We start from the raw sequence: 230686 nt of genomic DNA, 5'->3' as shown, positions 1-230686 counted from the left end.
TTTTCTACTAAAATAGGATCAACTTTTTTTCCTTTATTTAAAAATGTACCATACGCTCTTACCATTTCATAAACTGAAACATCATTTGGACCTAAGCTTACAGACGGTACGGACAAAAGCTTACTTTCGATACCACATTTGTGCGCAAATTCTACAACTTTATCCCAGCCTACTTTTTCGGTAATTTGAGCAGTAATAGAATTAACAGATTTTCCCATTGCCCATCGTAAAGACATTTCTCTGTAAGAGAAGTTAAAATCAGCATTTTTTGGTTCCCAAACCTCTGTTCCATTACCCACTTTATAACTAATAGATACGGGCTTATCGGTAAATTTATCACATGGATTCATTCCGCTTTCTAAAGCTGCTAAATAAGCAAAAGGCTTAAATGTAGATCCTGCTTGCCTTTTTGATTGATTTACGTGGTCATATTTAAAATATTTATGATCATCTCCACCTACCCAAACTTTAATTTTTCCATTAAATGGATCTAAAGTCATCATCCCGGTATTTAAAGTTTTGGCATAATACTTTATAGAATCAATGGTAGAAAATTCTACTTTTTTATCTCCATCCCAAGAAAAAACATTCATTCTTTTAGGCTTGTTTAAAAAGGCAACTAAAGAATCAGGCTGATCTTGATATTTACGTTCAAGGGCGGCATACCAAGGTAATTTTTTAAGGTTATTTTCTAAAAAGTTTTCAATGATATTTCCTTCAGAATCTCTCCAAGGTTCTTCATCGCCCCAAACATTATCAAATCTTTTTTGAAGCGTTTTCATTTGTTCCTGAACGGCTTCTTCTGCATATTTTTGAAGTTTAGAATCTATGGTTGTATAAATTTTCAACCCATCTTCATACAAGTCATAATTATTTTCTTCACACCATTTCTCTAACCATTTTGCTACCGCACTTCTTAGGTACGAATCGCCATCACTACCTTCGTTATTATTACCTAAATCTAATTTTAAAGGTTTTGCAATAGTTTTTTGATATTGATTATCATTAATATAATTGTACTTTTTCATCTGAGAAAGTACCGTATTACGTCTTTCTAATGCTTTTTCTGGATTTTTTATAGGATTATAGGTCGAAGTAGCCTTTAACATTCCGACCAAAAGAGCCGATTCTTCTATCTTTAATTTGGATGTTGTTTTATTAAAATAATGTTTAGCTGCCGTATTAATCCCGTAAGAGTTGTTTCCAAAAGGAACGGTATTGAGGTACATAGTAATGATGTCATTTTTAGAATAATTAGATTCTAATTTATAAGCTGTTAACCATTCTCTAAATTTAGAAACCAGTGTTCTTAATACTGGTACATGTTTAATAAAACCTTGTGATTTATTTAATCTTGTTCGGTATAAATTTTTAGCTAATTGCTGAGTGATGGTACTTGCACCTCTTTTATCTCCTTGTGCGGTAGAAATTAAGCCAGATACTACCGAGTATAAATCTACCCCAGAGTGTTTGTAAAATCTAATATCTTCTGTAGCTACTAAAGCGTTTATTACAGTACTGTCAATTTCATTAAAATTAACAGGTGTTCTGTTTTCACGATAGTATTTTCCTATTAAAACGCTATCAGCGGTATACACTTCTGAGGATACACTTAAAGAAGGAAATTTAATATCTTTTTTACTGGGCGAAAAGCCAAAAAGCCATAAAAAATTAAGTTCTACGGCACAAATAAAAATGATAAGAAAGAAAAAAAGAATACTTAAAAATCTTAATGGTTTGTATTTTATTTCTTTAAACATTTGTAAATATGTAAAGGATAATGAAAAAACAAGTAGGCTTGTTTGGTTTAATTAATGTTATCGCTAACAACAAAGATAAATTTTGTTTTTTAAGTTGATGTACATTAGATGAAAGTGTAAAGAATAATTCTATTGGGTTTTTATTTGAATAGCAGCGAGGCCAATTTAATCAAAAACAGGCTTCTACAATCTTTAATTACATAAAAACTAATTTCAAAGGTTATTAATGCTATTTCTTCGATAGAAAACTTTTTGAATTTTAGGAGTCTAATAATTTAAAATCATCTGCATCATTCAAAAAAGGCATTTCATTTCTTGTTTTAATAACTTCATTTTTGTGAATGGTAAATGTGTAAGTATCTTCTTCATCTCTTTTGTAATACACTACTTTTCCTTGCGGATCTATGCAGGTGGTATCGCCGCTGTAGTATATTTCATTTCCATCATGTCCAACTCTATTTAAAGCAATAATGTACGACTGATTTTCAACTGCTCTGGCAGGAATTAACGTTCTCCAATGATGTGCTCTTTTCTCGGGCCAATTGGCAACTACTAACAATAAATCATACAAATCATCATGATTTCTTAGCCAAACCGGAAACCTTAAATCATAACAAATTACCGGCATAATTTTCCAACCGTTTAATTCTACAATTAACTTTTCTGATCCGCTGGTATAAATTTTATCTTCTCCGGCTAATGTAAAAAGGTGCTTTTTATCATATTTTTGGTAAGTTCCGTCGGGTCTCATCCAAATTAATCGGTTATAAAAGTTTCCCTTTTCTTTAATAATTAAGGAGCCTGTAATTACCGCATCATGTTTAAATGCTTTGTCTTTCATCCACTGCATTGTTTTTCCATCCATTTCTTCGGCAAGTGCGGCGGCATTCATTGTAAAACCTGTATTAAACATTTCTGGAAGAATAATCAGATCTGTTTTTTCTCTTATAGTTGATAATTTTAATCCAATATTTTGAAGATTTTTATCAATGTTTTCCCAAAATAAATAGGCTTGTAAAAGAGTTACTTTTAAATGATCCATGATCATAAATATTGTCTTAGGTTTATTATACGAATTTAATGAAAAAGGTTATTTAAAATTATGATGAGCTCTTGTCAAAAATTAAACTTTACTCAAAAAGCTTGCTGCTTTTTCTAGTGTTTCTTCTTCTTTGGCAAAACAAAATCTTAGCGTTTTATAATCAGAATTTTTAGTGTAAAAAGAAGAATTTGGAATGCTGGCTACTTTATGCTCCTTTACTAATCTCATAGCTAACTCAACGTCTTTTTCATCAGATATATTTTCATAACTCACATTTTGAAAATAAGAACCTTTGCAAGGCAAAAGGGTAAATCTTGTTTGTTTAAGTAAAGAAGCAAAAAAATCTCTTTTTTTCTGATAAAAAGCAGCGAGTTCCAAATAGGTTTCTGGGTTTTTTAAATATTCATTAAAGGCAAATTGAATAGGGGTATTCACACTAAAAATTTGAAATTGGTGAATCTTTCTAAACTCAGTCATTAAAAATTCTGGAGCTGCACAATAGCCAACTTTCCACCCGGTAGCATGAAATAGTTTCCCAAAACTGGCGGTAATAAAAGTTCTTTCTTTTAATTCGGGAAACTGGGCCAGGCTTAAATGCTTTTCATTATCAAAAATAATATGTTCGTAAACTTCATCACTAATGATAACGATATCAGTGTTTTTAGTAATTTTTATGAGTTGATCAATATCTTCTTGCTTTAAAATTTTTCCGGTAGGGTTGTGTGGCGAATTAATTACAATCAATTTGGTATTTACTGTAATTAATTTTTTAATCATGTCCCAATCTATATCATAAAAAGGAGGCTGCATTTCATAAGATTTTACTAAGCCGCCAAAAGCTTTTATGGTAGGGGCGTAACAATCATAAGCAGGTTCAAAAATCACCGCTTCATCATTGGGTTGAATGATAGCCGCTATTGCCGTAAAAATGGCCTGAGTTCCACCAGCTGTAATGGTAATTTCTGTATCTGGCGAGTAGTAAGCTTGATGAAGGTTGGAGATTTTAGTTGATAAACTTTTGCGTAAGCTAAAAATACCAGGCATGGGGGCATATTGGTTATTTCCATTTTTCATTTCTGCATTTACAAGTTCTATCAAGGCCGCATCAACTGCAAAATTTGGAAACCCCTGAGATAAGTTAATAGCTTGATATTCATCAGCTAAAGCACTCATTACAGAAAAAATGGAGTTTGAAATTTTAGGTAATTTAGAAGAGAGATTAATCATAGGGACTAATTTGATAATTTTACTTGAAATAGAATTATTTTTAACGCATAAAAAAACTATCTGATTAAATAATTGTCTAAAAATGAGCCAATATTAAATTATGATTTATTTTATATAATCCATTCAAATATATATGAGCCATCAATCTAAAGAAAGTAAATTGTTTATTGTATTAGGATGTTTTTTAATTGCAAATGCCATCCTTGCCGAATTTATTGGCGTAAAAATATTCTCGGTAGAAGAATCATTGGGTTTAAGTAAATTCGATATTAACTTATTTGGTGTGGAGGGTTTATCTTTCAACATGTCGGCCGGTGTGGTTACGTGGCCAATTGTATTTATCATGACCGATATTATAAATGAATATTATGGTGTTAAGGGCGTGAAATTTCTTTCTTATTTAGCCGCCATTCTAATTGTATTTGCATTTATTGTGGTTGGTTTTAGTATAAAACTGGTTCCTGCCGATTTTTGGATTAACCAAACAGTAAATGGTACAAACTTAAATATGAATAATGCCTTTAAAGGTGTTTTTGGTCAAGGAATGTGGATTATAGTTGGTTCTATTACTGCATTTTTAATTGGGCAAATTGCTGATGTAAGGATATTTCATAGTATTAAAAAAATAACAGGAGAGAAAAAGCTTTGGTTAAGAGCCACAGGTTCTACCTTAGTTTCTCAATTGATAGATAGTTTTGTTGTTATTTTTATTGCTTTTTATATTAACCCCCAGTTTAACTGGAGCTGGCAAATGGTGGCTGCTATTGGCTTGGTAAACTACACTTATAAGTTTATCATCGCTTTATCTATGACACCAGTATTGTATTTTATACATGCCATTATTGATAAATATTTAGGGAAAGAATTAGCCTTAAGCTTAACAGAAAATTCGGCTAAAGGGTAGTAAATTTTTATATTAATTAAACTTTTAACTGATTGGTTAAAAGCTTAATTAAATTGCCAAGCTTAATTTGTGGTTTTTATTTAAACGGATTAGAGAATTTTTCTTCTGTAAGAATGGTTTGATCAGTTAAAGTATTTAAAAAAGCTAACATATTCTGAATATCTTGTGGGGCAACAGCATGTAACGGAATTGGACCTGTGCCACTTCCTGGTGCGCCAGAAGTAAGCATGGCTTGTAAATTGGCAATGCTCCCGTTATGAAATAAATTGGTACGGGTACTTATATTTCTTAGTGAAGGAGACTTAAATCTATTTTGATTATTAATTCCCGCATCGTTAATATCTTGTAATGCAAATCCTCTAGCAGGGTCACTGGTAATAAACATTGGCGGAGTGTGGCAACTTGCACAAGTATTTGGTGCGCCAGCATTCAAAAATAATTGCTCTCCAATAGCTTCGGCATTACTAAATGCTTCAGTACCTTGTTTTACTTTGTCATATTTAGATTGGTAAGTCACAATACTTCTCACAAACTGAGAAAGTGCTCTGGATATTTTAACCGAATCTATAGTGGTATTACCAAAAGCTTTTAGAAAAAGAGCGGGGTAATAGTCTAATGCCTTCACCTTACTTTCTAATTGAGCTAAAGTTAAACCCATTTCTACATGATTTTGAATAGGCTGTAAAACTTGTGCTTCTAAAGTTCTTGATCTCTCATCCCAAAACATTCTACCATTTCTGTAGAATCTCACATTCATTAAAGGCATAGATTTTCTATCAGTTAAACCGCCTTCAAAACCTTTACTTAATGGAATTAGATCATCAAAATTTTTATTTTGTTGATGACAGCTTCCACAACTAATGGTATTATTTGCACTCAGTTGCGTATCGTAAAATAACACTCTTCCTAATGTTGCGCCATCATTTGTGATTTGATTGTTAGCTGGAGTATTATCAGTTGCCGTTAATGCATTTTGAACATGAGTAGGATAGCTTACTAAATAATTTAAAGTATTGGATGGTAAAGATAGAGAAGTTCCATTTGTGGTAGGAATAGCGCTGTCTTTATCAGCACAAAATTGAAAAAGTAAAACTAAAAAACTAATTAAAGTAATAACTGCTGCTTTCCTCATAACGTTTAATTTTAGATTGGTTTTAGGGTAATCACTTTAACTGATTTATCTTTTAATTGTAAAGACAATAATAAGCGATATATTTTAATCCGTGTTTAAATTAATTTACCCTCATAAAAATTAATATTTTTTTAAATCTAATTTTCATTTGATTTTTTTTGACTGAAGAAAATACTTTTATTAGGAGAAATATATTTTTTCAAAAAAAAAGGTGTAAACGGTTTAAACCATTTACACCTTTTTAAATATTTTGATATTTCCTTATTTACCTATTTTAATTAACTCTATATCAAAAAGTAAAGTGCTAAAAGGAGGAATATCCTGCCCAGCACCTCTTTCTCCATAACCTAATTGGTAAGGGATATAAAAACGGTATTTAGAACCTACAGCCATTAGTTGTACGCCTTCAGTCCATCCCGGAATCACATTGTTTAAAGGAAGTGAAAGTGGCTCGTTTCTATCATAAGAACTGTCAAATTGATTTCCGTTAATTAATGTTCCTTTATAGTGAACCGTTACTTCATCAGTAGCTTTTGGTTTTTCGCCGGTTCCTTGCGTAATTACTTCATATTGTAAACCACTTGCTGTAGTTATAATATTAGGTTTAAGTTTGTTTTGTGCTAAAAATTTAGATCCTTCTTCTTCTAAGCCAGAAAATTTAGCTTTACTGGCTTGTTGTAAAAAACCACTAATGGCGGCTCCAGCTTGTTCATCAGATATCATTAATTGATTTCCCATAAATACATCTTCCATGGCTTTGCTCAATAAAGCATAGTTTAAACTACCTACTCCATCTGATTTTAAGCCCATAGCTATTTTTAATCCAAAAGAATAACTTGCAGAATCTACTGAAGTTAATGGTTTTACTGCTGCCACTGGTTTTACAGCTGCTGCCTTTTTAGTTTGTGCAAAACCAACTACACTTATGGTGCTGATGCACAATGTTAAGATTGTTTTTTTGATCATAAATTTTTTTAATAAATCCGACGAATATAAAAATAACTTATGGATAACGTTATAAACTTTGAAGAATGTATATTTTGTTAGTTACTAATAATTTTAGTAAATATTACTTAATTTTGAATTAATGAATAAGCTTTACGCTGTAGTAGATATTGAAACCACAGGTGGCCATGCAAACGCACATGGAATTACTGAGATTGCCATTATTATACATGATGGAAATGAAATTATTGAGCAATACGAAACACTAATTAATCCTTTTCAGGATATTCCCATATTTGTGCAAGGCTTAACAGGCATCACCAATGAAATGGTAAAAAAAGCACCTCCTTTTAAAGAGGTGGCGCCTAAAATCTTTTCTTTACTAGATCAAAAAATATTTGTAGCTCACAACGTAAACTTCGATTATTCATTTGTTTACCATCATTTAAAAAAAGAAGGTCTTGATCTTCAAAGTAAAAAATTGTGTACAGTTAGGTTGGCCCGAAAAATTTTCCCCGGGTTGCCATCTTATAGTTTAGGCAAACTCACAAGAAATTTGGGCATTGCTATACCCAACAGGCATAGGGCAGGAGGAGATGCCTTTGCTACGGCAACTCTGTTTAAATTAATGCTTAACGCAGATGAACATCAATACATTAAAGAAGCTTTAGCAATAGTAACCAAAGAACAAGCTTTACCTCCGTTTATTTCTAAACATGATCTTGATAAAGTGCCAAGGCAACCAGGTGTTTATTATTTTAAAAATAAAAAAGATAAAATTATTTATGTAGGGAAGGCAAAAAACCTTTACAAAAGAATATTGAGCCATTTTTCAAACAATAGTCCGCATAAAAACAAACAAGAATTTTTAAGAGAAATTAGAAAAATATCACACCAAGTATGTGGAACAGAGTTGCAGGCTTTAATTTTAGAAAACATAGAAATTAAAAGATTGTGGCCAGCACAAAACAAGGCATCCAAAACTCCAGAAAAAAGATATGGATTGTATGTTTACGAAGATCAAAGAGGTTATACAAGATTAGGAATTGGCAAAAAAGTTAAATTTATGACTCCTTTTTATCAATTTAATTCCTTAACAGATGGACATCTGTTGGTACAGGATTTATGTCTTAAATTTAATCTGTGTCCAAAATTATGTGATATTCAAAAAAATAATGAGACTTGTTTGGGTTTACAAAATCAACAGTGTTTTGGCGCTTGCGAAGCTTTAGAACCAGCGAAAGAATATAATTTACGAGTAGGTGAAGTATTGGAAACCTTAAAAGGAGAATTACCTTCTTATTTAATAGTTGATAGCGGTAGAAATAAACTCGAAAAAAGTTGCATTTTAATAGATAAAGGAAGTTTTTTTGGAATGGGTTACTTGGCCGAAGAACAAATACCTGTTAGTTTAGATCAAGCAAAATCTTTACTCACACCTTATCCATCTCATAAATATATTGAAAAGTTGGTTTCGGAGTTTGCAATGCTACATCCACATAAACAAGTACACTTAAGTGTTTAAAAGTGTATACAATAAGCTACGTTAATTTTTTTTCGTCTTATTAAAAACACCAAAATATTTAATTAGTTATACTTTAGTCTTTAAAGATGCTTTTGGCTCTATTTTTAGTAGATTATGGTCAGTAATAAATTCATAATTTAAACTTATAACAAAATGAAAAAATTAATTTACATCGCATTTTCAGTGTTCATGTTAGTTGGGTCGGTAAATGTTGCACAAGCTGCCGAAGGTAAAGAAGCAAAAGAATTAACAGAACAACAACAAGTTAAATTAAATCAAATTACTCAAAGAGTAGAAGAGATTAAAAAAATGGATAAAGCTAGTTTAAGCCAAGCTGAAAAGCAGGATCTTAAAGCAGAGTTAACCACTATGAAGAAAGAAGCAAAAGCAATTTCTAATGGAGGAATTTATCTGTCTTTAACTGCTTTATTAGTAATCATCATTATTTTATTAATACTTTAATTAGTATTATTTATTTAACTGTAAACATTAATATTAAAATCCTTGATCTTTATCGGTCAAGGATTTTTTTTATCCTGAATTTTGGTTTTATTATCCTGAATTTATTTCGGTAACTTATTAAACAAGACTACTTATAGAATGTGATACCTAAGTTTAGCGGTTTAAAATCCTACTCAAAAAAAGAGGCCACTTTTATATTGTTATCGCAACAGCATTATCAATTCCAATTTTTTTATCGAGGTTGAAATGCTTAAATTATTTTTTAACCAAATTGAGTGAGATCCCCCAAAAAAATATGAAACATAAAAAAAGCCATCTGGTTAGAGATGGCTTTTATAATTATTTTATTAAATCTAATTTTATTTCCCTGTTGCAGCAACAACTTCACCTTTAACATAAAGCATTTTTAAAGGAGTTTTAGAGTTAGAGCTAATTTTCACAAACTTATTAAATGGAGCAGCTACTGCAGCATTATAAGTTAAAGTGATAGAACCTGATTCTCCTTTTTTAACCGGAGTGCCTTGTTTTGGCTCAACGCTAGGCACTGTGCAACCACAAGTAGATTCAACCGCTGTAATAATTAATGGCTCATTACCCACATTGGTGTATTTAAAAACGAAAGAAACAGGCTTTCCTTGTGGAACTTTTCCAAAGTCATGTGTTTCTTCTACAAATTTGAATTCGGCTTTATTATCCTGCATTGCAGAGAAAGCTATAAAACCAATTACTACTGAACATATTAACAGAATCCTTTTCATTTCTTATTTTGTTTATTCAAATATATGTATTTCAAAAACTGTTCCAAAACAAATTTTCATTTTAAAGCTTAAGATTCGGACAAGATGAGTAATTTTCTTATTTTTGAAGCCTCGCTAACCAATTAAATATGATAAATACCAAAGATAAGTTAACCCAGCAAACTGATGTTTCTGAGCTTAGTTTCGATGATTTTAAGCAAGCAGTAATTAGTGATTACGATATCGCTTTTAGAAGTCGCCAAGCCAGTATTTTAGGCAGAAGGGAAGTACTTACCGGTAAAGCTAAATTCGGAATTTTTGGTGATGGAAAAGAAGTAGCTCAATTAGCGATGGCAAAAGCTTTTAAAAAGGGCGATTGGAGAGCAGGATATTACCGAGATCAAACATTTATGTTTGCAACTGGTATGTCTACCATAAAGGAATTATTTGCGCAACTATATGCAAATCCTGATATAGAAAAAGAACCAGCATCAGCCGGAAGGCAAATGAATGCCCACTTTGCTACTCGTTCTTTAAATGAAGATGGTACTTGGAAAAATTTAACAGAAATGATGAATTGCTCTTCAGACATCTCTCCAACAGCAGGGCAAATGGCTCGTTTGGTAGGTTTGGCTTATGCATCTAAACTGTTCAGACAAAATAAAGCACTTACTCAATATAAACATTTATCAATAAGTGGTAATGAAGTTGCTTTTGGAACCATTGGCAATGCATCAACCTCTGAAGGGGTGTTTTTTGAAGCTATAAATGCAGCCGGAGTTTTACAAATACCTATGGCAATTTCTGTTTGGGATGATGGTTACGGTATTTCTGTGCCTGCAAAATTTCAAACCACTAAAGAAGATATTTCAGAAATTCTAAAAGGATTTCAAAGAGAAGAAGGTAAACCAGGTTTCGAAATTTTTAAAGTTTGTGGTTGGGATTATGTAGCCCTTTGCGAAACTTATGAAAAAGCCATAAAAGTTTGTAGAGAAGAGCATGTACCTGTATTAATTCATGTTACGGATATTACTCAACCTTTAGGGCATTCTACATCAGGCTCACATGAGCGTTATAAATCTAAGGAGCGCTTAGATTGGGAAAAAGAATTTGATTGCCTAGTTAAAATGCGAGAATGGATGATCTCTTCGGCAATTGTTAGTGAAGAAGAGCTTCAGGAAATAGAAAATAATGGAAAGGCATTTGTTAAAACTAGTTTAAAAGAAGCTTGGACAGATTTGATGAGCCAAATTAAAGTAGAAAAGCAAGATGCTTTAACTTTAATAGATGCTTTAGCCAATGAAGTAGAAACAGTTAAAAAGGTTTCTCAAATGCTTAAATCAGAAATAGATCCTTTAAGAAGAGAAGTAATCTCAGCGGTAAGAAAATCTATCAGATTAAGTAAATCAAATCCATCAGCAACCAGAGACGAACTCATTGACTGGTATGAAAAAGAGCTGAAAGTGAATCAGGAAAGATTCAACTCCAAATTATTTTCTGATACCGCTTTATCTCCCTTAAAAGTAAAACCAGTTCCTGTAGTTTATGCCACTGATCCTAAATTGGTGGATGGGAGAGAGGTTTTAAACGCTTGTTTTGATGCTAATTTAGAAAAGAACCCATTGGTATTAGCTTTTGGTGAAGATTTAGGAAATATAGGTGATGTAAATCAAGGTTTCTCTGGCTTACAAGCAAAATATGGCGATTTAAGAGTAATAGATACTGGCATTAGAGAAATGACCATTATTGGGCAAGGTTTAGGTTTAGCTTTAAGAGGCTTAAGGCCAATTGCCGAAATTCAATACTTAGACTATATTACTTTTGCACTCAATATTATTAGTGATGATTTGGCAACGGTAAGTTACCGCACAAAAGGCGGACAAATTGCGCCTATGATCATTAGAACCAGAGGTCACCGCTTAGAAGGGATATGGCATGCGGGTTCTCCTATAGGGATGATCTTAAACTCTACTAAAGGTATTCATTTGTGTGTGCCACGAAACATGACTCAGGCTGCCGGAATGTATAACACACTTTTACAAGGCGATGAACCTGCCTTGGTGATTGAATGTTTAAATGGCTACCGTTTAAAAGAAAAAATGCCCGAGAATCCGGGAGAATTCTCTATTCCTTTAGGTAAAGTAGAAATCTTAAAAGAAGGTAAAGACATTACGCTTATATCTTACGGTTCTACCTTAAAATTAGTAAGTGAAGCAGCCGAGGAATTAATGACCATGGGTATTGATGCCGAAGTAATAGATGCACAAACCTTGATGCCTTTTGACACCGCTATGGAATGTGGACAGTCTTTACAAAAAACAAATAAGTTATTAATTATAGATGAAGACGTACCCGGAGGGGCAAGTGCATTTATTTTGCAAGATATTTTGGAGCGTCAAAACGGATATTTTTATTTAGATGCTCAACCAAAAACTTTAACATCAGTTGCACACCGTCCGCCCTATGGTTCTGATGGTGATTACTTTAGCAAACCAAGTGTAGATGATATGGTAGAAAAAGTTTATGCAATGATGCAAGAAGCCCATCCATCAAAATATAACAAGATATTTTAATTGGTTTTTTTAATAGAAAATAGATCATTTTAATTTTGCTTTTTTAGAAAAAAACTACTAACATTGCAACCGCAAATCAGCAATGATTTCGCACCTATAGCTCAGTTGGTTAGAGTAGAAGACTCATAATCTTTTGGTCCCTGGTTCGAGCCCAGGTGGGTGCACAGAGTGAAATATCTCTTTTTAAATTTGTTCTTATTTATAAGAACCATAACGGTTGCATAGCTCAGCTGGATAGAGCAACTGCCTTCTAAGCAGTAGGTCTCAGGTTCGAATCCTGATGCGACCACAGATTAGTCCTTCATCTCAAAAAGATGGAGGATTTTTTGTTTTTAGAGGTTTTTTAGCTCAGCTGGATAGAGCATCCCGACGTCAAGTCGGGAAGGTCTCAGGTTCGAATCCTGATGCGACCACAGATTAGTCCTTCATCTCAAAAAGATGGAGGATTTTTTGTTTTAGGTATTTTAGATAGTCGGAACAGGAAGAATTTAACTAACCGATTAGCAAGTTGAAGATGTGATCACTTACGTGAGAAATAGTTTTGGTAACAAAACTTCAGTATTAACCTTAAGAGGTAAAAGCCATAAAAGCGAAGTTGAAATAGAATATTAGGTGGTAGGTTTCATTATATTTTTAACTACTACCACTATTAAACTTAAGAAAACCGCCCAAAAAATGAATAACATGAAAGTGGTAGTTTGTTTATAAAGCTCATAATAGGCTAAAATAAAACAGATAATACAAATAAAAGTAAGTGTATAAACTAAACGCATTTGGTTTTTTATATTAAAACTCAAAACTAGCGCTAGACTAACAGGCGGGATAAAATTTAGTTAAATAGACTATTTTTTAATTCAAAAGGGATGAATCAGAGCTTTTCTAGTAGTACATTCTTAGAAATTTGCTTTGAAAAATCTTTAGGGTTAAGGTGATAAGTAGATTTAAATAGTCTGGAAAAATAGCTTTTATTATTGATTCCTATGTTAGTTGCAATTTCACTAATGTTTAAATCGCCAATCATTAATTGGTCTCTTGCGTATTCTAACCTTAATTTATTAAGATAATTATTAACTGTTGCGCCAAAGGTAAATCTAAAGCCTTCCTGTAATTTTGTAGGATTGGTGCCTACTCTTGTCGCTAAATCTTTAATGGTTAAAGGGTTTGCTAATTCGCTTTTAAGAATTTGAGCAGCTTTTTGAATCTGTGTCATCTCGACTTTTCTTAAAATCTGTCTTTTAGGTTCTGCTTTTTGGTCATCTTCAAAATCATTAATCTGAAGACTTAAAATCTCATTTGCTTTACCTTCTAAAAATAGCCTACGGGTAAATCCAAGCAATGTATTATTTTTTATTTCATCTATACATTCAGACATGGCTAAACTGTAGTTGCCGTGGTAGTAGAATAAATTTCGGGCATTTAAGTCTCTAAATAATTTACGTAAATTTTTATCTACATAATGTAAATCACAATCAATTTTAGTTTTAAAGTCTTTTCTGGCAATTTCCAAACTATTCATGTGAATTTTTTGCCCGCTAGGGAATAATAAAATATGCCCATTTTGAGCGGTACTGGCTACAACCACATTTTGAAACTGATCTATCAAATGTAAACTGTCTTTTTCTTCAAACCTGTGTTTGATGATGCCTTCAGAGCAATAGATAAATTTTAAAGGATGAATTTTATTTACCGAAAAATGAATTTTAATACTTTCTTTAAAGGTACAGCTGTACTCAATTAATCCAAAGCCACTAGAGAAATTAATCCCTCTTATAAAACCACTTCCATAACCTTCCGGAACGTTAATTCTATACTCGTGGCAACTTATAAAATAAGTGGTTTCAAAAGCTTCTGCCAGGTTAGCAATTACATCTTGTAGAGGTAAAGATTTTACATAAAGTTCTCTCATTAGGTATTTTTGCTTAGCAAATTATTAAATCAATGATAATAAAATAATTGGGCATAGCTATAATAAGAATTAGAAAAAGGCACTAAATTTATCATTAGTATTTCAAACAAAGCTTAATGATGATTTGTATGTCTGTTTTATTTATAATTAGCTTATTGGCCGCAATTAAATTAATGACTCATACATCATTAATTAGGTTATATTTGTTCCTTATCAAATCATTATTTTTTGAAATTCGAAGATTTTAATTTTGTTCCTCAATTGCAGGAAGGTTTAGATACCATGGGTTTTACCAAGCCAACACCCATTCAACAAGAGGCTATTCCGCATATACTTGCTAACAAAGATTTAATTGCTTGCGCACAAACAGGTACAGGTAAAACTGCTTCTTATTTGCTGCCTTTGCTGCATAAAATTCAAGAAAAAGACGAGTCTTTTATTGATACATTAATTCTAGCCCCAACTCGTGAATTAGCGCTACAAATAGACCAACAGATTATGGGATTAGCCTATTTTACAGGCTGTTCTTCTATTGCGGTTTATGGTGGAGGAGATGGATTTAGCTATGAGCAGCAAAAAAGATCTTTGACAGATGGCGTAAATATTATAGTGGCAACACCGGGTAGATTAATTGCTCATTTAACATCAGGTACTATTAATCTTACGCATTTAAAACATTTAGTTTTAGATGAAGCAGATAGGATGTTAGATATGGGTTTTTACGAAGATATTGTAAGAATTATAAGCTATTTGCCTGCTAAAAGGCAAAATTTGCTTTTCTCGGCTACCATGCCACCAAAAATTAGAGCGCTTTCTAAGAAAATACTACACAACCCTGTAGAAGTAAATATTGCCGTTTCTATGCCTTCTGTTGGGATTTTACAACAGGCTTATTTAGCTTACGACGAGCAAAAGATCGATTTATTGAAGCAGATACTATCCAATAGCGAATATAAAAGTGTGATTGTTTTTGCATCCAGAAAAGAAACTGTTAAAAAGTTGAACAGCACTTTAAACAGACAAGGAATAAAATCTGAAGCTTTCCATTCTGATTTAGATCAGGAAAGTAGAGAAGATATTATGGTGAGGTTTAGAGGTAAAAGTTTGGCAGTTTTAATTGGTACCGATGTGATTTCTAGAGGAATTGATGTGGTAGGAATTAGCTTAGTGGTAAACTTTGACGTTCCGCCAGATCCTGAAGATTATATCCATAGAATTGGTAGAACCGCCAGAGCCGAAACTACTGGTACAGCCATTACTTTTATCAATGATAAAGACCAACATCGTTTTTCAAGAATTGAAGAATTAATAGGCAAAGAAATTCCTAAACTACCATTACCCGAAGGTTTAGGTGAAGCACCTATTTATAATCCAAAAGCAAAGCGTCAGGGTAGTTTTAAACCAAAATGGAAAAATAACTTTAAGAAAAAAGATTAATCTTTAAATTTATCTGAAGAAGAAGTGATTTTTGTTTTTCCGTGTGGCACAGGACTAAAATTCTCATCAATATTTACAAATACAATTTTGTTAATGGTGAGAATGCTGTGTCTAGTTACTTTGTTTCTTACTTCGCAAAATAAGGTTATAGAAGTGTTTCCAAAATGAGTGGCAACAATTCCCATCTCAATAATGTCTCCTTGTACTGCTGAGCTTAAAAAGTTTATTTCCGACATGTATTTTGTCACTACTCTTTTATTATCAAGCTGGCACATGGCGTAAATTGCAGCTTCTTCATCAATCCACTTCAGTAAGCTTCCTCCAAACAATGTTCCGTTTGCGTTAAGATCCTCGGGTTTAACCCATTTTCTAGTATGAAAATTCATTTTTTTCTTTCAAAAGTATAAAATCTTGATTTTAACGTTCTATATCTATTCATTTTTATGTTTTATTAAAAAAACAAAGCCTTTTTATGTTTAATTTGTTAAAACTGCAAACAATTTAAGGATCAAATTATTAAAATAAGATGTTGGAGAAAGAAAAGAAAGTAATTATTGTAGGTGCTGGGATTGCTGGTTTAACTGCTGCAAAATTATTAAAAGCCAAAGGATTTGAAATTTTAGTGATAGAAGCATCAGACGGTATTGGTGGCAGGGTGAGGACCGATGAAAAAGACGGTTTTCTTTTAGACAGAGGATTCCAGGTTTTATTAAGTGCCTATCCAGAAGCCAAAAAGCTTTTGAACTATAAAGATTTGAACTTGAAGCCTTTTTTGCCTGGAGCAAAAATTTTATATGAAAAAGGGATGACTGAAATTATGGATCCACTACGTAGACCTTCTTCATTTTTAAAGACACTATTTTCTCCTGCGGGATCTTTGGGAGATAAGCTTCAAATGTTTTTATTAAAAAAGCAGTTAGAGAAAAAAAGCGTAGAACAAATTTTTGAAGAAAATGAACAAACTACAGATAGCTATTTATTAAGAAAAGGCTTTAGTGATAAAATGATTAATTATTTTTTTAGGCCATTTTTATCTGGGATATTTTTAGAAAAGAATTTATTTACCTCTAGCAGGATGTTCAATTTTGTTTTTAAGATGTTTAGCGAAGGAGATACTGTAATACCGGCCAAAGGAATGGGGGAGATTCCTAAACAGTTAGCTAAAGATTTAATGGAGCATGAGATTTTATTAAACACTAAAGTAGTTGCCGTTGAAGAAAATAAGGTAAAAACAGAAAGTAATCAAACTTATGAAGCTAATTATATTATTATAGCCACAGATCAGGATCATATTCCCTCTCCTTATCAACAAACTCAACATCTAAAGAGAACGGTTACAAATATGTATTTTACTTCTAACGTTGCGCCTTTTAAAGACCCAATAATTGCTTTAAATGCCAATGAAAATGCTTTGGTAAATAATATTGCAGTGATGAACCAGGTATCTGCCTTGTATTCTAAAAGTGGGGAATCATTAATTTCTATTTCAATTTTGGATGATGTGAGTCATTTACACCCTGATGAATTGATTCAAAAAGTAAAGTCTGAAATGAGCTTTTGGTTTAAGGGAGTAGAAAACTGGAGATATTTACACAGCTATTTCATTCCATATGCTTTACCAGATCAAAAATCTGTGGAAACAAAAATATCTGATTCGGAATATAAAATTTCTAAATCAGTGTATAAATGCGGCGATTATCTATTAAATGGATCAATAAATGCCGCCATGTTAAGCGCTAAAAAAGTTGTAGAGTTAATAGCGAGGAATTAAGTTGAAATATCAATTACTGTCATTTTTACATTAAAATATATTTTTATCATTTTAGTTAAAATGTATATAAAAATATATTTATGATTTTGTTTAATTTTAATTCAAAAGAAATATTAAATTTTATATTAAATTTCTATAAATTAATTGTGTAAACAAATAATTGTTTCTATATTTGTCATGCCCTCCCAAAGGGCATGTTTTTCATAGGTAGATGTAGGGTCGAATACTTGTTATTCGGCCCTTTTTTATTTACAACTTTTTTGAATTTTTATTGTTAAGCTTTATATGAAAAAAAAGAAAATAGTAGTTGCAATTACCGGTGCTAGTGGGGCTATTTATGCTAAAGTTCTGTTACAAAAATTAGCGGTTTTAGAAACTCAAATTCAAGATTTAGCAGTTATCATGTCAGACAATGCCAAAGATGTTTGGCGCTACGAGTTAGAAGACGAATCTTACAAAGATTTTAATGTAAAGTTTTATGATAAAAACGATTTTATGGCACCTTTTGCATCAGGATCCGCCCGTTATGATACCATGATTATTATACCGTGTTCTATGGGGACTATGGGAAGAATAGCATCGGGTATTTCTAATGATTTAACAACCAGAGCCGCAGATGTGATCCTTAAAGAAAGAAGAAGACTGATTTTGGTAGCAAGAGATACTCCTTTAAATTTGATACATATTAATAATATGAAAACCATTACCGAGGCTGGAGGAGTGATTTGCCCGGCAGTACCTTCTTTCTACAGTAAGCCAAAAACCTTAGAAGAGGTTGCCGCAACGGTAGTGAACAGGGTATTAGATTTAGCTGGTTTTGAGGTGGATAGTTACCAATGGGGAGAAAAAGAAACGAATTAGTTCAAAATTCATATCTTTGCAGCTTAATAAATTATGGCTAAAAAAGTTGCTTTTTACACGCTTGGATGTAAATTAAATTACTCCGAAACATCTACCATTGGTAGGCAGTTTACAAACGCAGGTTTTGAAACTGTTGATTTTACCGAAGCTGCCGATGTTTACATTATCAATACCTGCTCTGTAACAGAGAATGCAGATAAAAAATGCAGAAAAGTAGTAAAAGAAGCTCTTAAACATTCTCCATCAGCATATATTACCATTGTAGGATGCTACGCTCAGCTTAAGCCAAAAGAAATTGCGGAGATTGAAGGTGTTGATATGGTTTTGGGCGCTGCGGAAAAGTTTATGATTGTCGATTTTATCTCTGATCTTACCAAAGAGCCTAAAACAATCATCCATAATAAACCAATTGATGAAACCAATCAATTTGTATCTTCTTATTCTTATGGGGATAGAACCAGAACATTTTTAAAAGTTCAGGATGGTTGTGATTATTCTTGTACGTTTTGTACCATTCCACTAGCCAGAGGAGAAAGTAGGAGTGATACCATTCCAAATATCATTAAACAAGCCGAAGAAATAGTAATATCTGGCGTAAAAGAAATTGTTCTCACCGGAGTAAATATTGGTGATTTTGGAATCAGAAATGGAGAAAGAGCAGATAAATTCTTTGATTTGGTACAAGCTTTAGATGAAGTAGAAGGAATAAACCGAATAAGAATATCATCTATAGAACCAAATTTATTAACCAACGAGATTATTGAGTTTGTAGCCAAGTCTAAAAGATTTGTCCCGCATTTTCATATTCCTTTACAATCAGGCTCTAATAAAATTTTAGGTTTAATGAAAAGGCGCTATCGCAGAGAGCTTTATGTAGATAGGGTAAACACCATCAAATCTTTAATGCCTAATGCCTGTATTGGAGTTGATGTGATTGTAGGTTTTCCGGGTGAAACCCGAGAAGATTTTTTAGATACTTACAATTTCTTAAATGAACTTGATATTTCTTATTTGCATGTTTTTACCTATTCAGAAAGAGATGATACCCCGGCCAAAGATATGGAAGGTGTAGTGCCAGGTTCGCAAAGAGCTGATAGAAGTAAAATGTTGCATATTTTATCAGATAAAAAAAGAAGAGCATTTTATGAAACTCAGCTAGGTAAAAATGCTTTAGTTCTTTTTGAGGCAGATCATAAAGAAGGTTTTATGCATGGTTTTACCTCTAATTATGTAAAAGTGAAAGTGAAATACGATCCCGTTTTAGTGAACGAATTAAAAACTGTTAAATTAACAGAACTTTTACCCGATGGCGAGGTAAGTGTAACCGAAGCACACGAAATATTAACTCATTAATTTCTAACCTATTCATTATTTTTATACATGTTCCCAACCCTTTCGCACTTAATAGAATATCTTTTTGGAATAAACATTCCTTTACCCATACAAACCTTTGGTTTTTTTGTTGCCATGGCATTTATTGCAGGGTACTGGGGTTTTTCAGAAGAATTTAAAAGGAGAGAAAAGCTGGGTCAGGTACATCCTTTTCAAAGAGAAATAATTATTGGACAACCAGCAAGCTTATCTGAATTGATTTTAAATGGCTTATTTGGTTTTTTAATAGGATATAAAATTATTTATGGCTTATTAAACTATAGTGCATTTGTAAATGATCCTCAGGGTTTTATCTTGTCTTTAAAAGGGAATTTCTTTGCGGGGATTATTGTTGGGGCAATATTTGTTTATTGGGCTTATCAAGAAAAAAAGAAAACACAATTACCTCAACCTAAAAAAGTAACAGAAACGGTTCATCCGTATCAATTAATGGGGACTTTAATTGCTTGGGCTGCCATTGCAGGGATTATTGGCGCCAAGCTTTTTGATAATCTAGAATATTGGGATCGTTTTATGGAAGACCCAATTCAAAACCTACTTTCTTTTAGCGGATTAACTTTTTACGGAGGCTTAATATGCGGTGCCATAGCGGTATTATATATCTCAGGTAAAAACGGAATAAAGGCTATTCACATGTGTGATATTTCTGCACCGGGCTTAATGTTGGCTTATGGTGTAGGTAGAATTGGTTGCCAATTATCTGGAGATGGAGATTGGGGAATTAATAACCTTAATCCAAAACCAAATTGGCTATCATGGGCTCCAGATTGGGTTTGGTCTTTTAAATATCCTCATAACGTAATTAATGAAGGGGTTTTAATACCCGGTTGTGAAGGTAAGTTTTGTTATGAATTAGCACTTCCTGTGTATCCAACGCCACTTTATGAAGCCGTAGCTTGTATTTTATTGTTTTTCTTTCTTTGGTCTATTAGAAAAAAAATAACCATTCCTGGAGTATTGTTTTCTATTTATTTAATTTTAAATGGATTAGAAAGGTTTTTTGTAGAAATGATTAGGGTGAATTCTAAATATCATGTGGGTTCTTTTTCTTTTACACAGGCCGAATTAATTTCTACTCTTTTGGTTTTAGGAGGAATTGTTGGTATATTTTTATCATTAAATGCCGCTAAAAAAGGAAAGGAAGTGGCTTAGTGAATACTGAAATTAAAACATTAGTAATCAATAATAAATTTCTTCAAAGTAAGGTCATCAGGTTTTTTCTTTCTGCTGGTATTGGTATGGTGGTAGATGTGTTTGTTTATTTTATTGCCATTACTTATTTTTTAGGTAAAGAGAGAATAAAGCTTTTTAATTACCAGGTGAGTGCGCATGAAATATCTTTAGTTGTTTCTTATTCTTGCGGGGTAATAGCTAATTTTATCTTAACTAAATACGCTGTTTTTTCTGAATCAACCGTAAAAGGAAGCAAGCAGTTTTTTAGATTTTCTTTAATAGCAGGCTTAGGATTTTTTGCTAACTATAGTTTGTTAAGATTTTTTGTGGAGTTTTGGGATGTTTTACCAATTATTTCTAGAATATTATCTGCTTTAAGTTTAGGCTTTGCAAGCTATTACATCCATAAATTATTTACATTTAAAGTAGAAGATTAGTATGAATTATAAAGATTTATGTGAGCAGGTTATAGAAGTAGCAAAAATGGCGGGAGGCTTTATTAGAGAAGAGTCTTTGGCTTTTAATTCCTCACATATAGAATATAAGGGCTTAAATGATATGGTATCTTATGTTGATAAAACTGCTGAAGCTAAAATTATAAATGAGTTAAGTTTACTCTTACCAGATTCTGGCTTTATAGCAGAAGAAGGAACTCAAAATGCTACAGCAGAAAGGTTTAATTGGATTATAGATCCTTTAGATGGAACCACCAATTTTATTCACGGAATTCCTACTTACGCAGTAAGTATTGCTCTAAAAGAAAACGATGAATTAGTTGTTGGTGTAATTTACGAGATCAATAGAGATGAGTGCTTTTATGCATGGAAAGGAAGCGAAGCTTTTTTGAACGGAAAAAGAATTTCCGTTTCTGAAAACAAGGATTTAAGCAGCTCATTAATAGCTACGGGCTTTCCTTACTACGATTTTAAAAGACAACAATCTTACATTAATCTTTTTAATGATGTAATGCAAAAATGCCATGGGTTAAGAAGAATAGGGGCGGCCTCAGTAGATTTAGCTTATACAGCATGTGGTAGGTTTGATGCCTATTTTGAATACAATTTAAAGCCTTGGGATATAGCGGCAGGACTTTTGATATTAAAACAAGCTGGTGGAGAATATTTTGATTTCTCAGGCGGAACAAATGCATTAGAAACTTGTGATGTTGTAGCCACAAACGGTAAATTATCAGTAGAATTAAACAATATTATAAAACATCATTTTAATACTAATAACCATGATTAAGAAAATTTTACTTGCTTTAGGTGTAGTTATAATTGTTATTCAGTTTATCAGGCCAGAAAAAAACATTGCCGCAGGTGCTCAACCTAATGCTATCTCAACAAAATATACCGTACCTGATACAGTTAACCAATTACTTAGCGTGGCTTGTAAAGATTGCCATAGTAACAATACCGTTTATCCATGGTATAGCAATATTCAACCTGTAGCTTGGTGGTTAAATGATCATGTTAAAGAAGGTAAAAGAAAATTTAATTTAGATGAGTTTACAACTTATACTTTAAAAAGACAGGATCATAAATTAGAAGAATTAATTGAAAGCCAAGAAGATCATTGGATGCCTTTAGATTCTTACACTTGGGTTCATAGAGATGCAGCTTTAACAGATGCACAGCGCAAAGTTTTAATTGACTGGGCCAATGTTACCAGAAAACAAATTCAAAGCAACCCTGATTTCGCTACATCTCCAAAAAAGTAACATTAATCTTTGTTAAACATGTAACGCATGGTGGCGTGTTTTTTTCCTAAAACGGCTCCCGTAGCTTCATGCAGGGTTAGCATTTTGTCATTAAAATCTCCTACCCAAGAAAGTTCTAATTCATCGTATTGCTTTTTGGGTAAAACGTATTCCCCTAATTTGATGAAAATGGCAGACTCTAAGCCGTGTTTTTGAAATTTCTCTTTAGTGCCCATTACCACAGCCCTCATCCTATTTACACCTCTAAGTTTGTTGTAAAGGAATTTAATTTTGCCTAAAAGATTAAGTTTCCCATTTAAAGATTTAATCATCAAATTGGCATCAGGCAGCGTAACTACAAAAGAGGCAGGTTCACCATTTACATAGGCAAACCAAATTAATTTTGGATCCATAATAAGCTTCATCTTTTCAAAGCTTTCCATTACGGTTTCTAATTTTATTGGAGAAAAGTTAGCAAAGTTTTTCCATCCATCATTATATATTTCCTGAAAATCTGCTGCAAATTGATCGAAGTTTTTAACGTCTAAAGGTTTAAAAGTATAACCTTCTTTTTTAATTACCCATTTTGCAATTTTTGTAAATCTTTCTGGAAAAGGTTTTGTAATATCTAAATGATTGGTAATTTGCTCATACATTGTTGTAAAGCCATAATTATCAAAATGCTTCTTGTAATAAGGTTTATTATAGTTCATTCCGTAAGATGGATGTGTATATCCTTCTACCAATAAACCCCAAAAATTATCATTTTCACCAAAATTAATAGGGCCGTCCATTGCTTCCATTCCATTTTCTTTTAGCCATTGTTTTGCGGTATCAAAAAGTATTTTAAAAGCACTTTCATCATCAATACATTCTACAAATCCAATTCCTCCGGTTGCTTGCTCAAAAGTAAAAGCTTTCTTTTCATTAATAAATGCTGCTATTCTGCCAATTAATTTCTGGTTTTGATCAAGTAAAATCCACCTAGTTATTTTTCCATGAGTATGAAAATTATTTCTTTTAGCATCAAATACTGCTTCTATATCATTATCTAAAGGGCAAACCCAAAAATTATCACCTGCGTATAAAATTCGGGGAACGGCTAAGAATTTTTTTATTTTTTTAGGAGAGTCAACTTCTAAGATGGTCATATATGTAATTTGGATAAAAGATAAAAAAAAAGCATTCAAAAATTTGAATGCTTCAAAAATATATAATTTAAAATAACTTAAAAGTCATCATCATCATCAAAACCTATTTCATCAAATCCGCCAATATCATCTATTGGTAAATCAAAATCATCATCATCTTCATCTACAAACTTCTTTTTTGAAGGACTTTCGTCTTCTAGTTCATTGATGTCATCATCTTCATCAGTTGGTTTAGCTATTGGTTTTTTAACCGGCTTCTTTGGCGTTCCCATGTTTTTTTGATTTTTTTTACTCTTCTAAAGTTAACAAGTTTTTAAAAACGAAAAAAGATATTTTTAATTTTTAATTCGAAATATCATAAGGTCAAAAATATAAGGAAATTTTAATTTCAAAAAATTGAATTGAAATTATTCTGATTTTTCACCTACTTCTGTGTTGTTATTTTCTGCAATGTCTTTTAAATGTGGGAGATCCAAAATAGAATTAATTCCAAAATAATCTAAAAAATACTGACTTAGGGCATATAAAAGCGGTCGACCAGGGCCTTCTGCCTTACCAGAAATAGAAATTAAATCTTTATCTAATAACTTTTGAATGGTATAATCACAGTTTACACCTCTTATTTGTTCAATTTCTAACTTAGTAATGGGTTGCCTGTAAGCTATGATTGCCAAAGTTTCTATTGCAGATTGACTTAATTTTTTCTTCGATTTTTGGATGTGTAATTGGTTAATAATAGGGAGCATCTCTTTTCTAGTTAAGAATTGATAACCCCCAGCTATTTTAACTAATTCTATAGCAGATGAATTTTTATGGTATTTATCTTTAATATTTTCAATATGAGCTAATACTTCTTCAACAAGAAAATCTTTTTGTAAGGTTGTTTGCAAACAGATGGTGATTTCTTCTACCCTAATACTTGTATCAGAAGCAAAAATAAGTGCTTCTATGTATTGCTCAGTCATATTTTATTTTCTCATTTAAAATCAAGATAATTAATGTTTAGCAAGTTCTTTTAGGCTAAAGGAATAGTGAGTTTAACCCGGGTTCCTCCTTCTTCTTGTTGATTAACTTGAATATGCAATTCTTTACCAGATAATAAATTCATTAACTTAATTCTTTCTCTGGTAATAGACATCCCTCTACTGATATAGCCATCATTTTTAGTTTTTAATGAGTTATCTATACCAATTCCATCATCTTCTATAATTATTTTTAATGATTGTTGATCTTGATTGATATTAATAGCTAAGTTTCCTTTTCCATTATTTGGCATAATTCCATGCCAAATGGCATTTTCAACAAAAGGTTGTAATAGCATAGAAGGGATGAAAATTTCTTCATCGTCTATGTCTGGATGAATATTGATTTTATAATTTAATTTTTCTCCAAATCTTAAGCTTTCTAACTGTAGGTAAAGGTTAAGATATTCAATTTCCTCTGATAAGCTTATTTGTCCTTTATTAACGATGTCTAAATTTTTTCTAATGAGACGAGCAAAACCTGTGAGAAGCTTGTTAGCGGTGCTTTTATTTTCTGTATTGATAAAGTATTGAATAGAGTTCATCACATTAAAAATAAAATGTGGATTCATCATCGCTTGCAAAGCTTGTTGTTCTAAGGCAATAACTTTTGATTCATATAATAATTTTTTGTGCTCTTTAATCCGCTTTAGGCGAGTGTATTTATTAATTGCGATAATAGTTAGTGTAATAATTATTAGAACTAAAGAAAGTATAAAAAGTGGATTTTTATAAAAAGGTGGATTAACTTTAATTGGAATATTTATGGTTTTACTATAAATTCCTCCTATAATTTTAGCCCTAACCTGGATGTCATAATCACCGGGTTCTAATGATGCAAACTGTAAAATATTATTAGAAGTTTGAATCCATTCCTCACTTTCTTTAATTTTATACTCATAAACAATGTTATCAGGCTCTTCAAAATCTATAGCAGTAAAACTTATTTGAATATTATTGTCTTTATGTGATAACTCTATAATATTATTGCTTATTTGGTATTCTTTGCCATTAATTATAAATTTTTTAAAGTAAATGGGCAGTTCATGCACATTATTTAGCTCTTTTTTTTGGTTTATTTTGGTTAAACCTTTGTTTGTTGCTACATAAACGTAATCACTATCAACTAAAATGTCATTTACTTCATTTGTTAACAGTCCGTTATCTACTGTGTAAGAGGTAGTTCTAATTTTGCCTAACGGATTTTCAATTTTATTAACTCCTTTACTAGTAATCACCCAAAGTTGATTTTTAAAAACGTAGGATTTTAAACAGTTATTACTGTTTAAACCATCTTTAGTAGTAATTACTTTAACAAGTTTATAATCCTTAAAAATACAAATGCCATTAGAGCTAGTAGAGGCATAAACTAATCCGGTAGAATCACATAAAATATGACCAATACGATCGTTTAAGGGTATTATCTTTTTTGAAAAGGATAGTATTTTATGGTTTGACGTTAAAATATGCAAACCATTTAACTGGTCATACCATAGGTTGTTATTTTTATCAAAGGCTAGGCAAAAAGTTCGATCGTAAATTTTACGGTTTAATTTATCATTATCAAATACAAAAAAACCTGGGTTTTCTTTTTTGTATTTGTGAATATAAAGACCAGAAGAAGTTGCAATGGCTAGGTTCTTATTAGCGTCAATATCAAAAGATTTTAATGCGTATTGAAGTTTTTGTTTTTTGTTGTTTAATAAATTAGCCTTTAAATCTTCATCTAAGTAACCAGTATTTGTGCTACTTAAAAACCATATCTTTTTATTTTTATAATCATAATGAAGTTGCTTTACAGGATTAAAAATTAATGAATCTGCCTTGATATTAAGAACTTCGATTTTATCTTTATTAATGATGTTTATTTGGCCATTTCTTAATCCTAACCAAATTTTATTTTTAGAATCTTTTATTATGCTATAAATAGATTCATTAGTTAAAGAATTTAATTTTGTGTAATGTTTAAACTTATTTGCTTTTTTTGAAAGTAAATAAACTCCGTTATCTACGGTAGATATCCAAATGTTTTTGTAGGAGTCTCTGATTATAGAAGAAACAAATTTGTCAGGTAAGAAATTTTCAAAAGTCTTATTTTTTAGATCATAAAGTTTAACACCGTTCCCTAAAAGTCCAATCCAAAGTTTATTATTTTCTACTAAAATACTTGATATACCTTTGTTTAATACAGTAGCGGATATTTTTATTATAATTCTTTGAGTACCATTTTTCATCTCAATTAAACCTTCTTTACTCATAAAATAAAGTGTGTGGGTTTGTTTAGAATAATAAATAGACCTTACATCTAATGGATAATATTTCTGTTTAAAAATAGAAAATTCGGTGTTTTTTATTTTATGAAATCTTACATCATTACAAGACCATAAATTTTTGTTTACATCTTCAAAATAAAATAAGTTGCTAAGTACGTATTTAAAATTATCTACATATTTAAAGGTTACCGTATTGTTTTTTATGCTTACTATTTCCCCAATATTAGTAGAAAACCACAAAGTATGATTAACATCTTCGTAAAAGCTAACAAAGTTTGAATGGCAAATAGCTTTTTTTAATAGGGCATTATTATTAGGATTATAAAAAATGCCGTTTAAGTAATATGATAGCCTACCATTATAGGTTAGAAACCATATTCTGCCTTTAGAATCTTCCTTAATTTTTAAAACTTCATTATCACTTAGTCCGTTATCGGTAGTGAAGTTTTCAAAAGTTTTTCCATCATATTTACTCACTCCATTTATGGTAGAAAACCAAATAAATCCCTTACTATCCTGAAAAACATTGTAAACAGTAGAACTAAGTAAACCATCATTTACATTAAGATTTTTAAATTGTAAAGATTGTGAAATGGCATTGGGGAGCAATACAATGTGAAATAGAAGAAAAAACACCAAGCATTTTTTCATTTACCTTTTAAATTTACTTTCTTAACCTTTTCTAAAAATTCACTCATCCGCCTTCTTGATACTTGAATAGTGATATCGTTAACTAATTTTACGTTTAAGCCATTATTATTTTTAAACTCTTTTAAATAAATTAAGTTGATGATATGAGATTTATGAATCCTAATAAAATTGTTTTCTGTTAAAATTTCTTCATAATCCTTTAAGGTTTTGGAAGCAACTACTTTTTCACCAGAAATTAGGTGAAAAATGCAGTAATTGCTATCTGCTTCTAAGTATATAATGTCTGTTAGAATGATAATTTTAAAACCAGAAGTACTCGCAATAGTTAGTTTTTTTATTTCTTTACTCTTTTGTTCCAGGTTTTCGGCCAGCGTACTCAAAGTTTTAGAATAATCATGGTATTGATGATGTAGCAGGCTTAATTTATAAATAGTAAAAGCTTTTTCAACGGCCATTTTTAATTCACTAATATCTATTGGTTTCAATAAATAATCTACAGCACTGGCTTTTATAGCTTTTAAAGCATATTGATCAAAGGCTGTAGTAAATACAACCATTATTTTTTTCTCCTGCAACAACGGAATCAATACAAATCCATTCTCTCTAGGCATAGCAATGTCTAAAAACACTAAGTCAACCTTATTCTCGAGAATGAAATTTTGGGCTTCTTTTACAGATTTTGAAATATTAATCACTTTTACATTCGGACAGTTATCCTGAAGTAAAAAATACAATGAAGAGCGGCTGTACTCTTCATCGTCTACAATTAAGGCATTAAAGTTTTCCATGATAAATGCTATTTTATCGAAAAAAAAACTTAAAAAGAAATTTATAAATTAATAATTGATCACTTGCTGCGTTAGCTCCTTCACATCAGTTCTCCATTCATATAATTGATTTCTCAATTGAGGCTCAAATCCGGCTTCTTTTATCGATTCCTGAATCCCATTTGATGTAAACCTATGAGGAGCGCCGGCAGCACTTACCACATTTTCTTCAATCATAATAGAACCAAAATCATTAGCGCCAGCATGCAAGCAAAGTTGCGCAACAGGTTTTCCAATTGTTAACCATGATGCTTGAATATTTTTAATGTTAGGTAACATTATTCTGCTCAAAGCAATCATTCTCAAATATTCATCGCCAGTTACGTTATTGGTAATTCCTCTTAATTTTTTTAATAAAGTACCATCATCCTGAAAAGGCCACGGAATAAACGCTGTAAAACCATAATGACCTTCTGGCTTTTCGCTTTGTACTTCTCTAATCCAAATTAAATGCTCAAAACGCTCTTCAATGGTTTCAATATGTCCAAACATCATGGTAGCTGATGTTGCAATATTCAATTTATGAGCTGCTCTCATCACATCCAACCACTCTTGTCCGCCACATTTGCCTTTAGAAATCAATCTGCGGACTCTGTCATTCAAAATCTCTGATCCAGCACCAGGTAAAGAATCTAAACCAGCTTCTTGCATAGCTTTTAACACATCGTAATGGTTCATGCCTTCTAATTTGCTCACATGGGCAACTTCCGGCGGACCTAAAGAATGCAACCTAATTTCAGGATACAAATCTTTTAATTGCTTAAATAAATCGGCATAAAATTTTAAACCTAAATCTGGGTGATGCCCGCCTTGTAACAACAACTGGTCGCCACCTAATTTTATAGTTTCTTCAATTTTTATTTTATAGGTTTCAATATCCGTAATGTAGCTATCCTCATGCCCCGGTCTTCTAAAAAAGTTGCAAAATTTACAGTTAGCAATGCAAACGTTGGTGGTGTTCACATTTCTATCAATTTGCCAAGTCACTTTACCATGCGGAACCTGTTTTTTACGCAATTCATTGGCAACATACATTAATTCTGGTGTGGTAGCATGGTGGTACAAATGCACCCCTTCTTCTAAAGTTAGAAACTCAAAATTTTGAGCCCTGTTTAATATTTCAGGAATATTCATATTCCAAAAGTACAGCTAATACTTAATTTTGTTTCTTTAAACAGAAGTTAAAATTTACAGCTTTAGTTTTTATTAGAAAAGCATGGCAATTGCTATCTATTAAATTTGTTCCCTCTTTTCGCTCATACTACTCGAGGCCTTATTCACAGGCCGGTATACGCTGCAATAGGGTTTAGGTACAAAGCCAGCAATAATTTACAAACACCTAAACATTTGATATTAAAGTGCTATCTTTTTTTGTGGCAACAAAGCAATCAATCCTAAAATAGGTCCAACAGCTAAAAGTAGATAAACGTAATTAGGATTTAAGCTTTTCATCATCATATTAATTAATTGGATACTTATAATAGTGATAGAAAAACCTATACAATTTACAATAGTAAGGGCAGTTCCTTTGGTTTCTGGTATGGCATTTTGAGCTACTAATGATGAAAATAAAGGTGAATCGGCAATAACGGCTAAACCCCAAAAAATAAGAAACCCTATAAATAGGGAAGGATTATTGGTAGAAAACACCAAGGGAGAAATTAAGCAACAAATGCAAGAAAGGAGCAATGCTGTAAAAGCTACTTTCTTTGCACCAAAATACTTCGCTAAAAAACCACTAAAAACACAACTTAAGCTACCCAAACCTATAATTATGAAAGATAAAATAGAAATATTCCAATTTGCTTGGGGGTGAAATAAAGCATAAGTTTTAAGCATAACAGGCACAAAAGCCCAAAAAGCATAAAGCTCCCACATGTGCCCAAAATATCCGAAAGCGGCAGATCTAAATTTTGGATTTTTAAAAGATTTTAACCAAGCCGTCATATCTGGTTTTTGACCAATTTTTCTAAATGGCCCGTTTGGAACTAATAAGATCATTAAGCTTCCACCTAAAACAGCTATGGTTGAAGTAAACACCGCAATCAGTTGCCAGTTTAAGCCTAAATTAAATCCTTTTAAAAAGTGCGGAAATGCAGTACCTAAAACCAAAGCTCCTACCAAAAAACCTAAAGATTTACCTAAACCTTTTTCAAAATAATCGGCAGCAATTTTCATCCCTACTGGGTAAATACCCGCCAAAAATATTCCAGTTAAGAACCGAAATAGAATTAAACTGAATAAGTTGTTGTGAGGCAATAAAATTCCCAAATTAAATAATGCACCCAAAAGGGCACAAATAAAAAACACTCGTGAAGGTGGAAATCTGTCTGAAACGGTAAATAATGCAAAAATTAAAGTCCCGGTGATAAACCCAAACTGAACTGCCGAAGTCAAGTGACTTAAAGCATTCGCTTTTAAATGAAAAGTTAATATTAAATCGTTAATTACGCTATTGCCTGCAAACCATAAGGAGGTGCAACAAAACTGAGCAAAAACAATAATGACTAAAATTAACCGCTGGTTTTTCATCTAATAAATTAAACTCCAAATTGGGTTAAATGATGATCTAGATGCTTGTAAAGCATATTATTCCACTCTGTTTTATTTAATGCTCCAAAAGAATGAGATTCTTTTCCATCAAAATAAGCTTCGCCTAATTCTTGTGTTTTATTAACAAAATCAATCAATCTTTTTTTCTCGGTTTCAAAATCTTTATCGTCTTTTATGATAAAGGCGGGTGCGGTTTTTGAGTTATGTTTATACGGTTTTTCATTAACCACCATGTTTTTAACCAAAAGTTTTAAAATCAATTTCATAAAGGCGTTTGGTTTTGGATGTTTGTCTTCATAAATCATTTCATAAGAAACATTTAAATGAGCCAACATTTGTGCAACTTCCATTTTACCCCATTTTCTTTGTGTATTGGGTGTTAATTTATTGATACGTTCTAAGATTTCGTTCTTATCTGAAAGTTGAAATACGTTTTTCATATTTTAATGGAGTTTTATATTTTATGATATTAATTTCTTAATCACTTTTGCCGGATTTCCAGCAGCCATTACATCATCAGGAATATCTTTAGTAACTACAGCTCCAGCTCCAATTACGCAATTATTGCCAATGGTAACGCCTGGTAAAATGATGGCTCCGCCACCAATCCAGCAATTATCTCCAATAGTTACTGGTTTAGAAAGTTCTAAGGTTTTTCTTATTTCGGGATCGAGTGGGTGCGAGGCTGCATAAATTTGCACACCAGGTCCAAATAATACATGAGAGCCAATAGTAATTTTCATGGTATCTAACACTACGCAATTTACATTGAAATATACATTCTCACCACAATGGATATTGTACCCATAATCACAGTGAAAAGGTGGTTCTATGTAAAAGTTTTTCCCAGTGTTGGGAATCAATTCTTTAATGATGGTTTTCGCTGTTTTAGTCACCAAATATTCTGTTACGTTTAATTGGCGTAAAAGTCTTTTTGCTTGACGTCTTTCTTTTAACAATTGTGGGTCTGAAGCTAGGTAAAGTTCACCTGCAAGCATTTTTTCTTTTTCGCTTTTCATGATGACGAATATAAATGATTAAGGAACAAAGATGAAGGATTTAGAAACATTGATTTTTTCTGCCACTAATTACTCTTATGTTGAGTAGTTGGGTTTTAAACACGGATTATGAGGATTACACAGATTTTGATAGAGTTTTATTAGTTGTTTTTTGCCACGAATACACGAATTTTCACGAAGCATTGAGGATTAATTTGTATTTGTTTCCACGGAATAAACAGATGAGATTGATATTGTGCTTTATTTTAGATTTCTGCGATCAGATTCGTGTTCATTCGTGTATTTGTGGTTTGATTTTTTTTTGACACAGATTAAAAAGATTCTGACAGAGTAATATTGGATGTTTTTTTGCCACGAATACACGAATTTTCACAAAGCATTGAGGATTAATTTGTATTTGTTTCCACGGAATAAACAGATGAGATTGATATTGTGCTTTATTTTAGATTTCTGCGATCAGATTCGTGTTCATTCGTGTATTCGTGGCTTGAATTTTCTTTTGACACAGATTGCACAGATTCTGACAGAGTTTTATTAGTTGTTTTTTTGCCACGAATACACGAATTTTCACGAAGCATTGAGGATTAATTTGTATTTCTTGTTCTCTACGACTAGATTCGTGTTCATTCGTGTATTCGTGGCTTTTTTTTTGAAAACTGATTACACTGATTCTTATTAGTTAGATTTTTTTATGCGGTTAGATTCGTGATTATTGATCAATTTGTGGCTTATTTTTTTTCAAAATGATTTCAACCTATTTCATTTTTGCTTGTAATTGTTTTAATTCTTTTTTACTAAATTCTTTGGTTATTATTTCCTGATTAGAATCTGCTACATATTCTTTTTTGGGAATTAATGTAGTTTGACCTGCTGTACTAAACATTAGGGGTGTTACAAAACCATAAAAAGAGCCATTTTGTGGTTTATTTGTATTTAAAAACACATCAGATTTTAAGTAGTAGATGTTAAATGATAACGAGTAACGAGGGTCATCAATACTATATTTACTATTTATTCCTAACACTGTTTCTGGATATACCGTTTCACCTACTTTAACACAAATACTTCCTTTTTTAAAACCCGAGTATCTTGCTAAAGTACCATCTGCATGCTCAATTGTTAATTCGTTATTTTGATCTTTATATTTATAGGATAAAGTACTATCTAAAGCAAATTTGTCTTTTACATCAACAACAATTCCTTTTCTAGAGGCGCTTATTTGTTCTTCTTTTTCTGTGTAAAATCGATATGCTTTCCAATCGTCGGGTGTGCTTTTTCCAAAATATGTGGTCATTAAATAAGTAGATTCATAAGCAGTAACTTTTGTTCCTTTTTTAAATGGTAATAAATAAACCAAATTAGCAGGCTTTGTTTTTTCAGTTCCTCTAATGTACCTGTAAGAGTAAGTACTGAAACTTACAGATTTTGTGCCATCACTAGGTTTTAGGGTGAATAATTTGCCCGAGAAATTTTCTGCAACTTCTGTTTTGGAAGAACTCTCTATGCAGTTTGTTAAATCAACAAAAGTTACGATTACAAAGTAACTCCCTGGATCGGTTTTTTCGAAATTGAAATCAATGGAACGATCAGATTTAGTTTCAAGCTTCAATTTTAGGGTAGGCTCTTGAGCTTTTAAAGTGTAAGAGATTGATATTAAATGAAATAACAATAGGTAAATAACTTTTCTCATAAGTTGAATTTTTGGTTGATTTTTCTAAAGTAATATTTATTTGACATTATTTCAAATTTGAGATTACCAATAAAAACGGTTTGATAAGTGTTTGTTTTTTGCAATGCTCAAAATTAAATAAACCTGATAGTACGGAAAACCCGCAGGATAGGAGCGAGCGGATTTGGAGGGATAGCAGGACTAGCCTTTCGGTTGAAATACAGGTTTTGCTTTTCTAAAAAATAATGGATTTAATATGACGGGGGTCTCCGGCAGAAAACTAAATTTGTGCTATATTTATTGATAATGGTAAGATTTGAACGATTTACTTTAGAAAACGGTTTGCGGGTTTTGGTACATGAAGATGACACCACGCCAATGGCTGTTTTAAATATTTTATATGATGTGGGTGCTCGTGATGAAAACCCAGCACAAACTGGTTTTGCGCATTTATTTGAGCATTTAATGTTTGGTGGATCGGTAAATATTCCGTCGTATGATGAGCCTTTGCAAAGGGTTGGAGGCGAGAATAATGCTTTCACCAGCAATGATATTACCAACTATTATATCACTTTACCGGCTGACAATTTAGAGACTGCTTTTTGGCTAGAATCTGACCGAATGTTGAGTTTAGCGTTCTCTGAAAAGAGTTTAGAAGTGCAAAGAAATGTGGTTTGCGAGGAGTTTAAACAACGTTATTTGAATCAGCCTTATGGCGATGTTTGGTTAAAATTGCGTCCATTGGTTTATCAAAAACATCCTTACCGTTGGGCAACAATTGGGAAAGAACTTTCGCACATTGAAGATGCTAAAATTGAAGATGTAAAAGCGTTTTTTAAGAAGCATTACAATCCGCAAAATGCCATTATGGTTGTGGGCGGAAATATAAAATTAGCAGACGTTAAAAAGCTGTGTGAAAAGTGGTTTGGACCAATTCCATCTGGTGAAAAATACCATAGAAACTTACCTGTTGAGCCTGCACAAACAGAAGCGATTAGTGAAACTATTTATGCTGATGTACCTTTAAATGCTATTTATAAGGTGTTTAAAATGCCCGGAAAAGGTGATGAAAACTATGCAGCTATTGATTTGATTTCCGATATTTTATCTCAGGGAAAATCATCTAGATTGTATAGAAACTTAGTGAAAGACCAACAACTTTTTAGTGATATTAAAGCTTACAATTATGGAAGTTTAGATACCGGAATGTTTGTGATTGAAGCTAAACCAAATGAAAATGTAAGCATTGCTACTGCCGAAGAAGCCATTTGGAAAGAATTAGAAAGTTTAAAAACTGATTTTGTAAGTGAAGAAGAACTTACCAAAGTGAAAAACAAATTAGAATCTGTTTTAGAGTTTTCTGAAATGAGTTTATTAGATAAAGCGATGAATTTGGCTTTTTATGAATTAATGGGTGATGCAGATATGCTCAACCACGAAGCCGAGTTGTATTTAAAAGTTTCTCAGCAACAAATTAGAGAACAAGCCAATGAGTTATTTTCTAGTGAAAAAGCAACTACCTTATATTATTTAGCCCAAACCAATGATTGATAGAAAGAATCCACCGGCATCTAAAGCCATAGAAAAAGTTGATTTTATTAAAGTCAAAAAACACCAATTAAGTAATCACATTCCGGTTTTTGTGGTAAACGCCGGCGAACAAGAATTGGTGCGTATAGAATTTATTTTTGGTAATGTAAATTGGGATGCCGCCAAACCTTTGCTAGCATCAGCAACTAATACCATGTTAAATGATGGAACAAGTAATTTATCGGGAGCGCAAATTGCTGCTCAGATAGATTATTATGGTGCTTTTTTTCAAACGGAGTATGCTTATGATCATTCATCGGTAACGTTGTTTACCTTAAACAAGCATTTGCAAAGCACTTTACCTTTAGTTAAAGAGATTTTAACTGCTTCTAATTTTCCGCAAAAGGAGTTAGATAATTTCATCAACAACCAAAAGCAAAAGTTAAAAGTAAGCTTAGAAAAGAATGATTTTTTGGCTAAAAGAAAGTTTAATGAGGTACTTTTTGGCGATACTTTGTATGGCTATACTGCCGAGGAAACAGATTTTGATGCTTTGCAACAGGAAGATTTGGTAAAGTATTTTGCACAAGCTTATCAGCCTAAAAATTGCACCATTTTAGTAGCAGGAAAGGTAGGAGATGATGTTTTATATACTTTAGAGTCGCTTTTTGGATCGTGGAATAGTGAATATCCATTTACTCCAAATGCGTTTGATTTTAAAATAAACGAAGAGAAACTTTATTTTAAAGACCGACCAAATGCCATACAATCGGCTATTAGAATTGGTATTCCTTCTATCAATAGAAAACATCCAGACTTCCCTGGTTTACAAGTTTTAAATACGCTTTTAGGTGGTTATTTCGGCAGTAGGCTAATGAATAATATTAGAGAAGATAAAGGCTATACCTACGGAATTGGATCTGCAAATGCCAGTTTACAACAGTCGGGTTATTTTGTAATAGCTTCTGAGGTGGGTGCTGATGTTTGCGATGCAACTTTAACAGAAATAGCAAAGGAAATTAATATTCTTAAAACTGATTTAGTGCCTGATGAGGAATTGCAATTGGTAAAGAATTACCTGATGGGTAGCTTATTGGGCAGTTTAGAGAATGCTTTTTCACATGCTGATAAGTTTAAAAACTTGTATTTCTACGGTTTAGATTACGATTATTACGACAGATATATTACAACCATCAAAAATATTAGTGCTGCCGAATTATTGAATTTAGCGAATAAATATTTAGATTTTGATAATTTTTATAAGGTGATTGTGGGGAAGAAGTAGTTTTAATATGAGCAGAAAGTTAAATTTCTGCTCATATTGATTTAAATTCTTTTCATTTCAAAAAAAGCCTATCTTTGTGCGGCAAATAGAGTACCCTAATTTATTTGCTATGCAACTTGATCCCAATAAATTTTTAGCTGAAGGTTTAACCTATGACGATGTACTTTTAGTACCCGCATATTCTGAGGTTTTGCCACGTGAAGTAGACACTTCTAGTTATTTCACTAAAAAAATAAAATTAAATGTTCCTATCGTTTCTGCGGCTATGGATACCGTTACCGATTCTAACTTAGCTATTGCTATTGCACAAGCTGGCGGAATAGGAATTTTACATAAAAACATGAGTATTGCTGCACAAGCAGATGAAGTACGTCGAGTAAAACGTTCTGAAAGCGGGATGATTCAAGATCCTGTGACTTTACACAAAGACGCTTTAGTAGGCGATGCTTTCAAAATTATGAGAGAATACCAAATTGGCGGTATTCCGGTAATTTCAGAAGATAATGTATTGGTTGGGATCATTACCAATCGCGATTTAAGATTTCAGAAAGACATGAGTCAGAAAATTAGCGAAGTGATGACTAAAGAAAACCTGATTATAGCGCCAGAAGGCACCACTTTAACTCAAGCCGAATTAATTTTACAAGCTCATAAAATCGAAAAACTTCCGGTAGTAAATGCCAACGGAAAATTAAGTGGCTTAATCACATTTAAAGATATTCAGAAATTCAAAAACTTCCCCTCGGCTTGTAAAGACGAACACGGAAGATTAAGAGTAGGCGCTGCCGTTGGTGTTACTCATGATACCATGGAAAGAGTAGCTGCTTTAGTAAAAGCCGGAGTAGATGTGATTGCTATTGATACCGCTCACGGCCATTCTAAAGGTGTAATTAATCAGCTTAAAGCGGTAAAAGCTGCTTATCCCGATTTACAGGTGATTGCAGGTAACGTAGCCACAGCAGAAGGTGCTAAAGCTTTAGCTGATGCCGGTGCTGATGGCGTAAAAGTGGGTATTGGGCCAGGTTCTATTTGCACCACCCGTATTATAGCGGGAGTTGGGGTTCCTCAATTGTATGCGGTTTATGAAGCCGCCAGAGGCTTAGCCGGAACTGGAGTACCCGTTATTGCCGATGGTGGAATTAAGCATACTGGCGACATTGCTAAAGCTATTGCAGCCGGAGCTAGTTCTATTATGGCAGGTTCTTTATTTGCCGGTGTAGATGAATCTCCAGGCGAAACCATTATTTACGAAGGACGTAAGTTTAAATCTTACCGCGGAATGGGATCTGTAGAAGCCATGGAATCGGGCTCTAAAGATCGTTATTTCCAAGATGTAGAAGATGATATTAAAAAATTAGTGCCAGAAGGAATTGTGGGTAGGGTAGCTTATAAAGGAACTTTAGCCGAAGTGATGCACCAATATGTTGGTGGTTTAAAAGCCAGTATGGGTTATTGCGGCGCAAAAGATATTGAGACTTTACAAAAAGCACAATTTGTGAAAATTACCGCTTCGGGTATCAGAGAATCTCACCCTCATGATATCACCATTACTAAAGAAGCACCAAATTATAGTAGATAGTATTTGAGTCGGCAGTCCGCAGTCTGACTTTTAAACTTTATAATTTTAGTCAGATTTCAGTAGTACGAAGTTTGATTTTTAAACTTTATATTTTTAGTCGGTAGTCTGCGGACAGCGCTCTTATGACTGCCGACTTTTTTCTTCCAACTCCATTTCTCTCCTCAAAAGATCAGCAATGCTGGTGTTTCCCATAATATTAATGGAAGCATCACGTACTTTTTCCATCATTTCTCTAATGCTACAAGTTACTTCATCTTTGCATTCTTCACAACGCTGGTAAAAGTTTAAGCTTACGCAGGGGAGAAGGGCTATTGGTCCGTCTAAAATTCTGATGACTGCCGAAACCATAATTTCTGAAGCTGGCTTATTCAAAAAATAACCCCCGCCAGCGCCCATACGGCTACTTAAAATTTGTCCTCTTTTTAAATCCAGCAAAATGGCTTCTAAAAACCTTTTGGGTAAGCCTTCATTTTTTGCAATTTCTGCAATTAACATCGGCTTGTTTTCTGGGTTTTTAGCCAGGGCAATTAATGCTTTTACAGCGTATTTAGTTTTTTTAGTGAGCAATTTTAAAACCCTTTTTTAATGATTAAACTATAAGCTTTTCTAAGAATTTTAAATGTAGTAAAAAATATTAATTTAAAGATTCACAAAAAATTGATGACAAAATATTATTTAATCTACTTAATTTGTAGATTAAATAGATATTTATATATTTGCTTCGAATAACAAAGCAAAAGAAAAATTATTAAATGTTAACAGCCGGGTGACCGAGAGGTGAGGTAGAGGTCTGCAAAACCTATTACAGCGGTTCGAATCCGCTCCCGGCGTCAAATTAAATTATTAAAAATCTGGTTTAGGTTGGCCAATGGGTTTGGTGATATAAGTTAAGACTTTTTATCACCATCCCATTTGTTTTTAAAAAAGTTTTTAAAATGTTTTACTCAATTTAGCTACTCTGAAAAATAACCAGTTTTATCAAAATACCCAATAATGCGGCAACCAAAATAATTAAAGGTTCTTGTGCTTTTTTAATATAAATTAAAGCCAATAAAGCTAAAATAGCAATAATTCCGGTAGTAATATCTACAATAGAGCGGGTTGCAATAACTACAACAGCGCCTACCAAAGCACCAATTACAGCAGCGGTAATCCCTTCAACAAATGCTTTAATACTTTCGTTTTTTGCAATTTTATTGAATGATGGTGCTAAAAGAACGGTAAATAAATAGCAAGGTAAAAAAGTAGCCAAAGCGGCAATAGTTGCACCGGGTAAATCTGCAACTAAGTATCCTATAAAACCAACAGTAATTACTACGGGGCCAGGTGTAATCATGGCTATAGCTACTGCATCCACAAATTGCGATTCTGTTAACCAATGGTATTCTTGTACCACTCCAGCATGTAAAAAAGGAACAATGGCCAACCCACTGCCAAAAACAAATGCTCCTGCTTTAGCAAAAAATAAGCCTATTTTAAATAAAGTATCGTCAAAATGTACAGAACTACTAATAGCTATTAATACTATGGAAGGAATTGTCTGTGGTTTTTTAAGCCATGCAGGTGGAGCTTTTAAAATCATGTAAATAAAGCCACAAGCTATAAATAGTAACACTTCTTCTTTTTGAGTGATGACAGTTAAAACTAAACCTAACAAATAAAATAACCACAATATCCAATTAGATTTAAATGAATTCAGGTTTAAATTCCCCACAGATTTTAGGGTAAGTTTATAAGCACTTAAAGTAATTATTCCAATGACGGCAGCACTAACGCCATAAAAAACAGCTTGCATCCAAAAAAGGCCGCTATATATTTTATACACCATTCCCAGCAATACCACAATAATAAATGATGGAATTACGAATGCTAATCCTACCAAAGTAGCACCTAAATATCTATAATGTACAAATCCAATATAAATCCCTAATTGTGCGGCTAACGGCCCAGGTGCTAATTGGGCAAGGGCTAAACCTTCCTTGTATTCCTCTTCGGTAAGCCATTTTTTATTTTCTACTAAATCTCTGTGCATATAACCTACTAAGGCTACTGGTCCACCAAAACCCCATGTACCTAACTTTAAAAAGTAGATGATTAAGTTTTTTAATGAGTAGGGGATATTTGTTTTCATAATCTTTATTAAAATCCAATTCCAAATTGAAATGCAGCAGTAAAAGAACTCGGCCTGTCATTCCCAAACCTTACTGGTAATGGTATGGCTATAAAATAATTGCTGTTTTTATTTTTCTTAACTACTTTGTTTAAAATCGGGGTAAACCCAAACCTTCCTGATGTTTCAAAAGCTGCTCGACCAACAAGTGTAAATCCATTTCCTAAGGGCATTAATACCCCCGGATGAAACAATAAATTATTCATTTTACTAATGCCGTTTTCTACCCTTATAAACGGTGTAACTTCAATAGAAAAACCAATTTTAGCACTTTTTATAATGTTGATGCCTGTGGGCATACCAACCGTATAACTGTTATTAAAATTTGCAGTAGTTCCATCTTTTGTGATATTAACCAAAGGATGGATGATACCCACGTAACCTGTAATTCTTGGATAATTAATGGATGTAGGAGTGAAAGAATTGCCTAGCTGGGCCTGTGCATGGCAAAAATTATAAAGGACAAGAATGATTACGCTAAATGAGATTTTGATGCGATAAATTTTTAAGAGTAATTTTTTTTTCATACTTATTATTTTGATAATGATGCTTAGAGTAATTTAAAGCACATAATTACAAAATATTTTATATATTCTACTAAATCTATAGATTTAATTTGCTTTTTTAAAAATATCGTGTTATCATTGTCGACTAAATCAGTAGACTTTATATGAATTCACATTTACAATCATTCACCAAGCGCAATTTAAAAAGGTTTTTTATGGATAATTCTTGTTGCTGTTGCATATCTGCTCTTTAATAACAAATCAATTAATTATCAAAATATTCAAAAGAACCATCATGAAACTATCATCAATAAAAGTAATTACACTATTATTCCTATTTATTGCATCTAATCAAATTTTAAGGGCACAAGGCAACAATATCATTGTAATATCAGGGACAATTATAGATCAGGATACTAAAGAATCTATCCCAGGTGTAAGCGTAGCTATTAAAAATACAGTAAGCGGAACCGCCACTAATAGCGAAGGAAAATTTGACCTTAGAACAAAAGCCAGTTTCCCATTAACTTTAGTGGTATCAAGCGTAGGCTTTAAAACTCAAGAATTTGAGGTAAAAGGAGCGGGTTCAACTTTAAAAATTGCGTTAATTACCCAAACCCAATTAGGGCAAGAAGTTGTTGTTACGGCATCAAGGGTAGAGGAGAGCATTTTAAAATCGCCTGTAGCTATTGAGAAATTAGACATCAGAGCCATCAGAGAATCTCCGGCACCAAGTTTTTACGATGCTTTAGAAAATGTGAAAGGTGTGCAAATGACCACTTCAAGTTTAACTTTTAAAGTTCCCAATACCCGAGGTTTTAACATTCCAAACAATTTCCGATTTGTACAATTGGTTGATGGGGTAGATATGCAAGCGGGCACTTTAGGTGTACCACTCGGAAATGCCATTGGCCCAACCGAATTGGATATTTCTAGTGTAGAAATTACTCCTGGAGCAGCTTCTGCTTTATATGGCATGAATGCGATTAACGGAATGGCTAATTTGTTAACTAAAAGTCCTTTTTATCAACAAGGATTAAGTTTATATCAAAAAACAGGATTAAACCATGTGGGTGGCGGCACCGGTAGAGACGCTATTATTTTAACAGAAACAGCAATAAGATACGCCAAAGCTTACAATAACAAGTTCGCATTTAAACTGAATTTAAGTTATATGAGGGGTACAGATTGGGTTTCTGATACCAGAATCAATCAAAATCCAAATAGCTTAAACACTGCAAATCCTAAATTTTCGGAGTTAAATGCGGATGCTGATAATCCGGCTTATGACGCTTGGAATAAATATGGTGATGATGGCGGAAGTAATGCGGTAACCATTTCTGGTTTAACCATCCCCGGTAGAACAGGCAACCAAAGTGTTATTATTAGACGTACCGGCTATTATGAAAAAGATATTGCCCAACCAACCGTAGATAATCTAAAATTTGACGGTTCATTACATTACAGATTAAATGATAAGGCCGAGCTTTCTTATGGTTACAGATATGGAAAATTGGATGGTTTATTTCAACGTGGCAATAAAATTCAGATGGATAATGTATCAGTACAAAATCATAAGTTAGAATTAAAAGGTGCTAATTATTTCATCAGATCTTATGCTTCTATAGAAAACACCGGCGATTCTTACAATTTAAAACCACTGGTTGATAATTTAGACATTAGCAGCGGAGGAACAAATGCTGTTTGGGGTGCTAAATATAAAACGGCTTTCCAAAATGCCATAAACGGAGGAACGCCATTGGCAGATGCTTTGAGAATAGGTAGAGCTGCTGCAGATGCTAGTAGGGTAGAACCTGGAACTCCAGCTTTTAATGCGCTAAAAAATACCATCATCAATATTAATAATTGGGATCATTTTAATGTAGTAGGTGGAGATGCACCTGTAACCGGAGGAGCTGCTCTTACTCAAAAAAGTAGAACATACCATACCGATGCACAAGTAGATTTATCTAAATACACCAAATCATTTGGTCTTTTGGTAGGTGCTGATGCTAGAATTTACGAAGTGATACCTGATGGAAATAATTTTGTTGATTTCTCTAGACCAAATGCTGATAGAACCAAGCCATTAGCAGACGGAACTTTTGGAGATCACGTTTATTATAAAAAGTTTGGAACCTTTGCTCAGGTCACAAAAACTCTTTTTGAAGAGAAATTAAAGTTATTTGGTTCTTTAAGGTTAGATTATAATCCAGAGTTTGACCCTAAATTAAATCCAAGGATAGCTGCTGTTTATACCCTTGCAGAGCATCATAATTTTAGAGCTTCATTACAAAATGGATATAGATTCCCAGCCTTGTTTGAAGCTCTTTCTTTTGTTAATAATGGAAATATAAGACGTGTTGGAGGTTTACCTTATATCAATGAAGGATTAAATTACTTAGATAATTCTTATACTTTAACATCTATAAACACCTTTAATGCTGCGGTTAATACTGATGTGGCTACTGGTTTATCTGCCAATGCAGCGGCTTTAAAAAACAGAGCACTTTTAGAAACCACCAGTTTATCGGCCACTCAGCCAGAGCGTATCAACTCTTTTGAAGTGGGTTATAAAAGTATTTTGCTAGAAAATAAGTTGGTGTTAGATATTGATGCTTATAGTAATGAATATTCGGGTTTTTTAGGACAGGTAGAAGTAGCTGTTCCTTATACTTCTACCACGCCAAGGTTAACTACACAAGCTCCGGTAGGGTCTGATGATGCTGTTATTGCCGCTTTAGCAGCTAATAGAAATAATCAGCAAACCAGGTACAGGGTGTATACCAACGCTAAAAATAAATACAATAATTACGGTTCTTCTTTGGGTTTAACTTATAATTTTTACCAGAAATATACCATAAACGGAAATGTAAGCTACAATAACATCACAGAGAATAAACAAAAAGATGTTTTTGTAACCGGATTTAATACACCCAATTATACCACCAATATTTCTTTTGGAAACAGAGAAATTGCTAAAAACGTAGGTTTCAATGTGGTTTGGAGATGGCAAGAATCATTTTTATGGGAAAGTCCTTTAGTAAACGGACAAGTGCCGGCTTACCATACTTTTGATGCGCAGGTAACCTATCGTGTTCCATCGGCGAAAGCCAACATCAAAATTGGAGGAACTAATATATTCAATAACAAATATTTACAATATGCTGGTGGCCCAACTTTAGGGGCCTTGTATTATGCAGCCATCACTTTTGACGGATTATTAAACTAATAAAAATATTCACACTACCCCCAATCTGGTTTCCTTCGGTTTTTGAAGGAACCAGATTTTTTTGCATTTCAAAATATAATGATGACAGAAATAAAAAATAGTAAGAGAATCTATAATCATACAACTCATGGTGTGGAAGAAAGAAAATGGAAAAATGTAGCTTTTTGGAGTTTGATGCTGTTGGCATTAATTATCATCACGCTAAGTATTTTTCAATTCATCACGGTAAAGGAAGCTACAGATTTTATTTTGGCTAATGCCGATGAAAAGTTCTTGTTTATGCTTGCAGTAGGTTTTTTTGCCCAAATGGTTGATGGCGCATTAGGAATGGGTTATGGTGTAATTTCTACCACACTTTTATTATCTGGAGGATTAAATCCGGCGGTAATTTCGGGTAGTATTCATACTGCCGAAATGTTTTCTAGCGGCGCATCAGGCTTTAGCCATTATCGTTTTGGTAATGTAAATATGAAGTTGTTTAAAACCTTGTTAATCCCTGGAGTTTTAGGCGCTATAGGCGGAGCTATTTTATTAGGTACCGTTGGCGAAACCTATTCGCAATGGATTAGACCCATTATTTCTGTTTATACTTTTATTTTGGGGTTAAAAATATTAACCAATGCTTTTAAAACAGATGTAAAGCCTAAAAAAATAAAAAGAGCAGGTTGGTTGGCCGGGGCAGGTGGCTTTTTAGATTCTTTTGGTGGCGGTGGCTGGGGTCCTTTGGTTACCAGTACGCTAATTTCTAAAGGAAGAAGTCCAAAATATGTCATTGGCTCAGTAAGTTTAACCGAGTTTTTTGTAACCATGGCCAGTGCTTTAACCTTTTTTGTGATTTTAGGCATCAGTCATTTAGGTACTATTATAGGTTTAATTGCCGGAGGCATTCTTGCCGCACCTTTAGCAGCCAAATTAGCAGGTAAATTGCCCATCAAAAAAATGTTTATTGGAGTTGCTGTTATTGTGTTAATTTCTAGTGTTAGAGTAATATGGAATTCATTAGATAAGCTGGTGTTTTAAACGTTGTACATTTTGCGAGTTTGCAATGTTGATTAATTTAATCAGCGCATTTCTAAAAAATAATTAGTTTTAAAGTCTAATTTCTTTATCAAGGTTATATTAAATCAAAAATTATAAATTAAAATGATAAAATCTCTTTGTGTGTATTGTGGCTCTAATTTTAATGGCGATCCTCAATTAAAATCAGCAGTAGAAAGCTTAGCCAAAATAATGGTTCAAAACAATATTAAACTGGTATTTGGAGGGGGTAGTGTGGGGGTAATGGGCTTAATAGCCGATGCAGTTTTAGAAAATGGAGGAGAAGCAATAGGTGTAATCCCACAGTTTTTGATGGATAAAGAAGTGGGGCATAAAGGTTTAACCGAGATGATTGTGACCGAGAATATGCATCAGCGTAAGCAAAAAATGGCCGATTTATCTGATGCCTTTTTGATTCTTCCCGGTGGTTTTGGCACTTTAGAAGAATTTTTTGAGGTGTTAACTTGGCTGCAATTAGGTTTGCACAAAAAACCAATTGGGGTATTAAATGTAAATGGCTTTTATAACCCGCTTTTTATGCAAATGGATGTAATGGTGGAACAAAGATTTTTAAAACCTATTAACAGAAGTTTAGTAATTAATGAAGCCGAACCCGCAAAAATGATTGAACTGATGAATGCTTTTGAGGCTGAGCCAGATGATGTTTGGTTTAAAGACAGAAATTTAATATAATTGAGGGTTTGAGTTAGGCCTGCCTGCCGGACAGGCAAGGATGGAAGCGGCATCTCCCGATTTTTCATCGGGAATATAGCGGACAGCCCGGCCAGTCCCGATTTTTCTTCGGGCTGGAAACTCCCAAATCATTTAATTTCTTACACTTTCTTTTCTAATTGGCAATATAATTGAACATTGCTTCGCATCATATTAACAATAAGCTTAAAAGGCTTTATAAAACTTAAATTATGCGAAATAAATACTTTTCTCTTTTATTATTGACCTTTATTTTGGTCGCTCAAAATGCTTTTTCACAATCAGAATCTCCTTATCAAACTAGCTTTAAAAAAGATGCTCCTTTAATAGTAGCAGGTGTAGGATTGAGTTATTTAGGAGTAACCTTAATTAAAAATAAGAAAGAATTAACCCTTGCAGAAGTGGCAGCCAAATCTAAAGACGATGTTTTCTTTATGGATAGGTTTTCGGCAGGTAACTTCTCTGACCAAGCAGATAAAGATAGCTACATTCCATTTTATGGTTCTTTTGCTGTTGCGCCAATAGTAGCTTTAATAGCTAAAAACCAAAGATCGCATTACGGACAAATTTCGGTAATGTTTATAGAAACCATGTCGGCTGCAGCAGCTTCCTTTACGCTTGCCGCTGGTTTGGTACAAAGAAGTCGCCCATTGGTTTATAATACTTCCTTACCTATTGCAGATAGAACAGATAAAGATGCACAACGTTCTTTTTTTGCCGGTCATACCACTGCCACAGCAGCTGCAACTTTTTTTGCCGCTAAAGTTTTTTCTGATTTTAATCCCGATTCTAAGCTAAAACCTTATGTGTGGGCCGCCGCCGCCGCAGTGCCAACGGTAGTAGCTTATCAAAGATTAAGAGCTGGAAAGCATTTTTTATCTGATAATATTTTGGGTTTTGCTATAGGAGCAGGAGCTGGTATTTTGATTCCTCAATTGCATAAAAAAACCAATCAAACAGGTCTTTCTGTTAATCCGGTAATGGGTTTAAATTATCAGGGAATGGGAATGACGTATAAGTTTTCTAAGTAAGAGTTTACATAAACAAATAAAATTTCACGCAAAGGACGCTAAGTTTTTCGCAAAGAGCGCAAAGTTTAATCGGATAAGCTCTGTGAACTCTGCGTTCTTTGTGGTTAATTATTTTTCTTTTACACTTCTGATATTAAGTTTAGTCTTCACGCAAAGGACGCTAAGTTTTTCGCAAAGAGCGCAAAGTTTAATCGGATAAGCTCTGTGAACTCTGCGTTCTTTGTGGTTAATTATTTTTCTTTTACACTTCTGATATTAAGTTTAGTCTTCACGCAAAGGACGCTAAGTTTTTTCGCAAAGAGCGCAAAGTTTAATCGGATAAGCTCTGTGAACTCTGCGTTCTTTGTGGTTAATTATTTTTCTTTTACACTTCTGATATTAAGTTTAGTCTTCACGCAAAGGACGCTAAGTTTTTCGCAAAGAGCGCAAAGTTTAATCGGATAAGCTCTGTGAACTCTGCGTTCTTTGTGGTTAATTATTTTTTCTTTTATACTCCTTGGTATAATAAGTTCAAGCTCTATATTTGAAAATAGTTAATGTATTCAAATGATTTACTACACCGCTATTATCCAACAATTTGGTACAAAAGGAGAAAAAACCGGTTGGACTTACGTAGATATTCCGGCACCAATAGCTCAAGAAATAAAAGCCAATTGTAAAGTAAGTTTTAGGGTAAAAGGAAAAATTGATGAAGTGTCAATCAACGGAATTGCGTTAACACCAATGGGAGAGGGCGATTTTATTCTCGCTTTAAAAAAAGAACTCCTTAAAAAATTGGGTAAATACAAAGGCGCAATGGTAAAATTAGAGTTAGCAGAAGATGTAGATTTTAAATTTGAAATCCCCGAAGACTTATTGCAATGTTTTGATGATGTAGAACATACTTTAGAACAGTTTCTTAGTCAGCCAAAATCTCACCAAAACTATTTTATTAAATGGATTAATGAAGCCAAAACCGAAGCCACCCGAGTAAAACGCCTCAGCCTGACGGTAAACGCTATGATAGAGAAATTAAATTACGGGGAAATGATTAGAGCGAGTAAGGGGAGTTGAGTAATGAGTATCAAGTAGCGAGTATCAAGTAGTTAGTATCAAGTAGCGGGTATCAAGTATCAAGTTCAGCATCCAACAAACTAACCATCTAACCAATTAAAAACCTAACCAACTAACTACTATCTTTGCACTTCATGATTTCAGTAAAAGAAGAAACTATAGTTGCCTTAGCTACGCCAAGTGGTACAGGAGCCATCGCTTTAATAAGATTATCCGGTCCGGATGCAATTACCATTATTAATTCTGTTTTTAAAGGTAAAAATCTGGAAGAACAAGAATCTCATACCATCCACTTTGGAACCATTAGAGATGGCCAAAATATTGTTGACGAGGTGCTGGTTTCTCTCTTTATCGCACCTAAATCATACACCAAAGAAAACGTAGTAGAAATTAGCTGTCATGGTTCTAAATATATCATAGAATCTATCATTAAATTACTCATTAGAAAAGGAGCAAGGGCAGCAAAACCAGGTGAATTTACTTTAAGAGCCTTTTTAAATGGAGGTTTAGATTTAGCTCAGGCAGAGGCTGTTGCCGATTTAATTTCTTCACAATCGCAAGCTTCCCATCAACTAGCCATGCAACAAATGCGAGGCGGTTTTTCTAACGAATTAAAGCAGCTTAGAGAGCAGTTAATTCACTTTGCATCTATGATAGAATTAGAGTTAGATTTCTCTGAAGAGGATGTGGAATTTGCCAATCGCGATCAATTAAAAAGCTTGGTGATGGCTATATTTAAAGTCATCAATAAATTGGTTCAATCTTTCGAATTAGGAAACGTAATTAAGAATGGTGTACCTGTAGTAATTGCTGGTAAACCCAATGTAGGCAAATCAACCTTGCTGAATGTTTTGTTAAACGAGGATAGAGCTATTGTTTCTGAAATAGCCGGAACTACCAGAGATACCATTGAAGATGAAATCAACATCAGAGGCATTAATTTTAGGTTTATTGATACCGCCGGAATTAGAGAAACACAAGATATTGTAGAAGCCAAAGGCGTAGAGCGTACTTTTGAGAAAATAAAATCATCAGCTATAGTATTATATTTATTTGATGCCAACGAAACCTCAGGGGTAGAATTCGAGAAAATTATTACCGATTTAAAAGCCGTAACGGATGAAAGAAACGGACATTTAATTTTGGTTTGCAATAAGGTAGATTTAGGTGGGATAGAAGCATTGAAAGCCAAATTTGAAGCTTATCCGGCGATGTTATTTATTTCTGCTAAAGAACGGTTAAATATTGAAGACTTAGAAGATGCCCTTTTAGAAGCCGTAAACTTTAGATCTTTAAACAGCGAAGAAGTGATCATTTCGAGCCTTCGCCATCACGATGCTTTATTAAAAACCTCTGCTGCTTTAGAAAGAGTTTTATACGGAATAGACAATCCCGTAACCTCCGATTTTTTAGCTTTAGATATTAAACAAGCACTTTATTATTTGGGCGAGATTACAGGCCAAGTGACAACAGATGATTTGTTAGATAACATATTTTCTAAGTTTTGTATCGGTAAATAGATCCAAAACAACAAATCCTAAAAACACAAAACCCCAACCATTATTGGTCGGGGTTTAATATTTAAAGGCTTTAAATTATCCTTCGTTCTTTTTTGCAGTAACTTCGTTTCTGCCTTCTTGAGCCAAAACTTTAATTTCTTGTAAAGCTTTGCGCAGTCTTGTTCCAGCTGCTTTGTTTCCTTTTTCGTAAAATGCAGTAGCATCTGCTTCTGTTGCTGCTACCAATTCTTTTAATTTTGCAAATGATGACATGAATATAGGGTTTAATGAATAAAAATTGAATTTATAACTAAATTTTGATAAACCTAAACTTTAATTGATGATTCTCATAAAAAAAGATCAGATATAGCTGTTTTTCTGCTTTTGGAGCCTAAATAATGAATTTTCTAAAAGATTTTAGCATGTTTAAAGAGGTTTAAAAGTTTAATAAAATATTGCTTTCTATTTATTAAAAATGGTTTAAAAGCTGCAAAATTTAATGTTTGATATGAAATTGTTTACGATATTCCAATGGCGTTTTCCCAACAATTAATTTGAAATGCCTGTTGAAGTTAGATAAATTCATAAATCCACTTTCATAAGAAATGATTGCAATGCTGTAATCAGTACTACTTAAAAGTTTGCAAGCATGGCTTATTCTAACTTCTAGCAAGAATAAGGAATAGCGCTTTTTTGTACGTGATTTAAAATACCTGCAAAAAGAATGCGGACTCATGTAAACAATATCAGCAATCTCTTTTAATTTAATCTCTCTAGAGAAATTGTTTAAAGTGTAATGGTAAACTCTATTTAATCTATTCTCATCATTCTTGTTAAAAAATGGTTTTAAAACAGCTTCACTTAATAGCGTATGATTTTGCTCATCTATAATGAGTTGCAGTATCTGAAGAAGATAAATAAGCCTTTGGCTGTTTTTTGCAAAGTTTAGTAATTTAAGTGTTTTTATAATTTCAACTTTGGTATTTCCGGTTAATAAAATCCCTAAGTTGGTTTGCTGCAATAGGTTTGATATCTTTTTATTTTCTGGCAGCTGCAAAAATGTAGTTAATATATTGGGTGGAAAATGGAGCACTAAAGCTTCTGTAATTCTTTCTGAATGAGAATGATATACCTCAGGATCACTTTTAAGCATGTGAGGTAAATTAGATCCTATTAAAATTAAATCATCATCTTCAATGTTTCTAATGCTATTACCAAAAAAACCGGTTCCTGTGCCCTGTATAATGTAAATTAATTCTATTTCAGAATGATAATGCCATTGACTATTAAATCCCCTAGAAATATCTGTTCTGAGGCTAAAAGATTCATCTATAGCTAACGGAATTTTAATTAAATAAGGATTCATTAATACTAAGTTAAGTACTAATTTATATATAATTAAAAAAATAGGTTAAGATAGTATCATTAATTGTAAGTATTAAATTAAACTACCTAATTTTTTCTACTGATTTTTGTATAGTTAAAAACATTTAAATAGCTGATTTATGAAAAACGAAAAACTAATCCTAAAATTAGAAGAGGCTGGAATAGCTGATATTGAGGTTGTTGGGGGTAAAAATGCTTCTTTGGGCGAAATGATACAACATTTAAGTCAACTTGGAGTAAGAATCCCATCCGGCTTTATCATTACCGTAAAATCTTACCAAGAATTTGTGGCTTTCAATAATTTGGAAAGCGAAATTGCCAGAATAACAGCAGCAATAGATACAGACTCTATTCAAGATTTAAGAAGGGGAGGCAGCGAAGTAAGAAAACTGATTTTAAACGGAGCATTTCCAGAAAAATTAGTGGAGGAGCTAAAAGTTGCTTATCAAGAATTATCAAACCATTACCAAACATCAGAAGTTGATGTGGCGGTTCGCTCATCGGCTACAGCTGAGGATTTGCCAGATGCATCTTTTGCAGGGCAACAAGAAACGTTTTTAAACATCAGAGGTATTGATGAGCTATTAATCTCTATCAGAAAATGTTTCGCTTCCTTATTTACCGATAGGGCCATTAGCTACAGAAAAAGCTTTGGATATGATCATTTTAAAATAGGCCTTTCTGTTTGCATCCAAAAAATGGTTCGGTCGGATTTGGCTGCTTCTGGAGTTGCATTTTCTTTAGATACCGAAAGTGGTTTTAAAGATGTGGTGGTGATTAACGGTTCTTTTGGTTTGGGCGAATTAGTGGTTCAGGGAGCGGTAAGTCCGGATGAATTTTTGGTATTTAAACCTACTTTAAAGCAAGGTTATCCATCCATCATAGAAAAAAAGATGGGTGTTAAAGATAAAAAGATGATTTATGGTTCTTCTACAGAAGAGCGAGTAAAAATAATTGATACTACAGCAAAAGAGCAATCTAAGTTTTGCTTGTCAGAATTACAGGTATTAGCGCTGGCCAAATGGGTAACTATTATTGAAAATCACTATTCTAAAATTAAAGGTTATTGGTGCCCTATGGATGTAGAATGGGCCGTTGATGGTTTAAGCGGTGAATTATTTATTGTACAAGCCCGGCCAGAAACAATTCATTCCCGTAAAAATCAAGAAACTATTAAGACTTACAGTTTCAGCGAAGCTCCAAATCCTGATGATATCATATTAAAAGGAGTGGCTGTTGGTGATAAAATTGCCGCTGGTTTAGTAAAAATTATTCATTCATTTGATGGCTCAAAAATGGAAGAAATTTCCTTTAAAAAAGGAGATGTTTTGGTTACAGATATTACCGATCCTGATTGGGAGCCATTAATGAAGATTGCATCAGCTATTATTACCAATAAAGGTGGAAGAACTTGTCATGCTGCAATTGTGGCTCGTGAGTTAGGTATTCCGGCTATTGTAGCTTGTCAAAATGCAACTACTTTACTCAAAAATGGAGATTTGGTGACTATATCTTGTGCCGAAGGTGATGTGGGTTATGTTTACGACGGTTGTTTAGACTTTACAGAAAATGAGATTAATTTAATCGATTTGCCGCAAACCCAAACACCTATATTACTCAACGTAGCATCGCCTGAAAAGGCATTCCATTTTTCTCATTTCCCGCATAAAGGAGTGGGTTTAGCCCGAGAAGAATTTATCATCAATAATTATATTAAAGCTCATCCATTAGCTTTATTGCATCATCATAGGTTAAGAGATCATGAATTAACTAAGCAGATTAAGAAACTTACTCAAGGGTTTGAAGATGGAGAGGATTATTTTATTAAAAAATTGGCTTACGGTGTGGCGAAAATTGCCTCAGCATTTTATCCAAGCAGAACAATTGTGCGTTTCTCTGATTTTAAAAGTAACGAGTATTTTAACTTATTAGGTGGGAATCATTTTGAGCCTAAAGAAGAAAACCCAATGATTGGCTGGCGTGGTGCTTCCCGTTACTATTCTAAGGAGTATAAAGATGCCTTTGGTTTAGAATGTAAGGCCATAAAAATGGTGAGAGAAGAAATAGGTCTTACTAACGTAACCGTAATGATTCCGTTTTGTAGAACGGTAACAGAATTGCTTCAGGTTTATAAAGTAATGGAAGAATATGGCTTAAAAAGAGGTAAAAATGGATTAGAGGTTTACCTGATGGCCGAGTTACCTTCTAATGTGCTTTTAGCAGATGCCTTTGCAGATCATATTGATGGGTTTTCTATTGGATCTAATGATTTAACTCAATTGGTGTTGGGATTAGACAGAGACTCTGCTTTAGTTGCTCATATTTATGATGAGCGTAATGAAGCTGTTAAAACCATGATAAAAATGTTGATCGCATCCGCTAAAAAGAAAGGCGTAAAAGTGGGGATTTGCGGACAAGGTCCTTCAGATTTTCCTGATTTTGCTGAGTTTTTAGTTGAAGAAGGAATTGATAGCATTTCTGTAACTCCAGATTCGTTATTTAAAACGCTAAATGCAATTGCAAATGTTGAACAAAAGTTAGCTTTAGCGCTAGTTTAATAAAGATTTTTTAAGATTTATTAATAAACAAAAAAGCCTCCGATTAAAGAGGCTTTTTTGTTTACATATATCCTAATATTTTCATTACTTGTTTACTGTTTTGCTCTTCACCAAAAACTTCGTAATTAAAAGTTTCATCTCGGTTTCTTCTAATAATTACATGTTTAGGAGAAGGTAAAAGGCAATGATGTATGCCGCCATAACCACTTAATACTTCCTGATAAGCTCCTGTATGAAAAAAGCCAAGAAACTGAACCTTACGTGTTTTAGGCATAAAAACGTTACCCACATGTGCTTCCTGATTGTAATAATCTTGTCCATCACAGGTAATACCGCCTAAGTTAACTCGCTCATATTCAGAATCCCAATTGTTAATAGGCAACAATACATAACGCTGATTCATTGCCCAAACATCTGGTAAGTTAGTAATGAAAGAACCATCTAACATCAACCATTTTTCACGGTCGTTTTGTTGCTTTCTTCCTAAAACTTTATATAAAATTCCTGATGCTTCTGCAACTGTATATTTTCCAAATTCGGTAATAATATCTGGTTCCATTACTTCATGCTCGGCACAAATTTCTTTAATACGTTTTACAATTTCACTGATCATGTATTCATAATCAAAATCAAAAACTAAAGAATCTTTAAATGGCATTCCACCACCAATATCTAAAGTATCTAAATCAGGATTAATCTTTTTGAATTTACAATATAGCGTAACGTATTTCTCTAATTCGTTCCAATAATAAGGAGTATCAGTAATTCCAGAATTGATAAAGAAATGCAGTAATTTAACCTTAAAATTAGGATTATGAACGATTTTTGAATTATAAAAATCAATTACATCTTCCATTCTAACGCCTAATCTAGAGGTGTAAAATTGAGAATCAGGTTGCTCTTCTGCCGCAATACGAATTCCTAAATTACATGGAGTATCAATATCTATCTCATCATCATATAAATTAAACTCTTCTTTATTATCTAAAACTGGAATGATGTTTTTGAAACCATCATGCAACATATCTACAATATATTGCTTGTATTGGTAGGTTTTAAAGCCGTTACAAATTACGGTGACATCTTTATTTAGAGAACCTTTTTTCTCTAAAGCATCAATCATGGGCATATCAAATGCCGATGAAGTTTCTAAGTGAATATCGTTTTTTAGTGCTTCTTCTACAATGTGCCTAAAATGTGAGCTTTTAGTACAATAGCAGTATTTGTAGCTTCCTCTGTAATTATTTTTTAGAATGGCAGTTTGAAACAACAGTTTTGCCTGTTGAATTTTTTTACTAATGATAGGTAAATAGGTAAACCTTAGGGGAGTACCATAGGTTTCTATCATTTCCATTAAATTTAAATCATGGAAATAAAGTTCATCATCAATAATATCAAAACCTTCTTGTGGGAAACCAACACTGAGGTCAAGAAATTCTTCGTAGCTCTGCATTCTTAATTATTTTTTCGCAAAAATGTAATTAAATTATGATATAATTACAGGTTTTGAAATTTTTTACCTGTTTGTGTCCTTAATCAATCTTTTAACTTTCTAAAGCAGGTAAATGAATCTCGGCAATCATACATCTAGCACTGCCTCCGCCATTGTTTTCTATGGTATTTAAAGAGGAGTATAGAGGTGTTGCAAAAGAGCTTAAAATGTTTTTTTGAATGTCATTTAATGATAAAAAAGCTCTTTCACTCATGATGATAAAACTCTTCCCATCTCTATTATTTACTTGAAGCATGTTTCCTGCAAACTGGTTCATTTGCGCTAAAGAAATTTCAATAATTTTTTTACCAGTTTTATGAAAGCTTGTAATCAGGTCTGCTTTTTCGACTTCATCTGTAACGGTATCTAAACAAACCACTACAAATTTATCTCCAACGCACATCATCACATTGGTATGGTAAATAGCAAATCCGTTTTGATCAAAAGCATGGAATTTAACAGAGGTGTAACCGCTTTCTTTACAAAACTGATTCAAAGCTGTTTCTTGGGTGCGTATAGATAAACAGGCATAAGCTATTTTGTTTTCTCTGTCTAAAACCATGCTTCCGGTGCCTTCTAAATATATACCTTCTTTTTCGGCAGCACTTAAATCATGAATAGCTTTTATTTTAAAATTAGCTTTGAGTTGCTCAATTAAATCAACTCTTCTTTCTAAACGGCGGTTTTCTGCCTGCATCGGGTATAGAAAAATAGCTCCATCATTATGAAAAGAAATCCAGTTATTAGGGAAAATGGAATCGGGGGTATGAGGCTTCGGTGTATCCTCAATTACCGTTACATTAATATCATTAGCTCTTAATTTGGCAACAAAGTCATCAAATTCGTTAACCGCTTTTTCTTGTACCGCATCCTGCGAAGCCTGCTTATCTTGAAAAGCATTGCTGTCTGCCGTTTGGGTGTTTAATCCAAAAGCTACAGGCCGAATCATTAATATGTTAGATGTTGTTTGCATTTTTTTAATTTTAAAAAGTCTGAAGTCCGCAGTTTTAGCGACGAGCCAATATTTTTTAATGAAGTCTAAAGTCTAAAGTCCGCAGTTTTTGTGACAATTTGACTGCGGTCTGCTGTCTTCGGACTGCCGACAGCGGTCTTCGGACAGTGGACTAACCTAAATTTCATCTCTCAAAACCGGCATACTCATACAATGAAAACCGCCTCTGGCTCTTGATAATTCTGCTGATGGCATAGTAATAAAAGTGTTTTCTAAAGTATCAGGACTTAATTCTCCGCTTTCAAATTTCTTTAATAATTCTTTAACAGGAATCACCTGAAAGCCCTTTTGTATAAAAGCTTTAATGGTATGGTCGTTTCTATCATAACCTAAAACTACGCCCTCTTTTACGGCTAAAAGGTTGCAAGAATCTGTCCATTGCTCCCTAGAATCGTAAGGGAATTCTTCGTTACCCGAATAAATGAATTGCGTTTTTTCTTGAGATCCTAAATCATTTTCGCTGATATCGGCTAAAAGTTGTTCAATAGACTCAAATTTCTTTGGTGTATTAATTTTTCCTTTAATAAATTGAGTCACTTCAGGTTTATCTACATGCTCTTCTTCAATTAAATGATCAATAGGTTCAGAACCATCCCCACGTTTATCTACTTTTCCTATCGAATGTAAAATTACCCACATGTTTCTTTTTACCTGAGTAAAAACGGTGTCTATATGCATAAAATCACGCTTATGCGGAATTTTAACAATACTTACTTTTTGTACTACATCTTTTTCGAATAATATTTTAATGGTTTCATTAATGGCTGTAGCCGATGTTCTTTCGCTAAATCCTATTAATAAATGGTTTTTACTTACCACCATTACATCGCCACCTTCTAAAGTACTTTTCTCTTCGTTTTCTTCCCCAGGTCTTAAAAAATGTTGTAAAGAATCGGGTATTTCAATGATATTATTTCTGTAAGCAGCAAAAAGGGGATGGTTAAAGAAAATGTATCTGGCCAATAAAGTTTCTCTTGATCGGGCTTTTTTTGCAGGCTTATTTAAAAGGATGTGATTATTAATAGTGATGCCAATATCCCGGGTAAAAATAAAATTAGGAATAGGCGCAAAAATCATTCTTTGGGTATCTATTGATCCTGAAATAATAATTTTAGCCAACTCAGATGCTGGAGTATCAATTAATTCGGTTTGTAATTTATAGGTACAGCCTTCAATGGCACAAACGGCAGCTACAATCTTTTTTCGAACGTCTTTATCTTCTAAAATTTCGGCTAAAAGCTTTTCTAATTCTACCACTTTTGTAGAAGAATGGAAATTAGCATGATCTGGTTTGTAAAAGCTTCTGGTGCTATCTTGGTCTATAGTAGTTAATTTGCCTTTTATCTTATCAGGATCTAAAAAGTAAAGTAATAACTTTAAATAATAGTCGTATTCGTCTTTTCTAATGGTGTTTAAATGTACAATATCCTCAAAAAGCCAATCTTGAGCTTTAGATGGAACCACTTTTCCAAGGCCGCTATCTGGGCTGTGAATTAACAAACAACGTAATGTTCCAATTTCTGAACTTACATTAACTTTAAAGTCTTGTGTTTTTGTCGGCATATTATTGGTTGTATAAAGTACAAAGCTATTAGAATTTAATTCAATTTTAAATTCTACAGATGAACTCAATATTAATTATTTTTGCCGAATGAATTTTTTACACCAGGCCATTAGTCAAGCTTTTGATACGATATTTAATGTTCAAATCCCTGAAAATCAAGTTAATTTAGAGCAAACAAAGAAAGAATTTGACGGTCATGTCACTTTTGTAGTTTTTCCTTTTATACGTCATACCAAAAAATCTCCCGAAGAAACAGCTAATATTTTAGGTCAATATTTAAAAGAGAACTGTACTCAGGTGGCTGATTTTAATGTAATTAAAGGCTTTTTAAATATTGTTTTAAATGATGAATACTGGTTAAACACTTTTGAACAACAAATTCTTAAAGAAGATTTTGGCTTTCTTAAACCAAACGGCGAAAAAGTGATGGTAGAATATTCTTCTCCAAACACCAATAAACCTTTGCATTTAGGGCATGTGCGTAATAATTTATTAGGTTATGCTGTTGCCGAAATTTTAAAAGCGGCTGGTTATGAAGTCATCAAAGCTAATTTGGTGAACGATAGAGGAATTCACATTTGCAAATCTATGCTGGCTTGGCAAAAATTTGGAAATGGAGAAAAGCCAGAAACCGCTCATTTAAAAGGAGATCATTTGGTTGGGAAATACTATGTAATTTTTGATCAGGAATATAAAAAGGAAATTGAAGCTTTAAAAGCCGATGGTAAAACCGAAGACGAAGCTAAAAAACAAGCTCCTTTAATTTTAGAAGCGCAAGAAATGCTTCAAAAATGGGAAGCTGGTGATGATGAAGTGAAAACGCTTTGGAAAACCATGAATAGCTGGGTTTATGCTGGCTTTGATGAAACCTACAAAAAACTAGGTGTAAATTTTGATAAATTTTATTACGAGTCTAATACCTATTTATTAGGGAAAGATATTGTGGAGGAAGGCTTAGCAAAAGGAGTCTTCTTTAAAAAGGTTGATGATTCTGTTTGGATAGATTTAACCGCCGACGGTTTAGATGAGAAATTAGTGAGAAGGGCAGATGGTACTTCGGTTTACATTACACAAGATTTAGGTACCGCTCAATTAAAGTATGATGATTTTAAAATGCAGCAGTCTATATATGTAGTGGGTAATGAACAGGATTATCATTTTAAGGTGCTTTTCTTAATTTTAGCTAAGCTAGGTAAAAGTTGGGCTAAAGGATTGTATCATCTTTCTTATGGCATGGTTGATTTGCCAAGTGGAAAAATGAAATCGAGAGAAGGAACGGTAGTTGATGCTGATGATTTAATACAAGAAATGCAGGACACTGCCAAAGAAAAAACCGAAGCTTTAGGTAAGGTAGATCATTTTGAAGATGCCGAAAAAGAAAATTTATACCGCATGATTGGGATGGGCGCATTAAAATATTTTCTATTAAAGGTTGAACCTAAAAAGCGTTTATTGTTTGATCCTAAAGAATCAATTGATTTTCAGGGAAATACGGGGCCTTTTATTCAATATACTCATGCCAGAATAAAATCTGTACTAACAAAAGCTAATTATCAAGAATTAAAAGTGACCTATCCAAGCCACTTAGCAGAAACAGAACTTGATTTGATACAAATATTAAGTAAATATCCTGAAGTGTTAGCTTCTGCGGCAAAGGAACATAATCCTGCTGCTATTGCAAATTACACCTACGATTTGGCTAAATCATATAATAAGTTTTATCAAACAGAAAGTATATTAAAGGTAGAGGAAGAAAATATTAAACAATTTAGGTTGCAGCTTTCCTGTCATACGGCAGCTACCCTAAATAAAGGAATGAGCCTTTTAGGAATTGAAATGCCAGAGAGGATGTAATTTAAAAAAGGGTACAAGGTTTATGGTATAAGGTTTAAGGCGCCGGGTTTAAAATCAAAGAAGTTTATCGACTTTCTAAATCTTAAGCCCTATGCCTTATACCTTGAGTCCTCTTACCTAAACTTCTCTGCAACTACCAAGTCTTTTGTTCCATGTGTATAATTGTAAAATCCTTCACCAGATTTTACACCTTTGTTTCCGGCATTAACCATATTCACTAAAAGCGGACAAGCTGCGTATTTAGGATTACCAAATCCTTCATTTAAAACCTGAAGAATAGAAAGACAAACATCTAAACCTATAAAATCTGCCAATTGCAAAGGCCCCATCGGGTGAGCCATTCCTAATTTCATTACCGTGTCAATTTCTTCTACGCCAGCTACTCCTTCATATAATGTATAAATAGCTTCATTAATCATAGGCATTAGAATTCTGTTTGCTACAAAGCCCGGATAATCATTCACTTCTACTGGGATTTTGCCTAAAGTTTTCGATAAATCCATAATGGTGTTGGTGATCTCATCAGATGTTGCATAACCACGTATCACCTCAACCAATTTCATCACCGGAACCGGATTCATAAAGTGCATTCCAATTACTTTATCTGGTTTTTGCGTAACCGAAGCGATTTTTGTAATAGAGATAGAAGAGGTATTAGAAGCCAAAATAGTTTCTGGCATAGTGAATCTATCAAGATCTTGAAATATTTTTAGCTTGATAGCTAAGTTTTCTGATGCAGCTTCTACCACTAAATCAACATTTTTCACTCCTTTTTCTAAATCAGTAAAGCAAGTGATGTTTTTTAATGTCATTTCCTTGTCCTCTAATGTGATCATTCCTTTAGAAACTTGCCGATCAAGATTTTTAGTAATTGTAATGATTGCGTTACGTAAGGATTCATCAGAAATATCTATCAAAGATACTTTAAACTTATTTTGAGCAAATGAGTGGGCTATTCCGTTGCCCATAGTCCCCGAACCAATTACGGCTACATTATTTATTTTTTTGATCATTAAATTTTTGTTAAATATAAATTATGAAATTAAGTTTTTTTTTAAGAATTTAGATTTTTGGTTTTATAATTAAAGTTCAAAATTAATATCATTTGAACAACTTTTATAAATCAACAAATAACCAAATAAATTTTTAACCAAAACAAAACACATGAAACAAAAATTACTAAGTATGTTCTTTGTTTGTCTGATGTTGGCAGGTGCCGCATTTGCGCAAGACAAAAGAGTTACTGGTAAGGTTACATCCAAAGAAGATGGCTTACCATTACCAGGGGTTTCAGTTAAAGCAACTGGCTCAAATGTAGTTACTCAAACTGATGCTAATGGAAATTACTCTATTGGTGTTCCTGCAACTGCAAAAAGTTTAGAATTCTCATTTATTGGGTTTTTATCACAAAATGTAGCTATTGGTAGCAAAACGGCAATAAACATTTCGCTTGTTACTGATGCTAAACAATTATCAGAAATTGTAGTTACGGCTTATGGTACGCAAAGAAGAGCTGATGTAACAGGTGCTCAGTCATCTATAAAAGCTGCTGACATTGCTAATACGCCAATCTTAAGTCCAGAGCAAGCGTTGCAAGGTAGAGCTGCCGGTGTTCAAGTAACTCAATCTTCAGGAACTCCGGGTGGTGGAATTTCTATCAGAATTAGAGGTACATCATCTATAGGTGCAAGTAGCCAACCACTTTATGTAGTAGATGGAGTGCCTATTTCTACGGGTTCTTATACTCAAATTGGTGCAGGTGGTCAAACAAGTAATGCATTGTCAGATATCAATCCAAACGATATCGAATCAATTGAAGTATTAAAAGATGCTGCATCAAGTGCCATTTATGGTTCTAGAGCAGCTAACGGAGTTGTTATTGTAAATACCAAAAGAGGAGCTAATCAAACCACAAAAATTAGTTTCAATTCTTATTATGGTCAACAAGAAGTTAATAAATTACTCCCTTTAATTTCTGGTCAGCAATATATAGAGTTAATGAATGAAGCTGTTCTTAACAGAAGAGGACCTGGAAATAATTATGGTACACTTACCGGCTTAAGTGCAGATCCTGCAACTTATGCTAATACAGATTGGCAAAACGAAATTTTTAGAACTGCACCGATTAAAAATTATGATTTATCAGCAAGAGGTGGTAACGATAAAACTAAGTTTTCTATTTCAGGATCTTATTTTGATCAAGAAGGTATCGTGATAGCCTCAGGTTTTAAAAGATGGAGCGGAAGAATCAATGTTGATAATCAAGCTACAGAGAAATTGAAATTATCTTTAAATGCAGGTTTCAACAGTTCTGTGTCTAATAGAATTAATAATGATAATAATATAAACGGAGTAGTAAGTGCTTCTATATTATTAGGATCACATATACCTGTTTACAATGCAAACGGAACTTATGGTAAAGACGCTGTTTCTTCAGTTGATAATCCAGTTGCATCAGCTTTAGAAAGGATTTTCTTGAATACTAATAATAGATTATTAACTTCTGGATCTGCAGAGTATCAAATTTTGCCTTCTTTAACGTTTAAATCTCAATTGTCATTAGATTATCTTACTTCTAAGGATAGAAATTACAATCCAACAACAACCAATACTGGTGCAGCTTCTGCAGGTGCTGGTTCTGAAGGTCAAAACCAAGAGGTTAATTATGTAACTGAAAATATTTTGAATTTTAACAAAACATTTGCGAGCAAACATATTTTAAACCTAACAGGTGTTTTTTCTTATCAAGAATCTAATTACGAAAATCTTTTTGCTGCTGCAACAGGATTTCCAACTAATGATTTTACAAGATTATCTTCTGGAGCTGTAAGAGTTACGACTGCTTCTGGGGGTAGTTCTTATGCGTTGGAATCTTATGTAGCAAGAGCTAATTATTCTTTCAATAATAAATACGTTTTACAAGGTTCTGTACGTGTGGATGGTTCTTCTAGATTTGGTGCAGACAAAAGATATGGTACTTTCCCAGCTGTTTCTGCGGCTTGGAATGTTACTGAAGAATCTTTTTTAAAGAATGTTAATGAAATTAGTAATCTTAAATTAAGAGGTAGTTATGGAATAGTGGGTAACCAAGAGATTGGTAACTTTACTTCACTTCAATTAGTTGGTGGTGGTGCAAACTATTTACAGCAATCTGGTTTAGCTCCATCTCAATTAGGTAATACCATTTTAAGCTGGGAAAACACAGCCTCAATTGACTTAGGTTTTGATTTAGGAATGTTTAAAAATAGATTAACTTTTACTTTTGATGCTTATCAAAAGAAGACTGAAGACCTATTACTAGGTCAGCCTTTAGTTGGTTCTTCTGGTTTTTTATCTATCCAATCTAATATTGGTAAACTAGAAAACAAAGGGTTAGAATTTGGATTAACAGGTGTGATTTTAGATAAAAAAGATTTTTCTTGGACTTCTAATGTTAATTTAAGCTTTAACAAAAATGAAGTTTTAGCCATTTCTGGTAATCCGTTTGCTTCTGGTTTTGCTTCATGGGTTGCACCAGGAGGCTCTTTAGGGGATTTTAGAGGTTATAGAACAGACGGTATTTTCCAAAGTGCTGCTGAAATTGCTGCTGCACCAATTCATACTGTTACAGCTAGCGCATTAACTTCAACAGCTCCTGGAGATCAAAGATTTAAAGATTTAAATGGTGATGGAAGAATCACTGCTGATGATCAAGAGATTATTGGTAATGGTATGCCAACTTATTTTGGTGGTTTCACTAACAATTTCAGATACAAAAACTTTGATTTATCTGCTTTTGTTCAGTTCTCTGGAGGAAATCAGATTTACAATAACACAAGAGGTTTTTCTGAAGGTATGAATAGTATTTTTGGTCAAACAACTGCTGTTTTAAACAGATGGACACCAACCAATCCAAGCACCACTATGCCAAGAGCAGTTTATCAAGATCCTAATAACAATAGAAGAACATCTGATAGGTTTTTAGAAGACGGTGATTTTTTAAGGATGAAAAATATAAGTTTAAGTTATACTTTCTCTCCTCAGTTTCTAACTAAATTAAAGGTTAGTAATTTAAAATTATATGTAGCTGGTCAAAATTTATTTACCATCACAGATTACTCAGGTTTAGACCCAGAAGTAAGTACTTTTAGTGATACTAATACTGCACCTGGTACAGATTTCTTAACTTTCCCTCAGTCTAAAACTTATACTTTCGGGTTGAATCTAACTTTTTAAAGCTTGAATTATGAAACAGATCATAAAAAATAAATCATTCCTGATAACGATGTTATTATCGGGAGTTCTACTAGGTTCTTGTAAAAAAGAATTAGAGAGTCAAAAGCCTCAGGCATCCTTAGATGCTTCTATAGCTTTTAATAGTGCAAATAACATAAGAGCGGGTATTAATGCCGTTTATAGTGGTTTACAAAGCGTAAATTATTATGGTTTACGTTATCAAGTAATGGCTGATTTAGGTGCTGATAATTTATCACATGTAGGTACATTTCCTTCATTTGCACAAATATCAAACAAAAGTATCCTAACAGATAATGCTGAAGTTACCAATATGTATAACAGCATTTATAGTGCTATTAATATTGCAAATTTAGTAATTGCTGCAGTACCTAACATTTCTGATCCAACGCTTGTTAATGATAATGCCTTAGCTGAATTAAGAACATTAAGAGCTTTAATGTATTTTGATTTATTGAGATATTGGGGTGGTTCAAAAAATGGGTACGGTAAAGCAGATGGTGTTGGTGTTTCTTTAAAATTAACACCGACTTCTTCATTAACAGAAGCTGCTCCAATTGCAAGAAGTACTGAGGCTCAAGTTTATACTGCAATTTTAGCAGATTTAGACTTTGCTATAGGTGTGAGTACTTTTGCAAACAAACAAAGCTCAGTTAATAGAATAGGTAAAGATTATGCTAATTCATTAAAAGCTCGTATACAATTATATAGAGGTCAATATGCTGAAGCTGAAGCTTTATCAACTGCTGTAATTACTTCTGCTAGATATCCTATGGTTTCTACAGCTAATTACGGTACCATGTGGAGTGCTAAAAATAGTTCTGAGTCTATTTTTGAATTAGAATTTAACTCTGCAGATCAAAGCCAACTAGCTTTCTTTTACTATACAACAACTCTTGGTGGAAGAAATGAAATTAGTTCTTCAACTGCGTTAAATGATGTTCATGAAGTTGGTGATGTTAGAAAATCTATTAATTACTCAACTGTAGCGCCTTTAGCTAAAACTAGAAAAATAACTCGTATTGCCACTGGTGATGATAACGTTATTCTTTTAAGGTCAGCAGAACTTTATTTAATTAGAGCAGAAGCTAGATTAAGAAAAGCAACTCCAGATATTATTGGTGGTTTAGCTGATTTAAACGTTGTTAGAGAAAGAGCGGGTCTTACTCCTCTTATATCACTTTCTTCTACCGTTATTTTAGATGCTATTTTAGCTGAAAGAAGAGTAGAATTAGCGCATGAAGGTCATAGACTTTTTGATTTAAGAAGATATGACAAAACTGGTACCGCATTGGGTATTAGCGAACCATTTAGAAATTTATGGCCAATACCACAAAGAGAAGTGTTAACTTCTGGTAATATCATAGTTCAAAATGATTTGTACTAATTAATTAAATACAAGCTAATTATAAAAAAGCCACTCAATTTGAGTGGCTTTTTTTATGCTCAAAATCTTCTATAAATTTTTTATGTCAAGAAAAAGGCTCTATTGATTTTTCAATAGAGCCTTTTGTTTAATTTAAATTTTAGTAACCTTTTAATGTTGTCTCTCCACCAACATCTCTGCAAATTCTAGTAATACCCCTTTATTCTCCCCAGGTACATTAATTAAATTAAATTCAGTAATAGATTTTTCTGCATAAGACTGCATTTTTGATTCAGATAAAGTTCTAATTCCTAATTGATCATAAATGGCTCTAACCGCCATTACTTTTTCTTCGGGATTAAATTCCTTTAAAGAAAGCCAATGGTTTAATTCTTCTAAGACATCGCCTTTGGCTAATGCTAATGCTGTAATTAAAAGAAAGGTTTTTTTATTAGAGATGATGTCTCCGCCTACTTGTTTTCCAAATTTTTCAGGATCACCGTAAACATCTAAAATATCATCTTGCAATTGAAATGCAATCCCCAGGTTTTCGCCAAATTCATAAAGATGTTGTGCATCAGTTTCTGAAGCTTCGCCTATTAAAGCTCCAATTTTTAAAGCTCCACCCAATAAAACAGCAGTTTTTAACCTAATCATTTCTATGTACTCAGCAACAGAAACTTCATCTCTCAATTCAAAATTCATGTCTATTTGCTGCCCCTCACAAACTCCAACAGCCGTAGTATTAAAAATCTCTAATACCTGAATAAGAATATCGGGTTTAACCTGAATCATCATTTTGTAAGCTTTAACAAACATCACATCGCCAGATAAAATAGCAACAGATTCATTCCATTTAGCATGTACCGTTGGTTTTCCTCTTCTTAATGGTGCTTTATCCATAATATCATCATGCATTAAGGTAAAATTATGAAAGAGCTCTATCGCTAGTGCAGGTGCTAAAGCGGCTTTAATATCTCCGTTAAACAAATCTGTAGCCATTAATACCAATGCAGGTCTCAACCTTTTTCCTCCTAAAGACATTAAGTAGGAGATAGGCTCATAAAGTTCTTTAGGTTCGGCAGGATAGGTGGTTTCTTTTACCGCTTGGTCTATAATTTGTTGTAATTCTTTGATGCTATGCATATTAGTATAGGGTATTGGGTACTGGGTATAAAGTATTAAGTATCAAGTATCGAGTATCAAGAAGAGCGTAGTTGTTAAATTGTTATTTACGGTCTTATTCAATATCCAAATCAACTCTGTGTCCTTTGCGCTCTCTGTGGTTTAAAAAAAAAACATCTTCAAATTTCCAAATCATGTCTACGGTTATACAGGACATCTTCAAATTATCAAATTATCAAATCATAAAATTGAAATAAACTCTGCGGTTTGATGGGCAATTTTCAAATCATCAAATCATCAAATTAATAATTTTCAAATCAATCAATCACCAAACTAAAGTCAATTTGTCTTTTCCCTAAATCCACTCGTTTTACTTTAATTCTCACCTCGTCACCTAATTGGTAGGTTCTCTTCTTTTTCTGCCCAATTATGCAATAATTCTTTTCATCTAAGGTGTAAAAGTCATCAGAAATATCTCTCAGCCTAATCATTCCCTCACATTTATTTTCCTGAATTTCTACATACATTCCCCATTCTGTTACGCCAGAAATAATTCCTAAATAGGTTTGACCAATATTATCTTGCAGGTATTCGGCTTGTTTATATTTAATAGAAGCTCTTTCTGCATCAGCGGCTTTTTTCTCCATTTGAGAAGCATGCTGACACATTTTTTCGTAATGATCTGCATTTACGCTACTTCCATCATCTAAATAATGTTGTAATAAACGATGCGCCATCACATCCGGATACCTACGAATAGGAGAGGTAAAGTGAGTGTAAAAATCAAATGCTAAACCATAATGACTACTGCTTTTTGTAGTGTAAATGGCTTTTGCCATAGAACGAATGGCCAACTGAGTTAAAACGTTTTGTTCTTTAGTACCTTCCACATCAGCCATTAATTTATTTAAAGACTTTGCGGTATCTCTATCAGATTTGGTGGATATTTTATGCCCAAACTTTAAAGCAAACTGAGCGAAATTCGCCAAACTTTCTGGTTTTGGCGAATCGTGAGCTCTGTAAACAAAAGTGTATTTATTTTTTCCTTTACCTTTTTTAGCAATAAATTCGGCTACTTTTTTATTCGCTAAAAGCATAAAATCTTCAATTAATTTATGCGCATCCTTACGTTCTTTCACATAAACGCCAATGGGTTTGCCATGTTCATCTAGTTTAAATTTCACTTCTGTAGATTCAAAACTGATGGCACCATGCTTAAATTTACGGTCTCTTAATTTATAAGCTAAATCATTCAGCGTTAAAATTTCTTCTACATATTCGCCTTCTTTAGCCTCAATAATTTCTTGCACTTCTTCATAAGCAAACCTACGGTCGGAGTAAATTACCGTTCTACCAAACCATTCATTCACTAATTGTGCCTCAGGGTCTAATTCAAAAACTGCCGAGAAACAAAGCTTCTCTTCATTTGGTCTTAAAGAACATAAGCCATTCGAAAGATTTTCTGGTAACATCGGGATTACCCTGTCTACCAAATAAACAGAAGTTCCTCTATCAAAAGCCTCTTTATCTAAAGCCGTATCCGGAATTACGTAATGCGCAACATCGGCAATATGTACACCCACCTCATAATTTCCATTTTCTAGTTTTTTAAAAGAGATGGCATCATCAAAATCTTTTGCATCAAAAGGGTCAATTGTAAAAGTTAAAATATCTCTAAAATCTCTTCTTTTATCAATCTCTTTTTGTTCAATCACTTTAGAAATAGCGGTAGCTTCTTGCTCCACTTCATCCGGAAATTTTAGTGGAAAACCATACTCGGCTAAAATGGCATTCATTTCTGTGTCATTCTCGCCTTGTCTGCCCAAAACACTTTTAATCATCCCAACTGGGTTTTTAGCTCCATCAGGCCAATCTACAATTCGGGCTAATGCTTTTACGCCATTTTTAGCGCCATTTAAATCCTCTAAAGGAATAAAAATATCATGAAGCATTTTTCGGTCATCGGGAATAAAAAATGCAAAATGTTGCGAGAGTTTAACAATTCCGGTAAACTCCATTTTTGCCCTTTCGGTAATTTCTACCACTTCTCCTTCTTTACGCTTTCCTTTGCTGTTGGCATAAACGTGAAGTTTTACTTTATCGCCATGTAAAGCAGTGCGCAATTTACGGGGAGCAATATAAATGTCTTTTTCAAACTCATCATCTGGAATCAAAAATGCCGAACCATCACTAGCCATATCAATTTTGCCGGTTAAAAAAGCATTAACCACATGTAATTGGTATTTGCCTTTTTCTTTCTCCATAAAAACACCGTTAAGGGTTTCGTCTTCTAAAATCTCTAAAATGGTAGCTTTAGAATCTGGATCTATAATATTTAGTTTGCCTGCAACCTGTCTAAAATTCATAGGTTGATTGCCTGATTTCTCAAATACATTGGAAATCAACTGCGTAAGTACTTGTTTAATAGAATTTCCTTGGTGATTTGACATACTTATTAATGTTGATTACTATTTAAAGCTCAAAATAAACAATATGTTTCTAAATTCTTCTGATTTAACAATTCTTTAATGCGAAATTTTGATTTAATAGGCTGTATTAAGGATTAAAATGATGAAACTTTGAAGGTGATTTTTTGGGGTGCAGTTCACGCCCGGACTACGCTGCGCTTCGGTACCCATAAAAAATGGGTACTAAACCCTTTCTATCCCTAATGCGAATCATACAGAGATTTATCTTTTTTACTCTGTGCTCTCTGAATCTCTGTGGTAAAAAAAACACCCAGTTAAAGCCTTAAAAAACAATAAGATATAGTACTTTATGCATGATGATGAAATTTTAACCACGGAGGACACGGAGTTCACAGAGCTAAATGATTATAATCTTCTAATAAAGCGCTAAATGTTTTCATCCTATTTCACATTATCCAAAGCCCCTTCCACCAAAGCAATAAACTCATTTAATTTAGTAGTATCTATCCATCTTACTACCATTACCAAATCATTTGCTTTATCTACAATAATGTAATTTCCACCGTAGCCGGCTGCGTAATAAATATCTTTAGAAATATTACCTAATTGTTTTTCGTGATTTGTCCACCACATAAAACCATAAGATTTATTAGCTGCAGATGGTTGATTTACAGATTTTACCCATTGTTCTGATATTAATTGTTGATTATTCCATTTTCCATTTCTGGCAAACAATAACCCAAAGCGGGCGTGATCTAAAGCACTAATAAACAAACCACCACCATGGTGCCCGCCACCACTTACAGATTGTGTCATTACGCCATCAATATTAACAAAGGCATTATCATAACCATACCAACGCCAGGTGGTTGATGCACCAATAGGATCCATTATTTTATCTTTTAATATTTGTGGTAAGGGTTTTCTCCAAACCTGCAATAAAGAATAGGCCAATAAATTAACTCTTACATCATTGTATTTAAAAAAAGTGCCAGGCTCGTTTAATTTGCGGGTTTTCCAGGTATCAATTCCTCCTTCTCTTGGTGGCCTGTCAGCCCAATCTTCCACTTCAAATAAATTACCGCTCCAATCAGATGATTGTGTTAATAAATGTCTCCAGGTTATTTTAGAATTATGCTGGCTTTCAAATTTATCATCCCAAACATATTGGTTTACTTTATCATCAACACTTTTAATTAAGCGCTGGTCTATGGCCAAACCAGCAATTGTAGAAAGGTAGCTTTTGGTGGCGCTAAAAGTCATATCCACTCGGTTTACATCGCCCCATTGGGCTACAATGTATCCGTTTTTAATAATCATACCGGTGGGTTTGCCTCTGTCTTTTGTAGGGCCAATAATATGGTAACCTGGTTCTCTATTCCATGATTTTAAAAGCGCCAACCTTAAATCAACATCTAATTTAATTTCATTTTTTAAGGCAAAATTTACTGCACTATCAATCATTTTACTATTCATTTTAACTTCTACAGGCTTTTTTGTTTGCCAATTTGCATCAGGAAAATAAACAGATTGCCCATAAACAGTAGAAAAACTAAGGATTAATAAAAATCCAAAAACGATTTTATTTTTAATGAATGGATACATGTTTTAAACTAGTGATTGAAAATGATTTTAATGAGATATTTTAAATTTAAAGGAAAGATTTGGAAAGTGATGAAAATATTAATGAGCATTTAAACAATATAAACACTAAAAACCAATAAAGACATTTTTAGCTCCTCAACGTATTAAATTTCAATGTAAAAGCTTTGATTGTACTTGTATAAATATTTTGTTACAACTGTTAAATAGCCTCATTTAAAGCTACATTTAGTTTATCAAATTCAAATTTAATTAAGAATATATGATCAAGAAAACCTTACTCTACTTTTTGGTTGCAGGTAGTTTTTTTAATTTAAACACCTATGCTCAAGATGATTTGAGCTATAAATTACCTCCCAAAGAAATTGCAGATTTACTTTTGGCCAAACCAACACCGTCTATTAGTATGGATGGTAAAGCCGAATGGATACTTTTTAGCGAAAGAAATTCTTATCCATCTGTTGAGGAGTTGGCTTTGCCAGAATACAGGATTGCGGGATTAAGATTGAATCCTAATAATTTTGCACCTAGTCGTCAGATTTTCGTGAATAATTTTAGTTTAAAAAACTTTAAAACCGGACAAACTTTTCAGATTGCAGGTTTACCGCAACCACTTTTAGCAGGTAATGCCAGTTGGAATCCATCAGAAAATAAAATTGCTTTTACCAATACCACGCAAAAAGGAGTAGACCTTTATTTAATTGATGTTGCTACCAAAAAAGCTACTAAAATTAATAAGCAATATTTAAATGTGGTTTTAGGAAGTGGAATTACCTGGTTAAATGATCAAACTATTTTATACAGAACCATCACCCAACCAGCAAGTGCTGCGCCTCAAAAACCATTAAAACCTAAAGGCCCAACGGTACAATTAAGTTTAGGCAAGGCTGCCCCAAGCGCCACTTTTCAAGATTTAATTAAAACACCTTTTGATGAAAGTCTGTTTGAGTTTTTTGGAACTTCACAATTAGTGAAAAACATTAATGGTGTAGAAACTCCGGTAGGCAAGCCAGCTATTTATAATTCGGTAAGCTTATCTCCAGATAAAAAATATATGTTGGTAAATACAATTCGTAAACCATTTTCTTATTTGGTTACTGCTGGTGGTTTTCCAACTACGGTAAGTATTCAAGATTTAACCGGTAAAACCGTAAAAGTTATTGCCGAATTGCCATCAAGAGAAGGTACACCTTCTGGATATGATAATACCCAAAATGTGCCTCGTAGTTTTGATTGGAGAGATGATGAAGCTGCAACCATTACTTGGGCAAAACCTTTAGATGGCGGATTAATAAAAGCAGAAGTGCCTTTTCATGATGCTGTTTATTCTTTAAGTGCGCCATTTACAGGTTCAGAAGAAGAACTTTTTAAAACTACCACTCGCTTTCGAGGAATACAGTGGGGAGATGCCAACTTGGCTTTGGTTGTAGAAGGTTTACGTAGCAAACAAACTACAAAAACAAGCAGATATAACCCAACAACCGGAGCTTTGGAAGAATTGTACAATCGTAACCAAACTGATGCTTATGGTGATTTAGGAAGCCCAGTTACGACCAAGAATAAATTTGACCGTCAGGTAATTACTTTGGTAGATAACAATACCAAAATATTGATGAATAATACCACTGGCGCATCTGAAAAAGGAGATTTACCTTTTTTATCTAAGTTTGATTTAGCCACTAAAAAGAATGAAATTATTTGGCGTTGCCCAGCAGGTACTTATGAGTTTGTAAGCGAAGTTTTAGATCCTAATAAAATGGTTTTGCTTACCCGTAGAGAAAGTCAGAAGATGGTGCCTAATTATTACATCAAAAATTTGATACTTAAAATTGCCGATGTGCCAGTTACTAATTTCACTAATCCTTATCCTGGCTTAGAAGGCATCTCAAAAGAAAAAGTATTTTATAAAAGAGCTGATGGCATAGACCTTACCGGCGATTTATATTTACCAAAGGGATATGATAAAGCAAAAGACGGACCGTTGCCAACTTTAATATGGGCTTATCCAAGAGAGTTTAATTCGGCTGCGGATGCTGCTCAAGTACGTGGTTCTGAAAACAGATTTACCACTTTGAGTTGGGGTTCTCCAATTTTTTGGGCAACCAGAGGTTATGCTGTTTTAGACAATGCAGAAATGCCAATTGTTGCACAGGGTGATAAAAGACCAAATGATACATTTGTAGAGCAATTAAAGCAAAATGCAGAAGCTGCTATAGGTAAATTATCTGGAATGGGTGTTGGAGATAAAAACAGAATGGCTGTTGGCGGACATAGTTATGGTGCTTTTATGACTGCTAATTTATTAGCGCATACCAATTTGTTTGCTGCCGGTATTGCAAGAAGTGGCGCTTATAATAGAACGTTAACTCCCTTTGGTTTCCAAAACGAGGAACGTACTTATTGGCAAGCTCCTCAATTGTATTATGAAATGAGTCCGTTTAGCTATGCAGATAAAATTAAGACGCCAATTTTATTGATTCATGGTGATAGTGATGATAATCCAGGAACTTTCCCAATTAATAGTGAGCGCTTGTTTGCTGCTATTAAAGGTGCCGGTGGTACAGTTAGATTTACCTTTTTACCTTATGAAGCGCATAGCTATAGAGGAAGAGAAAATTTATTGCACATGCTTTGGGAACAAGATACTTGGTTAGAAACCTATGTGAAGAATAAGAAATAAGTAAATTAAAAATCATAAAAAACCGCTGTTTGAAATTTCAAATAGCGGCTTTTTTATTTATGCTTAAACCAACAATCAGAACGTGTGGTTTGGTATTGCTTAAAAATAGTGTTTATAGGTTCGCCATGTTGTAAATGCTGACTAAATTGAGTGCGAGCAACATAATTAAAAGCGCCCATGTCTAAAGTGTAAGGGCTTTTATTGTGAATGGTATAAGTAGAATGGATGTTTACTAATTCATCCATTAAGGTTTTCATTACTTTAACACTTCCTCCAATAATACCGCAATTAAGTAGTGTTTGGGCGTTGTTTTCTTCTTCGTAAGCTGAAAAACCCGAGATTGAATTTCTAAGATGAGTGTTGTGGTTTTGCATCCATTCATTAGCTAATATTTCAGGTTCATCACCACAAAATAAATCTTCAGGATGGTTGACAAATAAAGGCTCTATAAAAGGGTTTTTAATCACCTCCACATCGGCAATATCGGTTACAAATAGATGGTCTATTTTATCGGCGTAAGCCTCTAAAAAATCTTTATAAATAAAATAGCGATAAACGTTTGCATTTAAAGTGCCATCATAATTTACCTTTATAAACGATACGTTTTTATTTTGGTAGGTATTTATTGTTTCATCAGAAAAGGTGTTGTGAAAAACTATGCCTCTTAACTGAAGTTTAACGATAGAATTGTACCAATCTTTAATGATTTCGAAATGATCTTCGGCTAATAATTCGTTTCTATTTACATCGTAAACGCCTGTGAGTAGGGTAGCGCAAATGATTTGTTTAATAGATGAAAGCATGGTTTAAGAAGCTAGAAGTTGTTCTTCTTTCAACTTTGCAGTAATGCTTCCTGATACGTTTCGGTAATAAATATAGGTACGGATATTTAGTTTTTTAACCAAATATTGCTCTGCGGCTTGTTCATAAAAATGGCTATCGGCAGCGTACATATTTTTGAAACCAATTTCTTTAAAAACCTCTTTTTTACCAAAAAGGGTGGCGAAAAGAATACAATCATCTACATGGATATTCTTTTTATAATCATGTTTATCAGGCACATAATAATCATCTTCATGGTTTACAATGGTTTCTGTAAGAGAAGAAGTTAAATCGGCAAATTGCATCTCTTTTAAACAGCTGGATAAATGATTGGGCTTGTATTCATCATCAGCATCTATAATTGCAATGTATTTTCCTCTGGTAAATTGAACACCACGGTTAATAGCTTGTGATTGTCCGTTATTTTTAATTCTGATATAAGTTAACTTAGATTCGTTGATTTGGCAATATTGAAGCAGTTGTTCGCCCAAAGCTAAATTGCTTCCATCATCTAAAATAATAAGTTCGAAGTTTTGAAGATCTTGGTTTAAGACAGAATCAATGGCTCTTTTTGCAAATTCAAAAGGCGTATTGTAAACGGCCATTAATACACTTACCGTAATTTGTGATTGATTCATTTAAAATGATCAGATTTAATTTTTTGCGAAGGTAACTTAATTACCTCATTGTTTTTTAAACGGTTTGTTAGCTGTTTGTTAATTTTGGCTAACTATTTTTTTAAATCCCTTTTGGAATAGCGTTCACCAATTTTTGGGTATAGGCTGTTTTTGGGTGATGATAAATTTCTTCGGGATAACCCATTTCTTCAATTTTTCCTTTATTCATCACCATCATACGATCTGCCATGTGTTTTACTACAGTCATATCATGAGAAATAAAAATGTAAGTGAGCTGAAATTGTTGCTGTAAATCTTTCAATAAATTAAGCACCTGAGCTTGAATAGAAACATCTAGGGCCGAAACAGATTCATCACAAATGATGAGTTTAGGTTGTAAAGCTAAAGCCCGGGCAATTACCACTCTTTGTCTTTGGCCGCCTGAAAATTCATGCGGATAGCGGTTAAATTGTGCTGCTTGCAAACCTACTTTAGCCATTAAATCTATAATAAAGTCTTTCCGTTGTTGTTGGTTAGCAAAAACCTGATGGACTTTTAAAGGCTCCATTAAGGTTTCACCAATGGTTTTTATTGGGTTTAAAGAGGAGTAAGGATCTTGAAAAATAATTTGAATGTCTTTCCTTAACGGACGCATTTCTTTGGCATTTAACTTTGTTATATTTTGCTGATTAAAAATAATCTCACCGCTGCTAGGGTCAAGTAGTTTTAAAATAGTTCTGCTCAATGTGGTTTTTCCGCAGCCAGATTCTCCCACTAAACCAAAAGTTTCTCCTGGGTAAACTTCAAAACTCACACCATCAACCGCTTTAGTAAAGTTTTTTGCTTGGCTAAACCAGCCTTCATTTTTAGGAAACCAGGTTTTTAAATCTTGTATTTGCAGTAATGGTTTTTGTTGGTATAAGACTGTTCTTTTTGCTTCAATTTCTTGGCTGCTGATAGCGTATTTTTCTTGTAAAGTGCCAATGCTTAAAGCAGAACTTACCATTTTATCATCTTCAAAATGCACAAAATCTGTTATGGTTGGCAATTTAGAAAGTTGTAAATCTGGCAGCGGTCGGCAAGCCAATAAGCCCTTGGTATAAGCATGTTGAGGATGAATAAAAACATCTTTAATTAATCCTTCCTCCACAATTTCGCCTTTATACATGACTAAAATACGATCGGCTATTTCACCAATCACGCCTAAATCATGAGAGATAAAAATCAAACTCATGTTGCGCTCTGTTTTAAGCTTCAATAACAATTCTAAAATGCTTTTTTGCACCGTTACGTCTAAAGCGGTGGTAGGCTCATCAGCAATTAATAGTTCAGGGTCGCAGGCCAAAGCCATGGCAATCATCACTCTTTGTTTTTGTCCGCCCGATAGTTCGTGAGGATATTTATTAAAAACCTCTTCGGGATTTGGAAGTTTAACTTCCTTAAAAAGCTGAATGGTTTTTTCTTTTGCTATTTTTTGATTGGTTTTTTGATGCAATAAAATACTCTCGGCAACCTGACTCCCACATTTAAGAACCGGATTTAAAGAAGTCATGGGTTCTTGAAAAATCATCCCAATTTGGTTGCCTCTAAACTTTTGCATTTCCTTTTCAGTGAGCGTTAAAAGATTGAGATCATCAAATAGAACCTGACCGCTAATGCTCGCATTCTTCTCTAACAAACGCATAATAGCTAAAGAAGTTACCGATTTTCCAGAGCCAGATTCACCCACCAAACCTACAATTTCACCTTTATTAATCTTTATGCTGATGTTTTTTACTGCATGAAAATTACCTTCTTCGGTTTTAAAATGGATGTTTAAATCTTTAATCTGGAGTTTTTGCATTAATCTACTAAGGTAATTTGCGTATCATTTAAAGGCGTTAAACCTTTAAATTTTTGTAATAAACGGGCGGTGGTAATCACATCTTTTTGGCAATAGGTTTTAATGCGTTCTAAATCATTTTCTAGCCAGTAAACACCGCCTACCATGCTGCCGTCAATATCATCTTTTGGGGTGGGAATCCCAAAAATAGCAGCTAATAAATTTAAAGAGGTATAGTTTTTATAGTCGCCAAATTTCCATAATTCCATGGTATCTAAATGGTGAATTTCCCAAGGTTTTTTGCCAATAATATTCAACTGGTTAGGGATAGCTAAGCCGTTAATCAGCATTCTTCTGCATAGGTAAGGAAAATCAAATTCTTTACCATTATGCGCACAAAGCATTAATTGAGGAGGTTGGTTGTTTAATAATTGATTAAACTCTACCAATAATTCCTTTTCATCATGACTAAAATAAGATTTTACCCTAAAGCTTTGGTTGTTTTTAAAAATACCGACAGAAATGCAAACTATTTTTCCAAACTCGGCCCAAATTCCTGCCCGCTCATAAAATTCACTAGGTGTTTCCTGATTTTTTCTCTGATAAAAAGTTTTCGAATCCCATAGTTTTTGCATGTTTTTGGGCAGTTCCTCAAAGCTTGCAAATTGAGGGACAGTTTCAATATCCAATATCAGAATGTTTTGTAGGTCGATTTGTTCTAACATAAAGTGAATTTACAAGATATATTGGGTTTTAGATACGGAAAGTTTTATTTGTGGCTGGTTGGTTGGTTGGTTGGTTGGTTGGTTGGTTGGTTGGTTGGGTTCTTATTTTAATTTTTGAAGTCTTTCTATTGCTTTCAATATTTTTTCAACTTCTTGGTCTTCGGTAGCGGAATTGGTTATGCTTTTTAATATTTCATTTTGATCTTCTATTTCTAATTTTTTAAAAACTGCTAATACTTCTGCATCTTTAAAACATTCCATAATCATAGAAAGATCTTTAACATTATTTTGATTTTCTAGAAATAGGGTAACCGTTACAATTTCGCCTGCTCCTTTATTTATGCTATTTCTTAGATCAGCATTTAGCGATAGTTTTTTATCAGCATTCTTTACCGGACCTAAATTTTTATTTTTTATAATGTAATTATCTATTGTTCCCGAAACTTTTAAATCGCCCCATTTACCTTTAATGTTTTTTGTATTAGGAATAATAAGTTGATAGGTCCAAGCACCATTACCCGGAATGTATTGAATAACCAACTTTTCATCTTTTACAATATAATTCATCTCACTTTTAATTTTGGTTTGTTTAGGAAGTTCTAGATTTTACAACATTACGAATAGCAATGTGTTTTTTATGCCACGAATACACGAATGAGCGTTAAATCAAAGCAAAGGACTTTTTGAAAGTTGCTGATAAATATTGATTTTTTATTTTGTTAAGAGGGTTTTAAGAGCATTGCAAATTACATTTATTTGAATTTTGAGAGCTCTTGAGTTAACATCACAAACAGCATGTTTGAGAAATTAATCTTAGCTGTTTGGTGTTAAATATTCGTCTTTATAATTTCCGATATGTATTTCACTCTCTTTAATTTTTATTTTTTGTTTTCTGTAGTTAATTATTCCTGTTATTAAAAGAATAGCTGCAATAACAATAAAGACTATCTCTATTAAATAGCCATACTTTAAAGTGGTTAAATTTTTTATACTAATTCCTGCAATTAAAAAATACATGGAGCTTCTTAAGAAAGCCAAAAATGTAGACTGATTTGCAAGTATCGTTCTTTGCAGAGCTAATTTCTCTCTTAAAATTAAGTCTTTATTCATTTTTAAAAGGTTACTAAATTAAAGTTAATTGTTCTTAAACAAATTTTCATTCAAGTCATTATAAATTTATCATATTATTTATAGTTTGTCCATTTGCATTTGAAATAATCCCGAAGGGATTTAATATGAATTGATTAATATAATATGCCTTTGAAATAATTACGAAGGGATTGAATATTAATTTAAAAAAATATGTCTTTCTATTAATCCCGAAAGGATTTAATATGAATTTAAAAAAACATGCCTTTCTATTAATCCCGAAAGGATTTAATATGAATTTAAAAAAGAACATGCCTTTGTATTAATCCCGAAGGGATTTAATATGAATAGATAAAATTATGGGATTAACACAACCACGAAGTTGTTGAATACCTACAAAAAGTATTTTTCATCAAATTCAATTCTATGTTCGGTAAGTAATTCTCTATATTTTTCTTTAAAGTTTTAATGCTTTTTCCTTTTAGGGTTTCGGTTGCGCCAGTGGTTACTCATATTTAAGTTCTTTGGGCTAGCTATTCAATTTTAGATATCTGTTTAATAGCTATTTAAAAGTAGCTGTAATTTGTTTAACCTCCACAATAATTAACGGATTATGTACTGCGTTAGGGATAGAAGTGGATACCGGCCAAACGCATAATGCCTTGTGCAGTATGAACGCATAGCCCGCCCGCCTGTCCTCCGGCAGGTGGAAACGCCCAAATTAAATTTTCTAATTATTGTATTTCAAAATCTTTAAAATCCTTTGGTTTTCTATCTTTGGAAAAACTAAAAAAACCATGATAAATCCGAAACAACTGGTTGGTGAAAAAGCAACAGAATATATCAAAGACGGTATGATTGTAGGCTTAGGGACAGGTTCTACTGCGTATTGGGCGATTATGAAAATAGGGGAAATGGTAAAAAATGGTTTAAAAATTACTGGTGTACCTACATCCAAAGCTACCGAGAAATTAGCTTTGGAGCTGAATATTCCGCTATTAGATATTGCTGATGTGATGCATATAGATTTAACTATTGATGGAGCTGATGAATTTGATGCTTATAAAAACCTGATTAAAGGTGGTGGAGGAGCTTTGCTGAGAGAAAAAATTGTGGCGTCTATCTCTAAATTTTACGTAATTATTTCTGATGGAGCCAAACGTTGCGAAGTATTAGGAGATTATGCGGTGCCGGTAGAAGTGACGCCTTTTGCGTTAAATATTTCTATAGATCAACTTGAAAAATTAGGTTGTGAGCCAAAATTGAGATTGGCAGAGGGGAAACCTTTTGTAACGGATAACCAAAACCTGATTGTTGATTGTAAATTTGATAAAATTGAAAATCCATTAGCACTTTCGGAAAAAATGAATGCGATACCAGGAGTGGTGGAGAATGGTTTATTTGTGAATATGGCTAATTTGATTATTACTGAAGATGGGAATGGAAATTTGGTGGTGATAGAGTAAACTCAGATTAAGCGAGATTAAATAAGATAAAATGTGATGTTTGATGTGTTTGCTTTAACGCATGTCTAACTTATTGATAATTTACGGGTTTGCCGTTAGGTTGAGATTGTAATCCAAATCTCGTTTTTTGTTCCGCAAGATCACTTAAATGTTGCCAGAAAACCGAGGACTCTGCTGGGTATTAGCTTTCTGACTTTGTTTCTTCAATTTGCCGCACACTTCCTTTATTTTTGTTTAAAAGGTTTATTGATCCTGAAAAAGGAATAATAAACTTGGGGGGTATAAGTACGCATTGTTTGGTGTTTTTTATTGAAGCCTTTCAGGGTTTTTCTATCGGTTTGTTATTTGGCCACCGGTTGCACCTGTGGTTATTCATATTTAAGCCCTTCGGGCTTAGATTGTCTCTTCTATAATTTTGTTTCCTCACGGATTTTATTTTTTTAACTGAGGTAGTAAGTCATCATTTCAACTGTTTACTATTTAATTGAGTTTTTTATAATAGCGATTTCATTTTCTGTTAAAATTATAAAGTAGATAAACCAAATTGGTTTATTTGGCTCTCAAATTAGGCTGTATGTGCAAATCCTTAAAAATCCTGAAGGGATTTAATATGAATAGCATAGTGTTTTATACGGTGCGAATTAAATTAATGAATTTAGACAACCACGAAGTGGTTGAATATCTAAATTTTTATCGGAGTAGGATTTGCGTTCTTGATTGAAGAGGTATACTTTTTATTGGTGTGCCATTCGTCTTCGCTCACGGGTAAAATAAAAGATAGACTTGGGCAATTAGGTAGCTTAAAGCTAGTTAAAACACCCTAATAAAACCATATTAAAAGAATGATATTGTATATTTAGTTAAATAATTTGTCATGAAAAATTTAATATTTCTTTTATTATCTGTTATAATACTTTGTAATAAAACTTCATTTGCTCAAATAAAAAGATTTTCTATTAATACAAACCTTGCTAATTTAGCAGCCAAAGGCCCATCTTTATCTTTAGAATATAAATTTTCAAAAAAATGGAGTATTCAGGCTTATGCTTCAAAAGGAGAGATAAATATTGGGAATAACTATTCTTATAAAACTGCAATTTTAGATTTCAAACACAAAATAGATAAACAACTATATACCTCAACTTATTTTAGGTATATAGAAAAAGATGTTTATAGACCCTATGTCTTTCATCCTGTTATTTCTTTAGATAATGGTAGAGATTTTCAAGGTAAAGGCATTTCTATGGGTCAGACTATTGGATACGAGGTTTTTAGAAATAAGATATATAATTTAGACTTATTTGCTGGTGCGGGTTATGGTGGTTTCATAAAACAGTCAGGAGATAGAAATAGAATAGGTTTCCTTGATTTAAGAATAGGTATTTTAACAGGGTTTAACTTTTAATGCTAAAATAAATTAGACAAAAAAAATCGCAATCGGTTTTCACCAATCGCGATTTATAAATCCTAAGTTGATGTTTCCACAAACCTAAGTCAATCCAAAAATCATTTACTCAAATAATGTAACTCGGGTAATTCTTTCAGTTTCATAGCAGCTTGTTCTGCCGTAATATCTCTTTGCGGATTAGCCATCATTTCATAACCTACCATAAACTTTTTAACCGTTGCCGAGCGTAATAACGGTGGGTAAAAGTGCATGTGCCAATGCCATTCGGGGTGTTCGCCATCATTTACCGGCGCTTGGTGAATACCAGACGAGTAGGGGAATGAGGTTTCAAAAAGGTTATCGTATTTAATGGTTAAGGCTTTAAAAATTTGAGCTAAAGCCAGTGTTTCTTCGCTATTAAATTGGTGCGTATATTGAACTTGTCTTTTGCTAATTACTATGGTTTCATAAGGCCAAACTGCCCAAAATGGCACCAAAGCCACAAAATGTTCATTCTCTACCACTACTCTTTCTTGGGTTTTTAATTCTTCTTCTAAATAAGCAGTTAAAAGACTGCGTTGATGCTCTTTATAATAAGCTGCAAACTGAACGGTTTCTTTTTTAGGTTCTACTGGCACACTACTTTGCGACCATATTTGCCCATGCGGATGAGGGTTGCTGCAACCCATAATATCGCCTTTGTTTTCGAAAATCTGAATGTATTTAATCCATTCGTTTTTAGAAAGTTCTAGAAATTCGGCTTTCCATAAATCAATTACCTGAGTAATTTCTGAAACTTCCATCTGCGGAAGCGTTAAATCATGACGAGGAGAGAAACAGATGACCCTGCAAATTCCTTTCTCACTTTTAGCTTGCAATAAACCGTTTACATTAATTTCTCCGTGAGGCGTATCGTTTAAAAGAGAAGAAAAATCATTGGTGAAAGCATAAGGAGCTGTATATTTTGGATTGATTGATCCATCAGATCTTTCATTACCAGGGCATAAATAACATTTTTCATCATAAGCCGGACGCTTGTTGACTGCCGCTGCTTCTACTTTTCCTTGCCAAGGTCTTTTGGTACGGTGTGGCGAAACCAAAATCCAATCGCCAGTTAATATATTTAAACGTTGGTGTGGGTGTTCTTCAAAATTAAAATTCATATTAATTCACTATGTGTGTGCCGTTTTCTATTTGAGTGATGTAAACATTCATTCCGATGTTCATTTTATTCCAATAGGCATCTTTAATGCGTTTTACCACGTTGTCTAAATCATCTTCTTTTACTAAAGTGATTACGCAGCCACCAAAACCACCACCCATCATTCGGGCTCCTAAAATGTTTTCCTCTTTTTTGGTACAGCTTACAATAAAATCTAATTCGGGGCAGCTTACTTCATATAATTCGCTTAAACCAGCATGGGTTTCGTACATTTTCTGTCCAAAATCTTCTATCTTATTTTGAGATAAATCTTCGCAAGCGGCCAATAAACGGTTGTTTTCTTCTACTACATACTTACAACGGTGGTAAATATCAGTACTTTCAGTGGCTAAACATTCCTCAACCATAGCTATGGTGGCATCTCTTAAGGTTTTTACATCAGGGTATTTTTGTTGGATGATAGAAACGCCTTCGCCACACTGGCTTGTACGCACATTATATTCTGATGAAGCTAAAGAGTGTTTCACCATAGAATCAAACAATACTATTTTAATTCCTTCTAATTCAAAAGGAACATATTCATATTCTAGCGAACGACAATCTAATTTTACCACATGTCCTTTTTTACCAAAAACACTGGCAAATTGATCCATAATTCCGCAGTTTACACCTACAAATTCGTTCTCGGCTTTTTGAGCCAATTTCACCATTTGCATTTTATCTAAACCCAACTCAAAAATATGGTCTAATGCAAAAACGGTAGCACATTCTAAAGCCGCAGATGATGACATTCCAGCTCCTAAAGGCACATCTCCAGAAATTACCGCATTAAAACCTCCAATTTTTTTATTAATTTTTAACAATTGCTCTACAATGCAAATCACATAGTTAGGCCATCCTTTATCAGAATAATTGCAATGGCTTACCGTAGTGGAAAAGCTTTCTTCTAAATCTGCGGCAACAATAAAAATGGTATCGTCTTCTCTTTCTTTAATAGCAATATAAGCTGCTTTATTAATGGCTGCAGGTAAAACAAAGCCCATATTATAATCGGTATGTTCGCCAATTAGGTTTACCCTGCCTGGTGATCTTACTATTAAAGGCTCTTCATTAAAGGTTTTTAAGAAAATGCTTTTAACAAGATGTTGTGGATCTCTCATTGTAATAAATTAAGATTTTATAAATTTTAGGTTATTAAATTGGTCTATTCTTATGCGTTTTAATCATTAAATTGGGCGTTTTAACACGCTTTCCGCTGTATCTTTTTTTGTCCTGAAAAGACCAAAAAAAGGATGCCGCTTCAATCGTTAACGCACTTATAAACGTTAATAATTGTTTTCTCGAAATTATTTTAAATTTTGGCTATCAAATCAATTAAAAACTGTTTGCTAACAGTCTGTATAAATGGCATTTAATAATAATCAAATTTAAAGGATGAAAAATGCAGTAGTATGTACAATATTCTTATAGTGTTGGATAATATTCTTGCATAAATAATGATAATTGCTTTAATTTATAAATTGTTAGGATAGATTATAAACTTAAGATGAAGAAAAAGCAGGGTTTTGCGGGGCAAAGAACTATAGAATTATCACCAGAAATGGTACAGGATTTTTGCGCAAAGCATCCATCGGCAATAAACGGTCATTTTACTAAAATTGGTTTTTTTCCCGATGCTAAATATCAGTTTATAGAAAATAATAGGGGCAGGGAAGAGTATATTGTAATTTACTGCATTAACGGTTATGGCGTAGCTCAAATTAACCAAACAATTTATCACATTTCTCCCGGCGATTTTTTTATTATTCCTGCACATACTCCTTTTTCTTACCAGGCTGATGTTTTAAAGCCCTGGAGTATTTTCTGGTTTTTTTTTAAAGGAAATGCCATTGAAGAAATTGCCGATTTGTTTATCAAATCGGCGCAAGCACATAAAGGATTTTTGCCTTATAATGAAGAACGTATTAAATTATTTAACAGAATTTATCAGAATTTAGAACGTGGTTATGGTAATGAAAATTTAACCATGATGAATATGTGCTTATTAAATTTGATTTCCTCATTTGTTTTGGTAACTCATAATAGTAGCCCAAAAGAAGATAAATCACAAAACTTAATTAACAGTAGCATTCAATTTATGAAAGAGCGTAGCGAGCAAAATGTATCCTTAAGCGAAATTGCCGAGAATGTAAATATGTCTGTTTCGCATTTCTCTTTGGTGTTTAAAAAGAAAACTGGTACTTCTCCTGTTAATTATTACAACACTATAAAAATGCAGAAAGCTTGCGAATACCTAAAGTTTACAGATATTTTAGTGAAAGAGATTGCCTTTAAGTTAGGAATACTTGATCCGCAGTATTTTTCTAGATTGTTTACCAAAACTATAGGAATGTCGCCTAATGAATATCGAAAAAATTGATTTACAGAATATTATGCAATAATAATTTGATCATTAGCAATCAACAAATCAATTTTATGGCCAATGTAAAAATCAGGAATAAGTACCTTAATTTCTGTCATGTTTTTGGCATTGGTATTAATTTCTATAAGGCCATTTAATTTATCTAAAGCAGTTTTTATAGTGTAAAGTCCTAATCTAATTCCATCTGCATCACCATCTTTTAAACTTGCATTCTTAAAAAGTTCAAAAGCATGTTTCATCTCTTTTTCGGTAAATTCTAATCCATTATTGGCCACCGTTAAGCTCAATATTCCGTTTTTATCAATAAAAGAACTGATGGCTATTTTTGGGTTTAAGCTATCGCTAAATTTAAATGCATTGTCTAATAAATTGCAGATAATAGATTCTACTATTTGGGTATCAGAATTAAATTGTTTTAAAGTTTGAGTTTCTGTTTTAATCACCACTTCTGCTTTAGACTGATGATACTTTTTCTTAATTTGAGATAAAGCGGTATTTACAGTATCACCTACAAATACATGTTCTATTTTTAATTCTTTGGTTCTCAGGTTGTTTACTAAAATCATTTTCTTTAGCATATTATCCATTTTCTGAGATTCAATTTCTATCATTTCAACCAATTCTTGTTTATCATCTTCACATTTTGCTAAAGATGTTAAACCTAAAATTCTGCACAAAGGCCCTCTAATATCATGAGAGGTACTATAAAAAAATGATTCTAATTCTTTATTTACATCGATCAACTTTTTGTTTACTACACTTAGTTCTTTTGTTCTATGGTTAACTTGTTCTTCTAATTCTTGCTTGTATTTTTGCTGTGTTAATGAATATACTTCTTCTTTTTTAAGCACTTCTTTTAAGAAAAGGTATAATAGAAAGCCAATAACCGAATATATGAGTGCGATAAAAGAGATATTGCCTATTAATTTTTTGTTAACATCAATCATAAACTCTTCAAAATTTTGATCGGTTTGTATAATGGCTACAACTTTGCCTGCTTTATTTTTTATGGGTGCAAATGAAGAAAGCCAAATTCCATTTTCGTCTAAATATTCATCAATAAAACCACCTTTTTCATAATCGGTTATAAGTTCTTTTGGAGGCGTGTGGTATCTGTGTTTATAGTATGGGTTAACACTTGAAGTTATCCCGAAAAAGAATTTTTTAAAGTCATTAGAGGGAAACAATGTATATATAGGAGTATTAATTCCTGCTGAAGCTTGTGCTTGTGCTAAAATGTTGTGTATAGATTGGTAATCTGCATCTTGATGTGATGTTTTTATATCATCTTGTTTTTTGTACTGATTAATAACTTTCTCATGCAAATCGCCATTAATCTGTTTTGCTAATAAATTAGAGAGGGTTGATAATTTTGCAAAAACAGTTTGTTTAGCATGGCTAATATTGTTTTGATAGGAGTGAAATGCGTTATACAATGCTAAAACAATTAGACATACGTACACTGAAATGATAATTTTAAATTTCAGATTTTTCATCTTCGATTTTTGAAATTTGTTTAAAGATGTTAGAAATAACGAATTGATTTTAAGTTTAGATTTTTTATCTAATTAAATTTATTAAATATCATGTAAATGTTACAATTCCCTTTTAATATCAAATAATACCTGATTGTACCTTGCAATAACAAATTCTTATAAATTATAAAACCATTTTTTAATATATTTTCTCGACTTTAATAACCATTAATTATTCATATTTATATACAATATTGGGTTTATCAGCTATATTTTTTAATAAATAACTGTTATTAGAGATAAAAACAGGCTAATTCTATTTTTTTTAAAAGAAGAAGTTTAAAATGTTAAAATTAGCTTAACATTCTGATTCATTGTTGTTAAACCATTTAAAATTCAAGATTGATTATTATTTCAATACTGTTTTGAAAAAATATTGAATAACGAAATGTAAAGTAAATGTTATTTAATGCATATTTTTTATGTTATGTAGGAGAATTAATTAAATTTGTTCGCAAAGCCACTTATTATATGTCAGAAACAGCAGAACTTAAATTAGACGGAAAAGTATTCAATCTTCCAATTATAGAAGGAACAGAAAATGAAAAAGCAATTGATATTGGAAAACTTAGAGATCAATCAGGTTTTGTTACGTTAGATACAGGCTATAAAAATACAGGTGCTACAAAAAGTGCTATTACTTTTTTAGACGGCGAAAAAGGTATTTTAAAATACAGAGGTTATGGTATTGAAGAATTAGCAGAAAAAGCATCTTTTGTAGAAGTAGCTTATCTTTTAATTTACGGAAACTTACCTACAGAAGCTCAATTAGCTGACTTTCAACATCAAATTAGTCGCCATACTTTAGTTCACGAGGATATGAAGAAGTTTTTTGATGGTTTTCCATCAAAATCTCACCCAATGGGTCAGCTTTCTTCTTTAGTGTGTTCACTTTCTTCATTTTATCCTGAGTCTTTAAATCCAAACCAAACTAAAGAAGAATTTGAGTTAACCATTATCAAATTATTAGGTAAAATGGCCACTATAGTATCCTGGATTTATAAAAAATCTTTAGGGCATCCGGTAATTTATCCTAAAAATAAGTTTGATTATGTTACAAATTTCCTTTACATGACCTTTGGTCAGCGTACGGAAGATGTTGTAATAGACCCGGTTGTGGTTAACGCCATGAATCAGTTATTAATTTTACATGCAGACCATGAACAAAATTGTTCTACCTCTACAGTTAGAATTGTAGGTTCTTCTGACTGTAATTTATACGCATCAATTTCTGCCGGTATTTCTGCATTATGGGGACCTCTACATGGTGGAGCTAACCAAGCGGTTATTGAAATGCTAGAAAAAATTAAGGATGATGGTGGAGATGTTGATAAATGGGTAAATAAAGCGAAAGATAAAAATGATTCATTCCGTTTAATGGGATTTGGTCATCGTGTATACAAAAACTTTGATCCAAGAGCTAAAATTATCAAAAAGGCTTGTGATGATATTTTAGAGAAATTAGGTATCAATGATCCTGTTTTAGAAATTGCAAAAAAATTAGAGGAAGTTGCTTTAAGCGATCCTTATTTTGTAGAAAGAAAATTGTATCCTAACGTAGATTTCTATTCTGGAATTATTTATAGAGCTTTAGGTTTCCCAACAGAAATGTTTACTGTGTTATTTGCTTTAGGACGTTTACCAGGTTGGATTGCTCAATGGAAAGAAATGCGTGAAAATAAAGAACCAATTGGCAGACCTCGTCAGATTTATGTAGGTGAAATTAACAGGAATTTTGTGGCGCTAGAAAAAAGATAATTTTCTTAGCTCAATTAAACAAAAAAAGCTACCATTTATCAAAAATGGTAGCTTTTTTTGTTTGTTAATTTATTCCTCAGCGGTGTTTTTCATCAACATTAATAATGAATAAGCTCCTTTAACAACAAAATCTTCGGCTTCTAAATTGTTTTTTTGATTAATTATTTCTGTGAAGCCATTTTCACTATCTCCAAGTTTAACTTCCACCATTTCAAACTCACTTTTATTTTTTTTCACAAATACATATTGCTTGCCTTCAAAACGTACAATGGCATCGGCGGGTAGCGTCATCGCTTGTTTATTCTTCACCTTTATTTCGGCGTTCATATAAGTTCCAGGAATTAGCTTTTTGTCAAAATTTTCAAAATGGCAATGCACTTCAGTAGTTCCATTGTTAGATAAATCTCTGCCAATTAAAATAATTTCACATTGATGTTTGTTTTCTGGTTGATAATTAGTGTACGCTTCTAATTGCTGCCCAATAAAAAGTTTTTCTATATCTTTTTCAAATATGGTTAACGCTAAATGAATGTCTTTAGGATTAATCAACTCAAATAGTATATCTGTAGGCGATACATATTTCCCAATATTTACATTTACCATAGATACATATCCATTAATTGGCGAATAAACATTTATACTTCTGGTAATATTGTTTTCACTTATACTTTTAGGGTTAATACCTACCAATGCTAGTTTTTGAGAAAGTGCGGTAATTAAAACTTTCTGACTTCTGTAATCTGCTTCTACTTGCTGGTACACTTTATTGCTACTCGCTTGGCTCTCATTTAGCTCTTTTTGTCTTTGATATTCCTTTTCTAAATAAATGATTTTCACTTTAGCTGTTAAATAATCTTGTTGTAATTGAATGTACTGTTGATCTTCTATTACCGCTATTACTTCTCCCTTATTTAAATGCATTCCGGGTAAAAGTTTAGTTGATTTTAAATATCCCCCTAATGGGATGCTAATAGAAACCACATTTTGCGGAGGGACATCAATTTTTCCATTTACCTTTAAAATAGAGGAAATGGATTTTAACTCCATTTTTGCAACAGAAATGTCTGCATTTTTCATTTGTATAGCCGAAAGCGAAACTAAATTGTTAGCCAGTTTATTTTCTACTTCTTCTGCGGGTTGAGTTTGGCTGCATCCTGCAAACAGGATGGAGATAAATATTAGATATATGGTCAGTTTCATGATGTTTAATTATTTGCTTTTAAATAGTTAAGTTGAATTATAGATTGATTAAGGCTTTTAACAGCATCAACATAATCACTTTTTACATTGGTAGATTGATTAATTAATTGAACCCAATCTAAATAATTAATTTCTCCATTTGCCAGTTGTAGGTTTGCTGTTTTATTAATTAAATCAGCATTTTTTAAACCTATTTCCTTAAAGTAAGTAACAGTTTTTAAATATTTATGGTGCTGATTTAAAGCTATTTGATATTCTGATTGTATTGATTGAAGAACGACGTTGTAATTGTTTTCCGCAATTTCCAGATTAAATTTAGCACTATTAATTTTTGCCTTTTGTGCCTGCATAAAAATTGGAATTCCAATACCAAATTGTACGGCACTAAAGCGGGTTGAAGCAGTATATATATTATTATCTGCTCCAGTTCCTTGAATGCTAGTATTGCTGTAACCCAATGATAAATCTGGTAATAACTTACTTCTCTCTAGTTTTACAAAAGAATAAGCTACTAACTTTTGTTGTTCCACTACTTTTACTAAGCTATGCTGTTTTAAAGCAGCCGAATCTGTTTGATGAACGATAGCCATTTCATAAGTACCACCTGTATCTGGCATTAAAGGGATATCAGAATTTAATAGCAATTGAAATTGTATTAGCATGATGGCTAAATCTTCTGATAAATTATTCAATTGGACTTTAATTTGACCTAATTGTATTTCGGCACTCGTTTTTTCGAGAATATTACTTTCTCCTTTTGTAAAACGAAGCTCTGCCTTTTTGTAAAAAGAGGAGTACAAACTATCTGCAAACTGAAGCAACTTTTTCTTTTCATGAATGTAAATGATATCATAAAATTGCTCTGTAACTTGTTTCTTTAGTAGAGATTCTTTTACTGAGGCACTTAAAACACTACTTTTCCATTCTTCTTGTAATAGGTTTTTTTGCCTTGCATATACAGTGGGGAAACTAAACGATTGAGCAATACCAAATTTTGTATCGTTATAATTACTATTGATTTGGCCTGCTTCGCCATATAAATTTGCTTGAGGAATAGTTGCAGCGCTTTTAATTAGTAATTGCTGATATTGAGCTTTTAACTGCTCATTCTTAAAATGTAAATTGTTTTTAACTGCCATTTCAATTGCTGCATCTAATTTTATTGGGGGTTGTGCAAATGAACTTGAGCCAAAACTCAAACAAAATAGAATAATGGATGATGCAATTATTGATTTTTTCTTTTTGATAAATCCTTTTTCAAAAGTCATATAAAGAACAGGTAAAACAAATAAGGTTAAAAATGTAGCTACTAATAGACCGCCAATTACTACGGTAGCTAATGGTCTTTGTACTTCGGCTCCAGAGCCATCACTAACTGCCATGGGTAAAAATCCTAAGGAGGCAACAAAAGCAGTCATCAATACAGGTCTTAGCCTTACTTTTGTCCCCATTAAAACTATTCTTTTTACATCGGTTAATCCATCAGATTTTAGCCTGTTAAATTCGGCAATTAAAACAATTCCATTTAATACGGCTACTCCAAATAAAGCTATAAAACCAATACCAGCACTAATACTAAATGGCATGCCTCTTAAAGCTAAAAAAATAATCCCGCCAATAGCGGATAATGGAATTGCAGAATAAATAAGTAAACCTTGTTTTATAGAATTAAAAGCAAAATATAATAGGATGAGTATAAGCAATAAAGAAACAGGTACGGCAACCATTAGACGTTGCTTAGCTGCATTTAAGTTTTCAAACGCACCACCATAGGTCACATAATAACCTGTTGGAAATTTCACCTCTTTATTAATTTTTTCTTGTAGTTCATTTACGATGCTTTGTACATCTCTTCCACGTACATTAAAGCCAACCACAATTCTCCTTTTAGCATCTTCTCTTTGTATCTGGTTAGGGCTATCCTTAATTTGAACATCAGCTAATTGATAAAGTGGTATTTGAGCGCCTGTTGGGGTACGTATTAAAAGGTTTTGTACATCTTTAAGATCTGCTCTTTGATTACTTTTTAACCTTACCACAATATCAAAACGTTTTTCTCCTTCAAATAATAAGCCTGTGCTTTGGCCTGCAAATGCAGTATTTACAATTTTATTAATATCAGCAATGTTTAAATTGTATTGAGCTATTGCATTTCTATTGTAATTAATTACAATTTGCGGCATTCCAGCTATGGCTTCCACGTATAGGTTTTTAGCGCCTTCTACAGAGTTGATAATGCTACCTAATTTTTCTGCATAAGCAGCAAGTGTATCTAAATCTTCGCCAAAAATTTTACAAACTACATCTTGTCTTGCACCTGTCATCAATTCATTAAAACGCATTTGAACAGGAAACTGAAAGCCAGCTGTAATACCAGGGACAGCTGTTAACGCTTTACCCATTTTTTCGCTTAATTCATCAAATGTTTTAGCTGATGTCCACTCTGCTTTAGGCTTTAAAATCACCATCATATCGCTGGCTTCCATAGGCATAGGGTCTGTTGGGACTTCACCACTACCAATTTTAGTCACTACTTTTTCTACCTCCGGAAACTGCGTTTTTAAGATATGAGCTGCCTGTGTCGTATTTTTTATGGTGGTATTTAAGTTGCTACCTGTTAAAACTCGAGTATCTACGGCAAAATCTCCTTCTTCTAAAGCCGGAATAAATTCGCCACCTAAAGTTGATAAAAGAATAACAGAGAAAATAAATAATCCAAAAGCCAAAGACATCACTAGTTTAGGAAAACCTATCACTTTATGGAGCGCTTTTTGGTATATGATCTCCACTTTAATCATCAATTTATCTGAAATGTTTTGCTTGGTTTTTATCGTTTTACTTAAAAAAATTGAGCTCATCATTGGGATATAAGTAAGTGAAAGTATAAATGCACCTAATAATGCAAATGCTACAGTTTGCGCCATTGGCTTAAACATTTTTCCTTCAATTCCCTCTAAAGTAAATATGGGTAAATAAACTACCAGAATAATAATCTGACCAAAAACAGCACTATTCATCATTTTACTGGCAGATATTTTAACTTCCCCATCCATTTGGTTTTGGGTTAATTTATTTAGACCAGTAAACTTGTTTCCGTGTGAAAGTTGATGCATTACAGCCTCCACAATAATAACAGCACCGTCTACAATTAACCCAAAATCTAAAGCTCCCAAACTCATTAGGTTGCCACTTACCCCAAATAAATTCATCATGATAATGGCAAATAACATGGCTAAGGGAATTACCGAGGCTACTAAAAGACCAGCTCTAAAATTTCCTAAAAATAACACTAACACAAAAATGACGATTAATGCCCCTTCAAGTAGGTTTTTTTCGACAGTTCCAATCGCATTATTCACCATTTTGGTACGATCTAAAAATGGTTCTATAACAACCCCTTCTGGTAATGATTTTTGAATTTGAGCGATTCGGTTTTTTACATCCTTTATCACATCGCTGCTATTTGCTCCTTTTAGCATCATTACGATAGCACCTGCAACTTCACCTTTATCATTATAAGTCATTGCTCCATATCTGGTTGCATGACCAATTTTTATTTCAGCTACATCCTTTATAAATATTGGAGCGTCATTATTGGTGTTTTTAATTATGATATTGTTGATGTCTTCAATGTTTCCTATCAATCCTTCTGTTCTGATAAATAAAACCGTTGGACCTTTTTCTATATAAGAACCACCAGTATTTTGATTATTGTTTTCGAGCGCCTTAAATACATCAGTTATGGTAATTTGCAGAGAAAGTAATTTGTTTGGGTCAACCTCAATACTGTATTGTTTTAGCTTTCCACCAAAACTGCTCACTTCTGCCACACCTTTTACACCCAATAATTGACGACGTACAATCCAATCTTGAATGGTTCTTAAATCTGTTTCGTTAAATTTATCTTCATAACCATCTTTAGGCCTCACCACGTATTGATATATTTCTCCTAATCCAGTACTTATGGGGCCTAATTCTGGCCGGCCAATACCTTGTGGGATTTGAGATTGAACCTGCTGTAATCTTTCTGAAACTTGTTGCCTTGCCCAGTAAATATCAGTATCATCATCAAAAACAATAGTAACCAAGGATAAACCAAACCGAGAAAAACTTCGGATTTCTTTTAAACCTGCAATATTATTATTGACTTGTTCAATAGGGAAGGTAACCAAACGTTCAATATCTGTAGCACCAAATGATGGGGCAATGGTTATCACCTGTACCTGATTGTTTGTAATATCAGGTACAGCATCTATAGGCAGTTTTGTTAATTGGTAACTGCCATAACCAATAAGGGCGATGATAAATAGCCCAACAACGAGTTTGTTTTTTACAGCAAACCCAATTATTGCATTTAGCATAATGGTATAATTAAATAGAATTTAAAATTGATTGCTTAATAATGAGCCATTATTTATAAAATTTGTGTTAAAAATAATGGTTAAAAATTAAACAGTTTTTGGCGGTTGCCAGATATTAGAAAGATATGTAGAGATAGAACTTTGATTTAAACGTATATAGTTTTTCTTTTTTAGAATTTCTATAGGATTCTTAATTGAGAAAGTTGGCGTAAGAGGAACAAAATGATTATTAATGATAGAAATGTTATCAGAGCTAGTTTTAAAAGGCAATTGCATGTCTCTATCATAATCTTTATCTCTTGGGTTGCCATTTAGGTAATGCATATCAAAAAATGCAATTAAAGAGATGTCTTTATCTTGAGATTTGTGTTCAGAAAAATGTTCAAAAAAAACATTTAGTTTCAAAAACTGTGATACTTCAGTTGTTGAAACTAAATAAATAATTAAAAACAGTATGGCGGTTAACTTCTTCAAAACGTATTTAAAATTACTAAAAATTTGTAAATATTTTGAATCTATTAATAACAAGATTTTACTATTCAAAGGAAAATTTTAATTTTTAGATAATTTGGAAATTAATGAGCTACAGAATTAACAATAGTTTGAACTATAGAGGTAGAAAGCCCGTAAGCAATAGAATATAAGATACCAAGAGTAATCATTTTAAATACTGTGACGCTACCAGATCTTTTATAAACCACTTTTAGGCTTTTATAGATATACCAAACAAAAACTCCAAAAACTATAATGGCTATGTAGTAGATAATAAAATTTGGAATTATAAAATGTAAGATATTGTAAACAAGAAGTACTAAAAATGCGAAAGAATGAAAATGAAGGGTATAAATTACATGTTCAATAAAATACCGTTTGTTTTTTCTAAAACTTTTCATCAAAAAGAAAGCGAAAATAGGGGTAAGGATAAAAAACACTTTAGAGCCATATTTTTCTATAATATCTTTACTTGAGCTTTTAACAGACGATTCAATCTCTTTTTCATAAGGCTCACCTTTAGTTTTTTCAAGTTCGGTGATAAAATTATTTAACGAAACAGCATCTTTCTGTTTACTAGCAATATTTTTAAAACTATCTATAATTACTTGCTGTCTTTCTTCTTTTAAAGATTTAAATAAACTTATTTGTTCTTTTCTAACCGCATTTTTAACTTCTGGCTGAAGCTGTTTAGGTAAAAAATTCAAATTGTTTTCATATTCTGAAGGAATACTAATTTGTTCAGGTACATTATTTTTTTTTGAACTCTCTTTTTGAGGATTTAAAATGGGTCTGAATAGAAAATAAACAATAGAGATAAAAATGAACAAACTTACTGGCTGTAGATATTGAGTTCTTTTGCCGTTAATATAATCTATTGTAAGTTGCCCTGGTTTAGTAAATAAAGGAATAATTGTATTAAAAAATTTAGAATCAAAATGGAAATAATGCCCTATGCTATGACTTAAAAAATGCCAGAAAGGCTCATGAAGGTCTAAATTCTCTTGACCACAATTACCGCAAAATTTACCTTTTACAGTTGCGCCGCAGTTTAAACAATTACTTTGTTTTCTGTAATGTTTACTCATAAAAAAGTGAAAATTACATTAAAATACCTGCTATTGTTGCCGACATGTAAGAGGCCAAAGTTCCACAAATTAAGGCTCTAACACCTAATTTAGCAAGATCTGTTCTGCGTTCTGGCGCTAATTCTCCAATTCCACCAACTTGTATGGCTATAGAAGAGAAATTTGCAAATCCACATAAAGCAAAACTGGTAATCAATAATGTTTTTGGATCTAAAACGTCTTTAATTTTAGCTAAATCTAAATAAGCAACAAACTCATTAATCACCATTTTTGTTCCCATTAGAGAGCCTGCAATTTGAGCATCTTTTAACGGAACACCCATGGCCATTGCAAATAATGAAAACAACGATCCTAATATTTGATTTAAGCTTAATGTATTGATATCAATTCCAATAAAAGCCAGAGATAAACCTAAACTACCCAAAGAACTTCCAATAAAAGCTAATACATAATCTAACAAAGCAATAATAGCGATAAAGCCAATAAGCATCGCAATTACATTTAAACCTACTTTTAAACCATCAGATGCGCCATGAGAAATTGCATCAACCAAATTTGCATTGGTTTTTTTTATTTCTAAAGATACGACTCCTTGTGTTTCAGAAACTTGAGTTTCGGGCCAAACAATTTTAGAAATTACTAAAGCACCGGGCGCAGCCATTAATGAAGCTGCAATTAAATATTCGGCTGGCACACCTAAAGCAATATAAACTGCCATTACACCACCTGCAATACAAGCCATAGAACCTGTCATAGAAGCTAATAACTCAGACATTGTCATTCCTTTTAGGTATGGTTTAATCATGATTTGAGCTTCTACCTGCCCAACAAAAGCACTAGCTACATTAGATAAAGCTTCTGAACCTGAAACGCCCATTACTTTATAAACAATGTAGGCTATAAATTTCACTACTCTTTGCATCACCCCTAAATAATAGGCTACCGAAACTAAAACAGCAACAAATATGATGGTAGGAATAATTTTAAAGAAAAATATAAAATCGTTACCGGCGCCAAAAGCTTTATCCATAAAACCTTTATTAACTAGGGCGCCAAAAACAAAGTTTGCACCTGCATCAGAAAAGCTAAGGATTTTGGTTACGCCATTACCTAACTTACTAAATAGTTGTTGACCAAAAGGAACTTTTAAGATAAATAGCGCTAAGCCAAGTTGAATAGATAATCCTGTGAAGACTAATCTGTAATTTATTGCCTTTCTGTTGTTGGATAATAAAAAAGCGATACCTAAAATAAGTGCGATACCAATAAGACCGGTGAATCTTTCCATAAAAGAAAAAAAGTTCTGTTTAGAGTGCTAAGATGATAAAAAGGAACGTAAAAATAAATTTTATAAAAATTTAAGACGTTTTTCTTTTATTTAGCTCATCTCTAATTTTGGCTGCCTTTTCATAAGCCTCTTCATTTAAGGCTTCTTGTAGTTTTGATTGTAGTTCTTCTGGACTTAAAGAAGAAAAATTTTGCACTGCAGTTTTTGATTCTTCAACAGGTTCAATATTATCTAAAAACACAAAATCATTTCCTTCAATAACAATTCCGGCTGAGGCCAAAATAAATTCGTAGGTATAAATTGGACACTCAAATCTAACAGCTAAAGCAATGGCATCAGAAGTACGAGCATCAATTTCTAAATCTTTTTTACCGTCGGTACAAATCAATTTACTGTAGAATATGCCATCTACTAAATTGTAGATTATTATTTCTTTAATGCTGATTTTATAAGCTTCGGCGAAAGCCTTAAAAAGATCATGAGTTAAAGGCCTGCTTGGGGTCATTTTTTCAATTTCAATGGCAATAGCTTGAGCCTCAAATCCTCCAATTATAATTGGAAGCCTTCTACGGCCAGTAACTTCGCCTAAAACCAATGCGTAAGCGCCTGATTGTGTTTGGCTGTAAGAAAGGCCTATAATGTCTAATTTTAGTTTTTTCATTGTATATGTAAATTCAAAACAGGTTATAAATTTATTGATAACCTGTTTTGAACTATGTAAATTTAAGCATTAGCTTTTAAAGATTTTACAGCTTCAATCATTTTTGGAACAATTTCAAAGGCATCGCCTACAATTCCATAGTCTGCAACTTTAAAAAATGGTGCTTCTGGGTCTTTGTTTATCACCACAATTACTTTTGATGATGATACTCCAGCCAAGTGTTGAATAGCTCCGGAAATTCCAATTGCAATGTAAAGGTTTGGACTAATGGCAATTCCGGTTTGACCAACGTGTTCTGAATGTGGCCTCCAATCTGCATCAGAAACAGGCTTAGAACAAGCAGTAGCAGCACCTAAAAGATCAGCCAATTCTTCTATCATTCCCCAGTTTTCAGGACCTTTTAAGCCTCTTCCTGCACTCACAACCAATTCAGCATCAGGCAATGAAATTTTATCTGTAGCTCTCACAATTTCTTTAATCATGGTTCTAAAATCAGATGCTTTTGCTTCAAAACTAAAGTTTTCTACAGTTGCCGCAGCTCCATCTTCTACCACTTTATAAGAGTTTGGAGTTAAAGAAATTACTTTATTTTCTGATTGCATTTCTACCATTGCAAAAGCTTTGTTAGAAAAGGCCGTTTTTTTAACAATAAACTTACCGCCATCTGTTTGTGGTAATTCTATTGCGCCATCAGCAACGGCGGCTTCTAATTTTACGCCTATTCTTGGTGCCAATCCTTTTCCAGAAAAAGAGTTGGATAACACCACAACATTTGCGTTTTCTTTTTTTGCAGCTTCGGCTATTATAGAGGCATAAGCTTGGTTTACAAAGCTTTTTAATTGATCGTTATTAATGGTAAGCACTTTTGCAGCGCCATATTTCCCTAAATTTTCTAAATCGGCGGTAGCTACGTTTCCTATAGAAATGGCTACTAAATTTGTATTGAGTTGGTTGGCTATTGCTTTTGCATAAGAAATAGCTTCAAATATTGATTTTTTGAATTTGCCTTCGGCATTTTCTACATATACTAAAACAGACATAATCCTTTGTTTAAATGGTTTTAAATAATTATTAAATAACTTTTGCTTCGCTATGTAATAAGTCTATTAGTTTTTCTGGGTCAGCAGCGTCAACAAGTTTTACGGTTCCTCTTGGAGCTGGAGTTTCAAATTTAACGATCTCTGATAATTTTTTTACTTCAACAGGTTCTACCACAATTAATGGTTTTGTTCTGGCAGACATAATTCCTCTCATGTTTGGAATTTTCCACTCGGCAACACCTTCTGCAGTACCAGCTACAAACGGAAAAGGAATGCTTAATACTTCTTTACCACCTTCAATTTCTCTTTCAACAATGGCTGTACTTCCATCCACATCTAATTTTTTAATAATGGATACAGAAGGAATGTCTAGCAATTCGCCTAACATAGCGGCTACTTTTGCGCCATTATAATCAATAGATTCTCTTCCGGTTAAAATCATGTCAAAGCCCTTATCTTTTGCAAATGCTGCAATTTGATAAGCCACAAAATAAGCATCGCGGGCAACCGCATTAATTCTTACAGCGTCTGTTGCGCCAATGGCTAAAGCTTTTCTAATGGTAGGTTCTGTAGCTACTTCACCAACATTAATTACTGTTACCGTTCCATTACCGTTTTCTGTAAGCTCTATAGCTCTTGATAATGCAATTTCATCATAAGGATTTAATACAAACTGCACACCAGCCTGATTAAATTCAGTATTATCATTGGTAAAAGTTATTTTTGTGGTTGTATCTGGTACGTTACTTATACAAACTAAAATTTTCATACGATTATGATTTTTTTCAAATTTAAATAATTAAGCCAATTATAAAATGATTGTAAACAGATTAGAACGCTTGCTAGAGTTTCATGAAAATGAACCTAACGACCCATTCTTAAAATATGCTTTAGCAACCGAATATCTAAGATTAAATAACCACGAAAAAGCATTATGGTTTTATTTAGAATTGGTAAACAAACATACGGATTATGTAGGAACTTATTACCATTTAGGTAAATTGTACGAGGTATTGCAACAGCCTGAAGAGGCTTTAAAGGTTTATGAACAAGGTATTGCTGTTGCAAAAAAAATAAAAGATCAACATGCTTTAAATGAATTATTGGGTGTTTTTAATAGCTTGCAGGATGAACTTTATGAATAAGTGATTTGAGATTAAGACGTTTAATATTTTTAAGAGATGTTTTGTGGTTTATGCTCACTTCTTTTGGTGGCCCACAGGCTCATATAGCTATATTGCTAAATGATTTTGTAAAAAAAAGAGCTTATGTAACAGAAGATGAATTAATGGAATTATATGCGCTTTCGCAGATATTACCTGGGCCTTCATCTACCCAAACTTTAATAGGGATTGCGTATAAATTTGGTGGATTTTTTTTAGCCATTATTACCTTTTTTATTTGGGCATTACCTTCTGCTGCGGTAATGTGTTTAATTGCAATTAATTACAAAACGTTTTCTTTAAATCCAGAATTTATAAAGGTCCTCTCCTTTATACAACCTATAGCCATTGGAACGGTAGCTTTTGCAGCTTATTCTTTTGGTAAAAGTATATTAAAGTCAGAAATCAGCATCATTTTAACCGTTTGCTCTGTAGCCGCAAGCTTAATTTTAAGAAGTCCTTATGCTTTTCCTTTATTGATACTTTTAGGCGGTATCATTAGCTCGGCAATAGAAGCCAGACCAGAAGAGAATGAATTAAGGGTGAGGTTATTTTCTAATATCAATACCAGAAAAGTGGCTTATTTTATTGGTATACTACTTTTCTTTGCATTGCTTGGAGCTGTAATTAATAGAACATCGCCTTTTAGCTTACCAATCAGGCTTTTTGAGAATTTTTACCGTAACGGAATTATCATTTTTGGAGGAGGGCAAGTGTTGGTTCCATTAATGTACACTGAGTTTGTAGATGTAAAACATTATTTATCTGGACAAGAATTTTTATCAGGTTTTGCTTTACAGCAGATGATACCTGGCCCAACATTTTCATTCACTTCTTTTTTAGGTGCATTAACTTTAGGAAACCAAGGTTATGGTATTGCTGGTCAAATTTTAGGTAGTTTGATAGCAGTGATTGGAATTAATGCCCCAGGTATAATTTTAATTCTTTTTATAGTTCCATTTTGGAATGATTTAAAAAAAATTACTCGAATAAAAAAGTCGTTAAGTGGAGTTAATGCTGTGGCTTTAGGGTTTATGATTGCCGCTTTTTTTCTTTTGTTAGCGCCTGTTGGTTTAAATTATTTAAACATCATTACCATATTAATTACTTTTTTAATTTTAAGATTTACCAAAATTAAAATACCATATATTATTTTAGGAGGGATTTTAACCGGATTGATTACTTCATTTTTACAATAAATAATAATCATTAAAAAATAATACTTTAAGCAAATTATTTAAAAAAATTGAACTTGATTAAGATAACAGTTATAACATTTATCTTAAATCTTAGTTATATTAATACCAACAAATTTTACTAGCTAATTTATGAGAATTCCAGTTAAAAGAATGAATGTTAAGGTTCTTCCTGATACACACAGAGTGATTGCCAGGTTTTTTTTTAACGGAGAGGAGAGAGCCAGAGAAATATTAAGACACATTAATAATTTATCAGATGCAGAGGTTTATGCGCTAATTTCTCCTATTCTTCAAGAATTTTCTAAAAGACATAGAAACATCACCAGAATTTTAAACAAGCATGCTCAAAAACTGAGTGATTTGATTGATTTAAATATGAGTGATTTAGATCCTTTTAGAAAATTATTAGTGGGCTCTTATTTTACTCATGAATATTCAATAGAATCAGCAGCGTTTTTTAATCCCTCTATTGTTGAAGATCCAGATCAATCTGATTTAGAAGAAGGCGAGAGAAGAATTATTATTAGTTTTAGAGCAGTTGGCGAAGGTCATATTTCATCAATTGTTTTTAGAAAAGCACTCATAAGCAGTGATAATTCTATCCAGGTAATGCCATCAGGCAGATATGTAGATGAAGCCGAGATCATCAAAAATAATTCTTACACTAAAGAATTATTTTTTGAAAAGGCTAGAGATACCAAAATTTCGCAGGAGGTTATTGATTTAATTTATCCTTTGTTAGAAGAAAAGTATGATTACCGCACTTTTAAAAGATTAATAGATCAACAAAAATTAAGTAATCCTGATCTTTTAGATTTAGATAGATTACTTTGGTTAGCTGATTCTTATCATGAGATTTTATTTTCTTTAGATACCGATCTTTCAGATAGAATTATTTATCCAATTTCTGAGTTTGAAAAAAATGGTATTGAAGATGCCAGATTTGTGAAGTTTGTGTATGATGATGGCAGTATTAAATATTACGCAACATATACCGCTTATGATGGCCAATTGATTATGCCAAAGCTTTTAGAAACTTCAGATTTTTGTGATTTTAGGGTAAGACCCATTTATGGTACTGGGGCTAAGAATAAAAATTTGGCGCTCTTTCCTAGAAAAATAAACGGAAAGTTTGTAATGATATCTAGAATTGATGGCTGGAATAATTATATCATGTATTCTGATAAATTGCACATCTGGAGCGATCCTGTTTTGTTGCAATCACCAAAATATCCATGGGAATTTGTGCAGATAGGAAATTGTGGTTCGCCAATAGAAACAGAAGAAGGTTGGATAATGATTACTCATGGCGTTGGTGCCATGCGAAGATATTGTTTGAGTGTATCTTTATTAGATTTAAATGATCCTAGTAAAGAAATTGGCAGATTAAAAGAACCTATTTTGGTAGCTAATAAAGATGAAAGAGAAGGTTACGTACCTAACGTGGTTTACTCTTGTGGTTCTATTATTAACAACGGAGAATTAATTATCCCTTATGGTTTATCAGATTATTCTTCTTCTTTTGCCAGCGTTAATTTGAGAGATTTATTGGATAAATTAAAAAGCGACCTTTAAAACTAATTGAAAGATATTCAATTAGTTTTTGCTTAATATTTTGTAATAAAGCATGATGTATTTATCGGTCATTTTTTTTGCCGAAAATTTATGATTTGCTAAATCACAACATGTTTGTCTATCTATTTTTTGAATATCTTGAATAGCTTCTAAGGCTTCGTTAACATTGGCAACTAAAAAACCATTTTCATTATTCTTAATTAATTCGGGCATAGAACCTTTGTTAAAAGCAATTACTGGAGTGCCACACAACATACTTTCTACCACACTTAAGCCAAAAGGTTCTTCAAAATTTATGGGATGTAGTAACGCCAATGCTTTTCCCATAAGTTGGTTTCTTAAGGTAGGGCCGGCAGCTTCAATAAACGTAATTTTATCATTTAAATGTGGTTTTACACATTCATCAAAATAGCTTTTATCTTGAATTATTCCAGCTATAATGAGTTTTTTATTTGCTCTTTGAGCAATTTCTATGGCTTCCGCTGTTCCTTTGTCAGGATGTATCCTACCAAAAAACAAAAGGTAATCTTCAGGAATTTCATTAAACTCAAATTCATTTAAATTTAGTCCGTTAAAAACGGTAGCTAAATAGTTTAAAGATGCATGTCTGTTGGCGTCACTAATAGAAACATAATTTGAATGAGCATTATATTTTTGGTAAACAGCTAATATTTTTTCTGATGAAAAGCCATGAATAGTAGTAATCATTGGCGGTTTAATCAACTTAGAATAGGAGAGTGGTAAAAAATCAAAATGGTTATGAATAATATCAAACTCATTAGCATTTTCCATTAAATTGCTAATATGTAAGCATTCTAAAACTTTAGCATCCTGATTTTTATCTGTTTCATACCCCAACTTTACTACCGCATTTAATTTTGCTGTAGTTATAGCATCTGCGGAAGCAAATAAAGTAACGTCTATTCCTTGTTTAACCAGGTTTTCTGTGAGATTAGAAGCCATTTGTTCCCAAGGGCCATAATGTACAGGAGGAGTACGCCAGGCCACTGGGGCTAATATTGCTGCCTTCATTTATCGTAAACGTTTATATCTTCTTTCACATTAGAAAACTCGTATTCTTTTTCAAAAGCTTTTAATACCGTTAAATGAGAAATAAAAAACGCCAAGGTACTTTCGGCACCTTGATTTCTATTTAATCCTACAGGTGTTAAGCCGTCTCCACAGCCATTAGTTTCGTGGTCATAAAGTGGAATACGTAAAGAGTTTTCTCCCAAAAACCATAAATAAGTTTGAAACATTTTTTTGATAAACTTGGTGTCAAGCGTAGCTGTATAAGCCTGAAAATATAGCATTACAGCAGCCATGGTTTCTATAGCTTGTTGGTCATATAGAGATTTTTCTTTTCCTTTAAAAAACCAACCTTCGTTACCAATTGGGTTGTAATAGCCTTTATCTAAAGTTTCCTGATCTAAAAACTCTAATGCTTCTAAGCCTATTTCTTTATAAATGTAGTTTTCTGTAATTTCATAAGCTTTTAACAAAGCCATCGGAATAATAGCATTATCATAAGTTAACTTCTCTTCAAACCAATACCAATCTTCTGATTTGTTTTTTTGGTAAGCATCAATTAATTTATCGCAAAGCGATACCAATTTGGCTTCTAAATTTTCATCAGGATATGATTTTAAATAATAGCAAAGTCCAATTGCCGAATTGGCAAAACCTCTTAAATGAGTCAATTTATCAAGATGAGGTATAGAGTTAAGAAATAAATCTTTAGCAAATTCTTTATAAGAATTATTAGGCCCATTATTTATCATAAAACCTAAAGCCCATAATGTTCGGCCAAAAGAATCATCAGTGCCATTCTCATCTAAATATTCTCTTTTAAAGCTTAAAAAGTTTCTGAAATCACCATCTTCACATTGCATGTATTGGATAAAGCTTAAATAAATAGGCAATAAGCGTAAAGCATCTTCACTTTTATATTGATCATAAGCCATTAAAGCCATTATTAAAGCTCTGGCATTATCATCCATACAATAACCTTCTTTTAAATTAGGAATCCCAAATCTGGCGTGTTGTATAATTCCGGTATCATCTGTTAAGCGTTTAACATGCTCAAGAGTGAAGGTGGGCAATATTTCTGTATCAATAGAAAATTCGTTAGAAACGGGTTTGCTTTTACTTTCCGAAATAATTTCTGTGAGTAAATTGGCATATAATTTTCCAATTTTAGGATACCTTAAATTTAAGCCATACTCATAAGCATTAGCTTTCATTTGTTTAAGTTCGTTCTCATTTCCTAAAAGCTGATTTACAATATCTGAAAGTTGCTGATGATTACTAAAATCAAATAATTTGCCTCTATTTTGAGCTAATAATTCTTGTGCATGCCAATAAGGAGTAGAAACAACGGCTGCCCCAGCACCAATAGCGTAAGATAATGTTCCACTTGTAATTTGGGCTTCGTTTAAATAAGGCGTAATGTATATTTCGGCAGCGGTTAAGTAATCTCCTAACTCATCTTCGGGGACAAAGCTGTTGATGAAATTAACATGCTTACTCATTCCTAAGTTTTTAGCTAATAATTTTAAGCTTTCGCGATATTCTTCTCCTTGTGTTTTTTTTACATGAGGATGTGTGCTTCCAATAATGGTATAAATCACATCTGGATGATTTTTAACAATATCTGGCAAAGCTTTAATGACGGTTTCTAAACCTTTATTTTTAGAAATTAAACCAAATGTTAGTAGAACTTTTTTGTTTTTAAAGCTATCTAATTCTTTAACAGGATTTTCTGCTTTTGCTTCATAATCTGGAACTCCATGTTCTATTAAAGCTATTTTATCAGGAGAGATTCCATAAATATCTACTAAAAATTCTACTGCTTTATGAGCCATTACCACAATTTTAGCCGATTGGCGGGCAATTTCTTTGATAATTAATCTTTGTAAATAATTAGGTTCTTTTAAAACTGTATGTAAAATGGTAATTAATGGTTTATTGATGCTATAAATTAAAGGAAGAATATAAGTTCCGCTATCACCACCGTAAATGCCAAACTCATGCTGCATAATACAAGCATCTAATTTGCTTGAGTTGATAAATTTAGCCGCCCTTATATAATCTTTTTGATTTTGTTGTCTGATGATAAACTTAACTTCCTTTGAATAAGTGTATTGATCTAATTGTTCCGAATCATTAATGGCAATAACAAGGCTTCTTTCAGCGTCAATATCCCAATTTTTTTCAATAGCTAGTTTTAAGTTTTCGTTGAATGTTGCCAATCCACAAGATCTTGGCATGGAGGTAGAAATGTATCCTAATTTCATATTTTAATTCGGTAAAGAAATGAACATTATGAATACCTATTGTATTAAAATATGTGCCAAAAATGATGGCATTAAGTTTATTGGGACTTTTTTTAGGGCTAAAAGTGTCCTTTTTTCAAGAATCTTAATCGCCTTTGAAGATTAATAATTATTTAATGTTCGTTACCTAGCTTTTAAAGGTTAAAATTATTGTTTGTGATAAAAAATAAAAACTTAGAAAAACAAGAAGAAAAGCCTTGCTTTATTTCATTTACAAGCTATTGGTGAACTTCATTCTTATCCCAGCCTGAAAATTTTGTATAGTTTTAAAGATTTCTTTGAGGGTAACTTGTTCTATTTTGGTTAAAGATTCAAGTTCTATAAAATTACCGGGTTCACTTTTATCGCTAATAATTTGTTGGGCTTGTTTTCTCAATCTTAAACCCATTAAGTAATAATAAGATTGCATTAATTCATTAAACTGAATTTCGGTAAAAATACCGAGTTCTTTTAAGGCTTTTAATCTTTCGCCTGTATTTTCTTTTTGGAATATTCTGTTCTCTAAAGCATAAACCCGTACCAAATCTACAATTGGAGTCATTGCTTTTTTAATGTCAAAAACCTCTTTACTTTCTATAGTTTGTGTTCTAATATTTTTAAAAAAAGTAAGTGGAGGCTCGTATTGTAAAGCGTTTTTAGTTAAATAAACAAAAAACTTTTCCATGGGGTTTTGTAATTCTTTATTCACAAATTCCCTTAATTCATCCATAATTGTTAAATCGCCGTAAACGGCTCTACAATCAAAAAAAGTAGAAAACTTAATGGCTGTTTCTGGTAAGGCATCATCTATCCAGCTTTTATAATTTCGTTTCCAATGAGATAGAGAATGCGTCCATTTTGGGTTAGAAGCCATAAAATCACCAGAGCAATACACAAAACCAATCTCATTTAAATAATCAGACACTTTTGTTGCAAACTCTAAAAAATAAGCTCTTACTAATTCTCTTTGTTCATTTGCCTTGTCTTCGTAAATAATTGCGTTATCCTGATCGGTTTTTAAGGTTTGTTCTTTTCTACCTTCGCTACCTAAAACAATAAAAACAAACTGAGCAGGAGCAGGTCCAATTTCGTTTATCACTTTTTCAATTACTTTTTGGGTAATGGTATCGGCAATGGTGGTAATTACTTGATTTACAATTTCGGCATGTACGCCTCTTCCTAATAATTGTGAAACTATATCTGGCACTTTTAGCCATTTAGATTTTAAGTCTTTTATAGAAACAGCCAGTTTTACAGATTGTATAAATACCAATGGAGATTGTGCTTGCTCACTCAGCAATCTGTTTCTGCTTAAAAAACCTAAATAATTCCCTTGGTCTTCTACCAAAAGGTAGCGGGTTTTGGTTCTAAACATCATTAAAATAGCTTCGTACACATAAGCATCTTTAGCAATAGCAACGATGTTTTTATCCATTACTTCATTAATGGGCAAATTAGTTTGCAGTTGATTGGCAATTACGCGGTCTCTTAAAGTTATATCGGTTACAAAACCAATAATTTTATCATCGTCATTTCTAATAAAAAGGCAACTTACTTTTTGTTGCGACATTAATTTTGCGGCTTCAAAAATCGGCGTAAGCAAATAACAGCTCACAATATCACGATAAGTAATGCCTTCAATTTTACGAGAATACAACTGTTCAGAAGCAATATAACTTTCTTCAAAAGAAGCTGGTTTTTTGTAAAAATGAGCAAATTCCTCATCTAGCATTTTTACACCAAAACTGCTGGTGAAGTATTGGAAAAAGTCTTCGTACGCTAAACATAAATTTCTAAAATCTTTACGGGGCAAAAAATAAACTTTGGTTCCTTTTTTTACAATTACCGTTTTTAGAGATCTTTTTCTGTTTAATAAAACAGAAATGCCGCCAAAACAATGCCCGCTGTGGTGTTTTTCTAATACCCGCTTATTCTTTTGGCTATCATAAAAGAAAGTTTCATACTCGCCATCAATAATAATATCAACTCCTTTTAATTTGGTGAGTTCTTGCTTGTAAATTAAAGCATCTTTTGGGTAGTGAATTTCTTGTAATACATCAGCAATACCAATTAAAATCTCATCGGGTAATAAGTTAAAAGGTGCTATTGCTTTTAAAAATTTTATCTTATTATTCATAACATAACCAAATTACAAGTGCAATTAAGATGGAAAACAACAGTGGAAAAAGCCATCTGTAAATTAATTTCCCTTTTAAATTATTGGTATTTGAAATTTCTTGCTGTTTAATAATTACCTCATCATTAATTTGGCCATTATTTAGCAGATGAAAGAAAATTTCTGAAGTAAGTTCTGCATCAGACAAAGCATTGTGTAAATTACCTGAGGCACTTTTGTAAAATAAAGTTTTGTAAAACCTGTTCAGTTTTAGATATTTAAAGCTTGGGTTTTTAATGTAAGGCACACTCGCTTTCATGGTGCAAAACAAGGGATAGTCTTCAAAAGAGTTTTCTATTCCGGCTCTAAAAAATTCGGCTTTTACCATGTGGAAATCAAGTTCTACAAAATGCCCAATAACTAAAGGATCGTATCTTTTTAAATCAGCTAAAAGCTTTATAAATACTTTTTTTGGGTCTTTTCCTCGCTGTAGTAAATATTCGGGAGTAATTTTATGAATTTTTGCAGAAGCCTTACTGATTTTAAAACCAGTGTTTTTAAGGTAATGATTTTCTCTTTTTAGCTCCTTACCTTCTTGGCTATAAATGATCCAGGCAATTTGTAAAACATGAGGCCAATTATTTTTTACATCATAAGGTACATCCCATTTTTTTGGTAAGCCCGATGTTTCTGTATCTAAAACCAAAAAATAGTTTTTCACACTGCCAAATTAGAAAAATGCTTTTTATAATGTTTAATTGATACCTAGTTTATTTAAATCAAAATACCTTTTTACCAATAAATTAATAAATCGCTTAAGGTACATCTCATTTAAAAAAGTGTTAGACCAGTTTTCAAATCTCTCACACTGAATACCTAAGTAGAAAAAGTAAAGACTCACACCCAACATTGGGATTATCCGTTTTTCTTCTTCGCTAATTTTAACTACAGATTCATAACCACTTAAAAAACTAGCTACTTTTAATGTACACTCTTTTTCATCCCGCTCTGTACTATGCAATTGTAAAATATAATAAGCTAAATCCATACATAACCAGCCGTTTCCAATAAAGTCGAAATCAAAAAGAATGACTTCATTATCTTTAGAAATATTAAAATTATCAAACCAAATATCTAAATGAACAGCACCAAACCTAATCTCGTTGGTATTTACTTTTTTAAATTCATCTAACAGATATTTTTGAGTAGTGAGCATAAATTCCATTTCTGATGATTGGGCAGGCAAAAAATCAGCTAAATGTTTTAAGGAATCTTGCAGTAGTATTTTTGGAGTGTAATTAACCCGTTCTAATTTATAATTATGTGTTTTTTGATGTAATTGCGCCATCATTGTACCCATTTTATAATGAAGTTCAGTAGAATAATTTAATAACTTTTCTCCTTTGGCAAAAGAGAATAATACTCCAAATCTTTTTCCCTCAGGGGCGTTTAAAACTTGGATATAGTTTTGTTTTTGATCAGTTATGGGATAAGAAACCGAAATTTGATTTGATTTTAGATCGTTTAATAAACGAATTTCTTCTAAAATTTCTTTTTCACTTCGCCAGTTTAAGCTATAAATTCTAAACACAAATTTTTCTTCACCATCTGTCAACAAATAGCTGTGGTTAATTCCTGCTTTTAATAATTTACATGTTGTTTTATCACTCATTCCGTATTTTTCAATTAATAAATGGATGAGATGAGTACTTGATAAAATTGAACTAGAAACTGGAAATATATTCATTTGAGAAGGTTTAAATAATTGCGAAAATTGTGATAATAGCCGAATATTTTTGCTTTAATTTTATTTAATATTTTTCTTTCCACGTATTTACCAAATATGAAGCTTTAGTATTTACTTTGCAGCCAACTGAAAATGTATATTCCTCAATGAAAATTGTAATAGCCGAGAAACCATCTGTAGCAAGAGAATTAGCCAAAGTATTTGGTGCTAACCAAAAAAAAGCTGGTTATATAGAAGGTAAAGGCTATTCTTTTACCTGGGCTTTTGGGCATTTATTGCAATTGGCACCTCCACAAGATTATGGCTTTTACGGTTGGAAACAGCAAAATTTACCCATGTTGCCACAAAAGTTTAAGTTGGCGATAAGAAAAATAAAAACAAAAGATGGTATGGTAGAAGATCCGGCGGTGCGTAAGCAACTGGATGTGATAAAAATGCTGTTTGATGAGTGTACCGAGATTATTGTTGCTACTGATGCTGGGCGAGAAGGTGAACTCATTTTTAGATACATTTATTATTATTTGAAGTGTAAAAAGCCTTTTAAAAGATTATGGATTTCATCACAAACAGATGAAGCCATTAAAGGAGGTTTTAGAAATTTAAAACCCGGTACAGATTACGATACGCTATTTAATTCGGCACATTGCCGCTCAGAATCTGATTGGCTAGTAGGGATGAATGCAACCCAGGCCTTAAGTATTTCTGCTGGTAACAAATCAGTACTTTCTTTAGGTAGAGTACAAACTCCAACTTTAGCGATGATTTGCAGCCGATATTTAGAATCTAAAAACTTTGTTCCCGAAATTTATTTCCAGGTTGCTATTCAATTAAGTAAAGAAGGACAACTTTTTAGAGCCATTTCTACCGTTAATTTTAAAAGTAAAGAAGCTGCTCAAGCCATTTTAGATCAGGTATTGGATTTAGCAAATGGCCATTCTTTAGGCGGACATATCAAAAGTGTAGAGGCAAAAGCTAAAAAAGAACCTCCTCCATTATTGCATGATTTAAGTAGTTTACAGCAAGAAGCCAATAGAAAAAAAGGTTATACTGCTGATCAAACTTTAGGCATTTTGCAAAATTTGTACGAAAGTAAATTGGTTTCTTATCCACGTACCGGAAGTCGTTTTATAGGTGATGATGTTTTCGCAACAGTTCCTGATTTAATTGCCAAATTCACCAATCATCCGCAATTTGGAAAACAAGCTACTTTTTTGACTACCCAAAAGCTCAACAAACGTAGTGTAAATGCTAAAAAAGTAACCGATCACCATGCTGTTTTGCCTACCGGAGAAAACGCCGGTTATCTTTCAGAAGATAAACAAGCTGTTTATGACATGGTAGTTGGGCGAATGTTGGAAGCTTTTCATAAAGAGTGTTTAAAAGAAACCACTAAAATTATTATTACCTCTGGAACTGATTTTGTAGCTAACGGAACCGTAATTCAATCTGCTGGCTGGCGTTCTGTTTTTAACGACGATGATGATGAAAAGAAAGATGAAGATAATGCTACACTTCCTAAAGTTATTAAAGACGAAAATTTAGATATCACCAATAAAGCCATATTAGAAAAGCAAACAAAACCTAAACCTTTATACACCGAAGCTACTTTATTAAAAGCTTTAGAAACTTGCGGTAAAGATATTGAGGATGAAGAGCTTAGATACGCCATGAAAGAAAGTGGTTTAGGTACACCAGCCACTAGAGCATCTATAATAGAAACACTCATAAAGCGTGAATATATTGGCAGAGAAAAGAAAAACTTAGTGCCTTCTAAAAAAGGATTAGCAGTTTATGATGTGGTTAAAGATAAAAAAATAGCTCAGGCAGAACTCACCGGTCAATGGGAAAAAAGATTAGAAGAAATTAGATCAGGCGCATCAGTAAAAGATTTTAAAGCAGAAATTGCCGACTATACCAAAACCATTACCCAAGAATTATTAGCTGCCGGAACCAGTTTGTATAACGTTTTGAAGGAAGTTTAACGAAAGAGGGAAATTTAATAGACTTTCAAATTCTTTCATTATTTTCTAAAAATACCTACTTTAGTGAGGTAGATATGGAGCAACGATTGTCATTTTTTAACTGGTCGATAAAAAAACTACTTTTTTCCGAATCAGATTCTTTTAGTAAGGCCAAGATCAAAATAGTTTACTCGGTTTTACTTTTCTCCATCTTAAAAGTTTTAGTTGTACTTTTTTTAACATGGTTTTATGGTCAGTCCCTGCAATTGGGTAGGGCGGTTGTACTATTGGTAATTTATGTGGCTTTACTAAAATTATTACTTAATAATACCATTAAACTTAAAGTAATAGCACACATCCTTATCTGGTTAGGTATTTTATTGGTTATTTCTAATATTTTATTCTTTTCACAAACAGTAAACTTAGTTTCTCTACAATTTGTATTTATGGTTACTCTTAGTAGTTTTTATCTTTTAGGAACACGCTACGGTATTATATATTCTATTTTGGGTATTTTACCCGTTATTATTTATATGTCATTTGGAAATGAATTAAATTATTTCCCCACTAATCAAGACACTTTATTTTCTCCTGCTTTTGAGATTATCGCTTTTTTAAATTTTACAACCATTGTTTTTTCACATTATTTATTTCAACAGGCTTTTTTAGCTAATGTTAAAGAAAAAGAAGCTTTAAATGAGCAGTTAAAAATTGCTGTTAAAGAAGCCAATCAAGCGGCCCAGTCTAAATCAGATTTTCTTTCTACCATGTCGCATGAGTTAAGAACCCCACTTAATTCGGTAATAGGAATGACCAATTTATTTTTAGATGATACAAATAGTAGTGATAGGACAGAGAATCTTAATATTTTGAAATTTTCGGCCGTAAGCCTTCATTCTTTAATTAATGATATTCTTGATTTTAATAAGCTTGGCGCTGATAAACTGAATTTGGAAGCTATTAATGTTAATCTTTATGAATTAATTAATGATATCTGTTTGGGCTTACGCTATCAGGCCAATGAAAAAGGAATAGACTTAATTTTGGATATTGATGAGGTTATAAAAAATCAGGAAGTAATTACTGATCCAACCCGTATTACTCAAATTATTTATAATCTGGTTGGGAATGCCCTAAAATTTACATCAAAAGGCAGTGTAACAGTTTGTTTAAAAGCAATTAGCATCAGCGAGGAAAATATTAATATAAAATTCTCCATTCTTGATACCGGTATAGGCATCAGCAAAGATAAGCAAGAAGAAATTTTTGAGCCCTTTAATCAAGCGTCAACAAGTACAACTAGAGATTTTGGCGGTACAGGTTTAGGCTTAGCTATTGTTAAACGTTTATTGTTATTATTAAATAGCCATATAAATTTAGAAAGTGGATTAAATACGGGATCAAATTTCTTTTTTGAAATAGTTTTTAAATTAACCGAGAAAGTTGTTTTGGAGCCATCAGCTAGTTGTACCGAATTGGATGATAATTTAAGCGATTTACGAATTTTGGTAGCCGAGGATAATCTCATGAATAGGATTTTGTTAAAGAAAGTGCTTTCTAAATGGAAAAATGAACCCGTTTTTACCGAAAATGGTCAGGAAGCATTAGAAAAATCAGCTTCACAATTATTTGATGTGATTTTAATGGATCTACACATGCCTGTAATGGATGGATATACAGCAGCTAAAGCTATTCGTAACCTGCCGAATGTGGATCACTCAACTGTTCATATCATTGCTTTTACCGCTTCTGTTTCTAATAATCTTTCTGAAAAAGTTAAAGATGTTGGGATGAATGATTATATGTACAAGCCTTTTAACCCAAAGGAATTGTATGGTAAGTTGAAAGATATTAGTGTGAAAAAAAATGCAAATAATTTTATTAAGTTGTGAAAACCAATTAATAAAGTTCTGTCATAAATAGTTATATCTCATTAAATTATTGGCTCAAATTTTGTCAATACTGTGTAACCAATATTTCTTTTGGCACTAAATTAAAATCATAATGGAAAGAGCAGAATTAGAATCAATTATGAAAAATATTGAGCATCAAGAACACTCTTCAATTTTAGGTGGGATGCAACAAGAATATGAAGAGCTAGAGCAAATGGGTTACATTAAAATTAATTGGAATGAAAGTGTGCTTTCGGCAGTTATTACACCCGAAGGCAGAGCTTTTGTGGCATCTCTTTATAAATAGTATTTAAGCGTTTAGCCAATATAAAACTTTCTTAAAGCAAGGTCTCTTACAGAGGAATTGGGCGTTCGTATTTGATCGAGTTTGAAAAATTCCTTTTGTTAATAAATCAATTTTTAGGACTTAAACACTTGATAGTTAGATGAAAATTGTAGAAATTACTTTTTAACTCCAATTATTCTTTGTTTTAATTTATCAAGAAATTGGGTTAATTCTTGGGTACAGATATCTAAACCTGTAACAGACTTTTTGAAAAAAACTCTCATTTTTATTAATTCTTCTTTAGAGTTTTTGGTGAAGCTTAACAAGATATCCAAACCTAATAATTGGACAATCGAATGCCTTATTTTATGTGAAATAATAAAAATCACTTTTTCTAAGCCTTCTATATATTCTTTTTGGAATTTTTCTGCTTTATGGAGTTTTTTGTTTGCTATTTTTAAAGCGATCATTTGCTTTTCTTTTTCTTCATTTTCAATCAAAAGATTTTCATAAGCAATAGATAATTCTTTTGCTCTATCTTTCTTTTCTGATTTCTGAAAGCATAATTCTTCATCTGCAATAACAAGTTCAGCAGCCCTTTTGTCTTTTTCTGATTTCTGAAAATGTAATTCTTTGTCTGCAATTACTAATTCGGCAGCTTTATTTTTTTGATCCAAATACAGATTGGTATTTTCTGTTTTTTGGTATTGCATTTCTAAATTAATTTTTTCTAGTTCAGACGTCTTTTCCTCGTTTTGAAAAAGTAATATTTTATTTTCTTGGTTGAGTTTTATGTTCTCGTTTAATATTTCTTCATTTTTCATAGGGGGATTTTTAATAATTACATATATAGTAATTTAGTTTAAAATATGGATAATTGATTAATTACAACTACAATGCCACTAAGCTTTTAGCTTAATTTATGTTTAAATACTTAATACTTAGATGTAGATTGAGGTATAACTAAGACAATCAATAATAAAAATGAATACATAAATTCATATAATAAAAACAGAGTATTTACTTTTTGAAATTAAAAAATGGAACAGAAAAAAATTTATAAAGCAATAAAATAGCATTTTTCACTATTGCTTTTTTTAATTCTGATTAGTTCTAGATTAATATTTTTAAGATTTATTTTTCTTTTTCCCAGATAGCGCACCAGAGATCGTTAAACCTAATCCATTGGCATTATAGCTAAAGTTATTCTCGTCTTTATAAGTCATCATGGTATAAGATAAACCAATACCTTTATAAGCAAATTCAAAAACAGGTCCAACGGCAGTACCAAAATTAATATTTGGTACAAAACCATCACCGTTAAATTTAATACCTGTTTGTATAGAAGCACCAGCACCTAACCTTAAATTTTTGTTAATATGTACGTTTAATGTATTGTTAAATGGAAATCGGGTTAATCTAATGTTGGCGTTATTAGCTTGTGTAGTTACATATTTAATCCCAATAGAGCTTCTTAAAAACAAAAGTTCTATTTGCGTTAATTGTAATTGGCCACCAACAAAAACACTTCCGCCTTGCCCTGCGTTAACGCTTTGATCTTCACCATTGGTAAAAAAAACCTTTGCAATTTCATCTCCACCAAATTCAATTGCTGCACCTAATAGAAAACGAAGTTTAGGTTCTTTGTTTGTTATTTCTGTAATATTAGGGATTGATTGCTGTGGAGAATCTTGAGCAATTAATTGATTTGTGCAGGTTATTAAAAATAAAAAAGCGGTGTAATGTTTTAGTTTCATATTTTAAAATTATCATTGTTTATGAAGCTAAAATAATGACTTTAAATAAAAAGCAAAAGGTTGAAAATTATTTTTTTTCTTGAAAAGATTTAAAATTTCTTAGATATTTCTTGAAATTAGTTTAGGGAATCTTTTATTATTTATCAATAAATATTTTCTAAGTTTAAGTTTAATAAAAGAACATGAAAAATCTATTAACACCATTTTTTTTCTGCTGCTGGATATTCTTAATCACATCATGTTCATCTTCGGTATATTATTTAGGAGATTCATTTCCTAAAACTAACAGCGTAGATATTTACTACGCAGAAAAAGATGTGACTAAAAAATATAAAACTATAGGACAACTTACTAATGGGAAATTCATCAATTATTCTGTAGAGACAATTAAGAATGATATGATAAAAGCAGCAAAAGAAAACGGTGCAGATGGAATTATTATTTATGATAGTTATGTAGAACGGGTAAATGAAGAAACTGGAGATAGAATGACTGTAAAAGCGAAATTGATTAAATATGTTGAATAGATTATAATGCAACTTATAAAGCATTTATTGCTGTTGCTTTTAAGCAACTGATTAAAAGAAATCAATCAATTGTTGGCTTTAGTCACATATGAATTTCAAAAGCTAGAGCCACACAATTGCAAAATAAAATGATGCTAAAGCACAATAAAGAAATATTTTTTTCAGTTGGCTAAAGCCAAACTGTAATAGTAGGGATAACCCTTGGGTTATCCGTTATGGAATGTTTAAATAAGGATAATCCGAGGATTATCCCTACACAATTGTCCACATTTAGAATTGGTTAGCAAAGACCTAGGTTTAATAAACTGGATTGCAACGTTTACCGGCCTTTGCGCTTAATGCCTGTGGCGTATGAGTGAAAAGCCAGACTATCGGTTGCTTATTGCAGAACAGCACCTTTTTTAAAAAAAATCTTAAACTATTGTTTTGCTCAACTCTTGATTGCTCAATAGGTCGAGCATTCTATTTTTAGCGAAGAAACTTATAAAATGAGATTCCGAAATGAATTCGGAATGACAAAAAACAACAAAACAAAGAATTTACGTAACCCGTCTGAAAAACAGATATAAAAGCGTAATTTCGCAACGATAAAAAAATAAATATGAGTTTAAATGTGTTTAAACAGTCGATTGATTTAGGCGATGGCCGTATCATTGAAATCGAAACCGGAAAATTAGCTAAACAAGCTGATGGAGCGGTGGTGGTTAAAATGGGTGATACGATGTTATTAGCTACTGTTGTTTCAAATAAAGATGCAAAAGAGGGTGTCGACTTCCTTCCTTTATCCGTTGATTACCAGGAGAAATATGCGGCAGCTGGTCGTATACCTGGAGGTTTCTTAAGAAGAGAAGCCAGATTATCTGATTACGAAGTTTTAATTTCGAGAATCGTTGATAGGGCTTTACGTCCATTATTCCCAGAAGATTATCATTCTGATACGCAGGTGATGATTTCTTTAATTTCATCAGACAAAGATATTATGCCTGATGCATTGGCTGGTTTAGCGGCTTCTGCAGCTTTAGCAGTATCTGATATTCCGTTTAACGGTCCAATATCTGAAGTACGTGTGGCTAAAATTGATGGCAAATTGGTGATTAACCCAGGTCGTACAGATTTAGAAAGAGCTACTTTAGAATTTATTGTTGCTGGTTCTGCAAAGGATATTAACATGGTGGAAGGTGAAGCTAACGAAATTCAGGAAGCTGAATTGGTTGAAGCTATACAATTTGCACATGAAGCTATTAAAAAACAAGTTGCTGCACAGGTAGAATTAACCAGATTGGTTGGTAAAACTGAAAAAAGAACTTACTCACATGAGAACAGTAATTTAGAGTTAAAAGCTCAAATTACGGCTGATACTTATGATAGAGTTTATGCAGTTGCAAAATCTAACCAAGGTAAAGATGATCGTTCTGCAGCTTTTAAAGCTATCCAAAATGATGTAATTGATGCTTTAGGTGAAAACCCTTCTGAAGCGACTAAGTTTTTAGCCAAGAAATATTTTCATGATGTGCAGTATGATGCTGTGCGTACTTTATTATTAGATGAAGGAATTAGATTAGACGGTAGAAGTACTCGTCAAATTCGCCCTATTTGGAGTGAAGTTGGTTATTTACCTTCTGCTCATGGATCGGCAATTTTCACTCGTGGAGAAACACAATCTTTAACTACGGTTACTTTAGGTGCTAAAGATGATGAGCAACTAATTGATGGTGCTTTTATTCACGGATACAACAAATTCTTATTGCATTATAATTTCCCTGCTTTTTCTACTGGTGAGGCTCGCCCCAACAGAGGAACTGGAAGAAGAGAAGTTGGCCATGGTAATTTAGCCATGAGAGCGATTAAGAAAGTTTTACCTTCTGATGCAGAAAATCCTTATACAATTAGAGTAGTATCTGATATTTTAGAATCTAACGGTTCTTCATCTATGGCTACCGTTTGTGCGGGTACATTGGCTTTGATGGATGCTGGTATTAAATTAAAAGCTCCGGTTTCTGGTATTGCAATGGGATTAATTTCTGATGAAGCATCTGGAAAATACGCTATTTTATCTGATATTTTAGGTGATGAAGATCATTTAGGAGATATGGATTTTAAAGTAACTGGTTCTAGAAATGGAATTACTGCTTGTCAGATGGACTTGAAAGTGAACGGTTTATCTTATGCTGTTTTATCTGAAGCTTTAGATCAGGCAAAAGAAGGACGTTTACATATTTTAGGAGAGATTGAAAAAACTATGGCTACGCCAAGAGAAGATTTCAAACCTCATGCACCTAGAATTATCTCTTTAACTATCGATAAAGAATTTATTGGAGCCATTATAGGACCCGGTGGTAAAATTATCCAAGAAATGCAACGTGAAACTGGCGCTACTATTTCTATTGAAGAAAAAGATAACAAAGGAATCATCCAAATTTTTGCTGATAATAAGGATGCCATTGACCAAGCCGTTACAAGAATTAAAAATATTGTAGCTAAGCCAGAAGTTGGTGAAACTTATGAAGGAAAAGTAAAATCTATTATGCCATTTGGTGCATTTGTAGAGATTATGCCAGGTAAGGATGGTTTATTACACATCTCTGAAATTGATTGGAAACGTTACGAATCTATGGACGGAATTTTCCAGGTAGGAGATGAAGTGAAAGTGAAATTATTGGAAGTAGATAAGCAAGGAAAACTGAAGTTATCTAGAAAAGCTTTATTGCCTCGCCCACCAAGGGAAGATGCACCAAAAGCAGAAGAAGCTCCAAAAGCATAATTAAAAAATAAGGAGCGTTGAAATTTTCAACGCTCCTTTTAAATAATAAAAATAGCGGTTAATTAATTTTAACCGCTATTTTTATTTAGGAAGCAATGCTTTAAACATATTAATTTCTTTCTCTTGATCTGTAATCATTTGTTGCGCCATTTCTATTAATGCTGGTTGTTTACCATATTTTAATTGGTCTTTAGCCATTTTTACGGCACTTTCGTGATGAGGAATCATGAGCATTACAAAATCATTATCAACGTCTCCGGTTGTTTTAATACTACTCATTCCGCTCATCATGCTATTCATACTTTCTGTTAATTCTTCATGAATTTCAACAGGTTTTCCATCAGGTGCTATGGTTTTAAAATTTTTGATGATGGTGTGCATTTTTGCAATTTCAGCTTCCTGTTTGGTTTTAATATTTGTGGCTAATGATTTTTTTTCTTCGTTTGCGCCTTTTTCTATGACTAGGTTACTCATGGCAACGGCACCTTGGTGATGTAAGATCATCATATTGGCAAAATCGCAATCAAAATCTCCTGATGGTTTCATCTCATGCATACCGCTCATACTGCTGTTCATGGCGTTCATCATTGGGTTATCACTATTCATCTTCGACGAGTTCATCATACTATCATGATTCATGTGCTCATTATTGTTACTGGTTTTTTGATCAGAATTTGAACAAGATGTAAGCGCATAAGAACCAGCTATTAAAGTAATTGCGAATAAATTTTTAATTTTTATCATTTTGGTTTTTTTAATTGTGAAAAATAATTGGTGGTTTCACAATTAACGCAATAACCATGCTTAAATTAAAATGTGATTTTAAGATAGAAATAGGATATGGGTGTATGGAATTTATAAACCAAGTAATATTGATTAATTCTTAACTAAAATTCCGTTAGAATCAATATTTACTTCTTGACCAACTTTTCTGTAAATTACATCAGGAGCTTTAATTTTGTAATCGGCACTTAATAATTTAAAAGCAGTTTCAAATGCCACTACATGGTCTTTCACTACAATTTTACAGGTAATATTTTTTTGTCGCTCTACTCCGTGAATATTAAATTTACCGTCTAAGTTGAGCATGTAAGTACCATCTTTTTCTAGATTGATGATTTCTTTAAATTTTCCTTTAAAACCAGCATTAGGATACCTTTTACTTTCAATATATTTTTCATTAAAATGAGTTTGCATTAAGGCTTTTTTAAACTTAAAAGCAGCTACTTTTAGGTCAATTTCCACTTCTTTTTTATCTGTATTTAAAATAACAGAAGCAGAATTGGTGATGGCTTCAATATCTGCAATTGGTGCGGGTGAAAAAAAATGGATGTATATTTCCTTAGCACTATAAGTTTGTGCTTCTACTTTAGAAATTTGAAAAACAAGAAATGCTATTAATAAGAGGTATTTCATATACTTGAATCACTATAAATATACTTATTATAGAATTAGATTTCCTCTCATTCTGATAATTTTCAAAAGAAAGCTTATTTAGTATATTTGAAGCATGAACCACTTAATTGCTCCTTCAATACTTTCTGCCAATTTTGCCAATCTGGAAGAAGATATCCAAATGTTGAATAAAAGTGATGCCGATTGGATTCATGTAGATGTAATGGATGGGTTATTTGTTCCTAATATTTCTTTTGGATTTCCTGTAATTGCTGCGGTAAATAACTTCGCTAAAAAGCCTTTAGATGTACATTTAATGATTGTAAATCCCGATAGGTATTTAAAAGAATTTAAAGATGTTGGTGCCGAAATTATTACTGTACATTATGAAGCTTGCACTCATTTACATAGAACCGTACAAGCCATTAAAGAGTTAGGTTGCAAAGCTGGTGTGGCTTTAAATCCACATACGCCGGTTGCTGTTTTGTCCGATATTCTTCATGATTTAGATTTGGTATTAATTATGTCGGTAAATCCTGGTTTTGGCGGACAAAAATTTATAGATCATACTTATCATAAAATTCATCAACTTAAAAAGATGGCTTTAGAAAGTAATCCTAATTTATACATAGAGATTGATGGTGGCGTAAGTATACACAACTCTTTAGCTTTATTAAAAGCTGGCGCTAATGTTTTGGTAGCCGGAAATGCAATTTTTAGTGCAGTAGATCAACATCATGCTATTGCCGAATTAAAGAAAATATCCCCTAACATTTTAAGCGCTTAATAGTCGGTATTTCAATGATTAAGAAGCTCTTATTTCTATTCTTATTATTTCCGTTTTTTACCAAAGCTCAAACTTTACAAAGCATAAAAGGTGTTGTAAATAACGAGCTAAATTTACCACAAGCAGATGTGAGAGTGGTAATACAAGGCACCAAAATTTTTGCCAATACCAACCAAAATGGAGCTTATGAAATTAAACTAAAACCAGGTAATTATGTGGTTACCTTTAGTTCTTTAGGGTTTACAACCAGTAATGTAGAAGTAAAACTTACAGCTGGTAAAGATTTTAATTTATCAATTACTTTAAACAGAGATCTTCAAAACTTAGAACAAGTTATTGTACAGGATCAAATTGGTAGAAGCCAAGGAATGATTAGGATTGATCCTAAAATTGTTTCTCAAAATCCTAATGTTTCTCAAAACTTTGAAGCCATTTTAAAACAACTTCCTGGTGTTTCTACCAATAATGAGTTGAGTTCTCAATACTCTGTAAGAGGAGGTAATTTTGATGAAAACCTAATTTACATTAACGATGTGGAAATTTACAAACCTTATTTAGTAAGAAATGGCCAACAAGAGGGTTTAAGTTTAATTAATCCGGATTTGGTGGGGAATGTGAAGTTTTCTGCCGGAGGTTTTACACCACGCTACGGAGATAAGCTTTCTTCCGTTTTAGATGTTCAATATAAAAACACCGATACGGTAAAATACACTGCTGGTGTGGGTACTAATGGAGTATCGGCAACTGGTTTTTTTTCTTACAAAAATATTAATGGCGCAGTGGGTTTTAGAAATAAACAAAATAAGTTTATTCTAAATTCTCAACCTGTAGAAGGAAGCTATAACCCGCAGTTTTATGATTTTCAGGCTTTATTGAATTTTAAAATCAGTAAAAAAACAAGTTTAAGCTTTTTAGGAATTTACAACAGTAGCAAATTTGGGTTAGTTCCCCAATCTAGAGAAACCCAATTTGGTACTTTTAATGAACTTTTGCGCTTAAGGGTGAATTATGAAGGGCAAGAAAAAGACGAGTACAATAACTTAGTTTCTTCTATTACTTTAAATTCAGAAATTAGTGATAAACTAAATTTTAAGTGGGTAAACTCGGTTTTTTATATGACCGAAAAAGAGAATTTTGATATTCTTGGGTCTTATATTTTTGATGAAATTGAAAATGATTTTGCCAATAACAATTTCGGCAGAGTAAGAGCCAACAGAGGAATAGGAGCGTATCAAAATTATGGAAGAAATGAGCTTAAAGCAGATATTTATGCCAGCGAATTAAAACTTAATTATACCACAAAAAAATCTTACTGGGAAACAGGTTTTAGGTTTCAGTATGATAAAATTACTGACAATTTAAAAGAGTTTGAATTGATAGATTCAGCAGGTTTTTCTATCCCAAATAACTTTTCAAATTTTGTTTTATCACAATCTGTAGAAGCTGCCAATCAAGTGAACACCATCAGATATTCTGGTTACGTTCAAAATTCATCAGATATAAATAAAAAGCTTTCTTTTACCGGTGGCATAAGATTCAATTACAACAATTTTACTAAAGAATTTATTCCAAGTCCACGTATAGTTTTTGCTTATCGTCCAAATTTTGCAAAAGATATTATCTATAAATTGGCTACAGGTTTATACGTTCAGCCACCTTTTTACAGAGAATCAAGAAACTTTAACGGTAGTATTAATAGAGAAGTTAAGTCTCAAAAATCTTTGCATTTTGTGCTATCATCAGATTATCAATTTAAAGGTTTAGGTACGCAATTAAAATTCACTACTGAAGCTTATTTTAAATATCTATATAATCTTACGCCATATAACATAGAAAATTTGAGGGTAAGGTATTATGCTAATCAGCAATCTAAAGGTTATGCAACCGGTATTGATTTTAGAATTAACGGAGAGTTTATAAAAGATTTAGAATCGTCATTCAGGCTTTCGATAATGAAAACAGGAGAAGATATAGAAAATGATTCTTACATTATACAAAATGATAATGGAAGTACCGAAACTATTTATCCTGGTTATTTAAAAAGACCAACCGATCAAAGAGTAAATTTTTCAGCTTTTTTTCAGGATAAATTATTCAGAAGTCCAACCTATAAAGTACACATGAATTTACTTTTTGGATCTAGGTTACCAACAGGCCCTCCGGGAGCGCAGCAATACCAACAAGAATTTAATATTCCAGCGTATAAAAGGTTAGATATAGGATTTTCTAAAGATATATTAGATCCAGAAAGTACGCATAAACCCAGATTATTGGATAAATATTTAAAATCAATGATTGTATATGCCGAGATTTTTAATCTCCTCAATATTAACAATACTGTTTCTTATTTATGGATTACCGATGTGAATAATTTTCAATTTGCTATTCCTAATTATTTAACAGCAAGACAACTTAATGTGAGATTAATTACCAAATTTTAAAATAAATATAGGTATCCACATTGTTTATCATAAATTTGACCTAATAAATATTTAAAAGAAATGAAACATAATTTTGGTGCAGGTCCCTGCATTTTACCACAGGAAGTGTTTAAACAAGCCTCTCAGGCAGTTTTAAATTTTAATGATACTGGCTTATCAATTTTAGAGATCTCACACAGAGCTCCAGAATTTGTAGCTGTAATGGATGAAGCCATCAATTTAGTGAAAGAACTTTTAAATGTACCCGCAGGTTACTCGGTTGTTTTTTTACAAGGAGGCGCAAGTTTACAGTTTTGTATGGTAGCTATGAACTTGTTACCAGAAGGCAAAAAAGCAGCTTACTTAGAAACAGGAGTATGGGCTAAAAAAGCTGTGGCCGAAGCTAAATTATTTGGCGAAGTAGAGGTTGTTGCATCATCAAAAGATAAAAATTACAGTTATATCCCTAAAGATTACAGCATTTCAGAAGATAACGTTTATTTTCACTGTACATCAAACAATACCATTTTTGGGACCCAAATGCATTCTTTTCCACAAACTAATGTTCCTATAGTTTGTGATATGTCTTCTGATATATTTAGCAAAGAAATTAATGTAGCAGATTTTGATCTGATTTATGCAGGTGCTCAAAAAAATATTGGTCCAGCTGGTGCAACATTAGTGATTGTAAAGGATGAAATTTTAGGAAAATCAGGACGTAAAATTCCTTCTATGTTAGATTATAAAATCCATATAGAAGGAGAATCTATGTACAACACTCCGCCAGTTTTCTCTGTTTTTGTATCCATGCTTAATTTAAGATGGTTAAAAGCAAAAGGTGGTGTAGCTCAAATTGCTAAAGAAAATGACGCTAAAGCAGCGGCACTTTATATGGAAATAGATAGAAACCCTTTATTTAAAGGAACAACTGCTGTAGAAGACCGTTCTAAAATGAGTATATGTTTTGTAATGGAAAATCCAGAATTGGAGAAACCATTTTTGAAATATGCTGAAGATAAAGGTTGTATAGGTATAAAAGGCCATAGAAGTGTAGGCGGTTTTAGAGCTTCACAATATAATGCTTTACCAATTACTAGCGTACATGTTTTGATAGAAGCAATGCAAGAATTTGCTGAGCAAAACGCTTAATATCAATATTTTAAAAAATCAACCAACCCAAAATAAATAATGAAAATTTTAGCAAACGACGGTATAGATCCAATAGGAAAAAAACTATTAGAAGAAGCCGGCATAGAAGTAGATACTCAACATATTCCACAAGAGGAATTAGCTTCTAAATTAAATGCTTATGATGGTATCACGGTAAGAAGTGCAACCAAAGTAAGAAAAGACTTGATTGATGCTTGCCCTAACTTAAGAATTATTGGTAGAGGCGGTGTAGGCATGGATAACATTGATGTTGAATATGCTAAAAGCAAAGGTATTGCAGTAGAAAATACACCAGCTTCTTCTTCTCAATCTGTTGCCGAATTAGTTTTTACGCATCTTTTTAACGGTGTAAGATTTGTTTATGATGCCAACAGAAAAATGCCTGTTGTTGGAAATACTCAGTTTAATCAATTGAAAAAAGATTATGCCAAGGGTATTGAGCTAAAAGGCAAAAAAATGGGCATTATTGGTTTTGGTAGAATAGGAAAAGAAACTGCTAAAATTGCTTTAGGTTTAGGAATGGATGTATTAGCATTTGACCTTTACGATATTCCTGCTACTTTACCTTTAGAACTCTCAGGAGGTTTAAAAGTAGATGTGCCAGTTACAAAAGTAAGTTTTGATGATCTTTTGGCTCAGTCAGACTTTATTAGCTTACATATTCCATTTACAGAAAAACCAGTTTTAGGAACAGCAGAATTTGCTAAAATAAAATCAGGTGTTGGAATTGTAAACTGCTCTAGAGGTGGAACTATTGATGAAGATGCTTTAATTGAAGCTTTAAATAGCGGCAAAGTTTCTTTTGCAGGTTTAGATGTTTTTGATAACGAACCAACTCCAAGATTAGATTTATTACAACATGCTAAGGTTTCTTTAACTCCGCATATTGGTGCTTCTACAAACGAAGCTCAAGAAAGAATAGGTGTAGAATTAGCTAACTTAATTATTGGTCATCTTAAAGGTTAGTTAGCCGTTTATTTTTTACGATATAAAGTCTTTACCTGTAAAAAGGTAAAGACTTTTTTTATAAACTAATTTTTAAGACTATTTTTGAGATTACGCCAATTTTAATATGCCAAAAATTAAACCGTTTAGAGCTGTTTTGCCAATTCCCTTATTGGTTAATGAAGTGGTAGTTGATCTAGAGAATTTGACGATAGAAAATGCCAAGCTCATTAGAAATAGCAATAAAAATAGCTTTGTACATTTACTCATTCCCAAATTAGAAAACTATTATTTACAGGGTTCTAAGCAAGAATTAACTTTTAAAAAAATTGCCGAAAACTTTGAAGATTTTATAGGGAAAGAGATTTTAATAAGAGATAAAATACCTTCTATTTACGTTTACAGACAAGAGAAAAATGGGCATTCTTATATCGGAATTTGGACCGTTTCTTCTATAGATGATTATTTAAATAACAAAATTAAAAAGCATGAATTAACTAGGCCAGAAAGAGAAAAAGGATTAATAGAATATCTTCAACAAACTGGTATAGATGCTAATCCTGTTTTAATCACTTATCCTGGCAATACAGCTATTGATCAATTGATTCTCGATATTACATTTAATCATCCTGCTTCAGATTTTCATTTAAACGATGAACGTCATCAAGTTTGGAAAGTGGTCGATGAAAATCAATTAGACATATTAGTTGCTCATTTTGTAGTAATGAAAAGCAGTTATATTGCTGATGGTCACCATAGGGCTGCTGCCGCTTCAACCTTTGGGATAGAAAGAAGAAAATTGAATTTAAAACATCATGGCGAAGAAGAATATAATTTTTTCTCGTCTGTTTATATCAACTCTAATCAATTAGCAATTCTTCCTTTTCACCGTTTTTTAAAACTTTCAGAAGAAATTAATATAGAATCAGTCCTTCATTTTCTAAGGCTTGAATTTGACTTGACAGAAATTCAAAAAGAAGATTTAATTCCTGAAATAGCACATCAATTTGGGTTATATATAGCAGGCAAATCTTATATGATTTCTATTCATAAACAATTAAATAATAATGTTTTAAATGATTTAGATGTGAGCTTATTGCAGGATTATATTTTAGAACCTTTGTTTAATATCATCAACCCAAGAGAAGACAAAAGATTACATTTTATAGGTGGGAAAATAGACTTAGCAGCCCATGTCAAAATGATAGATGATGGGATTTTTGATCTGGCATTTTTTCTTTTTCCAACATCTATTTCTGATTTGATGAAAATTGCTGATATTGGCGAATCTATGCCTCCTAAATCTACCTGGTTTGAACCAAAGTTTCCGGCAGGCTTGATTATACATGAAATTGACTAAAATTTATCTATGAAAAGAATTTTTTACTTTATCCTACTGTTGCCTTTTTTTACAAGTGCACAAGACATTTCTGCTGATTTTCTACCTGGTGCCGTAAGCATCCAAGATTTACAACAAAACATTTGTCCAATAGATACCACTGCAAATGCATTCTACATAGATGATTTTGGGTATGCCAGTTTAAATACTAATGATGATGGTTATAACATTAGCTATATGCGTCATGCAAAAATTAAAATGCTTAATAAAAAGGGATTTGATGAAGCAACAATAGAAATCATTCTTAAAAAATCTGATACATTTAAGTTTGAAAAAATTAGTGAGATCAAAGCAGTTACTTATTATTTAGAAAACGGTGTAATTCAAAGAGCCGAATTAAAACCGACAAATATTTATAAAGAGGAACTAAATAAATATACCGATAGAGTGAAGTTTACAATGCCACATCTTGAAGACGGGTGCATTATTGAATATTCTTATAATATAATTTCACCGTACATTTTTAATTTAAGTTCTTGGGATTTTCAAGAATCTATTCCAAAAACTAAAAGTCTTTTTAGGGCTGTTATCCCTGGTATTTTCAATTATAATGCGTCTTTAAAAGGGACTTTAAAATTGTCTGATCAGAAAGCAACTATTATTAGCGCTTGTTTTAATGATAGAGGAATAACATGCGATTGTTCTGATTTAAGGTACACCATGCTTAATATTCCTGCTTTTAAAACAGAAGAGTATATGACTAATCCAAAGAATTTCATATCGAGTGTAAGCTTTGAATTAATGGAAGTTTTTTTAAATGGGGCTACAAGAAAATTCACTAAGACTTGGGAAAATATTTATCAAGATTTAAAAGCTGATTCAGAATTTTTTGGTCAGATTAAAAGAGGTAGCGACTTATTTAAAACAGAAATTGATTCTATTAAAATCGTTCCAGAAATTGATGAACTATCTAAGGCAAAAAGTGTGTACAGCCTTGTTAAAAATTGGTTCAATTGGAATAATGTTTACGGATATGGGACTGAGAACGGAGTAAAAAAAGCATATACAACACACACAGGTAATATTGGCGACATCAATTTAGCATTAGTTGCTGCATTACAATATGCAGGAATAAAAACAGAACCAGTTTTACTTTCAACTAGAAATAACGGCTTACCAGTAGAAATTTATCCTGTAATTACTGATTTTAATTATGTTATTGCAAAAGTTAATATTGATGATAATACTTATTTATTAGATGCAACCGACAAAACTTTAGATTTTGGACTATTACCTTATCAAGCCTTAAATGGAAAGGGAAGAGCAATCAGTAAGGATTCTACTTATTGGGTTAATCTTATTCCGGTAAGAAAGCAAAGAGATTTAACTCAGCTCGACTTAAAATTAAAAGAAGACGGTAAATTCTATGGCGTATTGAAAAAATATTTTTATGATTATGCCGCTTATGATGAAAGAAAATCTATTCAAAAGTTTGCGACCGAAGAGGAGTTTATAAATAATTTAGATGAAAAGCAACCAAGATTAAAAATCAATAATTACAAAATCAATAATTTAAATAGCCCTTCTGAGATACTAATAGAAGAGTTCGAAATTGAATTAGATGGTTTTGATAATTTAAATACTGGTAAATTATTTTTGAATCCTTTTATCCTTATAAAACGACAAGAAAACCCTTTTAAACTTGTTAAAAGGGATTATCCTGTTGATTTTTTTACTCCAACAGAAGAAATTTATATACTTAACCTAGAGATTCCAGAAAAATTCAACATTATTAATTTGCCTGAAAGTGTTGCTTTAAAACTTCCTAATGATGGCGGTAAATATCTTTTTTCAGCCTCTAAAAATGGAAACATGTTAACTATAAGTCAGAACTTGTCATTAAAGCCTATTTTTCAAAGTAATGAATATCCATACTTAAAAGAACTAATGAATAAAATGATCTTAAACAATAAAGTAGATCTAATATTAGAGCGCTCAAAATGAAAAGAATTTTAGTTTTACTTTTATTACTGAGTAGTCTTTGCAAAGCTCAAACAGTAATTAATACATCTTTAATTGCAACCAAATTTAAAAGTTATGCTAATGTTGTAATACAAAATGACGAGCGGCAGGTAGAAATTAAAAATGAAAAAGAGATCTACTATCGTGTTAAAACTACATTCACAATATTAAATAAAACCGGAGACGATTTTGCTGATTTTACACTATTCTATCTACCATCTGATAAAATAAAAGGCTTAAGCATTATTAGCTATGATGCCTTAGGCAATCCAACCAAAAAAGTAAAAATTAGTGATATCTCAGATAACTCTTACCGAAATGATTTTTCACTTTTTGAAGATGTTAGAGTTAAAAATTATATACCATCAATAGTTAGCTATCCTTGTACATTTACCTACGAGTACGAAGTAAGAAAGAGCAACAGTTTATTTATTCCAGATTGGTATCCACAAAACGCTTATGGTGTAAGTGTGATGAAATCGAGTTATAAAATCATTAAACCATCTTTGTTTCAAATTAGATATAAAGATCACTTATTAAGTAAACCATTAGAAAGTTCTTTGGGTGATATTGATACTTTGACATGGAGTTTTAATGATGAAGAATCCTTACGTCAAGAGCCGTTTAGTATTTCATATAGAGAAAGATTGCCTCATTTGTTAATTTCTCCTAATCAGTTTAGTTATGAAGGTGTTTCAGGTAGCATGAAAAATTGGGATGATTATGGAAAATGGATTTACAAAAACATGTTGTATAAACGAGATGAGTTAAAGTATGAAACAGTTCAAAAAATAAAGGAATTAGTAAAAGATACTCCTAATCAACTAGCAGCAGCTAAGTTAATATATGAATATGTGCAACAAAAATGTAGATATATAAGTGTGCAAGTTGGTATTGGTGGTTTTAAGCCAATGAGTGCTCAGGAAGTGGATCAATTGGGTTATGGAGATTGTAAAGCTTTAACTAATTATACACTCTCTTTACTTAAAGCAGCAGGAATAAAATCTATTTATACAGAAGTGTTGGCCGGTGATGAAAAGATTGGATTAATACCTGATTTTGCCAGTTCTTCTCAGGGTAATCATATTATTCTTTGTTTGCCAATGGAAAAAGATACTGTTTGGTTAGAGTGCACAAGTAAAGAAACTCCTTTTGGTTATTTAGGTGATTTTACCGATGATAGAAATGTTCTTTTGATATCAGAAGAAGGAGGTAAAGTAGTAAGAACACCATCTTACAATTATTCTAATAATATGCAAATTAGAAATGCCTATCTAAAATTGGATAGTATTGGAAATTTATCTGGAAATGTGAAGACATCTTTTAAAGCTTTTGAATATGATTCAAAATCATTTTTAACTGAATTAAGTAAAGACGATCAAGTAAAGTATCTAAAAAGAATATATCCTTTAAGCAATATTGATTTTATAAATTATCAACTAAAATTGAATAAAGGAATATTACCTGAAGCTGTAGAGAGTTTTGATTTTAAGGCTAGAGAATATGCCGGTAAAACAGGTGATAGATTATTCTTCTCTTTAAATCCTTTAAATCCAAGTGATTTAGAAATAAAAGAAGTAAGAAATCGTAAAAATGAGGTCTTTATTAGAAGTGGATTTACACACCAAGATATAGTTGAATTAATTATTCCTGAAAATTTTAAGCCCGAGTTATTACCAGAAAGTAAAAATCTAAACTGTTCTATGGGAAGTTATTTTTTGAAAATTGAGATAAAGGGGAATATTTTAAAATTAACTCGCTCCTTAATTTTAAAAGAAGGGACTTATCCAGCAGAAAACTATTCAGAAATGGTCAATTTTTTTAGTAAAGTTGATCAAGCCGATATTGCAAAATGTGTATTAAATAAAAATTAATTCAGTACTTATTAGGTTTTAAAAAGCTAGTCTTTGTATTACAACTCAAAAACTAATCCTTTTTTAGGAATAACCACACTATAGTTTTTTTGTGATAAATCAGCTTTTATGGCTGCCATACTTTCTGGTTCGCCATGCACTAGAAAAACGCTCTTAAGAGAACCTGCAGGTATTTGTTCAATATAATTGATAATATCTTGATGATCACCATGACCACTTAGCAAGTCTGTTTTTTTGATACTTGCAAAAACAGATAACTCACGACCTTTGATATTTACCACTGAATCTCCTCTTAACAAACGGTGTCCTAAAGTTCCTTTGGCGCAAAAGCCAATAAAGAAAATGGTGGCATAAAAATTTTGGATATTATGGAAAAGATGATCTTGAATTCTTCCGCCTTCTAACATTCCGGCAGATGAAATAATAATACAAGGTTCAAAATGATCAGATATTTCTTTACTTTCTCTTAATTCTTTTACATAGCTCAAATTCTCAAATTCAAATTCATCTCCATTTTTTTGATAGAATGATCGGGCTTCATCATTTACCTGTTGATGATGTTTTCTATAAATATCTGTAGCTAAAGTGGCCATTGGGCTATCTACAAAAACAGGAATTGGAGGTAAGTCTCCGTTAGAAAATATTTTATTCAGTGAGAAAACCAAAGATTGTGTTCTGCCAACACTAAAAGCAGGAATAATTAATCTTCCAGCTTGATTGATACAAGCCTCTTTTATCACTTTAACCAAAACATCATGGATGTTATCAGAATTTGAATGAAGGCGACCTCCATAGGTTGATTCACATACTAAGTATTGAGTTCCTGGTAAATATTCTGGATCGTTTAAAACTGGGTAATTTTTTCTGCCAATATCGCCGGTAAAGGCAATTGTTTTTATTTCTTCTTCGTCTTTTATGGTAAAATGAGCCGCCGCCGCACCTAATAAATGGCCAGTTGGGATCAGCGTAAGTGTAATATTTTTATTGATTTTAAACTCTTTATGAAAAGCTAAAGGCACAATTCTATCTGCGGTATCATTTACATGTCTTTGCAAATAAAGTGGCTGATTATTAATGAATTGATGTTTTCTAAACTTTCCTCTTCCACGTTTTTTATCTTGCTTTCTTAAAAAGATATTTACCGAATCAGAAAGTAAAAGTTGGGTAAGATCAGCAGTTGGATAAGTACATAAAATTTGTCCTTCAAAACCGGCTTTAACCAAGGTTGGGAGATTCCCGCTATGGTCAATATGAGCGTGTGTTAAAACCACTAAATCAATATCAAAAGGATTGAAGGGGAAATTTTCATTAGCGGCAAGTTCTACACCACCTTCATAATTTAAACCGCAATCAATCAGTATTTTATAGTTTTCAACTTCTAAAAGGTGCATACTACCCGTCACTTGCTCGGCTGCACCCCAAATGGTTAACTTCATTTATAATATTTTTAGTCCCTGATTACAGATTTTATTGCACACAGATTCGTTAGATTTTTTTAGACACAGATTTCACGGATTACACAGATTTTTTTTAAAGTTCAAGCCTTAAACCTTTCACCTCCATTAAAACTCAAATTGCAGTGCACTCAAATGTTTATATAAACCATCTTCATGCTGTAAAAGTTCTTGATGATTACCACTTTCAACAATTTTTCCTTTATCTAAAACAATAATTTTATCAGCTTCTCTAATAGTAGATAAACGGTGAGCAATAATAATAGAGGTTCTGTCTTTCATCAAAATTTCTAAAGCTTCTTGCACCAATCTTTCCGATTCAGAATCTAAAGAAGAAGTAGCTTCATCTAAAATTAAGATGGCTGGGTCTTTTAATAAAGCTCTGGCTATTGCAATTCGCTGTCTTTGTCCGCCTGATAGTTTTACGCCACGTTCTCCAACTACCGTTTCATAAGCCTCGGGGAAACCCGTTATAAATTGATGGGCATTAGCTTTTTTTGCTGCCGCGATAATTTCATCGTCAGTAGCTGTTAATTTACCATAAGCAATGTTTTCTTTGATGGTGCCACCAAATAAAATTACATCTTGAGGAACAATAGCTACTTGATTTCTGATATCGGTTATCGCAAACTCATTTGCTGCTTTTCCATCAAAAAGAATTTGTCCATTTTGAGGATGATAAAATCTTAAAATTAAACTGGCAATAGTTGATTTTCCGGCTCCTGATGGACCTACAATTGCAATTTTTTCTCCCACTTTAGCGGTAAAAGAAACGCCATTTAAAACGGTAATGTCTTTTCTTGATGGATAATTAAATAAAATATTATCAAAAGCTAAATCTCCTTTAATAATCTGCTTAATTTCATTGTTTTTATGTTGGATAGATATATCTTCATTTTCCTCGTCCAAAATTTCTAAAACTCTTTCTGATGCACCAATAGCTTTTTGAACGTTAGCATACAACTCAGGAAAACTTCCCATGGCAGCACCTACAAAAACAGAATACAACATATAAGCTAAAAGGTCTCCAACTGATAAATTATTTTGTTGTACCAAAACAGTTCCGTACCAAATAACGCCCATAATAGCTCCAAATATGCAAAATATGATAAATGAAGCAAATCCTCCTCTGTAATTAGCTCCTTTCATGGCAATTTTAACCACTTCTCTTAAGCTTTTGTCATATCTGTTGGCTTCGTAAGATTCGTTTACAAAAGCTTTTACATTAGAAATTCCTTGTAATGTTTCCTCAACAATGGTATTGGATTCGGCTAATTTATCTTGGGCATTTCTAGATACTTTTCTAATAGCTTTACCAAAAAACACACCGGCAATTACAATAATTGGGAGGATGGATAAAAGAAACAATGTTAATTTCCCTGATACCCAAACCAAAATGCTTATTCCACCAATCAGCAAAATAATTTGTCTGATCATTTCTGCTAGGGTAGTGGTAATGGTATCTTGTATTTGAGATAAATCTGATGATATTCTACTATTTAACTCCCCAACTCTGCGGTTAGCAAAGAAATTCATGGGTAAGGTAATCATCGTAAAATAAGTGTCTCTTCTAATGTCTGCTAATGATTTTTCAGCAACTTCTACAAATAATCTGATCCTGAAAAAGGAAACAAAAGATTGAATAAATAAAATACCGAAAGCTAAAAGACCAATTCCGTTGATGGTTTGTGGAAGATAACTTTCTGGTGTAATACCTTGAGCTAAATCAACCATCATTTTAATTAAAATGGGGAAAGCTAAACCTGTGATACTAGAAATTAGAAGGAAAACCATTCCTATACCAAACTTACTTTTATAGGGTTTGATGTATTTTAGTAAACCTGATATTTTTTGTAGATTTTCTTTATTGATTTTAGATTTAGTAAATTCTTGTGCAGGTGCAGAACTACTATTTAATCCATTTCTCGCCATCTTGTTCTCAATATAAAATTAAACAAATGCCAGATAATTTGCATTTGAAGGTCTAAATTAGCTGAATTATTAAGATTAACCGTTATTTCAAAGAAATTTTACGGAATGCAAACAGAGCAAAGCTGATAATAGCCAAGCCTAAAGCGTAGGAAATAATTTGGTAGAATTTTTTATCTTTTTTATACTCACTAAGTTGAGCATTCTTTTTTTCGTTTTCTGTTTGAAGTTTATTAATGGTGTACATGTATGATAAACTTCTGGTTTCAGATTCCTTTGATTTAGATTCTACCCGTTCTTGCTGATAATTTTTAAAATCCAACAATGTTTTGGTTTCTTTTAATATTGCGTTATCTGTTTCAATAATTTCAGTAAGAATATTAATGCTGTTTTGCATGTCTCTTTTGGTTTTCAAGCCAAAAATTCCGGTTTTTTGAACTAAACTTTGGTCGTATTGTCCAAATTTTTGAGTTCTGGCATTCAGCATTTCGTTAATTTTATTTCTTTGTAATTGATAAGCTAATGAGTCTGCATCTTGGTAAGCAAAAACAGGAACAGAAATGATAGATAATATTAAAAACAGGGCTAATTTCATTTTTTATTTTAGGATAAACTCCAGGCTTCAGCTTTTTCTTTAAACAAAGGTTTCACTTTCTTCCAGGTATTAATAAATAACTCAGAATTTCTATAGTTTTCTAAGCTTTGTTCATTTTGCCATTCACTAATGGTAAAAAATATTTCGGATTGATGAATTTCTTGATGAAGATACACTTTTATACAGCCATCCATATTTTCTATTTTGGATTTTGCTTCATTAAATATGGAACAGAATTCTTCAATACTTTCTTCTTTTAAGCACATTTTCACTAATCTGGTCATTAGGCGTGAAATTCTATTCTTATAATATCTCCATTATGTAAACCCAATAATCCGCTTGCATTTGCTTTATTTATAGCAATTTCTAAATGGTTTGAAATTCCAAATAAGCATAGTTTTTCTCCCTCGGGTACTTCATTATAGTGCCAACTTAGCTGATTAATACTTTCATTTCTTTTAAAGTACAACGTAAAATTTCTGCCGTTTTGCACTTTAGTGAAAATTTCTTTGGTTACATTAGTCACTACGTTTTCAAAAGAATCTACAAAAATCACACTTCCTTTAATCTGATTTTTTTCTATCACAGGATGTAAATTCATTCGTTCTTCAATTTCATCAGTAGCAATTCCAATTTCATTTAATGGTTTACCCGATGCTAAATGACATGCTGCTTTGACAAAAATATCTGCTAACGGAAAATGAAGAAATTTTAAATCCTGCATAATATTTATTTCTACAATCTCTTGAGGCGCTTCCTCAAAAATCAATGAAAAAATACCATTATCAGATCCTACAAAAAAATGATCTCTGTATTTTACTGCCAAATATTTATTTGATTCGCTATAAACAGTATCAATACCTATTAAATGTACGGTGCTTTTTGGGAAATAGTAAAAACAATTTTTTAAAATAAAGGCAGCTCTAGAAATATTGAACGCTTCAATTTCATGTGTAATATCTATAATATTCACATTTGGCAACGTATTTAATATACTGCCCTTTAATGCTGCTTGATAAAAATCTTTATAACCTAAATCAGTGGTTAAAGTAATAATTGCCATTAAATTTGTGAATATTTATTCTTAATCTTGTAATAGAAGATTGAAGCTACAAATATTAAATTTTTAATCGATATTAATATCAGAAACAAAAAATCTATAACTTGAACGAACTTAAAATTACCTTAGAATCTGTAAATCCAGTAGTACTTTGGGGTCCCAATAATGAGTACTTCGAAATGGTTAAAAGAACTTTTCCTAAATTAAAAATTGTTACCCGAGGCAATGAATTAAAAGCTTTAGGTGATGAAAAGGAATTAACCCTGTTTAATGATAAAATAAATCAGATCATCAATCATTTAGATCAATATCAAAATTTATCTAGTAATGATATAGTGAGCATTTTGGGTTCATCGGCAAGTATGCCAACAAAGCCAGAAGGAGCTGCAGATGCTGGTGAATTAGCAAGTTCTTCTGAAGTTATTGTTTTTGGACCTAACGGTATTATGGTGAAAGCCCGTACCGCCAACCAAAGAAGAATGGTGGGGAGCATAAATCATAATGATGTTTTATTTGCTATTGGGCCAGCAGGTACCGGAAAAACTTATACCGCAGTAGCTTTAGCAGTAAGAGCATTAAAAAATAAAGAGATTAAAAGAATTATCTTAACCCGGCCAGCTGTAGAAGCAGGGGAGAACCTTGGTTTTTTACCTGGTGATTTAAAAGAGAAAATTGATCCGTATTTACGCCCTTTATATGATGCCTTGGATGATATGATTCCGGCAGATAAGCTAAAAACATATTTAGAAAACAGAACTATTGAGATTGCACCTTTAGCTTTTATGCGTGGCAGAACTTTAGATAACTGTTTTGTGATTTTAGATGAAGCCCAAAATGCTACAGATATGCAGCTAAAAATGTTTTTAACAAGAATGGGACCTTCGGCTAAATTTATAGTTACTGGTGATGTTACCCAGATAGATTTACCTAAAAAACAACAATCTGGCTTAAATAACGCCCTAAGAATTTTAGAAAACATTAAAGGTATAGATGTTATTTATTTAACCGGAGAAGACGTTGTAAGACATAAACTGGTAAGAAAAATATTAGAAGCTTACGGAGATATTCAATAGGGCGAAAGGCAGAAAGCTAAAAGCTGCCTTTTCCAAATTTATTAACAGTAATTTATTATTTGAAAGTTTTAGGTAGCTTTTAGCCTTAAGCTTTCTGCATTCAGCAAATAAAATGCAAGCATTAAAAGAAACAAATTTCAAATTCCCTAATCAAACAGGGTTTTATAAAGGTAAAGTAAGAGACGTTTACACCATCAATAACCAATATTTGGTGATGGTGGTAAGTGATAGAATTTCTGCATTTGATGTGGTTTTGCCCGAAGCTATTCCTTATAAAGGACAAGTTTTAAATCAAATTGCAGCTAAATTTTTAGAAGCTACTAAAGATATTGTACCTAACTGGGTAATTTCTGTTCCAGATCCAAGTGTTACCATTGGTAGAATTTGCGATCCGTTTAAAGTAGAAATGGTAATTAGAGGTTATTTAGCCGGACATGCAGCCAGAGAATATGCTTTAGGAAATAGAGAAGTTTGCGGTGTGAAATTACCTGATGGTTTAAAAGAAAATGATAAACTTCCAGAGCCTATTATTACACCAACTACCAAAGCAGCAGTTGGGCATGATGAAGATATTTCTAGAGAAGAAATACTAAAACGAGGAATTGTATCTGAAGAAGACTATCTACAACTTGAAGATTATACCAGAAAATTATACCAAAGAGGAACTGAAATTGCAGCAGAAAGGGGTTTAATTTTAGTAGATACCAAATATGAGTTTGGCAAAGCCGATGGTATAATTTATTTAATTGATGAAATTCATACGCCAGATTCTTCCCGTTATTTTTACAAAGATGGTTATGAAGAATTACAGCAAAAAGGCGAGCCACAAAAGCAATTATCTAAAGAATTTGTAAGGCAATGGTTAATAGAAAACGGTTTCCAAGGTAAGGATGGCCAAAATGTACCAGAAATGACTGCCGATAAAGTAAAAGCCATATCTGATAGATATATAGAGCTTTATGAGAAAATTACTGGAAATTCTTTTTTGATAGAAGCTTCAAATGATGTTTACAAAAGAGTAGAAAGTAATATTTTAAAGGCTATAGAAAATCTTTAGCCTTAATCGTTTTATAATTGAATAAAAAACTCATACCTTAGAGCATTAACATTCGTCATGAAATTTACAGTAGACAAACACGAGAAGTACATTTTAATTAAGTTAAACGAAGGAAAATTAAATTCTTTGGTTTCTCCACAATTAAAATCTGAGTTGATTTTAACAAATACAGAAGGTCAAAGGAATATTATTCTTGATTTGTCTAATGTTAAATATGCTGATTCGAGTGGTTTGAGTAGTCTTTTAGTTGGTCATAGATTATGTAAAAATGCTGAAGGTGTTTTTATTCTTACCGGTATAAATGAGGCCGTAGCAAGGTTAATTAATATTTCACAATTAGACAATGTCATCACTATTGTTCCTAAAGTAGATGAAGCTATAGATTTGATCTTTATGGAAGAGATCGAAAAAGAATTAAAAAAGGAGATGAAATAATCTCTTTCTCAACGTTTTACCAATTATGAAATTTGAAGTCACAATATTGGGCAGTAGTTCAGCGACTCCTATTTTTCATAGAAATCCTACTTCTCAAATACTTAATATCAACGAAAAAATTTTGATGATTGATTGCGGTGAAGGCACTCAACAACAAATGCTTCGTTACGGAATTAAATATCACAAAATAGATCATATTTTTATCAGCCATTTACATGGCGATCATTTTTTTGGTTTAATTGGCTTGATATCTTCTATGCATCTAAATGGGAGAACTAAACCCTTATATCTTTTTGCACCGCCAGAACTTCAAGAGATTTTAGATATACAGTTTAAATATTCGGGAACAATTATTAAATTTCCCATTGAATTTCATGCAACTCAAGCACAAAAATCAGAAGTGATTTTAGAAACAAATGATTTTTTTGTAGAAACCATTATTTTAAATCATCGCATTCCATGTACTGGTTTTATTTTTAAGCAGAAAATTAAACTGCGTAAAGTCATCAAAGAAAAAGTAAATCAGTTAGAAATTCCATCTCAATTTCTTCCACTTTTAAAACGAGGAATTGACTTTATAGATAAAGATGGAAATATCCACAAGGCAGAAGATTTAACTACCGACCCGGATGTACCTAGATCTTATGCTTACTGCTCTGATACCCTTGCAGATGGATCTTATTTTCGATATTTACAAGATGTAGATACACTTTACCATGAATCTACATTTATGCATGATATGCAAGATAGAGCAAAAGAAACCTTTCACACTACTTCATTAGAAGCTGCACAAATAGCTAGAGAAATGAATATTAGTAAACTGCTGATTGGTCATTTTTCTGCCAGATACAGAGATCTTACACCGCTTTTATTAGAAGCTAGAACGGTTTTTCCAGAAACTTATCTTGCAAATGAAGGGGAGACCTTTATGGTTTAATTACTAAGATTATTGATTTAATCTTTCTTTTACGGCGTCGCTCTTAAAACTATTAAAGCTAGGTTTAACTATTTTAATACTCCTTTTAGAAAGGTCTAAACTGGCATTTAATTCAAAGCCTATTAATAAAATTAGGGAGTTTAAATATAACCATAACATCATCACCAATAGCGTACCAATAGAGCCGTACAGTTTGTTATATGTCCCAAAGTTATTAATGTAATAAGAAAAAGCTACCGAGCTTAAAACAGCTAATATGGTAGCTAGCCAAGAACCAGCGCTAAAAAATTTCCACTTTTTTGAATTGGCAGGTCCATATCTGTATAGTAAAGAAATGGTCACAAAATAAACTACAATAATAATGGCCCATCTAGAAATCATAATGGAGTAAATCCAAAATTTACCTTCTTTTAAATTTAAACCTACCTTTAAATAGTTTATCACAAATTCTCCAATCACCATTACGGCAACTCCTAATAAAAGTGAAAATGCAATTAGTAAAGTTAGATTAAGCGCAATATATCGCTGTTTAAGCCATGTTCTGGTTTCTACAATTAATGAAGATTTATTAAAAGCTTGCATTAAAGTATGAATTCCGTTGGTTGCAAAAAACAAAGCTAAAATAAAACCAATAGACAATAATTTGCCATTCTGATTTTTCACAATATCTTCTAAAGTTGATTCAAAAGCTAAATATGCATTCTCTGGTAGTAAAAGAGAAATGATAGACATCAACTGATTTTGAAAATTTTTAATAGGAATGTAAGGAATGAGTGTAAATATAAATATGATGGATGGAAAAATAGCCATCATAAAATTATAGGCTAATGAGGATGCTTTATTTACTAATGAATCTTTTTGTATTTCTTGAAAGAAGAATAAGGCTACGGTATATAAAGGGAGAGGACTAAATCCAGGTAAAATAATAAATTTTGTCCATTCTATAAAACGGCGATAAAATTTAAACTTAAACAGGAATTCGTGTAACCACTGCATTAATCTAAGTTAGAAAAATAAACATTAATCTTTTGTTGGAAATTTAATGGAGGCATACAAGGTTTGTTTTTCTTCATATCAACAAAAACCAAAGTAGTTTCTCCTAAATTAATCAATTCTTGTTTTTCATTATACAATTCGTAATTAAAAATAATTCTAACACCAGGCTTTTTATCTATAGTTACCTTTATATTAATTTGTTCATCATATAAAGCAGGTTTAATGTATTTGGTTTTCATTTCTAAAACAGGCATCATTACGCCGTCTTCTTCCATAGATTTATAGGTCATACCTAAACTACGCAACATTTCTGTACGGGCAACTTCATAAAAAGAGGCATAATTACCGTAATACATGTAGCCCATTTGGTCAGTATCAGCATATCTTACCCTTAATTTGGTTTCAAAAACAAACATAGTTACTTCTTAATGTTTCTTTGATTTAATGCGTTTTGAAATTTTCTGGCATTAGCCAAATGTTCTGATAAATTGGTGGCAAAATTATGGTAGCCAGAAAAATCTTCCTTAGCACACATGTAAATATAATTATGAGTTTCGTAGTTTAAGACAGCATCAATAGCTTTAATAGATGGCATCATAATAGACCCCGGAGGCAAGCCAAGGTTCATATAAGTATTGTAAGGAGATTCTTTTCTAAGGTGTTTGTTCAAAACTCGTCTTATCGTAAAATCATTGTTTGCAAAAATTACGGTTGGGTCTGCTTCTAATTTAATTCCTCTTTTTAATCGATTTAAATAAAGGCCGGCAATAATGGGCATTTCTTTATCTACTAAAGCTTCACTATCTACAATAGAAGCTAAAATTGTAACTTCCTGTGGGGTTAAATTTAGCGCTTTCGCTTTCTGTAATCGCTCTGCATTCCAAAATTTTAGGTATTCTTTATTCATCCTGATAAAGAAATCTTTTGCAGATATATTCCAATACATTTGATAAGAATTTGGAATAAACATGGTATAAATGTTATCGGTATTAAAACCATAACTTTTCACAAAATCTGCTGAATCTAATAGTTGAATTAATGATAAGGAATCAAATTCTAATTTTTTTGAAGCTTGGGCGGCAAAATTTTCTTTTAATCTTATATTTCTAAAAGACAGATCTACAGGTTCTTGATTTCCAGCCACAAGCATATTTAAAATTTGCCTGTTATTCATTCCTTTTTCGATAGGATATTTCCCTGATTTAAAACGAGTGCTTAAATCTCTGTCACTAGCCAAACTTAAAAAAGATTCTTTATTAATTAGGAGTTGATTTACATCAATAGAATCTAAAACCTGCTGAAAATTTGCATTTGTTGGAATATATAAATAGGTTTTTTTAGAAACATTTGTGTTTGCCTTTAAATACTTGCTGTAAAGTTTAGGTAAAATGAATGCTCCAACTATAACGATAACCACAACAATAGCTATTGCAATTTTTAAAAAGGCGCTTTTTTTATTTTGATTTACCATTTAATGAGCTGTTTATTTTGAATGTTTTTCTTCTAAATTGATTCACAAATATAGAAAGCTTTAAGAAATTCTTTGAAGTTTAATAAGCCCTCCAATTAAATTTTGAGTGTTTTTAAAGCCCGCATTTTGTAAAATAACTTTTGCTGTTTTACTTCTTACTCCATGTTGGCAAACTACAATAATGGGGAGATCGGGATTGAAATCTAATTCATCATCTTCTAATATTTGAGCTAGTTTTCCTAATGGAATATGCAATCCTCCAATATTGAAAGTATGGAATTCTATTCCCTCTCTAACATCTAATAATTGAATTTCTTTTTTAGATGAAAGCAGTTGAGCAAATTCTTCAACCGTAATATCTTGCATAAATTATTGATTAGAAAGTGTCAAGTTTATTCTGGTACCTATGCTCACTTTTATAACAGAATCTGGAACTATGGTTGGCGTTTGCATAATAATTATTGCACTTGCAGAATCTCTAACCACACCTTCATAAGTAACTGTTCCTAAAGTAAGTGATGCGCCTTTTATAGAAAACATAGCTTCGCTTAAGGTTAAGCCTTTAAGATCAGGAACTTCTACTTCGCTTGCTCCAAAACCATCTCCCAAAATTAAATTGATTCTAGAGCCTTTAGGTATTTTTTGACCAACACTAACAGATTGCCCAGCATAGTTAAAATCTAAAACTGCATCTCTGGCAATATCAGGAGTATAGGTAGTATCCCCAATTTTTAAACCATAATTTTCTAACATAGCTTGCGCCTCTACTAATGTTTTGTTTTCTATATCCGGAAAATTAACATCTGGAGTTTGAGAACTCACAATGGTTAAATAAATCATACGGTTAGTTTTAACATTGGTATTTGGATCTGGATCTTGCTCTAAAACTAAACCAGGTTTTTTATCTAATATAAAAACCGAATCTATTTGATATCTAAACCCTTCTGTTTCTAATAATTGAACGGCGTTTTCTACACTTAAACCTTTTAAATTTGGTACGGGTTTGCCTTCTCCATGTCTTGTATAAAATCTTAAACTTATAAACAAGCTAAAAACCAGAATAACTATTACTACAAAAGCAATAATTAATTGCTTTCTAAAATCTGATGTGGCTAAGTATTTAAAGAATTTGCTCATTAATTAATCAATAGATTGTTCAAAAAATTATCACCTCAAACTTAGCCAAAATTAAAGAAATTGAACTAATAAAAATTTATAAAGGATCATTCACAATTAAAGAATAAATTTATATTTGGGCTTAATTGATGATAAGAGATTGTATCAATAAGTCAGTATCATAAAAAATTTAAATCAGTTTAAAATTTCCATGAAAAAAAATATAGCTCTTCTGGCAGGTGGTTTTACAGGCGAATCTGTGGTGTCTTTAAATAGTGCTCAACAGATAGAATCTCAGTTAGATTATAATTTATTTAACGTTTATAAAATCATTGTTACCAAAGAAGAGTGGTATTATTTAATTGCTGATGATCAAAAAATCATCATTGATAAAAATGATTTTAGTATTACCGTAGATCAACAAAAAATAACGTTTGATGCAGTATTTATTATCATCCATGGTTCGCCCGGAGAGGATGGTAAATTCCAAGGCTATTTTGATTTATTAAACATTCCGTACACTACTTGTGATGCCACCACATCGGCCTTAACCATGAATAAAGGCTATACTAAAGCGGTTGTGAATGGAATAAAAGATTTGCATGTGGCTAAATCTTTACAGTTGTTTACCAAAATAGGCTCCTCAGAATTAGAGATTTCATCACAATTAAAATTACCATTATTTATTAAACCTAATAGTGGCGGAAGCAGCATTGGGATGTCTAAAGTAAATAAATTAGAAGATTTGAAGGAGGCATTAGAGAAGGCTTTCGCCGAGGATGATCAAATTTTAGTAGAAGAATTTATTAAAGGCAGAGAGTTTACAGTTGGATTGTATAAAACCAAAAACCAAGTTAAAGTATTGCCCATCACCGAAATTATATCCTCAAAAGAGTTTTTTGATTTTGAAGCTAAATATACTACCGGTATAACTGAGGAAATTACCCCCGCTGTTTTGCCCCAAGAAATCACCAATAAAGTAGGGGAAATTGTAACGGCAGCTTTTTACAAGTTAAATTGTAAAGGAATGGTGAGAGTTGATTTTATTTTAGAAGAAAATACAGGTAACTTCTATTTTATTGAAATAAATACTGTTCCAGGGCAATCTCAAAACAGTATCATTCCGCAACAAGTTAGAGCAGCAGGAATGGAAGTGAAAGATTTTTATACCCTCTTAATTGAAGAAGCTTTGGCTTAGATACTGTAAAGATCAATCATTTCTTGATTTACAGCTACGCCACGGCCGTTTTTTAAGTCAATCATTATAAAATCAAACCAGCCATCAGTACTTAATTTATTGTTTTTTAGATTGGTAATAATAAAAGTTACTCGGCAACCTTTATTATTAATACTTTCAATACCCGTTTCCACTGCAAATAAATGACCTAAACCCAAAGGTCTTTTATAGTTAATTTGAACCGATTGTACTACCCAACCATAACCCATTTCCATAAATTTCTCCATAGACATTCCGTAATAAAGCTCCATTTGCTCATATCTGGCTGCTAAAACATAATCTAAATAAATGCTATTGTGTACATGGTTAAACATATCAATATCATCTGGTCTCACTTTGTGGGTGGTGGTAAATCTCGAGTATTTTTTAGTCATTCTTTTTTAAGATAATGGTAATTCCGCTTCTAAAATTTTTTGGAATCATATTTTTAAAGCTCCTGTAAATTTTTGAAGTTGTAGAAGGATATTCAAAATATTCGTCCAAAAATACAGTTTCAATATTAAATTTATTTTTAATCGCTAAGTCTGTCAATTCCTTTGCGGTATATTCTCTGTAATGCCCCGGATTAGAAAGGTTTTCTCTTGGCATTTCAAACGGATTTTTGCCAAATAAAATAGCAAGTCTTTTTCTAAACGAAACAGCATTTGGTGTTTGAATAATCAGTATTCCATCTTTATTTAAGCTTTTGTAAAAGTTATCGAATAATTTATCAGGAGAGGTATATAAGTGTTCAATAACTTCACCGCAAATAATAAGGTCGAATTTTTGTGCTTCATCATCTACTTTCCAAAAATTTAAATCTTGCTTTATTAAGGTTACATTTTGAAAAATGGAATGATTTGGTAAATGCCCTCCAAAGCTTTCTTGTTCATCAAAACCTAGCAGACTTAAGTTTTTATCAAATTGTTGATACAATAAATAGCTTAAAAATGAAGGACCTATATCTAAAACTTTTGCAGACTGTAAGTGGGTAATATTTGATAAAATAATTTCAAATCTCTTTGCATGAATTTTTAAATAGAGCTTTTGTTCCTCATTAAGCTGATACTCTTTATTAAAGAAATGTTTAATCTCAATCTTATTCATGGTTATTATTAGAACTGCAAATTAAATCCTCATCCCGAAAGTATAAATTAATAAGAATTATTAGCTTTAAACTTTCATATTTATGCTTTACAACCTTTTCTATTATTTACTAAAGCTTAGTTGCTACCTCTATTTTAGAAAAATAAGGTTATACCAAACACAAAATATCCCATCAAAAAATCCCCTAATTGTTTGTGCAAATCATGGTAATTCATTTATGGATGCCATTTTAATTGCTGTTCTTTTTAAAAGAAAGCTTCATTTTTTGGCTAGAGCCGATGCTTTTAATAGTCCATTTAAAAGATGGTTTCTCTCTAAAATTAACATGATGCCTATTTATAGAATTAAAGATGGGAGAGATGAAGTAAAAAATAACGATGCTATTTTTGAAAAATGCCAACGTATTTTAGAAAATAACGGTGCCATTTTGATTTTCCCTGAAGGGAATTGTGTGGTAGAAAAACGATTAAGAACCTTTAAAGCGGGTTTTGTACAACTAGCTTATGAGGCTAAAACTGATGGATTACAAATTTTACCCGTTACCCTAAATTATAGCAAACCTCTAGAATTTTATACAGATGTTTCTTTAGATTTCTCTAAACCTATTGATGTTTTAAAAATTAAGAAACAAGCACAAGATGATTATATTAGGTTTTCTAAAGCCTTAATTGCTGAAACCAGAGTTAGAATTTCTGAAAGGATGATTGTAATTCCTAATCAAGAAGAGGATGAATTTTATGAACAATTTTTAGAACTAACCAAAAATAATCTCAAAGAAGGTTTTTTGATAGATCAGCTCAAAGCAATTAAATTTTTAAATGAATTAAAAACCGATAACTTATTGTTTTATAACAATTTAAAAGAAAAATTAAAGCATTACTTTAATCAGTTAAGCCATCATCAAATTACTGATGAAGCGGTTGTTTTTAGCGATAATTATAATCAAAATTTGCTTTTTTTAACTTATTCTTTTTATTTATTTGGAGTTATTATTCATTATCTGCCTACGTCAATTATTAGATATATTGTATGCAATTACATTAAAGAAATTCAATTTAAAAGTGCAGTAAGAATGGTTATTGGGATGTTTATTTATTTAATTTATGTACCCATTCTTGTTGTACTAGCATCGCTGTTTTTTGATTTTGGAAGCATTTATTTATTTGGCTTATTGTATTTTTATAATGCCAATTTTCATCAAATTAAATTAATGAAACAGGCATATTTAATGAAATCTAAAAATGTTAATTTTGTTGAAGAAAGAGAAAAATTGATAAAATCCCTTAATCTCTAACGGCTGTCAGGCCCATTAACTTCACCATCCAATCTGGCAAATTCTTATCAGGATTTCTGTTTTTTAAGTTTAGATACAAACCTAATTTCTTTAAAATAGGTACTTTATGTGTTTCTACAAATTCTATTAAAGTGCCATCAGGGTCTTCAATGTAAGAAAAATGACCAGCAGCTTTTCCCATATCAAAACTGTTTTCACTATCTACAGTAAATGGAAATCCAGCTTCAGCACATTCTTGTTTTAGTTGTTTCATCCCAATAACATCAAAACAAACATGAATAAAACCTTGGTCGCCCCAAAAACGGTTTTGGTAAATTTTTACCCCAGCTTTATCTACTCTTTCAATCAATTCAATTTCTGTGGCACCAAATAATTTAGAAAATCCGCCGGTACGCTCTTCATGGTGTCTTAGTAAAACTCTTCTGCAAATGCTTGCCCCTCCGTTTAAGCCATTTAAATCAGCAAAAGATCCAGTTTCATCGTAAACTATTTGTTGATAGCCTAAAACTTTTTGATATAATTTCAATGATTTATCCATATCCGAAACGCCAATTACTATTCCGTTTACACCGCCAGTCAATTTCTTTTTATCACAAAACCAGCTTTTACTCTCTACAATTTCAAACAAATTTTGATAAGGATCTTGTAAATAAAAATGTAAATCTCCCTTTGGGTTTTTCTCTAGGTCACTCTTTAAATCTAAACCTTCTGATTTAAAAAATTGAAAAGTTTTATTGATGTCTAAGGTTTTAATTTTAATAATTTGAAGACCTAAATCACCAATTTTTATGGGTTCTTTTACCGCAAGTGTCTTTCTGTCTTTAAATTGCCATAATTCAAAACCAGCACCGCCTTGCATATTCATGGCTAAAATTGCATGGCGTTTATAAACTTTGTTTCCAGTATATTGATACATTAATGCCGCTTCTGCAGTATCTTCAAATACAGGGACATTCATCCCAAAATATTTTCTGTACCATTTCCATGATTCTTGAATATCACCATAACCAATCCCAATTTGCTGAATTCCGCAGATTTTTTTCTTCATATTAATATTTCAGCTCACTCTTTTCGTGATTCAATAATTTCTTATAAACTTTTATAATTCTATCATGATCTGCTTTTGCATAAAACATCATAAAAGCTGTTAAATTGGCAATATTTACTTTCAAATAACTGTTATAGTCGTATTTTCTGGCAGATACTAGCACATTTTTTGGAATAATTTTAAAAGCGTATTTTTTTCTTGCTCTTATAATAATATCATAATCTTCCATCACTTTATGTTGTTCGCAATAGCCATTTAGTTCATCAAAAAGTTTTCTGGTTATAAATAAAGATTGGTCTCCCCCTCGGCACATTAACCTATCAAAGCGAGTAAAATAGGAATTCAATTTCAGCATCGTTTTATCCGAATTAAACTTAAATCTAAAGCATCCAATTTGGAAACCCTCAGCTATAGATTGTTTAATATCTTCAAAAAATGAAAGTGGAGGCAAGGTATCTGCATGAACAAAGTATAAAACATCTCCTTTACTGTGTTTAGCTGCAAAATTCATTTGCTTTGACCTACCTTTAACCGGAGATTCAAGTACTTGAACACCTGATTTTTTCGCAATATTTTGTGTGTCATCTAAACTTCCCGCATCAACCACTAAAATCTCGTAATCTTTAGAATTATTTTTTTGTAGTTGTAAAATAAGGTTGGCAATATGCTCAGCTTCGTTATATGTTGGAATAATAATGCTTATAAACATGTTATTATAAAGTAAAACATAAATTGCAGACTAATCTTAAAGTCATGATAATGTTATGATAAAACCAAACTACAACTAAATACGTGTATTAGGATGATAAAGATTTGAAAAAAATAAGACAATGAGTATAAATAAAATGAGAATAATAATAGTAATAGCATTTTTGATTTCAAGCATAATTAGCTGCGGAATAAAAAGACCTAATGAAGTCAATAAGGAGATTAAGTCTACAGTTTATAATGGCTGGTCTGAAAATATGCTCAAAAATTTAAAAGCCAACAAAGAGGTAACGGATATTCAAACGAAACTTGCAAATGTCACTAAAGACGAGTTGAATACAATTTTAGTTTTAGATGAGCAAAGAAAAGCCTTCTGGATAAATATTTATAATGGATATATCATTGCGCTATTAAGAAAAGATAAAAGTTTGTTTGATGATAGGGGAGCTTTCTTTACCAAAAAACAGATTAAAATTGCTGGGGAGACATTAAGCTTTGATGATATTGAAAATGGAATGATTAGAAAATCTCAATTTAAATTTGGTTTGGGTTATGTTGGCAAGGTATTTCCTCCTGCGTTTGAACGCCAGCTTAGAGTAAAACAAAGAGATTTTAGAATTCATTTTGCAATTAATTGCGGAGCTAAAAGTTGCCCGCCAGTTAGAATATATGCTGCTAAAACAGTTAATGAGCAATTACAAAATGCAACCAAAATGTATTTAACAGACTTTACCAAATACAATAAAGAAAACAATACCGTAGAAACAAGTACTTTAATGAGTTGGTTTAGAGGTGATTTTGGAGGAAAATATGGAACGAAAAAGATTTTAAAAGAATTTAATTTAATTCCGGATGATAGCAACCCCAACTTAACTTTTGGAAATTATGACTGGACTTTAGATATCAATAACTTTGCTGAGTAATTAATTTGATTATTGAATTAATAACCTTACTTTTGCATTCTATTAATTAATTATTTAACAGCTTTAATATTATTCAGGTAATGTATTTAAGTACAGAAAAGAAAAAAGAGATTTTCCAAAAACACGGAGAAGTTGAAACCAACACCGGTTCAGCAGAAGGTCAGGTAGCATTATTCACTTATAGAATTGCGCATTTAACTGGTCACTTAAAAAAGAATAAAAAAGATTTTTCAACTCAGTTATCACTTCAAAAACTAGTTGGTAAGAGAAGAGCATTATTAGCTTATCTTTTCAAAAAAGATATCAGCAGATACAGAGCTATTATCAAATCATTAGGCTTAAGAGATATCATCAAGTCTATATAACAAATTCTTTATTAAATTAAAAGAGCCATTTTGAAATTCAAAATGGCTCTTTTTTATGTTATTAATTTTTGTTTTTTTAAAGTTCTCTTAGTTTTTATCGACATTAAAAATCATCTAATCGGTCTAAATAATGATTTAGAAAGGAGGATCTTCATCTTCACTATCCCAATTTTTAGGTTTTAGTGTAATGCTTTCAAATTGAGATGAAGGAGATAAGCTCGAAAAAGGATCGGCTCCGCTATCTTTTGTGCTTGGCGTACCATTAAATCCATCTTCTAAATCGGCAAATTTAACATACTTACCAATAAATCTTAAAGGCACAGTTCCGGTTTCGCCATTTCTATGTTTTGCAATAATTACTTCTCCAATTCCGGCAGTAGGGTTGCCATTCTCATCTTGGTCTAAACCATAATATTCTGGTCGGTAAAGAAATAAAACCATATCGGCATCTTGCTCAATAGCTCCAGATTCACGTAAATCTGAAAGCATTGGTTTTTTTGATCCACCAGGTCTGTTTTCTACCGCTCTACTTAATTGAGAAAGTGCAATTACCGGAACGTTTAATTCTTTGGCAACTTGTTTTAAAGCTCTAGAGATACTACTAATTTCTTGTTCTCTATTTCCACTTCCTTTACCATCTGCTTTACCTTGCATCAATTGCAAATAATCAATAATGATCATTTGAATATCGTATTGTGCTTTTAGTCTTCTACATTTTGCTCTAAATTCAAATACATTTAAAGCTGGAGTATCATCTATAATTAGAGGCGCTTCACTTAAATTACCAATTTTAGAAGTCATTTGATGCCACTCCCAATCTAATAATTGTCCTTTTCTAATTTTTTCTTGTTCAATTTCTGCTTCTCCAGAAATTAAACGATTGGTTAATTGAACAGATGACATCTCTAATGAAAAGAAAACAACCGGTTTATTAAATTGTACAGCGGCATTTCTTGCACAGGTTAACACAAAGGCAGTTTTTCCCATCGCCGGACGAGCAGCAATAATGATAAGATCAGATTTTTGCCAACCATTTGTCATTCTATCAAGCGCTGTAAAACCTGATGGCACACCTGTTAAAGTATCGTCTTTCCCTCTTAAAGATTCTAAAACCTTTAAAGATTCTTTGATGATATCGTCCATTTTTCTAGAATCTCTTCTTAAATTGTTTTGAGCAATATCAAAAAGATTTTTCTCTGCATAATCTAATAGTTCAAAAACATCACTGGTATCTTCATAAGATTGATTGATAATGTCAGTAGAAATTCTAATTAACTCTCTTTGAATAAATTTTTGAGAAATAATTCTCGCATGAAATTCAATATTAGCTGCTGATGCTACTCTGTTTGTTAACTCTGTAATATAGAAGGCTCCTCCAACCATCTCTAAGTCGCCTTGTTGTCTTAATTGAGCGGTAACCGTTAAAATATCAACAGGCGAAGAAGCGGTGAAAAGTGTTTGAATAGATTGGAAAATCTTTTGATGAGCATCTTTATAAAAAACATCGGGTTTAAGGATATCTATAACGGCAGAAAGGGCATCCTTTTCTAACATTAAAGCACCTAAAACTGCTTCTTCTAAGTCTAAAGCTTGTGGAGGTAATTTTCCTAAACCAGAAACTAAATTTCCTAGTCTACTTCTTTTATCTTTTGAAAGGGATGTTTTATTGGAATCAGATTCTAAACTCATATTTACAAAAATATACAAAATTGGACGCCTTAATTTAAGAGTTATAAACAGCTTAATTAGTGTATGAGATACACATATCTGATTTTAAGGCCTTTTTGTATATAATTTTCAACAATGCTTGTGGATAACCTGTTGGTAAACTTCAAAATTAGGCTCTAATTGTATGTAGAGGTATTGTTAATAAAAAATGGAAATGTTAGCTAAGTTATGGCTATTGCTTTATGCTATACTTTTTATTAAATGAGTAAAGCGTTTTTTACCTAAATTGCGGCAATTATGGAAAAAAGATTTCAAAATGAGCCCAAAGAGGTAAATCAAATGATTTTTGGTATAAGAGCGGTGATTGAAGCCATTAAATCTGGTCAAGATATTGAGTCACTTTTTCTTCAAAGAGGCTTAGTTGGTGGTTTGATTTCTGAATTAAGGACATTATTGAGAGAATACGATATTCCGTCGCAGCAAGTTCCAATAGAAAAATTAAATAGAATTACTACAAAAAACCATCAAGGTGTTATTGCGTTTATTTCGCCAATTACGTATCAAAAAATAGAAAACATTATTCCTGATATTTTTGAAAAAGGGGAAACGCCATTAATTATGATTTTGGATGGCATTACTGATGTTAGAAATTTTGGAGCAATTGTTAGAACTGCCGAATGTACTGGAGTACATGCTATTGTGGTGCCTAAAAAAGGATCAGCACAAGTAAATCCAGATGCTGTTAAAACTTCGGCAGGTGCATTGTATAAAATTCCAATTTGCAGACATGATAGTTTAATTCAAGTATTAAGATTCTTAAAAGACTCAGGCTTACAAATTGTTGCTTGTACAGAAAAAACAGAAGATTTTATTTACAAGCCAGATTATACTGCGCCAACAGCTATTATAATGGGAGCAGAAGATGAAGGAATTTCTTTTGATTTAATGAGAAATGCAGATTACCTGACTAAAATACCTATGGTCGGTAAAATAGCTTCTCTAAATGTTTCTGTTTCTGCTGGGGTGATATTGTACGAAGCGGTGAGGCAACGTATAAATTCTTAATGCTGTTGAATTGCGCTAAGGATTGAAGCGGCATCCTTTTTTTAAGGATAGTTTTTGGATTATCTGTTAAAAAAAAGATATAGCGTAAAGCCTGTTAAAGCGCCCAAAATTTCAAATCATAAAATTTTGAGCGCTTTTTACTAAATATACTTATTACCAAATCTTTGTTTAACATCAGCAACAACTTGTTTCACATGTTGCTCCTTGTCTTTTGGGCAAATCATTAATGTGTTATTTGCTTCTACCACTATATAATCATGCAAGCCATTTAAAATTACTAGCTTGTCTCCAGGTACGTTTACCATACAATTTGAAGAATCGTACATCATCACTTTTTCTGGGTGAATAACCGCATTGCCTACATAATCTTTATCCGCTAAATCATAAACAGAAGCCCAGGTACCTAAATCAGACCATCCAAAATCGGCAGGCATTACGTAAACGTTTTCTGCTTTTTCCATAATACCGTAATCTATAGAGATATTGGTGCAACGCTGAAAAGCATTTTGAATAAAATCTTTCTCGGTATCTGAATTGTATGCACCTTTTCCGTCTCTAAAAATCTCACTCATTTCTGGAAGATGTTTATCAAGAGCTGCAATAATCGCATCAACCGACCAAATAAAAATACCAGCATTCCAAAGAAAATCTCCACTTGCTAAAAAAGTTTGTGCAATTTCTAAAGAAGGTTTTTCTGTGAAAGTTTTCACCTTATATAAGTTATCAGCTAAAGCGGTATTAGAATATTGTATGTAGCCGTAACCTGTATCAGGTCTTGATGGTTTAATTCCAAGGGTGATTAAACAATCATTTTCTTTAGCCGCTTCTAAAGATTTATTGATGATGTCAATAAAATTTTCTGTTTCTAAAATTAAATGATCAGAGGGAGCAACAACAACTAATGCGTCTGGATTTAATTGTTTAATCTTATAGCAGCCATAAGCAATACAAGGAGCTGTATTTCTCATAATAGGCTCACCAATAATTTGATTATCAGTTAACTCAGGTATTTGTTCTTTTACCAAATCAAAATAGTTCTCATTGGTTAAAATGTAAATGTTTTCTACCGGAAGAATTTTTTTAAATCTTTCAAATGTATTTTGAATAAGGCTTTTACCAGTACCTAAAACGTCTAAAAATTGTTTTGGATAAGTGGTTCTGCTAACTGGCCAAAAGCGACTGCCAATACCGCCAGCCATAATTAGCGCATAATTATTGTTCTTCATTTAAATTAATTTAGATAATTCCTTCTTTTAATAAATCGTGTAAATGTACAACTCCTTCATATAAATTATTTCTTTTTACAATGAGTTGAGTAATATTGTTGTTTTTCATCATTTGAAGTGCGTTAACAGCCATTTCTTGATGATCAATAGTTTTAGGGTTTTTGTTCATGATATCTACAGCTTGCAAATTTTCAAACGATGGATGTTTTTCCATCATTCTTCTTAAATCACCATCTGTAATTACACCCTTTAATTCATTTTTATCTATAATGGCCACAACACCTAATCTTTTCTTTGTGATTTCTAAAATGACTTCTCTAATGTTTGCATCTAAGCCAATTTGTGGTTTTTCGTTTAAATCAGATAAATCGCCAACCTTTAAGTAAAGCTTTTTACCTAAAGCACCACCAGGATGAAACTTAGCAAAATCTTCTTTAGAAAATTCTCGGCATTCTACTAAACAAACTGCTAAAGCATCTCCAAGCACTAATTGTGCCGTAGTGCTGGTTGTTGGCGCAAGGTTATTTGGACAAGCTTCTACTTCAATTGTTGCATCTAAAATAAAATTAGATTGCTGGGCTAAGTATGAATTTTTCTCTCCTACAATACAAGCTAAAAGATTTTGACCTTGCTTAAGCAGCGGAATTAAAACTTTTATTTCTGCAGTGTTACCGCTTTTAGATAAACAAAGCACTAAATCATCTTTTTGGATGATTCCTAAATCTCCATGAACAGCATCAGCGGCATGCATAAAAATAGAAGGTGTACCGGTGGAGTTAAATGTGGCCACTAGCTTTTGAGCAATAATTGCGCTTTTTCCAACGCCAGTTACAATTACTCTTCCTTTAAGATTTAGGATCTCTTGAACCAGCCTACTAAAATCTTCATTGATCTGATTAGTAAGCTGATGAATAGCCTTAGACTCAATTAATATTGTTTTATTTGCAATGTCTAAAATTTCTAGGGATGACTTCAAGATGAAAAATTTTAATTAAAATATCTTTATTTCACAAAAATATGTTATTTTGATGTCTAAAATCAGCATGAGCTGATTTTTCGACTATAAAAATGCAGATTAAAAAATCTTTAATTGATAATTTACAAACTTTTTTTGGGTTTGATAACTTTAAGGGAGACCAAGAAGCTATCATTAACAGTATCTTAGAAAGCAATGATACGTTTGTAATTATGCCAACAGGCGGTGGTAAATCTATTTGTTACCAGCTACCCGCTTTAATGAGTGAAGGAACAGCCTTAGTGATTTCTCCTTTAATTGCCTTGATGAAAAATCAGGTTGACCAATTAAGGGCTTTTGGTGGGAGAGATAGCATTGCGCATTTCATGAATTCATCGCTTAACAAAACAGAAATAGCAAAAGTTAAGCAAGACGTGTTATTAGGGGAAACAAAATTACTTTACGTTGCTCCAGAATCTTTAACCAAACAAGAAAATATCGATTTCCTAAAATCAATCAGAGTATCTTTTGTTGCGGTGGATGAGGCTCATTGTATTTCTGAATGGGGTCATGATTTTAGACCTGAATACCGAAAAATTAGACAGGTAATTAATAATATTAGAGAAGACATTTCTTTAATAGCTTTAACTGCTACGGCTACTCCAAAGGTTCAATATGATATACAGAAGAACCTTCAAATGATTAATGCTAATCTTTTTAAATCTTCATTTAATAGGCCCAACCTGTTTTATGATGTAAGACCAAAAAGAGATGTAATCAAAGAAATTGTAAAATACGTTAAAAGTAATACCGGAAAATCAGGTATTGTTTATTGCTTGAGTAGAAAAAAGGTAGAAGAAGTATCTAACGCTTTAGAAATAAATGGTATAAAATCTTTACCATACCATGCTGGTTTAGATCCAAAAGTAAGGGCAGATACGCAGGATAAATTTTTAATGGAAGATGTAGATGTAATAGTTGCAACTATTGCGTTTGGGATGGGAATTGATAAACCAGATGTCCGGTATGTTATCCATCATGATATTCCTAAAAGTATGGAAGGTTATTATCAGGAAACAGGTAGATCTGGTAGAGATGGAGGAGAAGGAGTTTGTATAGCATTTTATTCTGAAAAAGATATTGATAAGCTTGCCAAGTTTATGAAAGATAAGCCAGTTTCTGAAAGAGAAATTGGTACTCAAATTTTAAAAGAAGTAATAGATTATTCAGAATCTGCTGTTTGCAGAAGAAAGCAAATTCTTCATTATTTTGGAGAGAATTTTAATGAAGTTGGTTGCAATAATATGTGTGATAATTGCAGATCGCAAAAGCAACATTTTAATGCAGAAGAACCTTTAAAATTGGTACTTCAAATGATTAAAGATTTTGGAGAAAAGTTTGATGATCATTATTTAATAAATGTACTATTAGGTTTAGAAACTGCTCAAATACAATCATACAAACATCATCAAACCAAATATTTTGGTTCAGGAAAAGAAGAAGGAATAATTCTTTGGAAATCTTTAATCAGACAAGCCTTGCTTGATAATTTTGTGATAAAAGACGTTGATAATTTTGGATTATTAAGACTAAGTAAATCGGGTAATAAATTTTTAGAAAATCCTCACTCTATCCGTTTTATAATGAACAGAGAAATGGATGCTACAGCAGATGATGATGAGGATGGCGCACAACAAGGCACAAGTGCTGTAGATACTCAGCTTTTGCAAATGCTTAAAGACTTACGCAAGAAATTAGCAAAGCAAAAAAATCTTCCCCCGTTTGTTATCTTTCAAGATCCATCTTTAGAAGAAATGTGTACCCATTATCCAATATCAATGGATGAGATTAAAAATATCTCAGGTGTTGGAAATGGAAAAGCGGCTAAATTTGGAACTCCTTTTATAGAATTGATAAAGAATTACGTGGAGGAAAATGATATTGACAGACCTATTGATTTTGTGGTAAAAACAACTGCCAATAAATCTGCTTTAAAAGTTTCTATCATTCAAAATATAGACAGGCAAATATCACTGGAAGATATTGCTGCATCTAAAGGTATTTCTTACGAAGACATTTTAAAAGAGGTAGAATCTATTGTAGGTTCGGGAACTAAACTTAACTTGAGTTATTTTATTGACGAAATGATAGATGAAGATCGTCAGGATGAAGTTTTTGATTATTTTAAAACTGCCGATGTAGATTCTATTGATAAAGCTTTAGATGAATTAGGCTCTGACGATTATAACCGTGAAGAAATACAATTGATGCGGATAAAGTTCATGTCTGAACTTGGGAATTAACCAATTAAACATTTAAGGGCGTTTTAACACGCTTTCCGCTAAATCTTTTTGGTAGAAAAAACCAAAAAGGATATCGCTGCAATCGTTAACGCAAAACAAAAACATCATGTTAAACATTCCAAAATTAAAAAATACCCAATCAAATAATTTCTTTTTAATGGCTGGGCCTTGCGCCATTGAAGGCGAAGAAATAGCTTTAAGAATTGTAGAAAAAATAGTAAAAATTACAGATAAACTTTCCATTCCATACATATTTAAAGGATCTTACAAAAAAGCAAATCGTTCTAGAATTGATTCTTTTACCGGAATTGGGGATGAAAAAGCCTTAAAAATTTTGGAGAAAATAGGAAGAGAATTTGATATTCCTACGGTTACAGATATTCATGAAAGTATAGAAGCAGAAATGGCTGCTGCTTATGTAGATATATTACAAATTCCTGCATTTTTATGCAGACAAACTGATTTATTAGTTGCTGCTGCCAAAACGGGAAAGGTAGTAAATGTGAAAAAAGGTCAGTTTTTATCAGCTGCCTCCATGAAATTTGCTGTTGATAAAGTAATAGAAAGCGGAAATAACAATGTGATATTAACCGATAGGGGAAACACTTTTGGTTACCAAGACTTAATTGTGGATTTTAGAGGAATTCCAGAAATGAGGAGCTTTAATGTTCCTGTGGTGATGGATTGTACACATTCTTTACAACAACCCAATCAGATTTCTGGAGTAACTGGTGGCAAACCAGCATTAATTGAAACTATAGCAAAAGCTGCAATTGCTGTAGGAGCAGATGGTTTATTTATTGAGACACACCCAGATCCAAAAAACGCAAAATCTGATGGTGCCAATATGCTTCACTTAGATTTATTAGAAGATTTATTGGTGAAATTAGTTAGGGTGAGAGAAGCTATAATATAAGCGTTTTTTTATTTGCCAATTCCAATAATTACAAATTCGGTTCTTCTGTTGTTTGCCCTGCCAGATGATGTTTTATTATCTGCAACTGGCATGGTTTCTCCGTAACCTTTGTATTTAATTCTTGCAGAATTAATATCATGCTCTATTAAATATTGGAAAACAGCTTTAGACCTATTTTGAGACAAGGTTAAATTAGATTGATCATCACCAATATCATCCGTATGACCGTCAATTTCTATAGAAACAGTTGGATTTTCTCCTAAAAAATCAATTAGCTTTTGAAGTTCGGCTTTTGATGTTGGTTTAAGATCAAACTTGTTACTGTCAAAAAAAATGTTTTTGAGCACAACTTTTTTACCAACTGCTATTTTCTGCAATGGCACTTCTAAAACAATGGGCTTACCTGGTTTATACTTTTCTAATGAAAAATTTTCTGAGTAGAATAAATATCCATTTTTAGAAACATTTAAACTGTATTCGTTTCCTTTGGGTAGTGTTCCTAAAAAAGTTCCATCAATGGCGTCAGAATAAGATGTATAAATAGAATTTCCAGTTTTTAAGTCAATGATATCAATTAATGCACCTAACTTTTTATTATCATGATCATCAAAAACAATTCCTTTTACATAGTTTACAGCCGATGGACGGATATTCTGTGGTAAATCAAACGAGTAAATATCAAATCCTCCAAATCCATTAAAATTATTTGATGAGAAAAAAGCTTTTGTACCGCTGGAGTTGATGGTTAAGCCACTTTCATCTCCGTAAGTGTTTATAGGATAACCTAAATTTTGTGGCTTTGACCAAACGTTTGAAGTGTCTAATCTAGAAATAAATAAATCCTTTCGACCAAAACCTGTCCAACCGGTAGAGGAGAAATAAAAAGTTCTTCCATCAGGATGAATAAATGGATACTGTTCACTATAAGGAGTATTAATATTTGATCCTAAATTTTCAGGCATTGTCCATTTACCATCATCACTAATGGTACTTTTCCAAATATCATAACTACCAAAACCGCCTTTTCTATCACTTACAAAATATAAGGTTCTACCATCAGCAGATAATGATGGTTGAGACTCCCATCCTTTTGTATTAATAGGAAAACCTAAATTAACTGGTGTGCTCCAACCGTTACCTTCTTTTTGTGAAACATAAATATCGCATTTACCATAACCATCAGGTCTTGTACAGCCAGTAAAAAACAGAAATTGGCCATCAGGCGATAAACATTGTGCACCTTCATTAAATTCGGGAGTATTAATGTTTGGACTAAGGTAATTCGATGATGTCCATTCGTTATTTACTTTAAGGCTTCTATAAAAATCTTCTTTACCTTTTATTTGTCTGGTAAAAATTAAAGTACTTTCATCAGAAGTTAAAGCTGCAAAATATTCTTCGTCATTGGTATTTATACTTTGACCTAAATTCTCAGGCTTAAAAGCGACTGGATTTTTAATTGCCCCAATAGAGAAAATACAATCATTAATATATTTATCGACAATTGAAATTTTATCGAATTGAGCTTTCCCACTGTTCTTATATGATGTAAAATGTAAAAGGGCAGCTTCATATTCACCTGTATTTAATTCTGATTCAGCATAATAAAAAAGTCGTTCAGGAGCAAAAGTAGAAGAAATTGTAAATGCTTTTTTATAGGCTTCTTTAGCTTTTAAATAATCACCTAAAGATCTATGAATGTCTGCTAGTAATAAATAAGCTTCAATAAATTTATCATCTTCTTTGATAGCTATATTTAAAGCATTAATAGCTTCATTGAAGTTATTTAAATCAATCTGAGCACTGGCAATTTCATAATTTTTAATTGCTGACCTATCACTGCTAGTATACTTTTTTTGAGCATAACCACAGAGGCATGTCAAAAAAATTAACACAAAAAAACAGAGAGACTTCATTAATAAAGGTTATAAATTAAAACTAAGAAATTTTATGGAATATTTAAGTATTTATGCGTTTGTAATGAAATTTCCCATTTTGGGTTATTCATTACATAATCAATAATTAAAGGAATCATTTCGGCTGATTTAGACCATTCTGGTTGTAGGTATAGTTTACAATTAGGACTTACCAATTCTGCATATTCTTCGGCCCACTTAAAATCACTTTTGTTAAAAACAATTACTTTTAACTCATTTGCAGAAGGTGCAATATCTTTTCTTGGGGCTTTGAATTTTTTTGGCGAAAGGCAAATCCAGTCCCAATATCCAGAAAGCGGATAAGCACCTGAAGTTTCTATAAAAGTTGCAATTCCAGCTTCTTTTAGTTTTTTGGTTAGCGCATCTAAATTATACAAAAGAGGTTCGCCACCAGTTACCACAACAGCTTTACCCGGATATTTAGTAGCATTAGAAACTATTTCATCTATAGGAGTGAGTGGATGTAAATCTGCATCCCAACTTTCTTTCACATCACACCAATGGCATCCTACATCACAACCTCCTAATCTAATAAAATACGCTGCTTTGCCAGAGTTAAAACCTTCGCCCTGTATGGTATAAAACTCTTCCATTAAGGGAAGAAGAGTGCCGTCTTCTGGAATTATATTTTTTGTTTTCAAGTTGGCAAAGATAAGGGTATTTTGCAGATAAATGATAAGTAACCACGCAAGCATTTTTACAATTATATAAGTTTATGAAATGGTTTAAAATAGCTGAAACTAATAAAGTTGATGCTAGTATTCAAAAAATAAAGGTTAATAATCAAATTATTTGTCTCATTAATACTAATGGCAAATATGTCGCTTGCAATGTAAAATGCCCTCATGCAGGCGCTGATCTTTCTAATGGCTGGTTAGAGAACAATCAAATAGTTTGTCCTTTTCATAGGCATAAATATGATTTAAATGATGGGAGAGGAGCAGCCGGACAAGGAGATTATTTGCCTGTTTATAAAATTGAAAAACGTGATGATGGATTATATATTGAATTACCAGAGAAATGGTGGAAGAGGTTATTTAGGATTTAACAAAATACTTTAAAGCAAAATCTTTGCAGTTAACTACCTGTATTTCAGAAAAATGAAAATCCTTTAGGTTTTCAGTCACAATGCAATCGCATTTATTTTCTAGTGCAGCATAATACTCTAAACCATCCTCAAAGTCGAGTATTTTTTTATTTTCTAAGGTTTTCAAAATTGCATTTTTAGAATTTTCTGCAATTTTGATATGTTCTAGCAAGATGCTTATTTTATTTTTGGCTGCATGTGCCGAAGTCTTTTTCTCAGCAAAGTAATAAGCGATAGCTAAGCAAACTGGAGAAGTATATAAAGTATGTTGTGGATGATCTGCTAAACTTAAAATTCTAGAAGCGTAAGAAAAAACAGGATATTCTTTATTTAAAACAGCTACTAAAACATTTGCATCTAAGAAAATTTTCATTTTTTTGATGCAAAAAAATCATGATCTATTGATTTTTTAGTTTTACTTGTTTTATAAATAGCTTCGCCTTCTGCTACTTGGGTAACCCAATCAGAAATAGGGAAATCTTCTAAAGATTGATATTGCTTTTCTACTACGTTAGCCAATAAAAACTCTATTAAACGAGAAAGACTAATATTGTTTTTCTCTGCATATTTTTTGGCTTTTAAGATGATATCTTCATCAAAGCTTAAAGTTAATTTTGTATCCATGGCATCAATAATTTTATTATGTCATAAAGATAAATAGTTTACACGTAAAATTAAAATTTAAAATACGTACTAGTTGTAAAATTCTTTTTTAGCTGCAGATAAAGTATTTTTTAATAAACTTACAATGGTCATTAAACCTACTCCACCTGGCACAGGTGTAATGTATGAACATTTTGGCGCTACATTATCAAAATCAACATCACCGTAAAGTTTAAATCCCGATTTTGTTTCGGTAGAAATTTCTCTGTTCATACCCACATCAATCACAACGGCACCATCTTTTACCATATCAGCAGTTACAAAATTTTTCTGACCAATAGCTGCAATAATAATATCTGCTTTAAGCGTAAACTCTTTTAAATTGATGGTTTTACTGTGTGTTAAGGTTACGGTGGCATTTCCAGGATTTGCATTACGAGCCATTAAAATGCTCATAGGGCTTCCTACAATATTACTTCTGCCAATCACTACACAGTTTTTTCCTGCCGTAACTATTCCATAAAATTCTAACATCAGCATAATCCCAAAAGGAGTAGCTGGTAAAAAACAGGGTAAATTTCTTTGCATTCTGCCTAAATTAATAGGATGAAAGCCGTCAACATCTTTTTTATAATCTATTGCTTCGGTAACTTTTTCGGGGTTAATATGTTTAGGTAATGGTAGTTGTACAATAAAACCGTCAATAGAGGAGTCTAAATTTAATTCTTGAATTTTGATTAATAATTCGTTTTCAGAAACTGAATCATTATAACGAATAAGAGAAGATTTAAAACCAACCTTTTCGCAATTACGCATTTTACTAGCCACGTAAGTTTCACTGCCACCATCGTTTCCAACCAAAATAGCTACAAGATGTGGCTTTCTCCCTGTTTGCTCAAGAAGCTCGGCAGCTTCAATTGCAATTTGCTTTTTTAACTCCTCTGATACTAGTTTACCGTCTAAAAGTGTCATGATTGGCTAATTCTTTTTAAGATAATTTGATAATAATTTTATGATTGCTAATCTATTTTTTACTCAAATCTAAAGCATTAGATTCTGATCAGCTCCTGCAAAACTAAAAATTTTAATAGAATAAGTGCCATTAATTGTTCCAAATAACATGTACGCTAAATTTTAAAATACATGTTGGATTAGCGAAATAATTAATGGTGATTTGGATATTTTAATATGCTTTCCTTGTTGGTACCATTTAGGCGGGGGCTAAATATTTTTAGTGAAAATATCAAAAAGTATATCGCTTCAATTGTTAATGCGCTTATTTAATTTATAAAAGCATCTGATAAAAAGATTAACAATAATTTTTAATTATTTAAAAAATCCATTGCTTTTATATTGAAATTAAAGTAGATCTGAGTGGCCTGAGATTTATTGCTGATTTCTAATTTCTTGTATATTTTTTGCTTATGGCTTTTTACTGTAGAAACAGAAACAAAAAGCTGTTCGGCAATTTCTTGATCTTTAAAACCTTTAGCTATTAATTCTAAAACGGTATATTCTCGTTCAGTTAAAGAAGCCAATAATTCAGGATTTCTATCTACTATTTCCTTGTCATTTTCATTCAGCAATAAATTATTATAAAGGTAGGAGGTGAGCAGTTTGTTTTTATTCATCAATATAAATGCGGTAAATAAACAAATAATATGACCTACAAAAAGTGTTTTAACAACTACATGAATAAAAAAATCTGGAATTATAATGTTGGTATATTTTAGAGTTAATATGCTAAATAAGGTTGTAAACAATAAAATGGAAAGATAATTAAGCCAATAAGCATATTTAGTTTGATACTGAGTGAAGATTTTAGGATATAAAAAAAGAAAAACTAAACAAACAACTAAACATAAAAATATTAAATATTTGATGGTGTAATAGCTATTTAGAAAGAAACACGTAATAAAAAAAGCTGCTGAAATAACTATCAATATATAAGATATCCATAAATAGAATTTATAAATCTGAGACCTCTTAATTAAATGTAAAAGAAAAACAGACATGGATAGAATATGTAAAGAAAGCATTAATCCAACCGAATGATCTGCAAAATAAGCTTGATTTACTAACCAAAAATTATTTAAAAATCCGTTGTATAATAAAGATGTTCCTAAGCTAAGTATGGCATAGTAAATATAAAACAATGAAAAAACACTTCGCAGTCTGAAATAAACAAATACCGATACTATTAAAAATGAAAATAAAACAATGATGTTAATGATTTTCACCATTTCCTGATTGTTTTTCTTCTTAAAGAAGTTATTAAAATCGTAAAGTTTTATCGGGATATTGGTGTAAGAAGCACCTGTGGAAACCATTAAAATGGTGGTTGGAATTTTATTTTCAAAAATAAAATAAGGATTAGAGTTTAAACTTAAATTTTCATCTGGTTCGCATTTTAACCAATCCTTTGTTTCAAGTTTGCCATTTAATCTGTAAAAAATAGCTACTTCATGTATATTTACTTCATCAATCTCTAAAACATTTCTTTTTTGCTTAACATCTTGCGGAAGTTTTAATCTATAAATCTGAATAGGATCTGTACTTGAATAGGATATTCTTTTTGAAAGAAAATCAGAGATTCTAGCTTCACTATTTTTAGATAATTTTATGAATTGAGGTTGTGGGCTATTATTTGGAAAATAAAATAATATAATTATAACAATAAAAATGATAAGCGCTGCAAAAGAATAAAAACGCTGAAAAGAAAGCATAACTATGATTTATAATAGGTTCAAATATATCATTATAAATACTAAATATTAATTAAAATACTTTTTGACAAAAATCATTATTTACAAAAGAAAATAAAATGATTTTTTGTAACTGAAATTTATGAGTATTTACAAAAAAAAAGCATCATTTAAATGATGCTTCTAGATAAATTAAAATACGAGTGCTTTGTTTTTTTATTAAATTATTATCATGTAATTTATTAATTACAAAAACTTAATCTAATTTTAAAACAGCCATAAATGCAGATTGTGGTATTTCTACGTTTCCTACCTGACGCATACGTTTTTTACCTTTCTTTTGTTTTTCCAATAATTTACGTTTACGAGAAATATCACCACCATAACATTTTGCAGTAACATCTTTTCTTAAAGCTTTTACGTTTTCACGAGCAATAATTTTAGCTCCAATAGATGCCTGAATAGCAATATCAAATTGCTGACGAGGAATTAATTCTCTTAATTTCTCGCAAATACGCTTACCAAAATCATAAGAATTACTTCTATGAATTAAAGAAGAAAGTGCGTCAACATGTTCACCGTTAAGCATAATATCTAATTTCACCAAATCAGATTGTTTGTATCCTATTTGATGATAATCAAAAGAGGCATAACCTTTAGATATGGTTTTTAATCTATCGTAGAAATCAAATACAATTTCACCCATCGGCATTTCAAAAACCAACTCTACTCTATCAGCAGTTAAATAATGCTGATTCATAATCATCCCCCTTTTTTGAATACACAATGACATTACCGGACCTACAAACTCAGCCTTGGTAATGATATTTGCTTTGATAAAAGGTTCTTCTACAAATTCTAATTTTGAGGGATCAGGTAATTCCGAAGGATTATTGATTACGAAAGGATCGCCTTTTGTGGTATGTGCAATGTAAGAAACGTTAGGAACAGTAGTAATTACTGTCATATCAAATTCTCTTTCTAAACGCTCCTGAATGATTTCCATGTGCAGCATTCCTAAGAAACCACAACGAAAACCAAAACCTAAAGCAGCTGATGATTCTGGTTCAAAAACTAAAGAAGCGTCATTCAATTGCAGCTTATGCATGGCTTCACGTAGCTCTTCAAACTCATCTGTATCTACAGGATAAATTCCGGCAAATACCATGGGTTTTACTTCTTCAAAACCTTGAATCCCGGGAGCTTGACGATCTTTTAATACAATAGTATCTCCAACTTTAACTTCTCTGGCTTCTTTAATTCCCGAAATAATATAACCAACATCTCCGGTTTTAACTACATCTCTTGGTGATGGATTTAATTTTAAAATACCAACCTCATCTGCAATGTATTCTTTGCCTGTGGCCACAAATTTTACTCTGTCGTTTTTTCTAATTTCACCATTAACAACTTTAAAATAGGCTATAATCCCTCTAAAGGAATTAAAAACAGAATCAAATATTAAGGCTTGAAGCGGGGCGTCAGGATCTCCAACCGGAGGAGGAACTCTATTAATTACGGCTGTTAAAATATCTTGAATGCCTAAACCCGTTTTGCCAGATGCTGGAATAATATCTTCTCTTTTTCCGCCAATTAAATCAACAATTTGGTCTTTTACTTCTTCTGGCATTGCACCAGGTAAATCCATTTTGTTTAATACCGGAATGATATGTAAATCTTGCTCTAAAGCTAAATATAGATTAGAAATAGTTTGAGCTTGAATTCCTTGTGAAGCATCAACAATTAACAATGCGCCTTCGCAAGCAGCTATAGATCTAGAAACTTCGTATGAAAAATCTACGTGGCCTGGAGTATCAATAAGGTTAAGCGTATATTCTTGCCCTTCATGAATATAGTTCATTTGTATAGCATGACTTTTAATAGTGATGCCACGTTCTCTTTCCAAATCCATATTATCCAGTAATTGAGCTTGAGACTCACGCTGAGTAATGGTATTGGTGAATTCTAATAATCGATCTGCAAGAGTGCTCTTACCGTGATCTATGTGTGCAATAATGCAAAAGTTACGTATATGCTTCATTTGATCTGCAAAGATAGATTATTAAGGCTATTTTTTTTGAGTATTTTTTTGAATCATTCATCATTTTTTAACCTTTTACTTAAGAGTAATTTTTAAGAGTACATATATTTAAAAAGGTTATTTAGAAACATGTTTTGATGATTAATAATGAGTAGTATAATAATTTGGGCGTCCCGATAGCTATCTGGATAACACGCTGTCCGCTACCTGCCTGCCGCAGGCAAGGTATTTTTTTTGCCGAAAAAAGCCAAAAAGGATGCCGCTACCATCGTTAACGTATAACGTTTTTCTTCAGAATAATAAGTGTAAAAATTAATAGAATTAAGATTAGAAGAATATCTATTCAAAAAAAATGCAAACTGATAAACAGCTTGCATTTTTTTATAAAGGAAAACGAGAAGAATATTATTCTCTTTTTAAACCAAATTTTTCAATTTTACTATATAAATGACTTCTTTGAATGTCTATATCTTCGGCAGTTTTAGAAACATTCCAATTGTTTTTTTCGAGTTTATATTTGATAAATTCCATTTCTGCATGGTCTTTATAATCCTGAAAATTAGTAAATGAATCGTAATCAAAACCACTTGATGTGGTGCTGTTGTTGTTTTGAGGTTCGTAAATACTACCCATAGGATTTGCAAATGATTTTACGTCATCAGCGGTAATGGTTTTATCACTCAAAATAATCAATCGCTCAATTACATTTCTTAATTCTCTGATATTACCTGTCCACGGTAAAGCTTTTAATGCTTCTTGGGCATCACTATTTATTTTTTTAATCGGAATACCATAATCATTACAAATTTCTTCACAAAAATTTTGAGATAATAAGCTAATATCATCTCTTCTTTCTGTTAAAGGAGAAACATGTATATGAATTACATTTAAACGGTGATATAAATCTAAACGGAAATTACCAGCCTCAATTTCTTTTAAAAGATCTTTATTAGTAGCTGCAATTACTCGCACATTTACATCAATTTCTTTTTCGCCACCTACTCTGGTAATTTTATTTTCTTGCAGGGCTCTTAATACTTTTGCTTGTGCAGATTGGCTCATGTCGCCAATTTCATCTAAAAAAATAGTACCGCCGTTTGCTTGTTCAAATTTTCCTATTCTTTGCTTAATTGCCGAAGTAAATGATCCTTTCTCATGACCAAAAAGTTCTGATTCTATCAGTTCTGATGGGATAGCGGCACAATTTACTTCAATTAAAGGTCCGTTAGAACGATTAGATTTTTCATGTAACCACCTTGCAACCAATTCTTTACCGCTTCCATTTGCACCTGTAATTAAAACGCGGGCATCTGTAGGAGCAACTCTTTCAATAGTTTCTTTAATTTTAGCAATAGAAGGAGAATTTCCTAAAATTTCTCTCGTTTTTGTTTTATTAACTTTTTGCTTCAGCACTTTAGTTTCGGTAACTAAATTACCTCTGTCTAAAGCATTTCTAACTGTAATTAAAAGTCTGTTTAAATCTGGTGGTTTTGATATAAAATCGAAAGCACCTTTTTTTGAAGCTTCTACAGCAGTTTCTACAGTACCATGTCCAGATATCATGATGAATGGGAGGTCTGGCTTTAAATTTAAGCCGCTGCTTAGTACTTCCATACCATCCATGCGGTTCATTTTAATATCGCATAGCACAAGATCATAATCATTTTTCTTGATTAACTCCAGACCATCAATGCCATTATCGATATCGTCTACTTTAAAATCTTCATATTCTAGTATTTCTCTTAAAGTGCTTCTAATTGCTCTTTCATCATCAATGATTAAAATTTTGGCCATAATTAAATTCTTAAGGTTTGGGGTAAAGTGTATACAAATTTATACAATATTTTAAACAAAAAAAGTCCTGCAAATTGTTGCAGGACTTCAAAATGCTTGTAATAATGCAAATTTGTAAGCCGGGTTCTGTCATCCTGAAACAATTCAAGATGTCTCTACCATTTATCTTGCCATAATATTGCTATTATGGTCTATCGGTCTACCCATTTTGACAATGCTTTCACATCACAGAGCGAGCAACTCTTTCAAAACTTATTTGACCTTTCAACTCCTGAGGTTTACCACGATACATGTCGCCATGCAAAGTCGTGAGCTCTTACCTCACGTTTTCACCCTTACTAAAAGCCCAAAGACTTAAAGCGGTTTGTTTTCTGTAGCACTTTCTGTCGCCTTTATTACAAGGGCGCCTTCCCGTTAGGAAGCAGGATGCTCTATGTTGCCCGGACTTTCCTCCATCCCGCTAATAGCGGAACAGCGATAGAGCAATTTGCTTTGCAAAGTTAAGGATAAAATTATTGACAGTTATTTAAATTCTGATCTACTTCCTTAACATCAAAAATACCTTGCTTATTTCCGAATGAATTTGTGATATAAGTTAACACTTTAGCTAAATCTATTGGCGCCAAATGCTTTTCGGCAGGCATAGCAAATTGATAATCTATTCCGTTAATTTTAATAGAATCATTTAAACCGTAAACAATATAACAAGCCAGTTTTGCTCGGTTTGTTCTTAAAAATGTACTATCATTTAAAGGTGGAATCAATTGAGCTAAACCTTTACCATCAGCCATGTGGCAATTTTGGCAATGTACTTTATAAACCTGCGAGCCATCTGCATAATAACGTTGGTATTTTACACTTTCGGCGTTAACACAAGCGCTCATAAAAGCAGCTACAGAACACAAAATAAAGAAAGAATACACAATATAGTTACGCATCAATTCTTAGTTTTGTACTCATTTAAAAGTACATCCATATCTTCCATTAGCTGTTTTACTTGGGTTTCATCAGTCCCGTCATAGGCGCCTCTAATTCTTTTTTCTTTATCAATTAATAAAAAATAACCCGAATGAGTGATGCCTCCTGGCGCTTTATTATCCTCGGCAGTAAAAGACATGTACCCGGTTTTAGCTAATTGATATACCGTGTCTTTATCGCCTAGTAAAAAATGCCATTGTTTTGAACTTACCCCTAGTTTTGTAGCGTATTTTTTTAAAACAGGAATGGTATCATGCTTTGGGTCTATGGTGTGCGATAAAAATTTAACCTCTTCATTTCCCTTGAATTTATTATATATAGATAACATGTTTTTGCTCATGATTGGGCAAATGGAAGGGCAGGATGTAAAAAAGAAATCGGCAACGTAAATGCTTTTGCTTAATGAATCATTATTGATGATGATACTATCCTGATTCATAAAACTAAAATTGGGAATAGTTTGATAAATAGTATCTACCACAGTTTTACCATTAACTATTTTTTCAATAGGTTCTCTCTGACCAAGTATTGGCAGCTTTTTAGTCTCGTTATTACAAGCAGAAATGATGAATACAAAAAAAATAGGAATACAGCTTTTAATATTATATTTCATGTTATTTATATTTTTGAATGATAGCTCCACTTTTAGAAAGAGATTGATCAAATAATGTTTTAACCGAATCAATTTTTATTTTCTGATCTTTTAAATAACTCATCACCTCATCATGGTTTTTACCAGTGTAATCAGTATTAAAATTATTCATCCATTTCATCATGGCCTCATCAGCATTGGTTAATTTTATTTTTAAATCGATCATTTCTGTTTTTAGCTGAACAGTATCTAAATCTGGCTTTACTTTTTTTAGACTATCTAATTTGTTTTCTATCAGGCTTAAAGCCGATTTATTTTCTTGGAGTAAATCCATCCGACCCATTAAAACATCATGCTGATCAATCACTTCTTTTTGAAGTTTTTGTTGCTCGGCCTTTTGATTTTGGCATCCTGATAAAGCAAATAATAAGAAGACTAATGCGTAGAAGCAATTCGATATTTTAAGAATCATTTTGAGATAATATTTAAAAAGATTTACAAAGAAAACAAAATTATCTCACCCAAAAGATATAATCTGTAACGGGTAATTGTGTTCTTTCTTCTTTTAGGAGTTGCACTATTTGCCCTCTATGGTAAGTGCCATGATTTACCAAATGTGTTAAAATATCTCTTAAAGAGGTTTTAAAAGAATCTCCTTTAGAGTTTTTATAGGATATCATTTTATCAAAATCAATATCCTCTAATTGTAGTATATAGTTAGTCCAATTTGATTTATTTTGAAGCTTCATTTCATTTAAATTGGGTTGTACTTCCCAAATATTTATATCTGCCTGTAGATTTAAACATCGGTTTAACCAAACCTTTTGAGCGGTTAATAAATGAGAAAAGAGTAATTCTATTTTTGGATTAAGCAAAGGTTTCTCTTCAATAGAAGTCCAAATTTGTTGGTTTGCCCAAGCTTCATAGTTAAAGAGATTTATAAAATGGGACTTCAATTGCTTAAAGATTTAGATTTTTAGGGTTTTGCCTATTATCAAATAAAGATAGAATGACAATACGATTTTCTAATACCATGAAAAACAAAGAGGTTTGTTTAGAAATCACACATTTCCTTATTATCTTTTCTCTGTTTATTATTGGAAATTGTTTTGGGGAATTCTCTATCCGAATTAAATATTTATCAATTGACTGAGATATTTCAATAGTAATTTTTTCTCCCCATTCATCAAATAAATATTCTACCAATAAATCATATTCAGACAAAGCTCTTTGTGTCCAAATTATTGATTTAACCTTCATTTTTAGTACCTAATCTATTTATTTTTTCATTAATGATTTTTGATACATCTGCATGTGAATATACTCTTCTGGCTTCAACATCTTTTAAACCTGCCTCAATTCCAGTAATTTCAGCTTCCGACAAGCCTATCCATTCATTTTCTTCAATTTTATATTTTAATCCCAATCTACTAAATAAAGCTTTTAAAGCCGGAAGGTCTTTTTCTTTATCAACTTCTACCGTAATTGTTGTCATAACCAAATTTACAAATTAGTAAATTGAAATACATCATTTTAAAATGATCTTTCATAAAACAAAAAAAGCTGTTGAGACTCATTTCTCAACAGCTTAAATTTAAATATTTGTTTTCTTAAACAGCTAAATCGCTCATTATTTGATCTACCTTTTGCTCTAGCTCATCATTCACTTTATCAAAATCAGCTTTAGAAGCTAAAGGTTTATTTACACTGCAATAAAATTTAATTTTAGGCTCAGTACCAGACGGACGAGCAGAAATAATGCAACCATCTTCTGTGATAAATTGCAAAACATCAGATTTTGGGAAAGCCAATTCAGAAGATGTTCCGGTAAGTAAATCAGTTTCTTTTCTTAGTGTATAATCTTTTAAAGTGACCACTTTAGAACCCCCTAAAATTGCTGGTGGATTGTTTCTAAACCTTTCCATCATTGCAACAATTTCCTCGGCGCCTGCTTTTCCTTTTTTGGTAATAGAAACTAATTTTTCTTTATAGAAACCATATTTCAAATACATGTCAATCATGGCATCATACAAACTACTTCCTTTGTCTTTGTAAAAAGCAGTCATTTCGGCAATAAAAGCACAAGAAATTACGGCGTCCTTATCTCTTACAAATTCACCAACCAAATAACCGTAACTTTCTTCGCCACCTACAATAAAGGTTTCTTTACCTTGTTTTTCGGTCATTATCTGACCAATAAATTTAAATCCTGTTAAGGTATTATAGCAGGTTACATTTTTAGAGGCGGCAATTTTATCAATCAAATAAGAAGTTACAATGGTTTTAATTACATATTCTTTACCTGTAAATTTTCCTTCTTTTTCCCAAGCTTCTAACATGTAATTCACCAAAAGTGAACCTGTTTGGTTACCATTTAATAATTCAAACTCTCCTTTATGATTTTTTACGGCAATACCCACACGGTCAGCATCTGGGTCGGTAGCTAAAACTAAATCTGCATCAGTTTCTCTTGCTTTTTTCAGCGCAAGCGTTAAAGCTTCTTTTTCTTCTGGATTTGGATAAATTACAGTAGGAAAGTTGCCATCAGGCGTAGATTGTTCTTCTACTAAAATTACGTTTTCAAAACCAAAACGCTTTAAAGCTTGAGGAACCAAAGTAATTCCGGTACCATGAATAGGAGAGAACACAATTTTTAAATCTTTTTGTCTTTTTATGGCATCAGGAGAAACAGAAAGAGAAGTGATTTTATTTAAATAATCTTCATCAATTTCTTCGCCTATATAGGTGATATTTTCTGGCTTTGCAGTAAAATTAATATCATCTACACTAGCAATTTTAGCCACTTCATTCATCACTAATTTATCATCTGGCGCAACAAACTGCCCACCATCTGCTCCATAAGCTTTGTATCCATTATATTCTTTTGGGTTATGAGAAGCTGTTAACATTACTCCACTTTTACAGCCTAATTCACGTACCGCAAAAGATAATTCTGGCGTGGGGCGTAAAGCCTTAAAAAAGTAGACATGAATATCATTTGCAGAAAATACATCTGCTGTGATTTTGCCTAAAACATCAGAATTATTACGACTATCATGTGCAATAGCTACTTTTATTACTTCGCCAGGATATTTGTTTTTTAGGTAATTACTTAAACCTTGTGTTGCTGCTCCTATAGTATATTTATTTACACGATTAGAGCCCGCACCCATAATGCCACGTAAACCGCCAGTTCCAAATTCTAAATCTCTGTAAAATGAATCTGTAAGATCGGTGTAAGCCTTATTATCTATTAAATCTTGAATTTCTTTTTTTGTTTGGCTATCGTAATTACCGGTAAGCCATTGGTTAATTTTATCAGCTGTAGCTTTTTCTAATTCTTGCATATTTAGGTGGTTTCTTGTCATCAAAGTTAATACTTAAAGACAAAAAGCAAAGCAGATAAGCTTAAAGTATTCATATTAAGAATTAATTTAAGCCAATTATCCAAAAAGCAATTAAAAAATTTGTACAGGATAAAACAGGATAGACTTTATATTAACTTCTGCTAATTTTAGATTACCTAATTATAAGTGAACTAAAAATCCTTGTTATTTTATTTTAGCTGTTTTGAATTCAATTATTGAATGAGAATTTAGCTTTTAACTTTAAATGTTATTACAATATGAAAATTAAATTTTTGTGCCTATTTGGTTCATTATTTCTCTCTTTACCCGCTTTTTCTCAATATACTACTATTGTTGGCAATGATGTAACTACACCTTTACATCTTTTAAAACCAGCCTATATTACACCTTACGGAGAAACTAAACCCGCTGATATTAAACTAGTGTTGGATAGAGTTTTTAATTATTTAGATAAAGGAACGCCCGTAAATTTGATAGACCAAAGCTCTGGCAAAATCATAAGCAAATTAAACGAAGCTAATGGTAACAGTATTTTTCAAAAAGGTGATTTTAGATTGATTAGCTATGAGTGGGGTGTGGTTTACACCGGAATGTTAGCTGCTGGTACTATAATGGCTGATCAAAAATATATTGATTATACCACCAAACGACTTGATTTTATTTCAGATGTGGTTGTCAATTATAAAGAATACCTTAAGAAAAATCCAAAAGCAGTAACACCTGTAAAATCGGTTTTAGAGCCACAAGCCTTAGATGATGCAGGTTCTATGGCTGCGGTAATGATTAAAGCGCAAAGAACAAATCAAGTAAAAGCAGACTTAAAACCTATTATCAACAATTATTTGAATTATATACTCACTAAAGAATTTAGGTTGAGCGATGGAACATTAGCCCGCAACAGGCCACAACCCAATACACTATGGCTTGATGATTTATATATGAGTTTGCCGGCTATTGTTCAGATGGGCGTGTTAACGGGTGATAATAAATATTTTGATGAAGCTGTAAAACAGTATCAACTGTTCTCTCAAAGAATGTTTAATAAAGAAAAAGGCTTGTATATGCATGGTTGGGTAGAAGGAATGGATCCTCATCCACAATTTCATTGGGCTAGGGCAAACGGTTGGGGTTTAATGACAAAAGTAGAGCTTTTAGAGGCTTTACCAAAAAATCACCTAGGTAGGGCTTTAATTATGGAAATGTATAAAGCTCATGTAAAAGGCTTGGCTAATTACCAAGATGGTACAGGTTTTTGGCATCAGTTAGTAGATAGAAATGATAGCTATTTAGAAACATCTGCTACTGCAATTTATGCTTATTGTATTGCTAAAGGCATAAATGAAGGTTGGTTAAACAGCAAAGCTTACGGTCCGGTGGCATTATTGGCGTGGAATGCAGTAAGTAAAAAAGTAACCTCTTCTGGCCAAGTAGAAGGAACTTGCGTAGGTACTGGAATGGCTTTTGACCCTGCTTTTTATTATTACCGCCCTGTAAATGTTTTTGCAGCTCATGGTTACGGTCCGGTACTTTTAGCAGGTGCCGAAACTTATAAATTGTTGCAACAGCATCCTTTTGAAATTAATGATAGCTCGGTTCAGTTTACCAAATAAAGAATGAGTTTTCAAGATTAAACCTTTTCTTTCCCTTAAAAAACCAAATACTTAAGTAATTGATAAGGATTAGGGCTTTTTTATTTCACTAATTTACAATTTTAGCTAAATAGGTAACAATTTCATTAGTATTTTTTAAATAAAAGTTAAAAAATCATATATTTATTTTCTTATTAAGTCAATAAAATTTGAAATCTTTAAGTAGAAGAGATTTTTTAACCAAAAGCAGCTTGCTTGCTGGTGGAGCTTACCCAGCTTTACTCGCATTGGGAATGTTAAAAGCGGCTCCATCTTATGCTTTTAACCCTCAAGGAGATGGCAAAGGTAAAAAAGTACTCATTTTAGGCGGTGGCTTATGCGGCATGACTACTGCCTACGAATTAACAAAGTTAGGTTATAGCTGTACCATTTTAGAAGCCAGAGACCGTGTGGGCGGCAGATGTTGGAGCGTGAGAAAAGGGAGTCACAATACAGAAACAGGTTTACCAAAACAAACAGCTCAATTAGACGACGGACAGTATTTTAACGCTGGGCCAAGTCGTATTCCACATCATCATGAATTAACATTACATTATTGTAAAGAATTGGGTGTCCCACTTCAAATTTATAATAATGTGAATGAAGGTGCCTATTATTTTAGTGAAGGAAAAGGACCGCTTTCTAATCAAAAAATAAAAGTGAGGGAAGTGCATAATGATATGAGAGGTTATATGAGCGAATTGCTGCATAAATCTATCAGTCAGGATAAGCTTGATTTGGCTTTAAGTAAAGATGATATTGAGAAAGTGTTAGAATATTTACGAGCCGAAGGAGGTTTGGATATTGATAACCTATATAAAGCGTCAGCAAGAAGAGGATATACGGTTGCCCCATCTACCGGCAATCAAGCTGGTAAAGTTGCCGAAGCTCATCGTTTGGCCGATTTAATTTCTTCCGGTTTAACCGACCCTGATTTTTATAACGTGGCCGAATATACTTATGAACTGCAAATGACCATGTTTCAGGCGGTAGGAGGTATGGATAAAATTGCAACCGCATTAGAGAAAAAGGTAGGTACGCTCATCAAAAAAGGAGCAGAAGTGACCTCAATTATCAATACAGACGCAGGTGTAAAAGTAAGTTATACAGATACAACAGGAAAACAAGAAGCATCAGCAGATATTTGTATTTGCACCATCCCCTTAACGGTATTGAGCAATTTAAACCATAATTTTTCTTCTGATGTAAGTAGGGCAATAGATTATGCATCTTACATAGCCACCGGAAAAATAGGCTTGCAATTTAAACGCCGCTTTTGGGAAGAAGACGAACAAATTTATGGTGGTATTACTCATACTAATAATGATTTAACTCAAATATTTTATCCTTCTAATGATTATCAGTCTAATAAAGGGGTGTTGTTAGGTTATTATAATTTTAATGATAAGGCGATAAAAACAGGTAATCTTTCTTTAATAGATCGTGAAAAATTGGCTTTAGAAAAAGGAGCTTTAATTCATCCTCAATATCTTAAAGAGTTTGAAAAATCTTTTTCGGTAAGCTGGCATAAAACGCCTTGTAGTTTAGGCGGATGGGCTTTATACACCTCAGAAACAAGAGAAAGTATGTATAAAGCATTATTAAAACCAGATAAGCAGGTTTATTTTGCTGGCGAACACATGACTTATTTAAACGCTTGGATGGCTGGTGCATTTGAATCGGCTAGGAGTGTGGTTACAGAAGTAAATAATAGGTTGAGCGAGCAGCGGGGAGAATATAAAAAAGTTGATAAATAGTTTGAAAGGGTTAGGTTATTTAATTATAAATAAAGGTTTTTAAAAAATAAAATATGGCAAATTCTATGAACAGACGTAGCTGGATTAGATCTAGTGCGTTTATGGCAGCAGGAATCACTTTTTTTAGTGGAACATTTACTTCGGCAATTGCTAAAACTAAGGCAATTAAATCTTCGGTAAAGCGAGTATTTTTTGAATCCGATCAATCGGCAGCGCAGGCTTTTCCTAATGAAATTAAAGCCCGTTTGTTAGCCAATGAAAACCCATTTGGACCTTCGGCGAAAGCCAAAAAAGCCATTCTTGATGCTGTTGATAAAAGCTACCAATACCCATTTGCCCACTTTGGCGAATTGGTTAATAAAATTGCTGTTTTTGAAGGGGTTAAGCCCGAGCAAATTATGTTAGATGCTGGCTCAAGTCCAATTTTAAAAGCGGCAGCCATTCATTTCACCAAAAAAGGAGGTAACATTATCACTTCTGACCCCAGTTACGATGATTTACCTTCAACAGCGGAAGGTTTTGGAGCGCAAATTATTGCTGTTCCGTTAACGGCCGAATTTAAATTAGATTTAGATGGGATGGAAAAAAAGATCAATACCGATACTAAATTGGTCTACATCTGTAATCCTAATAACCCAACAGCCACCGTGGTGGATACTGCTAAATTGAAAGCATTTGTAGAAAGAGTTTCTGCAAAAGTTCCTGTTTTTATTGATGAAGCTTATATAGATTATTTGGATGATCCACAATCTGTTACCTTATTTTCGGCAGTTAAAAAAGGTCAAAATGTGATTGTGGCTCGTACATTTTCTAAACTTTACGGTTTTGCTGGCTTAAGAGTTGGCTATGCCATTGCGCAAGCAGAAATGGTTAAAACTTTAGACGCTTATACCAATGGCGCCATGTCTATTTCGGCAACTTCTTTAATGGCAGCTATTGCTTCTCATCAAGACCGTGAGTTTTTAGACGATACCAAAAAGAAGACACAAGTTTCTAAAGATTTCCTTTATAAAACCCTAAAAGAAGAGGGTTATACCTACATTCCTTCGTTTGCTAATTTTGTGATGTTTCCAATTAAAATGGATGGTGATAAGTTTGTTTCTGAAATGAGAAAAAGAGGAGTGGGAATTAGAAATTGGGAATTTAATAAGCAGCATTATTGCCGAGTAAGTATTGGAACCTTACCAGAAATGCAGCTTTTTGCTGAAGCTTTTAAACAAATTTCTTAATTTATTGATTTAAATCATTCCCTTATTATGATACGTTTTTTTAGTCTGATTTTCATTGTATTTATCTCTTTTAGGGTTGCTGCTCAAATTGTTAATCCAAGACCTTTAACTATTGATGAATATCAAAAAGCCAAAACCTTTACCATAGCTAGTTTGGATAATGATACTTATGTGAAATTTGAAAATACTTATATATTAGATCGTTATGAAGGTAAAAAACCAGTTTTCATCACCGGAGATGATGGCAATAAAAAGCGAATAGACTTATATAAACTGGTTGCTAAAGAAGGGATGCAAGAATTGGGTTTGATGGTTTTTTATACCAATGAAAAGTCAAAAACTTATCAGGTATTAGTTCCCAATTTTACTGCTGATGGTAAAGTTTGGGAGAAATATTTTGAAGACATTCATGCGGTAGATAAGGTAGAGCAAAACTTTATTTTAAAACTTTCTTATGTGTTATCACGAGAGCTTTCTTTTCAGCAGTTTAAGAACATTAACGGAGGCAAAGAAATTAAAGATGAACATGCTACTTATGGAAATGATATCTGTTTTCCAGGAGACCAGTTAGTGAGCATGAAAAATGGCGAATCTAAGTTTTTGAAAGATATTAAAGCTGGAGATGAAGTAATTTCTGTTGATCCAAATACTCAGGAAGCTACTTTGGTAAAAGTTAAGGAATTAAAAATACATGAAGCAAAAAACTATGCGGTTACACAGCTGGTTTTAATTAAAGATAGGATAGAAGGCAATCAAATTTATTTACAAAGTAAGGTGGTAAAAGCTACGCCAAATCACCCTATGCTAACTCATTTAGGTCATAAAGAAATAGGAAAAATAACTTTAGGCGAAAAAGTTTTTTGTATTAACGATGCTACCCAAAAGCTAGAAGAATTTAAAGTATTGCTGCAAAAGGAATTTACAGAAGGTAGCCAAAAAGTTTATAATATTGAAGCCAATGCAGGTTCTACTTTATTATTAAATGGGGTAATGGTTAAGCAGAAGTAGCTATTTAGTGAATTTTCTTAACTTTTAAATGGCTTTAAAATCTACTAAGATTATATAATTCTTGGTTTTTAAATTCTACCTTGGTTAAATATCTTAAATTACTTTATGTTAATTGCACTTTCTATTCTCACTTATTTATGCATTCTTTTTGTTTTATTGCCAATAGTAAAAAGTGACTTCTGGATATTTAGATCTTTAGAATATTCGCGTTTTCAAAACTTTATTATCTGTGTAATTATAGTATTTCTTTGGATTATCTATTATGCTTTATTTAATGAAATTGACATTTTTGCTTTTTGTATAAATGCCTTATGTGTGGTTTATCTTACGGTCAAAATTATTCCCTATTCTATTTTCGGTATTAAAGAAATAAAACGAGTAAAGAAAAGAAATGCTAACAGAGAAATTAAAATATTGAGTGCAAATGTTTTGCAAGATAATACTGCTTACAATAAATTATTACAACAGATTTCAGTCAGTAATCCCGATATAGTTTTTCTTTTAGAAACTGATGAAAAATGGCAAAATGCAGTAAAAAGCTTAAAAGAAAATTATCCCCATAGCATCGAAGTTCCTAAAGAAAACACTTATGGAATGTTGTTTTACAGCAAGTTTAAATTAATTGATAAAGAAATTAATTATATCGTAAAACATGATATTCCTTCTGTTAGTTGTAAAGTGATATTACATGATGAAAGTATCATCCAAATATGGGGATTACACCCTGAGCCGCCTGTACCTGGTGAAAGTTTAACCTCAACGGCTAAAGATAAAGAATTGGCTATTATTGCATTAAAAGTGAAACAATGTAAATTACCCACGATTGTTATGGGCGATTTAAACGATGTGGCATGGAGTAATACTACTTCATTGTTAACCAAAACTAGTGGTTTGCTAGACGTTAGAAAGGGAAGAGGATTTTACAGTACTTTTTCTGCTCATCACTGGTATATTCGCTTTCCTTTAGACTATATTTTTTGTTCTGCCGATTTTGGTTTCATTAGCATGAAAAGATTGAAATATAATGGGTCAGATCATTTTCCAATTTACACCCATTTAATTTACGCTCCAAAATTGAAGAAAACTCAAAAAAAGGAAGCGCCAAATAAAGAAGTAATTACCGAAGCTAAGGAAACAGCTGGCCAAAGAATAAAAGTGGAGTAAATGAATTGTTTATGTGGATTATTTAGAAGTTAAAGCATTTTTCAAACGATAATCATCAATCACATTTAAAGCCATCTTTTTAATTTCTTTAGCTGTTTTTGAATCATTCATGGCTACGGCAAATTCAATTAACTCCATGCTTTTTTCTACAAAGCTGTTTTCATGGTAAGCTTTTAGATGCTCTTTCCCTACAGATATTTTTTCTCGCATTTTAATATTGAGTTCATAGCGTTCTTTTATTACACTAAATTCTCGAACTGGGTTTCCAATATATTCATTAATTATATCGTATGATTTAGCTTGAAATAATTTGTCTTTTACAAATAACCAGCAAAGTTTTGCAAATTTTGGTTGTGTGGCTTGTATGGTTTTAAAGAGTTCGATAGTTTTATCGCTTTCATCTAAAGTTCTGTTAATACCCGAAACGTCTTGAAATAAGCTTGTTGACTTTTCGCCATTTAGTAATCGTTTTGTTTTTTGATCTCTTATTTGTTTTAAAGAATCTAATGCAGGAGGGTATTGTTCACCTAGTTTCTTCCAGTCAGATAATGCAAAAGATAACCTAACTCCAGTCATTTCTTTCTCTTTTTCTAAAGCGTGATGATGAAACCATATACAACGCTCTAATGCTTCTCCATTTTTTCCCTCTTTAATCAATAGTCTAGTATCGGTTAAATATTTCTGCATATCCTGAGCATTTACGGATAGCGATAAAAAAGCTACAATTACAAATAGAATGTTTTTCATTTTAGGTTTTTTTGATGTTTTTGAAATTTAAGTTTAAAGATAGATTTAATTTTTTTTAAAATTTTACTACCCTATCCACTAATTAACATTAATTCTTAACTGTTCTAAATGTTAGCGTAAGCGCATCTCGAACTTACAAATGAGAAGGATTTGTAATCCACCTAAACGTTCTGTCAAATTATGATAAACACAATATCCTTTTGTAGATTAGGAAACTTTCCTAAATAAAACTTCAAACCTTACTTTTTTAGAATTAAAATCTGAAATAGGCAATAAATATTGCCATTTTCCAAATAAAATTTGTGTTCCATTCCTATAATCACAAGGTTTTTTCTATTTTTAGCCACTTTTAAAAAATTAATAAAAAAGGCAAATTCTAATCAAAAATGAAGGTTTTAAAATTTGGAGGTACCTCTGTAGGTAGTCCCGAGCGGATGAAAAAACTCCTTGATATTATCAACCCAACAGAAAGACAAATTGTTGTTTTATCTGCTGTTTCTGGTACTACAAACAGTTTAGTGGAAATTTCTCAGGCTTTTTTAGCTGGAGATAAACCCAAGGCCAACCTGTTAATTAAAGCCCTCAAAGATAAGTATGAACTTTTTATTCAGGAGTTATTTAACAAACCTGAGTTTTTAGAGCAAGGTAAAGAAGTAATAGATTACCACTTTGATTTATTGTTTGCTTTCTCTAATGATTTATTTACTGCAATAGAAGAAAAAGTCGTTTTAGCACAAGGAGAGCTACTTTCTACTACTTTATATCATGTTTACTTAAAAGAAATTGGGGTATCATCAGTTTTGTTACCTGCTTTAGAATTCATGAAAATTGATGAAGATAATGAGCCTATTGTAGATTACATTACCGATCATATTCAACCTTTGTTAGACGCTGCGCCTCAAAACAATTTGTTTATTACACAGGGTTTTATTTGCAGAAATTCTTTTGGGGAGATTGATAATTTACGTAGAGGAGGAAGTGATTATACGGCTTCTTTAATTGGTGCAGGAATCAGATCTGAAGAAGTTCAAATTTGGACAGATATTGACGGAATGCACAATAACGATCCTAGAATTGTAAAAGGAACCAAGCCCATTGCTAATTTATCTTTTGATGAGGCTGCGGAATTGGCTTATTTTGGAGCTAAAATTTTGCATCCACAATCTGTTTTTCCGGCTCAGAAATATAAAATCCCAGTAAGGTTGTTAAACACCATGGACCCAAAAGCACATGGAACTTTAATATCCAGCGAAAGCGAAAAAGGAAAAATTAAATCTATTGCTGCTAAAGATGGCATTACCGCTATTAAAATTCAAAGTAGCCGTATGTTGTTGGCTTATGGCTTTTTACGCCGAGTTTTTGAAGTTTTTGAACGTTACAAAACTCCAATTGATATGATTACCACTTCTGAAGTAGCCGTTTCTGTAACTATAGATGATACTAAATATTTAGGCGAAATTACCAGAGAATTAAGTGATTTTGGCATTGTAGAGGTAGATGTAAACCAATCTATTATTTGCGTAGTGGGTGATTTTGGGGCTAACACTCATGGTTTTGCTTCTAGGGTATTTGAATCCTTAAAGCATATTCCTTTAAGGATGATTTCTTATGGGGGTAGCAATTATAACGTTTCTCTTTTGGTAAAATCTGATGATAAAGTAGAAGCTTTAAGAAGTTTACATAATCGTTTATTTGAATAGTTGATGAGAAAGATGTTTAATTCTGCTATTGTAGAATCATTTAAAGCTAAAGAAACACCTTTTTATTATTATGATCTTTCTTTACTGAAAGAGACTTTAAATGAGTGTAAAACTGCGGCAGATCAATACCATTTTCACGTACATTTTGCTTTAAAATCTAACTTTAATGACAAGGTTTTAAATATCATTAAATCAAAAGGTTATGGTGCAGATTGTGTTTCGGGTGGCGAAATAAATAAAGCTATTGAAATTGGTTTTAAAAAAGAACAAATTGTATTTGCAGGCGTAGGGAAATCTGATGCCGAAATTAATTTCGCCTTAGATCAGGATATATTTTCTTTCAATGTAGAATCTATTCAGGAGTTAGAGGTGATTAATGAATTAGCCGCAGCAAAAGGAAAAATTGCTTCGGTAGCTATTAGAATTAACCCTAACGTTGATGCGCATACGCATCATTATATTACTACCGGTTTAGATGAGAATAAGTTTGGAATAAACACTTGGGATTTACCTGCAGTTTCTGAAACTTTAAAAGCTTGTAAAAACTTAAGCTTTTTAGGAATCCACTTTCATGTGGGTTCTCAAATAACCGATATGAATGTTTTTAAAAGCCTTTGCATTAAAGTAAATGAAATGCAATTATGGTTTGAAGAGCGTGGAATGCCTGTTAAAGTATTAAACGTAGGTGGTGGTTTAGGGGTTGATTATTATCATCCAGATGAAAACTCGATTCCAGATTTTGATAGTTATTTTAAAATATTTAACGATTTCTTGGAGGTTAAACCTCATCAAGAAGTTCATTTTGAATTAGGAAGAGCTTTAGTTGCACAATGCAGTAGCTTAATTTCTAAGGTTTTATACATCAAAAACGGAATCAAAAAAAACTTTGCCATTATTGATGCCGGTATGACTGAGTTAATGCGCCCAGCTTTATACCAAGCTTATCATAAAATAGAGAACCTGAGTAAGGCTGAAGGCTTAGGATTGACGGTAGAAGGTAGCTTAAACCATACACCTCACACCTCAAACCTCTTTTATGACGTGGTTGGCCCAATTTGCGAGTCTTCTGATTGTTTTGGAAAAGAAGTGAATTTACCAGAAACTAAAAGGGGAGATTTAATAGCTTTGAGAACAGCAGGTGCTTATGGAGAAGTAATGGCTTCGGCTTATAATTTAAGGTCGGCTATCAGACATGTTTATTCAGAAGGATAAAAAACTACATATTTTAATTGTTTACAATGCCAAAATACCCGCTTTACTCTACGGAGGAATTCAGCGGGTAATTTGGGATTTAGGTAAATCATTAGTTAATAAGGGTTTTAAGGTTTCTTTTTTAGTAAAAGAAGGCTCTTACTGTGATTTTGCGGAGGTGCTTTTTTATGATCCAAAAAAAGACTTTAATAGCCAAATTCCTGATGATGTTGATTTCGTCCATTTTTCTACAGATCCATTAGAAGAAATAAAAAAACCTTTTTTGGTTACCGAGCATGGCAACCCTTCATTTGGTGAAAAATTAAATATTCAAACTGTATTTGTAAGTAAAAACCATGCAGAAAGATATGGTTCTAAAGCTTTTGTTTACAATGGTTTAGATTGGGATAATTATCCAAAAACAGATTTAAACCAAGCAAAAAAAGGATTTCATTTTTTAGCTAATGCCGCTTGGAAAGTGAAAAATGTAAAAGGAGCAATCGCTATCACTAAAAAAGCTAAAGAAAAGTTAACTGTTTTAGGAGGAGATAGATTCAACTTTAAAATGGGTTGGAGATTTACTTTTGACACTCATGTGCGCTTTAAAGGAATGGTGAATGATATAGAAAAAGCAAAATATATTTCTAAATCTAAAGGATTAATTTTCCCAGTGCTTTGGCATGAACCATTTGGTTTAGCTATTATAGAAAGTTTATATTTTGGCTGCCCTGTTTTTGCAACTCCTTATGGCTCTTTAAAAGAAATAATTACCGCCGATTTTGGCTTTCTATCTGCCTCTGAAGATGAATTAGCAAATGCTATTAAAAATGCATCGTCATTTGACGCGGCTAAATGCCGTGAATATGCTTTAGATACATTCTCGGCAAATGAAATGTGCAATCAATACCTAAAACTTTATGAAAAGGTATTAAACGGAGAAAAATTGAATGATAGTTTGCCTACACTTCAACAAGAGAAAAAAGCTAAATATTTACCTTATTCCTGAAAAAACTCTACCAATTCTCCAAAATAGCTAGTATTCCAACCATCGGTAAATTCATCATAAACTTCATCGGGGATATTAGTGTGCAATAACTCTATAGAAGTTCCTTTTTTATTATTTTCATGAATTTTTATAGTCACAATAGATTCTTCATCCTGACCATCAAAATACCACTGTTGTATTATCTTTTTGTTTTCTTCAAACTCTAAATTTTTTCCAGTAATATCTCCATCAAATAAAGAAAACTCCGAACCAGGTTCAGTACTCATTTCTGCTTCTGCACCAGTAAATAATTTCACACTTAATGGGTTGGTTAAAGCCAAATAAACTTCTTCTGGTGGAGCTGGAATGGTATAATATTTTTTAAAATCTTTCATGTTTGGGAGTCCGCAGTCCGCAGACTAAAGTCGACAGGCTAAGTGATTAAATAAAAAAAAACATCCCAAATTGTAAGTTTGGAATGCTCAAAATTAACATAAGATTTTATTCTAAGGAGAACTAAATTTTTGTTCCTTAAAATTAATTGGAGTTTTTCTTGCCGGTTAAAATAAGTACCACTCCAACTACTAAAACTGCTCCACCTACAAAAGGAGGCCAGTTTACACTTTCTTGTTTATCAGCCGAAACCTGAATAGGGCCTGCATCAATTACTTTTACTTTTCTGGTGTAAGAAAAGCCTCCCCAAATTAACATTGCAATTCCTACAACTGTTAAAATAATTCCTAGCGTTTTGTTCATGATATAAGGTTTAATTTTTTAAACTGAAACAAACATTATACCACTTACTAGGTAAAAGCATTCTCCCCGGTAATATCTAAACCGGTAATTAATAAATGAATATCATGTGTACCTTCATAAGTCACCACCGATTCTAAATTCATCATGTGGCGCATAATTGGGTATTCGCCAGTAATTCCCATTCCGCCTAACATTTGTCTGGCTTCTCTGGCAACATTTAAAGCGGTTTCTACCGAGTTTCTTTTACCCATAGATATTTGTGCCGGAGTAGCTCTGTTTTCATTTTTAAGCATTCCTAATCTCCACACCAATAACTGCCCTTTGGTAATTTCGGTAATCATTTCGGCTAGTTTCTTTTGTTGTAACTGAAACTTAGCAATTGGTTTTCCAAATTGCTCTCTTTGTTTGGTATAACGTAAAGCAGTATCATAACAATCCATCGCAGCACCTAAAGCTCCCCAAGCAATGCCAAAACGAGCTTGATTTAAGCAACTCAACGGACCTTTTAATCCTTTTACATTAGGTAAAATATTTTCTTTAGGGATCTCTACATTATCAAAAACTAATTCGCCAGTAGCCGATGCTCTTAACGACCATTTATTATGAGTTTCTGGCGTAGAAAAACCTTTCATCCCACGTTCTACAATCACGCCTCTTACAATTCCTTCTTCATCTTTAGCCCATACTACGGCAATATCAGCAAACGGAGAGTTAGATATCCACATTTTGGCTCCGTTTAAAATATAATGAGTCCCTGCATCTTTAATGTTGGTGGTCATGCCGCCTGGGTCAGATCCATGATCGGGTTCGGTTAAACCAAAACAACCCATCAATTCTCCGGTAGCTAATTTTGGAAGGTATTTTTTACGTTGCTCTTCAGATCCAAAAGCATAAATAGGATACATTACCAAAGAACCTTGAACAGAAGCGGTAGAACGAATACCCGAATCGCCTCTTTCAATTTCTTGCATAATAATACCGTAAGAAATATAATCTAATCCCGCACCTCCATATTCTACCGGAATGGTTGGTCCAAATGCACCTATTTCTCCCAAGCCTTTAATTAAATGTTTAGGAAATTGAGCTTTCTGAGCGTAATCGTCTATAATTGGGCTCACTTCTTTTTTAACCCATTCTCTTACCGTACTCCTTATTAATTTATGCTCTTCGGTTAATAATTCGTCTAGTAAATAATAATCTGGATGTTCGTATAAATCTTTCTTGGCAGATTTATGGATAGCTTCTTCTAGCATAACAATTGGTTTGTTTCAAATCTAATAAATCAATTTTAATTTTTTGTAATGGGGGCGTTTAAACACGCTTTCCGCTTTATCTTCATCCCCGAAAAGGGGATAAAGGATGCCGCTTCAATCGTTAACGCTCTCTGCTATTAACAAAGGATTGCATTCAAAACAAAAAAATCAGGTTAAATTGGTATAATTTTGAATTATTTGGATTTACTTTCATCTTTGAGGCAATGAGTAAGATCACGAGAAGAATTGGTTTAGAAGGAGTGAAGTTTAACGCAGCTGTAGGTTACTATGCTGAGGAACGTATTTTTAAAAACAACTTTTTGGTAGATGTGCAAGTGGCTTTTGAACAAGCAGAAGGTTCAAATACCGAAGATTTAAGTACAACCGTTAATTATGCCCTTTTATATGATATTTGTGCCAAAGCTTTTGAAAATGAGGCTTTATTGATAGAAACCCTAGCTCAAACTATTTTAGAAAATATAAAAAGTGATTTTACTTTTGTGGATGAAATTATGGTGCGCATTAAAAAGTTAAATCCACCGCTTAAAGCCCAAATTCAATATTCTTTTATCGAGTTAAACTATAAAAAATAACATGCCATTTACGCCCGTAAGTCAACATATCATTCTTGAATTAACTGCTTTAGTAGGCAAAGATGCTGTTTTTACTGATGAAGAAAACCTTTTAAAATACAGTAAAGACGAAACTGAAGATTTAAGTTTTTTTCCAGAAGTGGTACTTAAACCTAAAACTACCGAAGAAATCTCTGCTGTTTTAAAATACTGTAATGAGCATCATATTGCGGTTACCCCAAGAGGCGGGGGAACTGGTTTAAGTGGTGGCGCTTTACCTGTACATGGAGGCGTAGTTTTATCCCTAGAAAAACTGAATAAAATTATTGAAATAGACGAAAGAAACCTTCAAGCAACAGTAGAGCCCGGCGTAATAACCGAAGTATTTATGAATGCCGTTGCAGATAAAGGTTTACTTTACCCGGTAGATCCATCTAGTAAAGGTTCTTGTTTTATTGGTGGAAACATGGCTCACGGTAGTGGCGGCCCCAGAGTAGTAAAATACGGAACCATACGAGAGTATGTTTTAAACTTTGAAATGGTTTTAGCCAATGGCGAAATTATTTGGACGGGAGCTAATACATTAAAATACGCATCTGGATATAATTTAACGCAGTTAATGATTGGTTCTGAAGGTACTTTAGGGATCATTACCAAAATTGTTTTAAAATTAATTCCACAGCCTTTGCATAACATATTATTGCTAGGGTCATTTCCTACTAATGAAATAGCTTGCGAAGCTGTATCGGCAATTTTTAGAGCTGGCATTACCCCATCGGCTTTGGAGTTTATGGAGAGAAAAGGAGTGGAGTGGGTGGTAGAAAATGATGGAATTAATTTTAATTTGAATCCGCAAGCTCAAGCATTTTTAATGATAGAGGTTGATGGCGCCAATATGGATATGCTTTTTAATGATTGTGAAATTATTAATGGAGTTTTAGAACAATACCAATGTTTAGAGGTTTTATTTGCCGATACCGCTACACAAAAAGAAGAGCTATGGAAAATGCGACGAACCATGGCGGTTTCTGTAAAATCTAATTCGGTTTATAAAGAAGAAGATACCGTAGTTCCCCGAGCCGAATTACCTAAACTGATTAACGGAATTAAAGAAATTGGTTTCAGATACGGTTTTGATTCTGTTTGTTATGGCCATGCTGGCGATGGCAATTTACATGTGAACATCATTAAAGGAAACATGAGCGACTACGATTGGACGCATAAGCTTAAAGATGGCATTAAAGAAATATTTGAATTAACTGTAAAATTAGGAGGTACAATTTCTGGCGAACATGGCATTGGCTTGGTTCAAAAAGAATACATGCCTATTAAATACTCTGAAATTCATTTAAACTTAATGCGAGGAATTAAGCAAGTTTTTGATCCAAACGGAATTTTAAATCCCGATAAGATATTTTAAAACCTACCAGAAATAGAAAACCCATTTTGTCCTAATACTTTAGCAGGAGAGAAATTTAAAATGAATTTTTCTGGTTTAATACTCATTCTTGGGTGGTAAATGCTGTAAGCTAACTTTGTACTTAATATCCCAATTCCTGCACCTACAATAACATCCGACAGGTAATGTTTGTTATTCAGTAAACGATAAATGCCTACGCTGGCAGCTATTGGATAAGCCGCATAACTTAAAACCGGAGCACTGTTTTTTAATCCTTGATGAAATAACTCGGCACCGGTAAATGCTGTTGCCGTATGGCCAGATGGAAAAGAATTATCGCCTGATGCATCTGGTCTGGTTTCATGTATTGTTTTTTTAAGGATATTAACCGTTATGGCCATGGTTGCATAACTAATAGCGGTAACTATTGCCCTAGATTTAAAGTTTTGATGAGGTAAATATCCATTCAATAAAAAAGCACCAGCAGGAATGTATTGGGCTACATTATCTAATTGCGATTTAAAAAACGGAAAATCTTCTCTTAAATCAACTTGTAATTCTTTGCTTTCATGCCCAACTTGTGTAAAACCAACAATCATAAATGCTGCTGGCAGGGCGGCTTTTTTCCAAGTAAGTTTATAGCGTGTAGAATCTTTTTGCTGTGCAAAAGTTAATGAAATGAAGGAAACTAAAATAAGGATACTTAAAATTAATTTCCTCATATAGCTAAAGCATCAATTACTTTTTGTGGAGGAACAATAGGTTTTCCGTTAGCTGTAAAAACGGCTATTACTTTAGCTTTTAAAACCAATTCGTTGTTGTTTTTAAAAATGCTTTGGTTAAAAATAAACTTCAGATTTCCTTCTCTTTCTACCAATAAGGTAATAGAAAACAGATCGCCACTTTTTAAAGATTTTTTATAATCAATTTCTATCCTATACACCACAGGGTCTATACCTTCGTGATGCAACTGCGCAAAATCTAAACCCACAGATTGTAAGAATTTATGCCTGGCGTGTTCTAAATAATTTTGATAAACTGCATTATTTACAATTCCTTGCAGATCGCATTCATAATCTCTCACTTCAAAATTTAAACTAAAACTCATAAGCCTTCAAAATTTATCATGGCTAGTTTTTCCCTTTCGGGGATGGGAGCTGATTGGTTACTTCTATAATCAAAACAAACCTGAATGGTTTTGCCCTTGGCTTTAATTACAGTATCATCATTATTTTGGGTGACTAATAAATAGTCTAAATCCCAACTGCTGTTGCCAATTCTGCTGGTTTTAACGTAAGCAAATAGTTCATCAGCAAGTACAATAGGTTTTAAAAATTCAACTTCCGCTTTAGCCAGTATTATCCCCATTTCATTCCAATCCCACTTTATAATTTCGTTCCAGTAATTAGAGCGGGCTTGTTCAAAATAGGTGAGGAAGATAGCATTGTTTGCATGTCCAAATAAATCCATATCAGAAAACCTGATGGGAATGGGTGTTTTGTATTTAAAGTCGTTTAGACTGGTGTTTTTATTCATTTCGGTAATTATGTCGCTTTATCTTGTCTTAAACAGACAAAAAGTCTGTAATAATAAGGTTTTTAGGCATTGGTATAAGAGTTGAAAAAGTCTAAATATCTAACAATATTATAAAATAAGGAGGATATAAAAATGACTTTAGTAAAATTTAACGACGGTAAAAAATTAAACCACTACTCAACTTTTAACCATTTGTTTGATTCGTTTTTAAAAGATGAATTTATTAACGAAAGACCAATGCTTAAAGTGCCAGCAGTAAACATATCAGAATCAGAAAATCATTTTCATATTGAATTAGCTGCACCAGGTTTAAAAAAAGAAGATTTTAAAATTTCTATTGATAAAGACGTGTTAAAGGTTTCATCTGAAGGTAAAAAAGAAGAAAACAAAGCGCAGCAAAAAATAAATAGAAAGGAGTTTAGCTATGATTCATTTACAAGATCTTTTAATTTACCAGATTTAATAGATCACTCAAATATTGAGGCTACTTATGATGCAGGTATTCTTAAAATAGACATTGCTAAAAAAGAAGAAGCTAAAATTCAAACCAGAGAAATTTCAATAAAGTAAAATTTTGTGTGGTGGTTTAGGTGAGTCAATCCCGACTATTTATAGTTGGGATTGCTTTTTTTAGATAGATTCTTCAATATTTTCTACATTTGTAACTATGATCTTAGAAGTATTAGATACCCGCCGTAAAGCTTTAAAAATAAATTTAGACGAGAACATTTATGGAACCTTTGCCGAAATAGGTGCAGGGCAAGAAGTGGCTCGTAATTTTTTTACTGCTGGTGCTGCATCTGGTACAATTGCTAAAACCATGTCGGCTTATGACATGACTTTTAGTAATGAAATTTATGGTTTAGAAGAATCGGGCAGGTATGTTTCTAAATCTAGGTTAGAGAAAATGCTTGATCATGAATTTCAATTACTTGGTGATAGATTATTAGGCGATAAATATAAAACGCGTACATTCTTTTCCTTTGCTGATACCGTAACTACCTTAAATTATAATAAATCTAATGATCCGCATGGTTGGTTGGGTATCAAATTCCAGTTAGAACCTTTTGGCCCTGCTAATGAAATTATTTTCCACGTAAGGTTGTTAGATAGTGATGCATCATTACAGCAAAATGTATTGGGTATTTTAGGGGTAAATTTGGTTTACGCCGCTTTTAATTATTATGCCGAGCCGCAAAGAATGATAGAATCTTTGGCTGATAACTTAAGTACAGGTTCTGTAGAAATAGATTTAATAAGTGTTAAAGGCCCAGCTTTTGAAAACTTAGATGAAGTTTTGGTAAATCTTTTTTTGATAGAAAAAGGTTTCTCTAGTGCCGCAGTTTTTATTCCAAAAGTGGGAGTAATGCAGGCCAAAGATTTAATGTATAAGCAACATGTAATGATTTTAAGAACGCGGTTTAACCAAAAATCTAAACCAGATTTTGATTTTTTTAACCATGCCGTAGTTCAATATAAAGCTTATATGGAAATTGGTGATGTAGAATTATTAACCATGGCTGAGCTTACGCTGAATAACATGATGGAAAAAATTCAGGTAGAGGATGGTGATCTGTTAAACAGGGTAGCAAAAAGAGCTAACGAAATTATGGAAATGGGACATGCCGTTATCATTTCTAATTTTAACCGCCATAATAAACTGGCTAAATATTTGGCCAAATGCAAGCCTAAAAGTGTGGGCATTACTACCAGCATTTCTAACTTAAAACACATTTTCTCTTCAGAGAATTACGGAGAAAACTACACCAATCAATTACTGGCTTACATTAGTGATTTATTTAGTGGCAACGTAAAGTTGTTAACTTATCCTTATAGAGATATCAAAAATAAAACCATCGTCACTACCAAAAATTTAGATGTATCGGCATCAGCCAAACCTTTGTTTGATTTCTTAATTCAAAATAAGTATATTATTGATATAGAAGATATTAAGGAGCCAGAAGACGAGGGGTAATTAGTTTCTCATATTAATATATTGCAAAGGTTGCCCAAAATCGTCGGTACGGCAAAGCTGAATAGTAGCTTGCAAATCGTCAATCTTTTTAGCGGTTACCCTTACTTGATCTTCCATAATAGCAGCTTGCACTTTTAAGCCCGAATCTTTAATTTTCTTCACGATTTTTTTTGCGGCTTCTTTATCAATTCCTTCTTTTACAATCACGTCTTTTTTAATCATGTTGCCAGTAACACTTATAAAAGGTTTTTCAAAATCAAGTGCTTTAGGATCTATGCTTTGTTTTACAAATCTAGAGATGATGGCATCTGTAATTGCTTTTAACCTCATATCATCTTCGGTAATAATGGTGATGGTGTTGGTTTTCTTATCTAACTCCACCGTACTTTTAGAAGTATTAAAATCATAACGATTTAAAATTTCTTTTTTTGCATTATTAATTGCGTTGTCTAAGGTTTGAGCATCAATTTTGCTTACAATATCGAAAGAAGGCATAATTTGAATTTTATTTGATTTTAGAAAAATTAAAGATAGATTTAAAAGAATTAATTATTTAACGAAATAACTATGAAATCTCCAAAGTCTAAAATTATAAAAAAAGAGCTTCAAAAAAAGGCTAAAGCCAGTATTGAGGTTGATCTTGGTAAAAAAATAAAAGAATTTGTAAAAAGTTTAGGTCATGATGCTGATGAAATTGGCGACGAGATTAAAAAAGCGAGTAAAATTTTAGCTAAAAAACTAGCTTCAAAAATTAAAAACGTTAAAAAAACAATTAATACTAAGCTAAATAATGCTGCTGAAGATGTCGCAAAACTTAAAAAAGTGACTAAAAAAGACATCAGTAAAGCAAAAAAAGAAGTTAAAAAAGTTGTAAAGCAAGTAGAAAAAAAAGCCGAAGGAATTAAAACCAAGGCGAAAAAAGAAATTGAACCCGTAGTAAAGCAGGTTACTTCTATAAAATCTGTAAGTCCAAAATTAAAATCACCGGTAACACCAGAAGCAGCTCCAACACCAACTGTTGCGGTTAAGAAAAAAGCTGTTGCTGTAAAAGCAAAAACTCCTGCAAAACCAGTTACCAAAAAAAGCACTCCAAAAAAGGTAAACTAAGGCATATTAAGAACTCCTTATTTAACTTTAATTTAATATTTATTTAACAAAATAATTTGCAGTTTTGAGTCCCGAAATGCTATTTCGGGATTTCTTTTTATATCAATGATTGAATCTAAAATACCCTTAATTAACAGAGAAATAAGCTGGTTATCTTTTAACGACAGAGTGTTACAAGAAGCGGCAGACAAATCTGTACCATTGATAGAAAGAATACGTTTTTTAGCTATTTTTTCTTCTAACCTTGATGAATTTTACCGAGTAAGAGTAGCCACCATTAATAGGTTGGTTAACTTGGTAAGTAAAGTAAAAGAAGAACTAGGTTATAACCCTAAAAAGATTTTAAATCAAATAAAAAACATTGTTGTAAGGCAAGAAAAAAGATTTAATGCGCTTTATGAAGATATTATCAAAGAACTGGCTGATAATAAAATATTTATTTTAAATGAACATCAACTTAACGTAAGCCGAGGGCAGTTTGTAAAGAAATATTTTAGAGAGAAAATTTTATCAACCATAGTGCCCATCATTATTGATGATAAGCAACCTTTTCCAGAGTTAAGAGACCGGGTAATTTATTTTTTGGTGAAATTAACTAGTCACCAAAAGAAAAATAAAGTAAAATATGCTTTAATAGAAATTCCCGAAAGCTTAGATCGTTTTTTGGTACTTCCAGAAACCAATAACTTAAAGTTTATTATCCTTTTAGATGATATCATCCGCTACAGCTTAGACGAAATTTTCTTTGTTTTTGAATATGATGAAATTGTTGCTTACTCTATCCAAGTTACCAGAGATGCGGAGTTAGACCTAGATAAAAATGTGAGTGAGCGTTTTATTGAGGCTTTATCTAAGAGTTTACAAAAAAGAAAAAAAGGTAAACCCATGCGCTTATTGTATGATACCGCCATGCCTTTAGATATGTTAACTACGGTGGTTTCTAAATTAGAACTGCATTCAGAAAGTTTAATACCGGGTAATAAATACCATAACTTTAAAGATTTTATTGGTTTTCCTAATGTAGGAGAAGACTATCTGGAGTATAAGAAAATCACTCCTTTATTAGTGAAAGACCTTAGCATTTATAAAGGAATGTTTGAGATGATTAAGAAGCGAGATTATATGGTGAATTTGCCTTATCAAACTTTTGATTATATCATCCATTTTTTAAGAGAAGCAGCCATAGACCCTCGGGTAACCAGTATACACATTACTTTATATCGCTTGGCGCAAAACTCCCGAATTGTAAACGCCTTAATTAATGCCGCCCGAAACGGCAAAAAAGTAATTTGTTTGGTAGAGCTAAAAGCCCGTTTTGATGAGCAAAACAACATTAACTGGACAAACAGATTAGAAGAAGAAGGCATTAAAGTAAATTACGGCATTACAGGTTATAAAGTGCATACCAAAATTTGTATGGTTACCCGCTTAGAGAAAGATAAAAACGTTTATTACGCCAATTTGTCAACCGGTAATTACAATGAAAAAACAGCTACTATTTATTGTGATCATAGCTTATTTACTGCCGATACCAGAATTACCACCGAGCTAAATAAACTGTTTGTAAACATAGAAAAGAAAAGTATTTCTAAAGGTTATGAGCATTTAATTGTTTCTCCTTTAGAAACTCGTAAAAAGCTTTTTTTCTTTATCGATAGAGAAATTAAACATGCTAAAGCGGGTAAAAAGGCTTATATCATTTTAAAGATGAATTCTTTAGCTGATGAACAAACCATTAAAAAGTTATATGATGCCAGTAATGCTGGTGTAATTATTAAGTTAATTATTAGAGGAATGTGTTGCCTAGTATCAGGTAAACCAGGCTTTAGCGAAAACATAGAAGTGATTTCTATCATCGATAAATTTTTAGAACACGCCCGTATATGGATTTTTGCCAATCAGGATAAAGAAGAAGTTTATTTGCTCTCTGCCGATTTGATGACTCGTAATTTAGACCATAGGGTAGAAGTAGGTTTTCCAATCTATGATCCTGAAATCCGTCAGGAGATTAGAGATATGATTGATATTCAACTGATGGATAATACCAAGTCAAGGGAAATAAACGGCAATAACAATAATAAATATCGCAAAACTAAAATTAAGATTCCTTACCGTACACAAATAGATACTTACAACTATCTAAAAAACAAAAACTAAATTGAGATACGCAGCAATTGACATAGGTTCTAACGCTATTAGACTTTTAATAGCCGACATTACAGATAATGACGGAATTATTTCTTTTAAGAAAAACACCTTAATTAGAGTGCCTTTAAGATTAGGAGATAATGCCTTTTTAGATCATTTTATCTCTGATAAAAAATCGGAAGAGTTAATTAAATCTATGGTGGCCTTTAGAAACCTGATGGATGTTTATAAGGTGACTGATTATATGGCCTGTGCTACATCAGCCCTTAGAGAAGCCGAAAACGGCCCCGAACTGGTAAAACAAATTAAGGAATTAGCCAATATTGAATTAGAAATTATAGGCGGACAAAGAGAAGCCAATATTATATATTCTAGTCATTTTGAGCAAACTTTAGATAGAAAAAAGAACTATTTATATATTGATGTTGGTGGCGGCAGTACAGAGTTATCTGTTTTTAGCGATGGTGAAATGTTGGCTTCAAAATCTTTTGATTTGGGTACCATTAGGATATTAGATAATCAGGATAAAGATGAAACTTGGGAAAGTTTAAAGGAATGGATAAAAGTAGAAACCAAAAACTTTAGAGGAATTGCCGGCATTGGAACGGGTGGTAACATTAATAAGTTATTTAAGCTTTCAGAAGAAAAAGATGGTGCACCTTTAAGTTATGTTAAGTTAAAAGCTCTTTTTGCATATCTCAATTCATTTTCTCTAAAAGACCGAATAAACACTTTAGGATTAAATCAAGATAGGGCCGATGTGATTATACCAGCCTGCGAAATTTTCCTAACCATTATGAAATGGGCCAGTATTAAACACATATTTGTGCCTAAAGTGGGTTTGGTTGATGGGATTATTCAGCTTTTGATTGAGAAGAATTTTGATCAGAAGTAAAATGCTGATTTCCTAAATTTTATAAGGCTTAATTTTCAGGCAGGGTCTCTCGTAGAGGACCCTGCGTTTTTTTAATTTTGGTTCTCAACTTTCCGCAATAAGAAAACTAAATTCGATTTAATTCCAAAAAAAAACAATCTTCCTTTCCAAATCTTCATAGGCCATCCTTACTTTGTCGCTTTGCATAACGACTTTGCAAAGGCACAAACTCCATTGGAATAGTGAATTTCAAAATTAGCCTTAGAAGTAGCCAGACAAACCAAAGTACACCGTCTAATTCCGCCTTGGCGATTGCGGGTAGCATTGAAGAAATATTTGCAGAATCTTTGTAGCAATCGGCGTAGCGGTGGCATTTTGTTACTTTTTTGCTAAAGAAAAAGTAATAGGCCTCCGCGGCTATGAGCGGCGAGATTATGAAATAAAATACTAAATTTCAATTTTGACGATAATTTCCCAAACGCTCAAAGGGCTTTCCGTCCCTAATGGCGGGACAAGCCTAGTTCCTTTTTTCTTGATAAAAAAGTAACCAAAAAATCAAGGCGGATGAATATTTGTTCAGTTAGCCTCAATAAATCTTTAACCTCCTGCCTGCCGGCAGGCAAACCGAAGCCGTGGGAATGGCAGTGAATCAACAAAGTTTATGCAACACTCGTCGGTTTGCTGAGGGCACTGCTTTAGGTAAGTTTCTGAAAAAGATTTATTGGCCTTCCTTTCCAAATCTTCAAAGGCCGGCCTTGCTTTGCCGCTCTGCATTGTTACTCTGCATAACGACTTTGCAAAGGCATAAACTCCATTGGAATAGTGAATTTCAAAATTAGCCTTAGAAGTAGCCATACAAACCAAAGTACACCGTCTAATCCCGCCTTGGCATTAGCGGTAGTGATGAAGAGGTTAAAGAAGAAACTTTGTAGCTAATGGCGCCTGCCTGCCGGCAGGCAGGTAGCGGCGGCGTTTTGGTCCTTTTGCGCTGAAGCAAAAGGACTAGGCAAACCGCGGCTATGAGCGGCGAGAATTTCAATTGAAAAACAAAATAGCAATTGAAATGTGAAAAAGGATAAAAACCTACAACTTTCATCCTTAAACTCCCCTAAACATTAAAAAGCAAATAAAATTTAAATAGTTAATCTATAAATTTTTAAGGCTTTAGAGAAATAAGATTGTGCTTCTACATTATAACAAGTACATTTAAAAATGAGTACAAAACAGCCTTTTAAATTTATATCATTAAGCCTATCTATTTTTATCCTCACTACTTCCATTGTTTTTGCACAAACAAATATTAGAAAATCTACCAATTTTGATGAAGATTGGTGCTTTAGTTTGGGGCATGCTGCCGATGCACCAAAAGATTTTAACTATTATCTTGGCAATATCTTTTCAAAATCTGGCAAAGCCGAAACTACCGCTATAGATCCAAAATTTAATGATAAAGCCTGGCGAAAATTAAATCTTCCGCATGATTGGGCAGTAGAACTTCCCTTTGTAAATTCAGATAATTTTGATGTTATGGCACATGGTTACAAACCTGTTGGCGGGCTTTATCCTGAGACCAGTATTGGCTGGTACCGAAAACATTTTTTGATCTCAAAAGCCGATTCGGGTAAGAGATATCAAATTCAATTTGATGGTATTTTTAGAGATGCAAACATTTGGATAAATGGATTTTATTTAGGAAACAACAAAAGTGGTTACCTCGGCGTAAGCTATGATATTACAGACTATTTAAACTTTACAAAAGAGAATATAATTGTAGTGAGGGCAGATGCCAGCCAGTACGAAGGTTGGTTTTATGAAGGAGCAGGTATTTATCGCCACGTTTGGTTAAATCAATTCAACAACGTTAATATTTTAGAAAATGGCGTATTTGTAAATGCAACTGTTGCAAATAAAATGGCTACAGTGAATATTGAAACCTCAGTACAAAATCAAAGTCTTTATCCGTCAACAGCAAGTGTTTATGCTTATGTAACAAATAGAAATGGCAAAAAAATTATTCAAACTGCAGAACAACCTTTAAACTTGGCAGTTAATGCACAATTCACTGTAAAACAAAAGGTGAGTTTAAATAGCCCAAGATTATGGTCTTTAGAAGATCCTTATTTGTATAAAGTAATTTCTATTGTAAAATCAAAAGGAAAAGTAATCGACTCGGTACAAACCCGATTAGGAATTAGAACTTTTAGGTTTGATGCTGAGCAAGGTTTATTTTTAAATGATAAACATGTAAAAATTAAAGGAACAAATAACCATCAAGACCACGCTGGTGTAGGTAGCGCAATGCCAGATGCTTTACAATATTATAGAATTAACTTGTTAAAAGAAATGGGTTCTAACGCTTATAGAACCAGTCATAATGCACCAACACCAGAATTGTTAGCCGCTTGTGATAGTTTGGGGATGTTGGTAATGGATGAGCAACGCTTGTTAAACAGCAGCCCTGAATACATTAATCAATTTGAAAAATTAATTAAAAGAGATAGAAATCATCCTTCCATTTTTATGTGGTCTATAGGGAATGAGGAAGGTTATATTCAAAGTAATTCTGTTGGTAAAAGATTAGCGCAAACTTTATTAGCAAAGCAAAAAGAATTAGACCCTACACGTACCAGCACTTACGCCGCAGATTTAGGTAATGTTTTTCAAGGTGTTAATGAAGTAATTCCGATAAGAGGATTTAATTACAGGGAATATGCTGTTGCAGATTATCATAAATCACATCCAAATCAGCCTGTAATTGGTACAGAAATGGGAAGTACTGTTACTACCAGAGGAATTTATGTGGCAGATTCCATAAGAGCTTATGTTCCTGATCAGGATATTACAGCGCCTTGGTGGGCAAGTAAAGCCGAAACATGGTGGACATTAGCAGCAGAAAACCCTTATTGGATGGGCGGTTTTATTTGGACAGGTTTTGATTATAGGGGAGAACCTACGCCTTACAAATGGCCTAATATTAATTCGCACTTTGGAGTGATGGATGTTTGCGGCTTTCCAAAAAATATTTATTACTACTACCAATCTTGGTGGACAGATAAAGATGTTCTCCATATTTCTCCGCATTGGAATTGGAAAGGCAAAGAAGGCGAACCTATTGAAGTTTGGGTAAATACCAATGCAGATGATGTAGAGCTACTTTTAAACGGTAAAAGTTTAGGTAAAAAAGTGATGCCTAGAAATAGCCATTTAACTTGGAACGTACCTTACGAGGCTGGAACTTTAGAAGCAATTGCTTACAAAAAGGGTAGAAAACTAGCTACCAAAGTAGAAACAACTGGCGAAGCCGATGAAATTGTGGTAACTCCTTATAAAACCACCATGAAAGCTGATGGAACAGATATTTCTATCATCAATATTTCTGTAGTAGATAAAGAAGGTAGAGAAGTGCCAGATGCCAATCAATTGGTTTCGTTTTCTTTTACAGGAGATGCTAAAATAATAGGCGTTGGTAATGGCGACCCAAGTAGTCATGAAGTAGATAAATTTATTGAAGGAAATTCTTACAGGAAACTCTTTAATGGCAAAGCCCAAGTGATTTTGCAAGCTGGAAAAAAAGTAGACATCATTAAATTTGAAGCTAAAGCCGAAGGTTTAAAAGCCGGAAGTACAGGCATTCATACCATTCAACCCGGCAATGTTGTTGCAGTAACTAACAAAAGCACTTCTAAATTACCTGTCAATAACATGGTTGGCGCTGATATTTCCTTCTTACCTCAATTAGAAGCAAGAGGAATGAAATTTTCTGATAAAGGTGTACAAAAGGATGCCATTCAAATTTTAAAGGAAAACGGTTTTAACTATGTGAGATTAAGGATATTTAATCAACCAGCCAATGCGAAAGGATATTCTCCAGAAAAAGGCTTTTGTAATTTGGAGCACACCAAGCAAATGGCTAAAAGGGTGAAAGCAGCTGGAATGAAATTGTTATTAGATTTCCACTACAGTGATTACTGGGCTGATCCTGAAAAGCAATTTAAACCAGCGGCTTGGGAGAATTTGCCTTTCTCGGTTTTGAAAGATTCTTTAAACAAATATACCAGTTACGTAATCAAATCTTTGAAACAGCAAGGCACTACGCCTGATATGGTTCAAATTGGTAATGAGATCAATCATGGAATGGTTTGGCCAGAAGGGCATATTTCTAATTTAGATAGCTTGGCTCAGTTGGTTCAAGTAGGTATTTCAGGTGTAAAAGCCATTGATACAAATATTCCTATTATGTTGCATGTAGCTCTTGGCGGACAGCAAGATGAATCAATGTTTTTCTTCGACCAAATGTTAGCTCGAAAAATAAATTTTGATGTAATTGGCATGTCATACTACCCTAAATGGCATGGCACATTAGCCGATTTAAGAGACAATTTAACCAATATGAGCAAAAAGTATAACCAAGATATTATTTTGGTTGAGTACTCTGCTTTGAAAAAAGAAGTGAACGATATTGTATTAAATCTACCTAATAACAAAGGTAAAGGAACTTGCATTTGGGAACCCTTAAACACTTGGGAAAAGGTTTTTGATGAAAAAGGAAATTCAAATTCTCTGTTAGGAGTTTATAATCAGATCAGTAAGCAGTTTGAGATAAAGCCGTAAATAAGTTTATTAAAAAAGTAAAAAAGCCCTTAAAATGAGAATTTAAGGGCTTTTTTTATGAAATTATTTTAGTTGTCTAATTCACTTTTAAGTTATTAGCTTTTGCTAAATCCTCCCATCTATAAAATTGAAAAGTTTTATCATCGCTCATTGCTACAAATAATCCGTGTTTAAAATCATTGTTTAGGGGTACAGAAACTATATCAGAACCATCACTTTGGTTGGTTGAAACTTTGATAGATGTTATTAATGGATGATCATGTGGATTTTTTTTACCTTCTCTACTATAAACCTTAAACTCGTTGGCACTTTGGTCTGATACTAAAATGTATCCTGTGTTTTTTGAAGTTTTATAAATGCTGATGCCTTCGTTGTCTTCAGTAAATCCTTCTGTGGCAAATAATGCTAATTCTTGGTTTCCTTTTTTTGGATCGGCATAATATTTCCTTACCCCAAATTGCTCATCAGAATAATAAACATAACCCATTTCATTATCTACAGCAATGGCTTCAATTTCTTTTTTGCCACTATATTTTCCAAATTTACGTACCAATTTAGCTTGTACACTTCCTTTTCCATTATCAGATAATAAATATTGCCATAAATAAGAACCATCAGTTGGGCCAGTTTTTCTACCAACAATAGCATAAATATTATTAACCGAATCTGTATATAAAGCAATACCCATTAAATCTCTAAACTCGGTTCCTTTTTCTCTTTCAAAAACCCGTATACCGCCATTATCTAATGGTTTCATACTTGGTAATTCATAAATGCGCAGTTTGTGCGTAAATCTTTCGGTTGTAACTGCAATATCAACTTTACTTCCGTTTATTATTATTCCATAAGCTATATCCACGTTATCTGGTCTGTTTAAGTTCTTGATTGTTTTATCAGGAATTAACTTTCCTTTTAAATCAAAAACATATAATCCACCATTGGCATCTTTATCAGTTCCAATGACCAATGATTTTGAAGAATCTAAAGGGTTAATCCAAATTGCCGGATCATCTGTATCAAAATCAACGGCATCAGAAACATATAAAGGTTTAACAGCATCAACAGAAGAGTTAGAATTTAGACCTTTGCAAGAAACTATAAATACGTAAAAAAATAGGATGAAGATATATTTCATTTTAAAATTGTTTAAAAAACACACAGTGCTTTCACACTGCATGTTACACTAGAAAAGAAAAGGTTTTTAATATTTATTTTAAGCTTTTATCTTGTTTAAGTAGTTTTTCATCGGCTTTACTTACATCTTTCATCATGGTAAACTGGTCGCTAATTTTGCCATCACTACTCAACCATTTTAAGTCTAAACGATTGCCTTTTACTTCTAAAATTACTGCTCCGCCAATTGAGTTATTTGAGTAAACCATGGCATCATGAGGGTAGGTTTCTTTTTGACCACCAAAAGCACCTGCCGAACCACTTACTACATAAACAGTTCCTTTGTTGTTAGTAGCAGTTTTTAGGTAAGGAGAAGAATTTTTTGAACCGTCATATTTAGCAGTTGACGAACTTATTTCATGTTTTTTAGCGTCAAAATCAGCTTCTTTACCAAAATAGCCGCTAATTAATTTAGTGCGCTCATAAACATGGCTATGCCCATTCAAAACTAAATCAACTCCGTATTCTTCAATGTTTTTGAGAAAATTTTCTCTGATTTTAACCAATAGCGTTTCAGTATCCGAATCATGAGAACCTTTAGTGTAAGGTGGGTGATGCCAATAAGCCACAACCCATTTCTTTTTGTTTACTTTTAAATCTTTAATCACCCAAGCAGTTTGTTCTCCCATTTGGTCATACATATACATCCCTTTGTTATCTGGTCCGTATGAATCCAATGCTAAAAAATGAACGTTTCCAATATCATAAGAGAAATAAGATTCAGTTCCTGATGGTACACCGCCTAATTCACCATTTATTGGAACTGTGAAATTTTGATAATAAGCCATTTTATTTTGATCTTTAGCTGACGCTGATGCAAAATCATGGTAATCATGATTACCAGGTACTGGATAAAGCGGATAATGCTTTAAGAGATCGTTTTTGTAAATGTTAAAAAACTTAGCTTGAAACTCGGCATCCGTTCCATCTGAATAGGCATTATCACCCATTAATATCCAAGCGTTTAACGGATTAGATTTAATATATTTTTCAACTTGGTCTCTCACTAAAATTTGATTTGGTGAATTATTACCACAATCTCCAAACCCAGCAACTCTTATCAGTTCTTCACTATCATTTTCTGGTAAGGTATAAAAATAGTTATCAGCATTACCTTGTAAAATAGTATCGGCAATACCGCCAATGCTATAATAATATTTAGTCATCGGCTTTAGGCCTGATAATTTTATCTCATGTTCACTTACTAATGTAGAGTCGTCTTTTATAAAATTTAACTGATTAGGGTTCAATCCATATTTAACTCTACTTCTGTCATAAACATTGGTTCTCCAACGAATAGACATAGTTGTTGGACCACCCATTTGTAAATAAGGTGCTCGCAATAATTCGGGTTGAACACCCATTAATTGCTTTCTTTTAGGTTTTGGAGCAGTAGCATTTTCTTGAGCTAAACAAAGCAAAGGAAAGAAAAGAATTACTATGATTGATTTGATATGTTTCATCTCGTTTGATTTTAATATTTGGGAATAGTGTTGTTGTGTAACCTTTCGCTGGTGCTTGGCACTTGCTCCTTAAATTTATTAGGTGCGTTTTGCTTTTTTTGCAAAGAGAATGAATCATAAAGCTCTCCAGTTGCTGTATAAGCCTCGAAAAGCAATTGGTCACCATCAATTTTAATCACTTGAAAAAGCTGCGTATTTTCTGCTTTACGTTCTAAATTAGCATCATAATTATTCCAAAGGTCTTTTCTAAAATTATACATTTTACCACCACTTACACTTACTACGTAAACAGTTCCAGCATTTGGGTCGAGTTTGTTAATTCCAGCTAATTCATTTTTAGCAACCGAACCTGCTTGTCCTCTGGCATAAGTATGGTCATGCCCTTGTAGCACTAAATCCACCTTATATTTGTCTAAAAGAGGCTTCCACATTTCTCTCAGTTCTTGGTTGTCTCGCTCATTAGCAGTAGAAAAAATAGGGTGGTGGAAACTTACTATTGTCCATTTATTGGGGTTATCTTTTAAAACAGATTCTAACCAAGGCACTTGCTCTTGCTGATTGGTGTTTGAGTTTAAAAGAATAAATCTTGTGTCCTGATAATCGAAAAAATAAGTAGTTTCTGATAGGCTTTTAGGTCCGTTTTCTGGTAAAGTAAATTGAGGTTTCCATTGAACGGATAGGTTTTTAGTTTTATCAGGTTGTGGAGCATCACTTAATGGGCGGTATTCATGATTTCCCGGAACTGGTACACTTGGTAACATTCCATGAATCCATCCTCCGGCTGTAAACCACTCATGCCACTGGCGTTCACTGTGTGCTTCAGAAACTAAATCACCAGCATGAATGATAAAACTTGCTTCGGGTGCTTTGCTAAAACCAGTTCTTATCAACCTTGACCATAGTTCTAAAATGAAATTTTGAGCATCTCCAACATATAAAAAAGAAAATGGCTTTGCGGTTTTACTGGCAGTTCTGAAATGGAACCATTCGCTCCAAATTTTGCCATCTCCAACTCTATAAGCATAAAGTGTATCAGGTAAAAGGTTTTCAAAAGTAACCGAGTGGTAGTTTGAAACAACTTCAGCAGTTTTTATAGCAGTTGCATCCATTGTTTCTGTTTTTGCCATAACATTAACAGCAGTTTTTCTTAGTCTTGGGGCGGCGTAAGCAATGGTAATTTGGGCTACAGCATTTTTTATTGTTGCATCAGTTCGCCAAGTTACACTTTGCTGTGTTGATGGATCGCCTGAAAATGTTAAAATGATATGGTCTGGCTGTTCTGTTGGTTTACTCCAATTTTTCGCAAATTGTGGTAAGTCATCATAAATAGAATTTTGTGCAAATACTAGTGATGAATAATGAAGACATGCTAGTGCTACAAGAGTGAAAAGTAATCTTTTCATAATTTGATATTTAAAATCGGGTAAAATAAATAAGAGGAAGCATTGTTAAAAATGCTTCCTCCTAGAGAAATAGAATTATAAGTTTAATGCTAAACCTAAGAAGAAACTTCTACCAGTTAAATCATGACGATCATATCTAGTCGTTACCCCTTGATAACCTTGTTCTGGAGCATTTGTTAAATTCCTTACTTGTGCAGAAATACTTAATTTTTTCTTTGGGAATTGATATTTACCAGATATATCATAGGTGGTACGGGCTGCATCATATCTATCAAAATCGGCCACAGAATAACCACTTGCTACTGCTAATAAAACGTTAGCAGATTCTGGACTTGCAGCTTGAGTTAAGAAATCACTTCTATGACTGGTAGCAAATCTAAATTCGAAACCTTTTTTCTGATAATATAAAGCACCATTATAAACATTGTTTGCTTGTCTAAATAATGGTAGAGTTTCGTTTGGTCTATTTGGCAATGTTACTTTAGAGTCTATTAAGGCAAAGTTTGTTGAAAAACCTAAACCATTTAATAATCCTGGTAAGAAAATTAATGTTTGCTCATAAGAAAATTCCATTCCATATAAATTAGCATCATCAGCGTTTGTGGTTTGTGAGAAAGTTAATTGTTGGTATTGTCTACCATCATAAAAAATATCTCTTTGAACCTGACTTATTCTATAAATTTGGTTTTGAATCTTTTTGTAGAAACCACCAACTGACACTATACCACCGTTTGGAATATAATATTCAAAAGCTAAATCTAAGTTGCTAGATAAATATGGCTTCAATCCTGGATTTGCTAAAGTTACTGAACCAGTAAATAACCCAGGTGTTGCTAATTCTGTATAGTTTAAATTTGTTGCACCTGATAAATCAGAATAGTTAGGACGACCCAAAGTATTTGTATAAGAAGCTCTGGTGATAAAATTCTTAATAGGTGTAAACTTTAATTGTAACGATGGTAAAAAGTTTGTGTAGTTGTTTGATGCTATTGTAGTACTAGGAGTTGCAACACCTCTATTAGTTGCTATTACAGCGTTTTCTGATGTAGTTTGTGTGTGTTCGACTCTTAAACCAGTAATAATGGTTAATTTTTTAAAATCTATAACACCCATTGCATAACCAGCAGTTACTGTTTCACTGTTTTTAAAATCATTCAAATATAATTGTTGATCAGTTACTAACTTATCAAAAACAAGTTTTGAAGTGTTATTTACGTTCGCTGGGTTATCAACAAATTCTTTAAATTTATTTACATTTCCGTGAACAAAAGGAGTGGCTCCACCTTGCGAAGGAACAGAAACAGGAAAATAGAATGGAGTTAATGAATAGGCATTAGCATTTGGTATGGTTACTCCGCCATAGCTCAAATCATAAGAATCTCTTGATCTGTCTGATTCTTTTGATCTGTCTCTGTATCTACCACCAAATTTGATAAACGCATTAGTTTTACCAACATTTAAATCGTATTTTAAATCAGTACTTATTTCATAAATATTCTCTGTTAATAAGCCAGTTGTAAAGTTTAAATTCCTTAGTTTGTAAATTTCAGGATCACTAGCCGTTGCAATATTATCAGGCGTTATTGTGAAAAAGAAAGGAGCTGTATCATAAGTGGAAGATAAACTAGGTTCTGTTGCAGTTGGATTTTCAAAAGTTGCGTCAAAGTTATTAAGGTTGGTTTTAGCTCTTGAGAAAGTTCCATATACATCTGTTGAAAGTTTACCAAAACGATTTTTGGTACCTAACGTATAACTGTATAAATTTTCTATTTCATTTGTAAAAGCTTGGTCTAATTCTCCAGAACCTCTCACAAATCTGCCTGTTGTTGGGGTTTGGTTAGTTGGTCTAGCACTACCAATTTGTAAGGTTAATTCAAATTCAGAATTTAACTGTGTTTCTTTTGTTTGAGTGTACAATGATTTTAAATAAATAGAACTGTTTTTTGATGGTCTATATTCAAAATCAGCTGATAAACCTAAACGGTCTCTTTCAATATCTTCTATTTGTAACTCAATTTCATTAGGGTAAAAATAATTAAAAAACTCCCATCCATCAGGGTCTAGTATAGAAGCACTAAAATCTCTTCTAAAGAAATTTGCAGAACCTACAACTCCAAATTTTTCATTTTTACCAAATCTTTTTCCAGCAGTTACGGCACCTCTAAAAGGAGCTCTAGTATTATCAAAACCACTTAAATCTACTTGTTGTGTTTGTACTAAGCCATCAACAGCAAAATTCACAAAAGGCTTTGCCTTATCAAATGCCGATAAGGTGTTTACATTAATTGTTCCACCAATGGCATTACCTTCCATATCTGGCGTATTGGTTTTAATCACTTCAATACTAGAGATAATTTCGGTTGGTAATAAATCTAACCCAGTAGCTCTGCTATCTCTAGTTGATGCTAACGTACTGTTGTTTAAAGTAACATTATTTAATGATGGTTGAATACCTCTGATAGATACAAATTGACCTTCACCTCTATCAGTTTCAATAGAAACACCCGAAACTCTTTGAGTAGCCTCTGCAACGTTTATATCTGGCAACCTACCAGCCTCGTTGGCAGTAATTACTTCCCTAATATTTAGAGCTTCTTTTTTTTGGTTGATACTTTGAATCTGACTTCTTCTCAAGCCAGTAACCACAACTTCACCTAAGGTTGTGGTTGAAGCTTCTAGTTCTACAAATAATTCTTGAGGAGTTTGAGATGCATTAACCGAAACTTCTTTGTTGGAAAAACCTAAATAGGTAACTACCAACATTTGACGACCTTCAGGTAAGTTAGAAAACCTAAAAAATCCTTCAGAATTTGTAGTAGATCTTAGTGTAGTACCTTTTAACTGAACATTTACACCTATTAAATATTCGCCTGTTTGTTTGTCTTTAATTCTACCAGAAACTACTGCATCTTCAGCTAACGGAAAAGCAACAGCTTGAAAACAAAAAAGCATAATAACCATGGTGATGAGGCTAGAAAGCTTTTCTTTTAAACGATAAGATTTTAAGTAATTCTTCTTCATAATTCTAATTAATTTTTGTTTTGATTTTTGAGAGTTTTTGTTTGTTGAGCAAAGATTAATCAGTAAAATTTGTGAGGCAATTTTACACCGTTACAAAAAAGCTACAAGTAATTTTAAAGCGTTAACAGACCGTAAACAATGAAAAATTAGGATATATAAATTATTGAAAAACAGTACTTTATGAATATATAATACTCCATTACCATTCTGTTACCGTTATGTTAGGTAATTGTGTGTGTTTAATTTTAATTAAAGCTGCTGTATAAATTGTAATAAATTTTCGCCTTCTGCCAATTGAAGTTTTTGACGGAGACGATATCTTGATGTTCTCAAACTGTCTTGCGAAATGCCTAACATGGTAGCAATATCAGCCGAGTTTAAATTCATTTTTAAAAGTGCTAATAATCTGAAATCTGATGGGGTTAAATTGTTAGCTCTCTTTTTAAGCTCAGTAAAGAATTTCTCATGTACTTGTTCAAAAATAATTCTGAAATCTTCCCAATTATTATCTTGATTATTGTTTTGGTTGATTAAGCCTAAAACCATCTTTATTTCTTTTTTCTGGTCTCTTTTATCATCTTTTAAAATTAGGTTGAGTTTAGATTTCAAATCCTCTAACAACTGATTTTTTTGGATAATGTGAAGAGTGTGGGTAGTGAGCTCTTTACTTTTAAGTTCTAATTCAAGTTTAAGGCTATCTTCTTTTATCAATTTATTACTAAGTTCAACCTCTAAAGCTCGTTTTTTAGTTTCATGTAAAACACGTTTGCTCTCCACTAATTTTGATTTATTAGCAATACTTATTTTTTGTTTATTGATGGTGTTAAACCCAATAAAAACAATAAGCATAATTACTACTAGCGTACCATAAATAACAATCTTGTTGATTTTTTTCTCATTTTCAAGCTTCAGTATTTCTTGATTTTTTTCCTGAAAAGAAAAAATGGTTTCCAATAATGCCATTTGTCTGTTAGAGCTTTCAGTAAAAATTTGAGCATATATTTTTTTCTCCTCAAGGCTGTAGAAATAGGCACTGTCAGCTCTTCCCATTAAATTGTAGGTTTTGGCAATATCTCTGTAGGCACTGCTCAGCTCGTAAAAGTCTTTGTAATTTAATGCCCAATTTTTAGCTTTAAAACTATATTTAAGAGCCGTATCAAGCTGATTGGTTTTTCGGTACATATCACCCAAATTGTTAAGAATTTCAATTTGAGCTATTTTATTCTTTTCTTTTTGATTGATCGCTAAAGCTTTTTGATAATAGTTTAAGGCAATTTTAAACTCACTTTTATCCTCGTAAATGCTTCCTAAATTTTCGTTTATTTTTGCTAAACCTTTTAAGTCATTTAATTTGAGATAACCATTAAAAGCAATATTTTGAAAATATAAGGCCGAGTCTAATTTCTTTTCCTTTTCATAAATCTGCCCTATAAGTCCATAAGTTTCAGCTAAACCTTTTTTATAGTTTAATTTCTTAAAAATTTGAAGTGCTTTGTTATAATTAGATAAAGCTGTAGCTCTTTTGCTATTGTAATAATAGGTTTGACCAATCTTATTCAAGTTTTCTGCGTAAAATAATTCGTTAAAATTTTTAAAAATCTTTCCAGCTTTATTGTAGCAATCTAATGCTTGTGTAAACGCACCTTGATTATAGAATATTAAACCAATCTGGCTATAGCATTGAGCCGTTGTTTTTTCATCCTTATTTTGTAAGGATTGATGAAGCAACTTGTTTAGAACATTAAAAGCTAAATAGGGCTCATATTGTAAAAGTTTTTCTGTTTGATTAAAATTTAAATTTTGTGGAGTCTTCCCAAAAAGGCTTAAAGAGAAACCATTGAATAAGATAATGGTAAAACTAACAGCTAAAATTTTCATCTTAATTTAATTATATAAATAAAAATCAAAACTACTCGCTCAAAAATTAACTTTTTATTAAATAATTGTTAGCTGTCAGTTTTGAAAACTCAAAGGTTTAAGAGTGTAATCTTCAACTAAAGGTTTTCAAGTTTGCCTTTAAAGTTGTAATGTTACCAAACCAACAATTGTGATTATTTTTATATAAAGATTGTTATTGCGAAGAACAACGAGGGCAATCTCTAAGCTACAAGCCACAAGACTTAATAAAAGTAGAAGCTTATAAAACCATAAGTTATTTATAAATACTAAATTTGAGTCATCAATTAAATCTTTATGCAAACCACTATAAGCCAATATATCAATAACCTTTTCCCTCAATTTGAGCCCGCTTTAAAACAGCTTTTAGCCGAAGTAGCCACTTTAAAAACATTTGCTGCCGGAGAAATGATGATGGAAACTGGTCAGTATTTTAAATCTACCGTACTTATTGTAGAAGGTAGAGCCAAATTATACCGACAAGGAGAAGAAGGAGGGGAATTTTTTATGTATTACCTAGAGCCGGGTAACGCTTGTGCTTTGTCATTAATTTGTGCTACCAAGCAAGAAACTAGCGAAGTAATGGCTAAAGCATTAGAAGATACTACCGTTTTAATGATTCCTATAGGGATGATGGATGATTTAATGAAGAATTATAAAACTTGGTATTATTTTGTTTTAGAAACCTATAGAACAAGGTTTCAGGAATTGTTAGAAGTAATAGATGGCGTTACTTTTAAAGGTTTAGATGAAAGGCTAATGTTTTATTTAACCAATCAATACAAAAAGTTAAAAACACGTCAATTAAGTATCACACACCAAGAAATTGCTACAGATCTTAACTCTTCAAGAGAGGTGATATCAAGATTATTAAAAAAAATGGAGCAAAGAGGAGAACTTTCTTTACAAAGAAATTATATTGAATGGTTAAAATAAGTGTTGATGTGACCTAAGTCACCATTAAAAGAAATTAAACTCAGAATCTTTGTAGAATAAGATTTTAAAAATATGGAATACATAGGTTATTTAGCATCAATTCTCATTGGTATAGCATTAGGTTTAATTGGTGGTGGCGGTTCAATTTTAACAGTCCCTGTTTTAGTTTATTTATTTGCAGTAGAACCCGTTTTGGCAACTGCTTATTCGCTTTTTATAGTAGGGCTTACTAGTGCAGTAGGTTCAGTTGGTTATTTTAGAAAAGGTTTAGTTAACATTAAAACAGCCATTGTTTTTGGTATTCCTTCTATTATTGCCGTTTTTTCTACCAGGGCTTTTATTGTACCGGCTATCCCAAAAGAAGTGTTTTCTATAGGCGATTTTATGGTTTCTAAAAACCTGTTACTCATGTTGTTTTTTGCTGTAATTATGATTTTAGCTTCTTACAGTATGATTAAAAAAGACAAGAAAAATGCAAATGAAAAGCCGGGTGAGCAAAAATTTAATTACCCATTAATATTGATAGAAGGGGCGGTTGTGGGTATAATTACAGGTTTAGTGGGTGCTGGTGGAGGTTTTTTAATTATCCCAGCCTTGGTGATATTAAGTAAACTACCCATGAAAGAGGCAGTAGGCACATCACTGGTTATTATTGCAGCAAAATCTTTAATTGGCTTTTTTGGTGAAGGAGGAGAAAGTATCATCGACTGGCAATTTCTATCCATCGTTTCGGCATTTGCCATAGTCGGGATATTTGTAGGAACTGCACTATCTAAAAAAATTAACGGAGAAAAACTTAAACCAGCATTTGGTTGGTTTGTATTAGTAATGGGTGTTTACATTATTGTTAAAGAATTATTTTTTAAGTAAATAGAACATGAAAGATAAATTATTAAACGATTGGAATTTCATGAGAGTTGTGAAATTACTTTTAGGAATTTACGTAGCTTATGATGCCATAGTATCAAAACAATACTTCTTGCTCATATTGGCGGTCTTATTCTTATATCAAGCTATATTTAATGTTTCTACATGCGGGATAAATGGCTGTTCAGTAAATCCAAACCCAATTAAAGAAAAACAATAAACAAATTGATATGCCTAAAATTAAAGACTTGGTTTACGTAACCTTACAATTCTCTTTAATTTTAGGCTATTTTTTTATCCCTCGTTTTCTTGCTTTTGAACTGCCCAATTATATTCAAATCTTTGCGCTAATTCTATCCATATTTGGTTTGTTTATTATTGTTTTAGCACTCATCCAACTCAACAAAAACCTTACACCTTTTCCTAGTCCAAAAGCTAATGCTGTTTTAATTAAGGAAGGCTTGTACCGCTACGTAAGGCATCCCATTTATACTGGTATTATTTTTTTCGTTTTCTTTTACGCACTACATACACATCATTTACCAAGATTATTTTTAGCCCTCCTTTTGTATGGCTTGTTTTCTTTTAAAAGTATCTATGAAGAAGCCATGCTCATTAATAAGTTTGCTGAGTATAAAAATTATCAAAAGCATACTGGGAGATTTTTTCCTCGTTTAAAAGCTTTATCACCATAATGTAAATAAAAGATCAGCACAAAATATTTTATTCGAAATAATGAACTCAGTGACCAAAGTCACCTTTTACACTCACTATATTCAAGATATTTGATTAACAAATTTAAAAACAGATGATAATTGAACAAATTTATACTGGATGTTTAGCACAAGGTGCATATTACATCCAAAGCAATGGCGAAGCTGCAATTATTGACCCATTAAGAGAAGTTCAACCTTATTTGGAAAAAGCAGAAAAGAATAACGCTAAAATCAAATATGTTTTTGAAACGCATTTTCATGCCGACTTTGTTTCTGGGCATATAGATTTAGCTCAAAAAACCGGAGCAACTATTGTTTACGGCCCCAATGCAAGTCCAGATTTTGATTTTTACGGAGCAAAAGATGGCGAAGAATTTAAGCTAGGAAACATCAGCATTAAAGTATTGCATACTCCTGGGCATACCATGGAAAGTACTTGCTTTTTGTTAAAAGATGAAACTGGTAAAGATGTAGCCTTATTCTCTGGCGATACCTTATTTATTGGTGATGTTGGTCGCCCAGATTTAGCTCAAAAAATTGTGGCCGATTTAACTCAAGATAAATTAGCAAGCTATTTATTTGATTCCTTAAGAAACAAAATTATGCCATTAGCTGATGATATTACAGTTTATCCGGCTCATGGTGCAGGTAGTGCTTGTGGTAAAAACATGAGTAAAGAAACCACCGATAGCTTAGGCAACCAAAAGAAAACAAATTACGCTTTAAGAGCTGATATGACTCGTGAAGAGTTTATAAAAGAAGTTACAGCTGGTCTTTTGCCTCCACCATCATATTTTCCTCAAAATGTAATGATGAACATACATGGTTACGAAAGCATAGATCAAGTTTTAGACCGCGGACAGCAAGCCTTAACGCCAGAAGCTTTTGAGTTAGTTGCTAATGAAACTGATGCGCTAATTTTAGATACTCGTGATCCTCAAACTTTTGCCAAAGGATTTATTCCTAATTCAATAAATATAGGGATTGACGGAAATTTTGCTCCTTGGGTAGGCGCTATGATTCCAGATGTGAATCAGAATATTTTATTGGTAACCGATAAAGACAGAGAAGAAGAAGTGGTAACCAGATTAGCCAGAGTAGGTTTCGACCGTACTTTAGGTTTCTTAAAAGGTGGCTTTGATAGTTGGAAAGCCGCAGGTATGGAAGTGGATGCTATTAAATCTATTGATGCTGATGAACTTGCCAATATCTTAGCTAAAGAAGAAATTAATATTTTAGATGTACGTAAAAACAGCGAATATTTAAGCGAACATGTAGAAAATGCTACAAATCTTCCTTTAGATTATATTAACGATCATTTAGCTGCTATAGATAAAAACAAAACTTATTATGTGCACTGTGCAGGTGGTTACAGATCTATGATTTTTAACTCCATTTTAAGAGCCCGAGGTTTTGATAATTTAATAGATGTAAAAGGTGGCTTTAAAGCCATAAAAGACAGCGAAAAAATTAAGGTAACTGATTTTGTTTGTCCAACTACTTTAAAATAATTGTAAGGTTAACGAATTTAAAAATCAAGAATATGTTTGAAATGTTTTTCAAAAAGAATCTAACTGATCTGGATGGTCAGGAATTCAAAAATCAACTTTTAGCAGATGAAAATGCTGTTCTTTTAGATGTGCGTACGGCAGGTGAGTTTCAATCAGGAACAATTTTATCAGCAAAAAACATTGATGTAATGGCTTCAGATTTTAATACTAAGCTATCAAAGCTAGATAAATCTAAAACCTATTTTGTTTTCTGCAGAAGCGGAAATCGTTCTGGCAATGCTGTAAACATGATGAAAAAAGAAGGCTTTAATGCTTTTAATTTAGTAGGCGGTATTGGCGCATTTCCAAAAAACTAAGCTCAATGAGATTTAGAGAAGCTGTTGTACCCATTATATAACAGCAGCGTTCTCTAAATTTTATCATTATTAAATAAAAAAAATTGATGAAAACCTTTAATATTTTAATTCCAACTGATTTTTCTGCCGAAAGTGAACAAGCGTTTCAATCTGCAATTGTGCTGGCTAAAAATTTAGATGCAAACATTCATTTACTGCATGTAATTCAAGCAAATGATGCCATTATAGCCGAAAATCCAGATTTGTCTGAAGCTGTTGATTTAGTAGCTTTTCATAAAAAAGAAGCAAATGCAATCCAAAAATTTAATGCTTTAAAAGAAGCCGGTTTAGATTTTGAACCTCACGTTAAAATTGGATTATTAACCAAAGAAATCAATAAAACCTCAAGGGAGCTTAACGCTAATTTGGTGATTATGGGAACCAAAGGATCATCAGGTTTTATGGAGAAAATATCTGGATCAGAAGCACAACATGTGGTAAGACAATTGGAAGTTCCGGTACTTACTTTAAGACCAGGAACATCTTTAAACGAATTAAAAAATATTCTTTTAGTTGCTGATTATGAGCATTTTGGTAAAGGTGAGCAAATCAATATGATTAAGCAAATAGCTGATGCCTTTGATAGCACTATTCATTTACTTCAAATTTTAAAAGAAGGAGATGAGCCTTATGCTGATGAGATTTTAGAACAAATGAAGTTTTTTGCTAAAGAGCATCAATTGGTGAAATTTGAAACCCATTTTTACAGAGATAAAAAAATAGCAGAAGGCGTAAGAAACTTCAATAAAGAAGCAGAAATGGATTTAGTTTGTATTAGAACACACGGCAGAAAAGGCATTAGTCATTTACTTTTTGGCAGCATTGCCGAAAGATTAGTGAATCATTGCCTTAAACCTTTATTAACCTTTCATTTAAAATAAATATGATACTTGAACTAATTAAACAACCTTGGTCGTGGTATTTTTCGGGAATTATGATTGTAGTTGTAATGCTCATTCTTTTATTCTGGGGAAAATCATTTGGCTTTTCAGCCAATTTAAGAACCATGTGTACCATTGCCGGAGCCGGTAAAAAAGTTAAATTTTTTGACTTTGATTGGAAAACACAAAAATGGAATTTATTCTTTTTAGTAGGATCTGTAATTGGAGGTTTTATAGCCTCAAATTTTTTGACTAATCCAGCAGATATGGAATTGTCGGCTAATACCATCCAAGATTTACAAAAACTTGGAATTTCATTTAATGGAGGTTTAAACCCATCAGAACTATTCTCTTTAGAATCTTTAAGTAGTCCAAAAATGCTTGCTCTCTTGCTTATAGGAGGGGTATTAGTAGGCTTTGGAGCCCGATATGCAGGTGGATGTACTTCTGGGCATGCTATATCTGGCTTATCAAATTTACAAGTTCCCTCATTAATAGCGGTTGTTGGCTTTTTTATTGGTGGATTAGTAATGACATTTTTAATTATGCCTCTAGTTTTTTAAAAATGAAATTTTTATTTGCAACATTTCTTTTTTTAGGATTCAGTTTACTGGTGAATGCAAATGGATTTTCTGTAAATGATCCGTCCGAAATAGATACCGTTAAAAACGCTAAATCGTTTTTTGCGGAAGGAAAGGTTAATGGGCATTTAAGAAATTATTTTATGAGTACCATTAACCATAAAGAACTTACAGATCATTATGCAAATGCAATTGGTTTTGAATTGGCTTATGAAACAGCTAAAGTGAAAGGATTCAGTTTAGGAATTGCAGGGCTTTTTACATTTAATACTTTTTCTTCAGCATTAGATAAATTAGATACAGTAACAAATAAGACTGCAAGATTAGAAACAGAATTATTTGATATAGAAGATCCAGCAAATAAATCTGATTTAGACCGCTTAGATGAACTGTTCTTAAAATATGAGCATGAAAAATTTGATTTACTTATAGGCAGGTTTACGTTTGATTCTCCTTTAGTTAATTCTCAGGATGGGCGAATGAAACCTTATAGTTTGCAAGGTTTAAATGCTAATTTTAATTTATCCAATTCAAGCAAATTAAAATTGGGCGTATTTAATAATTTTTCTCCTAGAGGTACTGTAAAATGGTATAATATAAACGAAGTTTTAGGGATTTATTCAACTGGCAATAATCCTGATGGAACTGTTTCAGGTTATAAAGAAGAGGTACATTCTAAAGCTTTATTTATAGCCGGTATAGAAAAAAACATAGCTAATCATTTAAAAATTGAGGTTTGGGATTATTTGTTAGATCATGTGGTGAATACTATTTACTTAAAAAGCGAGCTGATGATTTCCAATTCGTTTGATTTAGGTTTAGAAGTACAAAAGCAAAACCAGATGAACAATGGGGGTAATGACGAATTATCTAAAACTTATTTTGCACAAAACCACAGTTTTCTTTACGGTTCCAAAATAGGTTTTCATAAGGATAATTTAGAATTGTCTTTAAATTATTTGAAAATAACAGATGAAGGGAGATTTTTATTCCCAAGAGAATTTGGTAGAGAACAATTTTTTGTAACCGTACCAAGGGGTAGGATAGAGGGTTTATCAAATACCTCAGTTTTAATGTTTAAATCAAAATTTCATTTTAATAAGCAATGGGAGTTGGATTTAGATTTAGGAGAGGGATGGCTTCCTTCCTACAATAATTTTGAGCAGAATAAATATAGTGCATCTAGCTATCATAATGCAGTGTTAAACTTAGTTTATACTCCAAAAACTAAATTGCTAGATGGTTTCAACTTTAAGTTGCTATATGTTAGCAAACAAGGGAGCAAAGAGAATATTCCTTTAGCTAATCAATATTACAATATCAATTATCACAATATAAATTTTATCACACAACTTAATTTCTAAAGAAATGAAATCTATTAAATATATTTTAGCTGGGATACTTTTCGGCATCATTATGAGTAAATCAGAGGCTATCTCGTGGTTTAGAATTCAAGAAATGTTTCGTTTTCAATCATTTCACATGTTTGGCATTATTGGCACAGCGGTAATATTAGGGGCTATATCTGTTTTTATTATCAAAAAATTAAAGATTAGAGACACAGCAGGAAATCCTATCGTATTTCAAGATAAAGAACAATCTTATGCTCGTTACATCATAGGCGGAACTATTTTTGGTTTAGGTTGGGCTTTAACAGGTGCTTGTCCGGGTCCAATGTTTGTAAACTTAGGTTATGGCTACATTGCTATGTTGGTTGTCATATTTGGGGCTTTATCTGGTACTTACCTTTACGGTTTAATAAAAGATAAATTACCTCATTAAAATCATTTATCTTCTATGATACAGCAAGGATTAAAAGAAAATTTAAGTCAGTTTTGGTTATTAATATTGGTGAATGCATTTGTGGGTGCAATGGTAGGTTTAGAAAGATCTGTTATTCCTCAATTTGCTTCCCAAGTATTCAATATCAATGCTGGCTTTGCTGTATTTTCATTTATCATCGCTTTTGGATTAAGTAAATCTATAGCCAATTTGGTTATGGGTTATTTAACTCTAAAATTAAGTAGAAAAAGTATTTTAATGTTAGGATGGCTTTTTGCCTTACCCGTACCCATTATCCTTATTTACGCCCCCAGTTGGAATTGGATTATTTTTGCTAATGTTTTATTGGGGCTTAACCAGGGTTTGGCCTGGTCATCTACAGTGGTGATGAAAATTGATTTGGTTGGCGAAAAAAATAGGGGTTTAGCCATGGGATTAAATGAGTTTTCGGGCTATTTAGCAGTTGGTTTAGCAGGTGCTTTAACGGGCTACACCTTAAGTACTTTTTCTAATTGGACTTATGTTTTTTTTCCGGGGATTTTATTTGCCGTAATGGGTTTATTGGTTACCCTATTTTTTGTAAAAAACACCGAGAAATTAGTTGATTTAGAAAACGTAACCAATAATGTTAATCCGCTAAAAAATATTTGGAAAGAAACCACTTTTAAGCATCGTAATTTAGGCGCTGTTACCTTAAGTGGCTTTACAAATAATTTAAATGATGGCGTTTTATGGAGCATTTTGCCCATTTTATTACTCACTAAAAATTTCTCTATCACAGAAATCAGTATTTTGGCAGGTATTTACCCAACAGCTTGGGGAATTGGGCAACTTTTTACAGGCAAAATGGGCGATGTTTTTTGTAAAAAGCAATTGATTAGTTTAGGGATGATGTTGCAGGCCTTAGCTATTTTTCTACTTATTTTTAATCAAAGTTTTATTTATCACGCTGTAATATTGGTAGTTTTAGGCTTAGGGACAGCTTTGGTTTACCCTAACTTTATCACCGTAATTGCCGAAAACTCAAATCCTAAACAAAGACCCCAAATATTAAGTATATTTAGATTTTGGAGAGATATGGGTTATGTTGCAGGTGCCGTTTTAGCCGGATTAACTTATACTTATTTAGGTTTAAATTATACCTTAATAACAGTAGCAGGAATTACACTTTTGGCAGGCATATATTCGGAGTTTAGAATGTGTTGCACCAAAAAAGTTTTATGGAAAACTGTATCTTGCTTTGAGTGATGATTTAATTTAACAATTTTTAAAATATAGATGATGATGAATATTAAAGTGTTGTTTTTTTTGCTGGTAGCTATTGTAATGGTAAAACCTACCTACGCTCAATCAAATGAAGAGCTTAAACAGTTTAATGATGCGGTTTCAAAAAAGTCAAAATATAAAGTAGTTTATCAGTTAAATACAGATAACGCTCAGGTGATTGAAAGCACTTTAAATAATATTGGCAATTCCTTAGCTGATGTTACCTTAAAAGATAAGCTAAAAGTAGAATTGGTAGTACATGGCGGTGGTTCTGTTTTGTTTATGAAAGATCATCCTTATGAAAAACAATTACTTGCCCTTAAAGAAAAAGGAGTAATTATGGTGCAGTGCTTAAACTCTATGAAAAAAAGGAAACTTACTAAAGAACAAATGTTTCCTTTTATATTTTATGTAGAAAGTGGCAACGCCGAATTAATTATCAGACAACAGCAAGGCTGGGCTTATATTCATCCTTAATTTTTCTTCTCTTTTTCAATTTTATTATTGAATATATTTTAACTACTTATTAATCAAATAAGTAGTTATTTTTTTGACTAAAATTTATCGACAATCTCAAAAACCTTGGTTAGCCTTCTATGTGACTTTTGTCACTATAAAGACAATTTATTATCTCTATTTTCACATTCAAATCAATTATATTACAGCTTAAGATATTTAAAAGCATACAGACTTAAACTGAAATTCATTTTATGAAATTCAATTTTAAGATTGCTATTAAAATGTTGTTAAAATAACTACGACTAATTAAATAAAATTTCAAGGAAAATGAAAAGTCAGCAACACCTTAATGAAACTGAAAAAGCGATAGTGGTTTTGTCTAGAACAACAGCGCTGATTGCTTTATTTTTTATGGTTATTATAGGAATTTTCATTAGCGTAATTATAGATACGGGGTTTGGCAAAAAAGAATTCTTAGCTAAACAAGTCACTTCCGAAACTGCAATTACCAATGTAGAAACCGTAGCGCAAGTAGATAATACCTGGAAAGCACCCTTAGAAAGCACCATTCCTGCTGGTAAAGAAGGTGAAGCAATTTTATATGGGAAAGATTTAATTGCCAATACTTCCACTTATTTAGGTCCTAATGGCAAAGTTGCTGCAATTTCTAACGGAATGAATTGCCAAAACTGCCATAATGATGCAGGTAAAAAACCTTGGGGCAACAACTATTCGGCAGTTTATTCTACTTATCCAAAATTTAGAGCTCGTTCTGGCACTAAAGAAACTATTGTAAAAAGAATTAATGATTGCTTTGAACGCAGCTTAAATGGAAAAGCCTTAGACAGCACTTCTAAAGAAATGACCGCCATGATTGCTTATATAAAATGGTTGGGCACCAATGTAAAAAAAGGAGAAAAGCCAGAAGGAGTGGGCATACAAAAACTTGCTTTTTTAGATAGAGCTGCTGATGCGCAAAAAGGAGCCGCTATATATGATACTAAATGTGCATCATGCCATGGCAAAAATGGCGAAGGTTTGTTAAACGTTGATAAAACCGGATATACTTATCCACCTATGTGGGGTAAAAATAGCTATAATGACGGTGCTGGACTTTATCGCATCAGCAATTTTGCTGGTTTTGTAAAAACCAATATGCCATTTGGAGTTACCTATCAAAACCCAATATTAACAGATGAAGAATCATGGGATGTAGCTGCTTTTGTTAATTCTCAACCTCGTCCGCATAAAAATCAATCTAAAGATTGGAAAGATTTTGCCCAAAAACCTGTTGATTTTCCTTTTGGCCCTTATGCAGATCAGTTTACCGAAAAGCAGCATAAATATGGCCCTTTTGAAGAAATTGTGACAGCTCAAAAGTTAAAATCTAAATAAACCACCTAAAGTATTTATTAATAATATTTAAAATTTAATATGTCTGAAAATAAATTAGAATCATGTAATTGTAGCAGCAATAGAAGAGGCTTTTTAAAGACAGCTGGTTTAGCCGGTTTAGCACTTTCTGGTTTGCCACAGGTAGCATCAGCTATTTCTTTAGACCCTAATCAGGAAAAAGAAATTCTGAAAAGTAAAGCCGTCCAAGATGGAAAAGCAAAACATATTACTTTACTGCATACCGCAGATATACATGCTCAATTGTACACTCATGATGAATTCTTTTGGGAAAATGAAAAAGCCATTTATAAACAAAGAGGTGGTTTTGCAGTCTTAAAGACGATGCTTAACACTCTTAAAGCTCAAAATCCAGAACATACTTTAGTTATTGATGGTGGCGATTGTTTTCAAGGTGGAGCGGTAGCTGCTTTAAGTGAAGGAAAGGCAATAGTTCCATTAATCAATAACATTGGATACGATTTGGTATTGCCAGGAAATTGGGAAGTAGTTTATGGTAAAGAAATGATGCGCAAAGATATGGGCGGTTACCATGCTCAAAAAATTTGTGCCAACATGTTTCATCAAACCAAAGACATAGAAAATGGGGATTTGATGTTTCCACCTTACTGGACAAATTACATGGCTGGCATTAAAGTTGGTTTTATAGGTTATAATGATCCATTAACCCCAAAAAGGCAATCTCCAGCTTATAGCGAAGGCATCAACTTTACCAAACCCGAGCTTAATGTTGCAAAGTATGTACGTATTTTAAGAGATTATGAAAAATGCGAAATGGTTTTTTTAGTCACCCACATGGGGCTTGCCCAACAAGTAGATTTAGGAAATCATATAGCTGTTGATGGCGTAGATTATATTTTAGGTGCCGATACGCATGAAAGAGTAAGAAAGCCAATAGAAACAAAATATACTAAGGTTACCGAGCCAGGAGCTTTTGGTTCTTTTATATCTAAGCTGGATATTGTGATTGAAAACGGAAAAATAAAGGAGCATAGCTATCAGTTATTAGATGTTGACCCAGAAAAGTATCAGCCTGATCCAGAAATGTTAGACTTGGTACAAAAAGCCAGAGCCCCTTATCAAAACAGATTAGATGTGGTAATTGGTAAAAGTAAAGTTCCGTTGGTGAGGTATTATGTATTAGAAAACCCAATGGATAACATGATTACCGATGCCATTATGTGGAAATTTAAGCCAGATATTGCTTTAAGTAATGGTTTTAGATTTTGCCCGCCTTTAGTGCCAGATTCAAAAACCGGGATGGCCGATATTACTTATGAATTTTTATGGAGTATGTTGCCGGTAGAAAGTGTAGCAAAAACTGGTGAAATTACCGGTAAGCAACTTTGGGATTGGTTAGAGAAAGAATTGCATAATGTTTTTGCTGATAATCCGGCCGAACGCTTTGGTGGTTGGGTGATTCGTTTTTGTGGGATGGAAATTAACTTTACAGCGGGTAAGCCAAAAGGAAGCCGATTAAATTGGGTAAAAGTAAAAAGTAAAAAAGTAAAAGAAGATAAAGTTTATAGTGTAGTTGCTTGCGAAAGAGAAGGCGATCCTGATGATACTTTATGTAGAATAGATCATGTAAATTTCCCGCAAAAGTTAGGCTATACCTTGCATCAAATTATGATAGAATATTTAGCTGTACATTCGCCTGTTTCTCCTAAAATAGAAGGAAGGGTAACCGCAACAGATCAGCCTCAAAATGTATTATCGCAACTAGAAGGGTATGATTATAAATTTATTTAAGCTAATTTTTGGTGCTTAAAAAGGTTATTACAAATTATTGACATTTAGAAGTCAACTAAGTGATAAACATCACACAGTTGGCTTCGTTTTATAATGAAATTTGCATATCAAATAAATTAAAAGTGATTATGAAGATTCAACAGTTTGAAGATAAATATTTGGCACATTACAGTTATGCCGTTTTAAATGAATCAAAAAAGGAAATTGTTTTGGTAGATCCATCAAGAAATCCACAGCAATATTTTGATTTTGCAAAAGAAAACAATGCACAAATTGTAGCCGTAATAGAAACGCATCCTCATGCAGATTTTGTAAGTAGCCATTTAGAGGTACATCAAAAAACAGGTGCTAAAATTTATGCGCATAGCTTAACAGGAGTAAGTTATCCTTTTGAAGCTTTTGATGAAGGCGCAGAGTTAAATATTGGCGATATTAAATTTAAAAGTTTGCACACCCCCGGGCATTCGCCAGATAGCATTTCAATTGTATTAAATTTTGAAGGTAAAGATCATGCTGTTTTTACAGGAGATACTTTATTTATTGGTGATTGTGGCCGTCCAGATTTACGTGAAGGAGCTGGTAATTTACAGGCAAAAAGAGAAGAGTTGGCGCAGCAAATGTATCACTCTTTAAGAGATAAATTAATGACTTTAGATCATGAAGTTTTGGTTTATCCGGCTCATGGTGCGGGTACACTTTGTGGTAAAGCTTTAAGTAGTGCAAACAGCAGTACTATTGGTGCCGAAAAAATCACCAATTGGTCTTTACAAGATATGAGTATTGATAATTTTGTAACCGAATTAACTACAGATCAACCATTTATTCCTAAATATTTTGGTTATGATGTTGATTTGAATAGAAAAGGAGCTCCAGAATTTAAATCGGCTATAGAAAAAGTAAAAATCTTAAATCAACCAGCAGTAGCAGATTTAAATCCAGAATATGTGATTATTGATGCCCGGTCTCAAGAAATATATAAGCAGGGGCATTTACCAAATTCTTATAATATACAAGCCGGAAACAAATTTGAAACTTGGTTAGGCAGTATCATTTCTCCGGGAGAAAAGTTTTATTTATCGGCTTCAAATCAAGAGCAATTAGAGGAATTGATAGAAAGATCTGCAAGTATTGGCTATGAATCTTTTATTGAGGCCGCTTTTATTGCCGTAGCCGGAAATGAACAAATTGATTTAGTTGATGTTAATCATTTTAAAAACCATCAAGATGATTACAGCATTATTGATATCAGAAATACTACCGAGTTTAAAACTCAACCCATATTTGAGAACGCCAAAAACATTCCTTTAGGCGAGTTAAGAGAAAGGGCGGGAGAGATAGCAACTGATAAACCAGTAATTATTCATTGTGCCGGAGGTTATAGAAGTGCAGCCGGAAGCAGTATTGTAAATGAAGCTATAGGAGATAAAACTAAAGTTTATGATTTAGGTGAAGCGATTAACGAATTTTATAAGCACTAAAAAAGTAGATACTGTAGCCTCAAAAAAGAGTTTATTAAATGGATAAATATCTAAAAATCATTCAGGAATCTTATACCGGTTATTGGAATTACTTGGTTAATGAAATATTGTATCCATCATGGAGTAACTATTTTTATTGGCTAATTGGTCTTTCATTATTGGTTTGGATGCTTGAAATCATCATCCCCTGGCGAAAAAAGCAAGCTGTTTTTCGTCAGGATTTTTGGATGGATGGTTTCTATATGTTTTTTAACTACTTTTTATTTTCATTAATTGCTTACAATGCCATTTCAAATGTAGCTGTTACTGCTTTTAATGATTTTATAGGATTATTTGGCGTAAAAAACTTAATCGCTTTTCAAATACAATTATGGCCAAATTGGGCGCAACTGTTGCTTTTATTTGTCTTTGCAGATTTTATTCAATGGAACGTTCACCGCACTTTGCACCGCATTCCATGGATGTGGGAATTTCATAAAGTCCATCATTCTATAAAGGAAATGGGTTTTGCTGCACATTTACGTTTTCATTGGATGGAATCTGTTTTTTATAAAACGGCTCAATATATTCCATTAGCTATGATTGGTTTTGGACTACAAGATTTTTTTATTGTGCATATTTTTACCACTGCAATTGGCCATTTTAACCACTCCAACCTTAATATTTCTTACGGACCTTTAAAATACATTTTTAACAACCCAAAAATGCATATCTGGCATCATGCTAAAACATTACCTGATGGCTCTTACGGAGTAAATTATGGGTTAACATTAAGTATTTGGGATTATATATTTAAGACCAATTATATCCCAGCAGAAGGCCGAGACCTAGAGCTAGGCTTTAAAAACGATGAACAATTTCCTAAAGATTTAGGTACGCAATTGAGTTATCCGTTCTTAAAAAATCGTACAAACTAGTTTTCAATTAAATTTATGATCATGAAAAAGAAATGGTTGACAAGTTCAAACATTACCACAGCAATTATGCTGATATTTTTAATCACCTTACTGGTAAGCCCTCAAGTAAAAGGTTTTTTTATACAGGGTTTAATGAAAATTGGATTATTTCAGCCAGATGTACCTAAACAATCTGAAGAAACAGCTTCAACTTCAGAGGCTTTGGTTGAAGAAAATAGTGAAGTTATCCTTTTTAAAAATGAAGCTGGCGAAATGGTGAATCTTGCAGATTTAAAAGGTAAAGTAGTTTTTATTAATTTTTGGGCTACTTGGTGCCCTCCTTGTATTGCCGAAATGCCTTCTATTAATAAGCTTCAGCAACAATTTAAAGACAATAAAAATGTTGTGTTTTTAATGGTTGATGTAGATAATAATCTAGAGAAATCGATGAAATTTATGAAGAGTAAAAAGTTTGATTTAAAGGTTTTTACACCCGCTAGTCAAATTCCGCCAAATTATTTGGGTGGCTCTATTCCAACAACTTTACTTATCAATAAAAAAGGAGAAATAGTTTTTAAACATGAAGGCGGTGCCGATTATACCAACACAGAATTTGCAACTTATTTAGACAAAATGAGTAAAGAATAAAGCCTCTGTTGATGATTATCATAAATCCATTTGATAATCATCAGCTGATTCTTGTTTTTAGCTGCTGATCTTTAGATTTTAAAGATAACAGCTGATGAATACTACCTTAATTAAACCATTTACCCAAATATTACCTGATTTTGGTGAGCAAAATCAGAAATGGAATTACGATTTAATATTTGTTGAAAACGAAACTCGTTTTATAAACAGATTATTACAAAAAGTAATGCTTATTTCTCCTTTAGATGATGCCTCAAAAAAAATTAAAGACATTAATTCCAGAATTTCTAAACTTGATGAAATTATCAACGAGTTAAAAAAAATAATAGCTCATACTCAAGATTATGCTCAAAAAAAATCTCAGCAAAGCACTCAAGAGCAATTAAATCATATAGAGAAATTATTTGCGGATGACAAAAAAATTAAGAGAGAATTATATGCTATAGTTGATGAGCTTGTGGTAGAAAATAAGCATAATAATTTAACTAAAAGCAATTGATTATTTTGATTTAAAAGAATTATTGAGGCATTTTTAAGGTAAATTTGATGATAAAGAGATGCTTAATTCTTCAAATTAATGGTCAAACCAATTCTATTTATTTTACTACTTTTTATAGGCTCTTGTACTTGGAAACAAGAAAAAATTAAGCCCAGTATTGAAAACATTTCAGAATCTATTTATGCATCTGGAATGGTTAAAAGTGAAAACCAATATCAAGCATTTGCAACTGTAAACGGCATCATCAATAAAATATTTGTGGCCGAAGGCGATACTGTTAAAAAAGGTGCAATTATTTTAACCATCTCTAATGAAACACAACAGCTAAATAAAGATAATGCAGCTCTTACTGCCGCTTTTTCAGCTATTGAGGCTAATAAAGGTAAACTCGAAGAAGCCAAATTAGCTATTGGCTTAGCCAGAGATAAAATGAAAAACGATTCTTTATTACTATCCAGACAAAACACTTTATGGAATCAAAATGTAGGTACAAAAGTAGAATTAGAACAAAGAGCATTAGCTTATCAAAATTCTAAAAACGCCTATTATTCCGCTTTGGTGAGGTTTAATGATTTAAAACGTCAGTTAAACTTTAACTCGGCACAATCCAAAAACAACCTTCAAATATCAAATAAATTAGAAAAAGATTATCTGCTTAAAAGCGAAATTAATGGGATAGTTTATCAAATTCCATTAAAAGTAGGGGAATTTGTAAATGCGCAATTACCGCTTGCCGTTATTGGCGATGCTAAAAATTTTATTTTGGAAATGCAGGTTGATGAATATGATATTTTAAAAGTAAAAAAAGGTTTGCCGGTTTTGGTTACCATGGATACTTATAAAGGACAAGTTTTTGAAGCTTCGGTTACTAAAATTAATCCTTTAATGAACGAAAAAAGTAAGACTTTTTTGGTGGAAGCCCAATTTATAATTACGCCTAAAACTATATATCCCAATACCTCTTTTGAGGCTAATATTGTGGTTCAATCTAAAAAGAAAGCTTTACTTATCCCCAGAAATTACTTAATGAAAGATAATAAAGTAATTAAAGAAAATGGTGATACTGTAACTGTAAAAACCGGATTAAAAGATTACCAAAAAGTGGAGATATTATCAGGTTTAACCGCTGCAGATCAACTTATAAAGCCATTATAAGATGTATAAATTAATAGCAAGCGTATCTAAATCGCTATTATTAGCTAGGTGGAAACAAACTTTAGTGGCTGCTATTGGTGTTACTTTTAGCATCACTATGTTTATTACTTTGCTAAGTTTTATGGCAGGTTTAAATGATTTATTAGACGGCTTAATTATTAACCACACCGCACATGTAAGGTTATATAAAGAAATAAAACCTGCCCAAAAGCAACCTATAAACCAATCTCAACAATATAAACAAGATTATAATTTTGTAAGCTCTATAAAACCTAAAAGAGAGCGCTTAGAAATTCAAAATAATGCTGCCATTTTAAAAGCTTTGCAAAATGATGATCGGGTTTTAGGCATTGCACCAAAATTAACCGCTCAGATTTTTTATAATGTTGGCGCCATAGATTTAACTGGTGTAATTAATGGAATTGATATTGAAGAAGAAAACAGGTTGTTTTTCTTTAATGAAAATGTAACCGAGGGTAATTACTTAGATCTTAAAAACATACCCAATAGCATTATCTTAGGTAAAGGAGTTGCCCAAAAAATGTTGGCCAATATGGGTGATGTAATAAGAGTAACCACCTCAAAAGGCGAACGGGTTCAGTTAAAAGTAGTTGGTTTTTTTGAATTGGGTTTACAAGATGTTGATAATGTACAAAGCTATGCGTCTATTGCTACCACTCAAAAATTGCTTGGCGTATCTAATAATTATATTACTGATATTCAGGTAAAACTAAAAAATATTGAAATAGCCCCACAACTAGCAAAAGAGTACCAACAATTATTTGAGGTAGATGCGATAGATATTCAAACCGCTAATTCTCAGTTTGAAACAGGAAGCTCCATAAGAACACTCATTTCTTATACGGTGGGCATTACTTTGCTAATTGTTGCAGGTTTTGGAATCTATAATATTTTAAATATGATGATCTATGAAAAAATGGATGCAATTGCCATACTTAAAGCAACAGGATTTTCGGGTAGCGATGTGCATCATATTTTTATAACCATAGCCTTAAGTATTGGCATTTTTGGTGGGCTGCTAGGTTTGATTTTTGGTTTAGGTTTATCATCCATTATAGATCAAATTCCGTTTAATACGGCCGCTTTGCCAACCGTAAAAACCTATCCAATAAACTATAATCCAAAATTTTATTTCATAGGCATCGTGTTTTCTATTATTACTACTTATTTAGCCGGTTACCTTCCTTCTAGAAAAGCCAGTAAAATAGATCCTGTAATTATTATAAGAGGTAAATAATGACGAAGCAAATTATACTAGAGACCCATAATATCTCAAAATATTTTCATGAACCTTTAACCGTACAGGTATTAAAAGATATTAATGTCTCTATCAACAAAGGCGAATTTGTTTCTATAGTAGGGAAATCTGGATGCGGAAAATCTACCTTGCTATATATTCTTTCTACCATGGATACCGATTTTGAAGGCGAACTTTTTATTGATCAAATGAGCATGAAAGGTAAAAGCGAAGCAGAATTGGCTCGAGTTAGAAATGAACAAATTGGCTTTGTATTTCAGTTTCATTACCTGCTTAATGAGTTTAGCGTTTTAAAAAACGTGATGTTACCCGGTTTAAAACTCAATAAATACACCAAAGAAGAAGTAGAACATCGGGCAATAGAAAAATTAAAAATTTTAGGGATTGAGCATTTAGCACTAAAGAGTGCTAACCATATTTCTGGTGGAGAAAAGCAAAGAGTGGCTATTGCCAGGGCATTAATAAATGATCCAAATATTATTATGGGCGATGAACCTACTGGTAATTTAGATAAGAAAAATGGGGAGTTGGTCTTTCATATTTTTGAAGAACTCACTAAAGAATTTAATCAAACTTTATTAATGGTTACCCATGATGAAGGCTTTGCAAAAAGAACAGACCGAGTGATTGAAATGGAAGATGGGAAAATTATCAATATAGACCAATACACCTAAAAATAATAGATTATGAATACCACACAAGCTTACCTGCAAACCTTAACAGAAGCAAGAACAAGATTTTCTAATTTGCTTATCGGTTTAACAGAAGATCAACTCACCAAAAAATTAGTAAATACAAAAAACAGCGCTGGTTTTTTAATACGCCATATTGCTGATGTAGAATTGTTATTCGCTAAAAACGTATTTGGTTTTTTAGAATTATCTGTACAAGCAAAAACGGTAATTGCTCAACATGATACTGGCGAATGGACAAATCTTGAAGAACTGTTAGCTTATCAACAACAGGCTTTTGATCAACTAAAATCAATTATAGAAAAACAAACCGATACAGATTGGGCTCAAATTATTACCACAAAAGAGTTTGGTACAAAAACTAAAGCAGAAGCCGTAGGCCGCATTATTTCTCATACTGCTTACCATGCCGGGCAACTCTCCCTTACTTTAAAATACGGTTAATATGATGAATATCAATTGCTAAGCTATTTTTGGTTAAGTAACCTTTAAGGGTGTCAACATAAATTTGTCTTTTAATATAATTTGAAAGATAAAATTTACCAAAATGAAAAATAAAACTGTGATTGTAACTGGAGCTGCTTCTGGAATTGGGAAAGCTACAGCAGAGTTGTTTGCAAAGCAGGGAGCAAGTGTGGTATTGTCTGATATTAATGAATATGAAGTAGAAGCTGTTACCAAAAACATACGTTACTTGGGTGGAAATGCATCGTCTTTTAAAGCCGATGTTTCTCAGCCAGAAGAGATGAAAGAACTGGTTAATTTTGCTGTAAAAGCTTACGGAAAGCTTGATATAGCTGTAAATAATGCTGGAATATCTGGCGAAATAGAGCCACTCATTGACCTCACCATTGAAGACTTTCAGCATGTAATTAATGTGAATTTAAACAGCGTTTTTTACGGTCTTAAATATCAAATACCTGCCATGCTTAAAAACGGAAGAGGTAGCATAATTAACATTTCATCTATTTTAGGTGCCGTTGGTTTTGCAGGTTCATCAGCCTATGCGGCAGCAAAACATGGGGTAGTGGGGCTTTCTCAAAATGCAGCTTTAGAATATTCGGCATTAAATATTAGGGTGAATGCTGTTGGCCCTGGATTTATTGATACGCCCATGTTAAAGGTTTTAGATAATGGGATTAGAAGCCAAATTGTAGCATTGCATCCTATTGGGCGTTTTGGGAAAAGTGAAGAAGTTGCCGAATTAATTTTATGGTTAGGCAGCGATAAAGCATCATTTGTAACCGGTAGTTATTACCCGGTAGATGGAGGTTATTTAGCCAGATAATTGCTCAAAACATCATTAATGCTATTCTAAATTGTTCACCATGAATAATTTTATCAAACGAACAATTACCGGAATTGCCTTAATATTGGTGATTATACCATCAATTTATTTTAGTGTTTACAGTTTTATTGTTTTACTCTTAACCATTAATACACTCGCTTTATTAGAGTTTTATGGTTTATTTAGCACTAAAGAAGTTACATCTAGAAAATTTGCAGGTCTTCTTTTATCAATCGGGTTAATAATTACTACTTTATTAGTAAGTATTGATCATAGCCAATGGAAAATTTTACTCATTAACATTCCTCTGGCATTTGGCATTTACCTTACAGAATTGTATCACTTTGCAAAAAATCCATTTTACAATTTAGCATTTACTTTTTTAGGCGTTTTTTACATCACTATTCCTCTTTGTTTTTTAGTAGCCATTGCTTTTTTAACAGATAGGCAAGGAAGCTATCAATATCAAATTATTTTAGGTTATTTTTTGATGCTATGGACCAGCGATTCTTTTGCTTATTTAGTAGGCAAAAGCTTTGGTCATTTAGCTTTATTTAAACGCGTTTCACCATTAAAAACATGGGAGGGAAGTGCCGGTGGTTTTGTGGCTACTTTATGGATAACCTATCTTATTAGTTTATACTTCACCATTATTAGTCCTTTAGATTGGCTAATTATGGCCTTAATTGTAGTTGTAACAGGTACTTATGGAGATTTTATTAAATCGCTTTTAAAAAGAAATCTTAATATTAAAGACACCGGAAATATTTTACCAGGTCATGGCGGAATGTTAGATCGTTTTGATTCTCTTTTAGGATCAGCCCCTTTTGTTTTTAGCTATTTATTGTGTTTTAAATATGAATAAGCACATTTATTATATGGTAAATGCCATTACTGCTTATAGATTAATAGCAGCACCCATATTGCTGCTGTTAATAACAAATAACCAGCTAAAAACATTTTCAATACTGCTTTGCATTAGCTTTTTTACCGATGCCATAGATGGTTATTTAGCCCGAAAATATGATGTGAATAGTTTATTGGGTGCCAAATTAGATTCTGTTGCTGATGATTTTACTATTGCGGTAGCTATTATTGGTATCATAGCGTTTGAACCCGATTTTTTATGGGATCAAAGCATTTTTGTAATCACATTATTGATATTATATATTTTACAGCTCTCTATTTCCTTAATTAAATATCATAAAATGAGCAGTTTTCATACTTATTTGGCTAAAGTAGCCGCTGTATTACAAGCTGCATTTTTGATTTTGTTTTTCATCATCGGGCCTATTTATCCGCTGTTTTATTTCATGGTTTTAGTTACCGCTTTAGATTTGTTAGAAGAAATTGTTTTAGCTTATTTATTACCAAAATGGGAAGCCAATGTTAAAGGTTTGTATTGGGTATTGAAAAGGAAATATTTAGGATAACTTATGAAATTTATTATGATTTAGATGAATCAATTTACTTTATAAAATTGACACTTATCATTCTGCTGTTTGATTCAAATCAGGCTCTACTTGTGGCTTAACCTATACTTTTGTGATTATAAAAACAAATAAATCATGGAAAATACGCCTTCAATAGCCACCCTGCATCATCTATTGGATTTTGATGCCTCTAAGTTTACAAATGCAGAAATACGTTTAAAAACCAGTTTAGGAGAATGGCTTATGAAAGCCGATTCGGTAAAATTAAAAATGGTACTCCAAAAATATCTTGATTTTGTAGATCAACATG

The 230686-nt window shown here is 32.6% G+C and carries 200 protein-coding genes, 3 tRNA genes and 1 other RNA gene (2 of these 204 cut by a window edge); 102 read left to right on the top strand and 102 right to left on the bottom strand.

Annotated features, from left to right (window positions below):
- The 3 genes from FA046_RS10820 to FA046_RS10810 form a co-directional block, all read right to left on the bottom strand.
- Positions 1–1760: the 5' portion of a penicillin-binding protein 1A gene (locus FA046_RS10820; RefSeq protein ID WP_136826412.1), read on the bottom strand. The gene continues 682 nt to the left of window position 1, outside the view; only the first 1760 of its 2442 coding nucleotides appear in the window; it begins with the start codon at positions 1758–1760; its stop codon lies beyond the left edge, outside the window.
- A gap of 259 nt (positions 1761–2019) precedes the next feature.
- On the bottom strand, positions 2020–2802 hold the full coding sequence (locus FA046_RS10815) for an amidohydrolase (protein WP_136826411.1): 783 nt from the start codon (positions 2800–2802) through the stop codon (positions 2020–2022).
- A gap of 81 nt (positions 2803–2883) precedes the next feature.
- Positions 2884–4029: a methionine aminotransferase gene (locus FA046_RS10810; protein WP_136826410.1), complete on the bottom strand. Its 1146-nt coding sequence runs from the start codon at positions 4027–4029 to the stop codon at positions 2884–2886.
- Between the two features lie 133 nt (positions 4030–4162).
- Here FA046_RS10810 and FA046_RS10805 point away from each other — a divergent pair, with 133 nt between their 5' ends.
- Positions 4163–4933, top strand: a complete 771-nt coding sequence (locus FA046_RS10805; RefSeq protein ID WP_136826409.1) for a queuosine precursor transporter — start codon at positions 4163–4165, stop codon at positions 4931–4933.
- 76 nt (positions 4934–5009) lie between these two features.
- Here FA046_RS10805 and FA046_RS10800 read toward each other — a convergent pair whose 3' ends face one another.
- Together FA046_RS10800 and FA046_RS10795 are read right to left on the bottom strand one after the other, a co-directional pair.
- A complete protein-coding gene (locus tag FA046_RS10800) occupies positions 5010–6065 on the bottom strand; it encodes a cytochrome-c peroxidase (RefSeq protein WP_136826408.1) in 1056 nt (351 codons plus the stop codon).
- A gap of 261 nt (positions 6066–6326) precedes the next feature.
- Positions 6327–7031, bottom strand: coding sequence for an FKBP-type peptidyl-prolyl cis-trans isomerase (locus tag FA046_RS10795; protein WP_136826407.1), 705 nt, complete (start codon positions 7029–7031; stop codon positions 6327–6329).
- 121 nt (positions 7032–7152) lie between these two features.
- Here FA046_RS10795 and FA046_RS10790 point away from each other — a divergent pair, with 121 nt between their 5' ends.
- Positions 7153–8535, top strand: a complete 1383-nt coding sequence (locus FA046_RS10790; protein ID WP_136826406.1) for an exonuclease domain-containing protein — start codon at positions 7153–7155, stop codon at positions 8533–8535.
- A 153-nt stretch (positions 8536–8688) separates the two neighbouring features.
- The gene (locus FA046_RS10785) at positions 8689–8997 is read left to right on the top strand and encodes a hypothetical protein (RefSeq protein ID WP_136826405.1); all 309 of its coding nucleotides are present in this window, start codon (positions 8689–8691) and stop codon (positions 8995–8997) included.
- Between the two features lie 359 nt (positions 8998–9356).
- Here FA046_RS10785 and FA046_RS10780 read toward each other — a convergent pair whose 3' ends face one another.
- The gene (locus FA046_RS10780) at positions 9357–9755 is read right to left on the bottom strand and encodes a DUF1573 domain-containing protein (protein WP_136826404.1); all 399 of its coding nucleotides are present in this window, start codon (positions 9753–9755) and stop codon (positions 9357–9359) included.
- A 128-nt stretch (positions 9756–9883) separates the two neighbouring features.
- Here FA046_RS10780 and FA046_RS10775 point away from each other — a divergent pair, with 128 nt between their 5' ends.
- The 3 genes from FA046_RS10775 to FA046_RS10765 all read left to right on the top strand — a co-directional run bounded on the left by FA046_RS10775 (position 9884) and on the right by FA046_RS10765 (position 12596).
- Entirely contained in the window at positions 9884–12307 is a 2424-nt protein-coding gene (locus tag FA046_RS10775) for an alpha-ketoacid dehydrogenase subunit alpha/beta (protein ID WP_136826403.1), read from the top strand.
- Between the two features lie 90 nt (positions 12308–12397).
- Positions 12398–12471: transfer RNA gene (locus FA046_RS10770), tRNA-Ile, on the top strand.
- Positions 12472–12522: 51 nt separating this feature from the next.
- A tRNA-Arg gene (locus FA046_RS10765) sits at positions 12523–12596 on the top strand.
- A gap of 579 nt (positions 12597–13175) precedes the next feature.
- On the opposite strand, the gene FA046_RS10755 is transcribed toward FA046_RS10765, so the two are convergent.
- On the bottom strand, positions 13176–14213 hold the full coding sequence (locus FA046_RS10755; RefSeq protein ID WP_136826402.1) for a helix-turn-helix transcriptional regulator: 1038 nt from the start codon (positions 14211–14213) through the stop codon (positions 13176–13178).
- A 228-nt stretch (positions 14214–14441) separates the two neighbouring features.
- Here FA046_RS10755 and FA046_RS10750 point away from each other — a divergent pair, with 228 nt between their 5' ends.
- Positions 14442–15650, top strand: coding sequence for a DEAD/DEAH box helicase (locus tag FA046_RS10750; protein WP_136826401.1), 1209 nt, complete (start codon positions 14442–14444; stop codon positions 15648–15650).
- Here the strand turns inward: FA046_RS10750 and FA046_RS10745 are convergent.
- Complete coding sequence (locus FA046_RS10745; RefSeq protein ID WP_136826400.1) at positions 15647–16036, bottom strand: acyl-CoA thioesterase; 390 nt, start codon at positions 16034–16036, stop codon at positions 15647–15649. The genes FA046_RS10750 and FA046_RS10745 overlap by 4 nt on opposite strands.
- Positions 16037–16176: 140 nt before the next feature.
- On the opposite strand from FA046_RS10745, the gene FA046_RS10740 reads away from it, so the two are divergent.
- The 7 genes from FA046_RS10740 (at position 16177) to FA046_RS10710 (ending at position 22567) form a co-directional block, all read left to right on the top strand.
- The gene (locus FA046_RS10740) at positions 16177–17421 is read left to right on the top strand and encodes an NAD(P)/FAD-dependent oxidoreductase (RefSeq protein ID WP_136826399.1); all 1245 of its coding nucleotides are present in this window, start codon (positions 16177–16179) and stop codon (positions 17419–17421) included.
- Between the two features lie 285 nt (positions 17422–17706).
- On the top strand, positions 17707–18282 hold the full coding sequence (locus FA046_RS10735; RefSeq protein ID WP_136826398.1) for a UbiX family flavin prenyltransferase: 576 nt from the start codon (positions 17707–17709) through the stop codon (positions 18280–18282).
- 33 nt (positions 18283–18315) lie between these two features.
- Positions 18316–19635, top strand: a complete 1320-nt coding sequence (mtaB, locus tag FA046_RS10730) for a tRNA (N(6)-L-threonylcarbamoyladenosine(37)-C(2))-methylthiotransferase MtaB (RefSeq protein WP_136826397.1) — start codon at positions 18316–18318, stop codon at positions 19633–19635.
- Between the two features lie 27 nt (positions 19636–19662).
- Entirely contained in the window at positions 19663–20826 is a 1164-nt protein-coding gene (locus tag FA046_RS10725; RefSeq protein ID WP_136826396.1) for a prolipoprotein diacylglyceryl transferase, read from the top strand.
- Positions 20826–21284: a GtrA family protein gene (locus FA046_RS10720; RefSeq protein ID WP_225870919.1), complete on the top strand. Its 459-nt coding sequence runs from the start codon at positions 20826–20828 to the stop codon at positions 21282–21284. The genes FA046_RS10725 and FA046_RS10720 overlap by 1 nt, the downstream gene beginning before the upstream one ends.
- A gap of 1 nt (position 21285) precedes the next feature.
- Positions 21286–22092 (top strand): inositol monophosphatase family protein, encoded by an 807-nt coding sequence (locus tag FA046_RS10715; protein WP_136826395.1) that lies wholly within the window; start codon positions 21286–21288, stop codon positions 22090–22092.
- Entirely contained in the window at positions 22085–22567 is a 483-nt protein-coding gene (locus FA046_RS10710; RefSeq protein WP_136826394.1) for a heme-binding domain-containing protein, read from the top strand. The genes FA046_RS10715 and FA046_RS10710 overlap by 8 nt, the downstream gene beginning before the upstream one ends.
- A 2-nt stretch (positions 22568–22569) precedes the next feature.
- On the opposite strand, the gene FA046_RS10705 is transcribed toward FA046_RS10710, so the two are convergent.
- From FA046_RS10705 to FA046_RS10655, 10 genes are all read right to left on the bottom strand, one after another.
- On the bottom strand, positions 22570–23697 hold the full coding sequence (locus FA046_RS10705) for a GNAT family N-acetyltransferase (protein ID WP_136826393.1): 1128 nt from the start codon (positions 23695–23697) through the stop codon (positions 22570–22572).
- A gap of 77 nt (positions 23698–23774) precedes the next feature.
- Complete coding sequence (locus FA046_RS10700; RefSeq protein ID WP_136826392.1) at positions 23775–23969, bottom strand: hypothetical protein; 195 nt, start codon at positions 23967–23969, stop codon at positions 23775–23777.
- 135 nt (positions 23970–24104) lie between these two features.
- Positions 24105–24662 carry an SMC-Scp complex subunit ScpB gene (gene scpB / locus FA046_RS10695; RefSeq protein ID WP_136826391.1) on the bottom strand — a complete coding sequence of 186 codons (558 nt, stop codon included), beginning with the start codon at positions 24660–24662 and terminating at the stop codon, positions 24105–24107.
- Between the two features lie 50 nt (positions 24663–24712).
- On the bottom strand, positions 24713–27643 hold the full coding sequence (locus FA046_RS10690; protein WP_136826390.1) for a ligand-binding sensor domain-containing protein: 2931 nt from the start codon (positions 27641–27643) through the stop codon (positions 24713–24715).
- Positions 27640–28431, bottom strand: a complete 792-nt coding sequence (locus tag FA046_RS10685; protein ID WP_136826389.1) for a LytR/AlgR family response regulator transcription factor — start codon at positions 28429–28431, stop codon at positions 27640–27642. The genes FA046_RS10690 and FA046_RS10685 overlap by 4 nt, the downstream gene beginning before the upstream one ends.
- Before the next feature lie 48 nt (positions 28432–28479).
- Positions 28480–29604 carry a CofH family radical SAM protein gene (locus tag FA046_RS10680; protein ID WP_136826388.1) on the bottom strand — a complete coding sequence of 375 codons (1125 nt, stop codon included), beginning with the start codon at positions 29602–29604 and terminating at the stop codon, positions 28480–28482.
- 219 nt (positions 29605–29823) lie between these two features.
- Complete coding sequence (locus FA046_RS10675; protein ID WP_136826387.1) at positions 29824–31002, bottom strand: MFS transporter; 1179 nt, start codon at positions 31000–31002, stop codon at positions 29824–29826.
- 8 nt (positions 31003–31010) lie between these two features.
- The gene (locus FA046_RS10670; RefSeq protein WP_136826386.1) at positions 31011–31463 is read right to left on the bottom strand and encodes a DUF1569 domain-containing protein; all 453 of its coding nucleotides are present in this window, start codon (positions 31461–31463) and stop codon (positions 31011–31013) included.
- Between the two features lie 21 nt (positions 31464–31484).
- Positions 31485–32042 carry a sugar O-acetyltransferase gene (locus tag FA046_RS10665; protein ID WP_136826385.1) on the bottom strand — a complete coding sequence of 186 codons (558 nt, stop codon included), beginning with the start codon at positions 32040–32042 and terminating at the stop codon, positions 31485–31487.
- Between the two features lie 754 nt (positions 32043–32796).
- The gene (locus FA046_RS10655) at positions 32797–33732 is read right to left on the bottom strand and encodes a hypothetical protein (RefSeq protein ID WP_136826384.1); all 936 of its coding nucleotides are present in this window, start codon (positions 33730–33732) and stop codon (positions 32797–32799) included.
- A gap of 285 nt (positions 33733–34017) precedes the next feature.
- Between FA046_RS10655 and FA046_RS10650 the strand changes: the two genes are divergently transcribed.
- From FA046_RS10650 to guaB, 3 genes are all read left to right on the top strand, one after another.
- Entirely contained in the window at positions 34018–35262 is a 1245-nt protein-coding gene (locus tag FA046_RS10650) for a M16 family metallopeptidase (protein ID WP_136826383.1), read from the top strand.
- Positions 35255–36526, top strand: coding sequence for a M16 family metallopeptidase (locus FA046_RS10645; protein ID WP_136826382.1), 1272 nt, complete (start codon positions 35255–35257; stop codon positions 36524–36526). Before FA046_RS10650 ends, FA046_RS10645 begins: the two co-directional genes overlap by 8 nt.
- A 109-nt stretch (positions 36527–36635) precedes the next feature.
- Complete coding sequence (guaB, locus tag FA046_RS10640) at positions 36636–38105, top strand: IMP dehydrogenase (RefSeq protein WP_136826381.1); 1470 nt, start codon at positions 36636–36638, stop codon at positions 38103–38105.
- Between the two features lie 120 nt (positions 38106–38225).
- On the opposite strand, the gene FA046_RS10635 is transcribed toward guaB, so the two are convergent.
- Positions 38226–38672, bottom strand: coding sequence for an RrF2 family transcriptional regulator (locus FA046_RS10635; protein ID WP_136826380.1), 447 nt, complete (start codon positions 38670–38672; stop codon positions 38226–38228).
- Between the two features lie 193 nt (positions 38673–38865).
- Between FA046_RS10635 and FA046_RS10630 the strand changes: the two genes are divergently transcribed.
- Positions 38866–38936 (top strand) — tRNA-Cys (locus tag FA046_RS10630).
- A 118-nt stretch (positions 38937–39054) separates the two neighbouring features.
- On the opposite strand, the gene FA046_RS10625 is transcribed toward FA046_RS10630, so the two are convergent.
- On the bottom strand, positions 39055–40236 hold the full coding sequence (locus tag FA046_RS10625) for a chromate transporter (RefSeq protein ID WP_136826379.1): 1182 nt from the start codon (positions 40234–40236) through the stop codon (positions 39055–39057).
- 8 nt (positions 40237–40244) lie between these two features.
- Complete coding sequence (locus tag FA046_RS10620; RefSeq protein WP_205943636.1) at positions 40245–40802, bottom strand: hypothetical protein; 558 nt, start codon at positions 40800–40802, stop codon at positions 40245–40247.
- 274 nt (positions 40803–41076) lie between these two features.
- On the opposite strand from FA046_RS10620, the gene FA046_RS10615 reads away from it, so the two are divergent.
- From FA046_RS10615 to mnmE, 6 genes are all read left to right on the top strand, one after another.
- Positions 41077–44013 (top strand): TonB-dependent receptor, encoded by a 2937-nt coding sequence (locus FA046_RS10615; protein ID WP_136826378.1) that lies wholly within the window; start codon positions 41077–41079, stop codon positions 44011–44013.
- 78 nt (positions 44014–44091) lie between these two features.
- Positions 44092–45033: a sulfite exporter TauE/SafE family protein gene (locus FA046_RS10610; RefSeq protein ID WP_225870918.1), complete on the top strand. Its 942-nt coding sequence runs from the start codon at positions 44092–44094 to the stop codon at positions 45031–45033.
- A gap of 123 nt (positions 45034–45156) precedes the next feature.
- Entirely contained in the window at positions 45157–45744 is a 588-nt protein-coding gene (locus FA046_RS10605) for an LOG family protein (RefSeq protein ID WP_136826377.1), read from the top strand.
- A 230-nt stretch (positions 45745–45974) separates the two neighbouring features.
- Complete coding sequence (locus FA046_RS10600; protein WP_225870917.1) at positions 45975–46793, top strand: phosphatase PAP2 family protein; 819 nt, start codon at positions 45975–45977, stop codon at positions 46791–46793.
- A gap of 546 nt (positions 46794–47339) precedes the next feature.
- On the top strand, positions 47340–47846 hold the full coding sequence (locus FA046_RS10595; RefSeq protein ID WP_136826375.1) for a YdeI/OmpD-associated family protein: 507 nt from the start codon (positions 47340–47342) through the stop codon (positions 47844–47846).
- 134 nt (positions 47847–47980) lie between these two features.
- Entirely contained in the window at positions 47981–49366 is a 1386-nt protein-coding gene (mnmE, locus tag FA046_RS10590; RefSeq protein ID WP_136826374.1) for a tRNA uridine-5-carboxymethylaminomethyl(34) synthesis GTPase MnmE, read from the top strand.
- Positions 49367–49441: 75 nt separating this feature from the next.
- Here mnmE and FA046_RS10585 read toward each other — a convergent pair whose 3' ends face one another.
- Positions 49442–49618, bottom strand: a complete 177-nt coding sequence (locus FA046_RS10585; RefSeq protein ID WP_136826373.1) for a histone H1 — start codon at positions 49616–49618, stop codon at positions 49442–49444.
- Between the two features lie 223 nt (positions 49619–49841).
- Positions 49842–50711, bottom strand: coding sequence for an AraC family transcriptional regulator (locus FA046_RS10580; protein WP_136826372.1), 870 nt, complete (start codon positions 50709–50711; stop codon positions 49842–49844).
- A gap of 139 nt (positions 50712–50850) precedes the next feature.
- Here FA046_RS10580 and ppsA point away from each other — a divergent pair, with 139 nt between their 5' ends.
- Entirely contained in the window at positions 50851–53289 is a 2439-nt protein-coding gene (ppsA, locus tag FA046_RS10575; RefSeq protein ID WP_136826371.1) for a phosphoenolpyruvate synthase, read from the top strand.
- A 61-nt stretch (positions 53290–53350) separates the two neighbouring features.
- Here ppsA and FA046_RS10570 read toward each other — a convergent pair whose 3' ends face one another.
- The 3 genes from FA046_RS10570 to FA046_RS10560 all read right to left on the bottom strand — a co-directional run bounded on the left by FA046_RS10570 (position 53351) and on the right by FA046_RS10560 (position 57425).
- Positions 53351–54742: an arginine decarboxylase gene (locus FA046_RS10570; protein WP_136826370.1), complete on the bottom strand. Its 1392-nt coding sequence runs from the start codon at positions 54740–54742 to the stop codon at positions 53351–53353.
- Positions 54743–54833: 91 nt separating this feature from the next.
- Complete coding sequence (gene ctlX / locus FA046_RS10565; protein WP_136826369.1) at positions 54834–55754, bottom strand: citrulline utilization hydrolase CtlX; 921 nt, start codon at positions 55752–55754, stop codon at positions 54834–54836.
- A 156-nt stretch (positions 55755–55910) separates the two neighbouring features.
- Positions 55911–57425, bottom strand: a complete 1515-nt coding sequence (locus tag FA046_RS10560; protein ID WP_317130543.1) for an arginine deiminase family protein — start codon at positions 57423–57425, stop codon at positions 55911–55913.
- A 19-nt stretch (positions 57426–57444) separates the two neighbouring features.
- Between FA046_RS10560 and argS the strand changes: the two genes are divergently transcribed.
- On the top strand, positions 57445–59211 hold the full coding sequence (argS, locus tag FA046_RS10555) for an arginine--tRNA ligase (RefSeq protein WP_136826368.1): 1767 nt from the start codon (positions 57445–57447) through the stop codon (positions 59209–59211).
- Between the two features lie 113 nt (positions 59212–59324).
- Here argS and FA046_RS10550 read toward each other — a convergent pair whose 3' ends face one another.
- Complete coding sequence (locus tag FA046_RS10550) at positions 59325–60224, bottom strand: 3-hydroxybutyryl-CoA dehydrogenase (RefSeq protein WP_225870916.1); 900 nt, start codon at positions 60222–60224, stop codon at positions 59325–59327.
- A gap of 151 nt (positions 60225–60375) precedes the next feature.
- On the opposite strand from FA046_RS10550, the gene FA046_RS10545 reads away from it, so the two are divergent.
- Both FA046_RS10545 and FA046_RS10540 read left to right on the top strand, forming a co-directional pair.
- Positions 60376–63426 (top strand): SusC/RagA family TonB-linked outer membrane protein, encoded by a 3051-nt coding sequence (locus tag FA046_RS10545; protein ID WP_136826367.1) that lies wholly within the window; start codon positions 60376–60378, stop codon positions 63424–63426.
- 10 nt (positions 63427–63436) lie between these two features.
- On the top strand, positions 63437–64831 hold the full coding sequence (locus FA046_RS10540; protein WP_136826366.1) for a RagB/SusD family nutrient uptake outer membrane protein: 1395 nt from the start codon (positions 63437–63439) through the stop codon (positions 64829–64831).
- A 150-nt stretch (positions 64832–64981) separates the two neighbouring features.
- Here FA046_RS10540 and FA046_RS10535 read toward each other — a convergent pair whose 3' ends face one another.
- The 3 genes from FA046_RS10535 to FA046_RS10525 all read right to left on the bottom strand — a co-directional run bounded on the left by FA046_RS10535 (position 64982) and on the right by FA046_RS10525 (position 69969).
- Complete coding sequence (locus FA046_RS10535; RefSeq protein ID WP_136826365.1) at positions 64982–65956, bottom strand: polyprenyl synthetase family protein; 975 nt, start codon at positions 65954–65956, stop codon at positions 64982–64984.
- Positions 65957–66252: 296 nt separating this feature from the next.
- Complete coding sequence (gene rnr / locus FA046_RS10530; RefSeq protein ID WP_136826364.1) at positions 66253–68385, bottom strand: ribonuclease R; 2133 nt, start codon at positions 68383–68385, stop codon at positions 66253–66255.
- Positions 68386–68805: 420 nt separating this feature from the next.
- Positions 68806–69969, bottom strand: a complete 1164-nt coding sequence (locus FA046_RS10525) for a serine hydrolase domain-containing protein (protein ID WP_136826363.1) — start codon at positions 69967–69969, stop codon at positions 68806–68808.
- 259 nt (positions 69970–70228) lie between these two features.
- On the opposite strand from FA046_RS10525, the gene FA046_RS10520 reads away from it, so the two are divergent.
- The gene (locus FA046_RS10520) at positions 70229–72646 is read left to right on the top strand and encodes an alpha/beta hydrolase family protein (protein WP_136826362.1); all 2418 of its coding nucleotides are present in this window, start codon (positions 70229–70231) and stop codon (positions 72644–72646) included.
- Between the two features lie 53 nt (positions 72647–72699).
- Here FA046_RS10520 and FA046_RS10515 read toward each other — a convergent pair whose 3' ends face one another.
- The 6 genes from FA046_RS10515 to FA046_RS10485 form a co-directional block, all read right to left on the bottom strand.
- Positions 72700–73449 carry a hypothetical protein gene (locus FA046_RS10515; protein WP_136826361.1) on the bottom strand — a complete coding sequence of 250 codons (750 nt, stop codon included), beginning with the start codon at positions 73447–73449 and terminating at the stop codon, positions 72700–72702.
- Between the two features lie 3 nt (positions 73450–73452).
- A complete protein-coding gene (locus FA046_RS10510) occupies positions 73453–74106 on the bottom strand; it encodes a glycosyltransferase family 2 protein (RefSeq protein ID WP_136826360.1) in 654 nt (217 codons plus the stop codon).
- 100 nt (positions 74107–74206) lie between these two features.
- Positions 74207–75928, bottom strand: coding sequence for an ABC transporter ATP-binding protein (locus tag FA046_RS10505; protein WP_136826359.1), 1722 nt, complete (start codon positions 75926–75928; stop codon positions 74207–74209).
- Positions 75928–76632 (bottom strand): 3'-5' exonuclease, encoded by a 705-nt coding sequence (locus FA046_RS10500; protein WP_136826358.1) that lies wholly within the window; start codon positions 76630–76632, stop codon positions 75928–75930. The genes FA046_RS10505 and FA046_RS10500 overlap by 1 nt, the downstream gene beginning before the upstream one ends.
- Before the next feature lie 102 nt (positions 76633–76734).
- Positions 76735–77199 (bottom strand): DUF1905 domain-containing protein, encoded by a 465-nt coding sequence (locus FA046_RS10490; protein WP_136826357.1) that lies wholly within the window; start codon positions 77197–77199, stop codon positions 76735–76737.
- 246 nt (positions 77200–77445) lie between these two features.
- Positions 77446–77742 (bottom strand): DUF202 domain-containing protein, encoded by a 297-nt coding sequence (locus tag FA046_RS10485; protein ID WP_136826356.1) that lies wholly within the window; start codon positions 77740–77742, stop codon positions 77446–77448.
- Between the two features lie 776 nt (positions 77743–78518).
- Here FA046_RS10485 and rpiA point away from each other — a divergent pair.
- Both rpiA and FA046_RS10475 read left to right on the top strand, forming a co-directional pair.
- Positions 78519–79187 (top strand): ribose-5-phosphate isomerase RpiA, encoded by a 669-nt coding sequence (gene rpiA, locus FA046_RS10480; protein ID WP_225870915.1) that lies wholly within the window; start codon positions 78519–78521, stop codon positions 79185–79187.
- An 874-nt stretch (positions 79188–80061) separates the two neighbouring features.
- Positions 80062–80592, top strand: coding sequence for a DUF3575 domain-containing protein (locus tag FA046_RS10475; protein WP_136826355.1), 531 nt, complete (start codon positions 80062–80064; stop codon positions 80590–80592).
- A gap of 101 nt (positions 80593–80693) precedes the next feature.
- Here the strand turns inward: FA046_RS10475 and FA046_RS10470 are convergent, their stop codons facing one another.
- Together FA046_RS10470 and galK are read right to left on the bottom strand one after the other, a co-directional pair.
- Positions 80694–81737 (bottom strand): UDP-glucose--hexose-1-phosphate uridylyltransferase, encoded by a 1044-nt coding sequence (locus FA046_RS10470; protein WP_136826354.1) that lies wholly within the window; start codon positions 81735–81737, stop codon positions 80694–80696.
- Position 81738: 1 nt separating this feature from the next.
- On the bottom strand, positions 81739–82896 hold the full coding sequence (gene galK / locus FA046_RS10465; RefSeq protein ID WP_136826353.1) for a galactokinase: 1158 nt from the start codon (positions 82894–82896) through the stop codon (positions 81739–81741).
- A gap of 386 nt (positions 82897–83282) precedes the next feature.
- On the opposite strand from galK, the gene FA046_RS10460 reads away from it, so the two are divergent.
- Positions 83283–84155 (top strand): AraC family transcriptional regulator, encoded by an 873-nt coding sequence (locus FA046_RS10460; RefSeq protein ID WP_136826352.1) that lies wholly within the window; start codon positions 83283–83285, stop codon positions 84153–84155.
- Between the two features lie 11 nt (positions 84156–84166).
- On the opposite strand, the gene FA046_RS10455 is transcribed toward FA046_RS10460, so the two are convergent.
- On the bottom strand, positions 84167–85654 hold the full coding sequence (locus tag FA046_RS10455; protein WP_136826351.1) for a sensor histidine kinase: 1488 nt from the start codon (positions 85652–85654) through the stop codon (positions 84167–84169).
- A 510-nt stretch (positions 85655–86164) separates the two neighbouring features.
- Between FA046_RS10455 and FA046_RS10450 the strand changes: the two genes are divergently transcribed.
- On the top strand, positions 86165–87451 hold the full coding sequence (locus FA046_RS10450) for a citrate synthase (protein WP_136826350.1): 1287 nt from the start codon (positions 86165–86167) through the stop codon (positions 87449–87451).
- Between the two features lie 69 nt (positions 87452–87520).
- Here FA046_RS10450 and FA046_RS10445 read toward each other — a convergent pair whose 3' ends face one another.
- From FA046_RS10445 to FA046_RS10410, 8 genes are all read right to left on the bottom strand, one after another.
- Positions 87521–88651 (bottom strand): efflux RND transporter periplasmic adaptor subunit, encoded by a 1131-nt coding sequence (locus FA046_RS10445; RefSeq protein ID WP_136826349.1) that lies wholly within the window; start codon positions 88649–88651, stop codon positions 87521–87523.
- Between the two features lie 5 nt (positions 88652–88656).
- A complete protein-coding gene (locus FA046_RS10440; RefSeq protein WP_136826348.1) occupies positions 88657–93012 on the bottom strand; it encodes a CusA/CzcA family heavy metal efflux RND transporter in 4356 nt (1451 codons plus the stop codon).
- An 87-nt stretch (positions 93013–93099) separates the two neighbouring features.
- Positions 93100–93486, bottom strand: coding sequence for a hypothetical protein (locus FA046_RS10435; protein ID WP_205943635.1), 387 nt, complete (start codon positions 93484–93486; stop codon positions 93100–93102).
- Positions 93487–93587: 101 nt separating this feature from the next.
- Entirely contained in the window at positions 93588–94592 is a 1005-nt protein-coding gene (locus FA046_RS10430; RefSeq protein WP_136826346.1) for a DUF3667 domain-containing protein, read from the bottom strand.
- Between the two features lie 13 nt (positions 94593–94605).
- Positions 94606–95880, bottom strand: a complete 1275-nt coding sequence (locus FA046_RS10425; protein ID WP_136826345.1) for a NupC/NupG family nucleoside CNT transporter — start codon at positions 95878–95880, stop codon at positions 94606–94608.
- Positions 95881–95950: 70 nt separating this feature from the next.
- A complete protein-coding gene (locus FA046_RS10420) occupies positions 95951–96541 on the bottom strand; it encodes a bifunctional nuclease family protein (RefSeq protein WP_136826344.1) in 591 nt (196 codons plus the stop codon).
- Between the two features lie 62 nt (positions 96542–96603).
- Positions 96604–97581: an electron transfer flavoprotein subunit alpha/FixB family protein gene (locus FA046_RS10415; RefSeq protein ID WP_136826343.1), complete on the bottom strand. Its 978-nt coding sequence runs from the start codon at positions 97579–97581 to the stop codon at positions 96604–96606.
- 31 nt (positions 97582–97612) lie between these two features.
- The gene (locus FA046_RS10410) at positions 97613–98350 is read right to left on the bottom strand and encodes an electron transfer flavoprotein subunit beta/FixA family protein (RefSeq protein WP_136826342.1); all 738 of its coding nucleotides are present in this window, start codon (positions 98348–98350) and stop codon (positions 97613–97615) included.
- Positions 98351–98396: 46 nt separating this feature from the next.
- On the opposite strand from FA046_RS10410, the gene FA046_RS10405 reads away from it, so the two are divergent.
- The 3 genes from FA046_RS10405 (at position 98397) to FA046_RS10395 (ending at position 101518) form a co-directional block, all read left to right on the top strand.
- Positions 98397–98726 carry a tetratricopeptide repeat protein gene (locus FA046_RS10405; RefSeq protein ID WP_136826341.1) on the top strand — a complete coding sequence of 110 codons (330 nt, stop codon included), beginning with the start codon at positions 98397–98399 and terminating at the stop codon, positions 98724–98726.
- Positions 98727–98731: 5 nt separating this feature from the next.
- Positions 98732–99943: a chromate efflux transporter gene (gene chrA / locus FA046_RS10400; RefSeq protein WP_225870914.1), complete on the top strand. Its 1212-nt coding sequence runs from the start codon at positions 98732–98734 to the stop codon at positions 99941–99943.
- A gap of 129 nt (positions 99944–100072) precedes the next feature.
- Positions 100073–101518, top strand: coding sequence for a glycoside hydrolase family 130 protein (locus tag FA046_RS10395; RefSeq protein WP_136826340.1), 1446 nt, complete (start codon positions 100073–100075; stop codon positions 101516–101518).
- A 21-nt stretch (positions 101519–101539) separates the two neighbouring features.
- Here the strand turns inward: FA046_RS10395 and FA046_RS10390 are convergent, their stop codons facing one another.
- The 5 genes from FA046_RS10390 to FA046_RS10370 form a co-directional block, all read right to left on the bottom strand.
- Entirely contained in the window at positions 101540–102550 is a 1011-nt protein-coding gene (locus FA046_RS10390; RefSeq protein WP_136826339.1) for a glycosyltransferase family 4 protein, read from the bottom strand.
- Entirely contained in the window at positions 102547–104814 is a 2268-nt protein-coding gene (locus FA046_RS10385) for a glycosyltransferase (protein WP_136826338.1), read from the bottom strand. The genes FA046_RS10390 and FA046_RS10385 overlap by 4 nt, the downstream gene beginning before the upstream one ends.
- Before the next feature lie 250 nt (positions 104815–105064).
- Entirely contained in the window at positions 105065–106969 is a 1905-nt protein-coding gene (locus tag FA046_RS10380; protein ID WP_136826337.1) for a DUF294 nucleotidyltransferase-like domain-containing protein, read from the bottom strand.
- Positions 106962–107669 carry a 3'-5' exonuclease gene (locus tag FA046_RS10375; RefSeq protein ID WP_136826336.1) on the bottom strand — a complete coding sequence of 236 codons (708 nt, stop codon included), beginning with the start codon at positions 107667–107669 and terminating at the stop codon, positions 106962–106964. Before FA046_RS10375 ends, FA046_RS10380 begins: the two co-directional genes overlap by 8 nt.
- Positions 107670–107702: 33 nt before the next feature.
- Complete coding sequence (locus tag FA046_RS10370; RefSeq protein WP_136826335.1) at positions 107703–108695, bottom strand: phosphotransferase; 993 nt, start codon at positions 108693–108695, stop codon at positions 107703–107705.
- 146 nt (positions 108696–108841) lie between these two features.
- On the opposite strand from FA046_RS10370, the gene topB reads away from it, so the two are divergent.
- The 3 genes from topB to FA046_RS10355 all read left to right on the top strand — a co-directional run bounded on the left by topB (position 108842) and on the right by FA046_RS10355 (position 112855).
- The gene (gene topB, locus FA046_RS10365) at positions 108842–110677 is read left to right on the top strand and encodes a DNA topoisomerase III (protein WP_136826334.1); all 1836 of its coding nucleotides are present in this window, start codon (positions 108842–108844) and stop codon (positions 110675–110677) included.
- Between the two features lie 74 nt (positions 110678–110751).
- Positions 110752–112548 carry an ATP-binding protein gene (locus FA046_RS10360; RefSeq protein ID WP_136826333.1) on the top strand — a complete coding sequence of 599 codons (1797 nt, stop codon included), beginning with the start codon at positions 110752–110754 and terminating at the stop codon, positions 112546–112548.
- A gap of 112 nt (positions 112549–112660) precedes the next feature.
- Positions 112661–112855: a hypothetical protein gene (locus FA046_RS10355; protein WP_136826332.1), complete on the top strand. Its 195-nt coding sequence runs from the start codon at positions 112661–112663 to the stop codon at positions 112853–112855.
- A gap of 155 nt (positions 112856–113010) precedes the next feature.
- Here FA046_RS10355 and FA046_RS10350 read toward each other — a convergent pair whose 3' ends face one another.
- Both FA046_RS10350 and FA046_RS10345 read right to left on the bottom strand, forming a co-directional pair.
- On the bottom strand, positions 113011–113658 hold the full coding sequence (locus FA046_RS10350; RefSeq protein ID WP_136826331.1) for a diguanylate cyclase: 648 nt from the start codon (positions 113656–113658) through the stop codon (positions 113011–113013).
- Positions 113659–113961: 303 nt separating this feature from the next.
- Positions 113962–114591, bottom strand: a complete 630-nt coding sequence (locus tag FA046_RS10345; RefSeq protein ID WP_205943634.1) for a hypothetical protein — start codon at positions 114589–114591, stop codon at positions 113962–113964.
- Between the two features lie 182 nt (positions 114592–114773).
- Here FA046_RS10345 and FA046_RS10340 point away from each other — a divergent pair, with 182 nt between their 5' ends.
- A complete protein-coding gene (locus FA046_RS10340; RefSeq protein WP_136826330.1) occupies positions 114774–115118 on the top strand; it encodes a hypothetical protein in 345 nt (114 codons plus the stop codon).
- 601 nt (positions 115119–115719) lie between these two features.
- Entirely contained in the window at positions 115720–117879 is a 2160-nt protein-coding gene (pnp, locus tag FA046_RS10335) for a polyribonucleotide nucleotidyltransferase (RefSeq protein WP_136826329.1), read from the top strand.
- Positions 117880–117960: 81 nt separating this feature from the next.
- Here the strand turns inward: pnp and FA046_RS10330 are convergent, their stop codons facing one another.
- Complete coding sequence (locus FA046_RS10330) at positions 117961–118623, bottom strand: DUF305 domain-containing protein (RefSeq protein WP_136826328.1); 663 nt, start codon at positions 118621–118623, stop codon at positions 117961–117963.
- Between the two features lie 132 nt (positions 118624–118755).
- A complete protein-coding gene (locus tag FA046_RS10325) occupies positions 118756–119295 on the bottom strand; it encodes a YceI family protein (RefSeq protein WP_136826327.1) in 540 nt (179 codons plus the stop codon).
- 94 nt (positions 119296–119389) lie between these two features.
- On the opposite strand from FA046_RS10325, the gene rpe reads away from it, so the two are divergent.
- From rpe to FA046_RS10290, 7 genes are all read left to right on the top strand, one after another.
- Entirely contained in the window at positions 119390–120061 is a 672-nt protein-coding gene (rpe, locus tag FA046_RS10320; protein ID WP_136826326.1) for a ribulose-phosphate 3-epimerase, read from the top strand.
- A gap of 14 nt (positions 120062–120075) precedes the next feature.
- On the top strand, positions 120076–122502 hold the full coding sequence (locus FA046_RS10315) for a TonB-dependent receptor (protein WP_136826325.1): 2427 nt from the start codon (positions 120076–120078) through the stop codon (positions 122500–122502).
- A gap of 60 nt (positions 122503–122562) precedes the next feature.
- Positions 122563–123630: a 3-phosphoserine/phosphohydroxythreonine transaminase gene (serC, locus tag FA046_RS10310; RefSeq protein ID WP_136826324.1), complete on the top strand. Its 1068-nt coding sequence runs from the start codon at positions 122563–122565 to the stop codon at positions 123628–123630.
- Between the two features lie 39 nt (positions 123631–123669).
- Entirely contained in the window at positions 123670–124617 is a 948-nt protein-coding gene (locus FA046_RS10305; protein ID WP_136826323.1) for a D-2-hydroxyacid dehydrogenase, read from the top strand.
- Positions 124618–124723: 106 nt separating this feature from the next.
- The gene (locus FA046_RS10300) at positions 124724–125956 is read left to right on the top strand and encodes a DUF1015 domain-containing protein (RefSeq protein WP_136826322.1); all 1233 of its coding nucleotides are present in this window, start codon (positions 124724–124726) and stop codon (positions 125954–125956) included.
- A gap of 9 nt (positions 125957–125965) precedes the next feature.
- Positions 125966–127939 (top strand): DUF3857 domain-containing protein, encoded by a 1974-nt coding sequence (locus FA046_RS10295; protein WP_136826321.1) that lies wholly within the window; start codon positions 125966–125968, stop codon positions 127937–127939.
- Positions 127936–129831: a DUF3857 domain-containing protein gene (locus FA046_RS10290; RefSeq protein WP_136826320.1), complete on the top strand. Its 1896-nt coding sequence runs from the start codon at positions 127936–127938 to the stop codon at positions 129829–129831. Before FA046_RS10295 ends, FA046_RS10290 begins: the two co-directional genes overlap by 4 nt.
- A 38-nt stretch (positions 129832–129869) precedes the next feature.
- On the opposite strand, the gene FA046_RS10285 is transcribed toward FA046_RS10290, so the two are convergent.
- The 5 genes from FA046_RS10285 to FA046_RS10265 all read right to left on the bottom strand — a co-directional run bounded on the left by FA046_RS10285 (position 129870) and on the right by FA046_RS10265 (position 134872).
- Positions 129870–131267, bottom strand: coding sequence for an MBL fold metallo-hydrolase (locus FA046_RS10285; RefSeq protein ID WP_136826319.1), 1398 nt, complete (start codon positions 131265–131267; stop codon positions 129870–129872).
- 126 nt (positions 131268–131393) lie between these two features.
- Positions 131394–133217: an ABC transporter ATP-binding protein gene (locus FA046_RS10280; RefSeq protein ID WP_136826318.1), complete on the bottom strand. Its 1824-nt coding sequence runs from the start codon at positions 133215–133217 to the stop codon at positions 131394–131396.
- Between the two features lie 82 nt (positions 133218–133299).
- Positions 133300–133809 carry a hypothetical protein gene (locus tag FA046_RS10275; RefSeq protein WP_136826317.1) on the bottom strand — a complete coding sequence of 170 codons (510 nt, stop codon included), beginning with the start codon at positions 133807–133809 and terminating at the stop codon, positions 133300–133302.
- Between the two features lie 8 nt (positions 133810–133817).
- Positions 133818–134093, bottom strand: a complete 276-nt coding sequence (locus FA046_RS10270; RefSeq protein ID WP_136826316.1) for a putative quinol monooxygenase — start codon at positions 134091–134093, stop codon at positions 133818–133820.
- Positions 134093–134872 carry an SAM hydrolase/SAM-dependent halogenase family protein gene (locus tag FA046_RS10265; RefSeq protein ID WP_136826315.1) on the bottom strand — a complete coding sequence of 260 codons (780 nt, stop codon included), beginning with the start codon at positions 134870–134872 and terminating at the stop codon, positions 134093–134095. The genes FA046_RS10270 and FA046_RS10265 overlap by 1 nt, the downstream gene beginning before the upstream one ends.
- A 101-nt stretch (positions 134873–134973) precedes the next feature.
- Between FA046_RS10265 and FA046_RS10260 the strand changes: the two genes are divergently transcribed.
- The 4 genes from FA046_RS10260 to FA046_RS10245 all read left to right on the top strand — a co-directional run bounded on the left by FA046_RS10260 (position 134974) and on the right by FA046_RS10245 (position 138371).
- Positions 134974–135942 carry a PhoH family protein gene (locus FA046_RS10260; protein WP_136826314.1) on the top strand — a complete coding sequence of 323 codons (969 nt, stop codon included), beginning with the start codon at positions 134974–134976 and terminating at the stop codon, positions 135940–135942.
- 112 nt (positions 135943–136054) lie between these two features.
- Positions 136055–136999, top strand: coding sequence for a phosphoribosylaminoimidazolesuccinocarboxamide synthase (locus tag FA046_RS10255; RefSeq protein ID WP_136826313.1), 945 nt, complete (start codon positions 136055–136057; stop codon positions 136997–136999).
- Between the two features lie 57 nt (positions 137000–137056).
- Entirely contained in the window at positions 137057–137434 is a 378-nt protein-coding gene (locus FA046_RS10250) for an STAS domain-containing protein (protein WP_136826312.1), read from the top strand.
- A gap of 25 nt (positions 137435–137459) precedes the next feature.
- Positions 137460–138371: a ribonuclease Z gene (locus FA046_RS10245; RefSeq protein ID WP_136826311.1), complete on the top strand. Its 912-nt coding sequence runs from the start codon at positions 137460–137462 to the stop codon at positions 138369–138371.
- 9 nt (positions 138372–138380) lie between these two features.
- Here the strand turns inward: FA046_RS10245 and FA046_RS10240 are convergent, their stop codons facing one another.
- Genes FA046_RS10240 through FA046_RS10220 form a run of 5 tightly spaced genes read right to left on the bottom strand, consistent with a single transcriptional unit; the run spans position 138381 to position 141975 of the window.
- A complete protein-coding gene (locus FA046_RS10240) occupies positions 138381–139367 on the bottom strand; it encodes a YihY/virulence factor BrkB family protein (RefSeq protein ID WP_136826310.1) in 987 nt (328 codons plus the stop codon).
- A complete protein-coding gene (locus tag FA046_RS10235) occupies positions 139367–139783 on the bottom strand; it encodes an acyl-CoA thioesterase (RefSeq protein ID WP_136826309.1) in 417 nt (138 codons plus the stop codon). The genes FA046_RS10240 and FA046_RS10235 overlap by 1 nt, the downstream gene beginning before the upstream one ends.
- A gap of 2 nt (positions 139784–139785) precedes the next feature.
- A complete protein-coding gene (gene mltG / locus FA046_RS10230; protein ID WP_136826308.1) occupies positions 139786–140838 on the bottom strand; it encodes an endolytic transglycosylase MltG in 1053 nt (350 codons plus the stop codon).
- A gap of 60 nt (positions 140839–140898) precedes the next feature.
- Positions 140899–141204 (bottom strand): rhodanese-like domain-containing protein, encoded by a 306-nt coding sequence (locus FA046_RS10225; protein WP_136826307.1) that lies wholly within the window; start codon positions 141202–141204, stop codon positions 140899–140901.
- 3 nt (positions 141205–141207) lie between these two features.
- Complete coding sequence (locus tag FA046_RS10220; RefSeq protein WP_136826306.1) at positions 141208–141975, bottom strand: PASTA domain-containing protein; 768 nt, start codon at positions 141973–141975, stop codon at positions 141208–141210.
- A 190-nt stretch (positions 141976–142165) separates the two neighbouring features.
- Here FA046_RS10220 and FA046_RS10215 point away from each other — a divergent pair, with 190 nt between their 5' ends.
- A complete protein-coding gene (locus tag FA046_RS10215; protein ID WP_136826305.1) occupies positions 142166–143152 on the top strand; it encodes a D-alanine--D-alanine ligase in 987 nt (328 codons plus the stop codon).
- Here the strand turns inward: FA046_RS10215 and FA046_RS10210 are convergent.
- Together FA046_RS10210 and FA046_RS10205 are read right to left on the bottom strand one after the other, a co-directional pair.
- Positions 143149–143565, bottom strand: coding sequence for an acyl-CoA thioesterase (locus tag FA046_RS10210; protein WP_136826304.1), 417 nt, complete (start codon positions 143563–143565; stop codon positions 143149–143151). The genes FA046_RS10215 and FA046_RS10210 overlap by 4 nt on opposite strands.
- Positions 143558–144277: a class I SAM-dependent methyltransferase gene (locus tag FA046_RS10205; protein ID WP_136826303.1), complete on the bottom strand. Its 720-nt coding sequence runs from the start codon at positions 144275–144277 to the stop codon at positions 143558–143560. Before FA046_RS10205 ends, FA046_RS10210 begins: the two co-directional genes overlap by 8 nt.
- A gap of 82 nt (positions 144278–144359) precedes the next feature.
- On the opposite strand from FA046_RS10205, the gene FA046_RS10200 reads away from it, so the two are divergent.
- Positions 144360–145571, top strand: a complete 1212-nt coding sequence (locus FA046_RS10200) for a 1-acyl-sn-glycerol-3-phosphate acyltransferase (RefSeq protein WP_136826302.1) — start codon at positions 144360–144362, stop codon at positions 145569–145571.
- On the opposite strand, the gene FA046_RS10195 is transcribed toward FA046_RS10200, so the two are convergent.
- Positions 145561–146619, bottom strand: a complete 1059-nt coding sequence (locus FA046_RS10195) for a VOC family protein (protein ID WP_136826301.1) — start codon at positions 146617–146619, stop codon at positions 145561–145563. The genes FA046_RS10200 and FA046_RS10195 overlap by 11 nt on opposite strands.
- Before the next feature lies 1 nt (position 146620).
- Positions 146621–147328, bottom strand: a complete 708-nt coding sequence (locus FA046_RS10190) for a TIGR04283 family arsenosugar biosynthesis glycosyltransferase (RefSeq protein WP_136826300.1) — start codon at positions 147326–147328, stop codon at positions 146621–146623.
- A gap of 136 nt (positions 147329–147464) precedes the next feature.
- Between FA046_RS10190 and FA046_RS10185 the strand changes: the two genes are divergently transcribed.
- Positions 147465–148250, top strand: coding sequence for a DUF547 domain-containing protein (locus FA046_RS10185; protein ID WP_136826299.1), 786 nt, complete (start codon positions 147465–147467; stop codon positions 148248–148250).
- Positions 148251–148330: 80 nt separating this feature from the next.
- Complete coding sequence (gene rpsO, locus FA046_RS10180; protein WP_136826298.1) at positions 148331–148615, top strand: 30S ribosomal protein S15; 285 nt, start codon at positions 148331–148333, stop codon at positions 148613–148615.
- A 135-nt stretch (positions 148616–148750) separates the two neighbouring features.
- Here the strand turns inward: rpsO and dnaB are convergent, their stop codons facing one another.
- The gene (gene dnaB / locus FA046_RS10175; RefSeq protein WP_136826297.1) at positions 148751–150304 is read right to left on the bottom strand and encodes a replicative DNA helicase; all 1554 of its coding nucleotides are present in this window, start codon (positions 150302–150304) and stop codon (positions 148751–148753) included.
- Between the two features lie 276 nt (positions 150305–150580).
- Between dnaB and rlmB the strand changes: the two genes are divergently transcribed.
- Positions 150581–151348, top strand: coding sequence for a 23S rRNA (guanosine(2251)-2'-O)-methyltransferase RlmB (rlmB, locus tag FA046_RS10170; RefSeq protein WP_136826296.1), 768 nt, complete (start codon positions 150581–150583; stop codon positions 151346–151348).
- Between the two features lie 140 nt (positions 151349–151488).
- Here rlmB and FA046_RS10165 read toward each other — a convergent pair whose 3' ends face one another.
- Complete coding sequence (locus FA046_RS10165) at positions 151489–152574, bottom strand: mannose-1-phosphate guanylyltransferase (RefSeq protein WP_136826295.1); 1086 nt, start codon at positions 152572–152574, stop codon at positions 151489–151491.
- Positions 152575–152584: 10 nt separating this feature from the next.
- The gene (locus tag FA046_RS10160) at positions 152585–153550 is read right to left on the bottom strand and encodes a KpsF/GutQ family sugar-phosphate isomerase (protein ID WP_136826294.1); all 966 of its coding nucleotides are present in this window, start codon (positions 153548–153550) and stop codon (positions 152585–152587) included.
- Between the two features lie 92 nt (positions 153551–153642).
- On the opposite strand from FA046_RS10160, the gene recQ reads away from it, so the two are divergent.
- Together recQ and kdsA are read left to right on the top strand one after the other, a co-directional pair.
- Positions 153643–155832, top strand: coding sequence for a DNA helicase RecQ (recQ, locus tag FA046_RS10155; protein WP_136826293.1), 2190 nt, complete (start codon positions 153643–153645; stop codon positions 155830–155832).
- Positions 155833–155938: 106 nt separating this feature from the next.
- Positions 155939–156748, top strand: a complete 810-nt coding sequence (gene kdsA, locus FA046_RS10150) for a 3-deoxy-8-phosphooctulonate synthase (RefSeq protein ID WP_136826292.1) — start codon at positions 155939–155941, stop codon at positions 156746–156748.
- 8 nt (positions 156749–156756) lie between these two features.
- Here kdsA and FA046_RS10145 read toward each other — a convergent pair whose 3' ends face one another.
- A complete protein-coding gene (locus tag FA046_RS10145; protein ID WP_225870913.1) occupies positions 156757–158631 on the bottom strand; it encodes an OmpA family protein in 1875 nt (624 codons plus the stop codon).
- Positions 158632–158696: 65 nt separating this feature from the next.
- The gene (locus FA046_RS10140) at positions 158697–159278 is read right to left on the bottom strand and encodes a 7-carboxy-7-deazaguanine synthase QueE (protein ID WP_136826610.1); all 582 of its coding nucleotides are present in this window, start codon (positions 159276–159278) and stop codon (positions 158697–158699) included.
- 122 nt (positions 159279–159400) lie between these two features.
- On the opposite strand from FA046_RS10140, the gene FA046_RS10135 reads away from it, so the two are divergent.
- On the top strand, positions 159401–159733 hold the full coding sequence (locus tag FA046_RS10135) for a Rieske (2Fe-2S) protein (RefSeq protein WP_136826290.1): 333 nt from the start codon (positions 159401–159403) through the stop codon (positions 159731–159733).
- Here the strand turns inward: FA046_RS10135 and FA046_RS10130 are convergent.
- The 14 genes from FA046_RS10130 to FA046_RS10065 all read right to left on the bottom strand — a co-directional run bounded on the left by FA046_RS10130 (position 159723) and on the right by FA046_RS10065 (position 171832).
- Entirely contained in the window at positions 159723–160145 is a 423-nt protein-coding gene (locus tag FA046_RS10130) for a PIN domain-containing protein (RefSeq protein WP_136826289.1), read from the bottom strand. The two genes, FA046_RS10135 and FA046_RS10130, sit on opposite strands and share 11 nt — an antisense overlap.
- A complete protein-coding gene (locus FA046_RS10125) occupies positions 160142–160396 on the bottom strand; it encodes a DUF6364 family protein (RefSeq protein ID WP_136826288.1) in 255 nt (84 codons plus the stop codon). The genes FA046_RS10130 and FA046_RS10125 overlap by 4 nt, the downstream gene beginning before the upstream one ends.
- 69 nt (positions 160397–160465) lie before the next feature.
- On the bottom strand, positions 160466–161347 hold the full coding sequence (locus FA046_RS10120) for a bifunctional 5,10-methylenetetrahydrofolate dehydrogenase/5,10-methenyltetrahydrofolate cyclohydrolase (protein WP_136826287.1): 882 nt from the start codon (positions 161345–161347) through the stop codon (positions 160466–160468).
- 350 nt (positions 161348–161697) lie between these two features.
- Positions 161698–163101, bottom strand: coding sequence for a LuxR C-terminal-related transcriptional regulator (locus FA046_RS10115; protein WP_136826286.1), 1404 nt, complete (start codon positions 163099–163101; stop codon positions 161698–161700).
- 235 nt (positions 163102–163336) lie between these two features.
- A complete protein-coding gene (gene lepA / locus FA046_RS10110; protein ID WP_136826285.1) occupies positions 163337–165121 on the bottom strand; it encodes a translation elongation factor 4 in 1785 nt (594 codons plus the stop codon).
- A 405-nt stretch (positions 165122–165526) separates the two neighbouring features.
- A complete protein-coding gene (locus tag FA046_RS10105) occupies positions 165527–166915 on the bottom strand; it encodes a sigma-54-dependent transcriptional regulator (RefSeq protein WP_136826284.1) in 1389 nt (462 codons plus the stop codon).
- A 99-nt stretch (positions 166916–167014) separates the two neighbouring features.
- Positions 167015–167409: RNase P RNA component class A (rnpB, locus tag FA046_RS10100), an RNA gene on the bottom strand.
- Between the two features lie 18 nt (positions 167410–167427).
- Positions 167428–167853: a c-type cytochrome gene (locus tag FA046_RS10095; RefSeq protein ID WP_136826283.1), complete on the bottom strand. Its 426-nt coding sequence runs from the start codon at positions 167851–167853 to the stop codon at positions 167428–167430.
- The gene (locus FA046_RS10090) at positions 167853–168506 is read right to left on the bottom strand and encodes an SCO family protein (RefSeq protein ID WP_136826282.1); all 654 of its coding nucleotides are present in this window, start codon (positions 168504–168506) and stop codon (positions 167853–167855) included. The genes FA046_RS10095 and FA046_RS10090 overlap by 1 nt, the downstream gene beginning before the upstream one ends.
- Before the next feature lies 1 nt (position 168507).
- Positions 168508–168957: a hypothetical protein gene (locus FA046_RS10085; RefSeq protein ID WP_136826281.1), complete on the bottom strand. Its 450-nt coding sequence runs from the start codon at positions 168955–168957 to the stop codon at positions 168508–168510.
- 40 nt (positions 168958–168997) lie between these two features.
- Positions 168998–169441 (bottom strand): DinB family protein, encoded by a 444-nt coding sequence (locus FA046_RS10080; RefSeq protein WP_169303349.1) that lies wholly within the window; start codon positions 169439–169441, stop codon positions 168998–169000.
- A 4-nt stretch (positions 169442–169445) separates the two neighbouring features.
- Positions 169446–169745, bottom strand: coding sequence for a type II toxin-antitoxin system RelE/ParE family toxin (locus tag FA046_RS10075; protein ID WP_136826279.1), 300 nt, complete (start codon positions 169743–169745; stop codon positions 169446–169448).
- A complete protein-coding gene (locus FA046_RS10070) occupies positions 169735–169980 on the bottom strand; it encodes a hypothetical protein (RefSeq protein ID WP_136826278.1) in 246 nt (81 codons plus the stop codon). The genes FA046_RS10075 and FA046_RS10070 overlap by 11 nt, the downstream gene beginning before the upstream one ends.
- A 115-nt stretch (positions 169981–170095) precedes the next feature.
- Positions 170096–171832: a phospho-sugar mutase gene (locus FA046_RS10065; protein ID WP_136826608.1), complete on the bottom strand. Its 1737-nt coding sequence runs from the start codon at positions 171830–171832 to the stop codon at positions 170096–170098.
- Positions 171833–172110: 278 nt separating this feature from the next.
- On the opposite strand from FA046_RS10065, the gene FA046_RS10060 reads away from it, so the two are divergent.
- The 5 genes from FA046_RS10060 to FA046_RS10040 all read left to right on the top strand — a co-directional run bounded on the left by FA046_RS10060 (position 172111) and on the right by FA046_RS10040 (position 178639).
- Entirely contained in the window at positions 172111–173463 is a 1353-nt protein-coding gene (locus FA046_RS10060) for a glycoside hydrolase family 88/105 protein (RefSeq protein ID WP_136826277.1), read from the top strand.
- Between the two features lie 188 nt (positions 173464–173651).
- Positions 173652–175238, top strand: coding sequence for a flavin monoamine oxidase family protein (locus tag FA046_RS10055; protein ID WP_205943633.1), 1587 nt, complete (start codon positions 173652–173654; stop codon positions 175236–175238).
- A 53-nt stretch (positions 175239–175291) separates the two neighbouring features.
- The gene (locus FA046_RS10050) at positions 175292–176467 is read left to right on the top strand and encodes a pyridoxal phosphate-dependent aminotransferase (protein WP_136826276.1); all 1176 of its coding nucleotides are present in this window, start codon (positions 175292–175294) and stop codon (positions 176465–176467) included.
- Positions 176468–176494: 27 nt separating this feature from the next.
- Complete coding sequence (locus FA046_RS10045; RefSeq protein WP_136826275.1) at positions 176495–177475, top strand: Hint domain-containing protein; 981 nt, start codon at positions 176495–176497, stop codon at positions 177473–177475.
- A 105-nt stretch (positions 177476–177580) separates the two neighbouring features.
- Positions 177581–178639 carry an endonuclease/exonuclease/phosphatase family protein gene (locus tag FA046_RS10040; protein ID WP_136826274.1) on the top strand — a complete coding sequence of 353 codons (1059 nt, stop codon included), beginning with the start codon at positions 177581–177583 and terminating at the stop codon, positions 178637–178639.
- 18 nt (positions 178640–178657) lie between these two features.
- Here the strand turns inward: FA046_RS10040 and FA046_RS10035 are convergent, their stop codons facing one another.
- Positions 178658–179386 (bottom strand): hypothetical protein, encoded by a 729-nt coding sequence (locus FA046_RS10035; RefSeq protein WP_136826273.1) that lies wholly within the window; start codon positions 179384–179386, stop codon positions 178658–178660.
- Between the two features lie 386 nt (positions 179387–179772).
- On the opposite strand from FA046_RS10035, the gene FA046_RS10030 reads away from it, so the two are divergent.
- The 3 genes from FA046_RS10030 to FA046_RS10020 are packed head-to-tail and all read left to right on the top strand — an operon-like array spanning position 179773 to position 183283.
- A complete protein-coding gene (locus FA046_RS10030; RefSeq protein ID WP_136826272.1) occupies positions 179773–181086 on the top strand; it encodes an aspartate kinase in 1314 nt (437 codons plus the stop codon).
- A 12-nt stretch (positions 181087–181098) separates the two neighbouring features.
- Positions 181099–182298, top strand: coding sequence for a diaminopimelate decarboxylase (gene lysA / locus FA046_RS10025; RefSeq protein WP_169303355.1), 1200 nt, complete (start codon positions 181099–181101; stop codon positions 182296–182298).
- Positions 182279–183283: a glycosyltransferase gene (locus tag FA046_RS10020; protein ID WP_136826270.1), complete on the top strand. Its 1005-nt coding sequence runs from the start codon at positions 182279–182281 to the stop codon at positions 183281–183283. Before lysA ends, FA046_RS10020 begins: the two co-directional genes overlap by 20 nt.
- Here FA046_RS10020 and FA046_RS10015 read toward each other — a convergent pair.
- The 3 genes from FA046_RS10015 to FA046_RS10005 all read right to left on the bottom strand — a co-directional run bounded on the left by FA046_RS10015 (position 183274) and on the right by FA046_RS10005 (position 185271).
- Entirely contained in the window at positions 183274–183657 is a 384-nt protein-coding gene (locus tag FA046_RS10015) for an SRPBCC domain-containing protein (RefSeq protein WP_136826269.1), read from the bottom strand. The two genes, FA046_RS10020 and FA046_RS10015, sit on opposite strands and share 10 nt — an antisense overlap.
- Positions 183658–183799: 142 nt before the next feature.
- Positions 183800–184018, bottom strand: coding sequence for a DUF3185 family protein (locus tag FA046_RS10010; RefSeq protein WP_136826268.1), 219 nt, complete (start codon positions 184016–184018; stop codon positions 183800–183802).
- A gap of 47 nt (positions 184019–184065) precedes the next feature.
- The gene (locus tag FA046_RS10005; RefSeq protein WP_169303348.1) at positions 184066–185271 is read right to left on the bottom strand and encodes an acyl-CoA dehydrogenase family protein; all 1206 of its coding nucleotides are present in this window, start codon (positions 185269–185271) and stop codon (positions 184066–184068) included.
- Between the two features lie 224 nt (positions 185272–185495).
- On the opposite strand from FA046_RS10005, the gene folB reads away from it, so the two are divergent.
- Entirely contained in the window at positions 185496–185864 is a 369-nt protein-coding gene (gene folB / locus FA046_RS10000; protein ID WP_136826267.1) for a dihydroneopterin aldolase, read from the top strand.
- Between the two features lies 1 nt (position 185865).
- Positions 185866–187263 (top strand): FAD-binding oxidoreductase, encoded by a 1398-nt coding sequence (locus FA046_RS09995; protein ID WP_136826266.1) that lies wholly within the window; start codon positions 185866–185868, stop codon positions 187261–187263.
- On the opposite strand, the gene FA046_RS09990 is transcribed toward FA046_RS09995, so the two are convergent.
- From FA046_RS09990 to FA046_RS09980, 3 genes are read right to left on the bottom strand one after another with little or no spacing between them, the layout of a single operon-like run.
- The gene (locus FA046_RS09990) at positions 187260–187964 is read right to left on the bottom strand and encodes a phosphatase PAP2 family protein (RefSeq protein ID WP_136826265.1); all 705 of its coding nucleotides are present in this window, start codon (positions 187962–187964) and stop codon (positions 187260–187262) included. The two genes, FA046_RS09995 and FA046_RS09990, sit on opposite strands and share 4 nt — an antisense overlap.
- Positions 187961–188350, bottom strand: a complete 390-nt coding sequence (locus FA046_RS09985; protein ID WP_136826264.1) for an acyl-CoA thioesterase — start codon at positions 188348–188350, stop codon at positions 187961–187963. The genes FA046_RS09990 and FA046_RS09985 overlap by 4 nt, the downstream gene beginning before the upstream one ends.
- Positions 188347–188778 carry an acyl-CoA thioesterase gene (locus FA046_RS09980; RefSeq protein ID WP_136826263.1) on the bottom strand — a complete coding sequence of 144 codons (432 nt, stop codon included), beginning with the start codon at positions 188776–188778 and terminating at the stop codon, positions 188347–188349. Before FA046_RS09980 ends, FA046_RS09985 begins: the two co-directional genes overlap by 4 nt.
- A gap of 132 nt (positions 188779–188910) precedes the next feature.
- Between FA046_RS09980 and FA046_RS09975 the strand changes: the two genes are divergently transcribed.
- Both FA046_RS09975 and FA046_RS09970 read left to right on the top strand, forming a co-directional pair.
- Positions 188911–189348: an Hsp20/alpha crystallin family protein gene (locus tag FA046_RS09975; protein ID WP_136826262.1), complete on the top strand. Its 438-nt coding sequence runs from the start codon at positions 188911–188913 to the stop codon at positions 189346–189348.
- Between the two features lie 97 nt (positions 189349–189445).
- The gene (locus FA046_RS09970) at positions 189446–190753 is read left to right on the top strand and encodes a nicotinamide mononucleotide adenylyltransferase (RefSeq protein WP_136826261.1); all 1308 of its coding nucleotides are present in this window, start codon (positions 189446–189448) and stop codon (positions 190751–190753) included.
- Here FA046_RS09970 and FA046_RS09965 read toward each other — a convergent pair whose 3' ends face one another.
- Positions 190754–191248, bottom strand: coding sequence for a YajQ family cyclic di-GMP-binding protein (locus tag FA046_RS09965; RefSeq protein WP_136826260.1), 495 nt, complete (start codon positions 191246–191248; stop codon positions 190754–190756).
- 72 nt (positions 191249–191320) lie between these two features.
- Here FA046_RS09965 and FA046_RS09960 point away from each other — a divergent pair, with 72 nt between their 5' ends.
- From FA046_RS09960 to galA, 4 genes are all read left to right on the top strand, one after another.
- The gene (locus tag FA046_RS09960; RefSeq protein ID WP_136826259.1) at positions 191321–191860 is read left to right on the top strand and encodes a hypothetical protein; all 540 of its coding nucleotides are present in this window, start codon (positions 191321–191323) and stop codon (positions 191858–191860) included.
- Between the two features lie 105 nt (positions 191861–191965).
- Positions 191966–194017, top strand: coding sequence for a polyphosphate kinase 1 (gene ppk1 / locus FA046_RS09955; RefSeq protein ID WP_136826258.1), 2052 nt, complete (start codon positions 191966–191968; stop codon positions 194015–194017).
- Position 194018: 1 nt separating this feature from the next.
- On the top strand, positions 194019–194903 hold the full coding sequence (locus tag FA046_RS09950) for a Ppx/GppA phosphatase family protein (protein WP_136826257.1): 885 nt from the start codon (positions 194019–194021) through the stop codon (positions 194901–194903).
- 1191 nt (positions 194904–196094) lie between these two features.
- On the top strand, positions 196095–199493 hold the full coding sequence (gene galA, locus FA046_RS09945; protein WP_136826256.1) for a beta-galactosidase GalA: 3399 nt from the start codon (positions 196095–196097) through the stop codon (positions 199491–199493).
- Between the two features lie 76 nt (positions 199494–199569).
- Here galA and FA046_RS09940 read toward each other — a convergent pair whose 3' ends face one another.
- From FA046_RS09940 to FA046_RS09920, 5 genes are all read right to left on the bottom strand, one after another.
- Positions 199570–200628, bottom strand: a complete 1059-nt coding sequence (locus tag FA046_RS09940; RefSeq protein WP_136826255.1) for a phytase — start codon at positions 200626–200628, stop codon at positions 199570–199572.
- 73 nt (positions 200629–200701) lie between these two features.
- Complete coding sequence (locus FA046_RS09935) at positions 200702–202129, bottom strand: purple acid phosphatase family protein (RefSeq protein WP_136826254.1); 1428 nt, start codon at positions 202127–202129, stop codon at positions 200702–200704.
- Positions 202130–202140: 11 nt separating this feature from the next.
- Positions 202141–203532: a purple acid phosphatase family protein gene (locus tag FA046_RS09930; protein ID WP_136826253.1), complete on the bottom strand. Its 1392-nt coding sequence runs from the start codon at positions 203530–203532 to the stop codon at positions 202141–202143.
- 75 nt (positions 203533–203607) lie between these two features.
- Positions 203608–206553: a TonB-dependent receptor gene (locus tag FA046_RS09925; protein WP_136826252.1), complete on the bottom strand. Its 2946-nt coding sequence runs from the start codon at positions 206551–206553 to the stop codon at positions 203608–203610.
- A 249-nt stretch (positions 206554–206802) separates the two neighbouring features.
- The gene (locus FA046_RS09920; protein WP_136826251.1) at positions 206803–208431 is read right to left on the bottom strand and encodes a tetratricopeptide repeat protein; all 1629 of its coding nucleotides are present in this window, start codon (positions 208429–208431) and stop codon (positions 206803–206805) included.
- Positions 208432–208746: 315 nt separating this feature from the next.
- Here FA046_RS09920 and FA046_RS09915 point away from each other — a divergent pair, with 315 nt between their 5' ends.
- The 26 genes from FA046_RS09915 to FA046_RS09790 form a co-directional block, all read left to right on the top strand.
- Positions 208747–209385 carry a Crp/Fnr family transcriptional regulator gene (locus FA046_RS09915; RefSeq protein ID WP_136826250.1) on the top strand — a complete coding sequence of 213 codons (639 nt, stop codon included), beginning with the start codon at positions 208747–208749 and terminating at the stop codon, positions 209383–209385.
- Between the two features lie 72 nt (positions 209386–209457).
- Entirely contained in the window at positions 209458–210255 is a 798-nt protein-coding gene (locus FA046_RS09910) for a sulfite exporter TauE/SafE family protein (protein ID WP_136826249.1), read from the top strand.
- A gap of 7 nt (positions 210256–210262) precedes the next feature.
- On the top strand, positions 210263–210472 hold the full coding sequence (locus FA046_RS09905) for a hypothetical protein (protein WP_136826248.1): 210 nt from the start codon (positions 210263–210265) through the stop codon (positions 210470–210472).
- 10 nt (positions 210473–210482) lie between these two features.
- A complete protein-coding gene (locus tag FA046_RS09900; RefSeq protein WP_136826247.1) occupies positions 210483–210947 on the top strand; it encodes a methyltransferase family protein in 465 nt (154 codons plus the stop codon).
- Between the two features lie 113 nt (positions 210948–211060).
- Positions 211061–212479: an MBL fold metallo-hydrolase gene (locus FA046_RS09895; RefSeq protein WP_136826246.1), complete on the top strand. Its 1419-nt coding sequence runs from the start codon at positions 211061–211063 to the stop codon at positions 212477–212479.
- A 32-nt stretch (positions 212480–212511) separates the two neighbouring features.
- On the top strand, positions 212512–212835 hold the full coding sequence (locus FA046_RS09890; protein WP_136826245.1) for a rhodanese-like domain-containing protein: 324 nt from the start codon (positions 212512–212514) through the stop codon (positions 212833–212835).
- 86 nt (positions 212836–212921) lie between these two features.
- Positions 212922–213755, top strand: a complete 834-nt coding sequence (locus tag FA046_RS09885; protein WP_136826244.1) for a universal stress protein — start codon at positions 212922–212924, stop codon at positions 213753–213755.
- 2 nt (positions 213756–213757) lie between these two features.
- Complete coding sequence (locus tag FA046_RS09880) at positions 213758–214318, top strand: YeeE/YedE family protein (RefSeq protein WP_136826243.1); 561 nt, start codon at positions 213758–213760, stop codon at positions 214316–214318.
- A gap of 2 nt (positions 214319–214320) precedes the next feature.
- Positions 214321–215700, top strand: a complete 1380-nt coding sequence (locus FA046_RS09875; RefSeq protein WP_169303347.1) for an OprD family outer membrane porin — start codon at positions 214321–214323, stop codon at positions 215698–215700.
- Between the two features lie 4 nt (positions 215701–215704).
- Positions 215705–216118, top strand: coding sequence for a DUF6691 family protein (locus tag FA046_RS09870; protein WP_136826241.1), 414 nt, complete (start codon positions 215705–215707; stop codon positions 216116–216118).
- Positions 216119–216133: 15 nt separating this feature from the next.
- Positions 216134–217366, top strand: coding sequence for an MFS transporter (locus tag FA046_RS09865; protein ID WP_136826240.1), 1233 nt, complete (start codon positions 216134–216136; stop codon positions 217364–217366).
- A 33-nt stretch (positions 217367–217399) separates the two neighbouring features.
- On the top strand, positions 217400–217861 hold the full coding sequence (locus tag FA046_RS09860) for a DsrE family protein (RefSeq protein WP_205943632.1): 462 nt from the start codon (positions 217400–217402) through the stop codon (positions 217859–217861).
- 309 nt (positions 217862–218170) lie between these two features.
- Positions 218171–219238: a c-type cytochrome gene (locus tag FA046_RS09855; protein ID WP_136826239.1), complete on the top strand. Its 1068-nt coding sequence runs from the start codon at positions 218171–218173 to the stop codon at positions 219236–219238.
- 39 nt (positions 219239–219277) lie between these two features.
- Complete coding sequence (locus FA046_RS09850; protein ID WP_136826238.1) at positions 219278–221008, top strand: bifunctional metallophosphatase/5'-nucleotidase; 1731 nt, start codon at positions 219278–219280, stop codon at positions 221006–221008.
- 128 nt (positions 221009–221136) lie between these two features.
- On the top strand, positions 221137–222486 hold the full coding sequence (locus FA046_RS09845) for an MBL fold metallo-hydrolase (RefSeq protein WP_136826237.1): 1350 nt from the start codon (positions 221137–221139) through the stop codon (positions 222484–222486).
- A 38-nt stretch (positions 222487–222524) separates the two neighbouring features.
- The gene (locus FA046_RS09840) at positions 222525–223403 is read left to right on the top strand and encodes a sterol desaturase family protein (protein WP_136826236.1); all 879 of its coding nucleotides are present in this window, start codon (positions 222525–222527) and stop codon (positions 223401–223403) included.
- Positions 223404–223424: 21 nt separating this feature from the next.
- Positions 223425–224030, top strand: a complete 606-nt coding sequence (locus FA046_RS09835; protein WP_225870912.1) for a TlpA family protein disulfide reductase — start codon at positions 223425–223427, stop codon at positions 224028–224030.
- 94 nt (positions 224031–224124) lie between these two features.
- Complete coding sequence (locus tag FA046_RS09830; RefSeq protein ID WP_136826235.1) at positions 224125–224529, top strand: hypothetical protein; 405 nt, start codon at positions 224125–224127, stop codon at positions 224527–224529.
- Positions 224530–224607: 78 nt separating this feature from the next.
- Entirely contained in the window at positions 224608–225684 is a 1077-nt protein-coding gene (locus FA046_RS09825; protein WP_136826234.1) for an efflux RND transporter periplasmic adaptor subunit, read from the top strand.
- Between the two features lies 1 nt (position 225685).
- Positions 225686–226942 (top strand): ABC transporter permease, encoded by a 1257-nt coding sequence (locus tag FA046_RS09820; protein WP_136826233.1) that lies wholly within the window; start codon positions 225686–225688, stop codon positions 226940–226942.
- A complete protein-coding gene (locus FA046_RS09815) occupies positions 226942–227637 on the top strand; it encodes an ABC transporter ATP-binding protein (RefSeq protein ID WP_136826232.1) in 696 nt (231 codons plus the stop codon). The genes FA046_RS09820 and FA046_RS09815 overlap by 1 nt, the downstream gene beginning before the upstream one ends.
- Before the next feature lie 12 nt (positions 227638–227649).
- Positions 227650–228099 carry a DinB family protein gene (locus FA046_RS09810; RefSeq protein WP_136826231.1) on the top strand — a complete coding sequence of 150 codons (450 nt, stop codon included), beginning with the start codon at positions 227650–227652 and terminating at the stop codon, positions 228097–228099.
- A gap of 103 nt (positions 228100–228202) precedes the next feature.
- Positions 228203–228943 carry an SDR family NAD(P)-dependent oxidoreductase gene (locus FA046_RS09805; RefSeq protein WP_136826230.1) on the top strand — a complete coding sequence of 247 codons (741 nt, stop codon included), beginning with the start codon at positions 228203–228205 and terminating at the stop codon, positions 228941–228943.
- Positions 228944–228983: 40 nt separating this feature from the next.
- Complete coding sequence (locus tag FA046_RS09800) at positions 228984–229808, top strand: phosphatidate cytidylyltransferase (protein ID WP_136826229.1); 825 nt, start codon at positions 228984–228986, stop codon at positions 229806–229808.
- On the top strand, positions 229801–230376 hold the full coding sequence (locus tag FA046_RS09795) for a CDP-alcohol phosphatidyltransferase family protein (RefSeq protein ID WP_136826228.1): 576 nt from the start codon (positions 229801–229803) through the stop codon (positions 230374–230376). The genes FA046_RS09800 and FA046_RS09795 overlap by 8 nt, the downstream gene beginning before the upstream one ends.
- Before the next feature lie 135 nt (positions 230377–230511).
- Positions 230512–230686 carry the beginning of a YciE/YciF ferroxidase family protein gene (locus tag FA046_RS09790; RefSeq protein ID WP_169303346.1) on the top strand. Its footprint extends 350 nt past the window's final position, so only the first 175 of its 525 coding nucleotides appear in the window; it begins with the start codon at positions 230512–230514; its stop codon lies beyond the right edge, outside the window.

The sequence above is a fragment of the Pedobacter cryophilus genome, assembly GCF_005116455.1.
Classification (GTDB): domain Bacteria; phylum Bacteroidota; class Bacteroidia; order Sphingobacteriales; family Sphingobacteriaceae; genus Pseudopedobacter; species Pseudopedobacter cryophilum.
Note: the sequence above shows the minus strand (reverse complement) of the source record. Positions and strands in the feature narration are given on the sequence as shown.

What these genes read in the sequence shown, in the direction of transcription:
- FA046_RS10050 (WP_136826276.1), top strand. Translation starts at nt 175,292, where the DNA reads ATGGCAAATTCTATGAACAGACGTAGCTGGATTAGATCTAGTGCGTTT.
- lysA (WP_169303355.1), top strand. Translation starts at nt 181,099, where the DNA reads ATGTTTAATTCTGCTATTGTAGAATCATTTAAAGCTAAAGAAACACCT.
- FA046_RS10215 (WP_136826305.1), top strand. Translation starts at nt 142,166, where the DNA reads ATGAAAAAAAATATAGCTCTTCTGGCAGGTGGTTTTACAGGCGAATCT.
- FA046_RS09880 (WP_136826243.1), top strand. Translation starts at nt 213,758, where the DNA reads ATGATACTTGAACTAATTAAACAACCTTGGTCGTGGTATTTTTCGGGA.
- FA046_RS09830 (WP_136826235.1), top strand. Translation starts at nt 224,125, where the DNA reads ATGAATACTACCTTAATTAAACCATTTACCCAAATATTACCTGATTTT.
- rlmB (WP_136826296.1), top strand. Translation starts at nt 150,581, where the DNA reads ATGGAAAAAAGATTTCAAAATGAGCCCAAAGAGGTAAATCAAATGATT.
- FA046_RS10325 (WP_136826327.1), bottom strand. Translation starts at nt 119,295, where the DNA reads ATGAAATACCTCTTATTAATAGCATTTCTTGTTTTTCAAATTTCTAAA.
- FA046_RS09870 (WP_136826241.1), top strand. Translation starts at nt 215,705, where the DNA reads ATGAAATCTATTAAATATATTTTAGCTGGGATACTTTTCGGCATCATT.
- FA046_RS10780 (WP_136826404.1), bottom strand. Translation starts at nt 9,755, where the DNA reads ATGAAAAGGATTCTGTTAATATGTTCAGTAGTAATTGGTTTTATAGCT.
- FA046_RS10785 (WP_136826405.1), top strand. Translation starts at nt 8,689, where the DNA reads ATGAAAAAATTAATTTACATCGCATTTTCAGTGTTCATGTTAGTTGGG.
- FA046_RS10065 (WP_136826608.1), bottom strand. Translation starts at nt 171,832, where the DNA reads ATGCAAGAATTAGAAAAAGCTACAGCTGATAAAATTAACCAATGGCTT.
- FA046_RS09925 (WP_136826252.1), bottom strand. Translation starts at nt 206,553, where the DNA reads ATGAAGAAGAATTACTTAAAATCTTATCGTTTAAAAGAAAAGCTTTCT.
- rpiA (WP_225870915.1), top strand. Translation starts at nt 78,519, where the DNA reads ATGATAAATCCGAAACAACTGGTTGGTGAAAAAGCAACAGAATATATC.
- FA046_RS10020 (WP_136826270.1), top strand. Translation starts at nt 182,279, where the DNA reads ATGTTTATTCAGAAGGATAAAAAACTACATATTTTAATTGTTTACAAT.
- FA046_RS10810 (WP_136826410.1), bottom strand. Translation starts at nt 4,029, where the DNA reads ATGATTAATCTCTCTTCTAAATTACCTAAAATTTCAAACTCCATTTTT.
- FA046_RS10090 (WP_136826282.1), bottom strand. Translation starts at nt 168,506, where the DNA reads ATGAAATATAATATTAAAAGCTGTATTCCTATTTTTTTTGTATTCATC.
- FA046_RS10075 (WP_136826279.1), bottom strand. Translation starts at nt 169,745, where the DNA reads ATGAAGGTTAAATCAATAATTTGGACACAAAGAGCTTTGTCTGAATAT.
- FA046_RS10385 (WP_136826338.1), bottom strand. Translation starts at nt 104,814, where the DNA reads ATGAAATTAGGATACATTTCTACCTCCATGCCAAGATCTTGTGGATTG.
- FA046_RS10655 (WP_136826384.1), bottom strand. Translation starts at nt 33,732, where the DNA reads ATGAGAAAAGTTATTTACCTATTGTTATTTCATTTAATATCAATCTCT.
- FA046_RS09975 (WP_136826262.1), top strand. Translation starts at nt 188,911, where the DNA reads ATGACTTTAGTAAAATTTAACGACGGTAAAAAATTAAACCACTACTCA.
- ctlX (WP_136826369.1), bottom strand. Translation starts at nt 55,754, where the DNA reads ATGCAAACAACATCTAACATATTAATGATTCGGCCTGTAGCTTTTGGA.
- FA046_RS10405 (WP_136826341.1), top strand. Translation starts at nt 98,397, where the DNA reads ATGATTGTAAACAGATTAGAACGCTTGCTAGAGTTTCATGAAAATGAA.
- FA046_RS10275 (WP_136826317.1), bottom strand. Translation starts at nt 133,809, where the DNA reads ATGAAATTAGCCCTGTTTTTAATATTATCTATCATTTCTGTTCCTGTT.
- rpsO (WP_136826298.1), top strand. Translation starts at nt 148,331, where the DNA reads ATGTATTTAAGTACAGAAAAGAAAAAAGAGATTTTCCAAAAACACGGA.
- FA046_RS10240 (WP_136826310.1), bottom strand. Translation starts at nt 139,367, where the DNA reads ATGCAGTGGTTACACGAATTCCTGTTTAAGTTTAAATTTTATCGCCGT.
- FA046_RS10505 (WP_136826359.1), bottom strand. Translation starts at nt 75,928, where the DNA reads ATGCAAAAACTCCAGATTAAAGATTTAAACATCCATTTTAAAACCGAA.
- kdsA (WP_136826292.1), top strand. Translation starts at nt 155,939, where the DNA reads ATGTTAAACATTCCAAAATTAAAAAATACCCAATCAAATAATTTCTTT.
- FA046_RS09960 (WP_136826259.1), top strand. Translation starts at nt 191,321, where the DNA reads ATGAAATCTCCAAAGTCTAAAATTATAAAAAAAGAGCTTCAAAAAAAG.
- FA046_RS10040 (WP_136826274.1), top strand. Translation starts at nt 177,581, where the DNA reads ATGTTAATTGCACTTTCTATTCTCACTTATTTATGCATTCTTTTTGTT.
- FA046_RS09935 (WP_136826254.1), bottom strand. Translation starts at nt 202,129, where the DNA reads ATGAAACATATCAAATCAATCATAGTAATTCTTTTCTTTCCTTTGCTT.
- FA046_RS10380 (WP_136826337.1), bottom strand. Translation starts at nt 106,969, where the DNA reads ATGAATAATAAGATAAAATTTTTAAAAGCAATAGCACCTTTTAACTTA.
- FA046_RS10390 (WP_136826339.1), bottom strand. Translation starts at nt 102,550, where the DNA reads ATGAAGGCAGCAATATTAGCCCCAGTGGCCTGGCGTACTCCTCCTGTA.
- FA046_RS10680 (WP_136826388.1), bottom strand. Translation starts at nt 29,604, where the DNA reads ATGAATATTCCTGAAATATTAAACAGGGCTCAAAATTTTGAGTTTCTA.
- FA046_RS10725 (WP_136826396.1), top strand. Translation starts at nt 19,663, where the DNA reads ATGTTCCCAACCCTTTCGCACTTAATAGAATATCTTTTTGGAATAAAC.
- FA046_RS09825 (WP_136826234.1), top strand. Translation starts at nt 224,608, where the DNA reads ATGGTCAAACCAATTCTATTTATTTTACTACTTTTTATAGGCTCTTGT.
- FA046_RS10295 (WP_136826321.1), top strand. Translation starts at nt 125,966, where the DNA reads ATGAAAAGAATTTTTTACTTTATCCTACTGTTGCCTTTTTTTACAAGT.
- FA046_RS10690 (WP_136826390.1), bottom strand. Translation starts at nt 27,643, where the DNA reads ATGAAAAAATGCTTGGTGTTTTTTCTTCTATTTCACATTGTATTGCTC.
- FA046_RS09995 (WP_136826266.1), top strand. Translation starts at nt 185,866, where the DNA reads ATGCCATTTACGCCCGTAAGTCAACATATCATTCTTGAATTAACTGCT.
- FA046_RS10355 (WP_136826332.1), top strand. Translation starts at nt 112,661, where the DNA reads ATGGAAAGAGCAGAATTAGAATCAATTATGAAAAATATTGAGCATCAA.
- FA046_RS09850 (WP_136826238.1), top strand. Translation starts at nt 219,278, where the DNA reads ATGTCTGAAAATAAATTAGAATCATGTAATTGTAGCAGCAATAGAAGA.
- FA046_RS10705 (WP_136826393.1), bottom strand. Translation starts at nt 23,697, where the DNA reads ATGACCATCTTAGAAGTTGACTCTCCTAAAAAAATAAAAAAATTCTTA.
- FA046_RS09920 (WP_136826251.1), bottom strand. Translation starts at nt 208,431, where the DNA reads ATGAAAATTTTAGCTGTTAGTTTTACCATTATCTTATTCAATGGTTTC.
- FA046_RS10595 (WP_136826375.1), top strand. Translation starts at nt 47,340, where the DNA reads ATGATTTACTACACCGCTATTATCCAACAATTTGGTACAAAAGGAGAA.
- FA046_RS10615 (WP_136826378.1), top strand. Translation starts at nt 41,077, where the DNA reads ATGAAACTATCATCAATAAAAGTAATTACACTATTATTCCTATTTATT.
- galA (WP_136826256.1), top strand. Translation starts at nt 196,095, where the DNA reads ATGAGTACAAAACAGCCTTTTAAATTTATATCATTAAGCCTATCTATT.
- FA046_RS10095 (WP_136826283.1), bottom strand. Translation starts at nt 167,853, where the DNA reads ATGCGTAACTATATTGTGTATTCTTTCTTTATTTTGTGTTCTGTAGCT.
- FA046_RS10285 (WP_136826319.1), bottom strand. Translation starts at nt 131,267, where the DNA reads ATGAAGTTAACCATTTGGGGTGCAGCCGAGCAAGTGACGGGTAGTATG.
- FA046_RS10610 (WP_225870918.1), top strand. Translation starts at nt 44,092, where the DNA reads ATGATGACAGAAATAAAAAATAGTAAGAGAATCTATAATCATACAACT.
- FA046_RS10305 (WP_136826323.1), top strand. Translation starts at nt 123,670, where the DNA reads ATGAAAATTTTAGCAAACGACGGTATAGATCCAATAGGAAAAAAACTA.
- FA046_RS10370 (WP_136826335.1), bottom strand. Translation starts at nt 108,695, where the DNA reads ATGAATATATTTCCAGTTTCTAGTTCAATTTTATCAAGTACTCATCTC.
- FA046_RS10200 (WP_136826302.1), top strand. Translation starts at nt 144,360, where the DNA reads ATGCTTTACAACCTTTTCTATTATTTACTAAAGCTTAGTTGCTACCTC.
- FA046_RS10105 (WP_136826284.1), bottom strand. Translation starts at nt 166,915, where the DNA reads ATGGCCAAAATTTTAATCATTGATGATGAAAGAGCAATTAGAAGCACT.
- FA046_RS10330 (WP_136826328.1), bottom strand. Translation starts at nt 118,623, where the DNA reads ATGATAAAAATTAAAAATTTATTCGCAATTACTTTAATAGCTGGTTCT.
- FA046_RS10070 (WP_136826278.1), bottom strand. Translation starts at nt 169,980, where the DNA reads ATGACAACAATTACGGTAGAAGTTGATAAAGAAAAAGACCTTCCGGCT.
- FA046_RS10280 (WP_136826318.1), bottom strand. Translation starts at nt 133,217, where the DNA reads ATGGCGAGAAATGGATTAAATAGTAGTTCTGCACCTGCACAAGAATTT.
- FA046_RS10125 (WP_136826288.1), bottom strand. Translation starts at nt 160,396, where the DNA reads ATGGATACAAAATTAACTTTAAGCTTTGATGAAGATATCATCTTAAAA.
- FA046_RS10580 (WP_136826372.1), bottom strand. Translation starts at nt 50,711, where the DNA reads ATGAATCCTTATTTAATTAAAATTCCGTTAGCTATAGATGAATCTTTT.
- FA046_RS10360 (WP_136826333.1), top strand. Translation starts at nt 110,752, where the DNA reads ATGGAGCAACGATTGTCATTTTTTAACTGGTCGATAAAAAAACTACTT.
- FA046_RS10300 (WP_136826322.1), top strand. Translation starts at nt 124,724, where the DNA reads ATGCCAAAAATTAAACCGTTTAGAGCTGTTTTGCCAATTCCCTTATTG.
- FA046_RS10710 (WP_136826394.1), top strand. Translation starts at nt 22,085, where the DNA reads ATGATTAAGAAAATTTTACTTGCTTTAGGTGTAGTTATAATTGTTATT.
- FA046_RS10220 (WP_136826306.1), bottom strand. Translation starts at nt 141,975, where the DNA reads ATGAGCAAATTCTTTAAATACTTAGCCACATCAGATTTTAGAAAGCAA.
- FA046_RS10800 (WP_136826408.1), bottom strand. Translation starts at nt 6,065, where the DNA reads ATGAGGAAAGCAGCAGTTATTACTTTAATTAGTTTTTTAGTTTTACTT.
- FA046_RS10205 (WP_136826303.1), bottom strand. Translation starts at nt 144,277, where the DNA reads ATGAATAAGATTGAGATTAAACATTTCTTTAATAAAGAGTATCAGCTT.
- FA046_RS10570 (WP_136826370.1), bottom strand. Translation starts at nt 54,742, where the DNA reads ATGCAGAGCTACGAAGAATTTCTTGACCTCAGTGTTGGTTTCCCACAA.
- FA046_RS09805 (WP_136826230.1), top strand. Translation starts at nt 228,203, where the DNA reads ATGAAAAATAAAACTGTGATTGTAACTGGAGCTGCTTCTGGAATTGGG.
- FA046_RS10445 (WP_136826349.1), bottom strand. Translation starts at nt 88,651, where the DNA reads ATGAAACTGACCATATATCTAATATTTATCTCCATCCTGTTTGCAGGA.
- FA046_RS09840 (WP_136826236.1), top strand. Translation starts at nt 222,525, where the DNA reads ATGGATAAATATCTAAAAATCATTCAGGAATCTTATACCGGTTATTGG.
- serC (WP_136826324.1), top strand. Translation starts at nt 122,563, where the DNA reads ATGAAACATAATTTTGGTGCAGGTCCCTGCATTTTACCACAGGAAGTG.
- FA046_RS10410 (WP_136826342.1), bottom strand. Translation starts at nt 98,350, where the DNA reads ATGAAAATTTTAGTTTGTATAAGTAACGTACCAGATACAACCACAAAA.
- FA046_RS10470 (WP_136826354.1), bottom strand. Translation starts at nt 81,737, where the DNA reads ATGAATTTTAATTTTGAAGAACACCCACACCAACGTTTAAATATATTA.
- FA046_RS10420 (WP_136826344.1), bottom strand. Translation starts at nt 96,541, where the DNA reads ATGAAAAAACTAAAATTAGACATTATAGGCCTTTCTTACAGCCAAACA.
- FA046_RS10625 (WP_136826379.1), bottom strand. Translation starts at nt 40,236, where the DNA reads ATGAAAACAAATATCCCCTACTCATTAAAAAACTTAATCATCTACTTT.
- FA046_RS09795 (WP_136826228.1), top strand. Translation starts at nt 229,801, where the DNA reads ATGAATAAGCACATTTATTATATGGTAAATGCCATTACTGCTTATAGA.
- FA046_RS10450 (WP_136826350.1), top strand. Translation starts at nt 86,165, where the DNA reads ATGTCAGAAACAGCAGAACTTAAATTAGACGGAAAAGTATTCAATCTT.
- ppsA (WP_136826371.1), top strand. Translation starts at nt 50,851, where the DNA reads ATGAAAAACGAAAAACTAATCCTAAAATTAGAAGAGGCTGGAATAGCT.
- FA046_RS09865 (WP_136826240.1), top strand. Translation starts at nt 216,134, where the DNA reads ATGATACAGCAAGGATTAAAAGAAAATTTAAGTCAGTTTTGGTTATTA.
- FA046_RS10395 (WP_136826340.1), top strand. Translation starts at nt 100,073, where the DNA reads ATGAGAATTCCAGTTAAAAGAATGAATGTTAAGGTTCTTCCTGATACA.
- FA046_RS10745 (WP_136826400.1), bottom strand. Translation starts at nt 16,036, where the DNA reads ATGAATTTTCATACTAGAAAATGGGTTAAACCCGAGGATCTTAACGCA.
- FA046_RS10350 (WP_136826331.1), bottom strand. Translation starts at nt 113,658, where the DNA reads ATGAAAAATGAAGAAATATTAAACGAGAACATAAAACTCAACCAAGAA.
- FA046_RS10340 (WP_136826330.1), top strand. Translation starts at nt 114,774, where the DNA reads ATGAAAAATCTATTAACACCATTTTTTTTCTGCTGCTGGATATTCTTA.
- FA046_RS10255 (WP_136826313.1), top strand. Translation starts at nt 136,055, where the DNA reads ATGCAAGCATTAAAAGAAACAAATTTCAAATTCCCTAATCAAACAGGG.
- FA046_RS09940 (WP_136826255.1), bottom strand. Translation starts at nt 200,628, where the DNA reads ATGAAATATATCTTCATCCTATTTTTTTACGTATTTATAGTTTCTTGC.
- FA046_RS10425 (WP_136826345.1), bottom strand. Translation starts at nt 95,880, where the DNA reads ATGGAAAGATTCACCGGTCTTATTGGTATCGCACTTATTTTAGGTATC.
- FA046_RS10665 (WP_136826385.1), bottom strand. Translation starts at nt 32,042, where the DNA reads ATGAAAAGCGAAAAAGAAAAAATGCTTGCAGGTGAACTTTACCTAGCT.
- FA046_RS10500 (WP_136826358.1), bottom strand. Translation starts at nt 76,632, where the DNA reads ATGTTAGAACAAATCGACCTACAAAACATTCTGATATTGGATATTGAA.
- FA046_RS10060 (WP_136826277.1), top strand. Translation starts at nt 172,111, where the DNA reads ATGAAAATTAAATTTTTGTGCCTATTTGGTTCATTATTTCTCTCTTTA.
- guaB (WP_136826381.1), top strand. Translation starts at nt 36,636, where the DNA reads ATGCAACTTGATCCCAATAAATTTTTAGCTGAAGGTTTAACCTATGAC.
- FA046_RS10035 (WP_136826273.1), bottom strand. Translation starts at nt 179,386, where the DNA reads ATGAAAAACATTCTATTTGTAATTGTAGCTTTTTTATCGCTATCCGTA.
- FA046_RS09855 (WP_136826239.1), top strand. Translation starts at nt 218,171, where the DNA reads ATGAAAAGTCAGCAACACCTTAATGAAACTGAAAAAGCGATAGTGGTT.
- FA046_RS09895 (WP_136826246.1), top strand. Translation starts at nt 211,061, where the DNA reads ATGATAATTGAACAAATTTATACTGGATGTTTAGCACAAGGTGCATAT.
- FA046_RS10195 (WP_136826301.1), bottom strand. Translation starts at nt 146,619, where the DNA reads ATGAAGAAAAAAATCTGCGGAATTCAGCAAATTGGGATTGGTTATGGT.
- FA046_RS10650 (WP_136826383.1), top strand. Translation starts at nt 34,018, where the DNA reads ATGGTAAGATTTGAACGATTTACTTTAGAAAACGGTTTGCGGGTTTTG.
- FA046_RS10485 (WP_136826356.1), bottom strand. Translation starts at nt 77,742, where the DNA reads ATGAATAAAGACTTAATTTTAAGAGAGAAATTAGCTCTGCAAAGAACG.
- FA046_RS10440 (WP_136826348.1), bottom strand. Translation starts at nt 93,012, where the DNA reads ATGCTAAATGCAATAATTGGGTTTGCTGTAAAAAACAAACTCGTTGTT.
- FA046_RS10185 (WP_136826299.1), top strand. Translation starts at nt 147,465, where the DNA reads ATGAGAATAATAATAGTAATAGCATTTTTGATTTCAAGCATAATTAGC.
- FA046_RS10535 (WP_136826365.1), bottom strand. Translation starts at nt 65,956, where the DNA reads ATGCATAGCATCAAAGAATTACAACAAATTATAGACCAAGCGGTAAAA.
- FA046_RS09930 (WP_136826253.1), bottom strand. Translation starts at nt 203,532, where the DNA reads ATGAAAAGATTACTTTTCACTCTTGTAGCACTAGCATGTCTTCATTAT.
- FA046_RS09860 (WP_205943632.1), top strand. Translation starts at nt 217,400, where the DNA reads ATGATGAATATTAAAGTGTTGTTTTTTTTGCTGGTAGCTATTGTAATG.
- FA046_RS10805 (WP_136826409.1), top strand. Translation starts at nt 4,163, where the DNA reads ATGAGCCATCAATCTAAAGAAAGTAAATTGTTTATTGTATTAGGATGT.
- FA046_RS10645 (WP_136826382.1), top strand. Translation starts at nt 35,255, where the DNA reads ATGATTGATAGAAAGAATCCACCGGCATCTAAAGCCATAGAAAAAGTT.
- FA046_RS10010 (WP_136826268.1), bottom strand. Translation starts at nt 184,018, where the DNA reads ATGAACAAAACGCTAGGAATTATTTTAACAGTTGTAGGAATTGCAATG.
- FA046_RS10550 (WP_225870916.1), bottom strand. Translation starts at nt 60,224, where the DNA reads ATGATCAAAAAAATAAATAATGTAGCCGTAATTGGTTCGGGGACTATG.
- FA046_RS10700 (WP_136826392.1), bottom strand. Translation starts at nt 23,969, where the DNA reads ATGGGAACGCCAAAGAAGCCGGTTAAAAAACCAATAGCTAAACCAACT.
- FA046_RS10015 (WP_136826269.1), bottom strand. Translation starts at nt 183,657, where the DNA reads ATGAAAGATTTTAAAAAATATTATACCATTCCAGCTCCACCAGAAGAA.
- FA046_RS10510 (WP_136826360.1), bottom strand. Translation starts at nt 74,106, where the DNA reads ATGAATCAATCACAAATTACGGTAAGTGTATTAATGGCCGTTTACAAT.
- rpe (WP_136826326.1), top strand. Translation starts at nt 119,390, where the DNA reads ATGAACCACTTAATTGCTCCTTCAATACTTTCTGCCAATTTTGCCAAT.
- FA046_RS10455 (WP_136826351.1), bottom strand. Translation starts at nt 85,654, where the DNA reads ATGAAAAATCTGAAATTTAAAATTATCATTTCAGTGTACGTATGTCTA.
- mltG (WP_136826308.1), bottom strand. Translation starts at nt 140,838, where the DNA reads ATGGTAAATCAAAATAAAAAAAGCGCCTTTTTAAAAATTGCAATAGCT.
- FA046_RS10250 (WP_136826312.1), top strand. Translation starts at nt 137,057, where the DNA reads ATGAAATTTACAGTAGACAAACACGAGAAGTACATTTTAATTAAGTTA.
- FA046_RS10225 (WP_136826307.1), bottom strand. Translation starts at nt 141,204, where the DNA reads ATGCAAGATATTACGGTTGAAGAATTTGCTCAACTGCTTTCATCTAAA.
- FA046_RS10030 (WP_136826272.1), top strand. Translation starts at nt 179,773, where the DNA reads ATGAAGGTTTTAAAATTTGGAGGTACCTCTGTAGGTAGTCCCGAGCGG.
- FA046_RS10430 (WP_136826346.1), bottom strand. Translation starts at nt 94,592, where the DNA reads ATGAGTAAACATTACAGAAAACAAAGTAATTGTTTAAACTGCGGCGCA.
- FA046_RS09900 (WP_136826247.1), top strand. Translation starts at nt 210,483, where the DNA reads ATGCCTAAAATTAAAGACTTGGTTTACGTAACCTTACAATTCTCTTTA.
- FA046_RS10715 (WP_136826395.1), top strand. Translation starts at nt 21,286, where the DNA reads ATGAATTATAAAGATTTATGTGAGCAGGTTATAGAAGTAGCAAAAATG.
- FA046_RS10685 (WP_136826389.1), bottom strand. Translation starts at nt 28,431, where the DNA reads ATGGAAAACTTTAATGCCTTAATTGTAGACGATGAAGAGTACAGCCGC.
- FA046_RS09890 (WP_136826245.1), top strand. Translation starts at nt 212,512, where the DNA reads ATGTTTGAAATGTTTTTCAAAAAGAATCTAACTGATCTGGATGGTCAG.
- FA046_RS10600 (WP_225870917.1), top strand. Translation starts at nt 45,975, where the DNA reads ATGCGAAATAAATACTTTTCTCTTTTATTATTGACCTTTATTTTGGTC.
- FA046_RS10490 (WP_136826357.1), bottom strand. Translation starts at nt 77,199, where the DNA reads ATGAATTATATTGTAAAAGATGAAAAGTTGGTTATTCAATACATTCCG.
- FA046_RS10675 (WP_136826387.1), bottom strand. Translation starts at nt 31,002, where the DNA reads ATGAAAAACCAGCGGTTAATTTTAGTCATTATTGTTTTTGCTCAGTTT.
- FA046_RS09905 (WP_136826248.1), top strand. Translation starts at nt 210,263, where the DNA reads ATGAAAGATAAATTATTAAACGATTGGAATTTCATGAGAGTTGTGAAA.
- FA046_RS09845 (WP_136826237.1), top strand. Translation starts at nt 221,137, where the DNA reads ATGAAGATTCAACAGTTTGAAGATAAATATTTGGCACATTACAGTTAT.
- FA046_RS10460 (WP_136826352.1), top strand. Translation starts at nt 83,283, where the DNA reads ATGAAGAAAAAGCAGGGTTTTGCGGGGCAAAGAACTATAGAATTATCA.
- argS (WP_136826368.1), top strand. Translation starts at nt 57,445, where the DNA reads ATGAATTTTTTACACCAGGCCATTAGTCAAGCTTTTGATACGATATTT.
- FA046_RS09835 (WP_225870912.1), top strand. Translation starts at nt 223,425, where the DNA reads ATGAAAAAGAAATGGTTGACAAGTTCAAACATTACCACAGCAATTATG.
- FA046_RS10540 (WP_136826366.1), top strand. Translation starts at nt 63,437, where the DNA reads ATGAAACAGATCATAAAAAATAAATCATTCCTGATAACGATGTTATTA.
- FA046_RS10135 (WP_136826290.1), top strand. Translation starts at nt 159,401, where the DNA reads ATGAAATGGTTTAAAATAGCTGAAACTAATAAAGTTGATGCTAGTATT.
- FA046_RS10740 (WP_136826399.1), top strand. Translation starts at nt 16,177, where the DNA reads ATGTTGGAGAAAGAAAAGAAAGTAATTATTGTAGGTGCTGGGATTGCT.
- FA046_RS10140 (WP_136826610.1), bottom strand. Translation starts at nt 159,278, where the DNA reads ATGGAAGAGTTTTATACCATACAGGGCGAAGGTTTTAACTCTGGCAAA.
- FA046_RS09800 (WP_136826229.1), top strand. Translation starts at nt 228,984, where the DNA reads ATGAATAATTTTATCAAACGAACAATTACCGGAATTGCCTTAATATTG.
- FA046_RS10415 (WP_136826343.1), bottom strand. Translation starts at nt 97,581, where the DNA reads ATGTCTGTTTTAGTATATGTAGAAAATGCCGAAGGCAAATTCAAAAAA.
- pnp (WP_136826329.1), top strand. Translation starts at nt 115,720, where the DNA reads ATGAGTTTAAATGTGTTTAAACAGTCGATTGATTTAGGCGATGGCCGT.
- FA046_RS09915 (WP_136826250.1), top strand. Translation starts at nt 208,747, where the DNA reads ATGCAAACCACTATAAGCCAATATATCAATAACCTTTTCCCTCAATTT.
- FA046_RS10290 (WP_136826320.1), top strand. Translation starts at nt 127,936, where the DNA reads ATGAAAAGAATTTTAGTTTTACTTTTATTACTGAGTAGTCTTTGCAAA.
- FA046_RS10115 (WP_136826286.1), bottom strand. Translation starts at nt 163,101, where the DNA reads ATGCTTTCTTTTCAGCGTTTTTATTCTTTTGCAGCGCTTATCATTTTT.
- FA046_RS10670 (WP_136826386.1), bottom strand. Translation starts at nt 31,463, where the DNA reads ATGAAAAACGTATTTCAACTTTCAGATAAGAACGAAATCTTAGAACGT.
- FA046_RS10190 (WP_136826300.1), bottom strand. Translation starts at nt 147,328, where the DNA reads ATGTTTATAAGCATTATTATTCCAACATATAACGAAGCTGAGCATATT.
- FA046_RS09970 (WP_136826261.1), top strand. Translation starts at nt 189,446, where the DNA reads ATGATCTTAGAAGTATTAGATACCCGCCGTAAAGCTTTAAAAATAAAT.
- FA046_RS09815 (WP_136826232.1), top strand. Translation starts at nt 226,942, where the DNA reads ATGACGAAGCAAATTATACTAGAGACCCATAATATCTCAAAATATTTT.
- FA046_RS10605 (WP_136826377.1), top strand. Translation starts at nt 45,157, where the DNA reads ATGATAAAATCTCTTTGTGTGTATTGTGGCTCTAATTTTAATGGCGAT.
- FA046_RS10755 (WP_136826402.1), bottom strand. Translation starts at nt 14,213, where the DNA reads ATGAGAGAACTTTATGTAAAATCTTTACCTCTACAAGATGTAATTGCT.
- FA046_RS10790 (WP_136826406.1), top strand. Translation starts at nt 7,153, where the DNA reads ATGAATAAGCTTTACGCTGTAGTAGATATTGAAACCACAGGTGGCCAT.
- scpB (WP_136826391.1), bottom strand. Translation starts at nt 24,662, where the DNA reads ATGACTGAGCAATACATAGAAGCACTTATTTTTGCTTCTGATACAAGT.
- FA046_RS10130 (WP_136826289.1), bottom strand. Translation starts at nt 160,145, where the DNA reads ATGAAAATTTTCTTAGATGCAAATGTTTTAGTAGCTGTTTTAAATAAA.
- mnmE (WP_136826374.1), top strand. Translation starts at nt 47,981, where the DNA reads ATGATTTCAGTAAAAGAAGAAACTATAGTTGCCTTAGCTACGCCAAGT.
- lepA (WP_136826285.1), bottom strand. Translation starts at nt 165,121, where the DNA reads ATGAAGCATATACGTAACTTTTGCATTATTGCACACATAGATCACGGT.
- FA046_RS09820 (WP_136826233.1), top strand. Translation starts at nt 225,686, where the DNA reads ATGTATAAATTAATAGCAAGCGTATCTAAATCGCTATTATTAGCTAGG.
- FA046_RS10515 (WP_136826361.1), bottom strand. Translation starts at nt 73,449, where the DNA reads ATGCTTTCATCTATTAAACAAATCATTTGCGCTACCCTACTCACAGGC.
- FA046_RS10545 (WP_136826367.1), top strand. Translation starts at nt 60,376, where the DNA reads ATGAAACAAAAATTACTAAGTATGTTCTTTGTTTGTCTGATGTTGGCA.
- FA046_RS10085 (WP_136826281.1), bottom strand. Translation starts at nt 168,957, where the DNA reads ATGATTCTTAAAATATCGAATTGCTTCTACGCATTAGTCTTCTTATTA.
- FA046_RS09965 (WP_136826260.1), bottom strand. Translation starts at nt 191,248, where the DNA reads ATGCCTTCTTTCGATATTGTAAGCAAAATTGATGCTCAAACCTTAGAC.
- FA046_RS10210 (WP_136826304.1), bottom strand. Translation starts at nt 143,565, where the DNA reads ATGACTAAAAAATACTCGAGATTTACCACCACCCACAAAGTGAGACCA.
- FA046_RS10245 (WP_136826311.1), top strand. Translation starts at nt 137,460, where the DNA reads ATGAAATTTGAAGTCACAATATTGGGCAGTAGTTCAGCGACTCCTATT.
- FA046_RS10045 (WP_136826275.1), top strand. Translation starts at nt 176,495, where the DNA reads ATGATACGTTTTTTTAGTCTGATTTTCATTGTATTTATCTCTTTTAGG.
- ppk1 (WP_136826258.1), top strand. Translation starts at nt 191,966, where the DNA reads ATGATTGAATCTAAAATACCCTTAATTAACAGAGAAATAAGCTGGTTA.
- FA046_RS10520 (WP_136826362.1), top strand. Translation starts at nt 70,229, where the DNA reads ATGATCAAGAAAACCTTACTCTACTTTTTGGTTGCAGGTAGTTTTTTT.
- FA046_RS09885 (WP_136826244.1), top strand. Translation starts at nt 212,922, where the DNA reads ATGAAAACCTTTAATATTTTAATTCCAACTGATTTTTCTGCCGAAAGT.
- recQ (WP_136826293.1), top strand. Translation starts at nt 153,643, where the DNA reads ATGCAGATTAAAAAATCTTTAATTGATAATTTACAAACTTTTTTTGGG.
- FA046_RS10795 (WP_136826407.1), bottom strand. Translation starts at nt 7,031, where the DNA reads ATGATCAAAAAAACAATCTTAACATTGTGCATCAGCACCATAAGTGTA.
- FA046_RS10735 (WP_136826398.1), top strand. Translation starts at nt 17,707, where the DNA reads ATGAAAAAAAAGAAAATAGTAGTTGCAATTACCGGTGCTAGTGGGGCT.
- galK (WP_136826353.1), bottom strand. Translation starts at nt 82,896, where the DNA reads ATGAGAGATCCACAACATCTTGTTAAAAGCATTTTCTTAAAAACCTTT.
- folB (WP_136826267.1), top strand. Translation starts at nt 185,496, where the DNA reads ATGAGTAAGATCACGAGAAGAATTGGTTTAGAAGGAGTGAAGTTTAAC.
- dnaB (WP_136826297.1), bottom strand. Translation starts at nt 150,304, where the DNA reads ATGAGTTTAGAATCTGATTCCAATAAAACATCCCTTTCAAAAGATAAA.
- FA046_RS10475 (WP_136826355.1), top strand. Translation starts at nt 80,062, where the DNA reads ATGAAAAATTTAATATTTCTTTTATTATCTGTTATAATACTTTGTAAT.
- FA046_RS09990 (WP_136826265.1), bottom strand. Translation starts at nt 187,964, where the DNA reads ATGAGGAAATTAATTTTAAGTATCCTTATTTTAGTTTCCTTCATTTCA.
- FA046_RS10270 (WP_136826316.1), bottom strand. Translation starts at nt 134,093, where the DNA reads ATGACCAGATTAGTGAAAATGTGCTTAAAAGAAGAAAGTATTGAAGAA.
- FA046_RS10120 (WP_136826287.1), bottom strand. Translation starts at nt 161,347, where the DNA reads ATGACACTTTTAGACGGTAAACTAGTATCAGAGGAGTTAAAAAAGCAA.
- FA046_RS09985 (WP_136826264.1), bottom strand. Translation starts at nt 188,350, where the DNA reads ATGAGTTTTAGTTTAAATTTTGAAGTGAGAGATTATGAATGCGATCTG.
- FA046_RS10165 (WP_136826295.1), bottom strand. Translation starts at nt 152,574, where the DNA reads ATGAAGAACAATAATTATGCGCTAATTATGGCTGGCGGTATTGGCAGT.
- FA046_RS10235 (WP_136826309.1), bottom strand. Translation starts at nt 139,783, where the DNA reads ATGTTTGTTTTTGAAACCAAATTAAGGGTAAGATATGCTGATACTGAC.
- FA046_RS10620 (WP_205943636.1), bottom strand. Translation starts at nt 40,802, where the DNA reads ATGAAAAAAAAATTACTCTTAAAAATTTATCGCATCAAAATCTCATTT.
- FA046_RS10815 (WP_136826411.1), bottom strand. Translation starts at nt 2,802, where the DNA reads ATGGATCATTTAAAAGTAACTCTTTTACAAGCCTATTTATTTTGGGAA.
- FA046_RS09810 (WP_136826231.1), top strand. Translation starts at nt 227,650, where the DNA reads ATGAATACCACACAAGCTTACCTGCAAACCTTAACAGAAGCAAGAACA.
- FA046_RS10315 (WP_136826325.1), top strand. Translation starts at nt 120,076, where the DNA reads ATGATTAAGAAGCTCTTATTTCTATTCTTATTATTTCCGTTTTTTACC.
- FA046_RS09910 (WP_136826249.1), top strand. Translation starts at nt 209,458, where the DNA reads ATGGAATACATAGGTTATTTAGCATCAATTCTCATTGGTATAGCATTA.
- mtaB (WP_136826397.1), top strand. Translation starts at nt 18,316, where the DNA reads ATGGCTAAAAAAGTTGCTTTTTACACGCTTGGATGTAAATTAAATTAC.
- rnr (WP_136826364.1), bottom strand. Translation starts at nt 68,385, where the DNA reads ATGTCAAATCACCAAGGAAATTCTATTAAACAAGTACTTACGCAGTTG.
- FA046_RS10265 (WP_136826315.1), bottom strand. Translation starts at nt 134,872, where the DNA reads ATGGCAATTATTACTTTAACCACTGATTTAGGTTATAAAGATTTTTAT.
- FA046_RS10345 (WP_205943634.1), bottom strand. Translation starts at nt 114,591, where the DNA reads ATGAAACTAAAACATTACACCGCTTTTTTATTTTTAATAACCTGCACA.
- FA046_RS09875 (WP_169303347.1), top strand. Translation starts at nt 214,321, where the DNA reads ATGAAATTTTTATTTGCAACATTTCTTTTTTTAGGATTCAGTTTACTG.
- FA046_RS10775 (WP_136826403.1), top strand. Translation starts at nt 9,884, where the DNA reads ATGATAAATACCAAAGATAAGTTAACCCAGCAAACTGATGTTTCTGAG.
- FA046_RS10585 (WP_136826373.1), bottom strand. Translation starts at nt 49,618, where the DNA reads ATGTCATCATTTGCAAAATTAAAAGAATTGGTAGCAGCAACAGAAGCA.
- FA046_RS10005 (WP_169303348.1), bottom strand. Translation starts at nt 185,271, where the DNA reads ATGCTAGAAGAAGCTATCCATAAATCTGCCAAGAAAGATTTATACGAA.
- FA046_RS10525 (WP_136826363.1), bottom strand. Translation starts at nt 69,969, where the DNA reads ATGTATCCATTCATTAAAAATAAAATCGTTTTTGGATTTTTATTAATC.
- topB (WP_136826334.1), top strand. Translation starts at nt 108,842, where the DNA reads ATGAAAATTGTAATAGCCGAGAAACCATCTGTAGCAAGAGAATTAGCC.
- FA046_RS09980 (WP_136826263.1), bottom strand. Translation starts at nt 188,778, where the DNA reads ATGAATAAAAACACCAGTCTAAACGACTTTAAATACAAAACACCCATT.